Source organism: Microbulbifer guangxiensis (assembly GCF_021729075.1).
Lineage (GTDB): Bacteria > Pseudomonadota > Gammaproteobacteria > Pseudomonadales > Cellvibrionaceae > Microbulbifer > Microbulbifer guangxiensis.
In genome coordinates, this window is sequence record NZ_JAJSAQ010000005.1 from 1 (window position 1) to 230686 (window position 230686).

At 60.9% G+C, this 230686-nt stretch carries 205 protein-coding genes and 1 tRNA gene; 74 read left to right on the forward strand and 132 right to left on the reverse strand.

Annotation, left to right across the window (positions count from 1 at the left end):
- Window positions 1–205: 205 nt before the first annotated feature.
- The 21 genes from LVD12_RS11890 to proC all read right to left on the reverse strand — a co-directional run bounded on the left by LVD12_RS11890 (window position 206) and on the right by proC (window position 16761).
- On the reverse strand, window positions 206–643 hold the full coding sequence (locus LVD12_RS11890; RefSeq protein ID WP_237067948.1) for a hypothetical protein: 438 nt from the start codon (window positions 641–643) through the stop codon (window positions 206–208).
- A gap of 133 nt (window positions 644–776) precedes the next feature.
- Window positions 777–1136, reverse strand: coding sequence for a hypothetical protein (locus LVD12_RS11895; protein ID WP_237067949.1), 360 nt, complete (start codon window positions 1134–1136; stop codon window positions 777–779).
- Between the two features lie 152 nt (window positions 1137–1288).
- On the reverse strand, window positions 1289–1834 hold the full coding sequence (locus LVD12_RS11900) for a PIN domain-containing protein (RefSeq protein WP_237067950.1): 546 nt from the start codon (window positions 1832–1834) through the stop codon (window positions 1289–1291).
- Window positions 1835–1927: 93 nt separating this feature from the next.
- A complete protein-coding gene (locus LVD12_RS11905) occupies window positions 1928–2233 on the reverse strand; it encodes a hypothetical protein (RefSeq protein ID WP_237067951.1) in 306 nt (101 codons plus the stop codon).
- A 125-nt stretch (window positions 2234–2358) separates the two neighbouring features.
- Window positions 2359–2679, reverse strand: a complete 321-nt coding sequence (locus LVD12_RS11910) for a TonB family protein (protein ID WP_237067952.1) — start codon at window positions 2677–2679, stop codon at window positions 2359–2361.
- A gap of 225 nt (window positions 2680–2904) precedes the next feature.
- Window positions 2905–3066 carry a hypothetical protein gene (locus LVD12_RS11915; RefSeq protein WP_237067953.1) on the reverse strand — a complete coding sequence of 54 codons (162 nt, stop codon included), beginning with the start codon at window positions 3064–3066 and terminating at the stop codon, window positions 2905–2907.
- A gap of 200 nt (window positions 3067–3266) precedes the next feature.
- A complete protein-coding gene (locus LVD12_RS11920; RefSeq protein WP_237067954.1) occupies window positions 3267–3506 on the reverse strand; it encodes a hypothetical protein in 240 nt (79 codons plus the stop codon).
- A gap of 139 nt (window positions 3507–3645) precedes the next feature.
- Window positions 3646–3960 carry a hypothetical protein gene (locus LVD12_RS11925; RefSeq protein ID WP_237067955.1) on the reverse strand — a complete coding sequence of 105 codons (315 nt, stop codon included), beginning with the start codon at window positions 3958–3960 and terminating at the stop codon, window positions 3646–3648.
- Between the two features lie 124 nt (window positions 3961–4084).
- On the reverse strand, window positions 4085–4486 hold the full coding sequence (locus LVD12_RS11930; protein ID WP_237067956.1) for a hypothetical protein: 402 nt from the start codon (window positions 4484–4486) through the stop codon (window positions 4085–4087).
- 40 nt (window positions 4487–4526) lie between these two features.
- Complete coding sequence (gene ubiD / locus LVD12_RS11935; RefSeq protein ID WP_237067957.1) at window positions 4527–5990, reverse strand: 4-hydroxy-3-polyprenylbenzoate decarboxylase; 1464 nt, start codon at window positions 5988–5990, stop codon at window positions 4527–4529.
- 154 nt (window positions 5991–6144) lie between these two features.
- Entirely contained in the window at window positions 6145–6414 is a 270-nt protein-coding gene (gene rbp, locus LVD12_RS11940) for an RNA-binding regulator (protein ID WP_237067958.1), read from the reverse strand.
- Window positions 6415–6698: 284 nt separating this feature from the next.
- Window positions 6699–7958 carry a transcription termination factor Rho gene (gene rho, locus LVD12_RS11945; RefSeq protein ID WP_067084426.1) on the reverse strand — a complete coding sequence of 420 codons (1260 nt, stop codon included), beginning with the start codon at window positions 7956–7958 and terminating at the stop codon, window positions 6699–6701.
- Window positions 7959–8335: 377 nt separating this feature from the next.
- Entirely contained in the window at window positions 8336–8665 is a 330-nt protein-coding gene (gene trxA, locus LVD12_RS11950) for a thioredoxin TrxA (RefSeq protein WP_237067959.1), read from the reverse strand.
- Between the two features lie 150 nt (window positions 8666–8815).
- A complete protein-coding gene (hemW, locus tag LVD12_RS11955) occupies window positions 8816–9994 on the reverse strand; it encodes a radical SAM family heme chaperone HemW (protein ID WP_237067960.1) in 1179 nt (392 codons plus the stop codon).
- The gene (gene rdgB / locus LVD12_RS11960) at window positions 9987–10604 is read right to left on the reverse strand and encodes an RdgB/HAM1 family non-canonical purine NTP pyrophosphatase (protein ID WP_237067961.1); all 618 of its coding nucleotides are present in this window, start codon (window positions 10602–10604) and stop codon (window positions 9987–9989) included. Before rdgB ends, hemW begins: the two co-directional genes overlap by 8 nt.
- A gap of 81 nt (window positions 10605–10685) precedes the next feature.
- A complete protein-coding gene (locus LVD12_RS11965; protein WP_237067962.1) occupies window positions 10686–11138 on the reverse strand; it encodes a DUF4426 domain-containing protein in 453 nt (150 codons plus the stop codon).
- A gap of 74 nt (window positions 11139–11212) precedes the next feature.
- Entirely contained in the window at window positions 11213–11803 is a 591-nt protein-coding gene (gene metW, locus LVD12_RS11970; RefSeq protein ID WP_237068194.1) for a methionine biosynthesis protein MetW, read from the reverse strand.
- Window positions 11803–13005 carry a homoserine O-succinyltransferase MetX gene (gene metX, locus LVD12_RS11975; protein WP_237068195.1) on the reverse strand — a complete coding sequence of 401 codons (1203 nt, stop codon included), beginning with the start codon at window positions 13003–13005 and terminating at the stop codon, window positions 11803–11805. Before metX ends, metW begins: the two co-directional genes overlap by 1 nt.
- Window positions 13006–13147: 142 nt before the next feature.
- Entirely contained in the window at window positions 13148–15115 is a 1968-nt protein-coding gene (locus LVD12_RS11980; RefSeq protein WP_237067963.1) for a dynamin family protein, read from the reverse strand.
- 119 nt (window positions 15116–15234) lie between these two features.
- Entirely contained in the window at window positions 15235–15843 is a 609-nt protein-coding gene (locus LVD12_RS11985) for a YggT family protein (protein ID WP_237067964.1), read from the reverse strand.
- A gap of 81 nt (window positions 15844–15924) precedes the next feature.
- Entirely contained in the window at window positions 15925–16761 is an 837-nt protein-coding gene (gene proC / locus LVD12_RS11990; protein ID WP_369413388.1) for a pyrroline-5-carboxylate reductase, read from the reverse strand.
- Window positions 16762–16940: 179 nt separating this feature from the next.
- On the opposite strand from proC, the gene LVD12_RS11995 reads away from it, so the two are divergent.
- Entirely contained in the window at window positions 16941–18986 is a 2046-nt protein-coding gene (locus LVD12_RS11995; protein ID WP_237067965.1) for a S9 family peptidase, read from the forward strand.
- A gap of 36 nt (window positions 18987–19022) precedes the next feature.
- Here LVD12_RS11995 and LVD12_RS12000 read toward each other — a convergent pair whose 3' ends face one another.
- A complete protein-coding gene (locus LVD12_RS12000; protein WP_237067966.1) occupies window positions 19023–19718 on the reverse strand; it encodes a YggS family pyridoxal phosphate-dependent enzyme in 696 nt (231 codons plus the stop codon).
- A 121-nt stretch (window positions 19719–19839) separates the two neighbouring features.
- On the opposite strand from LVD12_RS12000, the gene LVD12_RS12005 reads away from it, so the two are divergent.
- Window positions 19840–20874 carry a type IV pilus twitching motility protein PilT gene (locus tag LVD12_RS12005; RefSeq protein ID WP_237067967.1) on the forward strand — a complete coding sequence of 345 codons (1035 nt, stop codon included), beginning with the start codon at window positions 19840–19842 and terminating at the stop codon, window positions 20872–20874.
- Window positions 20875–20986: 112 nt separating this feature from the next.
- Complete coding sequence (locus tag LVD12_RS12010; RefSeq protein ID WP_237067968.1) at window positions 20987–22135, forward strand: PilT/PilU family type 4a pilus ATPase; 1149 nt, start codon at window positions 20987–20989, stop codon at window positions 22133–22135.
- Window positions 22136–22154: 19 nt separating this feature from the next.
- Here LVD12_RS12010 and LVD12_RS12015 read toward each other — a convergent pair whose 3' ends face one another.
- Both LVD12_RS12015 and LVD12_RS12020 read right to left on the reverse strand, forming a co-directional pair.
- The gene (locus LVD12_RS12015; protein ID WP_369413389.1) at window positions 22155–22913 is read right to left on the reverse strand and encodes a LytR/AlgR family response regulator transcription factor; all 759 of its coding nucleotides are present in this window, start codon (window positions 22911–22913) and stop codon (window positions 22155–22157) included.
- Entirely contained in the window at window positions 22910–23959 is a 1050-nt protein-coding gene (locus LVD12_RS12020; protein ID WP_237067969.1) for a sensor histidine kinase, read from the reverse strand. The genes LVD12_RS12015 and LVD12_RS12020 overlap by 4 nt, the downstream gene beginning before the upstream one ends.
- 233 nt (window positions 23960–24192) lie before the next feature.
- On the opposite strand from LVD12_RS12020, the gene argH reads away from it, so the two are divergent.
- Window positions 24193–25626, forward strand: a complete 1434-nt coding sequence (argH, locus tag LVD12_RS12025) for an argininosuccinate lyase (protein ID WP_237067970.1) — start codon at window positions 24193–24195, stop codon at window positions 25624–25626.
- Between the two features lie 238 nt (window positions 25627–25864).
- Here argH and cyaY read toward each other — a convergent pair whose 3' ends face one another.
- The gene (gene cyaY, locus LVD12_RS12030; RefSeq protein ID WP_237067971.1) at window positions 25865–26194 is read right to left on the reverse strand and encodes an iron donor protein CyaY; all 330 of its coding nucleotides are present in this window, start codon (window positions 26192–26194) and stop codon (window positions 25865–25867) included.
- An 86-nt stretch (window positions 26195–26280) separates the two neighbouring features.
- Here cyaY and lptM point away from each other — a divergent pair, with 86 nt between their 5' ends.
- From lptM to xerC, 5 genes are read left to right on the forward strand one after another with little or no spacing between them, the layout of a single operon-like run.
- Window positions 26281–26547, forward strand: coding sequence for an LPS translocon maturation chaperone LptM (gene lptM, locus LVD12_RS12035; protein WP_237067972.1), 267 nt, complete (start codon window positions 26281–26283; stop codon window positions 26545–26547).
- Entirely contained in the window at window positions 26544–27797 is a 1254-nt protein-coding gene (lysA, locus tag LVD12_RS12040) for a diaminopimelate decarboxylase (RefSeq protein WP_237067973.1), read from the forward strand. The genes lptM and lysA overlap by 4 nt, the downstream gene beginning before the upstream one ends.
- A 44-nt stretch (window positions 27798–27841) precedes the next feature.
- Window positions 27842–28672, forward strand: a complete 831-nt coding sequence (gene dapF, locus LVD12_RS12045; RefSeq protein ID WP_237067974.1) for a diaminopimelate epimerase — start codon at window positions 27842–27844, stop codon at window positions 28670–28672.
- 21 nt (window positions 28673–28693) lie between these two features.
- Window positions 28694–29431, forward strand: coding sequence for a DUF484 family protein (locus LVD12_RS12050; RefSeq protein WP_237067975.1), 738 nt, complete (start codon window positions 28694–28696; stop codon window positions 29429–29431).
- A 7-nt stretch (window positions 29432–29438) separates the two neighbouring features.
- Window positions 29439–30335 carry a tyrosine recombinase XerC gene (gene xerC, locus LVD12_RS12055; RefSeq protein ID WP_439651345.1) on the forward strand — a complete coding sequence of 299 codons (897 nt, stop codon included), beginning with the start codon at window positions 29439–29441 and terminating at the stop codon, window positions 30333–30335.
- 24 nt (window positions 30336–30359) lie between these two features.
- Here xerC and LVD12_RS12060 read toward each other — a convergent pair whose 3' ends face one another.
- The 6 genes from LVD12_RS12060 to LVD12_RS12085 all read right to left on the reverse strand — a co-directional run bounded on the left by LVD12_RS12060 (window position 30360) and on the right by LVD12_RS12085 (window position 35829).
- Window positions 30360–32252, reverse strand: coding sequence for a DUF3604 domain-containing protein (locus LVD12_RS12060; RefSeq protein WP_237067976.1), 1893 nt, complete (start codon window positions 32250–32252; stop codon window positions 30360–30362).
- Window positions 32253–32422: 170 nt separating this feature from the next.
- Window positions 32423–32647: a hypothetical protein gene (locus LVD12_RS12065; RefSeq protein WP_237067977.1), complete on the reverse strand. Its 225-nt coding sequence runs from the start codon at window positions 32645–32647 to the stop codon at window positions 32423–32425.
- 320 nt (window positions 32648–32967) lie between these two features.
- The gene (locus tag LVD12_RS12070; RefSeq protein WP_043319767.1) at window positions 32968–33306 is read right to left on the reverse strand and encodes a P-II family nitrogen regulator; all 339 of its coding nucleotides are present in this window, start codon (window positions 33304–33306) and stop codon (window positions 32968–32970) included.
- Between the two features lie 80 nt (window positions 33307–33386).
- Complete coding sequence (locus LVD12_RS12075) at window positions 33387–34646, reverse strand: ammonium transporter (RefSeq protein ID WP_237067978.1); 1260 nt, start codon at window positions 34644–34646, stop codon at window positions 33387–33389.
- 78 nt (window positions 34647–34724) lie between these two features.
- Window positions 34725–35063: a P-II family nitrogen regulator gene (locus LVD12_RS12080; RefSeq protein WP_237067979.1), complete on the reverse strand. Its 339-nt coding sequence runs from the start codon at window positions 35061–35063 to the stop codon at window positions 34725–34727.
- Between the two features lie 52 nt (window positions 35064–35115).
- Window positions 35116–35829 carry a TorF family putative porin gene (locus LVD12_RS12085; protein WP_237067980.1) on the reverse strand — a complete coding sequence of 238 codons (714 nt, stop codon included), beginning with the start codon at window positions 35827–35829 and terminating at the stop codon, window positions 35116–35118.
- 511 nt (window positions 35830–36340) lie between these two features.
- Here LVD12_RS12085 and LVD12_RS12090 point away from each other — a divergent pair.
- The 3 genes from LVD12_RS12090 to LVD12_RS12100 all read left to right on the forward strand — a co-directional run bounded on the left by LVD12_RS12090 (window position 36341) and on the right by LVD12_RS12100 (window position 38689).
- A complete protein-coding gene (locus LVD12_RS12090; protein WP_237067981.1) occupies window positions 36341–36589 on the forward strand; it encodes an accessory factor UbiK family protein in 249 nt (82 codons plus the stop codon).
- A 77-nt stretch (window positions 36590–36666) separates the two neighbouring features.
- Complete coding sequence (locus LVD12_RS12095; RefSeq protein ID WP_237067982.1) at window positions 36667–38163, forward strand: YifB family Mg chelatase-like AAA ATPase; 1497 nt, start codon at window positions 36667–36669, stop codon at window positions 38161–38163.
- 43 nt (window positions 38164–38206) lie between these two features.
- Window positions 38207–38689, forward strand: coding sequence for a methyltransferase family protein (locus LVD12_RS12100; RefSeq protein WP_237067983.1), 483 nt, complete (start codon window positions 38207–38209; stop codon window positions 38687–38689).
- A gap of 12 nt (window positions 38690–38701) precedes the next feature.
- On the opposite strand, the gene LVD12_RS12105 is transcribed toward LVD12_RS12100, so the two are convergent.
- Genes LVD12_RS12105 through LVD12_RS12130 form a run of 6 tightly spaced genes read right to left on the reverse strand, consistent with a single transcriptional unit; the run spans window position 38702 to window position 42416 of the window.
- Window positions 38702–39709 carry a D-cysteine desulfhydrase family protein gene (locus LVD12_RS12105; protein WP_237067984.1) on the reverse strand — a complete coding sequence of 336 codons (1008 nt, stop codon included), beginning with the start codon at window positions 39707–39709 and terminating at the stop codon, window positions 38702–38704.
- Between the two features lie 37 nt (window positions 39710–39746).
- Entirely contained in the window at window positions 39747–40313 is a 567-nt protein-coding gene (locus LVD12_RS12110) for a GNAT family N-acetyltransferase (RefSeq protein ID WP_237067985.1), read from the reverse strand.
- Window positions 40306–41193, reverse strand: a complete 888-nt coding sequence (gene bla / locus LVD12_RS12115; protein WP_237067986.1) for a subclass B3 metallo-beta-lactamase — start codon at window positions 41191–41193, stop codon at window positions 40306–40308. Before bla ends, LVD12_RS12110 begins: the two co-directional genes overlap by 8 nt.
- A 24-nt stretch (window positions 41194–41217) precedes the next feature.
- On the reverse strand, window positions 41218–41721 hold the full coding sequence (locus LVD12_RS12120; RefSeq protein ID WP_237067987.1) for a GNAT family N-acetyltransferase: 504 nt from the start codon (window positions 41719–41721) through the stop codon (window positions 41218–41220).
- 3 nt (window positions 41722–41724) lie between these two features.
- Window positions 41725–42186, reverse strand: coding sequence for a YaiI/YqxD family protein (locus LVD12_RS12125; protein ID WP_237067988.1), 462 nt, complete (start codon window positions 42184–42186; stop codon window positions 41725–41727).
- Window positions 42187–42206: 20 nt separating this feature from the next.
- Complete coding sequence (locus LVD12_RS12130) at window positions 42207–42416, reverse strand: DUF3565 domain-containing protein (RefSeq protein ID WP_237067989.1); 210 nt, start codon at window positions 42414–42416, stop codon at window positions 42207–42209.
- 175 nt (window positions 42417–42591) lie between these two features.
- On the opposite strand from LVD12_RS12130, the gene rep reads away from it, so the two are divergent.
- Both rep and LVD12_RS12140 read left to right on the forward strand, forming a co-directional pair.
- Entirely contained in the window at window positions 42592–44625 is a 2034-nt protein-coding gene (gene rep, locus LVD12_RS12135; RefSeq protein ID WP_237067990.1) for a DNA helicase Rep, read from the forward strand.
- Window positions 44626–44855: 230 nt separating this feature from the next.
- Window positions 44856–46841, forward strand: a complete 1986-nt coding sequence (locus tag LVD12_RS12140; protein ID WP_237067991.1) for an Ig-like domain-containing protein — start codon at window positions 44856–44858, stop codon at window positions 46839–46841.
- 107 nt (window positions 46842–46948) lie between these two features.
- On the opposite strand, the gene LVD12_RS12145 is transcribed toward LVD12_RS12140, so the two are convergent.
- From LVD12_RS12145 to LVD12_RS12155, 3 genes are all read right to left on the reverse strand, one after another.
- Window positions 46949–47800 (reverse strand): hypothetical protein, encoded by an 852-nt coding sequence (locus LVD12_RS12145; RefSeq protein WP_237067992.1) that lies wholly within the window; start codon window positions 47798–47800, stop codon window positions 46949–46951.
- Entirely contained in the window at window positions 47800–48165 is a 366-nt protein-coding gene (locus tag LVD12_RS12150) for a hypothetical protein (protein ID WP_237067993.1), read from the reverse strand. Before LVD12_RS12150 ends, LVD12_RS12145 begins: the two co-directional genes overlap by 1 nt.
- A gap of 309 nt (window positions 48166–48474) precedes the next feature.
- Entirely contained in the window at window positions 48475–48891 is a 417-nt protein-coding gene (locus tag LVD12_RS12155; protein ID WP_237067994.1) for a c-type cytochrome, read from the reverse strand.
- Window positions 48892–49275: 384 nt separating this feature from the next.
- Between LVD12_RS12155 and LVD12_RS12160 the strand changes: the two genes are divergently transcribed.
- The 4 genes from LVD12_RS12160 to LVD12_RS12175 all read left to right on the forward strand — a co-directional run bounded on the left by LVD12_RS12160 (window position 49276) and on the right by LVD12_RS12175 (window position 53013).
- Window positions 49276–49352 (forward strand) — tRNA-Arg (locus tag LVD12_RS12160).
- A gap of 727 nt (window positions 49353–50079) precedes the next feature.
- On the forward strand, window positions 50080–50919 hold the full coding sequence (locus tag LVD12_RS12165) for a 23S rRNA (adenine(2030)-N(6))-methyltransferase RlmJ (RefSeq protein WP_237067995.1): 840 nt from the start codon (window positions 50080–50082) through the stop codon (window positions 50917–50919).
- 148 nt (window positions 50920–51067) lie between these two features.
- A complete protein-coding gene (locus LVD12_RS12170) occupies window positions 51068–52537 on the forward strand; it encodes a hypothetical protein (RefSeq protein WP_237067996.1) in 1470 nt (489 codons plus the stop codon).
- 80 nt (window positions 52538–52617) lie between these two features.
- Entirely contained in the window at window positions 52618–53013 is a 396-nt protein-coding gene (locus LVD12_RS12175; RefSeq protein WP_237067997.1) for a CAP domain-containing protein, read from the forward strand.
- A gap of 272 nt (window positions 53014–53285) precedes the next feature.
- Here LVD12_RS12175 and LVD12_RS12180 read toward each other — a convergent pair whose 3' ends face one another.
- A complete protein-coding gene (locus LVD12_RS12180; protein WP_237067998.1) occupies window positions 53286–54980 on the reverse strand; it encodes an alkaline phosphatase D family protein in 1695 nt (564 codons plus the stop codon).
- Between the two features lie 186 nt (window positions 54981–55166).
- Between LVD12_RS12180 and mtgA the strand changes: the two genes are divergently transcribed.
- From mtgA to LVD12_RS12195, 3 genes are all read left to right on the forward strand, one after another.
- The gene (mtgA, locus tag LVD12_RS12185) at window positions 55167–55868 is read left to right on the forward strand and encodes a monofunctional biosynthetic peptidoglycan transglycosylase (protein ID WP_237067999.1); all 702 of its coding nucleotides are present in this window, start codon (window positions 55167–55169) and stop codon (window positions 55866–55868) included.
- A 161-nt stretch (window positions 55869–56029) separates the two neighbouring features.
- Entirely contained in the window at window positions 56030–58990 is a 2961-nt protein-coding gene (locus LVD12_RS12190) for a M16 family metallopeptidase (protein WP_237068000.1), read from the forward strand.
- Window positions 58991–59124: 134 nt separating this feature from the next.
- Window positions 59125–59820, forward strand: coding sequence for a DUF6445 family protein (locus LVD12_RS12195; RefSeq protein ID WP_237068001.1), 696 nt, complete (start codon window positions 59125–59127; stop codon window positions 59818–59820).
- A gap of 78 nt (window positions 59821–59898) precedes the next feature.
- On the opposite strand, the gene LVD12_RS12200 is transcribed toward LVD12_RS12195, so the two are convergent.
- The 10 genes from LVD12_RS12200 to LVD12_RS12245 form a co-directional block, all read right to left on the reverse strand.
- The gene (locus LVD12_RS12200; protein WP_237068002.1) at window positions 59899–60267 is read right to left on the reverse strand and encodes a hypothetical protein; all 369 of its coding nucleotides are present in this window, start codon (window positions 60265–60267) and stop codon (window positions 59899–59901) included.
- 71 nt (window positions 60268–60338) lie between these two features.
- Complete coding sequence (locus LVD12_RS12205) at window positions 60339–62549, reverse strand: OsmC domain/YcaO domain-containing protein (protein ID WP_237068003.1); 2211 nt, start codon at window positions 62547–62549, stop codon at window positions 60339–60341.
- 173 nt (window positions 62550–62722) lie between these two features.
- The gene (locus LVD12_RS12210) at window positions 62723–63535 is read right to left on the reverse strand and encodes a nucleotidyltransferase domain-containing protein (protein WP_237068004.1); all 813 of its coding nucleotides are present in this window, start codon (window positions 63533–63535) and stop codon (window positions 62723–62725) included.
- 80 nt (window positions 63536–63615) lie between these two features.
- Entirely contained in the window at window positions 63616–64371 is a 756-nt protein-coding gene (locus LVD12_RS12215; RefSeq protein WP_237068005.1) for an ATP-grasp domain-containing protein, read from the reverse strand.
- Window positions 64372–64545: 174 nt separating this feature from the next.
- Window positions 64546–65622, reverse strand: coding sequence for a lipocalin-like domain-containing protein (locus LVD12_RS12220; protein ID WP_237068006.1), 1077 nt, complete (start codon window positions 65620–65622; stop codon window positions 64546–64548).
- Window positions 65615–67975, reverse strand: a complete 2361-nt coding sequence (locus LVD12_RS12225) for an FtsX-like permease family protein (RefSeq protein ID WP_237068007.1) — start codon at window positions 67973–67975, stop codon at window positions 65615–65617. The genes LVD12_RS12220 and LVD12_RS12225 overlap by 8 nt, the downstream gene beginning before the upstream one ends.
- Window positions 67951–68637 (reverse strand): ABC transporter ATP-binding protein, encoded by a 687-nt coding sequence (locus LVD12_RS12230; protein WP_237068008.1) that lies wholly within the window; start codon window positions 68635–68637, stop codon window positions 67951–67953. Before LVD12_RS12230 ends, LVD12_RS12225 begins: the two co-directional genes overlap by 25 nt.
- A gap of 303 nt (window positions 68638–68940) precedes the next feature.
- Window positions 68941–69648 (reverse strand): hypothetical protein, encoded by a 708-nt coding sequence (locus tag LVD12_RS12235; protein WP_237068009.1) that lies wholly within the window; start codon window positions 69646–69648, stop codon window positions 68941–68943.
- A gap of 241 nt (window positions 69649–69889) precedes the next feature.
- Window positions 69890–71662 carry a DUF885 domain-containing protein gene (locus tag LVD12_RS12240; protein WP_237068010.1) on the reverse strand — a complete coding sequence of 591 codons (1773 nt, stop codon included), beginning with the start codon at window positions 71660–71662 and terminating at the stop codon, window positions 69890–69892.
- Between the two features lie 104 nt (window positions 71663–71766).
- Window positions 71767–72534, reverse strand: a complete 768-nt coding sequence (locus LVD12_RS12245; protein ID WP_237068011.1) for a YajG family lipoprotein — start codon at window positions 72532–72534, stop codon at window positions 71767–71769.
- Window positions 72535–72799: 265 nt separating this feature from the next.
- Here LVD12_RS12245 and LVD12_RS12250 point away from each other — a divergent pair, with 265 nt between their 5' ends.
- From LVD12_RS12250 to LVD12_RS12275, 6 genes are all read left to right on the forward strand, one after another.
- On the forward strand, window positions 72800–73432 hold the full coding sequence (locus LVD12_RS12250; RefSeq protein ID WP_237068012.1) for an RNA polymerase sigma factor: 633 nt from the start codon (window positions 72800–72802) through the stop codon (window positions 73430–73432).
- Window positions 73419–73868, forward strand: coding sequence for a FecR/PupR family sigma factor regulator (locus tag LVD12_RS12255; protein ID WP_237068013.1), 450 nt, complete (start codon window positions 73419–73421; stop codon window positions 73866–73868). Before LVD12_RS12250 ends, LVD12_RS12255 begins: the two co-directional genes overlap by 14 nt.
- Window positions 73869–73995: 127 nt before the next feature.
- Window positions 73996–76914 (forward strand): TonB-dependent receptor domain-containing protein, encoded by a 2919-nt coding sequence (locus LVD12_RS12260; protein WP_237068014.1) that lies wholly within the window; start codon window positions 73996–73998, stop codon window positions 76912–76914.
- 88 nt (window positions 76915–77002) lie between these two features.
- Window positions 77003–78508, forward strand: coding sequence for an SLC13 family permease (locus LVD12_RS12265; protein WP_237068015.1), 1506 nt, complete (start codon window positions 77003–77005; stop codon window positions 78506–78508).
- 90 nt (window positions 78509–78598) lie between these two features.
- Window positions 78599–80008 (forward strand): lyase family protein, encoded by a 1410-nt coding sequence (locus LVD12_RS12270; protein WP_237068016.1) that lies wholly within the window; start codon window positions 78599–78601, stop codon window positions 80006–80008.
- A 162-nt stretch (window positions 80009–80170) separates the two neighbouring features.
- On the forward strand, window positions 80171–80752 hold the full coding sequence (locus LVD12_RS12275; RefSeq protein WP_237068017.1) for an LOG family protein: 582 nt from the start codon (window positions 80171–80173) through the stop codon (window positions 80750–80752).
- Window positions 80753–81102: 350 nt separating this feature from the next.
- On the opposite strand, the gene LVD12_RS12280 is transcribed toward LVD12_RS12275, so the two are convergent.
- The 11 genes from LVD12_RS12280 to LVD12_RS12330 are packed head-to-tail and all read right to left on the reverse strand — an operon-like array spanning window position 81103 to window position 95055.
- Window positions 81103–82299: an AGE family epimerase/isomerase gene (locus LVD12_RS12280; RefSeq protein ID WP_237068018.1), complete on the reverse strand. Its 1197-nt coding sequence runs from the start codon at window positions 82297–82299 to the stop codon at window positions 81103–81105.
- Entirely contained in the window at window positions 82292–83275 is a 984-nt protein-coding gene (locus LVD12_RS12285; RefSeq protein ID WP_237068019.1) for a carbohydrate kinase family protein, read from the reverse strand. Before LVD12_RS12285 ends, LVD12_RS12280 begins: the two co-directional genes overlap by 8 nt.
- 2 nt (window positions 83276–83277) lie before the next feature.
- Window positions 83278–84447 (reverse strand): glycoside hydrolase family 10-like protein, encoded by a 1170-nt coding sequence (locus tag LVD12_RS12290; RefSeq protein ID WP_237068020.1) that lies wholly within the window; start codon window positions 84445–84447, stop codon window positions 83278–83280.
- Between the two features lies 1 nt (window position 84448).
- The gene (locus LVD12_RS12295; RefSeq protein WP_237068021.1) at window positions 84449–85552 is read right to left on the reverse strand and encodes an ABC transporter ATP-binding protein; all 1104 of its coding nucleotides are present in this window, start codon (window positions 85550–85552) and stop codon (window positions 84449–84451) included.
- 16 nt (window positions 85553–85568) lie between these two features.
- Window positions 85569–87149, reverse strand: a complete 1581-nt coding sequence (locus LVD12_RS12300; RefSeq protein WP_237068022.1) for an FAD-dependent oxidoreductase — start codon at window positions 87147–87149, stop codon at window positions 85569–85571.
- Window positions 87146–88657 (reverse strand): DUF4127 family protein, encoded by a 1512-nt coding sequence (locus LVD12_RS12305; protein ID WP_237068023.1) that lies wholly within the window; start codon window positions 88655–88657, stop codon window positions 87146–87148. Before LVD12_RS12305 ends, LVD12_RS12300 begins: the two co-directional genes overlap by 4 nt.
- Window positions 88650–91208 (reverse strand): glycoside hydrolase family 38 N-terminal domain-containing protein, encoded by a 2559-nt coding sequence (locus LVD12_RS12310; protein WP_237068024.1) that lies wholly within the window; start codon window positions 91206–91208, stop codon window positions 88650–88652. Before LVD12_RS12310 ends, LVD12_RS12305 begins: the two co-directional genes overlap by 8 nt.
- Complete coding sequence (locus LVD12_RS12315) at window positions 91205–92032, reverse strand: carbohydrate ABC transporter permease (RefSeq protein ID WP_237068025.1); 828 nt, start codon at window positions 92030–92032, stop codon at window positions 91205–91207. The genes LVD12_RS12310 and LVD12_RS12315 overlap by 4 nt, the downstream gene beginning before the upstream one ends.
- Window positions 92032–92892: a carbohydrate ABC transporter permease gene (locus tag LVD12_RS12320; RefSeq protein WP_237068026.1), complete on the reverse strand. Its 861-nt coding sequence runs from the start codon at window positions 92890–92892 to the stop codon at window positions 92032–92034. Before LVD12_RS12320 ends, LVD12_RS12315 begins: the two co-directional genes overlap by 1 nt.
- Window positions 92892–93800 (reverse strand): ROK family protein, encoded by a 909-nt coding sequence (locus LVD12_RS12325; RefSeq protein WP_237068027.1) that lies wholly within the window; start codon window positions 93798–93800, stop codon window positions 92892–92894. Before LVD12_RS12325 ends, LVD12_RS12320 begins: the two co-directional genes overlap by 1 nt.
- A complete protein-coding gene (locus tag LVD12_RS12330) occupies window positions 93793–95055 on the reverse strand; it encodes an ABC transporter substrate-binding protein (RefSeq protein ID WP_237068028.1) in 1263 nt (420 codons plus the stop codon). Before LVD12_RS12330 ends, LVD12_RS12325 begins: the two co-directional genes overlap by 8 nt.
- A 137-nt stretch (window positions 95056–95192) precedes the next feature.
- On the opposite strand from LVD12_RS12330, the gene LVD12_RS12335 reads away from it, so the two are divergent.
- Both LVD12_RS12335 and LVD12_RS12340 read left to right on the forward strand, forming a co-directional pair.
- Window positions 95193–95924 carry a GntR family transcriptional regulator gene (locus LVD12_RS12335; RefSeq protein WP_237068029.1) on the forward strand — a complete coding sequence of 244 codons (732 nt, stop codon included), beginning with the start codon at window positions 95193–95195 and terminating at the stop codon, window positions 95922–95924.
- Window positions 95921–96652, forward strand: coding sequence for an N-acetylmannosamine-6-phosphate 2-epimerase (locus LVD12_RS12340; protein WP_237068030.1), 732 nt, complete (start codon window positions 95921–95923; stop codon window positions 96650–96652). The genes LVD12_RS12335 and LVD12_RS12340 overlap by 4 nt, the downstream gene beginning before the upstream one ends.
- A 29-nt stretch (window positions 96653–96681) precedes the next feature.
- On the opposite strand, the gene LVD12_RS12345 is transcribed toward LVD12_RS12340, so the two are convergent.
- The gene (locus LVD12_RS12345) at window positions 96682–97548 is read right to left on the reverse strand and encodes an aldose 1-epimerase family protein (RefSeq protein ID WP_237068199.1); all 867 of its coding nucleotides are present in this window, start codon (window positions 97546–97548) and stop codon (window positions 96682–96684) included.
- 217 nt (window positions 97549–97765) lie between these two features.
- Here LVD12_RS12345 and LVD12_RS12350 point away from each other — a divergent pair, with 217 nt between their 5' ends.
- The gene (locus tag LVD12_RS12350; RefSeq protein WP_237068031.1) at window positions 97766–98617 is read left to right on the forward strand and encodes a carbon-nitrogen hydrolase family protein; all 852 of its coding nucleotides are present in this window, start codon (window positions 97766–97768) and stop codon (window positions 98615–98617) included.
- Between the two features lie 246 nt (window positions 98618–98863).
- Here the strand turns inward: LVD12_RS12350 and LVD12_RS12355 are convergent, their stop codons facing one another.
- Genes LVD12_RS12355 through hppD form a run of 3 tightly spaced genes read right to left on the reverse strand, consistent with a single transcriptional unit; the run spans window position 98864 to window position 101553 of the window.
- Window positions 98864–99871, reverse strand: coding sequence for a fumarylacetoacetate hydrolase family protein (locus LVD12_RS12355; RefSeq protein WP_237068032.1), 1008 nt, complete (start codon window positions 99869–99871; stop codon window positions 98864–98866).
- Window positions 99872–99902: 31 nt separating this feature from the next.
- Window positions 99903–100451, reverse strand: coding sequence for a VOC family protein (locus LVD12_RS12360; protein WP_237068033.1), 549 nt, complete (start codon window positions 100449–100451; stop codon window positions 99903–99905).
- Window position 100452: 1 nt separating this feature from the next.
- Window positions 100453–101553 carry a 4-hydroxyphenylpyruvate dioxygenase gene (hppD, locus tag LVD12_RS12365; RefSeq protein ID WP_237068034.1) on the reverse strand — a complete coding sequence of 367 codons (1101 nt, stop codon included), beginning with the start codon at window positions 101551–101553 and terminating at the stop codon, window positions 100453–100455.
- 245 nt (window positions 101554–101798) lie between these two features.
- Here hppD and LVD12_RS12370 point away from each other — a divergent pair, with 245 nt between their 5' ends.
- Window positions 101799–103184 (forward strand): serine hydrolase domain-containing protein, encoded by a 1386-nt coding sequence (locus LVD12_RS12370; protein ID WP_237068035.1) that lies wholly within the window; start codon window positions 101799–101801, stop codon window positions 103182–103184.
- 6 nt (window positions 103185–103190) lie between these two features.
- Here LVD12_RS12370 and LVD12_RS12375 read toward each other — a convergent pair whose 3' ends face one another.
- From LVD12_RS12375 to LVD12_RS12400, 6 genes are all read right to left on the reverse strand, one after another.
- Entirely contained in the window at window positions 103191–103952 is a 762-nt protein-coding gene (locus LVD12_RS12375) for a tyrosine-protein phosphatase (RefSeq protein ID WP_237068036.1), read from the reverse strand.
- A gap of 2 nt (window positions 103953–103954) precedes the next feature.
- The gene (locus LVD12_RS12380) at window positions 103955–106216 is read right to left on the reverse strand and encodes a GumC family protein (protein WP_237068037.1); all 2262 of its coding nucleotides are present in this window, start codon (window positions 106214–106216) and stop codon (window positions 103955–103957) included.
- Window positions 106217–106226: 10 nt separating this feature from the next.
- The gene (locus tag LVD12_RS12385) at window positions 106227–106802 is read right to left on the reverse strand and encodes a polysaccharide biosynthesis/export family protein (protein ID WP_237068038.1); all 576 of its coding nucleotides are present in this window, start codon (window positions 106800–106802) and stop codon (window positions 106227–106229) included.
- 34 nt (window positions 106803–106836) lie between these two features.
- Window positions 106837–107994 carry an outer membrane beta-barrel protein gene (locus LVD12_RS12390; RefSeq protein WP_237068039.1) on the reverse strand — a complete coding sequence of 386 codons (1158 nt, stop codon included), beginning with the start codon at window positions 107992–107994 and terminating at the stop codon, window positions 106837–106839.
- Window positions 107995–108169: 175 nt separating this feature from the next.
- Window positions 108170–109585 (reverse strand): undecaprenyl-phosphate glucose phosphotransferase, encoded by a 1416-nt coding sequence (locus LVD12_RS12395; RefSeq protein ID WP_237068040.1) that lies wholly within the window; start codon window positions 109583–109585, stop codon window positions 108170–108172.
- A gap of 122 nt (window positions 109586–109707) precedes the next feature.
- On the reverse strand, window positions 109708–110076 hold the full coding sequence (locus tag LVD12_RS12400) for a VanZ family protein (protein ID WP_237068041.1): 369 nt from the start codon (window positions 110074–110076) through the stop codon (window positions 109708–109710).
- A gap of 223 nt (window positions 110077–110299) precedes the next feature.
- On the opposite strand from LVD12_RS12400, the gene LVD12_RS12405 reads away from it, so the two are divergent.
- Window positions 110300–111085 carry a 4'-phosphopantetheinyl transferase family protein gene (locus LVD12_RS12405; protein ID WP_237068042.1) on the forward strand — a complete coding sequence of 262 codons (786 nt, stop codon included), beginning with the start codon at window positions 110300–110302 and terminating at the stop codon, window positions 111083–111085.
- A 136-nt stretch (window positions 111086–111221) separates the two neighbouring features.
- Here the strand turns inward: LVD12_RS12405 and LVD12_RS12410 are convergent, their stop codons facing one another.
- Together LVD12_RS12410 and LVD12_RS12415 are read right to left on the reverse strand one after the other, a co-directional pair.
- A complete protein-coding gene (locus LVD12_RS12410) occupies window positions 111222–112718 on the reverse strand; it encodes a hypothetical protein (protein WP_237068043.1) in 1497 nt (498 codons plus the stop codon).
- Between the two features lie 49 nt (window positions 112719–112767).
- Window positions 112768–114252, reverse strand: coding sequence for an oligosaccharide flippase family protein (locus tag LVD12_RS12415; RefSeq protein ID WP_255771908.1), 1485 nt, complete (start codon window positions 114250–114252; stop codon window positions 112768–112770).
- A gap of 257 nt (window positions 114253–114509) precedes the next feature.
- Here LVD12_RS12415 and LVD12_RS12420 point away from each other — a divergent pair, with 257 nt between their 5' ends.
- The 7 genes from LVD12_RS12420 (at window position 114510) to LVD12_RS12450 (ending at window position 121437) form a co-directional block, all read left to right on the forward strand.
- Window positions 114510–114959, forward strand: a complete 450-nt coding sequence (locus LVD12_RS12420) for a glycosyltransferase family protein (RefSeq protein ID WP_237068045.1) — start codon at window positions 114510–114512, stop codon at window positions 114957–114959.
- Window positions 114956–115468, forward strand: a complete 513-nt coding sequence (locus LVD12_RS12425) for a glycosyltransferase (RefSeq protein ID WP_237068046.1) — start codon at window positions 114956–114958, stop codon at window positions 115466–115468. Before LVD12_RS12420 ends, LVD12_RS12425 begins: the two co-directional genes overlap by 4 nt.
- A 41-nt stretch (window positions 115469–115509) precedes the next feature.
- The gene (locus LVD12_RS12430) at window positions 115510–116799 is read left to right on the forward strand and encodes a polysaccharide pyruvyl transferase family protein (protein ID WP_237068047.1); all 1290 of its coding nucleotides are present in this window, start codon (window positions 115510–115512) and stop codon (window positions 116797–116799) included.
- 152 nt (window positions 116800–116951) lie between these two features.
- Window positions 116952–118292 (forward strand): Coenzyme F420 hydrogenase/dehydrogenase, beta subunit C-terminal domain, encoded by a 1341-nt coding sequence (locus LVD12_RS12435; RefSeq protein ID WP_237068048.1) that lies wholly within the window; start codon window positions 116952–116954, stop codon window positions 118290–118292.
- Complete coding sequence (locus tag LVD12_RS12440) at window positions 118285–119640, forward strand: hypothetical protein (RefSeq protein ID WP_237068049.1); 1356 nt, start codon at window positions 118285–118287, stop codon at window positions 119638–119640. The genes LVD12_RS12435 and LVD12_RS12440 overlap by 8 nt, the downstream gene beginning before the upstream one ends.
- Window positions 119640–120593 (forward strand): glycosyltransferase family 2 protein, encoded by a 954-nt coding sequence (locus tag LVD12_RS12445; RefSeq protein WP_237068050.1) that lies wholly within the window; start codon window positions 119640–119642, stop codon window positions 120591–120593. The genes LVD12_RS12440 and LVD12_RS12445 overlap by 1 nt, the downstream gene beginning before the upstream one ends.
- A 1-nt stretch (window position 120594) precedes the next feature.
- Window positions 120595–121437, forward strand: coding sequence for a glycosyltransferase (locus LVD12_RS12450; protein WP_237068051.1), 843 nt, complete (start codon window positions 120595–120597; stop codon window positions 121435–121437).
- 216 nt (window positions 121438–121653) lie between these two features.
- On the opposite strand, the gene LVD12_RS12455 is transcribed toward LVD12_RS12450, so the two are convergent.
- From LVD12_RS12455 to LVD12_RS12465, 3 genes are all read right to left on the reverse strand, one after another.
- Window positions 121654–127740, reverse strand: a complete 6087-nt coding sequence (locus LVD12_RS12455) for a non-ribosomal peptide synthetase (protein WP_237068052.1) — start codon at window positions 127738–127740, stop codon at window positions 121654–121656.
- Window positions 127737–128546, reverse strand: a complete 810-nt coding sequence (locus tag LVD12_RS12460; protein ID WP_237068053.1) for a CheR family methyltransferase — start codon at window positions 128544–128546, stop codon at window positions 127737–127739. Before LVD12_RS12460 ends, LVD12_RS12455 begins: the two co-directional genes overlap by 4 nt.
- A gap of 251 nt (window positions 128547–128797) precedes the next feature.
- A complete protein-coding gene (locus tag LVD12_RS12465; protein ID WP_237068054.1) occupies window positions 128798–129676 on the reverse strand; it encodes a DUF533 domain-containing protein in 879 nt (292 codons plus the stop codon).
- Window positions 129677–129899: 223 nt separating this feature from the next.
- Here LVD12_RS12465 and LVD12_RS12470 point away from each other — a divergent pair, with 223 nt between their 5' ends.
- Complete coding sequence (locus LVD12_RS12470) at window positions 129900–130886, forward strand: calcium/sodium antiporter (protein ID WP_237068055.1); 987 nt, start codon at window positions 129900–129902, stop codon at window positions 130884–130886.
- 17 nt (window positions 130887–130903) lie between these two features.
- Here LVD12_RS12470 and LVD12_RS12475 read toward each other — a convergent pair whose 3' ends face one another.
- Together LVD12_RS12475 and LVD12_RS12480 are read right to left on the reverse strand one after the other, a co-directional pair.
- A complete protein-coding gene (locus LVD12_RS12475) occupies window positions 130904–131224 on the reverse strand; it encodes a chaperone modulator CbpM (protein WP_237068056.1) in 321 nt (106 codons plus the stop codon).
- 2 nt (window positions 131225–131226) lie between these two features.
- Window positions 131227–132180 carry a DnaJ C-terminal domain-containing protein gene (locus tag LVD12_RS12480; protein ID WP_237068057.1) on the reverse strand — a complete coding sequence of 318 codons (954 nt, stop codon included), beginning with the start codon at window positions 132178–132180 and terminating at the stop codon, window positions 131227–131229.
- A gap of 120 nt (window positions 132181–132300) precedes the next feature.
- Here LVD12_RS12480 and LVD12_RS12485 point away from each other — a divergent pair, with 120 nt between their 5' ends.
- The 10 genes from LVD12_RS12485 (at window position 132301) to LVD12_RS12530 (ending at window position 146718) form a co-directional block, all read left to right on the forward strand.
- Complete coding sequence (locus LVD12_RS12485) at window positions 132301–133683, forward strand: nicotinate phosphoribosyltransferase (RefSeq protein ID WP_237068058.1); 1383 nt, start codon at window positions 132301–132303, stop codon at window positions 133681–133683.
- A 323-nt stretch (window positions 133684–134006) separates the two neighbouring features.
- Window positions 134007–135638, forward strand: coding sequence for a TldD/PmbA family protein (locus tag LVD12_RS12490; RefSeq protein WP_237068059.1), 1632 nt, complete (start codon window positions 134007–134009; stop codon window positions 135636–135638).
- 54 nt (window positions 135639–135692) lie between these two features.
- Window positions 135693–137024 carry a TldD/PmbA family protein gene (locus LVD12_RS12495; RefSeq protein ID WP_237068060.1) on the forward strand — a complete coding sequence of 444 codons (1332 nt, stop codon included), beginning with the start codon at window positions 135693–135695 and terminating at the stop codon, window positions 137022–137024.
- Between the two features lie 27 nt (window positions 137025–137051).
- Complete coding sequence (locus LVD12_RS12500) at window positions 137052–138683, forward strand: TldD/PmbA family protein (protein ID WP_237068061.1); 1632 nt, start codon at window positions 137052–137054, stop codon at window positions 138681–138683.
- Window positions 138684–138822: 139 nt separating this feature from the next.
- Window positions 138823–139530 carry a DUF4159 domain-containing protein gene (locus LVD12_RS12505; RefSeq protein ID WP_237068062.1) on the forward strand — a complete coding sequence of 236 codons (708 nt, stop codon included), beginning with the start codon at window positions 138823–138825 and terminating at the stop codon, window positions 139528–139530.
- Between the two features lie 6 nt (window positions 139531–139536).
- Window positions 139537–140559 carry an AAA family ATPase gene (locus LVD12_RS12510; RefSeq protein WP_237068063.1) on the forward strand — a complete coding sequence of 341 codons (1023 nt, stop codon included), beginning with the start codon at window positions 139537–139539 and terminating at the stop codon, window positions 140557–140559.
- Window positions 140560–140563: 4 nt separating this feature from the next.
- Entirely contained in the window at window positions 140564–141466 is a 903-nt protein-coding gene (locus tag LVD12_RS12515; RefSeq protein WP_237068064.1) for a DUF58 domain-containing protein, read from the forward strand.
- 17 nt (window positions 141467–141483) lie between these two features.
- The gene (locus tag LVD12_RS12520) at window positions 141484–142656 is read left to right on the forward strand and encodes a BatA domain-containing protein (protein WP_237068065.1); all 1173 of its coding nucleotides are present in this window, start codon (window positions 141484–141486) and stop codon (window positions 142654–142656) included.
- Entirely contained in the window at window positions 142649–144985 is a 2337-nt protein-coding gene (locus LVD12_RS12525; RefSeq protein WP_237068066.1) for a DUF4175 domain-containing protein, read from the forward strand. Before LVD12_RS12520 ends, LVD12_RS12525 begins: the two co-directional genes overlap by 8 nt.
- Window positions 144982–146718 carry a hypothetical protein gene (locus LVD12_RS12530; RefSeq protein ID WP_237068067.1) on the forward strand — a complete coding sequence of 579 codons (1737 nt, stop codon included), beginning with the start codon at window positions 144982–144984 and terminating at the stop codon, window positions 146716–146718. The genes LVD12_RS12525 and LVD12_RS12530 overlap by 4 nt, the downstream gene beginning before the upstream one ends.
- A 35-nt stretch (window positions 146719–146753) precedes the next feature.
- On the opposite strand, the gene LVD12_RS12535 is transcribed toward LVD12_RS12530, so the two are convergent.
- The gene (locus LVD12_RS12535) at window positions 146754–147281 is read right to left on the reverse strand and encodes a lipocalin family protein (protein ID WP_237068068.1); all 528 of its coding nucleotides are present in this window, start codon (window positions 147279–147281) and stop codon (window positions 146754–146756) included.
- 94 nt (window positions 147282–147375) lie between these two features.
- On the reverse strand, window positions 147376–148152 hold the full coding sequence (locus LVD12_RS12540) for a ferredoxin--NADP reductase (protein WP_237068069.1): 777 nt from the start codon (window positions 148150–148152) through the stop codon (window positions 147376–147378).
- Window positions 148153–148275: 123 nt separating this feature from the next.
- Between LVD12_RS12540 and LVD12_RS12545 the strand changes: the two genes are divergently transcribed.
- Complete coding sequence (locus LVD12_RS12545; RefSeq protein ID WP_237068070.1) at window positions 148276–149157, forward strand: LysR family transcriptional regulator; 882 nt, start codon at window positions 148276–148278, stop codon at window positions 149155–149157.
- 71 nt (window positions 149158–149228) lie between these two features.
- Here the strand turns inward: LVD12_RS12545 and LVD12_RS12550 are convergent, their stop codons facing one another.
- Both LVD12_RS12550 and LVD12_RS12555 read right to left on the reverse strand, forming a co-directional pair.
- The gene (locus tag LVD12_RS12550; RefSeq protein ID WP_237068071.1) at window positions 149229–149723 is read right to left on the reverse strand and encodes a hypothetical protein; all 495 of its coding nucleotides are present in this window, start codon (window positions 149721–149723) and stop codon (window positions 149229–149231) included.
- Between the two features lie 130 nt (window positions 149724–149853).
- Window positions 149854–151335 (reverse strand): RimK family ATP-grasp domain-containing protein, encoded by a 1482-nt coding sequence (locus LVD12_RS12555; RefSeq protein WP_237068072.1) that lies wholly within the window; start codon window positions 151333–151335, stop codon window positions 149854–149856.
- A 151-nt stretch (window positions 151336–151486) separates the two neighbouring features.
- Here LVD12_RS12555 and LVD12_RS12560 point away from each other — a divergent pair, with 151 nt between their 5' ends.
- Window positions 151487–152623, forward strand: a complete 1137-nt coding sequence (locus tag LVD12_RS12560; RefSeq protein WP_237068073.1) for a GNAT family N-acetyltransferase/peptidase C39 family protein — start codon at window positions 151487–151489, stop codon at window positions 152621–152623.
- Window positions 152624–152630: 7 nt separating this feature from the next.
- Here LVD12_RS12560 and LVD12_RS12565 read toward each other — a convergent pair whose 3' ends face one another.
- The 9 genes from LVD12_RS12565 to LVD12_RS12605 form a co-directional block, all read right to left on the reverse strand.
- The gene (locus tag LVD12_RS12565) at window positions 152631–154262 is read right to left on the reverse strand and encodes a M28 family metallopeptidase (RefSeq protein WP_237068074.1); all 1632 of its coding nucleotides are present in this window, start codon (window positions 154260–154262) and stop codon (window positions 152631–152633) included.
- Between the two features lie 47 nt (window positions 154263–154309).
- Window positions 154310–155656 carry an SLC13 family permease gene (locus tag LVD12_RS12570; RefSeq protein WP_237068075.1) on the reverse strand — a complete coding sequence of 449 codons (1347 nt, stop codon included), beginning with the start codon at window positions 155654–155656 and terminating at the stop codon, window positions 154310–154312.
- Between the two features lie 85 nt (window positions 155657–155741).
- Window positions 155742–156479 carry a hypothetical protein gene (locus tag LVD12_RS12575; RefSeq protein WP_237068076.1) on the reverse strand — a complete coding sequence of 246 codons (738 nt, stop codon included), beginning with the start codon at window positions 156477–156479 and terminating at the stop codon, window positions 155742–155744.
- Between the two features lie 24 nt (window positions 156480–156503).
- On the reverse strand, window positions 156504–156914 hold the full coding sequence (locus LVD12_RS12580; protein WP_237068077.1) for an ACT domain-containing protein: 411 nt from the start codon (window positions 156912–156914) through the stop codon (window positions 156504–156506).
- A gap of 45 nt (window positions 156915–156959) precedes the next feature.
- Window positions 156960–157682, reverse strand: coding sequence for a hypothetical protein (locus tag LVD12_RS12585; RefSeq protein ID WP_237068078.1), 723 nt, complete (start codon window positions 157680–157682; stop codon window positions 156960–156962).
- 121 nt (window positions 157683–157803) lie between these two features.
- Entirely contained in the window at window positions 157804–158289 is a 486-nt protein-coding gene (locus tag LVD12_RS12590; RefSeq protein WP_237068079.1) for a hypothetical protein, read from the reverse strand.
- Window positions 158290–158559: 270 nt separating this feature from the next.
- Window positions 158560–159669 carry a c-type cytochrome gene (locus LVD12_RS12595; RefSeq protein WP_237068080.1) on the reverse strand — a complete coding sequence of 370 codons (1110 nt, stop codon included), beginning with the start codon at window positions 159667–159669 and terminating at the stop codon, window positions 158560–158562.
- Window positions 159670–159858: 189 nt separating this feature from the next.
- Window positions 159859–160545: a thiol:disulfide interchange protein DsbA/DsbL gene (locus LVD12_RS12600; RefSeq protein WP_237068081.1), complete on the reverse strand. Its 687-nt coding sequence runs from the start codon at window positions 160543–160545 to the stop codon at window positions 159859–159861.
- A gap of 150 nt (window positions 160546–160695) precedes the next feature.
- Window positions 160696–161349, reverse strand: coding sequence for a c-type cytochrome (locus tag LVD12_RS12605; protein WP_237068082.1), 654 nt, complete (start codon window positions 161347–161349; stop codon window positions 160696–160698).
- 145 nt (window positions 161350–161494) lie between these two features.
- Here LVD12_RS12605 and yihA point away from each other — a divergent pair, with 145 nt between their 5' ends.
- The gene (gene yihA / locus LVD12_RS12610) at window positions 161495–162133 is read left to right on the forward strand and encodes a ribosome biogenesis GTP-binding protein YihA/YsxC (protein WP_237068083.1); all 639 of its coding nucleotides are present in this window, start codon (window positions 161495–161497) and stop codon (window positions 162131–162133) included.
- 540 nt (window positions 162134–162673) lie between these two features.
- Here the strand turns inward: yihA and LVD12_RS12615 are convergent.
- The 4 genes from LVD12_RS12615 to LVD12_RS12630 are packed head-to-tail and all read right to left on the reverse strand — an operon-like array spanning window position 162674 to window position 166804.
- Entirely contained in the window at window positions 162674–164512 is a 1839-nt protein-coding gene (locus LVD12_RS12615; RefSeq protein ID WP_237068084.1) for an adenosylcobalamin-dependent ribonucleoside-diphosphate reductase, read from the reverse strand.
- A 1-nt stretch (window position 164513) separates the two neighbouring features.
- Window positions 164514–165524, reverse strand: a complete 1011-nt coding sequence (locus tag LVD12_RS12620) for a ribose-phosphate diphosphokinase (RefSeq protein WP_237068085.1) — start codon at window positions 165522–165524, stop codon at window positions 164514–164516.
- A complete protein-coding gene (locus LVD12_RS12625) occupies window positions 165490–166152 on the reverse strand; it encodes a dienelactone hydrolase family protein (RefSeq protein ID WP_237068086.1) in 663 nt (220 codons plus the stop codon). The genes LVD12_RS12620 and LVD12_RS12625 overlap by 35 nt, the downstream gene beginning before the upstream one ends.
- The gene (locus LVD12_RS12630) at window positions 166145–166804 is read right to left on the reverse strand and encodes a phosphoribosyltransferase (protein WP_237068087.1); all 660 of its coding nucleotides are present in this window, start codon (window positions 166802–166804) and stop codon (window positions 166145–166147) included. The genes LVD12_RS12625 and LVD12_RS12630 overlap by 8 nt, the downstream gene beginning before the upstream one ends.
- 78 nt (window positions 166805–166882) lie before the next feature.
- Here LVD12_RS12630 and LVD12_RS12635 point away from each other — a divergent pair, with 78 nt between their 5' ends.
- Complete coding sequence (locus LVD12_RS12635) at window positions 166883–167914, forward strand: hypothetical protein (RefSeq protein ID WP_237068088.1); 1032 nt, start codon at window positions 166883–166885, stop codon at window positions 167912–167914.
- A 226-nt stretch (window positions 167915–168140) separates the two neighbouring features.
- Here LVD12_RS12635 and polA read toward each other — a convergent pair whose 3' ends face one another.
- On the reverse strand, window positions 168141–170870 hold the full coding sequence (gene polA, locus LVD12_RS12640) for a DNA polymerase I (RefSeq protein ID WP_237068089.1): 2730 nt from the start codon (window positions 170868–170870) through the stop codon (window positions 168141–168143).
- A gap of 211 nt (window positions 170871–171081) precedes the next feature.
- Here polA and LVD12_RS12645 point away from each other — a divergent pair, with 211 nt between their 5' ends.
- A complete protein-coding gene (locus LVD12_RS12645) occupies window positions 171082–171450 on the forward strand; it encodes a hypothetical protein (protein ID WP_237068090.1) in 369 nt (122 codons plus the stop codon).
- A gap of 12 nt (window positions 171451–171462) precedes the next feature.
- Here LVD12_RS12645 and LVD12_RS12650 read toward each other — a convergent pair whose 3' ends face one another.
- On the reverse strand, window positions 171463–172359 hold the full coding sequence (locus tag LVD12_RS12650) for a metal ABC transporter substrate-binding protein (RefSeq protein WP_237068091.1): 897 nt from the start codon (window positions 172357–172359) through the stop codon (window positions 171463–171465).
- A gap of 176 nt (window positions 172360–172535) precedes the next feature.
- Between LVD12_RS12650 and LVD12_RS12655 the strand changes: the two genes are divergently transcribed.
- Together LVD12_RS12655 and LVD12_RS12660 are read left to right on the forward strand one after the other, a co-directional pair.
- Window positions 172536–173333 carry an ATP-binding cassette domain-containing protein gene (locus LVD12_RS12655; protein WP_305080542.1) on the forward strand — a complete coding sequence of 266 codons (798 nt, stop codon included), beginning with the start codon at window positions 172536–172538 and terminating at the stop codon, window positions 173331–173333.
- Window positions 173326–174132 (forward strand): iron chelate uptake ABC transporter family permease subunit, encoded by an 807-nt coding sequence (locus LVD12_RS12660; protein ID WP_237068093.1) that lies wholly within the window; start codon window positions 173326–173328, stop codon window positions 174130–174132. Before LVD12_RS12655 ends, LVD12_RS12660 begins: the two co-directional genes overlap by 8 nt.
- 5 nt (window positions 174133–174137) lie before the next feature.
- Here LVD12_RS12660 and LVD12_RS12665 read toward each other — a convergent pair whose 3' ends face one another.
- From LVD12_RS12665 to LVD12_RS12715, 11 genes are all read right to left on the reverse strand, one after another.
- Complete coding sequence (locus tag LVD12_RS12665; protein ID WP_237068094.1) at window positions 174138–174284, reverse strand: hypothetical protein; 147 nt, start codon at window positions 174282–174284, stop codon at window positions 174138–174140.
- Between the two features lie 2 nt (window positions 174285–174286).
- Complete coding sequence (locus LVD12_RS12670; RefSeq protein ID WP_069946568.1) at window positions 174287–174466, reverse strand: hypothetical protein; 180 nt, start codon at window positions 174464–174466, stop codon at window positions 174287–174289.
- Between the two features lie 23 nt (window positions 174467–174489).
- Window positions 174490–174723 carry a hypothetical protein gene (locus LVD12_RS12675; RefSeq protein WP_237068095.1) on the reverse strand — a complete coding sequence of 78 codons (234 nt, stop codon included), beginning with the start codon at window positions 174721–174723 and terminating at the stop codon, window positions 174490–174492.
- 124 nt (window positions 174724–174847) lie between these two features.
- On the reverse strand, window positions 174848–175492 hold the full coding sequence (locus LVD12_RS12680; protein ID WP_237068096.1) for a flavin reductase family protein: 645 nt from the start codon (window positions 175490–175492) through the stop codon (window positions 174848–174850).
- Window positions 175493–175888 carry a thiol-disulfide oxidoreductase DCC family protein gene (locus LVD12_RS12685; protein ID WP_237068097.1) on the reverse strand — a complete coding sequence of 132 codons (396 nt, stop codon included), beginning with the start codon at window positions 175886–175888 and terminating at the stop codon, window positions 175493–175495.
- A gap of 100 nt (window positions 175889–175988) precedes the next feature.
- A complete protein-coding gene (locus LVD12_RS12690; RefSeq protein ID WP_237068098.1) occupies window positions 175989–176816 on the reverse strand; it encodes a CPBP family intramembrane glutamic endopeptidase in 828 nt (275 codons plus the stop codon).
- 107 nt (window positions 176817–176923) lie between these two features.
- Window positions 176924–177604: an SCO family protein gene (locus LVD12_RS12695; protein ID WP_237068099.1), complete on the reverse strand. Its 681-nt coding sequence runs from the start codon at window positions 177602–177604 to the stop codon at window positions 176924–176926.
- A gap of 3 nt (window positions 177605–177607) precedes the next feature.
- Window positions 177608–178501 (reverse strand): heme o synthase, encoded by an 894-nt coding sequence (gene cyoE, locus LVD12_RS12700; protein WP_237068100.1) that lies wholly within the window; start codon window positions 178499–178501, stop codon window positions 177608–177610.
- A gap of 52 nt (window positions 178502–178553) precedes the next feature.
- Entirely contained in the window at window positions 178554–179600 is a 1047-nt protein-coding gene (locus LVD12_RS12705; RefSeq protein WP_237068101.1) for a COX15/CtaA family protein, read from the reverse strand.
- Between the two features lie 36 nt (window positions 179601–179636).
- Window positions 179637–180290 carry an SCO family protein gene (locus tag LVD12_RS12710; protein ID WP_237068102.1) on the reverse strand — a complete coding sequence of 218 codons (654 nt, stop codon included), beginning with the start codon at window positions 180288–180290 and terminating at the stop codon, window positions 179637–179639.
- A complete protein-coding gene (locus LVD12_RS12715; protein WP_237068103.1) occupies window positions 180287–181072 on the reverse strand; it encodes an SURF1 family protein in 786 nt (261 codons plus the stop codon). Before LVD12_RS12715 ends, LVD12_RS12710 begins: the two co-directional genes overlap by 4 nt.
- A 47-nt stretch (window positions 181073–181119) precedes the next feature.
- On the opposite strand from LVD12_RS12715, the gene LVD12_RS12720 reads away from it, so the two are divergent.
- Window positions 181120–181344 (forward strand): DUF2909 domain-containing protein, encoded by a 225-nt coding sequence (locus LVD12_RS12720; RefSeq protein WP_237068200.1) that lies wholly within the window; start codon window positions 181120–181122, stop codon window positions 181342–181344.
- Between the two features lie 56 nt (window positions 181345–181400).
- Here LVD12_RS12720 and LVD12_RS12725 read toward each other — a convergent pair whose 3' ends face one another.
- From LVD12_RS12725 to coxB, 4 genes are read right to left on the reverse strand one after another with little or no spacing between them, the layout of a single operon-like run.
- Window positions 181401–182291 carry a cytochrome c oxidase subunit 3 gene (locus LVD12_RS12725; protein WP_237068104.1) on the reverse strand — a complete coding sequence of 297 codons (891 nt, stop codon included), beginning with the start codon at window positions 182289–182291 and terminating at the stop codon, window positions 181401–181403.
- An 8-nt stretch (window positions 182292–182299) separates the two neighbouring features.
- Window positions 182300–182878 (reverse strand): cytochrome c oxidase assembly protein, encoded by a 579-nt coding sequence (locus tag LVD12_RS12730; protein ID WP_237068105.1) that lies wholly within the window; start codon window positions 182876–182878, stop codon window positions 182300–182302.
- A 13-nt stretch (window positions 182879–182891) separates the two neighbouring features.
- Window positions 182892–184442 (reverse strand): cytochrome c oxidase subunit I, encoded by a 1551-nt coding sequence (gene ctaD, locus LVD12_RS12735; protein WP_237068106.1) that lies wholly within the window; start codon window positions 184440–184442, stop codon window positions 182892–182894.
- A gap of 21 nt (window positions 184443–184463) precedes the next feature.
- Complete coding sequence (gene coxB / locus LVD12_RS12740; protein WP_237068107.1) at window positions 184464–185612, reverse strand: cytochrome c oxidase subunit II; 1149 nt, start codon at window positions 185610–185612, stop codon at window positions 184464–184466.
- A 479-nt stretch (window positions 185613–186091) separates the two neighbouring features.
- On the opposite strand from coxB, the gene LVD12_RS12745 reads away from it, so the two are divergent.
- Together LVD12_RS12745 and LVD12_RS12750 are read left to right on the forward strand one after the other, a co-directional pair.
- Window positions 186092–187366 (forward strand): MATE family efflux transporter, encoded by a 1275-nt coding sequence (locus tag LVD12_RS12745; protein ID WP_237068108.1) that lies wholly within the window; start codon window positions 186092–186094, stop codon window positions 187364–187366.
- Window positions 187367–187499: 133 nt separating this feature from the next.
- On the forward strand, window positions 187500–188171 hold the full coding sequence (locus LVD12_RS12750; RefSeq protein ID WP_237068109.1) for a hypothetical protein: 672 nt from the start codon (window positions 187500–187502) through the stop codon (window positions 188169–188171).
- Window positions 188172–188343: 172 nt separating this feature from the next.
- On the opposite strand, the gene LVD12_RS12755 is transcribed toward LVD12_RS12750, so the two are convergent.
- From LVD12_RS12755 to LVD12_RS12765, 3 genes are read right to left on the reverse strand one after another with little or no spacing between them, the layout of a single operon-like run.
- Entirely contained in the window at window positions 188344–189192 is an 849-nt protein-coding gene (locus LVD12_RS12755; protein ID WP_237068110.1) for a hypothetical protein, read from the reverse strand.
- Window positions 189193–189213: 21 nt separating this feature from the next.
- Entirely contained in the window at window positions 189214–189486 is a 273-nt protein-coding gene (locus tag LVD12_RS12760) for a YheV family putative zinc ribbon protein (protein ID WP_237068111.1), read from the reverse strand.
- Window positions 189487–189509: 23 nt separating this feature from the next.
- The gene (locus LVD12_RS12765) at window positions 189510–191534 is read right to left on the reverse strand and encodes a M3 family metallopeptidase (protein ID WP_237068112.1); all 2025 of its coding nucleotides are present in this window, start codon (window positions 191532–191534) and stop codon (window positions 189510–189512) included.
- A 122-nt stretch (window positions 191535–191656) separates the two neighbouring features.
- Between LVD12_RS12765 and LVD12_RS12770 the strand changes: the two genes are divergently transcribed.
- Window positions 191657–192217, forward strand: a complete 561-nt coding sequence (locus LVD12_RS12770; protein WP_237068113.1) for a gamma carbonic anhydrase family protein — start codon at window positions 191657–191659, stop codon at window positions 192215–192217.
- 40 nt (window positions 192218–192257) lie between these two features.
- Here LVD12_RS12770 and LVD12_RS12775 read toward each other — a convergent pair whose 3' ends face one another.
- From LVD12_RS12775 to LVD12_RS12800, 6 genes are all read right to left on the reverse strand, one after another.
- Window positions 192258–192659 (reverse strand): hypothetical protein, encoded by a 402-nt coding sequence (locus tag LVD12_RS12775; protein WP_237068114.1) that lies wholly within the window; start codon window positions 192657–192659, stop codon window positions 192258–192260.
- Window positions 192660–192695: 36 nt separating this feature from the next.
- Entirely contained in the window at window positions 192696–193517 is an 822-nt protein-coding gene (aroE, locus tag LVD12_RS12780; protein WP_237068115.1) for a shikimate dehydrogenase, read from the reverse strand.
- Window positions 193518–193568: 51 nt separating this feature from the next.
- Complete coding sequence (locus LVD12_RS12785; RefSeq protein ID WP_237068116.1) at window positions 193569–194003, reverse strand: DUF6841 family protein; 435 nt, start codon at window positions 194001–194003, stop codon at window positions 193569–193571.
- 3 nt (window positions 194004–194006) lie between these two features.
- Window positions 194007–194912 carry an oxygen-dependent coproporphyrinogen oxidase gene (hemF, locus tag LVD12_RS12790; RefSeq protein ID WP_237068117.1) on the reverse strand — a complete coding sequence of 302 codons (906 nt, stop codon included), beginning with the start codon at window positions 194910–194912 and terminating at the stop codon, window positions 194007–194009.
- Between the two features lie 40 nt (window positions 194913–194952).
- On the reverse strand, window positions 194953–195516 hold the full coding sequence (tsaC, locus tag LVD12_RS12795; RefSeq protein ID WP_237068118.1) for an L-threonylcarbamoyladenylate synthase type 1 TsaC: 564 nt from the start codon (window positions 195514–195516) through the stop codon (window positions 194953–194955).
- Window positions 195517–195846: 330 nt separating this feature from the next.
- On the reverse strand, window positions 195847–201048 hold the full coding sequence (locus LVD12_RS12800) for a S8 family serine peptidase (protein WP_237068119.1): 5202 nt from the start codon (window positions 201046–201048) through the stop codon (window positions 195847–195849).
- Between the two features lie 236 nt (window positions 201049–201284).
- On the opposite strand from LVD12_RS12800, the gene rrtA reads away from it, so the two are divergent.
- A complete protein-coding gene (gene rrtA, locus LVD12_RS12805; RefSeq protein ID WP_237068120.1) occupies window positions 201285–202085 on the forward strand; it encodes a rhombosortase in 801 nt (266 codons plus the stop codon).
- Window positions 202086–202245: 160 nt separating this feature from the next.
- Here rrtA and dprA read toward each other — a convergent pair whose 3' ends face one another.
- Both dprA and LVD12_RS12815 read right to left on the reverse strand, forming a co-directional pair.
- A complete protein-coding gene (gene dprA / locus LVD12_RS12810; RefSeq protein ID WP_237068121.1) occupies window positions 202246–203397 on the reverse strand; it encodes a DNA-processing protein DprA in 1152 nt (383 codons plus the stop codon).
- Between the two features lie 59 nt (window positions 203398–203456).
- Complete coding sequence (locus LVD12_RS12815; RefSeq protein ID WP_237068122.1) at window positions 203457–204524, reverse strand: LysM peptidoglycan-binding domain-containing protein; 1068 nt, start codon at window positions 204522–204524, stop codon at window positions 203457–203459.
- Window positions 204525–204708: 184 nt separating this feature from the next.
- Between LVD12_RS12815 and def the strand changes: the two genes are divergently transcribed.
- From def to LVD12_RS12840, 5 genes are all read left to right on the forward strand, one after another.
- Entirely contained in the window at window positions 204709–205215 is a 507-nt protein-coding gene (gene def, locus LVD12_RS12820; RefSeq protein WP_237068123.1) for a peptide deformylase, read from the forward strand.
- Between the two features lie 75 nt (window positions 205216–205290).
- Window positions 205291–206250 (forward strand): methionyl-tRNA formyltransferase, encoded by a 960-nt coding sequence (gene fmt / locus LVD12_RS12825; RefSeq protein ID WP_237068124.1) that lies wholly within the window; start codon window positions 205291–205293, stop codon window positions 206248–206250.
- 31 nt (window positions 206251–206281) lie between these two features.
- Window positions 206282–207598 (forward strand): 16S rRNA (cytosine(967)-C(5))-methyltransferase RsmB, encoded by a 1317-nt coding sequence (rsmB, locus tag LVD12_RS12830; RefSeq protein ID WP_237068125.1) that lies wholly within the window; start codon window positions 206282–206284, stop codon window positions 207596–207598.
- Window positions 207599–207656: 58 nt separating this feature from the next.
- Complete coding sequence (gene trkA, locus LVD12_RS12835) at window positions 207657–209042, forward strand: Trk system potassium transporter TrkA (RefSeq protein WP_237068126.1); 1386 nt, start codon at window positions 207657–207659, stop codon at window positions 209040–209042.
- 20 nt (window positions 209043–209062) lie between these two features.
- The gene (locus LVD12_RS12840) at window positions 209063–210514 is read left to right on the forward strand and encodes a TrkH family potassium uptake protein (RefSeq protein WP_237068127.1); all 1452 of its coding nucleotides are present in this window, start codon (window positions 209063–209065) and stop codon (window positions 210512–210514) included.
- A 26-nt stretch (window positions 210515–210540) separates the two neighbouring features.
- Here LVD12_RS12840 and LVD12_RS12845 read toward each other — a convergent pair whose 3' ends face one another.
- Complete coding sequence (locus LVD12_RS12845; RefSeq protein ID WP_237068128.1) at window positions 210541–211152, reverse strand: CDP-alcohol phosphatidyltransferase family protein; 612 nt, start codon at window positions 211150–211152, stop codon at window positions 210541–210543.
- A 42-nt stretch (window positions 211153–211194) separates the two neighbouring features.
- Here LVD12_RS12845 and LVD12_RS12850 point away from each other — a divergent pair, with 42 nt between their 5' ends.
- A complete protein-coding gene (locus LVD12_RS12850; RefSeq protein ID WP_237068129.1) occupies window positions 211195–212433 on the forward strand; it encodes a NupC/NupG family nucleoside CNT transporter in 1239 nt (412 codons plus the stop codon).
- Window positions 212434–212450: 17 nt separating this feature from the next.
- On the opposite strand, the gene LVD12_RS12855 is transcribed toward LVD12_RS12850, so the two are convergent.
- Complete coding sequence (locus LVD12_RS12855) at window positions 212451–213338, reverse strand: lysophospholipid acyltransferase family protein (RefSeq protein ID WP_237068130.1); 888 nt, start codon at window positions 213336–213338, stop codon at window positions 212451–212453.
- Window positions 213339–213506: 168 nt separating this feature from the next.
- Here LVD12_RS12855 and glyQ point away from each other — a divergent pair, with 168 nt between their 5' ends.
- The 3 genes from glyQ to gmhB are packed head-to-tail and all read left to right on the forward strand — an operon-like array spanning window position 213507 to window position 217111.
- The gene (glyQ, locus tag LVD12_RS12860) at window positions 213507–214475 is read left to right on the forward strand and encodes a glycine--tRNA ligase subunit alpha (protein WP_237068131.1); all 969 of its coding nucleotides are present in this window, start codon (window positions 213507–213509) and stop codon (window positions 214473–214475) included.
- The gene (glyS, locus tag LVD12_RS12865; protein WP_237068132.1) at window positions 214475–216556 is read left to right on the forward strand and encodes a glycine--tRNA ligase subunit beta; all 2082 of its coding nucleotides are present in this window, start codon (window positions 214475–214477) and stop codon (window positions 216554–216556) included. The genes glyQ and glyS overlap by 1 nt, the downstream gene beginning before the upstream one ends.
- Window positions 216557–216562: 6 nt before the next feature.
- On the forward strand, window positions 216563–217111 hold the full coding sequence (gmhB, locus tag LVD12_RS12870; protein ID WP_237068133.1) for a D-glycero-beta-D-manno-heptose 1,7-bisphosphate 7-phosphatase: 549 nt from the start codon (window positions 216563–216565) through the stop codon (window positions 217109–217111).
- A gap of 88 nt (window positions 217112–217199) precedes the next feature.
- Here the strand turns inward: gmhB and LVD12_RS12875 are convergent, their stop codons facing one another.
- The 3 genes from LVD12_RS12875 to rimO form a co-directional block, all read right to left on the reverse strand.
- Complete coding sequence (locus LVD12_RS12875) at window positions 217200–217553, reverse strand: DUF8738 domain-containing protein (protein ID WP_237068134.1); 354 nt, start codon at window positions 217551–217553, stop codon at window positions 217200–217202.
- 752 nt (window positions 217554–218305) lie between these two features.
- Window positions 218306–220177 (reverse strand): serine hydrolase domain-containing protein, encoded by a 1872-nt coding sequence (locus LVD12_RS12880; protein WP_237068135.1) that lies wholly within the window; start codon window positions 220175–220177, stop codon window positions 218306–218308.
- A gap of 399 nt (window positions 220178–220576) precedes the next feature.
- Window positions 220577–221917: a 30S ribosomal protein S12 methylthiotransferase RimO gene (rimO, locus tag LVD12_RS12885; protein WP_237068201.1), complete on the reverse strand. Its 1341-nt coding sequence runs from the start codon at window positions 221915–221917 to the stop codon at window positions 220577–220579.
- Between the two features lie 195 nt (window positions 221918–222112).
- Here rimO and LVD12_RS12890 point away from each other — a divergent pair, with 195 nt between their 5' ends.
- Complete coding sequence (locus tag LVD12_RS12890) at window positions 222113–223288, forward strand: class I SAM-dependent rRNA methyltransferase (RefSeq protein ID WP_237068136.1); 1176 nt, start codon at window positions 222113–222115, stop codon at window positions 223286–223288.
- 98 nt (window positions 223289–223386) lie between these two features.
- Here LVD12_RS12890 and LVD12_RS12895 read toward each other — a convergent pair whose 3' ends face one another.
- Window positions 223387–225555: a TonB-dependent receptor family protein gene (locus LVD12_RS12895; RefSeq protein ID WP_237068137.1), complete on the reverse strand. Its 2169-nt coding sequence runs from the start codon at window positions 225553–225555 to the stop codon at window positions 223387–223389.
- 193 nt (window positions 225556–225748) lie between these two features.
- Here LVD12_RS12895 and LVD12_RS12900 point away from each other — a divergent pair, with 193 nt between their 5' ends.
- Complete coding sequence (locus LVD12_RS12900) at window positions 225749–226210, forward strand: GNAT family N-acetyltransferase (RefSeq protein ID WP_237068138.1); 462 nt, start codon at window positions 225749–225751, stop codon at window positions 226208–226210.
- A 104-nt stretch (window positions 226211–226314) separates the two neighbouring features.
- On the forward strand, window positions 226315–226989 hold the full coding sequence (locus LVD12_RS12905) for a phosphoadenosine phosphosulfate reductase domain-containing protein (protein ID WP_237068139.1): 675 nt from the start codon (window positions 226315–226317) through the stop codon (window positions 226987–226989).
- Window positions 226990–227073: 84 nt separating this feature from the next.
- Here the strand turns inward: LVD12_RS12905 and gyrB are convergent, their stop codons facing one another.
- Window positions 227074–229494: a DNA topoisomerase (ATP-hydrolyzing) subunit B gene (gene gyrB / locus LVD12_RS12910; protein ID WP_237068140.1), complete on the reverse strand. Its 2421-nt coding sequence runs from the start codon at window positions 229492–229494 to the stop codon at window positions 227074–227076.
- Window positions 229495–230622, reverse strand: a complete 1128-nt coding sequence (recF, locus tag LVD12_RS12915; protein WP_237068141.1) for a DNA replication/repair protein RecF — start codon at window positions 230620–230622, stop codon at window positions 229495–229497. It abuts the gene before it with no gap.
- Between the last annotated feature and the right edge of the window lie 64 nt (window positions 230623–230686).

Consider the following 230686-nt stretch of genomic DNA (forward strand, 5'->3'; position numbering starts at 1 on the left):
AATGAGGTAGAAATCGCTTCCATCCAACCTGTACCATAACTTGTGGTATTCGCGATCCATACGATCCATCTAACGCCGCCGGCAGGGGCAGCTTACCTTGGGCGCGTTTTGCGCAACAATGGGAGCGGAGCGACCTGCGCAAAAGGTGCACAAGGTAAGCTGTCCCGCGGAGGGCCATAGGCCCGGAGCAAACTGCCCGGCCTTGTTAAGTGTGGTCAGACATGGATCTGCACCACGTGAAATACGCCCTCGCCTTCTTCCCCACAAACATACTGCTTGAAAAGGCGACTAAGAACACACTAATCACAACCACAAGAACTAAAGCTTCATCTTTCGGCTTCAAATAGGCCATAAAAACTAGTGTCGAAAATACAGAAAAAAGCGAAAACACTCTATAAAAATGCTTATCAAGTGCCAAGTACAAAGCTGAAATCAAGAAGGTGGCAGGAATGGCAAGCTGCATCCACTCAGACCAGGATTCCGCATTGGCAACAACAAGGCTTCCCCACACTAGCGCAATGACAAATTGAGCGAACTCCCAGATCACTAATATTTTCGGTTTACGAACTAGCTCTTCCGAAACGTGAGTAGCCCAAGGGTAACTATCGCCACCTCTTGTAAAATTTCGGTATCGAATTTTCATGATCACTTAACGCCCAGCGCAGGCGCAGCCAGCGCGGAGCGCCTTTTGTGTTAATGTTTGAGCGCCAGCGAGTAACACAAAATGTGCGTAGCGTTGGCTGTCGCTCTGCCGCTGCTTGTTAGGCTGATGGACCTCAAGACTCCGTATAGTGGTGCATGATTTCCTCAGCCTTACGTTCTGAGATCACACCCAAAAGTACATTTGCGTCTACGTAAGAAAGAAAATACTGAATTTCCAAGGAAACCCCTTCTGGGTCTAGATCTCGGCTCATTTCATCTCTGACGATTTCTTCGATCTCTGAAATGATACTTTCTATTACCGATGCTTTTGACATACCTCGATTTTTAGCCGCATCTTTTGCAGCGCAAATTGCGACCTGGAGCACCTCGGCAGTATCTTTAGAGTTTTTTTCAATCACGCTGCCATAGCTATTATTCTCCATGGCAATGGTCATTTCTTCTAACCAATGTTTATTTTTTCTTGGCAACTTCATTGATTCTTACTTAAGCCTAACGCCGCCAGCAGGGGCAGCTTACCTTGTGCGCGTTTTGCGCAAAAATGGGAGCGCAGCGACCTGCGCAAAACGTGCACAAGGTAAGCTGTCCCGCGGAGGGCCGAAGGCCCGGAGCATCCTGCCTGGCTTTGTTAACACTGGTACTCTACGGACTCTCCGTTTAGCACCACCTTTTTCTCTTGAACGAGCTTATTTACCTGACCTTGAACCGCGATTTCATTGCCTTGTAGCTTCAAATGCGCCGCGATATGGTTTTTTAAAGATGATACTGTCTTTGGCCGCTTGTCTTTCGGAGACTTAGTAAGAGAGCTCAACAATTTTTGTGTGGAAGCTGCTACGGTAACCTGCTTGATGTGCTTACAAGTTCTACCGTTTGATTTCAAATGTGAAATCAAGGGCGCGAAGCCATTATCATTTGTGATGACTTCGAACGTTACATTCTTTTCGGCTTCACGATCGTACTTACCTAAGTAGTAAGCAAGATGAAAATCTAGATTGTTTGCCTGTGTGGCCTTTATTTGTACAACAATAAGGTTGATCGGGGAATCATACTTTGATGCGCCAAAATCTAGCTTTGGTTGCTTTGCGCCAAGAAACACGATGACTCTTTCATATTGTGAAAGATCTATTTTCTCCATGCCACCGACATTTTCATAGTCGATAAATGCCCACTTCATTGTGGAACTCCTTGTTGTGTTAACGCCCAAAGCAGCGGCGCGCGTTAGCGCGTCCAGCCCGCAGGGCGATGCTGCCTTTGTTTGTTATGTGATTTAGCACTCAGCCACCTTTAGTTTGTTGGCTGCAACTTTGAGCTGTTCTTTGGTGAGGCCGATGATAGTTTGAAAATCTTTATCGTCCAAACCAAATCCTAGATTGTGAGCATTTAGCGCATTGATAATGCCGCTAAGTTCTTGTGACGTAAGCATATTTGGTGAAACTTGTTGTATGACTGCGTAAAGTTTATTAGCCACTGCATTTTCAATAGGATTAACCACAACAATATCGCCAGCATCCTCTAGCTCTTTTATTGCCTTGACTAGAACCTCCTTAAGCACGGGTTCACTCATACGTTTCATTCACATAACGCCTGAATAAGGCGCGCCACGCGAGCGCGCACACTTTTGTGTTAATTTGCGAGCCCCGCGAGCAACACAAAAGTGAAGCAAAGCGTAAGGCGTCGTCCTTCATTCACTGGTTAGGCTCATTTTTGGATCTTGTAGGTAAACGTTTTTTCAAGCCCTTTAACCTGGCCCGAATATTGGTACTTTTTTAGCACTCCAATTGCCGCCTCTCCAAAGCCAGATTCCGGATACGACTCAAGCACACGATGGTTTAATGTACATCCATCACTATCCGTATCAAATCTCACTTTGGCATGCCCCTCAATTCCTCTTTTCAGTAGCTCTACTGGATAATTGAGGTCTTTTTTAAAATGGTAACAAACCCCATCCTCTTGGCAGTGAGGCGGATTAAGTATGCGCTTGGAACAAAAATCACTTTCTGTAGAGATAATCGATACCACGCTATCCGCGAAGACAAGCTGTGACAAGGTGCAGACGATTATCAAACATGGCAATTTCATTGATGAGCCTAACGCCCACAGCAGGGGCGGCTTACCTTATGCGCGTTTTGCGCGAAAATGGGAGCGAAGCGACCGCGCAACACGTGCATAAGGTAAGCCGTCCCGCGGAGGCCCGAAGGGCCGAAGCTTCACTGCCTGTGATTGTTAAGTTTTGGCCGCCCTGACTCACTTGATGGTTGCCAATATAGCCAAGACTACAAAGGACAAAACCACCAAGAGTATGGCGAGCATAGTAATTTGCATTGGAGAAATAGCCGTGAAGATGATTGCACAAAGCCAGGCTATTCCAATAACTAAAACTGATGCTCCGAATACCTTCTTATTCATATGAAATTTCCCTATTCACTTTTTCCGAGCAGTTGAACGAAAGCTTCTCAGGACACTAAGAAACTTAACGCCGCCGGCAGGGGCAGCTTACCTTGTGCGCGTTTTGCGCAATAATGGGAGCGCAGCGACCTGCGCAAAACGTGCACAAGGTAAGCTGTCCCGCGGAGGGCCGTAGGCCCGGAGCAAATTGCCCGGCCTTGTTAAGTGATGCGGGTCCACTTCTTGAAGTCAAAAACTGATCCTTCTGTGAGGACTTTTTCGACTGCCTTTTCAAACATTTCAGTGCATCCCTCGCTCGAAGATTCCCATGGGCCAACTAATTCCAGCTCTGCCACAATACCGCGAGCATCAACGGCTCGTCCTGCTTCAAGCTGACACTCTTCGAGAAGGTATTCAGCCATTGCCAAGTACGCTTGCTTTATAGTTATCAACTTTTCCATATTCGAGGTGTTCACTTAACGCCCGCGTAAGGCGCACCAAGCGGCGCGCCGCTTTTGTGTTTTAATTGTGAGCGCAGCGAGCAACACAAAAGCGAAGCAGAGCTTAAGGTGTCGCTCTTCACGCGCTTGTTATGCTTTGTTACTGGTCTATGGGCTTATCATTTGGCTTAACAGCATCCAAATCTGTCTCTGGAAGACTGTGGCCATCTTTGCAGTTACTTCCCTTACAATCTGTACATCCCCACCCACCGGGTACTTCAACCCCATCTTTATCTGCATCACAACAGGAGCCTTCCGTATCATAGCGACCCTTTTTCCCCTTATTTGGGCCTTCAGTTACGGTACACATCTTCCCAGTGTTGTCGGTGCCCGGTTTCGAATCAGCACAACCAACTATGCTTAACATCAATATACATATAAAAGCTGAGACAACATTTACTTTTTTGGGGTACATATCAATCTCCTCTTTGTGGTTAAAAAGCATAACAGTTTATTCTTATGCGTGGTCATATCTGACCACGTTCCTAGATCTAACCAAGAATATCCACATATGGCCACGGGTGGCCACATCTGGCTACTCACAACTCAAAAGTGGCGTCTACATCTTCACAGGCGTCAATCAGCCCTTCAACAATTCGATGATTGAGGCCGAGCGTAGCGACGAGTTCTCGCGTGGCGACCCATGCCCGGCCCTTTTGACTCCAGCGGGCACCAGCCTGTTTGAGCAGACGCTGCATCGCGTGTTCTTCTGCGCCAACGGAGAGAGCCACGGGCTCCGCCCGTTGGTAGGCCTGTAACCCTGCGTGTGAGACTCCCGGTGCGGGCTTTTCACGCTCGTCCACGATCAGTTCGACCGTGGTAAGCACTTTCTTTCCACACGGGGAGTTGCGGTAACGCACGGCGCACAGCCGTTTGCCAAAGCGCCGCTCGAAGCGGCGCGCGCCTTTGTGGCCAGGCCGCATGGTTTTGATCACTTGCATAGCCCCCTCCCTGGGTCAGTGATTGGGTTTTGCCTGCAGGTCAGAGACCCAGCTCGCTCCACATTTCGTCAACTTTTCTCACCACATCCGAATCCCGTTCGATAGGGCGGCCCCACTCACGGTCAGTTTCCCCCGGCCATTTGTTGGTGGCATCAAAGCCGATCTTGGAGCCGAGGCCGGAGACCGGTGAGGCAAAATCCAAATAGTCGATAGGCGTGTTTTCCACCATTACCGTGTCCCGCGCAGGATCCATGCGTGTGGTCATGGCCCAGATCACGTCCTTCCAGTCGCGGGTATTCACATCGTCGTCAGTGACAATCACGAACTTGGTGTACATGAACTGGCGCAGGAAGGACCAGACCCCCATCATCACCCGCTTGGCATGGCCCGGATATTGTTTCTTCATGCTGACGACCGCCAGGCGGTACGAGCAGCCCTCGGGGGGCAGATAGAAGTCGACGATCTCCGGAAACTGTTTTTTCAGGATCGGTACGAATACCTCGTTCAGGGCCTCGCCGAGCACGGCGGGCTCATCAGGTGGGCGGCCGGTATAGGTGCTGTGGTAGATGGGGTCTTTACGATGCGTGATCTTCTCCACGGTGAACACTGGGAAGCGGTCTACCTCGTTGTAGTAGCCGGTATGGTCGCCGTAGGGGCCTTCGTCGGCCATGTCGTCCGGGTGGATAAAGCCCTCGAGGACATATTCTGCGCTCGCTGGCACTTGCAGGTCGCTCAGCGTGGCTTCCGCCACTTCGGTTTTGTCGCCCCGGAGCAGGCCGGCAAAAGCATATTCTGACAAGGTGTCCGGCACCGGTGTAACCGCACCGAGGATCGTCGCCGGATCGGCGCCCAGTGCCACGGCGACCGGGTAAGGCTTGCCGGGATTGCGCTGGCACCACTCGCGGAAATCCAGGGCACCGCCACGGTGGGATAGCCAGCGCATGATCAGGCGATTCCGTCCAATCAGCTGCATGCGGTAGATGCCGAGATTCTGGCGCTTCTTCTCCGGCCCACGGGTAATGACCAGGGGCCAGGTGACCAGCGGTGCGGCGTCGCCGGGCCAGCAGGTCTGTATCGGCAGCCGGTTGAGGTCCACCTGCTCACCGGTCAGTTCGACCTGCTGGCAGGGGGCCTTTTTCACCACTTTCGGGCCCATGTTCAGGACCTGCTTGAACACCGGCAGCTTCTCCCAGGCATCCTTCAGGCTTTCCGGAGGCTGCGGCTCCTTGAGGAAGGCCAGCAGCTCACCCACCTCGCGCAACTCGGAGACGGATTCCCGCCCCATCCCCAGGGCGACCCGCTCCGGGGTTCCGAACAGGTTGGCGAGTACCGGGGTGTCGAAGCCGACAGGATTCTCGAACAGCAGTGCCGGTCCGCCGGCACGCAGTACCCGATCGGCGATTTCTGTCATCTCGAGGTTGGGGTCAACCGGGTGTTGGATACGCTTCAGCAGGCTGCGTTTTTCCAGCAGCTTGATAAAGTCGCGCAGGTCTTTGTATTTCATCTTGCTCCTGACCGCAGAAATGCGTTCTGCGCAGTGTAAATGAGTCAGGACAAAATGGGGAATGGCAGCCCGGGATAGCGGGTTGCGGAGGAGAGAGGGTTGAGGGACCCGCAGCGGATGCTGCGGGCCACCGAACGCTTAAGCTGGAATCAGCTTAGAAGCGCGGACGACGCGGACGGTCTTCACGCGGCTTGGCTTCGTTAACACGAATGTTACGGCCAGACATCGGCTGATCATTCATTTCTTCGATCGCCTTGCGCGCTTCATCGTCGTTCGGCATTTCAACGAAACCGAAACCTTTAGAGCGGCCAGTCTCCCGGTCGGTGATAACAGTCGCGCGAGAGATTTCTCCGAAGGCACCAAATGCTTCCTGCAGGTCGTCAGAGGTTACCGCGTAGGCCAGATTTCCAATATAGATATTCACAAAAAGTTCTCACTAGATATGTGGGCTGTCGTGCAGTCACAAATGGATAACCAGCTCCACCAGATCATCCATCTGAGATTGGCCTGAGGTGTGCGGGTCGCGGTGCGACAGGCACTGGCCAATTCGGTCGGGCGTCGTTCGTTCGGTACACTTCCAGCGCCACAATGTGGGCCTTTATATGCCTAACGGCTCGCCTTTTCAATCAATTTCTGTGCAAATAATCGCCGATTTCTTCGCCAATTGCCAATCAGGCACCGGCTGCGGTGCCTTATCGTGATTGGGAATTATTTCCGTTTCATGGACAGGAAGAACTCGTCGTTGGTCTTGAAGTCCTTCAGGCGGTCGATCAGGAACTCGGTGGCCGCCAGGTCATCCATGTCGTGCAGCAGCTTGCGCAGGATCCACACCCGCTGCAGCTCGCCTTCCGGCATCAGCAGTTCCTCGCGGCGGGTACCGGAGCGGCGCACGTTGATGGCCGGGTAGACACGCTTCTCGGCGATCTTGCGGTCCAGCTGCAGCTCCATGTTACCGGTGCCCTTGAACTCCTCGAAGATCACCTCGTCCATCTTGGAGCCGGTGTCCACCAGCGCGGTGGCGATGATGGAGAGGCTGCCGCCTTCCTCGATGTTACGGGCCGCACCAAAGAAGCGCTTCGGGCGCTCCAGGGCATGGGCATCCACACCACCGGTCAGCACCTTGCCGGAGGACGGCACCGTGGTGTTGTAGGCGCGGGCCAGGCGGGTGATGGAATCCAGCAGGATCACCACGTCCTTCTTGTGCTCCACCAGGCGCTTGGCCTTCTCGATCACCATCTCGGCCACCTGCACGTGACGGGCCGGCGGCTCGTCGAAGGTGGAGGCGACCACTTCGCCGCGCACCGAGCGCTGCATCTCGGTCACTTCTTCCGGGCGCTCGTCGATCAGCAGGACGATCAGGTGGCACTCGGGGTTGTTGCGGGTAATGGCCTGGGCCATGTTCTGCAACATGATGGTCTTACCGGCCTTGGGCGGTGCGACGATCAGCCCCCGCTGTCCCTTACCGATGGGCGCCACCAGGTCGATGATACGGCCGATCAGGTCCTCGGAGGATCCGTTGCCACATTCAAGCGTCAGGCGGTTGTTCGGGAAGAGCGGGGTGAGGTTTTCGAAGAGGATCTTGTTGCGGGCGTTTTCCGGCTTGTCGAAGTTGATCTCGCTGACCTTCAGCAGTGCGAAGTAGCGCTCACCCTCTTTCGGGGGGCGGATCTTGCCGGCAATGGAGTCGCCCGTGCGCAGGTTGAAGCGACGGATCTGACTCGGGGAAACGTAGATATCATCCGGGCCCGCCAGGTAAGAAGAGTCGGCGGAGCGCAAAAAACCAAACCCGTCCTGCAGGATCTCCAGTACACCCTCACCGTAGATGTCCTCACCGCTCTTCGCGTGGCGCTTGAGGATATTGAAGATGATGTCCTGCTTGCGCGAGCGGGCCAGGTTTTCCAGGCCCATGCCCTTGGCGATTTCAATCAGTTCTTCGATCGGTTTGGTTTTTAATTCGGAGAGATTCATACCAATTGCTTTATTAAGGTTTCTGTTTGCATTTGGCGCGGACGCGCCGGAATTGTTCGGGGAGGGGTTTGAAGTTCGAAATTGCTCAACTTTGCCCATGGACGGAGCGCCCTTTCATGCCTGTCCGGAATCGCGATAGCTCAGGGGAACTCATGAAACTGCCTAAACTGGCCGGTCGGCCGCGCAGTTACGTTCTGGATAAGTTCAACTCGAGGAGTTAACGCGCCGGGGATGGTCTACGACCGTGCGGAGGGGCGACTTCGTTCAGCTCGGCCAGGAATCGTTCTCGACTCGTCTGAGTGGTTTCAGATTATTAGCCAGTATAACGGCAGTTCGCCATCCTGCAAGAGAAAATGCCCCGCAGGATGGCGCCGGGCTTACAGCTGGCTGTCGATGAATTCAGTCAGCTGGGCGCGGGACAGGGCACCCACCTTTGTGCCTTCCACGTTGCCGCCCTTGAACAGCAGCAGGGTGGGGATACCGCGGACATTGTACTTGGCCGGGGACTCCTTGTTGGCATCCACATCGACCTTGACGATCTTCAGCTTCTCGCCGTAGTGGCCAGCCAGGTCTTCCAGGACCGGAGCAATCATCTTGCACGGGCCGCACCACTGTGCCCAGAAATCCACCAGTACCGGGCCGTCAGCCTTCAGTACCTCGGCCTCGAAGTCGGCGTCAGTCACGTTGACGATTGCGTGCTCGCTCATATCACTTTCCTGTTTTCTTGGTTACTTGGTGCGGTCAGCCCCGCGGGCAGGTCGGCACATGATAAGTAGAGCCCCCACCCGTCGCAAGGCGCCGGTTGCCCTGTAGGTGGGGCCGGGAGACGGGCTTTCAAGGTCGCCGGCCCCCGCCACTCAGGGTTGCTCGAGAAATCGCTGCAATATCTCGTCAAGATAGTCGAAGCCGAAAGCGGAGGCCGCGATGCGCTCGTCCAGAGGCTCCACCAGTTCCAGCTGTTCCAGTACCCCCCACTGCCTGGCCAGGGACGACAGCGGCAGGCCAGTGTGGCGTGAGAATACGTCCACCGGTACGCCGCGGACCAGTCGCAGGGCATTCATGAGGAATTCCAGCGGCAGCTCCTCGCGGGCCACCGGCTCGACCGGCGGTGCAGTCAGCAGCCCGCCTTCACCGGCAGCAAGGTAATGGCGCGGCGTGCGGGTGCGGCGGGTACGGAGCACCTGTCCCTCACCGGGCAGGGTGACCTTGCCGTGAGCCCCGGCCCCGATGCCGAGATAGTCGCCGAAGGACCAGTAGTTGATGTTGTGGCGCGCCTCCCGCCCGGCCTGCCCGTAGGCGGACACCTCATAGCGCTGGTAACCGTGGCGGGCCAGATAGTCTCGCCCCGCCCCCTGCATGGAGACGATATGAGCGGGTCCGGGCACCACGGGCGGGGCGCTGTAGAAGGCGGTATTGGGCTCGATGGTGAGCTGGTACCAGGAGATGTGCTCCGGGCCCAGGGTCACCGCGCGCTGCAGGTCCTCCAACGCCTCCTCTTCCGTCTGCTGCGGCAGGCCGTGCATCAGGTCCAGGTTGATATTGTCGAAACCGGCTCGCCGGGCCATGTCCAACGCCCCGGCGGCTTCATCACCGGAGTGAATCCGCCCCAGGTTGTCGAGCTGCTGCGCATCGAAGCTCTGCACCCCGATGGAAAGCCGGTTGACCCCGGCAGCGCGGTAGCCGGCAAATTTCTGCTGCTCAAAGGTGCCCGGGTTGGCCTCGAGGGTGATTTCGATGTCCGGCGCAAAGCCCACCAGCTCGTCCGCCGCCTGCAGGATTGCACCGATGGCACTGGCGGAGAACAGGCTCGGGGTGCCGCCACCAAAGAAGATCGACGTCAGCCGGCGCCCCTGCGCCCAGGCCCGCTGGCTCTGCAGGTCGCGCCGCAACTGGGCAACGTATTCCGCCTCGGGCAGGGTTTCCCCGGCCGCATGGGAATTGAAGTCGCAGTAGGGGCATTTGCGCACACACCAGGGAATGTGCACGTAGAGGCTCAGGGGCGGCAGTGCCAGCCCCGTGCTGTTGCTGTCAGCCAAGGGCGCCCTCGCTCCCCATAGATTCCTGCCAGAGGTCCCGGAAGTGTTCCACCGCCTGGCCGCGATGGCTGATGCGGTTTTTCACTTCCCGGGACAGCTGGGCCGAGGTCTTGCCCTCGGACTCGACAAAAAACAGCGGATCGTAGCCGAAACCGCCCTCCCCGGCCGGCTCGCGCAATATGCGACCGCGCCAGCGGGCACTGCAGACCAGTGGCACCGGGTCATCGTGGCGACGCACGAAGGCCAGCGCACAGTGAAAGCTGGCCCCGCGCCGCCCATCGGGAGTATCCGCCAGCGCCTCGAGGAGTTTGCGGTTGTTCTCCGCGTCCGTGGCCCCGGTGCCGGCATAACGTGCGGAGTAAATCCCCGGCGCACCGTGCAGGGCGTCCACTGCCAGCCCGGAGTCATCCGCCAGCGCCGGCAGCCCGCTCAGGCGGCTGGCGTGACGCGCCTTGATGAGGGCATTTTCGATAAAGCTGAGGCCGGTCTCGTCGGCATCCGGGATGTCGAAGTCCGACTGCGGCACCACCTCGATCTGCCAGCTGGCGAACAGCTGGGAGAACTCCCGTAATTTGCCGGCGTTACCGCTGGCGAGCACGATTTTTTCCAAACTCTTCTCCCCACTCGGCCCCTTTCAGGCCACAAACAAAAAACGAGCGCGGAGCGCTCGCTTTCATCGCCAAGGGCAGGCTTACAATTTGTCGAGCTGACGGCGGAATGTCAGTTGCTCGGTGCGGCCATTTGGCAGCTTGACGTCGACCTTGAAGGTGAGCACCTCCTCATCCTCAAACCGCAACGGCGCCAGATAATACACCGCCGGCCCCTCGCGGATCTCCATAAACTCAAGCGGCCGCGATTGCTGGATCAGGTTTGTCGCAGAGCCACCCACTTCACTGGCGAGGCCGTGCTTGCCGGCCTCTTTCTCCACTACCGATACGTTCACATAGGCCCGGTCATCGGCCCGCACCAGTTTGTACTGCTGCGCAATTTCCGGCTTGATGAAGCTGCTGTTGAACACCGAGTAGATGACCCGGTAATCGCCAAAATCTTCATGGCTCTTGATGATCTTGGCTTCCTGCGCGGCAGCACTGACCGCCCACAGAAGCAATGTGGCCGCGGCCACAGCTGTCCAAATGCGTTTCACGGTGTCACCTCCTGTTGTTGTGGATTCCCTCACCCGGGGGCCGTCGGACGCCGTGGCGCCCGTATTCCTTCAGTTTAGCGAGTGAGATGGTAGATCGCCGTCTCACCAAAAAGATTGGGTAAAAAATCCTTCATCGCCACGCCAATGGCGGTTTCCGAGACGACCTGACGGTGCAGGATAGTCCAGCCGCGCTCCCGGCAGAGCAGGTCAAAGTCTCTGAAAGTACAAAAGTGAATATTGGGCGTGTCGTACCACTCGTATGGTAATAAATCGGAAACCGGCATCCGGCCCGAAACGGCCAGGTGCCATCGCGCCCGCCACTGACCAAAATTGGGGAAGGTGATGATGCATTCGCGCCCGACCCGCAGCATCTCCTGCACCACCAGGTGCGGCTGGCGCAGGGTCTGCAGTGCCTGGGTCATCACCACTGTATCGAAACTGTCGTCGGCAAAGTTGCCCAGGCCCGCATCCAGGTTCTGCTCGACGACATTGACCCCGCGGGCGACACAGCGCTCGATCTGTTCCGGGTCGATTTCCAGGCCGTACCCGCTGACCTGCTTGTTGCGCCCGAGCTGCTCGAGCAGCATGCCGTCGCCACAGCCCAGGTCGAGCACCCGGCTCTTCGGCGAGATCCAGTTCTGGATTACATCCAGGTCGACCCGCATCACGGCGCCACCCCCGCTGTGCACTCGGCAGCCACCCGTTTCATATAGGCATCGAACACACGACGGTAGCGATTGTTCGGCAACAGGAAGGCATCGTGGCCCATGGAGGACTCGATCTCTGCATAGGACACCGGCAGGTTCGCATGCATCAGCGCATCGGCGATCTCCCGCGAGCGCTCCGGTGCAAAGCGCCAGTCGGAAGTAAAGGAGATCAGCATAAAGCGGCAGCAGGCGTGAGAGAAAGCGGCCACCGGGTCGTCGCCGTATTCCCGCGCCAGATCGAAGTAGTCCAGCGCCCGCGTCATGAGGATGTAGGTATTGGGGTCGAAACTGCCGGAGAAACTGTCACCTTGGTGGCGCAGGTAGCTCTGAACCTGGAATTCCACTTCTTCCTCGACACCGCGCTCGAATGTTCCTGAGCGCAGCTCGCGGCCAAATTTCTTGCCCAGTCCATCGTCGGACAGGTAGGTGATGTGGCCGATCATCCGGGCCACCGCCAGCCCCCGGCGGGGCAGCCTGCCCTTGTCCAGATAGCGACCATCACAGAAATCCGGATCCGAGGTTATGGCCTGGCGGGCGGTTTCATTGAAAGCGATGTTCTGGGCCGACAATTTCATTGCCGAGGCGATGACCACGCAGTGACGCAAACGGTCGGGGTACTCCAGAGACCAGCGCATGGCCTGCATGCCACCGAGACTGCCGCCGATCACCGCCGCCCACTGCTCGATACCGAGCAAGTCGGCGAGGCGCGCCTGGCTGTGCACCCAGTCGCGCACCCGCAACCTGGGAAAATCGGGGCCCCAGGGGCCGCCGGTGTCCGGATTGATCGAAGCCGGACCGGTGGAGCCATGGCATCCACCGAGATTATTGAGAGAGACGACAAAAAAGCGGTCGGTATCGATCGGCTTGCCCGGCCCGATATAGTTGTCCCACCAGCCCGGGCGCTTGTCATCCTCACTGTGATAACCGGCCGCATGGTGGTGTCCCGACAACGCGTGGCAGATCAGCACCGCGTTGCTGCGGTCCGCATTCAGGGAACCGTAGGTCTCGTACACCAGGGTGTACTCATTGAGCGTGCGCCCACAGGCGAGCTCCAGCGGTTCGCGAAAGGTGTGCTGCCGGGGCACGACGATGCCGACGGAGCCGTGCTCTCGGCTGACGTCAGGTTGTCCGGCAGGGACTGAAAGTTTTTCCGTGGACAAGGTAATACCGGCTTCCGGTGCAGACACAGTTATTTGCTGGGAGACCGGCAAGTTTACGGGAGCGCCGCGACCAAAGACAAATGGCAGCGGCACAGGAGAAGTAAGAAGAATATTTCGTTGGCGGCCCCGGCACGGGGCCGGCTCAACCGGCCACCGGAGCCTTCAGCGGCGTCACGTTGTCCCGTCGCGGTGCGGGAGCCATTGGCTGTGGCGCCGGGGCATTGCGCTTCAGCAACTCCTCCAGTGAGGCGAGCGCACTGTCATTGCGCAGGATTTCCTCCTCCAGCGCGCGCAGATCGGTGCGCTTGCTCTGGGTTTTCTGCTTCAGCTCCGTGAGCTTGATCAGGTGCCGGTTCAGCAGGTGCTTCTGGTACTGCACGTGCTGCTTCAGCGGCTCGAGGGCCTGCTCCAGCCAACCGTCGGCCGCCGAGATCAGCTGGCTGTAAAGCCGCCCCACTTCGCTGGCCAGGGTGGCCATGAAGCGCTCGGTCAGGCGATTGCGCCGCGCCAGTAACAGTTGCGGCGAGCGCCGCAGCTGGGCCGCCTGGCGGTGCAGGCCGCGCAGGCTGAGCCGGAAAGTGGAGATGCTGAAATGCTGTTCACTGGAATCCAGGTTCCGCAACGACGAGCGCTCGAAGATGGCATCCACCAACCGGTTGGCCGAGTCCACTTCCCGCTCCATATTGGCGAGCTGGTGATCCACCCCCTCCATAAAGGCATCGATGGCACGGGCCAGGCCCAGCGGCGTCCAGCGTTCGTTGAGGGCGCGGCTGGTGTCGTCGATCAGGGTCTGTAGCTGCTGGCTGGATACCGGGGCCAGCAGGGATGCCCGCTGGCGAGCCAGCATGCGGTGGCTGGATTTCAGCGTCAGCAATTCCTGGTGGCAGATCTTGTGCTGTTGTTTGACAGTCTGCTGCAGCTGGGCCAGCTCGTCGAGCTGTTCCGTGCTGGTGCCGGCGCGGCGCTGCAGGTGCTCCAGCGCCGCCTGTCCGCTGTTGAGGCGGCGCTTGAGCAGGTCGCGGGTATCCGCCATCAACGTCAGCGCCTGGTGCAGGCAGCGGTGCTCGGCCACTTTTTGCCGGTGCTCCATCAGCCGCTGCACCAGCAGTTTCTCGAATTCGGCAAAATGGCTCTGCTCCAGCAGCGCCTGGTCCTGCTGCTGGCGGGCGAGCAGCGCTTTCTTCGCGGACACGCCCACCACACTTTCCTGCGGCAACTCCAGCAGTTTGCTCACCTGGGCGCGCATGCGCCGCAGCAGCAGTTCCGGATCCTCATCGGGATCGTCCCACATGGCGTCGATCTTGTTGAGCAGCGCCATGACGGCGGTACCACGGTGCTGACGCAGGGGCACCAGATGGGTTTCCCACATATTCAGGTCGGTACCACTGACACCGGCATCCGCCGCCAACAGGAAGGCAACGGCCTGGGCCCCCGGCAGGGTGCTGAGGGTCAGTTCCGGCTCGTTGCCCAGGGCGTTGAGCCCGGGGGTATCGATGATGCGCAGCCCCTGCGCCAGCAGCGGGTGCGGCAGGCAGATCAGCGCATAGCGCCACACCGGGATTTCCACCAGCGAGCCCTTGCTGTCCAGATGGCGGCGATCGAAGCCCAGCCGCGCGGCTTCCTCCGGCGCCACGGACTTGCTGGCAGCGACTTTCATCAAGGCCTCGCGGGTGGCCTCGGCATCGTTGGCGTCAAACTCGTGATTAACCCACTTCTGCGGGATACGCCGGAAACTTTCCAGGCTGGTGTTGGTGGCGAGGGTTTCGATCGGCAGTAACCGCAGGCTGGCCTGCGCCCCACCGTCGCTGAAGATCTCTGTCGGACACATGGTGGTCCGCCCCGGACGGGACGGCAGCAGGCGCTTGCCGTACGTGTGCGACAGCAGTGCATTGATCAGCTCGGTCTTGCCGCGGGAGAACTCCCCGACCAGGGCCAGGGTGAACTGGTCCTCCGCCAGCAGGGAACGGGCCTGCTGCACCACCTGCCGGGCGCCGGCAGAGTTGGGGAAGTGCTGGGTCAGCCACTGGTTGAAGGCGGCGAACTGGCTGTCCAGGCCTTTTTTCCAGCGGTCATAATCGGCGATGTGCTGGCGCAAGAGGGCGTCTTCCATGTAATTCTATTCTTGTTGTACTGCTTACTTGACGGAACCGGCTATTTTGGGTGAACGGCAGCCAGAAGAGAAGCGCCGGGCCAGCGGAATTGCGACCCGGTTTGCGGATCGGGCGCCGATCAGAACCCGGGAATCCGCCAGAAAAGCCCGTAGACGAACGGGGGCATATTGGCCATCTGGGCGAATCCCACCAGCAACTTGTCGGCAACCGTCAGCAGGATAAAGACGAAGATCGGGCTGATATCGATCACCCCCAGCGGCGGAATCAGCCGGCGCACCGGTGCGCAGAATGGCTCCAGCAGCTGGCGCAACAGCATCAGCGCCGGGTGGCCGCTCTGCGGGGCAATCCAGCTGAAGATGATGGAAATCAGCATGCCGACGAAAACGATGGCAATGATGGTGCTGATGCACCCCAGCAGGGACCATAGCAGAGCGCTCAGCGGGTTGAGCAAGCCCCCTCCGGCCAGCAGGCCACAGGCCAGGATCATCACCCACCCCACCAGGATGGCCAGCACCAATGAGGCCATGTCGAGGCCGAACAGGCCCGGAATCACCTTGCGCAGCGGCAACAACAGCGGATTGGTGACTTTGACGATGCCCTGGGAAATCGGGTTGTAGAAGTCGGCCCGCGCCAGCTGCAGCAGGAAGCGCATCAGCACGGCAAAGAGATAGAGGATGCCAATAGTGGCGACAAGAAACACGCCGATATTGGTGAATGTGTTGGCCATCTAGATTCCCTGCACAGTTCTCGCGATTGGTATTCGGCGCCCGCCAGTGCCAGCGCCATTTATTCTCAAACAGGCTGGTATTCAGTTATCCAGCTCGCGCGCCATCTCCGCCGCGCGGTCAGCGCAGTCGCGCATCGCCTGCTCCACCAGCTCTGGAAGCCCGCCACTCTGGAAGCGCTGTATCGCGCGCTCGGTAGTGCCGTTGGGCGACATCACGTTGCGCTTGAGCTGCGCCACGTCCACCTCGCTGGCCACCGCCAGTTTCGCCGCGCCCAGGGCGGTTTGCAAGGTGAGCCGCTCGGCATCGGCCCTGTCCATGCCGGCCTTTTCCGCTGCATCGATCATGGACTCCATGAACTGGAAATAATACGCGGGCCCGGACCCGGACACGGCAATCACCTGGTCAATACCGGATTCCTCTTCGACCCAGATGGCGATACCGACCGCTTCAGCCATCTGCTCGGCGATCTGCCTCTGGTCTGCGGAGACACCCTCACCGGCAAACAGGCCGGTCACCCCGGTTCCTACCAGGGCCGGCGTGTTGGGCATGGCGCGCACAATGGGCACCCCGGCACCGAGCCAGCGCTGGTAGGCCGCCAGCGGAATGCCCGCAGCGAGCGTGATCACCAGGGGGTTGCGATCACTTACCAACCCGGCGATCTGCGCGCAGAGCTCTTTCATCATCTGTGGCTTGACGGACAGCACCAGCACATCGGCTTCGGCCACCGCTGTGGCATTATCCGTGGTCACCTGCACACCATGGCGCGCGGCGAAGTCAGCGAGCTTCTGCTCGTTGCGACCGGTGGCGACGATACGCCCGGCCGGATAGCCACTGGCCACCAACCCGCCGATCACGGCACCGGCCATATTGCCGGCCCCACCGATAAACACCATCTTCGGCTTTTCCGTCACTGTCACTGACTTCCCCCTTTTTATCGATTGAATGGCTTTCGCGGTGCAAATTATGGCCGCCGGTCCCGGCAAAAGAAAATCTGGCGCAATTCCCCCCCTTACGGCCTCGGTTCACCGCAGGCCGCTGACATCCCGCGGCGGGACTCTTAACATGGAGACGACAAAGACGATAACAAGGAAAAACCATGAGCAAGCAGAGACTCCTGTCCGCGGCCCTGGTGACGGTTGGCCTGGCCTGGTCGGCCGTCAGCCCCGCCGCAGTGGAAACACGCACCCTCAACAACGGCAACCTGGTCATGGAAGATATCCCCCCGGTGCCGGGTCAGGTGGCCGACGACCTGAACCGCTACCAGAGTGTGCGCTCCGCAGCCGTACTCGGCTGGACCGAAGCCGGGGATGCCCTCTATATCTCCACCCGCTTCGGCGAGGTCGACCAGATTCACCGGGTAGACCGCCCCGGTGGCGCCCGCCAGCAGCTGACCTTCTTCAAGGAGCCAATAGGCCAGGTGGAACCGCGGCCGCGCACCCAACAGATCGCATTCACCATGGATGCGGGCGGCAGCGAGGATGCGCAGATTTTCCTGTTCGATCCCGCCACCGGCGAAAGCCGCATGCTGACCGATGGGGAGTCGCGCAACGGACAGATCGCCTGGAGCCCGGACGGCTCCCTCATCGCCTACCAGAGCACTCGGCGCAATGGTCGCTCCAACGACATCTGGATCACTCGCCTAACTAAGGACGGATACACCAGCACGCTCGCGCTGGAATCCCCCGATGGCAGCTGGTGGGGACCGGTATCCTTCAGTGCCGATAATCGTCGCCTGCTGGTCCAGCAGTACATTTCCTCTACCAACTCCCTGGTACATGTACTGGACCTGGAAAGCGGGACGCTGCAGCACGTTGCCGGAGACAGTGACAGCGAGTCGCGAAACTATGCCGGCGACTTCGATCGCGACGGCAGTGGCATTTTTTATGTATCCGACCAGAGGGGTGAATTTGCCCAGCTGGTACATCGCAACCTCGTCTCAGGCGAGGAGCGTGTTATCACCGCGAGCATTCCGTGGGATGTGTCTGCGATTACGCTCAGCGATGACCGCCGCCGCGCAGCCTTTACGGTCAACGAGAACGGCATGGATCAGGTCTACCTGCTGGACCCGCGCAACATGCGCTATCGCAAGGTAGAAGATTTGCCCATGGGCGTGGTTGGGGGGCTAGCCTTCAACGGCCAGGGTGACAAGCTGGCTCTGTCCATTAACACCCCCAAGACGCCCACAGACACTTTTGTCCTCAACCTGCGCCGGGCGCCGCTGCGCTACTCCAGTCTCGAGCGATGGACCAGGAGTGAAGTGGGCGGGTTGGATACAGACAGATTTGTAGAACCTGAACTGGTGCACTACCCCACCTTCGACCAGGTGGACGGTGAAGCGCGCAAGATTCCCGCTTTCGTCTATCGTCCCCGCGACGTAGAGGGTCCGGTACCGGTGGTGATCTCCATTCACGGCGGCCCGGAAGCCCAGTACCGGCCCTATTTCAGCAGCACCTACCAGCTCTGGCTGCAAAAGCTCGGTGTTGCCGTCATCGCCCCCAACGTGCGCGGTTCGGCCGGTTACGGCAAAACCTATGTGGCGCTGGACAACGGCTACAAGCGAGAGGATTCGGTGCGGGACATCGGCGCATTGCTGGACTGGATCGACACCCAGCCTGACCTGGACGCCGACCGGGTCGCGGTCTTTGGCGGCAGCTACGGTGGCTACATGGTGCTGGCCAGTGCCATGCACTACAGCGACCGGCTGCGCGCGGCCGTGGATATCGTCGGCATCTCCAACTTCGTGACCTTCCTCACCAATACCCGCGACTACCGCCGCGACCTGCGCCGGGTGGAGTATGGCGATGAGCGCGATCCGGACATGCGCGCGTTCCTCGAGCGTATCAGCCCCAGCAACAACGTGGACAAGATCCGTGTGCCCATGCTGGTGGTCCAGGGGGAAAATGACCCCCGCGTGCCGGTGACCGAGGCCGAGCAGATCGTGGCTGCGCTGCGGGATGGGGGTAAACCGGTGTGGTACATGAATGCCCTCAACGAGGGGCACGGCTACCGAAAGAAAGAAAACCGCGACGTTTACGCCCAGGTGACCGCACTGTTTTTCTCTGAGCACCTGCTGGAGAAGCCGGTGTCACGCTGGGAAATCCAAGAGGACGACGAGGTTCAGGCAGCCGAGAACACCCGCTGAGCCCTGGTTGTACCTTCCTTAAGTATTAGGGCGCCGCTAGTCGCGGCGCCCGAAGATATCGGTGCCGATGCGCACCATGGTGGCGCCGCTGGCAATGGCCGCTTCCATGTCGCCGGACATGCCCATGGACAGCGTATCCAGCGGCTGGTCCGGCAGCCGTTCGCGCAACTCTTCGAGCAGGGCAGTCAGCGCCTCGAAAGGCTGCCTCTGCTCTTCTTCCGACTCCCGCGGGGCGGGAATGGCCATGAGCCCGCGCAGGCGCACATTTGCCAGCCCGGCCACCGCCTCTGCCAGAGCCGCGACCTCCGCCGGCGCCACCCCTGACTTGCTCTCCTCGCCGTCGATATTGACCTGCAGGCACAGGTTCAGTGGCGGCATGTCGGGGGGACGCTGGGCGGACAGGCGCTGTGCGATTTTTAACCGATCGACACTATGCATCCAGTGAAAGTGCTCGGCCACCGCGCGGGTCTTGTTGGATTGCAGCGGCCCGATGAAATGCCAGGTAATGTCCAGATCGTCCAGTTCCGCCTGCTTCTCCAGGGCCTCCTGCAGGTAGTTCTCGCCGAAATGCCGCTGGCCGGCGTCGTAGGCGCTGCGCAGGTCCGCCCCCGGGCGGGTCTTTGACACCGCCAGCAGGATGACATCGCCCGGATCGCGCCCACAGGCGCTGCAGCTGGCGGCGATGCGCCCGCGGACGCGATTCAGGTTTTCGGTGATGTCTTCTTTGCGCATATACTAGCCCGATAACAAAGAGTGGCCGATTGTACGCAAATCCGACTGCGACCCGAATCCGGCCCTCACAGCCCCTCCCGCCAGAGGGCCACAGGGTAAATCAGAACAATAAGGTAGCAGTATGGACATCACAGAACTCCTCGCTTTCAGTGCCAAGCAGAATGCCTCGGACCTCCACCTGTCCGCCGGGCTGCCGCCGATGATCCGTGTGGACGGCGATGTCCGCCGCATCAACCTGCCGCCGATGGAGCACAAGCAGGTGCACGCGCTGATCTACGAGATCATGAACGACAAGCAGCGCAAGGACTACGAGGAGTTCCTGGAAACCGACTTCTCCTTCGAGGTCCCCGGTGTGGCCCGCTTCCGTGTGAACGCGTTCAACCACAACCGTGGCGCCGGCGCCGTGTTCCGGACCATTCCGTCCAAGGTACTGACCATGGACGACCTGGGCATGGGCCAGGTATTCCGCCAGATCAGTGACACCCCCCGCGGCCTGGTACTGGTCACCGGGCCCACCGGTTCCGGTAAGTCCACCAGCCTGGCGGCGATGATCGACTACATTAACGACAACAAGTACGAGCATATCCTCACGGTCGAGGATCCGATCGAATTCGTGCACGAGTCGAAGAAGTGCCTGGTGAACCAGCGGGAAGTGCACCGCGACACCCACGGCTTCGCCGAGGCCCTGCGCTCCGCCCTGCGTGAAGACCCGGACATCATCCTGGTGGGTGAGATGCGGGACCTGGAGACCATCCGCCTGGCGCTGACCGCGGCGGAAACCGGGCACCTGGTGTTCGGCACCCTGCACACCACCTCCGCCGCCAAGACCATCGACCGGGTGGTGGACGTGTTCCCGGCCGAGGAGAAGGCCATGGTACGCTCGATGCTGTCAGAATCGCTGCAGGCGGTGATCTCCCAGACCCTGCTGAAGCGCAATGGCGGTGGCCGGGTGGCGGCACACGAGATCATGCGCGGCACCCCGGCGATCCGGAACCTGATCCGCGAAGACAAGGTGGCGCAGATGTACTCTGCGATCCAGACCGGCGCCAGTGTCGGCATGCAGACCATGGACCAGTGCCTGCAGGACCTGGTGGAGCGCCGGGTCATCACCCGCGAAGTGGCCCGTGAAAAGGCCAAGATGCCGGACAACTTTTAATTCCTCGGCTGAATTCATCCGCTGGCCCCTGCATGCGGAGCGCAGCGGAACCACTTACAGGCGATCCACACCGGGTCGCGCCGACGCAAGAACGATAACACTGGTTTAAATAATGGAAATCGAACGACTGTTACAGCTGGTTGTGGAGAAAGGGGCATCGGACCTGTTCATCACCGCCGGTGTACCGCCGTCCATCAAGGTGCATGGCAAAGTCATCCCGGTCAGCAGCTCCGCCCTTTCCCCGGAGAAAGCGCGCGAGCTGGTGGTGGGCGTGATGAACGAAAAGCAGCGACGCGAGTTCGCCGAAAAGAAAGAACTGAACTTCGCCATTGCCGTGCGCAATGTGGGCCGCTTCCGGGTTTCCGCCTTTTTCCAGCGCAACCTGGTGGGCATGGTGCTGCGTCGTATCGAGACCCGAATCCCCACCATCGACGGACTGGGCCTGCCGGAGATCCTCAAGGATCTGGCGATGACCAAGCGCGGCCTGATCATCTTCGTCGGCGCCACCGGTACCGGTAAATCCACCTCACTGGCGTCCATGATCGGCCATCGCAACGAAAACACGAAAGGCCACATCATCTCCATCGAGGACCCGATCGAATTCGTGCACCAGCACCGCGGCTGCATCGTCACCCAGCGGGAAGTGGGCCTGGATACCGAATCTTTCGAGGTGGCCCTGAAGAACACCCTGCGCCAGGCGCCGGACGTGATCCTTATCGGTGAGGTCCGGACCCGCGAGACCATGGAGCACGCCATCGCGTTCGCCGAAACCGGCCACCTGTGTCTGTGTACCCTGCACGCCAACAACGCCAACCAGGCGCTGGATCGCATCATTCACTTCTTCCCGGCAGACCGCCACCCGCAGCTGTGGATGGACCTGTCCCTGAACCTGAAAGCGATGGTCGCCCAGCAGCTGGTACCGACCCCGGACGGCGACGGCCGCCGCGCCTGTCTCGAGATCATGATCAACACCCCGCTGATGTCGGACCTGATCCGCAAGGGCGAGGTGCACAAGATGAAGGAGTTGATGAAGCGCTCCAACGAGCAGGGCATGCAGACCTTCGACCAGGCCCTGTACGAGCTCTACGACCGCGGCGAGATCACCTACGAGGACGCCCTCGCCCACGCCGACTCTGCCAACGACCTGCGCCTGATGATCAAGCTCAAGTCCGAGTCGGACGCCGAGTACCTCAACAATGCCGCCGACGAGCTGAGTCTCGAGGGCGACAGCGACGAGTACGGCGGGCCGAAACTTTACTGAACCCCCGGGCCGGTCGGCGTTACCGGCCCAGCTCCTCCATCAGCTGGCGGATCACCGGCAGCTGGCGGCGGCTGATCTGCGGTCGCTGGTCGGTGCCCTCAAGTCGCACCCGGTAACCGTCACTGTCCCGACTCAGCCCGGCAATGAAATGCTTTGCCACCAGCGCATTGCGGTGCACCCGCACGAAGGTCTCGCTGAACTCCCGCTCCAGGTCCTTCAGTGACTCGTCGAGAATCGTCTCACCCCCATCGTGGTGGGCGACCACATATTTGCTGTCCGCGATCAGGCAGCGAATCCCATCCACCGGCAACAGTTCCACACCGCGACGGCTGACGGCCTTGATCCGCGGCGTCGAGGTGGCAGCCAGCGCAGTGCCCTCTCCGGCGCCAGCGGCGGCCCGCCGTTGTGCCTTGCTCAGGCGCTGCACCTTGTCGATGGCCGCTGTCAGCTGCTCCCTCGACACCGGCTTGAGCAGGTAACCGGCGGCCGCGGTGGCGAAGGCCGGCAGGGCGAACTCGTCATGGGCGGTACAGAAGATCATTGCCGGCGGATGCTCGCGGGCGGAGAGCTTTTCGGCCAGTACCAGGCCACTGTCCCCGGGCATTTCGATATCCATCAACACCAGATCCGGATCCAAAGCCTCGACCTGGGCCAGGGCCGCCTCGGCATCACTGGCCTCCCCCAGCAGCACACAGTGCTCCAGCCCCTCCAGTTGCCGCATCAGCCGGGCACGGGCGAGGGGTTCGTCATCCACGATCAAAACACCGAGTTCAGTCACAGGGCGGGCTCCATCTTCTCGCGTTTCTCCCCCTTCCCTGAGGCATCATTGATAGGCAGGACAACCTCCACCCGGTAGATTCCTTCTTCAAACTCCGAGTGAAAGCGGTAACGGTGGCCGTAATGCGCGGCCAGTCGTTGGCGAATGTTCTCCTGTGCCATGCCGTTGCCGCGCTGGTCGTGCAACGAGCCGGGCTGCGGGGCAGGATTCTCGATCAACAGCTGCAGCTGGCCACCCAGACGACGCAGGTAAACCTGGATCTCGCCGCCCTTGTGCAGGCGCGCCACACCGTGGAGCACTGCGTTTTCCAGCAGTGGCTGCAGCAGCATGGAAGGGATCACGGCGTCCTCGAGGCCGGCATCCAGGCTCCAGCTCTGCCGCAGCCGCTGACCAAGCCGCAGTTCCTCGATCTGCAGGTAGCGCCGCGCCAGTGCCAGCTCCTGCTCCAGCGGCACCAGCCTGGAATCCGCGAGACTGGCGCGGAACAGAGTCGACAGGTCCTCCACCAGTTTTTCCGCGCGCTCAGGGTCGATGGCGATCAGGCTGGCAAGGCTGTTCATGCTGTTGAACAGGAAGTGGGGGCGGATACGGGACTGCAGCGCATCGATGCGCGCGACCAGCTCGGCGCGCTGCTGGTTGTGCAACTGCTGCTGCACGTAGGCGTAGCGCAACACCACGCCCGCACAGATAGCACCGAGCAGGGTATTGTCCAGCAGGTGCCAGAAATCAAAGCCCTGGCGCATCAGCGATGCCCGCAGCCACTCCTGAGCCACCAGCACCACCAGCAGCACGGCCATGACCACGGCAAAACTGATCGCACCGGCGACCCGGTGTTGCAGTTTCGCCAGTGCCGGGCGCAGCCGGCAGAGGATCGCGGCGGAGGGCAGGATGACCCACTGCACGGCCAGAGACACCAGGCCCAGCCGCTGCCAGCTGAACTCCCGCAGTCCATCCACGGCCAGCACCAGCACCAGTGCCAGCAACTCGCCCATCAGCACCAGTACCGCCAGCGCAGAGACATGGCACAGGTCCGGGAGAAACGGCATCTGCGCAGAATCTTCGCCATCCGCTGCGGATTTTCGAATTTGCTGCGTTATACTGCCCGCCGGTTGCGCGGACTGTGGGGAGGTCATACCACTATTATTCTTCGTGCATTGTTATCGGGTTGATCGCGACTCCAGCGAGCGCGGCAAACCCCTGAAGATACCGCCATCGCCCGACCACTTCCACTATCTCCGCCCGTTCGACGGGCAAAGATTGCAAGAGACCGCGACAGAACATGAGTGACAAAAAAGCCTCGACCATCCAGGCATCCAAAGCCGACGCCAACCCCGCCGCCAAGCTCTGGGGCGGCCGCTTCAGTGAAGCGACCGATGCCTTTGTCGAACGCTTCACCGCCTCGGTGATGTTTGACCAGCGCATGGCACTGGAGGACATCCAGGGCTCCCTCGCCCACGCCCGCATGCTGTCTGAGGTGGGCGTGCTCACCGGCGATGAATTCCGGCAGATCGAGGGCGGCCTCAGGGAGATCGCTGAAGAGATCAAGGCCGGGGAATTCCCCTGGTCGGTGGCGCTCGAGGATGTACACATGAATATCGAGGCGCGCCTGACCGACCGCATCGGCGCGACCGGCAAGAAACTGCACACTGGCCGCTCCCGCAATGATCAGGTCGCCACGGATATCCGCCTGTGGCTGCGCAACCGGATCGACGAGATCGGCTCCGAGCTGACCCGCCTGCAAACTGGCCTGGTAGACCTCGCCGAACGGGAAGCCGATACCATCATGCCCGGCTTCACCCACCTGCAGTCCGCCCAGCCGGTGACTTTCGGCCACCACCTGCTGGCCTGGAACGAGATGTTGAACCGCGATTACGAGCGCCTGATGGATTGCCGCAAGCGGGTCAACCGCTCGCCCCTGGGCGCCGCGGCCCTGGCCGGGACCAGTTACCCCATCGACCGCGCCCGCACCGCCGAGCTGCTGGGCTTTGATGCACCCACGGAAAACTCACTGGACTCGGTCAGCGATCGCGACTTCGCCATCGAGTTCTGCGCCTTCGCCGCACTGTTGCTGACCCACCTGTCCCGCGCCAGTGAAGAGCTGGTGCTGTGGACTTCCAGCCAGTTCGACTTTATCGACCTGCCCGATCGCTTCTGCACCGGCTCCTCGATCATGCCGCAGAAGAAAAACCCGGATGTGCCCGAGCTGGTGCGCGGCAAGACCGGCCGCGTCAACGGCCACCTGATCGCCCTGCTGACCCTGATGAAGGGCCAGCCGCTGGCCTACAACAAGGACAACCAGGAAGACAAGGAACCACTGTTCGATGCGGCGGACACTGCGCTGGACTGCCTGCGGGCCTTCGCCGACATGGCGCCGGCACTGAAGGCCAAAAAAGAGAATATGCTCGCGGCCGCAGCGAAAGGCTTCTCCACTGCCACCGACCTGGCCGACTACCTGGTGCGCAAGGGCGTCGCCTTTCGCGATGCCCACGAGATCGTCGGCCAGTCGGTGTCGTTTGCGATCGAGCAGCAAAAGGACCTGGCAGAACTCAGCCTGGCGCAGCTGCAGCAGTTTTCCGACCAGATCGGCGAGGATGTGTTTGAAGTCCTGACCCTGGAAGGCTCAGTGGCGGCCCGCGACCATATCGGCGGCACCGCACCGAGGCAGGTGCGCGCTGCCTGCGCACGGGCGAAGCAGCTGATTGCTTCGCGCTGATCATCCACCAAGTAAGTAGCTGCAGCCGGATAAAAGCCCCAAGCCCCATGGGAAGGTGCTGCTGCCGGTGGATGCCGGCCAGACCTTACGCCGCCAGGGATGGCGGCGTAGAGCGTACATGGATGTATTTACAGCGTGTCTGGCCGGTATCCACCGGCAACAGCGCCGCCACGGGATCGGCTATCGATCAGAAGCGGGACAATTGAGCGGGACGGGCAGTTTCGGGGCCCCAGCAGCATCAGGAAAGGTTCAGGGTGACCGGCTCGCCCTGCTGTTCGGTCAGCACCCGGTCCAGCAGGGTCGGCAGGTCCTCGCCGGTGGTGGTGCATTTCCAGCCCGGCGGTTCGAAAGCCAGGTGGTAGCCGCCCGAGCGGGCCGCCACCCACAGCTCCCTGTTGGCGGTCTGGCGGGAGAGGATGACCTGACTGCCGTTGTCTTCGAGTGTCAGCGTCAGCACTGCATCTGCACGCTCGTAATCGATGTCCCATTCACAGGAATCGAGCGCGTCCTCGATCTCGATCAGGGTGCGCTCGATTGCCGCTTCAAAGTCTGCCTGGCTGGCTGTCATAGTTACTTCTGTTACAGTGTTCATCGGGTAGAGTAGCTGGCTATACTAGCAGGCTTTTCCGCACAACAATGCGCAGGAAGCCGCCGATGTCTCAAGAAACACTGCCTCTCGCCGCCGTCATCCTGGCCGCGAGCCTCCTCGGTGCCTGCGGCCAGAAAGGCCCGCTGTACCTGCCGCAGGATCCGGCCAGCCCTGCACCGGTCCCGGCACAGTCACCGATGGTGGTGCCAGCCGCGGCCGGCACCGTACCCGGCGGCCAGGCAGAGACAACGGAAGAAAAACAAAAAGAAACACGGCGCGCTGGCGACAGTGCAGCGGCCGCCGAAGAGCTGGAGCCCGCAGTAGAAAAATGACCGACTTCCATTATCGCGACGGTGGCCTCTGGGCCGAAGATGTCTCGCTGACAGAAATTGCCGAGCAATTCGGTACCCCCACCTATGTCTACAGCCGCGCCCATTTCGAGCGCCAGTACCGCGAGTATGCCGACGCGCTGGGAGAGCACCCCGGACTCGTCTGCTATGCGGTCAAGGCCAACAGCAACATCGGCATCCTGTCCCTGCTGGCCCAACTCGGTGCCGGCTTCGATATCGTCTCCGGCGGTGAGCTGGAGCGGGTGCTGCTGGCTGGCGGCGATCCGGCGCGGGTGGTCTTCTCCGGCGTCGGCAAGACCGCCGCGGAAATGCGCCGTGCGCTGGAAGTGGGCGTGCACTGTTTCAACGTAGAGTCCGATGCGGAACTGGAGCGGCTGGAAACCGTAGCGGCGGAAATGGGGGTCAAGGCTCCGGTATCCCTGCGGGTGAACCCGGATGTGGACGCCAAAACCCATCCCTATATCTCCACCGGCCTGAAAGAAAACAAGTTTGGTATCTCCATCGATACCGCCATCGACACCTATCGCCGCGCGGCGGGCTCCGAGCATCTGAATGTGGTGGGTGTCGACTGCCACATCGGCTCCCAGCTCACTGAAGTCTCTCCCTTCCTCGACGCCCTCGAGCGGCTGTTGCTGTTGATTGACGATCTGGCGGCCGAGGGTATCCACCTGAAGCATCTGGATCTGGGTGGCGGACTCGGTGTGCGCTACCGTGGCGAAGAGCCGCCGCCGGTCAGTGATTACATCGGCGCGGTGAAACAGCGCCTCGGTGACCGCAAGCTGGAACTGGTGCTGGAGCCCGGCCGCTCCATCGCTGCCAACGGCGGCCTGCTGCTCACCCGGGTGGAATTTCTCAAGCGCACAGAAGAGCACAATTTCGCCATCGTCGACGCGGCCATGAATGACAACCTGCGCCCGGCGCTCTACCAGGCCTGGCAGGATATCGTGCCGGTGGCGCCCAACGGCCGTGCCACCGAGCTGTGGGACATCGTCGGTCCGGTGTGTGAAACCGGCGACTTTCTCGGCAAGCGCCGCGAACTGGCCCTCGAGCCCGGCCAGCTTCTGGCCATGCTGTCCGCCGGCGCCTACGGTTTCACCATGAGCTCCAACTACAATTCCCGCCCCCGCGCCGCTGAAGTGCTGGTGGATGGTGACCGCACCCACCTCGTGCGCGCCCGCGAATCCTTTGCGGACCTGGTGCGCGGTGAAAGCAAGGCACCCGAAAAGCATTGAGGCACAGCGGAAAAACAGCGCAGCAGGCGGTACAGAGGAATCAGATGCGGTTGAAGTTCACCAAAATGCACGGGCTCGGCAACGACTTTGTCATGCTCGATGCCATCAGCCAGCGTATCAAGCTGTCGCCGGACAAGATCCGCCAGCTGGCGGACCGCAATCTCGGTGTGGGCTGCGACCAGGTACTGGTGGTGGAGGCACCGCGTGACCCCGATGCCGACTTCCGCTACCGCATCTACAACGCCGACGGCGGCGAAGTGGAAAACTGCGGTAATGGTGCCCGCTGTTTCGCGCGTTTCGTGCGCGAGCGCCGCCTGACCGGCAAGAAGCATCTGGTAGTGGAAACCGCAGCCGGGCTGCTGCGCCTGAACCTGCTCGAGGGCGACCACGTCAGTGTCGACATGGGTGTGCCCGTGCTCGAGCCGGCCCGCGTGCCCTTTCAGGCAGACCGCCAGGCCGAGACCTACCCGCTGGATGTGGACGGTGAGGTGTTTACCGTCAGTGCCGTTTCCATGGGCAACCCGCATGCGGTGCTGCTGGTGGACGACGTCACCACAGCGCCGGTGGAGCAACTTGGTGCGCAGATCGAATGCCACCCGCGCTTCCCCAACCGGGTCAACGTGGGCTTCCTGCAGATCGCCTCGCGGGAGGAGGCCCATCTGCGCGTCTTCGAACGGGGCGTGGGTGAGACCCGCGCCTGCGGCACCGGCGCCTGTGCCGCCGCTGTGGCCGCGCGCCTGCGCGACCTGGTGGATGATTCCGTTACCATTCACCTGCCCGGCGGACCGCTGACGATCCACTGGAGCGGACCGGGGCAGCCGGTTACCATGTCCGGACCGGCCACCACCGTGTACCATGGCCAGATCGTTCTCTAGCAGCAGGCAGCAATCCCGAAGATGACGGAACAAAGCGAAGTAACCCTGGAAGCCCTCGACAGTGAAGGCAGCGGCGACGCCAAGCGCGACCGCAAACTGCTGGCGCGCCAGGTAGCCCGCTACCTGATCCAGAACCCGGATTTCTTCGCCGAGCACATGGAGCTGCTCGAGACCATCAAGCTGCCGCGGGAAAACGGCAAGACCGTGTCGCTGATGACACACCAGACCCACCTGCTGCGGGAGCGCAACATCGAGATGCGCCAGCGCCTCGACCAGTTGTTGCATAACGCCCGTGACAACGACCAGCTGTTCCTGCACAGCCGGCGGCTGATCCTGGCGCTGCTGGAGGCCCAGTCCGTGGCCGAAGTCGGTACCGCACTCTACCCCAGCTTTGCCGACGACTTCGGTGTCGAGTTTACTTCCCTGATCCTGTTCGGCCCGCTGCCGGGCAGCCAGGCCGATCTGGGTCAGGTGCGCTGCACCCCGCGCCCGGCCGCTGAGCATGCCATCGGCAGTATCCTGCGCAACGGCCGCACCGTATGCGGCATCCTGCGCCCGGCAGAAAAAAGCTACCTGTTCGGCAAGGATGCGGATGCCGTGGCCTCCGCCGCGGTGGTGCCGCTGGCCAACCAGCTGGGCGTGCTGGCGGTCGGCTCCAGTGATCCCCAGCACTATCGCTCCAGCCTCGGCACCCTGTTCCTGTCCTATATCGGCGAAGTGCTGGAACGCCTGCTGCCGCGGCTTCTGGATCGCCGGTAAATCCTGCGTGCAGCTGACGATCGCCATCGATCGCTTTCTCGGCCACCTGCAAACCGGCAAGCAGCTCTCCCCCCACACCATTGCCGCCTACCGGCGCGACCTCACCCGCCTGCAGGATTTTGCGGCTCAGGACGGCCTCGAACACATCGCTGAATTGCGGGAAATGATCCTGCGCAGCTGGCTGGCGCAGCTGCATCGGCAGGGGCTGGGTGCCAAGAGCCTGCAGCGCTGGCTCTCCGCCGTTCGCAGCCTGTGCAATTTCGCCCTGCGCGAGCACTGGCTCGGTGCCAATCCCGCCGCCGGACTGCGTCCGCCCCGGGGTGAAAAGAAGCTGCCCAAGGTACTGGATGTGGATGCGGCAGCGGATTTCGTTCAGGCGCCGGATGCCGATGATGACCCACTGGCGCTGCGTGACCGCGCCATGCTGGAACTCTTCTACAGCAGTGGCCTGCGCCTCAGTGAGCTGACCGCCCTTAACTGGAGTGACCTGGATTTGCCTTCGGGCGAGGTTCGGGTGACGGGCAAGGGGGGCAAGACGCGCCTGCTGCCCGTCGGGTCGGAAGCAAGTACCGCCCTCACCCGCTGGCGTCAGGTGGCGCCCCAATCTGCGGAGAATGCCGTCTTCACCAGCATGAAGGGTCGTCGCCTCGGCAACCGCGCCATTCAGAGCCGCCTGGCCCACTGGGCACGCGCCAGCGGGGCCGAACAGCGGGTCCATCCCCATATGCTGCGCCACTCGTTCGCCAGCCATATGCTGGAATCCAGCGGTGACCTGCGCGCCGTGCAGGAGCTGCTGGGTCACGCGGATATCAGCACCACCCAGATCTACACCCACCTGGATTTCCAGCACCTCGCCCGCGTCTACGACCAGGCGCACCCACGCGCTAAAGACAAAAAGCGCTAGTCGCTACTCTCCGCTTGTCAGCCTTCATGGGTTGTACCAGATAGGCGACGTGTAGGCCCGCTCCTGGATACTGGTCGGCACGTCTTTTGGCCGTTTCAGTCCGAAGTATTTCGCATCGTAGGTGGTCCAGCGCGGCGTGGGGATCTCGAGCACCCGCACATAGTAGAAGGCATTCTGACTGGCATCGAATTCGGGGTCTTTCCAGTAGGCCTGCAGGAAGGGATCGCCGATCGCATTGGTATAGGTGGCGGCATTCGGGTCGACTGTGTTGCCCACCGCCTTTTTTGTCCGGCCATCCGCACCGATCTTGCGACCGTCGGACACCGCGATGTCATAGATCCGCTCATGAGTCTTGCCCTCGCTATCCAGCCAGCCTTTCACCATCTGGATACGGTCCAGATTGGCGCCATCCGGGTCGCGCAAGGCCCGCACCAGGAACGCAGGGGCCTTGTCTGAACGCTTGAGCTCCCCACCCATGGGCACGCCATTGTCGTAGCCATGCTGGGCGAAGTCGGAGCGGCTGAGATCGTCTTTGGTAAAACCGAAACCGGCAAAGACACGCACCAGCGGGCGTGTGCCTGTGGTGGCGTAGACCTCTCTTCGCGCCATGGCATCCCAGAGCGCCTCGCGAGTATTTTCCCGCGCCCACACGGCTGCCAGCCCTGAGGCACTGGCCTGATAGTGGAGGATGGCATAATCGCGCCCCTTGGGATCGGGCAGATAGCCGGTGATCTTCTCCTCGAAGCGAATGGGATCGTTGCTCGGTTCCACCGCGGTGGCCTTACCGAAAAAGTTATCCTCCCCGGTCGTCGCCAGTGAGGTGTGGGAATCGGTGCTGCCGATCATGCCAAATTTGTAGGGGTTGACCCCGAGCTTTTCCTGGTAGGCGAGTCCCTGCTTCAACGCCTCGCGAGCATACTCGCGGGGCAACATGTCCTTTTCCTTGGCTGCACCGAAACTGCCCCTGTCCCAGGTTTCGAAATCGGCGAACTCATCGTTCGGTGACAGCAATGGGTGTGTCTCGCCGTCGCCCTTGATCTGGGTGACCTCGTACAGCGGCTCCCACCGGGCACGGCGCTCGGCGTAATTCCGGTCGAATGGCTTGCGGTCAGTGAAGGTGACACTGTCAAACATCAGGCCATTGGACAGATTGCCGTTATGCGGGATGGCGAGCACGCGACCGCCGACTTTTTTCTCATAGTCGGCCATCCAGCGCCAGAGGTCCTCGGGATCCTCGGAATCGTAGGCAGACAGGGGAATGATTTTATCGGCCCTGGGCTTGTCGTCGCGAAACACGACAACACGGTGCAGATTGCTGCCATCAGGGCTGGAGGTCCACTCGAAACCGATCAGTGCGGTAAACAGCCCCGGATTATTGTGCTCTTCTGCAGCCTTGGTGATCCGCTGCCACATGGACGCCACCAGGCCCTCAATATCCGTCAGCGGATCCTTGCGCTCTGCGATCGCGGACCCCCACATGGCGTAAGCTTCATCCGGCTTGCCCGCCTTGGTGAGGTCATGCACCTGCTTGCCCCATTCGCTGGCGAGCAGTCTCTTGTCGGACTCCTCGATCAACGGCGCCAGGCCCAGATTCTCCGCATGATCCGCCACCACCAGGAAATCCAGCGGGCGATGCATTCGCGCCGGCACACCGGTGCTGGAAGTGACCGTCTCGCCCTTGGCAAACCGATAGGCGGCATCCGGCCCCAGGGTATTGCCGAACATCCCGGCATCGGTGGAATAGCTGGTATGCAGATGGGTGTCGCCAAAGAAGACCCGGTTGGGGAAATCCAGCTCCGGGTAGGGCGCATATTTCGTATCAGGGCTCGGTGCTTGCGGTGGTGCATCCTGAGCATTACAGACGGCTGCTGCAGATGCCATGGCGATCGCTACAAGCAGTCGGTTAAGCCGTTTCATCCGTGACGCTCCGATCAGCTGAACTGTGTTCATAGAGGCGACCCCGGGTTCAGTGCCGCCAGCACAAACGATAGATCAGCCGTGAGAGCACGGGTGAGAACCTGGCAGGGAATGCGGCCCGTCTATTGAGGCAGAGGCGCGAGCCACTCCGGCTCGCACCTCATGGCGGCTCAGATCGGTCGGCTACCGTATTTCGGCTGTGGTTTTCGAGGTGGATCGGCGGTGACATCCGGATCAATCTCTGCGATGGCGCCACCGCTGGCAAGATATTCCTCGATGTCCGAATTGAGCTGACTGCGGGCCCGCTCGCGGGAGGTGATACTGCGCTCTTCGGCAAAATCCTCATTGTCCTTTGCGCGGGAAGAGCTGCTCTGATCCTGATAACCGTCTTTCATGATGAAAACCCTGTAACTGCTACATCTGTTACAGAGGGAGTACCCCTGTGCCACAGAGCACCTGCTTTGCCTGCGGCGATTAATATATAGGCAGCTTTGCCAATTGACGCCAGCGCCTGACATCAACCAACGTAGAGTTTTTTGTTGCCGTCTGGTTACCGTTTATCGCAGTTGGTTATGGGGATAAACGCGACACCGATTTCTCGTGCCAGGGTGAGGGCAAAGCGAAGGGAAAAGCGGCTGGAAAGGTGGCGGCGTAAACCACATAAAGAAAAAGCCCCCTGGGGGGCTTATCGGCCTGGAAGGATCACTCGCAGTCTTTACACCGCTTCGCTGCCGGTCTCGCCAGTGCGGATACGGATAACTTCTTCCAGCGCGGTAATGAAGATTTTGCCGTCGCCGATCTTGCCAGTCTGGGCGGCTTTGGTGATGGCCTCTACGGCGCTGTCCACCATGCTGTCATCCACTGCCAGCTCAAGTTTGACCTTGGGCAGGAAGTCCACCACGTATTCCGCGCCACGATACAGTTCAGTGTGGCCCTTCTGACGACCGAAACCCTTGACCTCGGTAACCGTCATGCCCTGCACGCCCACTTCCGAGAGCGCAGTGCGCACGTCGTCCAGTTTGAAGGGCTTCACCACAGCCGTGATTAATTTCATTGTCTCTTGTTCCCCTGGTCGGTTGTTTCTGCGGGAAGTTCAGCCGCCGGTCCGATCGGGCCGGCGGCGGGTGCGGACAGTTATTTGCCCATGAATTCCGGATAAGCTTCCATTCCGCACTCTACCAAGTCAACACCTTCTTGCTCCTCGTCTTCGCTGACGCGGATGCCGGTGATGGCCTTGAGCAGGAACCAGACCGCGAAGGAGGCGGCGAAGACCCAGCCAAAGATGGTGGCGGCACCGATCAGCTGGCCGCTGAAGGAAGCTCCGTCGTTGGTGACCGGCACCAGCAGCAGGCCCAGCAGACCAACCACACCGTGGACGGAAATCGCACCCACCGGATCATCAATCTTCAGCTTGTCCAGGGTAACGATGGAGAAGACCACGAGTACACCACCAATGGCACCGAACAGGGTCGCCTGCAGCGCAGTCGGGGTGGAGGGTTCTGCAGTGATCGCCACCAGACCGGCCAGGGCACCGTTCAGCAGCATGGTCAGGTCGGCCTTGCCGAACAGGACACGCGCGGTGATCAGGGCGGCAACCGCACCACCGGCGGCGGCAGTGTTGGTATTCAGGAACACCATGGCCACAGAGTGCGCATTGGCGGCATCGCCCAGTTTCAGTACGGAACCGCCGTTAAAGCCGAACCAGCCCATCCACAGGATGAAGGTACCCAGAGTTGCCAGCGGCAGGTTGGCACCGGGGATGGCATACACCTCGCCGTTGGGGCCGTACTTGCCTTTACGAGCCCCGAGCAGCAGCACACCAGCCAGCGCTGCGGCCGCACCGGCCATGTGCACGATGCCGGAACCGGCGAAGTCAGAGAAGCCCAGGTCGCCCAGGTTGTACAGGCCGAAGACATCGGCACCGCCCCAGGTCCAGGAGCCTTCCAGCGGGTAGATGAAGCCGGTCAGTACCACGGCAAAGGCGAGGAAGCTCCACAACTTCATGCGCTCCGCTACCGCACCGGAGACGATGGACATGGCCGTGGCCACGAACACCACCTGGAAGAAGAAGTCGGACGCACCGGAGTAGACCGAATCGCCCTCGAAGCCGTTTTCCGCCGAGCTGGCGAGTACGCCTTCCATGTCGAAGGCTTCGATACCGGACAGCATCCAGCCGCCGTCGTACATGATGGCGTAGCCGGTCAGCAAGTACATGATGCAGGCGATGGCAAACAGCGCCACGTTTTTGGTGAGAATTTCGGTGGTGTTCTTGGAACGCACCAGACCCGCTTCCAGCATGGAGAAGCCCGCCGCCATCCACATGACCAGTGCACCACACACCAGGAAATAAAACGTATCAATTGCATACTGCAACTGAAAAATTTGGTTTTCCATTGTTCGCTCCGTTCAATCCCGAGAGTTATGTTTCAGTTAATTTTTCTGGCAGGCGTCAATGCGCCGCACCGTTTTCTATCAGATCGCTTCTGCGCCGGTCTCGCCGGTGCGGATCCGCACCACCTCTTCCAACTGTGTGACAAAAATCTTGCCGTCACCGATCTTGCCGCTGTGGGCACCGGTGCCGATGGCCTCCAATACGGCATCGACCCGGCTGTCATCCACCGCTATCTGCAGCATGGTTTTCGGCAGAAAATCCACGACATATTCCGCACCGCGGTACAGTTCGGTGTGCCCCTTCTGGCGACCAAACCCCTTCACCTCACTGACCGTGATGCCGGTGACTCCTGCCTCGGCAAGCGCATCGCGGACCGCGTCGAGCTTGAAGGGTTTGATAATTGCTGTGACCAGTTTCATCTGTCGTCCCCCAGAGTTTTTAGGCCCCGCCCTGCTGAGCGGGGCCAGTTCATTACCAGCTGTAGCTTGCGCCGGCGAGCACCGACGGCTCACACCAGTCGAGGCCGTAACACTCGCTGTCACTGATATTGGTACCCACCAGTGAGGCGCTCAGGCTCAGGCCACCAAATTCCTTGCCCAGCGTGACCGAATAATCGAGGTAGGAATCCGCCTCGAACAGGAAAGCTTCCTCATCGAACAGGTTGGCCCCCAGGTGCAGGCCTAGGCTCATGTCCGCCGGCAGCGCAAAACTGTAGTCGGCATAGGTGTAATAGAACTCACCGGTACCGGCCCAGTAGTCGTCGGAGTAAGCGAGGCCCAGGCTCAGGTCAGCAATGCTGATGCTGCCGTAAATCTCCTGGTAGTCCTCATCCCAGTCGCTGCCGTGATAGGCGTAATAGATGTAGCCCACGTCGTAGCCGATCCCGTTGCTGAACTCACCGGCATAGCCGCCGTAAAAGTCCTGCTCGAAGTCGGTCTCGTCTTCACCCCAGGCAAAATCCACCTGGGAGGCCCAGGTACCCAGGTAAAGGCCATTGCCAAAATCCAGATCGACACCACCCTGCGCCGCTGCCCCGCCATCGGTCTGCGATACACCGCGGAACTTGTAATCGGTTACCACACCCAGATTGGCACTCGCAGAAAATCCACCCTCGGCAGCATTCCCTGCGGAGGAAGCGGCCAGGCCCATGGCGCCGGCTGCCAGTACGACTGCAATTTTTTTCATTTTTGTTCCCACCTTAAATCTCCTTGGTCTCTGTAATTTTTTTGTCGTCTTCTCGTCACAGCCGGTTCAGCATCGGGTGCCGGCCATTGGATGGATGGCGGCGCTGCTGTCTTGCCTTGTGAGCGGTCCGTGCCCGAGGCTGAGGCATCACCCGGAACACGATTCCGGGGGCGGCTGCTGACAGATAAATTGCACACTTGATGCCAAGTTGTTTTTTTATACAAAAATCAATGAGTTAGAGTAAAAACAGGACAGCGAAGACCGTTTCCAGGGCTACGCTCACAAATTCCCCGCGCACCAAATTGGCCCCCTGCACCGCGCGACGCACAGGATCGGGGCCAGGCTGTTCGGCGACGAACCATTTGGGCGCAACCAGCCGTCCGTCTGCGCCAGCGGGAGGCATGACACGCACCAGCCGGTAGTGCAGCCGTTGGGAGAGTCGGCCAGCTGGGTTACAATCCGGGCGAACCATCAGTCACCAATGCCGATGACTGTCAGCGAGGATGGGAAGGTGTCTTCAGACAAATTGCAGCAACTCCTGAAGGAGCTGAGGGAGCAGGGCGCGGTCATCACCGACGACCTGCGGGATGCCCTCACCGTCGCCATGGGCAAACTGCCGCTGGTCTCGCAGAAAGAGTTCGACACCCAGGTGGCGATCCTGGAGCGCACCCGGGAAAAGGTCGCGATACTGGAGGCTCAGGTGAGCGAGCTGGAAAAAGCCCTGGCCAAGGGAGAAGAGCGCCCGCCCTCTCCCGAGTAAGAGAACGAAAGAAGAATCAAGAGCGGCCGCAGTGGGGAGTAGCGGTTCGCCGAACAGCAAATTTCAGGGAAGAAATTTTGAGCCTCTCCGTCACCTATGCCCGCGCCCAGGTAGGGGTTTCAGCCCCTCTGGTTACCGTCGAAACCCACCTGGCCAATGGCCTGCCCGCTTTCAATATTGTCGGCCTCCCCGAAGCCGCCGTGCGCGAGAGCCGAGACAGGGTGCGCAGCGCGCTCATCAACAGCCATTTCGAATTTCCCCAGCGTCGCATCACCGTCAACCTGGCGCCCGCCGACCTGCCCAAGGAGGGTGGCCGCTATGACCTGGCCATCGCCATCGGCATCCTCGCGGCCTCGGGGCAGGTGCCCGGTGAAGGACTGGAACAACTGGAATTTATCGGCGAGCTCGCCCTGACCGGGGCACTGCGTCCGGCCAGCGGCGCCCTGCCCGCCGCCATCGCCTGCCGCGATGCGGGCCGCAAGCTGATCGCTCCGCTGGAGTGCAGCGACGATGTGGCACTGGCGGACGGCGGTGCGCAGGTTGCCAGCTCCCTGCTGCAGGTCTGCGCGCAGCTGCACGGCCGCGAGCGCCTGCCCGAGGCCGATACGGATTCCCCCGATGAGGACCTTCACCACTACCCGGATCTCGCCGAGGTGCGCGGGCAGCTGCGGGCCCGGCGCGCGCTGGAGGTGGCTGCGGCGGGCAGTCATAACCTGCTTTTTTACGGCCCGCCAGGTACCGGCAAGACCATGCTGGCCAGCCGCCTGCCCGGCATCCTGCCACCACTATCGCGGGCAGAGATGATCGACGTGGCCGCTGTCTATTCCAGCGCGGGTTTACCGCGGCAGCAGCATCGCCCCTTTCGCGCGCCCCACCACAGCGCTTCACCGACGGCGCTGGTAGGCGGCGGCAGCAACCCGCGCCCCGGGGAAATTTCCCTGGCCCACCGCGGGGTGCTGTTCCTCGACGAGATGCCGGAGTTTCCCCGCCACGCACTGGAACTGCTGCGCGAGCCACTGGAAAACGGCGAGGTGCGTATTTCCCGCGCCCGCGCCCAGGTCACCTATCCGGCCCGGTTCCAGCTGGTGGGCGCCATGAACCCCTGTCCCTGCGGTTACCTGGGTGAGTCCCGCTGCCGCTGCACCCCGGACCAGATCGACCGCTACCGCAACAAGCTCTCCGGCCCGCTGCTCGACCGTATCGACATGCAAGTGGAGGTCGCGAGTATGAATGCCGCGGATCTGCAGGAGGCCCCTGCCGGTGAATCCTCGGCTGCGGTCCGTGCGCGGGTGCTGGCCGCGCTTAAGCGGCAACTGGACCGGCAGGGGCTAGTGAATGCCCAGCTGGCCGGGAGTGCACTGGAGCAGCACTGTACATTGGGCATGGAAGAGGCGGCCATGCTGCGGGCTTCGGTGACGCAGCTGGGACTCTCCGCCCGCTCCTACCACCGCATACTCCGCGTGGCCCGCACTCTGGCCGACCTTGCCGGCCTCGATCGCATCGGCACGGCGCAGGTCGCCGAAGCCCTCGCCTACCGGAACCTGGATCGCCGACCGGCCGCGGTCGGCGCCTGACGCCCAATGATCATCGCGGCCATCATTGGCAGAGAAGCGTCGGATGAAAACTGACACCACACGAACACCGGACCACGCGCAGGTCATTGCACTACCGCCGCTGATTTATGCAGCCTTTGTTTTGCTGGCTGTCGGTCTGCAGTGGCTTTACCCACTGTCCATGGGCAGCCGGTCCACCTGGCAATGGACAATTGGGGCGATATTACTGACCGCCGGCGCGCTGCTCGCACTGTGGGGCAAACTCACATTGGACCGGGCAAAGACCTGCGTGCATCCGGGCGGATCGACCCGCACCATCGTCACCACCGGCCCTTACCGTCTCAGCCGTAATCCGCTCTACCTGGCGCTGACACTGATATATCTCGGCGTCACAGCCCTGCTCAACACAGCCTGGCCACTGATATTGTCACCGCTACTGCTGTGGCTCATGCACGCAGGTGTCGTGCGCCGGGAGGAACGCTATCTGGAGCGCAAGTTCGGAGAGGAATACCGCCGTTACCTGCGACAGGTGCGGCGTTACCTGTAACCAGCCGGAAATTTACAGGGTCGGCGTCTCACCGAGAGCCAGCTGGTCACCATAGGCAAACAATGCCGGTGCGCCGCCGGTGTGCCAGAACAGTACCCGGTCGGAAGGTTCGAAGGCGCCGCTGCGAACCAGTGCCAGCAGGCCGGCCATGGCGCGGCCGGTATAGACCGGATCCAGCAGAATGCCCTCGGTACGCGCCAGCACGCCGATGGCTTCCCGCTCCGCTTCGCCGACCACGCCGTAGCCCTCCCCCAGATAGTCGTCATCCAGGATCAGGTCCTCCGGGGTAAAGCTTTGGGGGCTCCCCAGCCTCTCCGCGGCCTGCCCCGCCAGATCGAGAATATGCCCGGCAAAAGACCGCTCACCGCCGGCACCTTTGTCGATATTGATCCCCACCATTTTCGTGGGGAGTTCCAGCAGGCGAGCGCCGAGCATCAGGCCGGCATGGGTGCCACCGGAGCTGGAGGCGAACACGATATGGGTGAAAGGCCCACCCTGGTCGGGCCACTGGCACTTGAGCTCTTCGAGGGCGGCAACAAAAGCCAGCGCGCCCAGATCGCTGGAACCGCCATAGGGCGCCACGTAGGGTTTGCGGCCGGCGCGCTCCAGGTAGCGCACCACCTCGGCGAGGTCCTCGCCCTTGCGGTGCCCCGGGGTCCAGTGGATATGACAGCCAAACAACCGGTCCAGCAACAGGTTGCCCTGTGGCTGCGCCGGTGCGCGACCACCTAACAGCAGGTGGCATTCCAGCCCCAGGCGCGCTGCCGCAGCGGCAGTCTGGCGGCAGTGATTGGATTGGGCCGCGCCGGCGGTGACAATGGCATCGCTGCCCTGCGCCAGCGCGTCGGCGAGGATGAATTCCAGCTTGCGGGTCTTGTTGCCGCCCAAGGCAAGACCGGTCTGGTCGTCACGTTTGATGAATAGCTGCGGGCCGCCCAGCATTTCTGTCAGTCGCGCCAACGGGTGCAGGGGCGTGGGAAAAAAGCCGAGGGATTGGCGTGGTAACTTGTCCGTGAGCATGGGTTCATCCGTGAATTTCTTGTCGATCGGTCAGCAGCTAACCGGTGATGTTTCCGCGCCAGTCAATGCGAGAAAGGCGATACAGGCAGTGCGTCCGCAAACCGCTGCCCTGAGGTACCAGAGGGTGCTCGAAAGTGGCCGGGTCACGCTGCATGCCGAGACGTTCCATCACTGCCCGGGAACGCACATTGGGCAGCGCAGTGAAGGATACTACCTCGTCCAGTCCCAGTTGTTCGAAGGCCACTCGCAGAGAGGTCGCTGCTGCCTCAGTGGCATAGCCGCACCCCCAGAAGGGCACGCCCAACCGCCAGCCAATCTCCACGGCCGGTGCGAACGGCAGGTTGTCGGCCACCTGCTTGATGCCGACGAAGCCGAGAAAAGCGCGATCCTCGCGGCGTTCCAGCGCCCAGAAGCCCCAGCCGTGCTGTTCGATATGGGCGATCTGGCGGTCGATACCCGCATCGCTCTCCGCGCGGCTGAGGAGCGCGGGAAAATATTCCATCACCTGCGGATCAGCATTCATTGCCGCAAACGGGACCCGGTCACTGTCGCGCCACTGGCGTAACTGCAGCCGCGCGGTTCGGGGTTCAATCCACTCAGCCACGCGTGCTCTGCTCGTTCTTTGCAGCACGCTCTGCAACGATCTGTTTGTCCAGCTTCTGACGCGCGTTGTCAGCATAGGCAGCGCAACTGGTGGGGTTCACCTGCTCGGCCTGCGGGCCGTATTTCCAACCACTGCGGCGAGGGTGCGGGGTCAGTAGCAGGTCGCAGGGCAGCCCGGCAATGCGCTCGAAGCTGCGCCGGTAGTCGTCAACGATATTCGGGTAGCGGGGATTATCGAGCAGCTGGTATCTGGGGGCGCTCAGGCTATCCACATAGGCAATCCGCACCGGCTTGCCTGCACGGGTGTCGGTCCAGGTCCAGCTGAGGCTCCCGGGGGTGTGTCCGGGGGTAAAGTGCACCTGCAGTTGCAGGTCGCCCAACGCCACCACTTCGCCATCCTGCAGGATCCGGTCAGTGGCCACGGGCGCGTACAACAGGTCGCCAAAGTGGATATCGTCCGCCCCGCCGCGCGCGAGCAGCACCGCGGACTGGGCATTAGTCGCCAGCTGTGCACCACTGGCGCGCTTGATCGCCGCCAGCGAGCCGACATGGTCCGCATGGGCATGACTGTGCAGGATCCACTTTACTTCACCGGGCTGCACCCCCAGCTTGCGCATATTGGCCAGCAGCATGTCGGCCATCTGCGGCATGCCGCCGTCGATCAACACTGCGCCCGCCTCGGTTTTTACCAGCAGGACGCTGAGGCCGGCGGTGCCGATCTGCCAGGTGTGGTCGGTAATCTGCAACGGCTCGATCGGCTGACGCCAGCTGGCGGATACCTCATAGGCCCTCAGCTGCGGCAGCACCTCCGATGTTTCGCCGACACTATTTGCGGCTAGGAGTGCCAGCGCAGCCGCGGACAGCACAGTCGTGATTCTCATGGCAAGGTTCCTGTTCAACTCCGGTTATGCCTCGCTGGGTATTGCTGGCCCAAACAGGGCGCTGGCCGGTGCCACCAGGTAATCACACTGGTCGAGCCAGTCGAAGGGCTCCGGGTAATCGTCGAGTTCAAACCCGAGGCGATGGTAAAGGGTCCGGGCAGGCCCGTTGTTTTTCAGCACGAACAGGGAGCATTCAGCGGTATCCAGTTCCGCACAGCCCTGCCGGGCCAATTCGCGCACCAGCACAGCGCCGATCCCCCGACCGCGGTGAACAGGCGAGACAATCAGACGGCCCAGGTGGCAGCGGTCGCGACGCCGGTAGTACTGGCCGAAGGCGAGCAACTCGCCATCGTCAGCCACCAGCGCTCCCGCCGCGAGTTCGCCCCAGCGGCAGTCCTCGCGAAAACTCTCGTCACTGAACGGAAAGCGGAATACCGGCCCACCCCACTGCTCGCACTGCTCTTTAGCGGTGATCCAGGACATCAGCACCGGCAGGTGTTCCGGCGCCGGTTCGACGAGCTGAGACATCGATCAACTTCCCCGCCGCTTGTTTTTGGCCAGCCAGCGATCCAGCTGGTCGGCGAACGCCTTGCGGTCGGTCTGGCTCAGCGGCGGCGGACCGCCGGTGTGCATGCCACTGGCGCGCATGGTGTCCATGAAGTCGCGCATGTTCAGTCGCGCGCGGATATTGGCCTTGGTGTGGCGCTCGCCGCGGGGGCTCAGGGCCTCGGCGCCCTTCTCGATCACCTCCGCCGCGAGCGGAATGTCGCTGGTGATGATCAGGTCGCCATCCTCGCTGCGGCGGACGATCTCGTTGTCGGCCACATCAAAGCCCGAGGTCACCTGCATGGCCTTGATATAACGGGAGGGTGGTACCCGCACCGGCTGGTTGGCCACCAGCGTCATCTCGGTGCCGGTGCGCTCCGCGGCACGGAACAGGATTTCCTTGATCGCAACGGGGCACGCGTCCGCATCCACCCAGATTCTCGCCATCAGTCTTCACTCACTTTGGTCTATTGACTTCGGTCCGGCGGTGCACCCTCGTCACACTTCCTGCAGTCGAGGCGTTCCCCCAGCATACGTGCCCGGCCTGCCCGGGTAATCACCCACGGGCGGTTTTGCCAGGGCGGGTCGTGGCGCACATGCTGGTTGTGGCCACAGGCCAATTCCGCCACCCAGTGGTCTTCCCCGTCCCGGTGGTAACCGGTGATGGCCTGCTGCATGGTGTGACTCCCGACCCGGTAATCCGCCGTTATAGCCAATCGGTGCCGCAAAGTATATGAACCGGGGCCGCAGCGCCGGTCAGCCTCAAAGGGCCGGACCGCCCATTCAGTCGCGCAGGGACCCGGTCTCGGCTGGTAGAATGCCCGACCTCGACTCGGACCAGATGTATCACCCATGACCAAGCTCAACCCCCGCCAGGCGGAGGCAGTGAAATATATCGATGGCCCCTGCCTGGTGCTGGCCGGTGCCGGCTCCGGCAAGACCAGCGTGATCACGCGGAAGATCGCCTACCTGATCGAGGAGTGCGGTTACGCGGCGCGCAATATCGCCGCCCTGACCTTTACCAATAAGGCCGCTCGCGAGATGAAGGAGCGGGTGGGCAAGCTGCTGTCCGGCGCCGACGGCAAGCGCTCCAAGGCCGCCCATGGCCTGACCGTGTCCACCTTCCACAATCTGGGGCTGAACATCCTGCGCAAGGAATACCGGGCTGCCGGTTTCAAGCCGGGCTTTTCCATCTTCGACGCCGAGGACGCCCGCGCGCTGATCAAGGAGCTGATGCTCCGCGACGGCGACCTGGATACCGACCTGCTGGACCGGGTGCAGAACCAGATTTCCAACTGGAAGAACGACATGCTGACCCCGCGCCAGGCCCTGGAGATGGCGCAGAGCGCGGGGGAGCAGGCCATGGCCCTGGCCTACAGCCGCTACTGCGACGCCCTCAAGGCCTACAACGCGGTGGACTTCGACGACCTGATCCTGCTGCCCGTGCAGCTGTTCAAGTCGGATCCCGAGCTGCTGCACCGCTGGCGCAAGAAGATCCGCTACCTGCTGGTGGATGAATACCAGGACACCAACAATTCCCAGTACCTGCTGGTGAAACTGCTGGTGGGCGGCCGGGGCGGCCTGACCGTGGTAGGTGACGATGACCAGTCCATCTACGCCTGGCGCGGCGCGCGTCCTGAAAACATGAGCGCGCTGAAGACGGACTTCCCCAACCTGCGGCTGATCAAGCTGGAGCAGAACTATCGCTCCACCAGCCGCATCCTCAAGGTGGCCAACCACCTGATTGCCCACAACCCGCACGAATTCGACAAGGCGCTGTGGTCCGACCGTGGCATGGGCGAAGAGATCCGGGTGATCAAGGTGGCCAACGAGACCGAGGAGGCCGAGCGGGTCGCCAACGAGATTTTCCTGCAGAAGAGCCGTCGCGGTGCCAGGTTTATGGACTTCGCCGTCCTGTACCGCGGCAACCACCAGGCGCGGCTGATCGAGATGAAGCTGCAGGAGAACCAGATCCCCTACCAGATGTCCGGCGGCACCTCGTTTTTTGCCCGCGCGGAGATCAAGGACGTGATGGCCTACCTACGCCTGCTGGTGAACCCGGACGACGACAACGCGTTCCTGCGCATCATCAACACGCCGCGGCGGCAGATCGGCACCAGCACCCTCGAGGCACTGGGCAACTATGCCAAGGGGCGTGAAATCTCCATGTTCAACGCCTGCTCGGAGGTGGGCTTCCGCGAGCACATCAACGAGCAGGGCTACGAGCGCCTGAACCGCTTTGTGCTGTGGATGGAGGGCGTGCAGCGCAACTGCCGCGACAATAGCCCCGACGCTGCGCTGCGGGAAATGCTCGAGGATATCGACTACGCGGGCTGGCTATCACAGAACGCCAGCAGCGAAAAAGTGGCCGAAAAGCGCATGGAGAATGTCTACTGGCTGCTGGAAAGCCTGAACAAGATCATGGAGGGCACCGACGACGAGCTGGAACAGGACGTGCGCCTGGAACAGGCCATCTCCAAGCTGATCCTGCGGGACATGCTCGAGCGGCAGGAAGAGGAAGAGGCCACCGACAAAGTGAGCCTCATGACCCTGCACGCATCCAAGGGCCTCGAGTATCCCCACGTGTTCATGATCGGCATGGAGGAAAACCTGCTGCCGCACCGCAACAGCATCGAGGATGACAATATCGAGGAGGAGCGCCGCCTCACCTATGTGGGCATCACCCGTGCCCAGCGCACCCTGACCATGACCCTGGCGGGCAAGCGCAAGCAGTTTGGAGAGAACCAGGACACCACCCCCAGCCGCTTCCTCGATGAGCTGCCGGAGGAAGACGTCATCCTCGAGGGCTTCGGCAAGGCCACCCCGGAGCAGAACCAGGCCAAGGGGGAGGAAACGCTGGGGTCGCTGCTGAGTATGTTTGATTAATCAATATTTCACGCTCTGTTCTTCGATAGCATCGCGCGCTCTTTATGGTGCGCGCAGCTATTCCACAGCGAGCGCAAAACCTTAACTAATGCCCAGCACTCTTGTATCCTCAGGCCGGGCAACCCCCTCAGCACTGCATGGTGCGCACCTACTCCGCTGTGTACTCGCGTGTATGCTGCTCTTCTGCACCTATAACGCCTAATCAAAAAATCTGCATTAGAAAAATGATAATGACGATTAAAGAGTTCTCTCGACGCTTTATTACATTTGCCGTCAGTACCACCCTTACGTTGTTGCTGTGCGCTTGCGGAGGGGGTGGCAGCTCGTCAGGTTCAGGCAACAAGGAAGAAACTGAAAGCCCCCCGACCGCTCAAAAAGTCAGCATATCCCTGAGCACCACCGAACTTCTTTACTATGGGGAAAAACAGGCAATTTCCCTGTCACTGATTTACTCAGATGGATCATCCGAGGACATAACATCTTCAGCAGAGTGGGCCGTAGACCCAACCACAGTGGCCAAAATAGAGGCAACTGATGGGACAACTTACGTACACCCTCTTGAAACCGGCTCAGCCACCATTACCGCCTCGCATCAGGGCCTTAAAGATTCAATAGACATTACGGTTTCACCCTATATCCATTCGATTGAAACGGTACAACGGGCTATTACCTTCCCAAAGAACACTGCCATGCCCTTTTTGAAGCATGCACACGCAAGAGTTCAGGGTGCACCCGACTTCTCGATTCTCGATGACATCATTTACACCTCATCTGATCCGGATATCGCCGACTTCTCTGGAACACTTTATTCAGTCATAGTGCACCCTGATCGATCACCTCTGACCGGACATCTCACCCCTCGCTCAGTTGGTAATACTGAAGTAACACTGAACTATGAAGGTGTTGACCTCGGCACAAGAGAAGTTACCGTCGGAGACTATTATCTCATCGGCTCAGACGCACAAAGACTCAACAACGCACCATGGTTCACCACTTTTGGACTGCCATCTAACGAGAAAGGTGATATCGCGCTCCTAACCGGATCAAGTTCCGGTCAATTCACAGTGGACCTGCAGGTTTTCAACACGGCAACAAACTCTCTCGAAGAAAAATTTAACGTATTCCAGAATTTTGAGCTGAAGTCACACAACAGCGCCTTGAGAAGCGCGTTTAGCGATAATACCGTAACGCTCTTCTGGATCACTCCCACCGCAGCCATGAGTGCCAATATCAATATTCAGACAAGACAGGCATCGTTCGTCACCCTCAGCGAAAGTACAGAAGACGCATTCTACGAACCAAACTACCTTTTCAAGAGTGAATCAGGCAGCTTGATGGTCTGCTGGCTCAACACCTCGGTCTTGCTAACCCAGTGCAAAATACGTACCCCAGATGGCATATGGTCCCAGGAGTTGATTGAGCTCCCTCGTGATATCAGGTCGCTGAATGCCAATCACAAAGGTTATGCTGCTCTGGCAAAAATCATTGACAGGGAAGATGGCCAAAAAATACTACAGACTCATCGTTTCAATTTTGATGAGCAGCCAATCGAGATAGTTGTCGAGGAGATACCTGCACCTCTTGATGCAGGCGGCGCCAGACGCCCTGCGATAAGTGCAACCGGAAGCCTCGCGATACCTATCACTTATGCTCCGAGACGGGACGAGTTCGACTTTAATGAATCTGGGCTGCAGGTCGCCACTCGTACCCAGACCGACGGTTGGTCACTCCAGGAAATCTATGCCTACGGAGTGATGCGCGTCGGTACCGAGATCGAGCTAAGCTGGAGCGGTGAGAGAGCCCTGATGCTCGTAGCTGACTCCCTGGGAGCCGGTTCAGCAACTTGGCTCTACTCCAATATGTCGTGGAGTGAACAGGAGAGCCTCAAGGCTATCGGGTTTGCCACCCCCACACTGGACCACCCACCTTTGCCATCGAACGGAAGCTGGGTTATGCACGTTCCCGCTCTCGACAATTTTTATCTTTTCTGCTTTGACGAAGCTTCCGGCTGGTCTCCGCTTGACACTTTCGGTCCCATGGCCCAGTGGGGAGACATGGGTGGTAGCTTCAGTCTCCGCCCGTCAAATCAACTGGCACTGGTCTGGAAAGAGCGCGCTGCTTTTGGGACAGAGGATGGCGGGTATAAGAACAACTCACTGACCTTTTTTCATCCAAATTACAGCGATCTCTCCCAATGCAGCTTGCCTGAAGGCTAGACAGAGCTGCTGTCGGAGAGCTCTGCCTGTGGTCAATGGCTTGGGATAACGCCATGTATTCATGGCACCCAACCGGGCTCCCAGCCACGCAGGCAACCGGAGCCGGCTCAGCGCACCAGCTCGCCCAATTCCCAACTCCAGCCGAGCTTGAAGGTCTTGTCCTCGTCAAGATCGGTTGGTAGCTCCCCCTCTGTATAGGCAACGAAGAGGTTGTTCTTCAGGTTCAGCACCACCGACAGGTAATCGAAGCTGTCAAGCCCTGCCTCGCGCACCGCATCGGGCGGGCTGATCTCCTCGAAGTAGCGGTAACTGATTTCCAGGTCCTCGCTGAAATCCCCGAGCCAGTCACGCGTCGGCAGCTTGTACAGGGCGATGGCGTCCCAGCGGTTGTAGCGCTCCATGGAAGCGCCCAGCAAAGCCTCCCGGGCCGCATCGCTGATCGGGCTGACCTTGCCCAGGGTCGCGCGGACAAACAGGTCGCCGCTGGTGCGATAGGTGCCCGCGACCATCCGGCTGATATGGGCCGTATAGCGCAGGCCGACCAGGGACTGTTTGTTGTCGAACGACTGGTCCGCCTCGTACTTGTACACCGCACCGAATTCCTGCACCGGCAGGTCCAGTGCCAGCCGCGAATAGTTCAGATGCAGGTCCAGTTCAGCAAAGTTCTCCGGGTTGTCATCCGGGTTGCCCGTCAGCACACCCTTGAGGATATAGCCCCACTCCAGCGCATCGATTTCCGGGTCTTCCCACGCATCGCTGTCCGGCGCTGGCGGCGCTGCAAAGTTGCGGCGGCCGGAGCTGGCCAGTTCATAACTCAGGCCCAGCACTGTACTGTCTGATTCTGCGCTGAGGATCGTCGGAGAGAACTCCGCCTGACGGCTCTCTTCTGCGCTCACCGTAACGCCCGTCAGGAGCAGGGCAGCCAGCGCGGTGCCTAGGGCAGCTATTCCTTGCCTCATCAAAATTCATCCTCGAACTTGCAGAAATCATCTACCGTCGCGGCGAGGTCCGTCAGGGTCTTCTCGTCGCTCCTGAACAGCTCGACCAGGGTGAGGAGAAAGTCATTGCTGGTCATCTCCCGGCTTTCTTTCCTCGGACTGTAATCGTCCCGCAGGGCTCGGAAGAACAGCAGCGCGGTCTGTTTGGCCTCGAAGCCATCAAAGGCATCTGTACTGGTGATGCGGAAACGCAGGTCACGCAACTTCAGGTTGCCGGCCTGGGCCAACGGGTAATCCTCCGGATCGAACTGATCCATCTTGTGGCGCCCGGAGAGAATCTTGTAGGTGGCCTGACAGGCCAGGTTGTTCCTCCACTGATAGGACATCAGAGCTCACTTCCTGTGCATTCACGGCTTAAAAGGGTTATTTATTGGCCCATAGGGAGAACAAGAACCCCAAATTGCCCTTGATACGGAACGTGAATCTAACCAGCTCGCCAACAGGCTGTCACCTGTTTGTCGGATTTTGGCGCGCTAATGATCCTGGCGTGCGCAACAGGCAACGGAGGGATTACGGGGAGTAAAGCCGCAATTGGTGCGGCTGATAGAGGAGGCACAAGTAGTAGGCAGCCCCCCTGAAGGTACAAAAAAGGCCGCTCGATGAGCGGCCTTTCCAGAAACGAAGTAAGCAGTCGCTTACTGGCTGTTCTCTGCCATGTAATCAACGGCAGCCTGGATCTCCTCATCGGAGCAGTCTGCACACAGCCCTTTAGCCGGCATGGCATTGATACCGTTGATGGCGTTGGAATACAGGGTTTCCATGCCCTTGGCAATGCGCGACGACCAGGCCGCAGCGTCACCAAACTTCGGGGCGCCGGCAACACCGGCTGCATGACAGGTTCCGCAGGCACCGTTGTAAACTTCCTCACCAGAGCGGGTGCCGCCACCCGCGGATGCAGTCGCTGCCGGAGCCGCAGCAGCGCACTCATCACCCTGCATGCAAACGCTGTCTGGCGCGCCCAGACGCTCGGCAATCTGCTCATCTACGGACTGCGCTACTGCTGCTGCAGCACCCAGAGCCAGGGCTGCCACGATACCTACAATACTCTTCATTTCTCTCCCCCTAGAGGCCACCGTTGCAGCCTGTAGACTTCCGGCTTGTTGCCGCACACTTCTACCAGCCGCGCATTATAAGCATTGTGCCGCCCGGTGCGAAGGGCAGCGCAAAAGGAAATCGCCCCGAGCCCCTTTGCCCACCCCCACCCCTTCTGTATAATCCGCGTCCTCGCCGGCCTCAGGGCCGCCAGACAAGCAAAGTTTTCCGCCCGTAGCTCAGCTGGGTGAGGCAAGTGTAGGCAAGGCACCGCCTTGCACGCCGCCGAACGCCGCCAATCTGTGATTGGTGGCCGGACCCGAGCAAAGCGAGGGGAGCGCTGCCGGAAGCCAAAGGCTTCCCGCCCCGAAACAGGCACAGCGCCGACAGACAAGCAAAGTTTTCCGCCCGTAGCTCAGCTGGATAGAGCGCTGCCCTCCGGAGGCAGAGGTCAGAGGTTCGAATCCTCTCGGGCGGGCCATATACAAGAAAGGCCACCCAAAGGGTGGCCTTTCTTGTATATGGATCGTCGGAGGGCTCAGATTCGAACCTCCGTTCGACTCGGAAGCGGCAACGCCGCTGTAGAGCAGCGACCGAAGGGAGCTAATCCTCTCCCCGCAGCAGGCTCACCCTACCTAGAGGCTCCGTCCACCCTGACCTTTTCGAGCAGAACGAGCCGGAGACCAGCGAGCCCAAAGGGCGAAGCTAATCCTCTAACCCCCCCCACCCATCGGGTGGCCTTTCTTGTATATGGATCGTCGGAGGGCCCAGATTCGAACCTCCGTTCGACTCGGAAGCGGCAACGCCGCTGTAGAGCAGCGACCGAAGGGAGCTAATCCTCTCCCCGCCGCACCCCCAGCCCTACCTAAAACGCCCGTCCACCCTGAAATGAGAACGAGCCGGAGACCAACGAGCGCGATAGCGCGAAGTTACCCGGAGCGAAGCGGAGAGCCGCGACCAACGGGAGCGAATCCTCCCCCCGCAGCCTCCCCAAAACCCACCCAGTCACCCCGTTTCCCCGGCACCCGCCCCACACTTCGCCCCCCGCCCAAATTTTGTTTACACCCACCCCAAACCAGCACAAAATCCGCGCGAGATCCCTGGTGGGCCGGTTCCGGCCCGTCATCCAAGGCTACTCCCAACAGCCGCGTCGGCCGCTCCCCGGCCACAGGCCCGATTGTCCATCCGAGATTTTTCAGACGGGTCCCATGCTCAGTTATCGCCATGCCTTCCACGCCGGCAATTTTGCCGACGTGCTGAAGCACCTCGTGCAGGTGGAAATCCTCACTTACCTGCAGAAGAAGGAAAAACCCTTCGACTACATCGATACCCACGCCGGTGCCGGGCTCTACCGACTGCAAAGCGCGATGGCAGCCAAGAACAGCGAATACCGCAATGGCATCGGGCGCCTGCTGCAGAGCACCCCGGATGTGGCGACCCTCCAGACCTACCTGGAGCAGATCTGGTCCCACAACCCGGACGAGCGCCTGCGAGTCTACCCCGGCTCACCAGCCATCGCCCGCAGCATGCTGCGGCCACAGGACAAAGCCTGGCTGTATGAACTGCACCCCAGCGATGTAGTGGAACTGCGCCGCACCTGCAGTGGGCCAAACGTGCATATCCGCCAGGAAGATGGCTTCCGGGCGTTGATGGGGCTGCTGCCGACCCAGTCCCGACGGGCATGCATCCTCATCGACCCACCTTATGAGATGAAGCAGGATTACCAGCGGGTGATCGATGCCCTGAAGCTGATCTATCGGCGTATGCCCAGCGCCACCGTCGCACTCTGGTACCCGGTGGTAGAGCGTGCTCGTATCGAACAGCTGGAGCGCCAGATCACAACGTCCGGTATCCGCAACGTAGTCCAGTTCGAGCTCGGCATCGCTCCGGACAGTGATGGCCCCGGCATGACGTCGGCAGGCATGATCGTGATCAATCCGCCGTGGATGCTCTTGGGGGACATGCAGGAACTGCTGCCGGGTCTGGCGTCCGTGCTGGGCGAGGAAGGGGAAGACTTCTACGAGTGTCGGACACTCGTCACTGAGTAATACCCATGCACCCGCCGCGCCCCATCATTGCCCCGCGGCCGGCACTCTTGTAATTTGTACGTCCAACAACCACCTACCTGCGCCCGGGTAAATACTGATTTTCCCCGGGCCAGGTGCTGCGCCGGTAGCTGTAGAGCCAGTGCTACACATGGAGGATGCAGTACCGATGCAGGCAATGTTCCTTGCGCTCTTTGTCGCTCTCGTGACGGGGTTTTCCCTACCCGCTAGTGCAGATTCCGGCTGGCGCAAATACGAATCCGGCAACTTTATCGTCTACTCGGACTACTCCGAGAAGACCACCCTGAAAAAGATCCGCCGGTTTGAGTTATTCAAACAGTCGATCCATGAACTGCTCGGAGTGCCGGAGGACTCGGTAGACGTCCCGTTTGAGGTCTACCTGTTCAAGAGCAAGTGGCAGCTGCGCAAATTCACCACCAACAGTGGAGGCTTCTACCGGGACCGCCTCGGTTACCCCTTGATGGTGGTCGGCCCGGGCGGCAAGGATTCGATCTTCTTTCACGAGTATGTCCACTACCTGACCTACCGGCTGGGCAACTTCGTCTACCCGCGCTGGTACAGCGAAGGCATCGCCGAGTTTTATTCCACACTGGAATTCAAGGATGGCAAAGCGATTATTGGTGGCGTGCCAGAGATACGCCGGGGCTGGCTCGCGCGCGAGAATACGCTGCCGCTGGCCTCACTGCTGGAGCCTGAAGGCAAGTTCGGCAATAACCAGTTTACCGGCCGTTTTTATGCGACTGCGTGGCTGCTGACGCACCGCATGATACTGGGCGCGGCCAATGGTATGGACGATCGTTCCGATGCCCTGAAGCAGTACCTGCTTCGGTATACCCAGGGTGAAAAAGCGGCTGAGGTCTTTTTCGAAGAAATGGGTGAGGATGCCAAGGCGATCGCGAACGAAATGCGACGCTACGCCCGGCAAAGGCACTTGAATGCCATTGCTATGCCCCTACCCGATGTCGAGCAGTCCGTAGATGTCAGCCCGCTGAGCAATGGGGATCTGGTCAATATCAAAGTGCGACTGGCTCTTGCCGGCGGAGACTGGGACTATGCCAGCGAGCTGCTGGCTGACAACCGGAAATCACTCGACGGCGAGGGCCTTGCCGCACTGGCTATTGTCCAGGGCCACGAGTCGGATGAGGTCGGCACCGAGGCCGCACTGATCTCTAGGCTGATGGAAGACCCGGAGCTGAGTGGCGCCGGCCACGCACACCTTGGCCATGCCCTGTTCGATCTCGCCGAAAAGAATCCCGACAATCGCAGGGTACTGCTGGCAGAAGCAGCGCATCATCTGGAAGCGGCACAGGCGGCAGACGCGCTCTATGGAGAGAGCAGACTGCTGATCGAGGTCTACTGGGAGCTCGGCCGCAGGCAATCGGCCATGAATGAAATCCTGCGGGTCATCAAACGCAACCCGGCCAGCCTGGCGGCCAACCAGCTGGCTGGGGAATACTCGCTGAAAGCCGGTCTCAGGGAAGACGCACAGTTTTTCCTAACCCGCGTGGTCAATTGGGCGCATTCAGAAGCCCAGGCCGAGAGGGCGCTCCAATTGTTGGCGGAAATCGAGGGCGAGCAGCTAACCGCCGACGCCGGTTAGCTACTAGAGACAGTTCGCGCTTCGTGCGGGCGCGGTAGGCTATGCCCCTCCTGAAATCTCTGGAGCTCCGGAACAGACTTATGATCCGTGCACTAGTCTCGCTCCCGCTGCTCGCCGCCCTCAGCACCATAGGCGAAACGGTGACCGGCAGTGAAAATTGCGGCAACCCCACCGATTGTCTTGCACTGAAGCTACATAACCAGCTCCGCCAAGACCTCAACAGCGGCCAGCTGCCCAACAGCCCGAAACCCAATCCACCGGTGGAGATGCTCGTACACGATACGGCGCTGGCGCGCGTTGCTCTCAACTGGTCAGCTGTGCAATGCAGTAGCGTGCGCGGCCATAACAAGAGTCGCCGGGCCGACTTCCTCGCCGAGGGGGGCAACCCGGCCTATCCGGCGATCGGGGAGAATATCTTCTATCACTCTGCCCACCTGCCTGAGGCGGAAGCGTTGAAGCTGGCGGTGGAAAGCTAGGCGGGGGAAGCAAAGGATTTTCGCTTCGAGCCATTCAGTGACCTGAAAGCCGGGCACTACACGCAGCTGATCTGGAATTCGGTCGATGCCTTTGATGGGCAGGGCCGCAGGCTACCGCGTGCTGTCGGCTGCGGGATCTATCATTGTCCCTCGGGCAGGTTCAGGACCATCGTCACCTGCAACTATGCGCCGGCAGGCAATATCCTGCGGCAGCTGCCCTATCGGGTTGACTGAAGATGACTGACAGCAAAGCGCTCTAAAACCCGAGCCTTTTACCCCAGGCGATGGACAACCCGGTGGCTGCCGGCCTCGGCGAATTCGTTACTGTCGATGTTATCCACGAAGGTCCATTCCGCCTGCACCTCTTCACGGGTAACGGTGAGCGCCATGAATCCCCGCTGGTGCAGGTTGCAGTACTGCAGATCATCGATCAGTACCGGCATGCCCTGTGCCAGCTCCCGCGCGGCCATTTCATCCAGGTTCAGGTAGGTCTCCATCCCCGGCGAGGTCACGCTGGGTGTGGCAAACTCCACACCCACCAACTGCCCGCTGTCATCCCTCAGTTGGTTGTACCAGGCGTTGTGGGTATCACCGGCCACCACCACCAGGTTTTTGCCCAGCTCACTCACATGGCGGTACAACGCCTCGCGCTCAACCCCGTAGCCGTCCCAACCATCCAGGTTGTAGGGCACCCGCTGCTCGAGACGGGCGCGCTGGCTTTCGCTCAGGGGCCTGCCCTGCAGGCTGCCCGCCTTCAGCTGCACCAGCTCGCGGGTCGGATCCGGTTTCTGGCCACGGCTGTAATAACTCATCAGGATTTCCGCCGGCAGGTGCATCCTGCCCATCAGCACCTGCTGGCCCAGCAGCTGCCAGTGGCCGCTGGAACGCTGCAGTGTCTCCGCCAGCCAGTTGCGCTGCGTCGGACCGAGCAGGGTCCGCCCCGGATCGGCCAGCGCAGCACCGAAGCCGCGCTCGTCGAAGCTGCCATCCTCGCGCAGGTAGCGGGAAAACTGCAGCTGCTCGTCGCGACCGATGATGCGGGTATCGAGCATATGCAGGTCGAGCAGGTCGCCGAAACGGAAGCTGCGGTAGATCTGCGGCTTGGTCTCGCCCATGGGCGGGCGGATGGGCAGCCACTCGTAATAGGCCTGGATCGCCGCCGCGCGGCGCTCGAAGAAATTGCCCTCTTCCGGGCTGTGGTTCTCCGCCCCGCCCTTCCAGGTATCGTTGGCCACTTCGTGATCGTCCCAGACAGCAATAAACGGCGCTGCCGCATGCAGTGCCTGCAGGCCGGTATCGGTGCGGTAGAGCGCATAGCGCTTGCGGTAGTCCACCAGGGTCAGTAGTTCACCGGCATTGTCCTGCGGCAGCGCGCGGCCGATTTCTGCCGCGTGTTCTGTGGCATAGCCGTTCGCCGGGTACTCGTAGATGTAGTCCCCGAGGTGCAGCACCGCATCCCAGTCGCCGCGCTCAGCAGCAAGCGCGTAGGCGTTGAAGTAACCGGCCGGGTAATTGGAGCAGGAGAACACTGCCAGCCTGACCTGCTCCACTCCATCAGCGGGCAGGGTCCGGGTGCGCCCCACCGGGCTCTGCTCAAGAGCGCCGAGAAACCGGTAGTAATAGGTGGTATCCGGTTCCAGCCCCTGCACATCGATCTTGATGGTGTAATCGCGCCCGGCGCCGGTCTCGGCACTGCCCCGGCGCAACACGTCGGTGAACGCCCGGTCCCGGGCCAGCTCCCAGGTCACCGTGACCGGTTCATCCCGCGCGAGTGATGACGCAGGCGTGGCCCTGGTCCACAGGATCACCGCATCCTGCAGGGGATCGCCACTGGCGACACCGTGGGTAAAGCCGACTTCAGAGGGCAGTTGTGGGCGGCTCATGGCCTGTAGCGGGGTGGATACCAGCACACCGCCGGTAGTGGCGAGCGCACCCTTGAGGAAATTGCGCCGGGTGAATCGATTCACGGAGTCACACCTTTGTTGTTCTGTTTATGGAAAGGTGACCGATTTTCAGGGTCGGTGAAACCAGCTGCCAACTCTACTAGAGAGAGCGGGATCGCGCCAAAAATGGGGGAATGACTGCGCCTGCCCCCCGGAAATCGCCGGCGACGGAACCTCCATCTCCGTCGGGCGTCTCAGGGAAGACTCAAGATGTACGACCCCGGGCCCACCATGCATCGCCTCCTGAAACGCACTGCCAGACTCGGTCTCGCTCTCATTGCCGCCTTTGTGTGCCTCAGCGCCCTGCTGGTACTGGCCCTGCGCTGGATCGACCCGCCCTCTTCGGCAGTGATAGTGGCCTGGGAGCTGGGCAATGGCCGCGAGGCGCGGCAGGAGTGGCAGCCGCTGGAGCGGATCTCGCCCCATTTGCAGATGGCCGTGATCGCAGCGGAAGACCAGAAATTTGCCCATCATTTCGGCTTCGATTTCGCGGCACTGAAACAGGCGCTGCGAGAAGACCGCAAGCGCCCTCGCGGAGCCAGCACCATTACCCAGCAGACCGCCAAGAACCTGTTCCTGTGGCACGGCCGCAGTTACCTGCGCAAGGGCCTGGAGGCCTGGTTTACCGTATTGATGGAACTGCTGTGGCCGAAGGAGCGGATTCTGGAGGTGTACCTGAATATCGCCGAATTCGGAGAGGGGGTTTACGGCGCCCAGGCGGCGGCTCAGCGCTTCTTCGGCACCTCTGCGCGCTACCTCAGCAGCTGGCAGGCGGGGCGCATGGCAGCAGTGCTGCCCAACCCCAGACGCATGTCGGCCCAGCACCCGTCCCACTATGTGCGCAACCGCGCCGCGACCATCAACCGGCAGGTCCGGCAGCTGGGCGGCAGCGCCTATCTCGGGGCACTCTGATTCACTGGTATTCACTGGCAACCCGCCCTGCGACGAAGTGCCGGGTATTCGCGAGCAACTGGCGCCGGTCCCGTCGCCCTCCAAAATCGCTGTGTTAGGATCTTGGGTTCCGCGTGACAAAAAGCGCCCCTAATTCTCATAAAGAAGAGCTTTCTACCACCATGCACCCAACCAGAATCGCACTGATTTTCACTGCCGCACTGCTCGCTGCGTGCAGCAAGGGGCCCGAGGATCCGGCCTCGCAAACCTCCACCAAAGACACTGCCGCCGCAGCCGCCACTGCGTTGCCCGCCGGAGTCACCCACGTGGAGAGCTTCGACGGCGATGGGGCCGAAATCGCCATCCCGTACAGCAAGTACAAACTCGATAACGGCCTGACCGTGGTCCTGCACGAAGACAATTCAGACCCGCTGGTGCACGTGGATGTGACCTACCACGTGGGCTCGAACCGTGAGGACCCGGGCCGTTCCGGCTTTGCCCACTTCTTCGAGCACATGATGTTCCAGGGCTCGGAAAACGTTGGCGATGAGGAACACTTCCGCATCATCAATGAAGCCGGTGGCACCCTGAACGGCAGCACCAACACCGACCGCACCAACTATTACGAGACCGTACCGGCCAACCAGCTGGAAACCGTGCTGTGGCTGGAAGCCGACCGTATGGGCGTGTTCCTGGATGCGGTGACCGAGGAGAAATTCGAGGTTCAGCGTGAGACCGTCAAGAACGAGCGCGGCCAGCGGGTAGATAACCGCCCCTACGGGCGAGTGAGGGAAACCCTGGATGCCGCCATGTACCCGGATGGCCACCCCTACTCCTGGCCGGTGATCGGCTGGCTCGAGGATCTGAACCGGGCCGACCTGAATGACCTGAAGCGCTTCTTCCTGCGCTGGTACGGCCCCAACAATGCCACCCTGACCATCGGTGGCGACATCGACAAGGCCAAGACCCTGGAGTGGGTGGTGAAGTACTTCGGCCCTATTCCTGCAGGCCCGGAAGTCGAAAACCTGCCCAAGCAGCCCGCCTCGCTCGAATCCGATCGCTACGTGACGCTGGAGGACAACATCCACCTGCCGGCGCTGGCGATGATGATCCCTACCGTGCACTACAACCACCCGGACGAGCCGGCCCTGGATGCCGCCGCAGAGATCCTCGGCCAGGGACAGGACTCCATGCTCTACCAGCGCCTGGTGCAGACCGGCCGCGCAGTACAGGCCAGTGTCTTCCATCCCTGTCGCGAATTGGCCTGCGAGATGTGGTTCTTTGTTGTGCAGAACCCCGCCTCCGGCGAGTCACTGGCAGAGCTTGAGCAGGCAGTGCGTGACACCCTGGTGGAATTCGTCGAGCGCGGCGTGAGCGAAGATGATCTGGTCAAGTTCAAGGCCGGTTACGAAGCCAGCCGTGTGTTCGGCCTGCAGTCCGTCGCCGGCAAAGTGTCCACCCTGGCCGCCTTCGAAACCTTCACCGGCAGTCCCAAAGGCATTGATGCAGAGATCGAGGCGTATCTGTCCGTCGAAACCGCTGACGTCACGCGCGTATTCGACCAGTACATCGCCGACAAGCCTGCGGTACTGCTGAGCGTCGTACCAAACGGCAAGCCGGAACTGGCCGCCGCCGAACAGAATTACGAATGGAAACGCACCATTCCGGAAAGCTACGGTGACGACGACGAGGCTCTCGCCCTGCGCCCGGTGAAAGATGACTTCGACCGCAGCGTGCAGCCTACCGCAGGCGTCAACCCGCAGGTTGAGCTGCCCACCATCACCGACGGCAAGCTGGAAAACGGTGTGCGCCTGCTGGCGGTACAGAATGACGAGACTCCGACCGTGACCGTGCGCGCGGTCTTCGATGTGGGCCAGCGCGACGAGCCCCGCGGCAAAGCCGGCCTGACTGCACTGATGACGTCGCTGATGACCGAGACCACCACCGAGCGCAGCGCGGCGGAGTTTGCCGAAGCCCTGAGCCGCCTCGGCGCTTCCATCAGTGTCGACCCGGGCCAGTATGAAACCACCGTCACCCTCAACGTGCTGGCCAAGCACCTGGACGAGGCCATGCCGCTGATGATGGAACGGATCCTCAAACCGGCCTTTACCGAGGAGGACTTCGCCCGCATCAAACAGCAGACCATCGAGGGCCTGCAGCAGTCGCGCAAGACCCCGCAGGGCCTCGCTACCCGCGCTGTTGGCGCGGTGATGCGCGGCACTGAACATCCGCTCAGCTTCCCCATGGGCGGCCTGCCGGATACCGTGGCCAAGATCACCCTGGAGGACGTCAAGGGTTACTACAAGGTCAACTTCCCCTCGCATCTGAGCGGCGTCACCGTCAGCACCAGCCTGCCCCACGACACCATCGTCAAGGCGCTCGATGGCCTGGCCAAGCTGAAGGTGTCCGAACCGGCTCGCGCTGCCATTGCGCTGCAAAAGCCGAAGATCGACGGCCGCACCGTATACCTGGTCAACAAGGAAGGCGCCGCTCAGTCCAGCCTTCGGGTCGGCCAGCACGCCCTGGCTTACGATGCCCTGGGTGATTACTACCTCGCCTACCTGGGCAACTTCCCGCTGGGAGGCAACTTCAACAGCCGCATCAACCTGAACCTGCGGGAAGACAAGGGCTACACCTACGGCGCCCGCACCTACCTGATGGGCGAGCCGCAGGAGGGCATGTACATGTTCAGTTCCGAGGTGAAGATGGATGCGACCGCCGATGCCCTGAACGAAGTGCTCACCGAGCTGGAGGCCTTCGACAAGGACGGCATGACTGAAGCGGAGTTCAATTACCTGCGTTCCGCCATCGGTCAGCAGGAAGCGCGCAGCTATGAGACGCCGGCTGCCAAGCTCGGCCTGCTCAACAACATCCTGCGCTACGACCTGCCGCTGGACTACCGTTCACAGCAGAACGCCATCCTGCAGGAGACCGACCGCAAGACCCTCAACAAGGTCATCACCGATGTACTGCAGCCGCAGGACATGGCGATCGTGGTGGTCGGCGATGCAGCCAGCATCCGCGAGGATGTGGAAGCACTGGGCATGCCCATCGTCGAGCTGGATGAAGATGGCTATGCGAAGAAAACCGAGGCAGAGGAAGCCGACAAGGCCGCCGCTGCCCCGGAATCCGCCAGCCTCTGACCCTGCGGATTTCCGCCTCCGACAGCCCGCCACCCGGCGGGCTTTTTTGTGGGCGCAGGGCACGCGTCCTCTGCCCTGCCAATCGAAACCGGCTCAGGCATAATGAAGGCCGGTTTTAGCGAGCGCACAGGCAAATGCAGGTCAGTATCGAACGGCTCGGCAATGAGCAGACTCCCATCGTGATCATCGACGATGCGCATCCCCAACCGGAGCAACTGGTCCGCGCTGCCCGTAACAGCCAGTGGTTGCGCGAGAACCCCTACTACCCCGGGATGCGCGCCCAGGTGCCGGCAGATTACCTCAGTCCACTATTGGAGAAAGTGGCCGACGCGCTGGAGCAAGCCTATGACTTGGATACCCGCAACGGTCTCGCCAGTGCGGCAATCACGAATGCGTTCTGCTGTTATTCCATGGTCACCAAACCACCCACGGAACTGCAGCCGATCCAGTCCCTGCCCCATTTCGATGCCACCCATGGCCGGCAGCTGGCCATGCTGCATTACCTCTGCGACAAACCTTTTCGCGGCACCGCTTTTTTTCGGCACAGAGAGAGCGGCTTCGAAAATATTCTCGATGACCGTGTCACCGCCTACCAGGCACAGGCGGGCAAACACCTGGAGCAGGTGCAACCCGGCTATGCGAGCGAATGCGGGGACTGGTACGAGAAGGTTGGCGAAGTGGAGGCGCGGTTCAACCGGGTGACGTTTTACCCGGCCAGTTTGTTGCATTCCGGGATCGTTGGGAGGACAGAGAGATTGTCCGACAACGCCGTCCAGGGCAGGTTGACCATTACCGGCTTTATCGACTTGACCAACAAGCTGAATTGGTAGGACAACAAATCAGTACGGCTACCCCGAAGCCTGCTCAGGCCGAAACGGCTATGTGACTGACAACCCCCTGTAAGCGGTTTATTCGGGTTGATCTCCCGGCGCATCCTTTTGCTGAACGCCCACAACTGACGCGTCATCGTGCTTGCAGATGCATATATTGTCTCTGGCGGAACACACCTGTTTGAAGGGTGGATAGCAATAGGTGGGAACATCGGCCGATGGCTTTTCCTGCGGCCTATCGGATATCAGAATCGTTTTTAAAATCGCCGCATCGAACAACAGTCCCAATTCGGCGAAATCATTGGTTTTCTTACGCGGCTCGTTGACGGAGGCAGACTGATCGCGCTTCAGCACTTCATGGACCTCTTCATCAAGCACCGCACCCGCATAAGTACAGCCACACAGCAGAGCAACCCAGCAGAATAAGACTGCGCAGACTGTTTTCATATGACGTCCTTGTCTATTTCCAGGTTATTCTCAGGGGAGCGGGACAGTCCTGTCTACTCGCAGCCCACTCTTCAATTATCAACAGCACCTGTATTGATTGCAGCCCGTGCTCTGTGCAGTTTCTTGTAACTCTCGATCAGCCGCAAGTGCCGATCCAGACCTTCCAGCTCCATATTGGTTGGCGTCAGGCCATGGAAGCGCACGCTGCCATTCACTGAGCCGACGACTGCATCCATCACGTCCGCTCCGAACATCCGGCGCAGATTGGTGAGGTAATCGTCAAGCCGCAGCTCATCATCCAGGGTGATCTCGAGCACAGCATTGACCGCCTGGTAGAACAGGCCACGCTCGACGGTGTTGTCATTGTACTGCAGGAACATTTCCACCAGCTCCTGCGCTTCATCGTGTCGTTGCAGCGCCAGGTAAATCAGGATTTTCAGCTCCAGTACGGTCAGCTGGCCCCAGACCGTATTCTCATCGAACTCGACGCCGATCAGGGTAATGATGGTTTCGTAGTTGTCGATCTGGCTCTCTTCGAGGCGCTCCACCAGGTCTTCCAGTTCATCATCGCTCAGGCGGTGGAGGTTGAGGATATCCTCACGGTAATCCAGTGCCTTGTTGGTGTTGTCCCAGATTAGATCCTCCACCGGGTACACCTCGGAATATCCCGGCACCAGGATACGGCAGGCGGGCGCGCCCAGGTCTTCGTAGACGGCCATGTACACTTCCTTGCCCAACTCCTCGAGGATCTGGAACAGGCGCTCGGCCTCGGTCTGGTTCGTATCCTTATGCGCACCGGAGAAATCCCATTCGACGAATTCATATTCCGATCTGGCGCTGAAGAAGCGCCACGACACCACACCGGTGGAATCGATAAAATGCTCGACGAAGTTATTGGGCTCCTGTACCGCGTGGCTATTGAACGTGGGCGGCGGCACGTCGTTCAGGCCCTCGAAGCTGCGGCCCTGCATCAGCTCGGTCAGGCTGCGCTCCAGCGCTACATGAAAACTGGGGTGCGCGCCGAAGGAAGCGAACACGCCACCGGTGCGCGGATTCATCAGCGTCACACACATCACCGGGAAGCGACCGCCCAGGGAGGCGTCCTTGACTAGGATCGGAAAGCCCTGTTTCTCCAGCTCTTCGATGGCCTCAACGATATCCGGGTATTTTGCCAGCACCTCCGCCGGCACATCCGGCAGGGCGATCTCCTGTTCGATGATCTCCTTCTTCACCGCCCGCTCGAAAATTTCCGACAGGCACTGCACCTGCGCCTCCGGCAATGTATTACCGGCGCTCATCCCGTTGCTCAGGAACAGGTTCTCGATCAGGTTGGAGGGGAAGTACACCACTTCACCGTCGGACCGTCGTTCAAACGGCAGCGAGCAGATACCGCGGTCGGCGCGCCCGGAGTTTGTATCGATCAGGTTGGAACCGCCCAGCTCGCCATCCGGGTTGTAGATAGCACGGGTGTAGTCATCGAGGATTTCTTCGGGCAGCTCGTCGTCGGGCCCCGGCACAAACCATTTTTCATTCGGGTAATGCACGAACTCGCTATTGGCAATCTCCTCACCAAAGAACTGGTCGTTGTAGAAGAAATTGCAGTTCAGGCGCTCGATGAACTCGCCCAGCGCCGAACACAGCGCCGCCTCCTTGGTGGCGCCCTTGCCGTTGGTAAAGCACATGGGCGAGGCCGCATCGCGGATGTGCAGCGACCACACATGGGGCACGATATTGCGCCAAGAGGCGATCTCGATCTTCATGCCCAGGTCCGCCAGAATCCTGGTCATGTTGGCGATGGTCTGCTCCAGCGGCAGGTCCTTGCCCTCGATAAAGGTCCGGTGCTCAGCATCCGGCTCCACCATCAGCAGGGCCTGGGCATCCTCGGCCAGGTTTTCCACCACTTCGATCTGGAAGTCCGGCCCGGTCTGGATCACCTTCTTGACCGTGCAGCGGTCAATGGAGCGCAGGATGCCCTGGCGATCCTTCTCCGAGATATCCTCCGGCAGCTCCACCTGGATCTTGAAGATCTGGTTGTAGCGGTTCTCCGGGTCGACAATATTGTTCTGCGACAGGCGGATGTTGTGCGTGGGGATATCCCGCGCCAGGCAGTACACACGCACGAAGTAGGCCGCACACAGCGCAGAAGACGCCAGGAAATAATCGAACGGACTCGGCGCCGAGCCATCGCCCTTATAGCGGATCGGCTGGTCGGTGATGACGGTGAAGTCATCGAACTTAGCTTCCAGGCGGAGGTTGTCGAGGAAGTTGACGTTGATTTCCATGCGGGGACTACCGGAATTAGAGGATTTGGCGGCGAGCGGGTTAAGCCGCGGCATTATCCAGTTTTTAAGGTAGTTCGTCTTGGTGTTTCAGGAGGAAGCAGCCGCGATTGGCTCAAGCAGAGCCCGGTCATGCCATCCAAGCCCAGCCAGGCGGCATGCCTTCCCTGGTCCCGCTACGCCCAACTGCTATGCACTGAATTTCGGAATATCTCGTTGAGCGCTTCTCGGACTCTTTTCCCCTCGAGGATATCCGGCCGACCCTGCCCCTTAAACTGCTCGTTGTGACTTTCGAACTCTGACGTCACAAACCTCTCTATTCCCTCCACCCTATCCCCCAGACCGAACTCTGGCGTCCTGCGCTTCTGCTCCAGCAATGCTTCGATATCCCCCTTGATCTCGGTGGGTACGACCGCATCCATGAGCTTCTCAAACTCGACCGGAGGAATTCCCCGCCCCGCCTGAATATATCGGATTGCTAGCAAGGGCCTGAGAACGTAGAAGTATTTCTTCATCTTGACCTTGGCTTTACCCAAATGTTCTCTAGCGTTGTTTCTCGCCATATGACTGTAGTGGTAGCAGAGCGCCACATCATTAATGGCCTGCGGCGCCAGACTCCTTAACCGAGCTGCCAGATCTCCCCTCTCCATGTACCGGATGGGACTATTTAACCATTCGAGCAGTGCACCATTTGTCCTGGTAAAAAGGTAGAGCGCCTTGCGCAGATCCCACCCGCTGCAATCAATTTCATCGACTATTGGGTATTCAATAACATCTTTCCTTGTTTCAACGTCAAAGGAAAGATACCAATCTTGAGGCCGGACATAGATAAAGCGGACGTCGTAGTCAGAGTCAGGCGAAGCAAATCCCCAAGCTCTACTTCCTGACTCACAACAAAATAGAATCTTAACGCCATGCTCCTGCTCTACCGCAGCTAATCGTCGCTTTACTTCCTCTTGCACGGAGGAGCTTATTAAGGGTATGTCCATATATTTTTCCGTTAAGCTAGCAGCCTCTTTTCAAGGCAATAAAATTGAGGCGCAAATCACCAACCTCTCAGAATCATATTTTATCCGTAGGCAACCTCAATCGCCTCAACATACTTCGGTACATCCACCGCATAAAAGCCTGAACTGTTAATGTTGTTAAATTCGATTACTTTCAGACCCTCTCCTGTCAGCGCAATATCGATTACGCACGATTCGAATGGAAGCCATATCTCCATGATTTTTTGTACATACTCTATTACGTCATCGTTCAGTAGGCTGGATAGATGTGGCTTTCCACCGACTTTATATACCGAGCCCGTTACGATTTCTCCTTTTACTATAAAAACCCGACTTTCTTGATAAATCTCTTTGCACTGGGCAACGACGACAGTCATATCTCGCACATGGGTGCCAGCGCTTGCTTTCAGAAAAGTATTCAGACCTGCCCGATTGTATACACGCCCATCAAATGCCTTGCTATCTTCCAGAGGACGAATAAAGCAACTACCCCTTTCCGTCAAACTGACGTCTTTCAGTTTGCAGACCTGCGCGCCATGATTGAGAAGTTCATTCCCCAGACGCTCCTCCCACTTATCAAAGCGAAATTGTCCGTTGAAAAAATGGCCGGGAGACCAACCCCGAGCCCGTGAAATTTCTGCGAGCTTCAGCGCTCCACACACATAGACCTTACCTTTCGGGTTTATCTCCGGCTCAAGTCCTCGTGCTCCTGGTGGAATCGATATGGCTGTGTGAGGAACAGACATCCGCACCAGTGCATCGATAAGCAAGTTGTAATTTACGGTTCTGAATATCTCTTTCTGTATTACCCAGTGCATCCTCCTCCCCCGACTATGTCACTCATATCCTTGACGGACGCGCAGGCGCCAGAAATTTTTCCCGACCTGACACCCCTACCTATCGCTGCCCTCTCGATAAATCTTTCTTATCGACGGTTTGTTACCGTCTGGGGTTATCCGTAAATGGCCTGAACGCTCACAGCTGTCGCTCCTTCAGTTTCCGTAGCCTGTCATCTCCAGGTAACCTTCCCCGTTGAGGCTGCCTCTGACGGTCACCGGTCCCTCCCAGTAGCGCAGCGCGCCCGGGTTCCAGTAGTCACCGGGCCAGGATTCGACCTTCAGATCCAGCCCGGCCGAGGGCACCTGTAGCTGCCACACTACCGGTACCTCGCCATAGTGACTGTCGCGGGTTTCCAGTGGCTTCAGGGTAAAGTCTTTGGCGGTGAGCGTTCGCGCGCTGCCGTCGGCTGCTACCAGCGTACCCGAATAAAAGTCCTCGGCCCCGCGCACGCGGAAAGCCATCAGGTGGCGGCCGTCGTCCAGGTGCAGCGCCATCCAGTCCCAGCCCTGCTGATCCGGCTTCAGGTACTTGCTGCTCCACTCGCGGTCGAACCAGCCCTGCCCCCTGACCACAAAGCGCTCACCCTCAATTTTCACTTCACCTTCAATCGCCAGCTGCGGATAGCTGAAATACATCGACCCGCCGCCACCTGGAGATTTGGCGCTGAAGCCTTTTTCGCCGTTCAGTATCGGCGGCAAGAGTGGCTGCAATTCCAGCTGATAACTGAAGTCCTCGGCCTCCACCGCCAGTGTCCATTTTCCCTGCGCCGAGCTGGCCAGCTGCCAGTGATCGATCCAGGCATTGAACGGCTGCGCAGTGACGCCGGCCTGACCGGTGCCTCCGCGGGCGGCGCGATCGGCGAAATGGTGCTCGCCGGGACGGCTCAGCGCCGCGTGGGCCAGCCAGACCTCATCCAGCTGCCAGCCGGGTTTCTCCCCCTCAAACGGCCCCGGCCGCAGGCCGTTGCGGAACAGCGTCCACTGCACGCCGAAGCGCTCGCCGTTGGCACTGCGCAAGTTGGCAGTGAGATACCACCATTCCAGACGGTATTCCGGGTGCGCGCCCAGATCCGCCGGCAGGCTGACGGTCATGCCCGGTGCGGCCTGGCGGAATCCCTCGGGCGGTTCGCTGAGCGCACTCATGGACGTGCCCGCGTCATCCCGCTCCCCGCAGGCGGCCAGCAACAGCAGCGGTAACATCAACAGCAGTAACCGGCACACACTATTCATTCTTAAGCGTCTCCAGCCGTACCGGGTCGCCCACCAGTGCACCCACGAAAGCGCCGATGGCAAGGCAAGCCAGCCACACCTGCAGCCAGAAGTCGGGGTAGAGTTTCAGCGGCAGTGCCCAGCCAAACGCGGCGGGGTTCACCTGAGCTACCAAAACCCAGCCGAGGAAAATGCCCATTGGCGTTGCCAACAAGGCCAACAAACCGGTGACCAGCATGCTGTGCACAATCAACCGCCTGCGCAGGTTGTTGCGCGGCACACCGTACACATGCAGCAGGGTATAGCTGCCCTGCCGCAGGCGGAAAATCACCAGCCCCATCAGCGCCAGCGCGGTACCCGCCAGGGCCAGTGTCAGGGTGTTCAGCATGCGGGTCATCTGGAAGGTGCGGGCAAAGGCTGCGTTGGCGGCCTGTTTCAGGCCGGCCTGATCCCGCAGGCGGCTTTCCGCCAGCCAGGCGTATTGCTCGGGCCAGTCCTGCCAGCCGCTTTTGCTGAGGTCATCCACACCCAGCACAAACGTCGCGTAGCGGCCGGGCAATGCTTCCGGTACTGCGGCAATCGGCAACAACAGCTCCCCTTCTGGCCGGCCGTAGTCGGCATAGATGCCAATCACCTCCCGCGCCTGCGCTTCGGTACCGAGGTGGAACCGGAGCCGGTCGCCCACAGCGAGGGATTGGCGTCGGGCCAGCTGCTCATTGATCAGCACACCGCCGCTTGCCAACTTTTGCCATTGGTCGGGTACTGCATCGAGGAAAGGCCAGTCCTGCAGCAGTGACGACGTGGGGTCCACCGCGAAGATATCCACCGGCAGATCCCCGAGCACACCGCGGCCGCGCACCATCGGCAATACGCTGGTAACGTTGGGTAGTGCCTGTAACTGACTTGCCCATTCCGGCGCGGAGACCGGCTGGCCCGGGTCGAGATAGAGATCTCCCTGCAGGCGCTGGTCCAGCCAGCGGCCAAAGGTGGATTCAAAGCCGGTGACCATCGCCTGCACGCCAATGGCGGTGGCGATGGCAAAGGCCAGTGCGGTCAGCGGCAACTGCAGCACCCGGCACAGGGCGCGCATTTCGGAGCAGGACCACTCCAGCAACGGTCGCCGTGCGCGATGTTCGGCATAGGCGAGCAGCCGGTTCAGCAATTCCGGCAACAGCAGGCCGGCGCCGATCAGGCAGCCGGTGGTGGAGAGGAAGATCAGCCACAGCCGGTCTGTGGATAACAGCAGCGCCAGTGAAACCGCCACCAGCGCCAGTGCCGCCAACCAGCGCCAGCCCTGCATTCGCTCCGTGACCGGCGCACTCCGGTGGCGGAACATCAGCAGGTCCACACAGGCCCAGCCCACCACCAGCGCCAGGATCAGCACCATGCCGAGCCAGGTTCCCGCCGTGGGCCCGCCCTGCGCCAGAGTGTCGATATTGAACAGCCCGCTCAGCGTGCCCTGGAATCCCTGCGCCATCGCCGAGGCCAGCCAGTTGCCCAGCCACAGCCCCAGGCTGCCGCCAATCACCGCAATCACCAGCACCTCCGCCACCAGTGCCAACCGCAGCTTTACGGTTGGCACACCGCAGCGGACCAGGATCTCCAGCGTGCGGCGGCGCTGTTCCAGCGCGAAGCGATACACACTGCGCACCAACAGCGCGGCCACCAGCAATGCCAGCGCCCCGAGGGCATCGAGGCTGAGCAGGAAGGCCTCCACCAGCGAATCCGGCTCCACGCCGTAATCCTCCACCCGGGCGCTATAACCATCGAGCAATGGGACACGCTCCACTTCTGCCGCCGGCAGCAGAATCTCCAACGTGCCGCGACCCGCCGCTGCCAGTGTGGCGGCGACGGAAATGTCGGTGAGCAGCTGCCCGTGCGGCAGGCCCTCCGTCTCTTCAATGGGGTAATCAGCTACACCCGGCAGCGACAACTGCTGCCAGCGCTTCAGATCGGCGGCACTGCCCAGCAGCGGTGGATTATCGAGTTCAGTAAACAGTGATTCGATCGCCGATGCGCCCCCGCTTTGCTGTTCACTGTACTGGCGCAGGCAACTGGCACTGAAAGGGTCGATACCGATTACCCCCGGGGCATCCTCTCCGGGCAAGCGCACCCGCAGGCGCGGCGACGCACACAGCCCGGCTCGGCGCAGCTGCGCATAATCTTCCCCCGTCACCGGGCGGCCATCCGCACGGACCACGCTCAGCAGCGGTTCCAGCGCCGCCCGGGAGCGGCTGACGGCATCCTCGGCCGAACCGGTAAGTGAGCGCACACCACTCCAGAGCATGGCGGCACACACCAGGATCAGCAGCAGGCCCGCCAGCTGCCCCGGGTGGCGGCGGTAATGGCTTAAAAAGACGCTGCCGAGTCCCATGGGTGCAGGGCTCCTTCCCGCAGCTCCAGAATCCGGTCGCAACTGCGGGCCAGCTCCGGGTTATGGGTAACGATCAGCGCGCCCACATTGCGCTCGCGGATTGCATCAAAGAACAGCGGGCTCACCCGTTTGGCAGTGGCCTGGTCGAGGCTGCCGGTGGGTTCGTCGGCCAGTATCAGTTGCGGCTGCATGGCAAAGGCACACGCCAGCGCCGCCCGCTGCCGCTGGCCGCCGGAGATCTGGTCGGGATACCGGTGGGCGGTGTCGGCGATATCCAGCTGCTCGAGCAAGGCATCGCCTTCATGCTCCCGCAGGCCGGCAAGCCCGGCACGAAAAGCGATGTTGCGGGCCACGGTTAGGGTAGGAATCAGGTTGCCATCCTGGAACAGGGTGGCGATGCGGGTGCGGCGCAATTCGGCCCAGTCGGTTTCAGTTAGCTCGGACTGATGCCGGCCAAACACCTGCAGCTGGCCGCTATCGGGGCGCAGCAGGCCGTTGAGCAGGTTCAGCAGTGTGCTTTTGCCCGAGCCCGAGGGGCCGATGACCGCTACCGCCTCACCGCGGCGCAGCTCCAACGACAGACCGTCGAGTACGCGGATTTTCTCGTGACCGTTGCGATAGGACCTGCGGAGATCCTGAGCCTGTATCAGGGTGTCATCCATTACTTCATCAATATGATAGGTTTCCAGCTCCAAACTGTATGCGACCAATTAATCGCACAAGTTACGATCATTGTCTGGAAATGAAGTGCTCAGCGATGAGATTTTAGAATCAGACAAAAATCTATTTGTGTGCCAAGACAATACTTGACTATAGCAACTTCAGACACGGAGTGGTTTTGGGTGTGCTCTCGAATATTTTGCGCTAGTCCGAGCAAGCCTAAACTCTCGCCATGCCTGCCACTAAAAACTGAGAACTAGGGGCCAGACAAGTAAATTCTTAGCTTCAATTACAGTAGAGCACCCTTAATGCTTAGTTGCTGAAGGTAATTGTAAGAATGCACAAAGGGCGTTCAATGTTGAGTTCATCAGCTCCCGCATCTTTGGATCATCAAAATAGGTAAGGCGCACTTTGACGAAGTATCGTCCTCTAACTGCAACTCCAAGCGTAGTTATATCACTACCATCAATATAGAACTTTATTGCAAAAGGACCCTTTTCAACCACCGGCCATGGGTCCTTTAAATCAGCACACATCAGAACTTCGGAAGCCCGCTTTAGCTCAGCAGCTCTCGCAGCTCCTGCTTCTGCTTCTGCAGCTACGTCTGACCTTAGATATATGTAGATACTTGCCTTAGCTCCAAAGCCACTATAGAGAATGGTCTGATCGAAACCCCCAACGCAAGATGTGTTATCGAGCACTTTGTCGAAGTGCAGCCAACCCAACTCATAGGGCAGAAAAGGAATGTCGACAGGACCACGCCATGATATCAACGGATGCAGCATGCACGGATTGCCTACAACAGATCGTGTATCAAAATAAACGCCGCGGGTAAAAGTTTCTATTTGTGTTGGGGTGAAGCGCAAGGCATCGATAACCACTACCTCTGTGGCCAAACCACTCTGGCAAAAATTCCAATCCCTGATGCACCATAGCTCTCCGAGCCCCTTAGCAATACCTCTCAAAAGATAGACCTGTGTCAGTGCAGATTCATCCGCATTACAGTGTTCCACTACATATGGATCGCTCCTACTACCGTTCCCCCCAGTGATACGTACATCTATACCATGGTCTCTCTGCAGCAGTTCTCGCACATTCATTTTAAATTCCCCCGATCATCATTCCGTTCCTGAGGCAGATCCCAGCTCTCACATGCGTTTATATGTGCGGCTTACCCTCAGGCCACATAAGGGCATATAGCCGCGGACTAACGAGAGCGATTCCTAGCTTTGAGGCGCCTGTCCATTTAATCCGCTATTTTTTATGCTTTTTACCCTCGATATAACCGCTTATATTTCGTATCAGCATCTCCATCGGCAAAGCCCCATTCGCCAACACCGCATCATGGAATGCGCGCAGATCAAACTGATCCCCAAGCTCTTTCTCCGCTTTGGCGCGCAACTCCCGAATCTTGATCTCCCCCATCTTGTACGACAGCGCCTGGCCCGGCCAGGAGATGTAGCGATCTACCTCGGCGCGCACGTTGGCGTCTGACAGGGAGGTGTTGTCGGAGAGGAAGTCCAGTGCCTGCTGGCGGGTCCAGCCTTGGGAGTGGATGCCGGTATCGATCACCAGGCGGGCGGCGCGCCACATTTCGTAGCTGAGGCGGCCGAAGTGTTCGTAGGGGGTGGTGTAGATGCCGTCCATCTCTTTGCCCAGGCGTTCGGAGTACAGCGCCCAGCCTTCACCGAAGGCACTGAGGTAGAGATTACGGCGGAAGTCAGGGATGTTTTCCAGTTCCTGGCTGAGAGCAATCTGCAGATGATGGCCGGGGACGGCTTCGTGCAGGGACAGAGCCGGCAGTTCGTATAGCGGGCGCTGATCCAGTGCATAGGTATTTACAAAGTAGCCTCCGCCGACTGAACCACCGATAGCGGCGGGATTGTAGTAAGCGGTGGTATGGTTCGGAGCGATCTCATCCGGGATCGGTACCACGCCGTAGGGGAGCCGAGGCAGCTTGCCAAAGAATTCGGGCAGACGATAGTCAACCTTCTTGGCTACATAGGAGGCTTCCTTCAACAGTTCTTCCGGGGTTTTGGCGTAGAACTGGGGATCAGTGCGCAGGAATTCGGTGAATTCCTCGAAACTGCCATTAAAGCCAATTTCCTTTATTAGCTCGGCCATCTCGGCACGAATGCGTTTGACTTCAGAGAGGCCGATTTTGTGGATTTCCGCCGGATCCATATTCAGGGTGACATAGGTCTTGATGCTGTGGCGGTAGTACTTTTTGCCACCCGGTAGCTGCTCGGCGCCAAGTGTGTCCGTGGCCGCCGCCATGTAATCACCCTCGAGAAAGTCAGCGACACGCGCGAAAGCTGGGTTGGCGATTTCGCCTATGGCTTTCTCTCCCGCAGCCCGGAGGCGATTCTGCTCTGCAGCAGGAATGCTAGCTGGCATGTCCTGGAATGGCTTATACAAGCGACTCTTCTTTGGATCGTCATACACCTGAGCGCGAACAACGGGGGCAACACCCTGCACAACAATTTTCGGCTGCACGAAGCCGTCTGCGATGCCTTTTCGCATATTGGTGATATTTTCATCAAAGAATCGACCGAAATCGCGGATACGGGCAATATAGTCCTCGTAGTCTTTGACGTTCGCCATTGCCAAGCCATTGCTGGCCTCCACGGCGTCGAAGAAGAAGCTTGCGTAGGAATTGAATGGCATGCGTTCGAGGAAGAGCTCGCTGCTCTCGATCGAGTTTGTCAGTACCCAGCTGAGCAGATCGCGATTGATGCGCTCCGCGTCGGTCAGCTGGTCGGCATCGATGGCCTGCAGGCGGGCGAGGAAGTCTTTTTCCGCTTTCAGGCGCCGCTGGCGATCTTCCGGCGCGACACCGGGCAACTGATCGTTGTAGTCCGCCACCCCCATGCGGCCTGCCATGATCGGGTCTTCTTTCAGGCTGTATTGCCAGTGATCGTCAATGACCTGCTGCAGGGTTTCAGAGGCGCTGGCGGCCCAGGCCTGGGGAACCAGCAATAAAAGAATGACCGATAGAGCGGGCAGCAACTTCGCGAGCCTTGCCATGGTATGCACTCCCTGCCGACAGGGCCGGAGCCGGGTCGGTTGTGACTAGTTATTCAGTTAACCGACCAACCATACCATGACCAGAGTCGCGATAGGCGTGGAGGTTATTTCACGGTGCCCGACTCTTCTTTCTCAACGTAGCGCACCAGGGCCTGAACCAGTTTGGAAAAGCGCTGCGCTTCCAGGTTGCCCTCGGAGGGCGAGAGGTAAGTGGTATTCACCTCCACCTGAATCGCCGGTACGCCGAGACCAGAAGCAAACTTGGTGATGGTCTGGTTTTTCGAAGCGCCGAAGTAGTTGTAGGAGAGGTTATCCAGCCCCTCGCCGCGCAGGCTGGCAATCAGTTCATGCAGCAATACGTCCTCCCCCAGCAGTGATCGGCCGCTCATGGTGCCCAGGTCGATATCGTAGGGGCGGTAGGGGTGACTGCCGTGGATATCCAGCACGTAGCGGGGGCGGACTTCATTAATGAGGCGGGCCAGCTCTCGCTTGAAATCGTTGTCATCGTAGTAGTTGGGGTCCGAGGGGCCCTCCTCGGTGGTATAGATCACATGGGCACCGGTGAGCCCTGCTACAGACAGGGCCAGCGCCGCGGTGCCGCCGCCATCGGAGAATCGGCGGTTGCCATCGCGGAGCGGACGCGTGGCATGCGGGGCAGTAATGATGACGGGGATATTGCCGGGTAGCACCTTGAACCAGGGCGCGCCCGCCTCTATGGCTTGCCCTTCACGGGCATCCAGGGCCTGCTCGACCTCGATAGCCTGATAGATCACAGAGGGCTCGACGATTGCCCTTGGCGGCAGCTCTGACTGTGTGGCGCAGCCAGCCAGTAAGAAACCTGCAACCACTGCCAGCGTATACATCTTGTTCATTATTTTCGCGGTTCCGTCATTGTTAACACCGCTCAGGGTAACCAAGAGTTGGGCGCCAGCGGTAGGGCTGGCGAACATTTGGTCAACACCGGCGTGTGCGGGTATGGCGGCAGGCTTGAGTGGGCTGGCTGTTTTCTGCACAGCCCGAGTGACCGCTCCCCGCTGCTTCGACCAAACCTTGAGCTACAGCAGGCTGTGGCTAGCATGCTAATATCCCTCGCTCAGCGCTGATGCGCGCACCTAGAAAAATAATCAAAGGGCGCCCATGTCGAACAGTATCTTCTCCAAATTCAGCTTTTCCCGCTTCACCGCGGCAGTATTCCGCCCCCCGCTCACTGTCGAGCAACAGGTCAACGCGCTCTATGGGGAAACCCACGAACAGTTGCTGGCGAGCCTGCGGCGTATGCTGGAACCAGCCCAGGCCGAGGAAGTACTGCAGGAGGCCTACCTGAAGCTGTTTATTGCCCTGCAGGAAGACCGGACCCTGGAGCCGCGCCCGTTCCTGTTCCGTGTAGCGCGCAACCTGGCCATCAGCGTGCTGCGCCACCAGAAGGTGGTGGAGCAGCATGGCATCAGCGCCCAGCACGACCTCCAGGAGGCCACCCAGGTGGAAGCGGTGGAGAGCCAGATCACCCGGGAAGAGGAGCAGCGTGCACTGCTGGCGGCCATCAATGCACTGCCGCCCAAGTGCCGACAGGTCTTCGTGATGCGCAAAATTGACGGTCACTCCCACGAGGACATTGCGCGCATCCTCGGCATCTCCAACAAGACCGTGGAAAACCATCTGGCCAAGGGCATGCGCCTGTGTCGAGAGCATCTTGTCGCTGCCAGGACGGCCCAGACCCCACCTGCAGCCGCGCGCGAGGAGCGCGAGGAGATCAGACTTGCAGCTGGATGAATGGCTCTGCATTGGCATTCCCGACGATGTGATGGAGCAGGCCTCGGCCTGGCTCGCTCGCCTGGATGCTGACCATGTGAGTCTCGATGAACGGCGGCAGCTGGCCGTGTGGCTGGATGATGATCCGCTGCACCGCTGGGCTTTCGAGGAGCTGTCGCAGCTCTATGCCCGTGCGGCCTCCCTGTCCCATGTCCGTGGCCAGATCCATGCGCCGCAGGTGATGATCTTCCCGCAGGTGGCCACACCCCGGCAGCAACCCGCCATCGAGGTGGGTCCCGCCCCGGCTCCCGGCAATCGCTGGCAGTCCGTCATCGCGCTTTTACTGATCGTCGCAGGCCTGGCCCTTGCTCTGCGGGGACCCGGTGGCACTTCCGGCGAGACCATCCACTATCAGCCCAGCTGGGGGACCGAACGGTTCCTGATCAACGGCGAATAATCTTTCCCTCCGAATAGGGGATTTCCCTCACTCATGCGTTGAGCTTGTTAGAAGTAATCCGATTAAGACCAACTCTAACAATAAATGTGCTCAAGAAATGAGCACTTCCATGATGAGGGAGAACTCCATGAAGCGATCCATGATGCTGCTTTCCGGCATGCTGTTGAGCCCGCTGGCACTGGCTATCCAGGAACAGGCCGCCGCCACGGCTACAGGTACCCCGGCGAAAGACACCAAGCAAGAATCCATCGAACAGGTGACCGTGGTCGGTACCCAGATCAAGGGGGCGCAGATCAATGAGGCACTGGCGGTTTCTGTCGTTGATGCCGAAGATATCGCCAACATGGGTGTGGATTCCGGTGAGGAACTGCTGGCACTGATCCCGGAAAACGGCCAGAACTTCTTTAACGAAGCCGAGAACATCAGCGGCGGTGTGAACTCCGCCCGCGGTGATATCGGTGCCTTCAACCTGCGTAACCTGGGTACCGGTAACACTCTGGTACTGCTGAACGGTCGTCGGGTGGTGAACGCCGCTGCTTACCAGACCGAAGAAGTAGGTGGCAGCTTCGTACCCGTGGTAACCGCCAACTCCAACGTTCTGCCTACCGCCGGCCTCGAGCGTGTGGAAATCCTGCGCGACGGCGCCTCGGCGATCTACGGTGCCGACGCCGTGGCCGGCGTTGTGAACAACGTGCTGAAGAACGATTTCGACGGTTTCAGCGTTTCCGTCAAGCACACCGAGTACGACAACTTCGAGCGCGACACCCAGAAGCTGGCCATCGAGTGGGGCGAAACCTTCAATGGCGGCCGCACCAATGTGAGTGCCTTCTTCAGCCATTACCAGCGCGACCGCATCGCCGCTTCTGAAGACCCCCGCTGGGCAAACTCCGACCTGCGCGACCTGATCCCGGAGAATTCCCCCTGGTACGACGACACCGCCTTCCGCAACAACAGCGCCAATTCCCTGTACCCGCAGCTGGATATGCCCTCCGGCAACCTGCAGGATGAGGGCCTGACGGACCGCAGCGGCGAGATGGAGATTTACCCGTTTGGTGACGAGCGCTGTACCTTTGCGATCAACCAATATGTCTGTGGTGCGCCCGACGGCCAGGGAACTGAGCGCTACAACCTGAACGAGTTCCGCGATGTAAGCTCGGAGCTGGAGCGCAACAACCTGTTCGTGTTCGTGAACCATGAGCTGGCCAACGGCATGGAGAGTTTCTCCGAAATCGGCCTGTACAGCTCCTCCACGACCATGAGCCGTCACCCGACCGCTTCCTTCTCGACCTCCGAGCTGATCTTCTCCGCAGACAACCCGTACAACCCGTTCGGCGTTGACTTCGTGCTGGACAACTACCGCTTCGCAGAGCTGCCGCGCATCGTCGAGAACGACGGCGACAACTTCCGCCTGCTGCAGGGCCTGCGCGGCACCTACGGCGACTGGGACTGGGAAACTGCTGTGCTGTGGAACAAGGACGAGAAGTCTGACGTGACCCGCAACCGGGTATCCAACACCCTGATGCAGGAAGCCCTCAACGACACCACCCTGGATGCCTACAACCCGCTGAGCGGTGGTGTGAACAGCAATATCGAGCGCGCGCTGATCGACGTGCGTCGTGACAGCGAGAGCGAGCTGAAGAGCTTCGACGTGAAGTTCTCCAACAATGCCCTGTTCTCTCTGCCGGCCGGCTCCGTCGCGGCCCTGGCGGGCTTCGAGTACCGCGAGGAATCCTTCGTCGATGACCGCGATGATCGCCTCGACGGCACCATCCAGTTCACCGACAAGGAAGGTGACACCTACCCGTTCGTCTCCGACGTGGTGAACTCCAGCCCGACTCCGGACAACCGCGGTGAGCGCTCTGTCACCTCCATCTTTGGTGAGGTACAGGTACCGGTGTTCGATAACTTCGACCTGCAGCTGGCCCTTCGTCACGAAGACTTCTCCGATTTCGGCGATGCCACCGTTGGTAAAGTCGCATTCGGTTACCGTCCGGTTGAGCAGCTGCTGCTGCGCGGTTCCTGGTCCGAGGCCTTCCGTGCTCCGAACCTGGTCACCATCAATGAGGAAATCATTGCCCGGAACAGCACCACTACCGACTGGGCCTGTGTGTATGCAGCCGAGAACGGCGGCGATCCGGACCAGGATGTACTGGACTGCACCTACTCCATCCAGCGTATCGCCGAGGGCAGTGACCAGCTCGAGGCCGAGCAGTCCACCAACACCTCACTGGGCCTGGCGTTCACTCCGCTGGACAGCCTGACCATGACCGTGGACTTCTGGACCATCGAGAAAGAGGACACCATCGGCCTGTTCGGTGAGGAAAACCATACCCTGCTGGACCTCTACTACCGCCTGCAGAACGGCACCGCCAACTGTGCCGGCGTCGGTAACTCCGCGGTCAATCGTGGCGAAATCGATCCGGACGAGGCGGGCTTCTATGAGGCAGCCGGCATCTGTGCCGCAGGCACCGTCGACTCTGTGAACGACCGCTATGCCAACCTGGATACCCGCACCCTGGCCGGTTACGACGTGGGCATCTACTACGACCTGTACACTGACTTTGGTGAGTTCGGTCTGAAGTACAACGGCTCCTTCACCACCCAGTTCGAACAGGATGCCGGTGGCGATGCCGCAGTGCTGGTTGAAGCACAGAAAAATGGCGATATCCCGGTCAACTTCCCGGTCGCCGGTTTTGCTGACCTGATCGGTAAAGATGGTAACCAGGAAGAACGTCACTCCCTGCAGCTGAGCTGGCGCTACGACAAGTTCGGTGCTTCACTGAGCGGCTTCCAGATCGGTGAGTTCTACCAGGATTCCCTGACCCTTGCGGACGGCACCCGTTACGTCATCCCGTCGATGACCACTTACGATGCCACCGTGGACTATCGCTTCGACTACGCGGGCGCAAGCAATCGTGTGCGCTTCGGCGTGAAGAACCTGACCGACGAGCGGGCTCCCCTGGCGGACGCCTACTTCGGTTACTTCTCCGACGCCCATAACGACTACGGCCGTTATTACTACCTGAGCCTCAAGTCCAGCTTCTAAAGCCGGGTAGTCACCCACCGGTATCCCGCAGTGCAAGGCTGCGGGACACCGGCGGCACCCGTCCGCGAACTCTCCCGAGGTAAATTCCATGAGTAATTCCCCAAGCGCCGCCCAGGCGTTGCCCAACGGTGACGGCACAGCGCAGATGGCGAGCTACCAGAGTATCGGGCTGATACTCGGGCCCGCTCTCTTCGTGCTGATGATGTTGCTAGCCGATTACCAGACCACCATGAACCCGGTGGCCTGGAAGGTCGCCGCCATCGGCCTGTGGATGGCAGCCTGGTGGGCGACTGAGGCCGTTCCGGTTCCAGTGACCGCACTGCTACCCATCGCCACTTTCGAGCTGGTGGGCATCACCGACATGAAAGAGGCCACCGCGCCTTACGCCAACCCCATCATCTACCTGTTCATGGGTGCCTTTGTCCTGGCACTGGCAGTAGAGCGCTGGAACCTGCACAAGCGCATTGCGCTGATGATCCTGAGCCGTACCGGTACCGACGGACGGCGCATGATCGGCGGGTTCATGCTGGTGGCTTCCCTGCTGTCCATGTGGATGACCAATACCTCGACCACCATGATGCTGTTCCCCATTGCCATCTCGGTAACAGCCATCATCGTGGAGAACGTCGAGGGGCTGTCTGAACGTGCCAAGTCCCACTTCCAGACCGCTATGCTGCTGGCCCTCGCCTACGCAGCGACTATCGGCGGCCTGGCCACGCTGGTGGGTACTCCGACCAATGCCCTGCTGGCAGCTTTCCTGGCAGAAAACTACGGGATCGAGATCGGCTTCGCGCGCTGGATGCTGATCGGCGTCCCCGTGGCGCTGCTACTGTTGCCGGTCGGCTGGCTGTTGCTCACCCGCTGGGTCTACCGGGTCGAGATTCCGGAAAGCGAGGAAGTCAAAACGCACCTGCAGGAGCTTAAGCACGACCTCGGCCCGATGAGCAAACCAGAGCGCCGCGTGGCGATGATCTTCGCACTGGTGGTACTCGCGTGGATGCTGCGCAGGCCGCTGTCGTCAGCGCTGGGGCTCGAGGGGCTGTCTGACGCCGGCATCGCCATGGCCGCTGCGCTCCTGCTGTTCCTGGTTCCCAGTGGTGACAGTAAGCAGGAGCAGCTGATGAGCTGGCATGATGTCGGTCGCCTCCCCTGGGGCGTACTCATCCTGTTCGGTGGCGGCCTCAGCCTGGCTGCGCAGGTCTCCGCCTCCGGCCTGGCCGACTGGCTCGGACAGAGCCTGTCCCTGCTGTCGGCGATCGGGGTGGTGGCGCTGGTCATTGCCGCAACGGCGCTGGTGATTTTCCTCACCGAACTCACCAGTAACCTGGCCACCACGGCTACCTTCCTGCCGGCGGTCGCCGCAATCGCAGTGCAGTCGGATATTTCCCCGCTGCTGCTGTGTGTCCCGGTCGCGCTCGCCGCCAGCTGCGCCTTCATGCTGCCGGTGGCAACACCGCCCAATGCCATTGTCTATGCATCGGGCATGCTGACGATCCCGCAGATGGTCCGGGCCGGTGTGGCACTGAACCTGCTCAGCCTGATCATTCTGGCCGTTGTCGCTATCATCTGGGTACCGAAGGTTCTCGGCCAGTAGCAATCCCGGTAATTGCCGGCCCAGTACATCTTCTGGGTCGGCAAGCCGCAAGGTGTCCACGCTAACGAATTCTCTGAGAAGCTATTCACTATGTCAGCCATCCGTAAACTCGTCGCCACCGGCCTGCTGGTCTGGCTTAGCAGCACCACAGCGCTCGCCAGCGCTGGCGATCGCGCACCGCAGGTGAGCGATATTTTCTCGCCGGAAAATCAGACCCAGAAAGTGCTGGATATCGAGGCCGCACTGGCATCGGCACAGGCCGACCTGGACATCATTCCCCAGTGGGCAGCCCGGGAAATAAAAGCGAAGGCCAGCACGGAGTATGTCTCCCAGGAGGATCTGGCCGCTGAGTACCGTGTGGTCCGCCACCGCATGGTGGCGCTGCTGAATGTATGGCAGCGCTCGCTGAAGCCGGAGGCCGCCGAGTACATGCACTTCGGTGCCACGACCGTCGATATCTACGATACCGCGCTGGTGCTGCAACTGGAGGAATCCACTCGCGCACTGATCATCCAGTTGCGCGCACTGGAAGAAATCCTGATGCGTCTGGCCGCTGAGCATAAAGGCACCGTCATGGTCGGCCGCACGCTCGGGCAGCATGCCTTGCCGATTACCTTTGGCAAGAAGGTCAGCACCTGGCTGGGAGAGAATCGCCGCAACATTGAGCGCCTCAAGGACGTGCACAAACGCCTGCTGCGCTCGGGCATTCTCAAAGGCGCCGTGGGCAGCTATGCGGGCCTCGGTGAGGATGGCATCGAAGTAGAACGCGCATTCGCCAAACACCTGGGCCTGAAGGAACCCTACCCCGACGACTGGCACGGGGCGCGTGATGTGCTGGCGGAATACGCCTTTACCCTGGCTCTGATCAGCAAGTCTTACGGGCGTATCGGCAATGAGCTGTTCCTGCTGCAGATGACCGATATCGGTGAAACGGAAGAAGTCCGGCCTAAAACCGCGGTCGGCAGCAGCACCATGCCGCACAAGAAAAACCCGAGCAAATCCGAAGCGTTGATCTTTTATTCCCGCAGTATTCCGCGCACCGCGGAAATCATTGCCGATGACATGATCAATGCGTTCGAGCGCGACAACACCTCGCGCACCAACCGTTTGCTCGCCGATATCTCCATCGAGGCGGAGGAAATGCTCAATGCCGCCGCTGGTCTGCTCGGCAATCTCAAGGTCAACGAAGCTGTCATGGCCGAGAACCTGGAGAAAACCGGCGGCATGATCCTGTCCCAGCGGGTGACTTTCGCGCTTGCGGACAAGATCGGCAAGACCACCGCCAACAGCCGCCTGCACGAGCTGGCGGTGGAAGCCATGGCCGAGGGTATCAGCCTGCGGCAGGCCATCGAACAGGCCCCGGATATCGCACCGCACTTCACATCGCGGGAGCTGGACGAGCTGTTCGACAGCACCACCTATCTCGGACTGGCCGAAGAACAGGTCGAGGCCGTGATCGCGTACTGCCGTGAGGCGAGAAAGGGCGACTTCCCGGGCTGATCACTCTATTTCCGCCCCGACAGCCCCGGTCCGGCCCACTCTGCCGGACCGGGGCTTCCCTTCCGCAGACGACATCCCGCCACTCCCCACCGTCGCGATCGGCACTAGAATTAATCGGGTGTTCCGATATACCCGACCAATGCCCTGCAATCAGGAGTGACGATGAAAAATATCTGTGTCTACTGTGGCTCCAGCCCCGGACGCCGACCCGAGTTCCTGCAGGCGGCGAGAGCACTGGCGGCAGAGCTGGTAGCGCGGGATATTGGCCTTGTCTACGGCGGCGCCAGCATCGGCATTATGGGGGCGCTGGCGGACGCGGTGCTCGCGGAGGGAGGACGTGTCACCGGGGTGATTCCAGAGGCGCTGGCGGTTCGTGAGGTGCCGCACCCGACCGTCACCGAGATGCGGGTAGTGGCGTCCATGCACGAGCGCAAGGCGATGATGGAGGCGCTGTCTGACGGCTTTATCGCCCTGCCCGGCGGGCTCGGCACGCTGGAGGAACTGTTCGAGATCCTCACCTGGGGACAACTGGGGTTTCACCGCAAACCCTGCGGCCTGCTGGATGTGGCTGGGTACTATCGACATCTCGCAACATTTCTGGACCACTGTGTGGCCGAGCAGCTGTTACAACCGCAGTACCGGTCGATGCTGCTGGAGTCCGGTGACCCGGCGAGCCTGCTGGGAATGATGGAAGGTTACACGCCGCCAGCCATGGACCAGCGCATCTCCCGCGACGATCTCTGAGCCAAATCCCGCATTGGTACGTGAATACCAACAGTGCACCAGTATTGTGGATAGCCGGTTACTCACATATTCCTTGGATAGAGTTGTGAATAAGCTTTGAAAATCAACCATGACGCCCATGGTTGCTGGGATTGTGACAGTCGGGTGAAAAAGCGACGATCGTAGAGCAATGCTCAAGGCCGCTGAGCACGACGCCATCGCGACATAGAGCGATGATCTCGCCATCAGGTTTACAGACAATTCACTCCAATGAGCCGAGTATCAATTTTCCCGGGCAAAGCCATGGAAAATAAAAAACCGCAGCGGCCGGTCACCCACTGCGGTTTTCTCTCTGGTCGTTCGGTTGCTGGTCAGGTGCGCTTCAGCAGCTCGAGTACTTCCCAACACGCACCGAGGGTGTGGTAGTCGCACTTGCCACCGGCGATGCTTTTCTCGTTCGAATACTTGCGGTTCTGGCGATCGAGGATTCGGTACCAGGCCCCGTGCTGGTGGTCGATAAAGTGCGCCCAGCTGTACTGCCAGATGCGGTCGTACCACTGCCAGTAGATCTCTTCGCCAGTGGCCTCGGCCAGTAGCGCGGCCGCGGCAAAACTCTCCGCCTGCACCCAGAAATACTTGTCGTCATCGCAGATACTGCCGTCCGGTGCATGACCATAGAGAATACCGCCGTGCTCGCTGTCCCAGCAGATTTCCAGCGCGCGGTCGAACAGGCTGCGGGCACGCTCCAGCATCCAGGGCTTCGGGCGGTAGCGGTAAAGAGTAAGCAGTAACTTACTCCACTCGGTCTGGTGGCCGGGCTGGAAGCCCCAGGGGCGATAGAGGTTTTTGGGATCTTCGCGATTGTAGTCCCAGTCGATCTCAAGGGATTCGGTAAAGTGCTCCCAGATCAGGCCATCGGCCTTATCCGCCAGCGTCACGGCGACGGTCTGCGCCAGGGTAGTGGCGCGATCGAGGAATTGTCCGTCACCGGTCGCCTTGTATGCGGCCAACAGTGCCTCGCAGCAGTGCATGTTCGCGTTCTGGCCGCGGTAAGCGCTTACCCGCTGCCAGTCCGGCGTGGCTTCGTCGGCATAGAGTCCGGCACCGGGCTGCCAGAAGTGCGCGTTCAGCAACTCCCAGGTCTGGTAGAGATCATCCCGTGCCCCCTGCATATCCAGCTCTACACAACTGGCCTGAGCCAGGATGACGAAGGCAAGGCCGTAGCAGTGGTTGGTCTGGTCGACCGGGGCATTGTTATTCAGCAGCCAGTGATAACCCTGCCGCTCACTATCCCAGTGCACATTGCGCAGGTAGTCGAGCCCCTGCTGTGCGCGCTGCAGGTCTGCCACATCGCCGCTGTGCCGGTAGGCGCCGCAGTAGTTGAAGATCATGCGGGTGGAGCTGACCAGATGCTTGAGACCGGGATCAAACACGGTGCCGTCATCGAGATAATTCTGGTGGAAACCACCCAGGCGCTGGTCGATCACATTCGGACGATAGAAGTCGAGAATGCTGTCGACGTGCTGCTGTAGAAACTCGGCGCTGCGAAAGTTGGGCTTGTCAGACATGCTGGCTCCTTGCTTGGAGGAAGGCGTTGAGCGATTGCTGGCTGGGCAGCGAGGGAAAGGCACCGGGCAGCGAGGCGGCGTGGGCGCCGCAGGCACAGGCAAAGCTGAGAGCTTCGATCAGGGTCTCTGCGTTCAGCCATTCCCCGAGGTTCGCTGGTGTGACCTGTTGTCGCGCCAGCTGATAGATGAGCCCGCCAATAAAACCGTCACCGGCCGCCGTGGTATCCACAGCACGGGTCATTGGCGGCTGGATCTGGCCCTGGCCGGTGCTGGTAATCCAGTGCAGCGGTTGTGGTCCGTCCGTGATCAACAGCAGTTGCGGTCGCTGGGCGAGCAACTCGTCGTTGAAATTTTCCGACGCTGCCAGATAGTCCCGCTCCTCGCGGCTCATCTTGACGATATCCGCGCGCTGCACCAACTCCAGCACCCGCGCGCTATCCGCAGCGCCGGCCAGCCACAGGTTGTGGCGCAGGTTCACATCCACACTCACCAGCCAGCCCCGCGCCTGTGCGAGCTCTGCGGCATGCATGGTGGTCTCCGCAATTTCGCTATCGGTCAGGCTGTTGGAACACAGGTGCAGGATGCCCTGGCCGGCAAAGGTCTGCTCGTGGAAATGGGCCGGGCGGAAACAGAGGTCTGCCGCCGGTGGGCGATAGAACTCAAAACTGCGCTCACCGTATTCATCCAGCGATACGAAAGCCAGTGCGGTTTTGGCCACATCGGTAAAGCGCACGTAGTCGGTCTTTACGCCCTGCGCTTTCAGTTCTTCAAGCAGGAAGCGGCCAAACAGGTCGTCTCCAAGCATGCCGGCAAAATAGGCCTCACCGCCCAGTTTGGCGACCGCCACGGCGGCATTGGCCGGCGCCCCGCCAGGGAATTTGCGAAACTGCTCCATCTCACCGGCGCCATCGTTGCCGCTGATCCTGTCGGACAGCAGATCGACCAGTGCCTCGCCAAAGCAGACGACTTTCAGCATGCTTACTCCTCCCCCACCAGGTGGTCGGGGAAACGCACCGGCTGTGCTTGATAGGAGGCGCGGATGGATTCGCGGAAGTGCGACAGGCCCTCGTAAAAGAAGAAGACTTCCCCCAGCAAGCCGGCGCGGCGGTTGGCAGCCAGCATGCCCTCGAATAGTTCACGGCTCGGCAGTTGTTCGCCCACCTTGATCAGCACGCCGGGGACAAATTTTTCCCGCTTGTTTGCCGGGATCTCCGCCATCGTCTGCTGCAGGGCGGACTCGTAATCGGCAAGCCTGTGCCGGTAGACCTGCGGTACCAGCAGGTCGACATTGCCCTCGCGCAGCCAGCTGGGCCAGTCCTGCAGGTACTCGCGCTTGGACCAGGGGTAGATGGACGGGGAGAAGGAAACGATCAGATCCGGGCGCACCGCCTTTACCTGCCGGTACAGGTCTTGTGCGTAGTCGTTGAGGATGGCCGCCCGCCAGTCGACCCAGGCCGGTTCCTGGCTGTCCAGCGGTGGCTTTTTGCCGTTGTGTTCGCGCTGGTAACGGGCAATCACCGCCGGGTTGTACCCCCCTTCGGATGGCATCGCCGGTAACCGGTCGTCGCCCTGGATACCGTCGACCTCATAGCGCTCCGCCACTTCCAGCACCAGCGAGGTCATGAAGTCCTGCACTTCCGGATCCAGTGCGTTCAGCCAGTCGAAACCGTTCTTGGTCACCAGCTCTCCGGCGGCATTGAGGGATTTCCAGTGCGGTTTCAGCCGAGCGATCTCGCCGCCGTTGGCGCTGTGGGAGGAAGAAAAACCGAATTCGAACCATGCAATGACCCTGATGCCCCGCGGGTGCGCTGCGTCAATCACTTCCTGAAGCGGATCGCGGCCATCGCCGGTCGGGTCCAGCGCCGGGTCCATGGCAACACCGGTGAACGCTTCCATCACCCTGGATGGGTAGAGCGTCTGGCCCTTGTTCCAGGTGACGACAAAAATCGTATTGATCCCCAGTTCGTCACACAGCTTTACCGCCTCTTCGATGCCCTCGCGACTGTAGAGTGCATCGCTGGCGACATTGGTGAGCCAGACCCCGCGCACCGCTTCCGGCAGTCTTGTCTTCCATTCTGTATTCGCCGTTGCTGCCCAGCCGGCCTGGGCCAACACAATCAGTAGAGCGAGCGCGATGATTCTGTGCATATCAGTGGTCCGCTGTCGGTTTCAGTGTCGAAATGGTCTGTTCGTCGCTGTCGAACAGGTAGAGCTTATCCGGGGCAAACGTGAGACCCACTTCATATCCCGGACGTGGAAGCAATTGACCATGGCTCTGTACACAGAGTGATTGCCCGGCCAGGGTGCAGTAGAGGTAACTGATTGAACCCAGCTGTTCCACCGAACGCACCCGCGCGCGCAGTGCGCTGCTGTCGTCGATGGTGATGTGCTCCGGACGGATGCCGAGGGTCAGTTCGTCGTCACTGGCAGGAATGGTATGGCAAGAAATGATCAGTTCTACCCGGCCGCCCTCGCCGTTTACGCCAACGCTGATCTCATCTTCGTCAGAACCATGCCTCAGCACGGGGAGGAAATTCATCTTCGGTGAACCGATAAAACCAGCCACGAACTGGTTGACCGGATTGCTATAGAGCGCCATCGGCTCACCCACCTGCTCTACGCGGCCATCCCGCAAGACGACGATGCGGTTAGCCAGCGTCATGGCCTCGGTCTGGTCGTGAGTGACGTAGATCATGGTGGCGCCGAGGCGCTGATGCAGGTCGGCGATCTCCGCGCGCATCTTCACGCGCAGCTCCGCGTCCAGGTTGGAAAGTGGCTCGTCGAACAGGAATACGTCCGGGTCCTGCACCAGGGCGCGGCCGATGGCGACCCTCTGGCACTGGCCGCCGGACAGCTCACCGGGCTTGCGCTTGAGGTAGGGCTCCAGCTGCAGGATTTCGCTGGCCCGCGCGACTTTCTCGCGGATAGTGTCCTTCGGTACCTTGCGCATGCGCATACCGAAGCTGAGGTTCTGCTCCGCGGTCATATGCGGGTAGAGAGCATAGGACTGGAACACCATGGACACCCGGCGCTGGCTCGGTGCCAGGCTGGTGACATCGCGGCGGGCGATATGGATGCTGCCTTCGGTCACGGTTTCCAGTCCGGCGATCATCCGCAGCAGTGTGGACTTGCCACAACCGGACGGACCGACAAAAACGATGAACTCCCCCGGCTGTATCTGCAGGTCGACGCCGTGAATGGTCTGCATACTGCCGAAGCGTTTCTTGATCGACTGTAGTTGTAGTTCTGCCATCGATAACTCTCTCTACTCAATCCGCAGCGGCAATCGCCGGGTTCTCTGGCCAGTGAAGGGGGATGCCGCGCTCAACCAGCTCACGCCGGAAATCCACCACGGTCTGCTTCTGCGCTGCAAGCGAAGCCGGCGCAATCTGCTCGCGAATACAGAATGCCGCCAACAGGCCGGACACTTCGCCCACCAGCCACTCGATCGGATGCACGCGGGTGGCCGCGTTGACCAGGTGGGTGACACTCAGGTTCTTGCAGGCAGGCAGCAGGTTGTCGGCGTCAGCGGGGATAAAGATCTCCAGCGGCAATTCGAACGGCCGTACCTTTGCATTCGAGCCCATACCGGATTCGCAGGTGGGGTGGATATCCATGTTGTACAGGCCGATGCCCACGCTGTGCTCGCAGCGGGCCGGATTCCAGCCCGCCGCCGGGTCCAGTTCGATCTCCGACTGGGTCAGGGTTTGCAGGCCGACGATACGGCGCGACTCGCGCACGTACACCTGCTGGGCGAAGCCGTCATCGGTACCGAGCACATCGGTGGCCAGCGACAGCTCCGGAAAACCGCTGCCCGCTTCGCCGATCCAGGAACGCGGTGCCTCCTGCTGCAGCCAGTAGGCCAGGCAGGCGGACAGCTCGCGGGCTTCCGTTACCACCTGCGCCTGGCTCCTGGGCCCGTCCAGTAATGGCGCCAGGGCGTAATCATTCTGGGCCCAGTTGATCAGGCTGATATCCGCGCGATGGTCACGCCAGTTGTGGCTGGCGACTATGCGGCGGTAGCGCCACAGGTCGAGGGTTTCACCGCTGCCGAACAGCGGCAGCTGCACGGACGAATAGCCCTCGTGCCCCGGCAGGTAGTCGCTGAACAGCGGGTAGCCGTAATGGGGTACCTGGTAGTTTTTCCAGAAGTCGTAGGCATCCGGCTTCGCGATGCGCGCCGAATGCGCGGGGTCGTTTTTCTGCAGCGCAAAGACGAAAGTCACCGGCTGCTGGTCAGCCATGCTGGCCTGCGCCGGCGCCTGGCGTTCGCCAAATTCCGGGTGTGACTCCTTGCCCAACCGATAAGGCAGGTCCGCCTGCGCCAGCAGTTCGCCGGTATCGGTGGCGTCGAGGAAATACCTTGCCTGTACCCACAGCCGCTCACCGGTCCGGTTTTCCAGTTCCACCGAGGTGATGGTGCGTCCGTTGCGCCAGGTACGCAGCGGTCGGCTGTTTTCCTCCAGCACCAGCAGGCCACTGGCGATATGCGGCTGCAGTAATTGGCGCAGGTAGCGTTCGGCCACGGTGGGTTCGAAACACAGGCGGCTCACCCAGCCATCACCGGGATTGCAGCCCTCGGTCATGGTGCCATGATCGCGAAAATTCTCATCGGCCAGGTAATGCGCGCGTATCGCTTCGCGGAAGCGGTAGTAGCTTTCACTGGCCCCAAAGGATTCGATATACGGGTGCTCGTCCGGTGGCACCCCCTGGCTGGTAAGCTGGCCGCCGATCCAGTCAAACTCACTGGCCAGCAGAGTGCGTATGCCCTGCTCGCACAACTGGTAAGCCGCCAACACGCCACCGAGGCTGGCACCGATCACGGCGGCATCCACTTTGCACTGGTTCATGCAGGCTCCTCGACTTTACAGGCACTGATCACGCTGGTGCGCAGGCCGATCTCGAAACTGCGCTCCCAGGGCAGGTACAGGCCCTCAAGAGCCACGTCATCAAAGCCCTGTTGTTGCAGCCATTCCCGGGCCTCGGCCAGGTACAGTGTCTCGAGGGTGGCCAGCAGTCGTGCCGGATCGGCAGCGGCACCAGGGACCTGCCGCCGCAGGCGCTGGCGGAAATCCGCCTGGTAAAGAAAATCATCCAGTAACCGAATCGCCAGCAGGTGGCGATTTTTTTCCACGGAACCCTTTGCCAGGGCCACGCAGACCTGCGCCACCAGACTGCCGATACTGTTGCTGGCAGTGTTCCAGCCGGCATAGGCGATCAGGGAGCGCAGTGGGAGCTTCAGTGCCGACAGCATCTGCGGGTCACCGCCGTTGGCATAGGCAAGATCCAGCAAGGCCAGGGGCTTCTCCGCTTGCTCCATGCATGAGAGCCAGTCCGGATCCAGAGCCATCGGCTCGGGCAGAGGCTGCTCCATGGCCCAGTCTCCCTGCTTCGGCCCGCAGGTATGCACGGCGATCACGGCGTCCGCAACAGAGTCATTCTGTACCAGCTCGGCCCCGGCCGCGTTAACCTGGCAGCGGATCGAGTCCAGCACCGGGCGGTCTTCATAGCGTGCCACCATCTGCTGGATCGCTGCCGGCTGGTGCAGGTTGAGTGCCAGCTTGATCCGCGGAATCACACCGAGAGACTGCAGCTGGTGTGCCAGCAGCGTATAGATCACCTCGTCCGCGCCGGGATAGATCAGTACGCGGTCTTCAAGTCCTCGCTGCTCCACCATCGACTGCAACCTGCGCCGTTCGGCGATGTTGAAGCCGAACTCGGCAGTATCGTCCTGGGGCAGGATCAGGCGGTCGATGATGCCTTCCTCCACCAGTTTGAGCACACGGCAGGTGACGGCAAAATTGCGTGCTCGGGTAGCGAGATAATCCTGGCGGATTTGCTCTGGAATCATGGCCCGGGTCATCTCCGCCCAGTGCCGGTCCTCGGAGTCGCCTATGCAGTCAAAGCGGTCTCCGTGATAAGACCAGCGCCAGATCAATTCACCGTACTCCGCCCAGTAGAGCTTCTCTTCCTCATTCTCATTGTTGTTGGACAGGCGCATGGTGGCGCAAAAGGCATACAGCGGCTTGTCCGGGAAATGCTGTTTGAGATGCTGCAACAATTCGAGATACCGCAGCAGCGCGGGTTCGCTATCGTCGATAAATCGTGACGGCACCAGGCCACCGTAAACCAGCATATCGATGGAAAAGATAAACCCATCGGCGGCTTCCGCCCGCTCCGTCACCCACTGCGCCAGGTGCGCACGGTCTGCGGGCTCGCGAAAATAGCCCAGCTCTTCCACGTCAGGGCAGGTCAGCTTGCAACCGGCGATCTCCGCCAGCAACTGCACCTGCTCGCGGGTCACCGGCCTGCCATCTACCGGCAGCGCCAGGATGTTTTTTCCGGCTACCTTACCCATGCGCACCCTCCTCCGGGCTCTGTGTGGTCAAGGCGGCCACAAAAGTGGCGATCTGTTTCGGGCCGACTCGCAGTGAAGGCGCCACGGTGGCACCGGCCAGGTCGGTGCGGGTCACTGCGCAATCGAAGCGGGCCTCGACGCTGGTTTCTGTCGGGTTCCACAGCCGGATTTCCATGCCGGACGCGATACGGCGCACGCTGGAAACCTGCAGCTCCGGATTGTCCAGTTGCGCCCCTGACAGTAACCGGTCGGCATGGCCGCGCAGTGCGGTGACGGGTTTGCGGAAATCCGCAGCGCGGTTCAGCAGGGTCACCGGGTCCGGGTTGCGCAGGGTAAGGGCGAATTCAAAGCGATGGGCGCGCAGGCACTGGGCGCCCGGTGTTGCCAGGTCAGGACCGGCACCCAGGCCACGGGTTTTCAGGTCGCGACGGGACAGCCAGCCGACGCTGCGTACCAGGGTGACACCGAGCAGGTCCTGGCTTTCTGCCTCCAGCACCTCGAACTCCTGCAGGCCGCGATGCACAAATCCGATTTGGCCCGCTTTGATGGCGCTGTGGCTCGGCATCACCGACACCGGCGCTTCCTGCTGACCCTGGGCCTGAATCGGGATGGCGTATTGCTTCGGACGCTCGACCCAGTCGAACGCTGAATCGGCGGCGGTGTGCTCGATGGTTTCCAGCAACGGCAGCGTCAGCCGCAGGCGCTGATCGCAGGCCCGGTTGTGCCAGTGCAGGGTGCAATGCAGCAGGTCGTCATCGGGCAACAGGCGGATGCGCAGTGTTCCGCTGCTGCCGACTTGTTCTGCCGTCACTGCCCGGCGGTCGTCCGTAAGGCCTGAGGGCTGTTGCAGGGTCAGCTGCAGTTGCATTTCGCTGATGCCACCGGCCAGTTGGCGGCTCTGCACCTGGCCGATCTGCGCGCGGTAGCGGGTCGAATCCAGCGGGGAGAAGTTGTAGGTATCGCCGGCGTCAGTTTCGCTGACCAGTGCCAGCGTATCGACATAACGGCGGCCGCTGCTCTTGTCCTCGATGACCAGCACGCGATCGTCGCCCACCGAAACCCGGTAGAACTCGTTCTCGATCATGTCGGCAGACAGGATATCAGTCGAGCGAACGCCACCCTGCTTTTCCACCACGCAGGGCAGCAATGCGATGCCGGCCAGTTCTGCCCTGATGGCCACAGTGTAGCGATGGCCGGGCACCATGTCCGGAAAGTCATCCAGCGGGGAGTGGAATTCCTGCGCGGGTTCGCTGTTCAGGATAACGGACTCGAGGGTGTTGCCCTGCGTATCGGCAATCGCCAGCGTATCCGCGCGTTCGCCCGCCAGAAACAGGATCTGGGTGACCCAGCCATTGAAGAATTTCGGTGAGGGATTCAACAGACTGAAACGGCTGTCATCGGCGAACGGGCTGGGCAAACCGACATTACGGCTGGCAGCCAGGCGCTGATTGATCATGCCCGCTGAAGACTGTGCGCGCTGACACAGGGTGTTCAGCCGCTGCTGCAGCTGGTCGAAGCGGGTTTCCATCTCCCGGTGCACGGCGTCCACGCTGCAACCGCAGATGGAGTCGTGGGCATGTTGCTCGATGAGCAGTTGCCAGGTCTGTTCGAGGTAGCGACTCGGATAATTCTCCATGGGCACCATCGCCAGCAGCGGCTCGATCAGCCCGGTGAGCGTATCCTCCAGCTGCTGGTTTTGCGCCTTCAGGTACTGGCGGGTGGAGAGCACATCCGGCAGCACGAAGGCCCGCTGGTTGCCGCGCAGCTCGCCCTCGATGGATTCGAGCTCAGGGGTGCTGCTCTGCAGGTGCTCGATATGTTCGGCGAGGGTCGACTGTGCCAGCCGGTAATCGTCCTGCCCCGCATTGAAGGTATCGATACGCTGCTGCAATTGCGGATCGCTGAGCAGGTGGTCGCCGCCCTGAGTCAGGAGCAGCTCTCGACCCCGGCTGCGGCTGCCAATTTTTTCCAGATAGGCGGTGAGGTTCTGCTGCCAGTCGGCGGTATTGAACGGGTGCTGGTAATAACCCTCGGTGAGGAAGACAGTGAATACGCTGCTGCCGTCCGGCGCCTGCCAGCTGAGCTCGGAGCACTCCGCATCGATACCGCGCCAGGCGACGGCATTGTCGATACCGAAGCCCCGCAGTAGTTGCGGCATCTGCGAGATATGGCCGAAAGTGTCCGGCAGGTAGCCCACCCGCTGGCAATGGCCGTGCTGGTTGGCGCGGCGGATCCCCAGTTCCAGGTTGCGCACCAGTGACTCGCCGCTGCAGAGAAACTCGTCGGCCATGATGTACCAGGGCCCGATGACGATACGGTTCGCGGCCACATGCACGCGCACCCGCTCCGCCAGGGCCGGCTCCGCCTCACGATAAAAGTCCTCGATCGCCGATACCTGGCCATCAAACAGGAAACAGGCCAGCTGGCCACTATCCAGCTGCTCGACGACCTGTTCCATGACCTGCAGCAGGCGACCAAGGAATGTCTGGTGCGGGTAATACCACTCACGGTCCCAGTGAGTCTGGACTACGATAGCGACGTTCTTCGTCATCCTTTCACCGCGCCGCGCATGGCGCCCTCGATAAAGTACTTCTGGCTGAAAATGAACACGGCCAGGATCGGCAGGATGGAGAACACCGCGCCGGCTGCCACGAGCCGCCAGTCCATGGAAAATGTGTTCGCCAGCCGGTTTACGCCCAGCGGCAGAGTGTAATAACCAGGATCATCGAGGATGATCAGCGGCCACAGAAAATCTCCCCACACGCCGATAAAACTGAATACTGCCAGCGTCGCCAGCGATGGTTTGACCAGAGGCAGCAGCACATGCCACCAGATCTGCAGGCGCGACAGGCCCTCGATCATTGCGGATTCCTCCAGCGCACGCGGAATCCCGAGGAAAGCCTGACGCATCAGGAAGACGCCGAACGCCGTGCACGCATGGGGCAGTACCAGGCCGAGATAGGAATTCTGCAGGCCCAGGTTGATGGCGATGTTGTAGACCGGAATCATCAGCAGCTGGAACGGGATCATCATCGAGCTGAGCAGCAAGATGAAGATCAGGTTCTTGCCGCGAAACTCCATCCGCGCCAGCGGATAGGCGGCCAGCGAGGCGAAGATCAGGTTGGCCGCTACGGCCAGACCGGCGACCAGCACACTGTTTTTCAGATAGATCAGAAATGGCTGGGTTTCGATTACGCGCCAGAAATTCTCCAGTGTCGGCTGCGCAGGTAACAGGGACGGTGGATACTGAAAAATATTCTCGCTACCGGACTTCAGTGCTGTGGACAGCAGCCACAGGAAGGGCCCCATGGTGAGCAGCGCTACGAGTGTCAGCGCCAGGTAACGCGCGGCGATGGAAAGGTAGGAGCTTTTCATCAGCGCCTCCTCAGCACGAACAGGTTGATCAACGACAGTCCCAGGGTGAGCAGGAACAGCACTACGCCGGCTGCGGAAGCGTAGCCCATCTCAAACTCCTCGAAGGCACTCTGGTAGATGAAATACACCAGCGTTTTGGTGGCATCGAGTGGCCCGCCCTGGGTCATCACATACACTTCCTCGAACACCTTCATGGCGGCAATGGAAGACATTACCGCGACGATGGCAATCGATGGCTTCAGCAGCGGGATGGTGATGTGAATGGTCTGCTGCCACTTCGAGATCCCCTCCACTTCCGCAGCTTCATACAGATGTTTGGGAATGGACTGCAGGCCTGCAAGATATATCACCATGTAATAACCGAGACCGGTCCAGATGGTGACCGCCATGACGGAGAACAGTGCATTGGCCGGATCGGTGAGAAATGCCACCGGGTTGTCGGTGATACCGGTGGAGATCAGGAAGTAATTGAGGATGCCCTGCTCTTCATAGACCCATTTCCAGATCAGGCCGGTGACCACCAGTGAGGTGATCACCGGCAGATAGAAAATGGCCCGGAATACCTTGATGCCCGCCAGGGACTTGTTGACCAGCAGCGCCAGAAAAATCGGCGCGATGACCAGAAATGGCACCACCACCAGCAGATACAGCAGGGTGTTGCCGAGGCTGTTCCAGAAGAACGGATCCTGCATCAGCTTGCGGTAATTGTCCGCACCCACAAAGCGCGACTCGGTAATCATGTTGTAGTCGGTGAGGCTCGCAGCAATAGCATGCAGCATCGGATACAGCACGAAACCGCCGATGATGGCGCAGGCGGGTATCAGGAACAGATAGGGGACCAGGCCCGGGCTTTTCTGCATCACGCCACCTCGAGTTTTTGACGGGCCAGCGCGGCAGCGCCATAAATGCCGGCGTCATTACCGAGTGTTGCCGGCTGGATATCCAGTGACAGCTTTGCCTGCACCTGTTTTTCTTCCAGCAGTGGCCACCAGTCTTCCCAGGCAGCGACAAGACCGCCGCCGATCAGAATGCGATGTGGGTTCAGCGACCAGACAATATTTTCCAGCGTCAGCAGCAGGAAGTCGCAAAAGCGCTCGCAGGCCGCGCGGCCGGGCGCCTCGTCACGACGTAGCGCAGAGAGGACCTGGTGACCATTTTCGAATCGCTTCGCGCCCGACAGGTAATTGGCGATATTCGCCAGACCGGTACCGGATACCAGGGATTCCAGTGCGAGTGTCTTGCCACTCTGCCAGGGGCTCGGCAAACGCATGCGGCCGAAATGCCCCGCCACCTGCGAAGCACCGGCCAGGATCTCACCGTCGACACTGATGGCACCGCCGAGGCCGGTGCCCAGGGTTAGCATTGCAGTGGTGCCCTCGCGGTATTGCGGTGAGCATGAAAGCTCACCCAGCAATGCAGCTTTCACATCATTTTCCACTGTCACCGGCAGCCCGAGCTGTTGTTCCAGCAGTGCGACCACCGGTGCGCCCTTCCAGCCGGGAATGGCATCAGTGGCATCGGCCACCACTCCCTTCTGCGGGTCGATCACACCGGCACAGGACACGCCCACGGCTGCAGGTGACCAGCCCCGGGCCAATGCCTGCTCCCGACAATCGGCAATGGCAGCACCCAGTGCGGCCATGACGCTGTCACGGCCCTCCCCGCTATCTGTCGGCCGGTCACTGACAAAATGGCATTCGCCGTTGGTGAAGGCCGCCGTGCGAATCTTGGTGCCGCCCAGATCTGCGGCGAGCACGCACTCATTCATCGGAACCTCCCAGAAAAAGTGCCCAGGTCTCGACGGTTTCATCCAGTGCTTCATCCACCGTCAGCCTCCCCAGCATGGCGGACTGCAGGTTGTAGACAAAACTGGTTTTCAGCTTGCTGTAGTTGGGCAGTGGCGGCACCAGCACACCGCCCTCCAGTATCTGCCGCGCCGACAGCAGACGGGCGCGATCGATGATGCCGGGCTCGGGGTCAAGCTCGCTGAAAAATGGATCGCGGTAGCTCTCTGCAGTAGACGGCATGAGCGGCACGCGATGGGCCAGCGCCATCTGGTTTTCATGGTTGGTGACAAAAGTGGCAAACCGGAATGCAGCTTCCTTGTTTTTGGAAAGCGCCGGCACTGCCAGATTCATCACCGCCACATTGAAGGGCGCCCCCGCCACTTTAAGCTGCGGCGCTATGCCGATTTTTTCGAACAAGTCGGGAGAGTTGATGCGGATATTGTTCAGGAACTGCATGCCGGTGGTGATCATGGCCACCTCGCCGGACTGGAACAGATCGACGGCTTTACGATGTCCTTCCGTCAACACGTTGCGAGGGATCAGCCCCTGTTGATACAGGTCGCGATAGTAGCGAAAGAAGGCTTCGCCGGCCTCATTGTCGAAGCCCACCGCACTCTGCCCTGCATCCACCAGCGGCACGCCCATGGCCACCAGGCTTTCCATCGGATGACTACCGTCCATGGCCGGGAAGTAAGCGTACTTGTCCAGCACCGTGCGAATGCGCTTGGCGGTGTCCAGCAGTTCGATATGGTCCGACGGCACCTTCGCACCGGCCGCCTCGAGCAGTTCGCGATTGAAAATGGTGACAGTGGTGGAGAGATACCAGGGGATGGCAAAGCTCTGGCCGCGGAACCTGTTCGCCTGCCAGATATTGGGAAGGTAGGCATCAATCTCTTCCGGGGCCAGGAATCGCTCCGGATCCGCCAGTGCGCCGTACTGGGCCAGCTTGGCGGCGAACTGGGGGTTGAGGTTGACCAGGTCCGGGGCGGTACGTGCCGCCACAGAGGCCAGCACTTTCTTTTCCATTTCCTTCCACGGTACATCCACCCATTTCACGCGCACGTCCGGATTCTGTCGCTCGAATTCTGCGATCAGCCCGTTCACGTATTCATCGTGAAACGGCGAGAGCTGCATGGTCCAGAACTGAATCTGGGTGGCGGCGCTGACACAGGCACTGAATAGTGCAGCGACGCCGACCGCGATCAGCCTGGTGACTGGGCCGAGGATCAATTGCATTATTGGTTTTATCCCTTCTTATCACCCCGACTGTAAACCAATCCGAATTTGAAAATCAAACCAATTGGTATAGTATTTTCGTCACTACCGGCCAATTAGCATGCCAATACTCCGGCATTCAGGACTTTCGGATGGGGATGACCCGCAAACAACAGCAGCTGCACCGGCAACTGCTCGACATCATCGACCAGCAGGCACCCGATACCCGGCTGCCCGGCGAGCGCGAACTCAGTGAGCAGCTCTGCGTTTCCCGCGACACCCTGCGCCGGGCACTGAAGCATCTGGAAACCCTGCAACGGGTAGAGATCCGTCAGGGTGCAGGCATCTTCGTCAAGGCGCAGCCGCTGGCCAGCCAGCTGAAGCTGATGTCCTTCAGTGAAGAGATGCAGCAGCTGGGACTCACCCCCTCCAACCGGCTGCTGTTCAATGATGTGGTGCAGGCAGATGTGAAGCTCGCCAGCAAGATGAATGTCGCCCCCGGTGCCGAACTGTTCCTGGTACGCCGGCTGCGTCTTGCCGACAGGGAGCCGGTAGCCATCGAGCGGGTCTACCTGCCTAGGGCAATATTCCCCGAGCTGGCGATCCAGCAGCTCAGCAGCGGCTCCCTCTACAACCTGCTGCACGACCAGTACGAGATCGTGGTGGACCAGGCCAACCAGGAGATCAGTGCCACGGTGGTGGATGAGGAAGAAGCGGACCTGCTTCAGATTCCCCCGTTCAGCCCGGCACTGCTGGCGGAACGCACCGTTTACGATGAGGACGGCCGTATCATCGAGCTGGCCAAGAGCCTGTACCGGGCCGACCGCTACCGTTTCAATGTGCTGGTGCAACGCAACGGCACCCGCCTGGCCACGGTGTATGAATCATGAAAGCTGCCCTGACGCCATTAGAGACATTGGACCGGCGCCTGCGCAACGGCCTGATCGTCTCCTGCCAACCGGTAGACAACGGGCCCATGGACGATGACGACACCGTGGTCCGCCTTGCCCGCGCCGCCATCGCCGGCGGGGCCGACGGATTGCGCATCGAAGGCGCTGTCCGGGTGGCCCGGGTGCGGGTGGCACTGCCCGAGGCGCTGATCATCGGCATTGTGAAGCGGGATCTGCCGGACAGTCCGGTGCGCATTACGCCCTTCTGCAGTGACGTGGAGGCGCTGGCGCAAGCCGGGGCAGACATCATTGCCGTTGACGCCACCGAGCGGGTGCGGCCGGAAGCCCTCGGCGCCCTGATCGAATCCATTCACCAGCTGGGCAAGGTCGCCATGGCGGACTGCAGTTGCCTGGGCGATGCCGCCAATGCCCACCGCCTCGGTGCCGATATCGTCGGTTCGACCCTGTCCGGTTATACCGGTGGGCCGGTGCCCAGCGAGCCCGATTACGAACTGCTCGAGCAACTCACGCAGCGCTATCCGCGGGTGATGGCCGAGGGTCGCTTCAATACCCCGCACGAGTGCGCCCGCGCACGTCAACTCGGCGCCTGGGCCGTGACCGTGGGCACCGCCATTACCCGCACCGAGGTGGTGACCCAGTGGTTTGTCGAGGCCACCTCCGCTCCCCGCCGGGAGGAAGCACCAACGGTTGCGAGCGAAGGATCCTAGCTGTTGTGGCGACGGGTTATCGGCGGCGTTCAGGGACAGCGGATGCGATAGCCGTTTTCAGAAACCTCGCCGGGCTGCAATGTGATAAAGCCGGGCTTTTCCGCCAGCTCGGAGGGTGCGGAAGGGGTATCGTCAGTACTGAGCCACGGCTCGATGCAGACGTAGGGTGCATTCGGCTTTGCCCATATACCGACATGAGGCGCACCGCCGGTATCAAATTCCAGCAGACACTCACCGCCGGCGAACAAACCGATTTTGCGTGAGCGGATATTTTTCAGGATCAATGCATCCCTGGCGAAGGTATCCTCTCCCAGCTGCAAACGCCGCCCCGCCATCGTCAGGGGCTCGGGGTTTTCTCCCAGCAGATCACCCTCCAGGTGATAACACTCGCCCTGCTCGTGGCATTCGAATTCCAGATAACTGTCCGAGGCTGCCATGGTTTCGCCCGGCAGGGCGAAGGCGGGATGCGAGCCAAGGGAAAACGGCATCCCCCCTTCCCCATGATTTTCCACCCGGTAGAGCACCGACAGGGTGTCCCGCTCCAGCCGGAATGTCACCTGCAGTCGAAAATCAAAGGGATAAAGCTGACGGGTGTCCTCATCAGCCTGGAGGGTCAGAGTCAGGGACTCGTCATCCGCATTGAGCAGTGAAAACTGCCGCTTGCTGGCAAAACCGTGTTTACGCATGGCATACCAGTGACCGTCGTGATGATAGCCCGCATTCTTCAAACGACCCACCACCGGAAAGAGGATTGGCGCCGTACCGGCCCAGACATCGGGGTCACCCCGCCACATCAGTTCCCGCTGTCGCGCGTGATCCACCAGGCTGAACAACTCCGCTCCTTTCTCGCGCACTGCGACGGTGAGACGGTTATTTTTCAGCATCAGACTTGCCATCACTCACCTATCTTTCTTCTGTAAATCGTTAGCCAGCAGCTCTCCGTCACGATTGGCGGGGCAAACAAATCAATCAGGAAGTGCCGCATCGGGATATTCAAATGGTCTGCCATCATTTCAGACAAACCCTCTTTTTGCGACTATTGTGGGAAATGCCCATGACGGGTACAACAAGATAAAAATGCCATAACCGTGATCAGGCTGAAGGAAGCCAACCATGAAAGATGTCTGCGTCGCTGCGATCCAGATGGTAAGCAGCGAATCGGTCAGCGATAACCTGGCAAGCGCTCACTCATTACTTGTTGAGGCTGCCAGCCGCGGGACAAAAATCGCCCTGCTGCCTGAAAACTTTGCCCACATGTCAGACAAGGGCAGCTTCAGCGTCGCCGAGCCCTTTGCCGCTGAGGGCGAAGCCAGCCCCGGGGATCATCCCATCCAGCATGCGCTGCAGACCTGGGCCGCTGAACTGGGGATCTGGCTGGTGGCAGGTTCGGTGCCCCTCTGTGAGCGTTGGGATGGTACCAGGACCGAGGGCCGACGGAGCCGTTCCGCCTGCCTGGTTTACGACGATCGCGGCAAATTGCGCGGACGCTATGACAAGATCCACCTGTTTGATGTGGAGGTGGAAGATGCGGCGGGGAGCTACCGGGAATCTGCCAGCATCGAGCCGGGCGAGGAGCCCCTGATAACCACTACACCGTGGGGGGAGCTCGGACTCAGCGTCTGCTTCGACCTGCGCTTTCCCGAGCTCTACCGACAGCTGGCGATCGCCGGTGCGGAGATGCTCGTGGTGCCGTCGGCATTCACCTACACCACGGGCCAGGCCCACTGGCTCACGCTGCTGCGCGCCCGCGCGATTGAGAACGGTTGCTTCGTCATCGGCGCTAACCAGGGGGGGCAGCATTCCGAGAAAAGGCGCACCTGGGGACACTCGGTCATCATTGATCCCTGGGGAGAGGTGCTCGCCGAGGCCGGGGAAGGCGAAGCGGTGATTACCGCAAACCTGCAAGTGGAAAAACTGGAAAAAGTGCGACGGCAGATGCCGCTGCTGTCGATGCGGCGACTGTAAGTAAGGGGCGGGTGGCCTGCGGCTGATGACAAAGCCGTGCGGTCTGAAATTAAGACAGAGTGCCAGGGCCCGGATTTCGAAACCGTCGGGTACAGGACGTACCCGACGGAGCTACACGGACGTATTCATGCGTTTTCGAAATCCGGGGCCTGGTGCTCTGTCGCCACCAACTCTTCTTAGAGGAAGGGTGGGGCGATCGACACTACGGGCCAACCTTGGTGGCCAGCCCTTTCTATCTAGCAAACTCTAGGATTTTTCCACGACCTGCTCGATGCGACCGAAGATCGACTGGCCTTCGTCATCGAACATTTCGATGGCGATGCGATCACCGAATTCCATAAAGGACGTGCTCGGCTTGCCATTCTGGATGGTCTCGATCATGCGGATCTCGGCGATACAGCTGTAACCGACACCGCCCTCTTCCACCGGCTTGCCCGGGCCACCGTCCAGCTTGTTGGACACAGTACCGGAGCCGATGATGGTGCCCGCACCCAGGGGACGGGTTTTGGCCGCGTGGGCCACCAGCTGGCCGAAGTGGAACGTCATATCGATGCCGGCATTCGGCTTGCCGAAGATCTTGCCGTTCAGCTCGGAGGTCAACGGCAGGTGCAGCTTGCCTTCCTGCCACTTGTCACCCAGCTGCTCCGGCGTCACGCACACCGGCGAGAAGGCACTGGACGGTTTGGACTGGTAGAAGCCGAAGCCCTTGGCCAGCTCGCCGGGAATCAGACCGCGCAGGGAAACATCGTTCACCAGCATGATCAGCTTGATGTGTTTGAGGGCCTCCTCCGGGGACACCCCCATGGGCACATCGTCGGTGATGACGGCGATCTCGGCCTCGAAGTCGATACCGAAACCTTCGCTCTGCGGCATCTTGACCGGCTCACGCGGCGCCAGGAAAGTATCGGAGCCACCCTGGTACATCAGCGGGTCGCTCCAGAAAGTTTCCGGCATTTCGGCGTTGCGTGCTTTGCGCACCAGCTCCACGTGATTCACATAAGCACTGCCATCGGCCCAGTGGTAGGCACGGGGCAACGGACTGTGACACTTGGCCTGGTCGAAGGCTTCGCCTTGGATTTCGCCGCTCTGCAGTTTTGCGTGCAGGGCTTCCAGCTTGCTGGAAACTTCTGCCCAGTTATCCAGTGCGCTTTGCAGGGTCGGGGCAATGTCAGCTGCGGACGCCATACGGGTGAGGTCGTCGCTGACCACCACCAGTTGGCCATCGCGGCCGGATTTAAGGCTGGCTAACTTCACTGTGCCTTCCTCTCGCTTTCAATCTTTGGGTTTAGGGATCTAACGCTTTGAACTCTTCTTCACCGTGCATCCACGCCGCGTGGCGCGGTGCTTTCTTGGTGCGGGACCACTCTTCCAGCATGTCTTCCGCCACGCGCTTCAACTCCTTGTGCATACCGGGCTCGGCGGTATTGGCCGCCAGCTCGATACGGTGCCCGTTGGGATCGAAGAAGTAGATGGACTTGAAGATCGTGTGGTTGGTGGGACCGAGCACATCGATACCCGCATCCTCGAGCTTCTGCTTCATGGCCAGCAGCTCGTCCATGCTCTCCACTTCCAGGGCGATGTGCTGCACCCACTGCGGGGTGTTCTCATCGCGGCCCATGTCCGGGGAGTTGGGCAGCTCGAAGAAGGCGAGCACGTTGCCCTGGCCCGCATCGAGGAATACATGCATGTACGGGTCCGGTGCCCCGGTGGAGGGCACCTTGTCTTCGGCAATGGCCAGCTGGAAGTCCATGCCGAGGAGATCGCGGTAAAACTCCACGGTTTCCTTGGCGTCGCGGCAGCGGTAGGCCACGTGGTGAATGCGCTTGATGCCCATATCAGGCCTCCGGCTTCTCTTCTTTGCCCTTGTCACCGATCACGCCGCGCTTCAGCTGGTCGCGCTCGATGGATTCGAACAGCGCCTTGAAGTTGCCCTCACCGAAGCCTTCGTCTTCCTTGCGCTGGATGAACTCGAAGAACACCGGGCCGAGCATGTTGGCGGAGAAGATCTGCAGCAGCAGGCGTGGCTGGCCGCCCTCGGTGGTGCCGTCCAGGAGGATACCGCGGGACTTCAGCTCCTCGGTGGGCTCACCGTGGCCCGGCAGACGCTCTTCCAGCATCTCGTAGTAGGTTTCCGGCGGAGCGGTCATGAACTCCATGCCGCGCTCTTTCAGACGATCCCAGCACTTGAGCAGGTCGTCACAGGCAAAGGCGATGTGCTGGATGCCCTCGCCGTTGTACTTCATCAGGAACTCTTCGATCTGGCCGCCGCCACCAGCTGCCTCTTCGTTCAGCGGAATGCGGATCTTGCCATCCGGTGCGGTCATGGCCTTGGACAGCAGGCCGGTGTACTCGCCCTTGATGTCGAAGTAGCGGATCTCGCGGAAGTTGAACAGATCTTCGTAGTACTTGGCCCAGTAGTCCATGCGGCCGCGATAGACGTTGTGGGTCAGGTGGTCCAGGGTATGGAAACCACAACCTTCCGGATGACGGTCGACGCCCTCGATCCACTCGAAGTCGATGTCGTAGATGGAGCTGCCGTCTTCGTAACGGTCGATCAGGTACAGGGTGGCGCCGCCGATGCCCTTGATGGCGGGCAGGCGCAATTCCATCGGCCCGGTGTAAACGTTGACCGGCTGGGCGCCTTTCTTCAGCGCCTCTTCGTAGGCGAACTTGGCGTCTTTCACACGGAAGGCCAGGCCACAGGCGGAGGGGCCGTGCTCCTGGGCATAGTAGTAGGCGTGACTCTTGGGCTCGTAGTTGGTGATGAAGTTGATATCACCCTGGCGCCACAGCTCGACGTCCTTGGAGCGGTGGCGGGCCACCTTGGTGAAGCCCATGGCGTCGAATACGTGTTCCAGGATGCCCTTTTCCGGCGCGGTGAACTCTACGAACTCGAAGCCGTTCAGGCCCATCGGATTCTCAAACAGGTCGGCCATACAATCCTCACTATTCCGTTGGTTGGCGACACACCGCGACTGGCGGGTGCGAATATTGGTTGCAATTGTAACCATGTTAGTTACAACTGCAACTAATGAGCGGGACCACCGCGCCCGAATCCGTCAGCGGTTCCCATGGCTCAAAGTGACCAGTTTTACACCGCGGGCGCCGCTAGAATGCTAGGCTGCGCCGCCCCCGGACACACCCGCGTCGCTGCGGCTAACGACAGGATCCCGAGGCCAAAATGAAAAAAATAGTCACCATTCCCCTGCTCGCGCTCGCCCTGGCGGGGACTGCCAGCGCCATCCTGGCACCGCGCCTGCTGGGCTTCTCCATGACCGAACTGGGCAGCGCTGTGCGTGTTGCCACCGGTATGGGGGCCAAGCTGGCCTGTTCCGGGCGCTATGTCTCCGGCTTCGATCGAGCACAGATCCTTGAGGACCTGGCCTCCTACTCACCGGCAAACCGACTGCTGGACCTGGAATATGACGCGGACGGCCGCCGTGTCACCGCGGACCTGCTGGGACTCGGCAAAGTGAGCGCCCGCTATCGGGAGGGGCTCGGCTGCGCGCTGGAGATCGGTGACACCACTCCCCTGGACCAGGTGACTGTGCAGACGGTCGCAACCACGGACGCCCCCTGGCCGGAGGGCAGCGCTGTGCCTGCCATCAACGCGGACCTGCAGCAGCGCCTGGATGCCCTGCTGGCCAGTGACAACGCCGCCGGACTGGAGACCCGCGCCTTGCTGGTGGTGCAGGATGGCGAGCTGGTGGCCGAGTCCTATGCCGAGGGCATTACCCCGCAGACACCCCTGCTGGGCTGGTCCATGGGCAAGAGCCTGACCGCGATGCTGCAGGGCCGCCTGGAAGCCCTGGGCCAGGGCGACCGCCAGGCCAGGGCCCTCTTCCCCGAGTGGCAGGAAGACGCGCGCCGTGAGATCACCCTGGAGCAACTGCTGCAGATGTCGTCGGGCCTCGATTTCGACGAGACCTACGCGCCGGGTAGTGATGCCACCCACATGCTATTCAGCGCCCACAGCGCCTCCGATGTGGCGCTGCAGAGCCCGGCCGCCTTCGACCCCGGCAGTCATTTCTCTTATTCCTCCGGCACCACCAACCTGATTGCCCGCTGGCTGCACGAGCAGTTGGGTGGCACGCCGCAGGCCAGCATCGACTTCTTCCAGCAGCAGCTGTTGCAACCGCTGGGCATGGCCGACACCGTATTCGAAATGGACCCGAGTGGCGTATTCGTGGGCAGCTCCTACATCTATGCATCCGCGCGGGACTGGGCGCGCCTGGGCCAGCTGATGCTCAATGGTGGCGAGCTGAACGGACAGCAGCTGCTGAGCGAGGAGTGGGTCCAGCGGGCAGCGATGCCGAACGACAGCGAAAACGAGCCCCGCTACGGTTACCAGTTCTGGCTCAATGACGGCGGGGATACACTGCGCTATCCCGAACTGCCCGCCGATGCCTATTTCATGCAGGGCAACCGCAAGCAGGTGGTGATGATCTCCCCCTCCACCAACACGGTCGTCGTGCGGCTGGGCTGGTCCGCGGGGGGCTACCCGGTGGGTGAGAATTTCGCCGAGTTGTTGCCGGTTCCCGGGCGGGAGACGTTGAGCGGTCGTTAAATCAGTTCAGGCCGGGTGTTCGACAGGGTTCTCGGCAAACTGGCAGGCGGACAACCGACGCGGGTTATCCAGCACCAGCTCCTGCGCCCGGCTCTCGCCGATGATGGCCGCGGCAGCATCGCGGCCGCGGGACATGGCCGGTGGCCGCCGCTCCAGATGGTGGGCATCGCTGGCCAGCACAGTGACCAGATCCTTCTCCAGCAATTGCCGCGCGCGGGTTTCTGCCCCCGGGCCGAAGTCGCCCGCCACTGCGCCGGCGGTGACCTGGAACAGGCAGTCGGCTTCTACCAGTGGCCGCAGCCGGGCCAGGTTGCGCAGGACATCGCGGTTGCGTTCGGGATGGGCGATCAGTGGGCGGATGCCCTGTTTCGCCAGCCATTGGATCAGCTGGTCGGTTCCGGGCGGGATGTGACTGTGGGGCAACTCCAGCAGCAGGATACGATCCCCCTGCCATTCCCCGACAAAGGGAATCTCGCCACGCTCCAGCAATGCCGGCAAATCATCGGTCAGACGCACTTCGGCTGCGAGGGCAACCTGCAGTGACGGCTCTTCAGCGCAGAATTCCGTTTCCAGCGCACGCTGGAACTGTTCGAAGGCGGGCCGCAGACTGGACGCCGTATTCTCGTAGCGGCCCGGGTGGATATGGGGCGTCAGCACGGCGTGGGTAATGCCGTCGGCGACGGCAGCCCGCGCCAGTGCGAGCGCCGTCGCCAGATTGTCTGCACCGTCGTCGACGCCCGGCAGCAGATGGCTGTGCAGGTCAAACACTCCTAGGCTTTCTCCTCAGTGGATTCGCTCGCCTCAGCCAGCTCCACACTGGGCACCTGCCGCTCTTCTTTCCGACCCGGCTCTCGCCCGTAGTCGTAGCCGTAGTATTCCTCGGAGTAAACAGCGCTCTTGGTGGTATCAACATGGTTCAGCACCACACCGGCCACCGCTGCACCGCTCTGTTGCAAGCGCGTCAGGCCCTTGATCACCACCCGCTTGTTGACGTCGTCGTGCTTGACTACGAAGAGCACTGAATTGGCGGAACGGGCGATGATGAGGGCATCGCTCACCGCCTGCACCGGCGGTGTGTCAATGATCACGCGGTCGTAGCTGCGGGCGAGTACCTTGATCATTTCATCGAAGCGTGGGGAGACCAGCAACTTCTGCGGGTCATCGCACAGGCGCCCGGCAGGGATGACATCAATGCCGCCGTGCTCATCATGATGAATGCAGTCATCGATGGGGGCTGTGCCCTCGATCATGTCGGTAAGGCCGGGTTTTTCCCGGTCAACTCCGAAGTCGATACCGACCACCGGCTTGCGCAGATCCGCATCCACCAGCAGGACTTTTTCCACCTGGCCGAGGGCGAAGGCAAGGTTTTCTGCCACCGTGGTTTTTCCCTCACCCGGGACTGAAGAGGTCACTGCGAGCACCTGGCCCTGGGCTTCCTTGCCCTCCTTGACACCGAAATGGGACAGCACAATGCCGGTGCGCAGCGTGCGCACTGACTCGGCAAACGTATACTGGTCCGAATCGAAGAAGGCGCGCAGGTCGAGCCGCTGGCCACTGACTTTCTGCACATCCGGCAACAGGCCCATCAACCGCTGGTGCAGATAAACCTCCACGTCTTCCGGATTGCGTACACCGACGCGCAGGAAATCCAGCACGAAAGCCAGGCCAACCGACAACATCAGGGCAAGAGCCAGCACCGCAGAGAGGATCACCCGCTTGTTGGGTTCAGAGGGCTGGGTAGGGGCTATGGCGGGGTCTGCCAGGCGTGCCGGCGCGATATCAAAGCCGGAAGCCTCGCGGGTCTCGTTCACGCGGGTGAGGAAAGTATTGAACAGCTGGCGGTTGATCTGCGCCTGCTGTTGCAACTCGCCATGGCGCACAGCCTTGCGGGAAACCTGCTGATAATTTTCCTTGGCCCGCGCCACCTCCTGCTCCTGGGCGCGGACTCGCGCCTGGGCGGTCTGGTAGCGACTGTCGATGGCATCGGCCAGATTGCGCACTTCACTGCGCAGCTGGTCGCGTACCATGGTCAGCTCATTGTTGGCCGCGATCATCATCGGGTGCTTGGGACCGTAGCGCCGCGACAGTTCTGCCACATTACGGCTGGCCTGTGCCTCGTTGCGCTTGATCTCCTGGATCATCGGGTTGTTCAGCACCTCAGGCAGGTTGGCCAGGGCGAGTTCATTGCCCTCCAGCGCCTGCACCTGTTCATGAATGCTGCCGACCTGGCGCAGTTCACGGCGCATTTCCTGCAGCTGTGTGGTGGCCTCATTGAGATCCTGCTCGGCGAGACTCAGCACCCCGCTCATGTCCACCAGGTCTTCCTGTTCACGAAATGCCAGCAACTCGGCTTCGGACTGTTCCAGCTTCACCCGCAGTGTATCCAGCCGCTCGTTGAGCCAGGAGCTGGCCCGGTTGGTGAACTGTGCCCGTGCCTCGGACTGACTGGCAATATATTCCGCCCCGATCGCATTGGCGACATCGGCCGCCAGTTCGGGTGAGCGCGCGGTGAAGGTGATATCTACCAGGTGGGTATTACGCTTCGCCGAGACACTCAGGCGCTTCAGGAATGCGGAGGTCACCTGCTCCATACGGCTGCGGGCGACGCTATCAGCGCTCTGATTATTGCCGACAAAGGGCAACCAGCCCAGGAGACCGCCACTTGCCTCCCGCAGCGTCGGGTCGAACTCCTCGTGGTTGAGCAAATCCAGCTTGCGGATCACCCGCTCCGCCAGATCCCGTGACTGCAGCAGTTCGGTCTGTGTGAGGATATATTCTCGCCGCTGGGTGCCCATATCGTAGAGCTCCTCCACCGACACCAGGTTGCCCTGGTCCAGCTCGAACATCAGCGTCGCGGTCGCCTGGTAGCGGGAGGGCATACCTGCCACCACCAGAAAGGCGACAGCCGTGATCGCCGCAGTGAGTCCCGCGATCATCCATTTACGGGACAGTATTGCCTGCCAGTAACGGCGCAAATCCGGCCCACTCTCGTCTACCAGATCCTCACCTTCGAATGGGTTTTTCTTGTTCATCCTTGCGCCCTCAGAAAATTCCTTGTTCAACAGTCACGATGTCGCCGGGGAGCAGTCGCGTATCCAGCTCTGCCTTGAATTTACGTTTTTTCTCACCGAGACCCCGCTCAACGGTGATCTTTCCTTCCGAGGCGCGGGGCGTGAATCCACTCGCCATGGCCACAGCCTTGTTGATGGTGAGTCCCGGATGGAACGTATAACTTCCCGGGGTGGTCACCTCGCCGTTGATAAAGAAGGGCCGGTATTCGACCACGGTGACCTCGACACTGGGGTTGATCAGGTAATCCCCCTTGAGGCCGGCCACAATTTTCCGCTCCAGCTCGGAAGTGTTGAGTCCACTGACACCGATCTCGCCGATAAACGGGTAGTTGATGACTCCGCTGTCGCCGAGATACATCTCCATGGTGAGATCTTCTTCACCGAACACGCGGATGGCGATGCGATCCCCCGAGTCCAGCTGATAGTTGGCAATTTCCAGTGGTGCCTTTGCTTTGCTGTCAGCCAGTGAAGGCAGAGGGGCCAGGGTCAATGCCGCCGCAATGAGCAGGAGGCGGGGGGTGGGTAGCTGCAACTTAGATTCCTTCATCGGGGTAACACTCCAATAGGTAGTACGCGGCCTACTACAGGGAAGCCTCAAATCCAATAAATGCCTGATTGCGGTCATAGGCGAACACCGGCTGGGTGGCATCCTGGTTCAGTGCGGAAACACCGGCACGCAATGTCAGCCACTCGAGAAAGCGGTAATCCACCGAGCCGAATGTGCGGCGGATATTTTCGGTCAGGTCCGTGCCCTCGAAGTCCGCATCGGTATAGCGGAAAGACAGCTGGGTGGAGATTGTCTCCGTCCACTCGTGCCGCCATGCGACCGATGCGCTGCGGGCATCGATGAGCCGGGCCAGGCCGCGGGATTCCAGCGCCACGCGGTCACTGGTCAACGTCAACTCGGTAATCTCCAGCGGGCGCCAGGCAGCCAGGAATTCCCAGCGCGGGCGCGTGAAATCGTCCTCGGCGGGATCATCAAACATACGGGTGCCGAGGCCGGCCAGCAGGCTGAGGGTGAGCACTGGCGTCTCCCGCTCGGCACCGACCAGATAATTGACTTCGCGGCTGTCGAGAATTGGCAACCCCGGCAGACGGCGGTAGTCGATATCGCGGGCATCCAGTCTCGCCAGCAGGTTTGTCTCCCCGGCAATATTGAAACGGAACAAGCCCGACCCGTAGGCACCGCGGCGATCCTGGGCGCGCAGCTCTTCGATGTAGTTGCGATCATTGTGGCCGATGGTAAATTCCAGCCGGCCACGGGCACCATCTGCACCAAAGCGGTAAGTGGTGCTGAAGTCCTTCTCTATATAGCGATCCCGCTCGAAGATCAGGCTCTCCAGGTCTGGTGCAACACGATCATTGAATTCCTGCTGGATATCCCGGAACACCAGGTTAACCTCGACGCCATGGCGCGGATGCAGATCCCAGTTGGCACCTGCCAGCAGCTCCTGGTCTGTATAGGAGTCGCGATCTGCGTTCAGGTAATCGCCGTGGGACAGGCTGTATTGGAGGCTGTACTGGGAGATGCCGGTATCTGCCTCGAGCAGCAGACGCGGTGTAGCGACCATCAACCAGCTTTCCACCTCGTTGAATGGCGCATTGTCGATATTGTCGTCGTAACGCAAGTCGACGCCGACGGAAGGCGTGAAGGTAACGCCGGCCGGCAGGGCGATCGGCTCGGCACTGACGAATGGTGATATCGCCAGCCCGGCCGTCAGGGCAAACAGCAGAGGCAAAGAATTTACTGGTCGTTTGACCGGAGACGAAACAATCAGACTACCCATGACCGAGTACCGAATTTCTCGACGGACTTAAACATCCGTACCATTTTTCTGGGAGCCCTAAGTCTAGGTGGCCACTGAATTCCTGCTGTTGGATTTAGTGAAAAATTTGCATTTTTTGGCGGCTAACTCAGTAGGCATTCTTCGAGGTAAAGCCTTTGAAGACGGTCATCAGAACGATGTAGCAATCGAAGAACAGGGACCAGCGGCGGATATAGTCCAGATCATATTCGACTCGCTTGCTCATTTTTTCCAGGGTATCGGTTTCCCCGCGCCAGCCATTCACCTGCGCCCAACCGGTGATACCCGGCTTCACCTTGTGCCTCAGCATGTATCCGCTGACGAGGCTGCGGTATTGCTCATTGTGGGCAACTGCATGGGGCCGCGGGCCCACGATGGACATTTCACCCCGCAGGACATTGATGAATTGCGGCAGTTCGTCGAGGGAGGTGCGGCGCAGGAAACTGCCGAAGCGAGTCACCCGTGGATCATTGCGCGTGGCCTGAACCACACTGTCGCCGTTTTCCTGGGTGGTCATGGAGCGGAATTTCCATACTTCGATGGTATTGCCGCAATATCCGTAGCGCCGCTGGCGGAAAATCACCGGGCCCTTCGAGGAGAGTTTTACGCCGATGGCAATCAGCAGCATCAACGGTGACAGCAATGTCAGTGCAATGGAGGCGATCACTACATCCTCCAGCCGCTTGAGCCAGCCATTGATGCCCTGGATCGGCGTGTCATAGATACTCAGAACTGCGCTGCTACCGATGCGGTGCCAGCGGGACTGCAGCAGATTGGCCCCGAAAATATCCGGTAACAGGTGGACCGTGGCCGTGGTGTCACCAAAGGCCGCCAGCAATTCACCGATGCGTTTGGCTTCGCTGATGGGCAGGGCAATATAGACCAGGTCCAGCTCGCCGGAGTGGGCGGCGGCCAGGGCGTCTTCCAGTTCACCCGCGGGACCGGTCATCAAGCTCGCAGCGCCGGCGAGGGATGTCTCCGCTGACTCGATACCGGGGATCCGGTAAAAGCCCTGCAGGCGGATACCGAGCTCCGGGTGCTGCTGCAGGTCGCGGGCCAGCTGCAGGCCCGTGGGGCTGATACCGAGAATGGCTGCCGAACGGGTATTGCGGTCGTGCACCCGCAGGAACTGCAGTAGCCGTCGCAGGGCAAAGCGCCAGCTGCCCAGGATCACCAGTGTCAGCAGGAACCAGGAACCCACGACCAACCGTGAGAATTCATGGCCCAGCCTGGAAAAGTATCCCACCAATAACAACAGCAGGCAGACCGATATCCAGGCAATCGCCATGGTGGTGAGCATCGTGCGGAAACTGTCAGTCCGCCACGACCGGTACAGTTCCACCGGCTCCGCCATGACGACGAATGCCATTACAGCCAGCAGGCCCGCTGCCACCCAGTCGCCGGTGATCGGCTCCCCTGCCACTGCGAGGCAACTGCCCAGTACTGCGAGAATCAAGAGCCCGTCAATCAGACGGTAAATCGCGGCCAGATCGCTCTGGTGCGCACGTATCCATCCCTGTTGCAACGCCCTGACCTCCCTGGGCTACATCCTACCTCTACTGCTGATGCATCAGAGTCGCCCGCGCTCAAAGAACAATCAGGCTGCACATCTTTTGCGCAGAGAGAATGGCACAGGGACCGGGGATCTCAAGTTCTTTTTGTTAACTCTGTCACATTTCTATTCCGGTTCTTTGCCCGTGACAGGAGGCTCCACAGAAGCAGCAAGAAGCAGGCAAACAAGACTCCCGCAGCGCCCGCAATAAAGTCGTGAAAGGAAGGTGTACGACGCGGCAGCCATAGCGCCTGCGCCCACTCGATCAGCGCTGCAAAGAGCACCAGTAAAAAAATGATGAGAAACACCCTGACAGATGTACGCCGCCTGAGCACGACAAACGAGAGGAAAGCCAGGACAAAAAAAGCGGCAAAGTGTAATAGCAGGTCAAAGTGCGGAAATAACATCGGCAGTGGTCGGCCGCGAAGGGCATAACCGACACTGACGGCAAAGGCCAGCAACAATAGCAGGCGCCAGAACCACAGTCGTTGAAGCTGAATGGAACACCCCCGTAAACCAGGACAGCACTCGGCGGGATATCCCCCGTATTCCTCAGTGTAGTTCCACTATTGCGGTCTATCCTTGCTCCCAGTCCCTGTTTCCGGCGCAGCCGTTCTGGCACCGGTCACCCTTTTCAGCATTGCAAAACCCGGCCCGGTTGCCCGGCGCCATTCTGCGGAGGTTCCCATGGATAGCCCTGCATTGCTGCGTCCGCGCGCAGCGTCGAACCTGCCGGTGCAGCCGGCGACGGTGGTTGAGGATGCGCTGAACCGCCCTGTGCGGCTGTTCTGCTTTCATCTTGACGACGACTCCGACATCAGCCTGACCGAGGCGCGGCGCTATCTGGACCGGGATGAACGTCAGCGGGCACGGGCTTTTGTCAGCAACCGGGATGGAGAACGCTTCATAAGGGCCCATGGTTGCCTGCGCCGGATATTGGCATTGCAACTGAACCGCGAACCCGCGGCACTGGAATTCCGCTTGGGTCCTTACGGCCGACCTTACCTACCCGGCAGTGGTCTTTCCTTTAATATGTCCCATTCCGAGGGGTATGCCGTCTGTGCCCTGTCGCGATCTCGCTCAGTGGGCATCGACCTGGAAATCCACCAGCCCGCATTCTGCTTTGGCCCACTGCTTTCGATGGTGTTCACAGAGACAGAGCGGAACCACCTGAATGAAAAGTCCGGGGCGGAGCGGCGCAAACTGTTCTACGAATTCTGGACAGCAAAAGAGGCCCTGATGAAGCTGACCGGACTCGGGCTCAACCTGGCACCGGACACCATCGAGTTACTGTTAGCGGGTGACCGGCCATGTGGTTTCACCCGCCCGCTGATCGACGGGATGACGCTCCAGCACATCGACTGCGCGCCGTTCGCCGATACAACCCTGAGCTGTTATCTCGTGACTGCGCCGAGGCAACGGAACCGGAATATTGTCGGCATCACTGCAGGTAGTAATCAAGCGCCCCAATAAAAAACCGGGCCTTTCGATAGCAACAAGAAGCAATTAATTTTGCTTCTTCGCCTGTCGCAGCGTCGGCATCGAACCGGCAATACACTCCATTACGCCCGCAACCGTTTTGCAAAAAAAATCTGAGAGTCTGTAACGATCAGGTGAGATATCGGCGCAGCGGATTCTTGTACAGACCCAGTGGCTGGATCAGGTACTTGATCCTGTCACGCATCTTGATGGAGAGGGCAAGGCGTATTTCCTGGCGCAGAAAAAACAGCTTGCCAAGCCCCTGGGCGCGGTTGAAGGGTATTCGTCCCAGCTCAGGCCACAGATAATCCATCAGGGCCGGAATGACCTTCTTGGCCCCGCGATACTCCTCGGGTAGTGCCAGGATTTCCCGATAGTAATCGCCGCAGTTGAAGGGACTGATCGATGGCAGGGACAGCTCGTGCCCATAGAGTGTCGGCCCCGCCCACCCTGCAGCGCGAATTTCGGTATAGGCGAGCCCGAGTACATTGGCCACACTCATACCCTCCGGCAATCCTGCCAGCCATTTCTCCGCCAGAGCCAGCGTGTAAGGGTTCCTGACGATGCCCATACGCATCAGTAACCCCGCTGAGGACAGCCTGGTTAGTCTGGCATCGTCGGTATACCAGTAGGGTGCGCGCAGAGCCTCGCCACAGGTGCCGTTGATTTCATGGCTGTGGCTGTCGTGCACGCGGGCCGTCTTGCCCATTGAAGCCACGGTATCTTCGACACAGTAGCCCACTCGGTGCAACCATCCCGCCAATTCCTCTTTCGATGGTTCGAGAAAGGGCAACTGGCGATAGTTCAGGTCAAACCGCCTGGCAATGTCAGCAGCTATATGGCAGTCCAGGCGACAACAGTAGCGATCCAGCACAACCGTCTGAAACTGCATCTGCTGGTGCCACTCGCGACTGGCCGCCAGCACAATACGGGAATCCCGGCCACCGGTCAGCTGTGCAATACGATGGCCATCATCCACCAGCGCCTTTACATTGCTGCGGATAAGTTCGCCGATGCGGGCAATGGCCTGCCTCGGCTCGACGTCCGGGTTGCCACAGCGACCTTCCCCACCGGGCAACGGAAACACCCGCTTTGCCTGCCAGCTGTTGAGACCCAGCGTATGATTGGGTAACAGCCGCTTGACGCCCAGGTAGGGCGTCAGCCCCAGTGGAAACCACACTTCCCCCTTACCGCCAGACAGGGCCCGGCGTACTTCCGGGTCTGGTTGCTGTTCCTCTAATAAAGAGAGCATGGTGGGAGTCGAGGCAAGTATCTGCTGCCCCGGGTTGTATACCACGCCCATCATGGCGGCCGGATCCGGGCGCACCAACACTTCCTCGCCCTCGACGCTGAAGCAGACGAAACGCCCGCACAGCTCGTCAAAGACGTCCGGCGCACCGTGCTCGATGCGGTGGGCAGTGATGGAATCACCGTCGTGCAGCAGCCGTCCGCGAAAAATCACCCAGCCAATCAGCAGGCTCAGCAGCCCGCCCCGCTCATCAAAGACCTTCAGGACCGGCACATCGCGGGCCACGGAAAGCCACCAGTCCTGCAACTGACAGTGCTTCCAGCCCGACAACTGGTTCAGCGGCCGCGCGGCCAGGGCAAATTGCTTTGGGAACTCCATGCACATTCTCTGTTTCTTCGCTCGACCCCCAAACCGCTGAGTCCTGTCCTCACTGACCGAAGTTACCGGCCAGGCGTTCTGTCTCCCTGCGTCGCCGCAGGAAAGTCTTCAGCTCGCTGCGAACCGGCGCCTGTGCGAGCGCCAGCAACGCCGCAGCGAACACGGCAGCGATACCGGCCACCGCCAACTGTAATAGCCCAAAAGTCAGAGATGTGTCTGGTCGGGGCAGCAAATGTGGCACACCTGTGACAAAGACATAGCACAGTGCGCCACCCAGCAGCAGCTGACGCAGCAGGCTCCATACGAACCGGGCTTTGCCGCGCGCCATCTTCATCAGAGAGACAGAGACGGAGAGGGCAAGCAGCTCGCCACCGACACCAGTCGCGGCAATCCATGTCACCGGCGCCCCCTTCAGGGCGAGCAGGATGGCTGCAGCGAGGCTGATGCAGCGGAAGATATTGGCGATCATCGCGTTCTTGGTATGGGCCTGGCTGTTGGCGATGACCGATGGCGCGATGCGGATGACCCGAACCGCCTGCATAGCCGCAAGCCAGGTGATGACGCCCACTGCGAGCAGGTACTGTTCACCAAAACTGAGGCGGATCAGGCCGTGGCCACCGATGCCAAAGAAAACCACCATCAGCACGGCAAAACCACAGCAGGCAATGAGAGCAAACTCGCCGCAGCGATAGAAGAGCGCCGGATTGTCGCGGCTGCGCGACAGTACCGGCATCAGCAGGTAAGCGCTCAACTTGGCAAAGATCAGTGTGGGTAACATGCACAGTGAGAACGCGACGCTGTACCAGGCCAGTGTCTCTTTCGCGTAGAGGCTGGCGATAATGACCCGATCCCCCTGGAAGATACCGAACATCAGGAAGCCATTCACCAGCAGCGGCCAACCAAATGCCAACTTGCGCTTCGCCAGCGGCCAGCACAGTGCCCAGCGGTAGGGCCGTTTTGCCAGCAGGTGGGAGAGCAGCACATGCATCATTGCCTGCAGCAGGATGACGGCCAGCATCACCCGGTAGTCTTCGAAAAATAATGAGGCACCGAAGGCCACGCCCAGTATCAATACCTGCGGTATGGCATCGAACAGCGCAGTAGGCAGGAAATCCAGATTCCGCTGCCGCACGACAAAATCAAAGTTCATCAGGCCATGCAGAAGCGCCACAACCGCCAGCAACTGGAATGCCCAGACTTTGTCGGCGAGATCAAACAACTGTGCCACCGGGGAGGCAATGGCAAACAGTATCGCGGCGATCAGCAATCCCTTCAGGAACTGCAGAAAATGCGCAGAACCGAGCATGTCATCGCTGTCGCCTTCCCGATCCTGGACCAGCACCCTGTCCAGGGCAAGGTTGCTGGTCATTTCCACCAGCGAGATGGTCAGCACGAAGGTAGTGGCAATACCGAAATTCTCAAGACCGATATGCCTGGCAATGATTACATTGCGAAGAAAGGTACAGGCGGCCACCAGAGCCTGACTCACCGTCAGTACCGAGGCACCCTTTAATAAACTGAACCGCAGAGACAAAAGTCACTCCCTGATCCGGGTCGTAGAGCACGCCGATCACACTCTGGTTCACGGCGAACATTGCCACACTATCGCTATGCAGAGGGGATGGCATTTTTGCCATCTCTGATCCATGAAATAGGCAACGATGCTTTGCCTGACAGACTTCCCGCCCGGCAGAGAGAGTTTAGCTATAGTTTCGTGGCCCGGCAGCCGGAGCGGCCTGCTGGCGCAAGAGAGAAAGAAAATCCACGGTTTACTCTCGGGGCGGGAAAGAGATGGATACCAAAGTCTTGGCAGTGGCATCCCGTGGCGGGCACTGGAAGCAACTGATGAAGCTGGAGCCTGCATTTCGCGGCTGTGATATTCGCTTTGCCTCCACCAGTCATGACAACCCTGGCGTTGGAAAAACATCACACTACTTCTACCTGCCGGACGCGAACCGTCACACCCCGCTGAATGCGCTCTGGCTCCTGTGCACTTCTGCCTGGCTGGTCTTGAGGCTGCGCCCGGATGTGATCATTTCCACCGGCGCGCTGCCCGGTCTGAGCTGCATCCTGTGGGGGCGACTGTTTGGCGCCCGCACGCTGTGGATTGACAGCATCGCCCATGCCGACCAGATGTCGCTGAGCGGGCGGGTGGCGCGCTATGTCGCAACCACTACTCTGTCGCAGTGGCCCGATCTCAGTCGTATGACAGGGGTGGAATACCGGGGTGCGGTTCTGTGAGCCTGATCCTCCTGACCACTGGCACACAGGCACCCTTCGATCGCCTGGTCCGGGTCGTTGATCGCTGGGCGGCAAAAAATCCCGACGTCCACATCGTCGGCCAGATTGGCCGAGGAAATTACCGCCCCCGTCATATCGAGACAAAACCTTTTCTCAACAATCGTGAATTTCGGTCCCTGGCCCACGACTGCACACTGATGCTGGCGCACGCCGGCATGGGCAGCGTGTTGTCGGCACTCGAATACCGCAAACCACTGGTGATGATGCCCCGCGATCCCCAGCAGGGTGAATGCAACAGCGATCACCAGTTCGGCACGGCAAGACGGATGGCCACATTGCCAGGCGTTTACTGTGCCTACAATGCCGCCCAGCTGATTCACCGGCTTGACCATCATCGGCAACTCAACGCCCCGGAAGCCCTGCAACAGAGCCAACGGCAACAAGAGCTGTCCCAGTTCATCGCCGGCTTCATAGGACGGCAAACACAACAAACTGCACCGGGAGGCTGAGCGGTATCCCGCCCGCATCGGCAATCCCGGTAGCAACCGGAATGACAACCGTGAGTCTGCACACCATGACCAGAATTTCCCTGCTTGGGGCTGCCCCGGATACCGGCAATCTTGGGGTCAACGCCCTTTCCCGTTCCACCATGCTGGGCATTGCCAGGCGGATCCCTGAGGCAGAAATCTGCATCTTCGACAACGGTCGCGGCCTGCGCCAGGGTGTGTATCAAGCAGGGCGCGACACAGTGGCCTACAGGCTCTGTGGGCTGAGCAACAGTCGTCGTTTCTACCGCCCGGAAAGCCTGGCCCATATGCGCCTGTCGACGCTGTTGCCCGGTCTTTCCAATCCCGGCATGGACCTGCTCAGCTCCTCCCAGGCAGTGCTGGATATCAGTGGTGGAGACAGCTTCACCGACCTTTATGGCCCCAAGCGTTTTTCGCTCATCACGGCACCCAAGCAACTAGTGCTGGAGAAAAAGCGCCGCCTGATTCTGCTTCCACAAACCTACGGCCCGTTTCGCTCACCGGCCCGGCGCAAAATTGCAGAGGATATCCTGCGACGCAGCCACCGCGCCTGGGCGCGGGATCGTGACAGTTTCGAACGCATGGCAGAACTGCTCGGCAGCGATCTCGATCCAACCCGGCACAAGTGCGGGGTGGATGTCGCTTTCCTGTTGCCTACCACCCAACCGGCGGGGATGGATGCGGGACTGATCAGTTGGCTGAACGACTCACCCCACGACCTGATCGGGCTCAATATCAGTGGGCTGATTTACAACAGCCCCCACGAAGCCATCCAGCGCTATGGCCTTAAGGCCGACTATCGCGCGACGGTGCAAACCCTGTTGAAGCGTTTCCTGCGCGAAACCGATGCCCGGATCCTGCTCGTGCCACACGTTCACGCACCCAGCGGCCACCCGGAGTCAGACCGTGATGCCTGCCGGCACCTGCTGCAGACCCTCGCCCCGACTGACCGGGAGCGGGTTTACCTGCTCGAGGATCGCCTCGATGAATCCGGTATCAAGTGGGTAATAGCCCAGGTGGACTGGTTCTGTGGCACTCGTATGCACGCCACCATCGCGGCGCTCTCCAGCGGGGTACCCACGACCACGATTTCCTACAGCGACAAGGCCGTCGGTGTATTCGACAGCTGCGGCCAGCGCAGTGAGGTTTTCGATCCGCGCCAGCTCGATACGGTGACATTGTCAGAAAATGTGTTCGACGCATTCCAACGGCGCGACAGGATTAAACAGTCACTGCAGCAGAAATTACCGGATGTGCTGGCACAGGCCACGAGGCAGATGGATGAAATTGCCGAGAGTTGTGTATCAGCCTGATTTATTTGCTCCGGATATCCGGAAAAAAATTTTGGCGCTTGTTCGCCCGCTCTCTTCACCTTATCGGTCATCTTTTTTTACAGGCGCTCTAAAATTTTTTGCACATTTTTTAGCACTATCGAAAGTGTCTCTGCCGGAGTGAATTGCAGTCGATGCAAAAAATAAAGACCATCGAGGAAGTGCGGCGCAGTCATCTCTGCACCGGCTGTGGCGCCTGCGCCTCCCTGGAGCCACAACGGTACGCCATGGTGGATGTTGTGGAGGAGGGCCGCCGGCCTGTGGTGCGCAAGGATGCGCCAGCCGAGACCGGGGTTGCCCTGGCGGCCTGCCCGGGTACCGGCCTGCAGCATGACTACGATGTCTCCGACAGTGGACTTCTGCCGGAGCTGGGTCCCGCCTGGGGACCGGTGTACCGGGTCATCGAAGGCCACGCGGCAGACTCCGATATCCGCTTCGCCGGATCCAGCGGCGGCGCCGCAACGGCACTTGCGCTGTTCTGCCTGGAACAGCGCGGCATGCACGGAGTGCTCCACACGGCCGCCGACCCGGAGCGGCCCTACCTCAACCGTACGGTATTCAGCCGCGATCGTGACGCCCTCCTTGCCACCACCGGTTCCCGCTATGCCCCATCCAGCCCCTGCGAGGGACTGGACCAGATTGCTGCTGCCGATGGTCCCTGCGTATTTGTCGGCAAGCCCTGCGACGTGGCGGCACTGAGGCGGGCAGAGAAACACTCGCCAGCCCTGCGTGAACACACTGGTCTGACGATCGCTTTTTTCTGTGCCGGGGTACCCAGCACCTCGGCAACGCTGGCACTGGCGGAGCGTGAGGGCGCGGCAGCTGCCGGCGATATCAACGCACTGCGCTATCGGGGTAACGGCTGGCCGGGCCACTGGACCCTCGACTATCAGGACCGGGAGGACAACCGGCAGTCGAGCCAGATGACCTACGCCGAATCCTGGCACTTCCTGCAAAAGCACCGCCAGTGGCGCTGTTATGTATGCGCGGATCACACCGGTGAGTTCGCGGATATCGCCGTTGGCGATCCCTGGCACCGGGACATCGAGCCCGACGAGATGGGCAGCTCGCTGATCGTGGCGCGCACCCGACGCGGGCTGGCACTGCTGCAGGCCGCACTGGATGCCGGTTACCTGGAAGAGGTCGCCGACGATCCCAGCCTCTTGCCCCGCTCCCAGCCCAACCTGATCGGCGCCCGGGGAAATCTCTGGGCACGCCTGAGTGTACTGCGGCTTCTCGGTGCCGCCACACCCAACTATTCGGGCTTCGCCCTGTTTCCCTTCTGGCTGAGCGAGCTGGGGATCGTAGACAAGGTGCGGTCCCTGCTCGGCACTGTCCGGCGAATCTTCCGCAAGCGGCTGCTGCATCCGGTCCCGGACAGCGGGGATACCGTTCCTGCCGCATCGCCGGTACCCAGGCACTCCCGGCTGAATGCGGCCGACCAATCGACACAGGAGGTCGATATCCATGTTTGAACGCCAGATGCCGGATCATTTCGGTGGTGCCCTCTGGGCCGACCAGACACTGGCACACCCCGTGGGTATTGCCGCCCTCATTGCCGCACTGGTCGCACTCGTGGTCCTGCCACGGCGCTATGCCATGCTGCCGCTGATATTGATTGCGGTGGCACTGCCCGGAGCCCAGCGCATCGCCGTGCTGACCCTCGATTTCACTTTTATCCGCATCGTGATCCTCGCCACACTGGCCCTGGCTGCCGCCCGCGGCCATACCCGTGGCCTCAGGCTGGGCCTGCCGGACCTGCTGATCGGGCTCTGGGTTTCCTGGGGAATGATTGCCGGCGGCATCCTGAGCGGCGGATTCAGTGGGGTGATCAGTGGCGCCGGTGGTGCCATTGACACCTTTGGTGCCTATCTCGTCGGGCGAATCTATATCCGCTCGCTGGCAGACCTGCGACACCTGTTGCTGTGGCTGTCACTGATTGCCATCCCGATGCTGGCTTTCTTCCTGGTGGAACAGTTCACGGGCCGCAACCTGTTCGGTTTTTTCGGCGGGGTACCCGAAGAAACCATGGTGCGCAATGGCCGGCTGCGCGCGCAGGGTCCCTTCTCTCACCCCTTGATGGCGGGCGTTTTCTGGGCCAGCCTGCTGCCCTGCATCGCGGCCCTGTGGATGGCCCGCGCCGGCAGCCGCCCGGGTCTGGTACTGGCCATGGCCTGCATGGTTCTGATCGTGGCCAATACCGCTTCCAGCACCCCGATCGTGGCGGTGCTGCTGGGTATCGGCGGCATGGGGGTCTATCTGTTGCGCCGCTACCTGCGCCTGATGGTGGCTGGCGGGTTGGCCTGCCTGGTTGGCCTGCACATGGTGATGGACAAGCCGGTCTGGCACCTCATATCGAGAATTGACCTTTCCAACGGCTCCACTGGCTGGCATCGCTATAACCTGATCCAACAGTCCATCAATCACTTCAACGAATGGTGGGCCTTTGGAACCAAGTCGACCGGCCACTGGGGCTGGGGGCTGCAGGACATCACCAACCAGTATGTCCTCGAAGGCGTCAGTGGCGGCCTGCTGCAGTTACTGCTGTTCGTCGCCCTGCTCACCTGTGTCTTCCTCCGTCTCGGGCGCACCTTGCGGCGCACCCGCAACCGCGCCGCTTACTGGCTGCTCTGGGGTGTGGGGGTCAGCCTGTTCGTGCACTGCATGAGTTTCCTCGCGGTGTCATATTTCGGCCAGCTGGTCTGCCTGTTCTTCATCTTTCTTGGCAGTGCGGTGGCCGTCTCCGAGCGCAGCCCCTCCACAGTGCGCAGACGGGAGCACGCCATGGCGCATCCGGGTACGGCCATCGGGAGTCCCGGTTGATGTCTGCAGACGACATGGAGGTCCTGCCACCGATCAATATCGTGATCGTCTGCTACAACTGCGGCCGCGATATCCTCAAGCTGGTGGGCGATCTTCGCAGCGGTGACTATCCCACCGACAGGTTGTCGCTGACCATTGTCGACAATGCTTCCGCCGACGATTCGGTGGAGCTGCTGCGTCGTATCGAGGGCATACCTTCGGTCCTGATCGAGGCCGGGCGCAACCTGGGCTTCGGTGCCGGTTGCAATCTGGCGGTGCGCCATATTGCCGGTGATGGGCTCATCCTGTTCCTGAATCCGGATGTGCGCCTCCGTCGCGACAGCCTCACCGCATTGATCCGCGGCTTTTACCAGTATCCTCTCAGCGGGATCTGGGGAGGCCTCACCTGCAATGCGGATGGCGAGCCCGATGGCAAGAGCGCCTGGCGGGAACCATCCCTGTTGGGACTGGCCGCCTGGAGCTTTTTCCTCGATGCCGCGCTGCGACCGTTTGGGTTCCCCGGAGTCGAAGCATACTCGCCCCGCGCGTTGCTGCAGGGCCCCCGGGTAGATGCAGTCTCCGGCTGTTTTTTCCTGATCGACAATGATCTGTTTCATCGGCTCGGCGGGTTCGATGAACGTTTTTTCCTGTATTCCGAGGAAATCGACCTGTGCCGGCGGGCGCGACTGCTCGGGGCGCAACCACAGATTATTCCGGCGGCCCAGGTGATGCACACCGGCAGTGTCACGCTCACCAGCGAGAACAAGCTCAGACACCTGTATTACTCGAAGCTGCTCTACTTTCGCAAGCACTGGTCACCGGTCCCCTTCCGGATCGCCCGCATGGTGTTGAACGTGGGCACGCTTCTGCGGCTCACGGCACTCTCTGTCCTGTCACCCCTACGGCGTGACTTCAATCACCGGCGCAAAGCCTGGTGGAATTTTTTCAAGCAACAGCTCAGCTGGAAATTCTGATATGTCGGAGTATCTTCCTGCGGTGATCATTCCCGCGCACAATGAAGAATTATCGATTGCGACACTACTCCGTGCCCTGATGCCGGGTGTGCAGAAGGAACTCTACACCATCACTGTGGCATGCAACGGTTGCTCCGACCGCACTGCGGAGATCGTCCGCTATCATTTTCCCCAGGTGTGCTGCATTGAGCAGGAGCAGGCCTCGAAGGTGGCCGCACTCAACGCCGCCGAGAATGCCGACCTGGGTTTCCCCCGTGTTTACATCGATGCCGATGTCGTTATCAGCAGCAGCGCCGTGGAAACGCTGATTGATACCTGTCGGGAGTCCAGGGAACCGACGGTGGTGGCACCGCGGGCCGTACCAAAGAATGAAGGCTGCGAATGGCTGGTGCGGACCTACTATCTGGCATGGCAAAAGACCATCTTTTTCCAGCAGCACGGCTTCGGTTCCGGTGTCTACGCCCTGAATCGGCCCGCACGGGAAAAGTTTGAGCGCTTCCCGAACCTGATTTCCGATGACGGCTTCGTGCGCCAGATCCTGAACTACGACAATATCCGTGTTGTGGAGTCCGCCAAGAGCCTGGTCAAATCGCCCCGTGATCTCGCCGGACTGATCCGCATCAAGACCCGTAGCAAGCTCGGCAGCCTGGAAATCAGCAACAGTGAAGTCAAGATGGGCAGCGGACCGCAGGTCAACCAGCGGTTCCTGCAGCGCCCCACGATCCTGGAGCGGCTGGTTTATGGTGGCGTGAACCTGCTGGCGCTGCTGAATGCGCGTCGCCTGATCCGCAAGCGCGGCCGTGCCTACTGGCTGCGCGATGAGACTTCCCGCCATTCGGCCTGAAAATTTACCGCCGGAAGTAAGAACAAACCGACTTTGCAGAGCAGAGTCGCCTTCCGGCGGTCCGCATGAACGTTGGCCTGAGAGAATATTGCCCTGGCAGAGGGAAGAGAAGCTCAGGGCTTGCGGAGCCAACCAGCGACACTTCACGGCATTGAAGCCACAGCCCAGGCAGTGAAAATACGATACCGGCGCCCTCAGGGGGCGCCGGTATTTTCTTCAGTGTACCCGGTCTCCCTCCAAAGGACGCGTGAACTCCCCGCGGGCATGGAACAGATTGCGGTCGGACATCTCCCACCATTGCAGCGATTCCAGCTTGGCGATGGTTTCCCGTGAGAAACGATAGCGCACCACCTGCGCCGGGTAGCCGGCAACAATCGCATAGGGCGGCACGTCCTCCACCACCACGGCACCGGCGGCGATGACCGCACCGTTGCCGATCTTGCGTGTGGGATACAGGATCTTGGCACCATCACCTATCCACACGTCATTTCCCACTTCGATGGTCACCCGGTCCAACTCGTAGCCGGTACTGAAGCCAAGTCCCTTGAAATAGAACAGGCCGTGGGTCGAGAGTGTATTGCGCGGGTGGTCCGCATTCTGGAAATTCACCGTGCGGTAAATGGTGCAGTACTTACCGATCCGGGTGCTGTTTTTCAGCCGCACCGAATCGAATGGCACACTGGAGAAATCCGCCACGTGAATATCATGGTGTTTGCGGAAGAGCTTGCGCATGGTGACGCTGAACGTCGAGCCACCCTCCAGTTTCAGGATCAGACGCTGCAGCAGGCTGCGGAACCAGCCACGGCGAATACCATACAGGGGGGCGAGCCATTTCTTCGCGAACGCGGACTCTCGCATTTTCATGCCGTGGGGAAAGTCCGGCAGGTCGACCGCTTCTTTCTTCTCACGCACTGCGTCCAGAATCGCGTCCACCTGTCGACTGGCTTTTTCATCCAGGGCGGCCCGTTCCATGACCTGCTGTTCGGACTCTCCATCACGGAACGCAGCAATGGCACCGCTCAGCTGTCGGATACTGGCAAAATCAAACAGTAAGGTCGGTGGCAGGCTCAGACCGAGGTTTTGGTTGAGCCGCGCGATGGCATGGATGGCCGCCAGCGAGTGGCCACCGAGATCAAAGAAACTGGCTTCATCTGATTCCACCGCGGTTTTCAGCACATCGCGGAATACGCCGCGCACGACCTGCTCGATATCGGCGGGAGCGCGGCTGCTGGGAAGCTCCGCCTCCGACTCGGCTGCGCTGTCTGCAGCCTGCAGGGGAGCATCCTGCTGCTCCTGTGCGGACCCTTGTGACCGAGCCGGTTGTTCCTCTCTCGTCACTGCCTGTTCCGGTTCCGGTGCCCGGACCACGGGCGGTGTTTCTGTGATTGCCGCCGTGTCTGTCAGCGGCGTTTTCACCGCCACGGGTATTTTGGGCCTGGCTTTCGTCACTTTTTTCTCTGGTTCTGCAACTGGTTGTTCCCGGCGGCTCTCGACCGATTCGCAAGCCGGTTCTTCTGGGCTTGTTGCCGTCGGGGTCGTCGTCGCAGCTCCTGCCTGTGCTGCCGATTCGTCGCCGGTCGGTGCGGGAAAAGCCTTGCGATCCACTTTGCCGTTGGCCGTCATCGGGAAGGCATCAAGGGTAACGAAATAGGCCGGCACCATATATTCCGGTAGCGTCTTCCGCAGCCGCGCCCGCAATGCGGGAATGTCCACGGCCTGATTCGCCGCCGGGATCAGGTAGGCGGCCAGGTACTGGCTGCCGTAATCATCCCGATGGGCGATCACCACAGCGCGGCGGATATCATCACCGGCGAGCGCCTTCTCGATCTCACCGAGCTCGACCCGGAAGCCGCGGATCTTCACCTGGTGGTCAATGCGGCCGAGGAACTCCAGCCGCCCATCCGCCCGCTCTGCCACCAGGTCGCCAGTGCGATAGAGGCGACCATCCGGGTCCTGGTTACTGGCAAAGAATTTTTCGGCAGTGAGCTGCTCCCGGTTGCGATAACCCCGCGCCAGGCCGGCGCCGCCAATACACAGCTCTCCCGGCACTCCAGCAGGCTGCGGTACGCCAGCGGCATTGGTGACATAAAAGCGCGTGTTGGCTATCGGCGCACCGACGAAGCGCGCATCTTCCGGGGCCCGTATGCGCCCGGCCGCCGACCAGATGGTGGTTTCCGTTGGACCGTACAGATTCCAGACTTCAAGACCGTGTTCCAGCAGTCGTGTTGCGAGATCCTCACCCATCGCCTCACCGCCGCAGAATACCCGTACACCCGGCTGGCCCTGCCAGCCGAAGTCGAGCAGCATCCGCCAGGTGGCCGGAGTGGCCTGCATGACGGTGACATTGTGTTTTTCAATCGCGTCGCGGATTCTCTGCGGATCCATACAGCCGCGCCGGTCCTGAACGACCACACTGCCACCACTCACCAGTGGCACAAAAATCTCCAGCATGGCGATGTCGAAGCACAGGGTTGTCACTGCCAGCAGGCGGTCCTCGGCGGTAAAGCCCGGTTCCTGCTGCATGGCGCAAAGGAAATTGACCAGACTGCGATGGGTGATCTCCACGCCTTTCGGCCGGCCGGTGGAACCCGAGGTATAGATGACATAAGCCAGGTCATCCCCGCTCGCCAGCGGCTGCAGGTTGCGGCAACGATCCCGGGCGAGGATTTCATCCGGCTCGGGCGGCAGCAGTATTTCACCGCTGAAATCTGCGAAGCGCTCTTTCAGCTCCTGCGAGGTAATCAGGAACCCTGCACCGGAATCCTCCAGCATGTAGTCCAGGCGCTCCGGTGGGAAATGTGGATCCAGTGGCACATAGGCGCCACCGGCTTTCCACACCGCCAGCAGAGCGGTGACCATGGCGATATCCCGATCGATACAGACCGCCACCAGCTCCCCGGGGTTCAGCCCCTGGTCGATCAGGTCGCGCGCCAGGGTATTGGCCAACCGGTTGAGCGCGCTGTAGGTGAGCTGCTCCGCACCGGCGATCACGGCGATGTCTTCCGGCTGGTGGGTCGCCATGCGCTCGAACAGCTGCGCAGTGGTTTCCTGCACCGGCAGCGTGCGAGCGGTCCGTTGCGCCTGTTCGCGCAACCGGCCACGTTCGGTGATGCCAATCAGCGGCAGCTCGGCCACGGGTTGGTCGGGCATCCCGACCGCCCCCTCGAGCAGGCGGATGAAGTGCTGTGACATCCGCTCGATGGTGTCCCGCTCGAACCGGGCCCGGCGGTATTCAATGCTGCACGCCACTTCATCGGATTTTTCCAACACAGACAGCGTCAGGTCGAATTTGGATCCGCCGCTATGAATCTCCAGAGGCTTGACCCTCAGCCCGGGGATCGACCAGGGGTCCCCATCCATCTGCCGGTGAATGAACAGGTGCTGGAACAGTGGCGCTGTCCCGCCGCGACGATCCGGGTTCAGGTCGGCCACCACCCGTTCGAAGGGCACCTGGTCATTGGAGAAAGCATCAATGGTGGTTCCACGCACACGTGACAGCAGGTCGCGGAAGCTCGGGGTATCGGCAAAGTCGGTGCGTAACACCAGGGTGTTGATGAACAGCCCGATCATGCCCTCGGTCTGGGTCAACGGGCGGCGCCCGGTTGGGGTACCGACGAGGATATCGTCCTGGCCGGAGTAGCGGTGTAGCAGCAATTGCCAGACCGCCAGCAAGACCATGAAACCGGTCACCGACTCCTGTTTTGCCAGTGTTTTTGCCGCCGCCCACAGGGCAACTGGCACCTTGAAGCGCACCAGTCCGCCGCTAAAATCCGGCTTGTCAGTGGGTGGGTGGTCAGCCGGCAGGTCGAGGGTTTCCGGCGCGCCGGACAGCTGGTCGCGCCAGAATGCCAGCTGCTGCTCTACCTGCGGGCTTTGAGCCAGGTGCTGCTCCCACTGGGCGTAATCGGCGAACTGGAAGTCCAGCGGCGGCATGGTCAGTGCGCGCCCTTCGCTGAATGCCGCATAGCTTTTCGCCAGCTCGTGGAAAAAGATCGCGGACGACCAGATGTTATCGTAAATGATGTGGTTGAAGACCAGCGCCAACACCGCTGCCCGGTCCCCGACACGTACCAGGGTACTGCGGAACAGGGGTCCACTGGCGAGGTCCTGGCGCTCTTCCAGCAGGCCGCGGCAGATCTGCATGGCCCGCTTGGCACGCTCGGTTTTTGCCAGCGCGCGCAGGTCGATCACATTCAGCCGGTACTCCGCGGCGGGCAGGATTTCCTGACGCGGCCCCTCGTCGTCACTGGGGAAACGGCTGCGCAGGATCGCATGGCGCCCGACCGCCTGGCCGATTGCCTGCTCCAGGGCCGCCAGGTTCAGCTCCCCCTCCAGGTACACCGTGTTGGAGATGTTGTAGGCGGCACCGCCACCGTAGAGCTGGTCGGCCAGCCACATTCTCATCTGCGCCGATGACAGCGGCAGGCGGACGTCTTCCGCGACATGACTGAGCTGGGGGAGGGCGTCCTCTTCTTCCAGTGTCGGTGCCGCTTCGATGGCAGCCGCCAGCTCCTTGAGATCCCGCGCTTCAAAAATCGCCCGCACGGAGAGATCCGCGGAGAAATGTTCGCGAATACGGGCCAGCAGCTGCATGGCGCGCAGGGAGTGCCCTCCCAGATCGAAGAAATTCTGGTTAATGCCGATTTCGTCGCGGTCGAGGACCTCCTGACAGAAGGCGACCAATCTGGTTTCAATCGGCCCCTGCGGTGGCTCGCGCGTTTCAGTGGTAAGAATATTTCCCTCGGCCGGGGCCGGCAGGGCATTGCGATCCACTTTGTTGTTGGGCGTCTTCGGCAGTTCGTCGAGGCTGACGACCACCGTGGGGATCATGTAGTAGGTGAGCCGGTCGGCAAGATAATTGCGCAGGGCCTGCACCGTCACCAGTTCACCTTCTGCCGGCACGATATAGGCCACCAGCTGAGTCTCGCCGCCGATTTCACGGGCTACCACCACTGCCTCGTCAATGGCCGGGTGATCGATCAGGTGTGCCTCAACCTCGCTCACTTCAACACGGAAGCCGCGGATTTTCACCTGGAAATCCTTGCGACCGCGGTGGCGCAGCAAGCCATCCTCTTCCATCTGGCCGAGATCACCGGTGCGGTAGATGCGGACTTCCGGATCGTCCGGATCACGACTGAAGGATTTTTCCGTGGCCTCCGGGTTTTTCCAGTAACCCAGCGCCACATAGCGACTGCGCACGGCGATCTCTCCTACTTCCCCCACCGGTACTTCCAGGCCTTCTTCGTCGAGCAGCAAAACGTCCACGCCCTCGACGGGATAGCCAATGGGTACCACCTCCTCTTCGATCTCGGTGTGTTCGTCAATGGGGAAATAGCGCATGGTGCCGGTCTCAGTGGAGCCGAGACCAGTATAAAAAGCAATTTTTCGCGAGAAGACTTTCCTGGCCAGTTCCACATCGCTGGTCAGTACCCGCTCACCACCAAAGATCACCAGGCGGATATCGAACACGTCAGCGGGACCGCTGTATGCCCGGGCGAATTCACGGAAAACCGATGCCACCGAGTGGTAGATGGTGATGCGGCGCGACCGGAGCCAGCCAGCGAGCTTTTCGACCCCATCGGACCGGAAATCGTAGGGGAACAGCGAGGCCCCGTTCAGCAGCGCTCCAAAGATGCAGTACACGGAGGCAATCACACTGCAGGAATAAAACAGGGTCATGCGATCCTGAGGAATCACCCGCTGCAGGTTCGTGCGACGCATGCAACCATGCAGTACATTGCGCTGGTTCTGCACCACCCCCTTGGGACGACCGGTCGAACCCGAGGTGTAAATGATGTAGGCCAGCGCGTCGGGGGAAATATCGAACTCCAGGTTTTCACCGCTGGTGCTCTCTGGTATGCCGTCCAGGTCCAGGATGCGCGGGTTGTCACCTGCCAGGCTGGTCGCTGCCTCCCGGTGCTGGCTGTTGGTGACCAGCAGCACAGCACCGGACTCGCGGTAGATATGCTGGTTTCGTTCGGCAGGAAATTCCGGATCGATGGGGACATAGGCATGTCCGCACTTCAATACCGCAAGGATGGCGGCAATGTTCTGGATACCCTTCTCCATGAACACGGCAATACGCGCAGGCTCCTCGGCCGGTATTACCGTGAGGATATTCCTCGCCATGCGGTTGGCGAGCTGGTTCAGTGCCCCGTAAGTGATGGATGAGTTGGCATCGGTCATTGCCAGTCGGCCGCCATAGAGAAGGGCGATCTTCTCAAAGCGATCCGCAATCGATTGCTCCGTTTCCCCCAGCGTAAAACGGGAAAAATTCGCGGAGAGGTGCTCGACGATATTCATACTCTTGCCTTGCTGTAAATCGTGCAGTGTTCCCGGATCCACTCCCTGGAGCGGTTGCTGAACGGTTTTCTCCCCCAGTACGCCGCAGCCCATCCGTTACCGCGGTCCACCCGCGCATCGTTGTGGATTTCCTCGATCAGGTACTCCAGCGGATCGAGGTAGAATTTCTTGGTGAGCTTGACCCGCATGTCGACGTCCATACCGTTGATGAACAGTGCGGATCCCGGGCGCAGGGCCAGGTTGAGGTTGGCAAAAGCGCGGCGGGCACTGGCGGGCGGGAGGTGGAAAAGCACATTCTGGGCGAATACCAGGTCCACCTTCCCGAGGCTTTCGATAAAGGCCCTGTCGAGCATATCCCCGACCGCAAAGGTCATATGGGACATCAGGGATGGTTTGACCCGGTAGCCCTCTTCCGTCTGGTCGAAGGTTTCGGCGACGAAGGTCTCCGTGACGAATGGCCCCTGGTACACCTCCTCGCGGGAATAGAGTGGGCTCTGGGCCCGCTCGATCACTTCGGGCACGATGTCGTAGGCACGGATTTCAAATTCCATGTCCGGAAAGTTTTTTTTCAGCACAGAGGCGAGCGAGATAGGTTCTGCACCACTGCAGCAACCGAACACCAATACCTGCAAGGGCCCGTCCCGGCGGGCGCGGATGCGTGGCACGATCTTCTCCACCAGTGCCCGGTACTGATTGGGAAAACGATAGAACTGTGTGTAAACCCGGTTTTCGCGTGGCGCGGTTTTTACCACCCACCAGTGCTTGAGGTGACGCAGTAACGTCTTGATGCGCGATGACTCTTCCATGAAACTTCCGCGAGGTTATCTAATTAGAAAAAAATCTGTCTTATCGTGCAGGGCAGGCATTATCCCGGGTGCAATGCCCGGTTTAGCACTAGTGAAACAGCCCGCAAGCAAACCGGTGCCACTCCGGAGCATTGCACTCCGGGAATTGGAACCCGACCGGTGCCGCAGTTCTCACGCCTACCACAGCGCAAAAAATTATAGGCACTGGCCGCAGTTCTTCCGGTCAGCTGAATGAAATGCCGGACAATTATTCAGCGGGGGATCTGCCGCTCGATGACTTCGGCAGCTTGTTCGGAAATTCCGAGCTTTTCCGCAAGTGAGTTCATGTAGCGGCTCTCAGCTGCATTGTCCTCATTGATGGTCATGGCAGAGACGAGGTAGAGATTGAATGCGGTGGCGGGATCCTGCACTTTGCTGACCATCGACTCGATATCCACCGGGCGGGTCAGCAGTTCACGCAGCTCGTCCAGGTCTGATGGATCCAGCTGATCCTGCAGGGAGGCGACAATGTTCTGTTGCTCCTGCTCGTCGATGCGACCGTCGGCCTGCGCCGCTGCGATCATTGCCTGTAGCATCAAATCCGCCTGCTCCTCGCCGCGAGCATCCGGCTCGGTAAACTGGAACAGGCCTGCACCCCACTGTCCCGGGGATTGGGGCTGGCCGCCACCCTGACCCCCGGCTCCAGCGGACTGGCCGAACTTGCCGCCATTGCGGGCAAAGATCTGCCCGAGGATATCCGCCAGTACCCCCCCGGGCTGACCACCGGGCTTGGCGCCACCGGGTGCAGCACCGCCGGATTGCTGTTGCATCTGCTCGAAGATGCGCCGGGCGATTTCGGCAAAGACACCAATCCCGCCAGCAGCTGCGGCACCGCCTGGAATCGACCCGGTCATGCCACCTGCGCCAGGTGCCGCGGTACCACCTGCGGCGCTACCTGCGGGCCCGAGCTTGCCAAAAATGTCATCCAGGCTGGCGCTGTCCGGCTGCACACCGCGCTGCGTGGGAGGCGGTACGCGGGAGAAATCCGGTGGCGGCACATCCGGCTGCGGATTGGCCTGCTGACGCTTTTTCTTGTTCAGCATCGACATTCCGGCGCCGATCAATGCACCGAGCAACAACTTCTTGTTCATGGCGACTCCCTGGAGCGTTTGTGGTTTGCTGAAACTGTAGAACAGCGACCGGCGATTCCGTATTCCGTCATTTCTCCCTCGCGAACGCTTTTCCATTTGTGGTCAATCAGTACAATCCCCCCTCGGCAGTACCGGCCACCAGCGGCCGCAGGCTAGACTTCCGGAGCACGGCGGATGGTCCTGCACTGGCACCATCACGCACCTGAACAACCAAGGACATCCCATGCTGTTATCCCTCGCTGCCATCATCGTCGGCTTTGCATTGCTGGTCTGGAGTGCCGACCGCTTCGTCGAGGGCGCCGCCGCCACTGCCAATCACGCCGGCATGCCGCCACTGCTGATCGGTATGGTGATCGTCGGTTTTGGCACTTCGGCACCGGAGATGGTGGTTTCCGCCATGGCGGCCCTGGACGGCAGCCCCGGGCTGGCCATCGGCAACGCCTACGGTTCCAATATTGCCAACACCGGCCTGATTCTCGGCCTGACGGCGGTATTCGTTCCCCTGGCGGTGCATTCGAAGATCGTGCGCAAGGAACTGCCACTGCTGCTCGCCATCAGCTGCCTGACCGGTGCCTTCCTCTGGAACCACGAACTCGCCCGCTGGGAGTCACTGGTATTGCTGGCAGGATTCTTCGGCCTGATTGTGTGGACCATCATCTCCGCGCTGCGCGGCAAGGGGGATGTAGCGGAAGCTGAAATCGAGAGTGAGCTCGAGGCGCATGCGATGCCACTGGGGCGCGCATTGTTCTGGCTGGTCGCCGGGCTCGCACTACTGCTGGTGAGCTCGCGTTTACTGGTATGGGGAGCGGTGAATGTGGCCGAGGCCCTCGGGGTCAGCGACCTGATCATCGGCCTGACCATCGTCGCCCTGGGCACTTCACTGCCCGAGCTGGCGGCGACCATCATCGCCGCCCGCAAAGGAGAGCACGACATTGCCATCGGCAACGTGGTCGGCTCGAATATGTTCAACCTGCTGGCGGTAGTGGGCATCGCCGGTGCCATTGCGCCCATGTCGGACGTGCCGGCGGAAGTGATTACCCGGGACTGGCCCATGGTGGTCGGCCTGACCGTGGCACTGTTCGTGTTTGCCTACGGGTTCCGCGGTCGGCAGGGACGCATCAACCGGTTCGAGGGCGCCATATTACTCGGCGCCTACCTGGCCTACACCGGTTACCTGATCCACCAGATCACCGGCGCCTCTGCCGGCTGACGCGCGCGTACCGGCAGTCAGCGCTCCCGCTCCAGGCGCTGCAGGCGAGCGCGCAGCCGCTCGATTTCCTCCAGCAGTTCCACTGCCAGGGCTGCACCGGCAAGGTTGACGCCCAGATCCCGCTTCAGCGTTCTCACCCGACGCACGCGGCGGATGCACACGGCGCTGAAGTGCCACTGGGCCGGTTGCTCCTGCGCCGGCTCGATCACACCCTCCTCTACCAGCGCCATGATCTCCTCCGCCGGGAGCTGACAGGCGCGACAGAGTTCACTCAGGGTCAGGAGGCGCTCCTCGTCGAGCAGCGTTCCACTCACCTCTGCTGCGTGCTTGCGTACCATGGTCAGCCTCCCAGTCCGCTGCGGGGATTGAAGTCAAAGGCCTCTCTGAAGGCCTGGTAGGCAGCCTTCTCTGCCTCGGTGGATGCCGGCGGCGCAACCAGTTTCAGCACGACAAAAAGATCGCCCGGTTCCCGCGCGGGAATCCCGCGCCCCCGCAAGCGCAACTTACCCCCGCTTTGGCTGTTTGCCGGAATCGTGAGGTGCACCTGCCCCTCCGGTGTAGGCACCTGGATTCTGGCGCCAAGGGCGGCCTCCCAGGGGGCCACCGGCAGGGTCAGGTAAACGGTCTTGCCGTCCACTTCATAGAGCGGATGCGGGTTGAAGGTAATCTCGAGATAGAGATCGCCGGGCTTGCCCTCGCCGATACCCGGCTGGCCCTGCCCCGCCAAGCGGATCTGCTGCCCCTCGGTGACACCTTTCGGGATTTTCACATTCAGTTTGCGCTCCCGCACCCGGGGACGGCCGTCCTCACCGAGCTCGGAATACTTCAGGGTAATCTGGCGGGTCGCACCGCGGTAACTGTCTTCCAGGTCGATGGCGATCCTGGCGTGTGTGTTCTCCCCCTGGGCGTGATACTGCCGCCGCTGTCCACCGCCAAAGCCGTGGGCGAAGCCGGCGCGCCCGAACAGGCTCTCGAAGAAATCGCTGAACGCCTCCGGATCCGCCTCGGTGTAACCACCGCCGTGAAACTCGAAGCCCTGGTCCCAGTTGGGGGGCGGGCGGAAATCCTGACCGGCCCGGTAGCCACTGCCCAGCTGGTCGTAGGCCGCGCGCTTTTCCGGGTCCTTAAGCACCTCGTAAGCTTCACTGACTTCCTTGAAGCGATCCTCGGCGCCCTCCTCCTTGCTCACATCGGGATGGTACTTGCGCGCCAGCTTGCGGTAGGCGCGCTTGATCTCATCCTGCTTGGCATCCCGCTGCAGGCCGAGGATCTGATAGTAATCCTTGTATTCCATAAGGGGGCTCTGCTCCGACAAAACCATCTGCCTCGGGTTGAGAGTATGGCCTCTGCCGCAGACATCAAGCCCGGATACAAATGAAGCGGCTTTGCCAGCATGGCCGCCTAAGCTTGCTGCATGAGCCTGCACAACCTGATCCTCAACGTCGACAGCTACAAGGCGAGTCACTACCTCCAGTATCCGCCCGGCGCGGAAACCATCAGCAGCTATATCGAATGCCGCGGTGGGGACTTTGCCGAGCCGGTGTTCTTCGGCCTGCAGGCTTTTATCAAGGAATATCTGCTGACGCCGATTCACGCCGGCGACATCGACGAGGCGGAATCAGTCCTTACCGCGCACGGCCTGCCGTTCCATCGTCGTGGCTGGGAGCATATCCTCCGAAAGCACGACGGCTTGCTGCCGCTGGAGATCAGTGCCGTCGCCGAGGGCACCCCGGTGCCCCTGCACAATGTAATGCTGCAGGTGGAGAATACTGACCCGGAATGTTACTGGCTCACCAGTTATATCGAGACTGCGCTGGTACGCGCTATCTGGTATCCGGTCACCGTGGCCACCCAGAGCCGCGAGATCAAGAAAACCATTGCCCGCTACCTGGACGACACCGCCGGCAGCCGCAAGGGCCTGGAGTTCAAGCTGCACGACTTCGGCGCCCGCGGTGCCAGCAGCCTGGAATCCGCCATGCTCGGTGGCATGGCGCACTTGGTGAACTTCCACGGCACTGACACGGTTTCCGCGCTGGTGGCGGCGCGCCGGTATTACGGTGCCGATATGCCGGCCTTTTCCATTCCCGCTGCGGAGCACAGCACCATGACCGCCTGGGGCCGGGATCGCGAGCAGCAGGCCTACGCCAACATGCTGCGACAGTTCATCGGCCCGGACCGGATGGTGGCCGTGGTCAGCGACAGTTACGATCTCTGGCATGCGATCGAGAATATCTGGGGTGACGCCCTGAAAGACCAGGTCATCAATAGCGGCGGCACCCTGGTGGTGCGACCGGATTCCGGTGACCCGGTATCGATCGTCACCGAAAGCCTTGAGCGCCTGATGCGGATTTTCGGCGCGCGGCAGAACGCCAGGGGTTACCGGGTATTGCCGGATTACATCCGCCTGATCCAGGGGGATGGTGTATCCCGTTTTTCGATTCCGGAAATCCTCCAGGTAATGAAGGAACAGAACATGAGTGCCGAGAACATCACCTTCGGCATGGGTGGGGAACTGCTGCAGAAGCTCGACCGGGATACCCTGAGTTTTGCCATGAAGGCCAGCGCTATCCGGATCGATGGACAATGGCATGACGTGTGGAAGGATCCCGTGACCGGGCCCGAGAAAAAGTCCAAGCGCGGGCGCCTGGCGCTGATCAGGGGCGACACAGGGGAGCTGGAGACAATCCGTCTTGAAGCACTGAACCAGCACACCAACCTGTTACAGCCGGTATACCGGAACGGGCGCCTGCTACGGGAAACAGATTTCGAAGAAGTCCGGCAACGCGCGCAAATCTGAGAACGGCTGGCGCAATATTGACCAGCCCTGTATCCCCAGCTTCCCCCCTACTGCACAGGTCAACGCAACCACGCCCACCGACCTCAACTCAACTGATCCTCGCCTCAGTTCAACGACGACAGCTTTACAGGCGGCTCTCCCCGGAAGGAACCTGAGCGTTGCTCAAAATTTTGTATCCCCGGCAGCGGCCGCATGATGCGCTGACCGGCCACCACCATTGTGGTAGGTTGGATACACGGCTGGGGCTCTGCCCCGGCGGCCAGAGAACAATAACCAATACTCCCGGCACTACTGCCCTGCGGTGTACCGGGCTGGGGAGGACCATGCAGAGACGAGAATTCCTGAGGCTGGCCGGTGTCGGTGCCGGCGGTATCCTGTTGCCGGTGTACGGGGCCCGCGTTACGGCAGCGGAACTGACCCAAAATGGTATGGATGTGCGGCGCAAGAAGGTGCTCGCGGATATCGTGTTGAATACTGCCCGCAAGGCTGGTGCCACCTATACCGATGTCCGTATCGGCCGCTACCTGAACCAGTTTGTCATCACCCGCGAGACCCGTGTTGACAACATCGTCAATACCGAGTCCTTCGGTGCCGGTGTCCGCGTGATCGCCAACGGGACCTGGGGCTTCGCCGCCACCAACGACCTGACTGACGACGGCATCGCCCAGGCAGCGCGCCGTGCAGTAGCCATCGCCAAGGCCAATTCCAAGTACCAGGTGGAGCCGGTACAGCTGGCACCGGTCAAGGGTGTGGGCGAGGTGTCCTGGCAGACCCCGATCGAGAAAAATGCCTTTGAGGTGCCGATCGGCGACAAGGTGGACTACCTGATGGAGGTCAATAACAGCGCTCTCAAGGCGGGTGCCAGCTTTATCAACTCCTCCCTCTACCTGGTCAACGAGCAGAAGTACTTCGCCTCCAGCGACGGCTCCTACATCGATCAGGACGTGCACCGCCTTTGGGCGCCGATGACTGTCACCGCGGTGGACAAAGACACTGGCGTGTTCAAGACCCGAGACGGCCTGAGCACTCCGGTGGGAATGGGCTACGAGTACCTGGATGGCCGCGAGGAAGACAAGATCCAGGGGCAGACGACCCTGTACAAGAATTCCTATGACATGGCCGAGGATGCCATCCTCGCCGCCGATCAGGCCAGGGCCAAGCTCTCCGCGAAATCCATTGACCCTGGCAAATACGACCTGGTGCTGGAACCCCTGCACCTGCGGCTCACCATCCACGAGTCCGTCGGTCACCCACTGGAGCTCGACCGGGTACTGGGCTATGAGGCCAACTTTGCTGGCACATCCTTCGCCACCCTGGACAAGTGGCGTAGCGGGAAATTCCAGTATGGCAGCGACAAGGTCAACCTGTTTGCCGATCGGACCCAGCCCGGGTCCCTGGGTGCCGTCGGTTATGACGATGAAGGGGTAAAAGCCAAACGCTGGGATCTGGTCAAGGGTGGCATCCTGGTGAATTACCAGGCCACGCGCGATCAGGTACACATGATCGACCAGGACGAATCCCACGGTTGCTCCTATGCAGACAGCTGGGACAGTGTGCAATTCCAGCGCATGCCCAATGTCTCCCTGGCGCCGGGCAAGGAAAAATATTCCGTCGACGACATGATCCGCGATGTCGAAAAAGGGATTTACATCCTTGGCCGCGGCTCCTACTCCATTGACCAGCAACGCTACAACTTCCAGTTCGGCGGCCAGCTGTTTTACGAAATCAAAAACGGCGAGATTGTCGGCCAGGTAGAAGATGTCGCCTACCAGTCGAACACCCAGGAATTCTGGAATTCCTGTTCGGCTATCTGTGATGAGAGTGATTACCGCCTGGGGGGCACCTTCTTCGATGGCAAGGGCCAGCCCAGCCAGGTCAGTGCAGTCTCCCACGGCTGCGCCACCACTCGCTTTGACCAAATCAACGTGATCAACACCAAGCGTAATATTTCGTAAAACGCTGTTCGGGCAACTGCCCCGTCAAAAAAATAAGTAACCGGAGAAAAAATAATGGCAATCCTGACCAGAAGTGAAGCGAAGGGCATTCTCGACAAGGTGCTGAAGTACAGCCGTGCCGATGGTGCCAGTGCACAGCTGAGCGGCGCCGAGACCGGTAATATCCGCTACGCCCGCAACAGCGTTTCCACCAGTGGCATTGTTGACAACATCGAGCTGGCCGTTGAAGCCCGCTTTGGCAAAAAGTCCGGTGTCGCCACCATCAATGAATTCAGCGATGCGGCCCTGGAAAAGGTCATGCGACGCGCTGAAGAGCTGGCGAAACTTTCCCCAGACAATCCGGAAGCCATGCCACTGTTAGGTCCGCAGAAATACATGGCCGTCAATGCCTTTGCCAAAGGCACTGCCAACATCACCCCCGAACAGCGCGCCAAGGCTGCAGCCGATTCCATCATGGCCGCCAAGAAAGACAAGGTGGTGGCAGCCGGCTACCTGGAAGACGATCGCTCCTTTGCCGCCGTCGCCAACACCGAGGGCTTGTTCGGCTACCACGTCGCCACCTCTGCCAACTTCACCGTCACCATGCGCACCGAGAATGGGCTGGGCTCCGGCTGGGCAGAAAGCGATGTTACCGATTTTGCCGATATGAGTACCGCTGCCACTTCTGGTATAGCCATCGACAAGGCAGTGCAGTCTCAGGAGGCCCGTGCGCTGGAACCCGGTAAGTACACAGTGATCCTGGAACCCAATGCTGTCTCCGGACTGCTGGGCTACATGATGTCCAGCTATGACGCCCGCAATGCCGATGAAGGGCGCAGCTTTATGAGCAAGAAAGGCGGCGGTAACCGGCTCGGTGAGAAGATGTTCGACAAGCGCGTGCATATCTACTCCGACCCCGCCGACGCCAACGTACCCGCGACACCCTGGTCCGAGGAAGACCACATGGCCCTGCAGCGCATCGACTGGGTAAAGGGTGGTGTGGCCACCAATATGCCCCGCAGCCGCTACTGGGCTGAAAAAAATGAGGAAGAGGCGATCCCCACTCCCGGCAACCTGATCATGGTGGGTGGTGACAAGAGCACCGAGGAAATGATCAAGAACACCCGCCGCGGCATTCTGGTGACCCGCACCTGGTATATCCGCATGGTGGATCCACAGTCCCTGCTGCTGACCGGCCTGACCCGCGACGGTACTTTCTATATCGAGAACGGCAAGATCAAGTATCCGGTGAAGAACTTCCGCTTCAACGAGAGCCCGGTGATCATGCTCAACAATATCGAGGAGATGGGCCAGGCCAAGCGTGTGGGCATGTGGGGCTTCTCCGCCATGGTGCCGGCACTGAAAGTGCGCGATTTCACCTTCAGCAGCCTTTCCGACGCGGTTTGACAGCGCCAGCCAACATGAGGACCTGACATGGACAGAAGAAAATTTCTCCAGTTGAGTGGCGCCGGCGTCGGTATATCGATGCTGCCGTTCTCCGGCAACCTGATTGCCGAGAGCCAGCTGACCACCGACGGCATTGACCTTTCCGTCAAGAAAGAGCTGGCCGATGCCGCTCTGAACACCGCCACCAAACTCGGGGCAAGCTACGCCGATGTACGTATTGGCCGTTACCTGAACCAGTACGTGCTGACTCGCGAGCTGCAGTTGCAGAATGTGGTCAATACCGAGTCTATCGGCATGGGCGTGCGGGTGATTGCCAATGGCACCTGGGGTTTCAGTGCCACCAATGACATGACCGTCGACGGTATCGCCAAGGCTACCCGCAAGGCCGTGGCCACCGCCAAGGCCAACTCGAAGCACCAGAGTGAACCGGTTCAACTGGCAGAGCAAAAAGGCTTCGGCGAAGTGAGCTGGAAAACCCCGATCCAGAAAAACGCCATGCAAGTACCCCTGGCGGAAAAGATCGACCTTCTTATGGAAGTCAACAAGTCGGCCCTGGATGCGGGTGCCAGTTTTATCAATTCCAGTCTCTATCTGGTTAACGAGCAGAAGTACTTCGCTTCCACAGACGGGTCTTACATCGATCAGGATGTACACCGCCTGTGGGCGCCGATGACCGTCACGGCGGTGGACAAGAAAAGCGGGGGTTTCCGCACCCGTAACGGCCTGAGCCAGCCAGTCGGACGCGGCTTCGAGTACCTGGAAGGGCGCCCCGAAGAAAAAGTGCAGTCACAGACAGTGCTTTATCGTGATTCCTACGACATGATCGAGGATGCGAAACTGGCCGCGCAACAGGCACAGGAAAAGCTCACCGCCAAGTCGGTAAAACCCGGCAAGTACGACCTGGTGCTGGATCCGAGCCATCTGTGGCTCACCATCCATGAGTCGGTCGGCCACCCGCTGGAGCTGGACCGCGTGCTCGGCTACGAGGCCAACTACGCGGGCACTTCGTTCGCCACCCTGGACAAGTGGCGCAGCGGCAAATTCCAGTATGGCAGTGACAAGGTCAACCTCTTTGCCGACAAAGTGCAACCCGGCTCCCTGGGTGCCGTCGGCTATGACGACGAAGGCGTTCAGACCGGCCAGTGGGATCTGGTGAAGGATGGCATCCTGGTGAACTATCAGGCCACCCGCGACCAGGTACACATGCTCGGGCAGGAAAAGTCCCACGGCTGTTCATATGCCGATGACTGGTCCAGCGTGCAATTCCAGCGTATGCCTAATGTTTCGCTGCTGCCGGGTAAAGACGAGCTGAGCCTGGACGAGATGATCAAGGATGTGGAAAAGGGCATCTACATTATCGGTGCCGGCTCTTTCTCCATCGATCAGCAACGCTACAACTTCCAGTTCGGTGGCCAGCTGTTCTACGAAATTGAGGATGGCAAGATCACCGGTATGCTGGAGGATGTTGCCTACCAGTCCAATACCCAGGAGTTCTGGAACTCCTGTTCACAGATCTGTGACAAGCGCGACTACCGCCTGGGTGGCTCCTTCTTTGATGGCAAGGGTCAGCCGGGCCAGGTAAGCACTGTGTCCCACGGCAGCTCCACTACGCGCTTTGACGGCGTTAATGTAATCAACACCAAGCGCAAGCTCGGTTAATTGGCTGCGGACCTGATAAAAGGCTGTCATCCCGGCGCAGGCCGGGATCCAGTCACCCCCAGTGCTGGATGCCGGCCTGCGCCGGCATGACAACTCGGGTCTTCACGTCCATCTACGCATTGAGTACAGAGCAGTAATCGTGTCCCCCTCCCGCAGACATTTCTTCAGCCAAGTGTTGCTCGCCAGCGGTGCCCTCGCGCTGCCGGCTATCCCGCGTGCGCAATCCGGGGAGTATTACGATTTCTATTTCACACGCCTGATGTACGAATCCGGCGACTGGGATGTGGACCAGCGCATGCCGTCCAATGTGCTGAACTCGCTGATCGAATACACCAACCTCAAAGTCGACCCCAGGGAACGCATCGTGCCACTGGCAGACCCGGCCATGCTGCTGGCACCGTTCTGCTACCTGGCCGGGCACAAGCTGGTGGAATTTACTGCGGCAGAAGCGCGCAACTTCCGCGATTATGTCAACCGCGGCGGCTTCGTCTTCGTGGACGACTGCAACCACGATATCGACGGCCTGTTTGCCAAGTCCTTTGAAGCACAAATGGTGGAGCTGTTCGGCGAGGACTGTCTGCAGAAACTACCTGGCGATCACGAACTCTATCACTGCTTTTTCGAGTTCGATGAGCTGCCGGTCACCAGCTTCGAGCTGAATGGCTGGGGGGACGACCTGGTGCATGACTACCTAAAAGCCATTGTCATCGATGGTCGTATCGCGGTGCTTTACAGCAACAAGGATTTCGGCTGTGAGTGGGACTATGACTACCGCAATAAACGCTGGCTTGCGATCGACAATACGAAATTCGCGGTCAATATCGTTATCTACGCATTAACCACGTGAACAAACATGGAAACTGAAACCCGCACCACCACCGAGAGCCGCGTCGAGCAAACCCTGTCGGCATTAGACCAGCTACGCGACGAGATCAGTCGTGTCATCGTCGGCCAGAGGGAGGTGGTGGACCAGCTGCTGATCTGCCTGCTGGCCCGCGGTCACGCGCTGCTGGAGGGCGTCCCCGGTCTGGGCAAGACGCTACTGGTAAAAACCCTGGCACAAGCCACCGAGCTGGACTTCAAGCGGGTGCAGTTCACCCCTGACCTGATGCCGGGGGATATCCTCGGCACCGAGATCCTGGAGGAGGATCACGGCACCGGCAAACGCTTCTTCAAGTTCCAGCGCGGCCCCATCTTTACCAATATCCTGCTGGCGGACGAGATCAACCGCACGCCGCCGAAAACCCAGGCGGCGCTGTTGGAATCGATGCAGGAATACGCGGTGACCATGGCCGGAGAGACCATGGCACTACCGCGCCCCTATTTCGTGCTGGCGACACAAAACCCGATCGAGCAGGCGGGCACCTACCCCCTGCCGGAAGCGCAGCTGGACCGTTTCCTGCTCAATATCCATATCGATTACCCGGGTCAGGAAGACGAAATCGCCATCCTCCGCGGCACCACCGGCGGTGAGGCGGCGACGCCGTCACCCTGCCTCGACGGCCACGCGATCATCGAGATGCAGCGACTGGTACGCGAGGTGCACATCAGCGACGATCTCTACGGCTATATTGCCCGACTGGTACGTGCCACCCGCCCCGTCAGGGGTGAAAAAGAGGGTAAAGACTCACCCCTGAGCCAGTGGATCCAGTGGGGTGCCGGGCCCCGCGCCGGCCAGGCACTGGTCCTGGCGGCCAAGGCCCGCGCGCTCCTGAATCAGCGGCTGGCGGTGACCCGCACGGATATTCGCGCATTGCTGCTGCCGGTGCTGCGCCACCGCATCCTGCTCAGTTTCCACGCCCAGGCTGACGGTGTCGGTATTGAGCGTGTGATCGACGAACTGCTGCGGGCCTGCCCGGAGCCGGGGCAGGACTGAACCCGTGGAGCTGTTGGACCCGCTGACGCTCGCCCGCACCCGCGACCTGGCATGGTTGTCGCGGCATCTTGCCGCGGGCGTCATGCTGGGGGCGCAGCACAGCCAGCGCCGCGGCGCGGGGCTGGAATTCCAGCAGTACCGCAGCTACCAGCCCGGCGATGCCATCAACCATATCGACTGGAAGCTTTTCGCCCGCTCCGACCGCTACTATGTGCGCGAGGCCGAGCAGGGAAGCCAGATGCATGTCTGCTTTGTCCTCGACGCCAGCGCCTCCATGGCCCAGCCCAGTTTTGCCGTGCCGGAACTCACCAAACTGCAATTCGGGAAATGCTGGATCGCCACCCTGTGCTGGTTATTGCAGGCTCAGGGCGATCGCTGTTCCCTGCTGGTGTTGAACGACGTGAACCTGCGCCGCGTGCCTGCCGGGCAGGGGGAGGCCCACCACCACCATATCGCCCTGGAACTGCAGCGCAGCCAGGCAGCGGGCCACTGGCCGGGTGCGGCTGAACTGCAACCGCTCTGGTCCCAGTTCGACACCAACTGCCAGGTGGTGCTGGTCAGCGACTTTTTCGAGCGCGGACAGGAAATCAGTGATTTCGCCGCGCGGGTACATGCCGCCGGCCGCCCATGCCTGCCCCTGCAGCTACTGGTGGAAGCGGAAGAAACCTTCCCGTTCAGCGGCGAGTTGCGGGTGCGCGATCCTGAGGCCGGCGATGCCGGTTCGCGGCTGCGGGAAGTGGATGCGCACAGTCAGCGAACGCAGTACCTGGAGGCATTCACCCGGGCACAGCAGTCCCTGGCAGCGGGCTTCGCCGGACGTCAGAGCCCGCTCACCAGCGTGCAGATCGAGCGCCCGCTGGCGGACGCGGTCCAGCGTTTCGTGCAACTGCACTCGCGGGTTGCCTGATATGGGGAACAGCTGAGATGTCGTGGTTACCCTGGAGCTGGCAATCCCCGCAGTGGCTGTGGCTGCTGCTGGTATTACTGATCCCACTGCTGATCCACCTGCTGCAGCGCAGTGCGCCGCGGGAAATCACCTTCGCCGCCGTCCACTGGCTACAGCGCCGCCAGCCGCAGAGCTGGAAACGCCTGCAGCTGCGTGATACCTGGCTGTTGTGCCTGCGGCTACTGCTGCTGGCGCTGCTTGTCGCACTGCTGGCAACCCCATTACTCCAAACGCGGGAAGAGGCCGGCCCGCTGCTACTGGTAGACCCGGCGGTGACGCCCAGCGAACTGGCCGCGTTTACCGAATTGAAAGGACCATTCGCGCAAGTACTGTGGTTACAGCCGCAGCCAGCACCGGTGGCCGACACCGATCCCCGCGCCAACGACAGCTGGCACAGTGTCTCCACACTGGCGGCAGAGCCGCGCTATCGCCGCGCCCACATTCTGCTTCACCCGGGTACAGCCACCGGTTACCGCGCCCTGCGCTACAGCCCTCACTGGCAGTGGCATAGCAGTGGCTCCACCGACAGTGTGTTGATTGATGCTCACACCCCCACGCCTTCCATCGCAATCATCGGCGAGGCACCGGCCTGGCTGACGCCGGTCATACAGCAGCTGGCGGAGAGCGGTAGCGCCCGGCTGGAACCACAGCGACTGGCGGATCCGGGGCTGCTGGATCCGCAGAAATTCGACTGGCTGCTCTACAACCGACCGGGCCTTCTGCCACAGGCAGCCCTCTCATTCGCACGCGCCGGTGGACTGCTGCTGAGTGACAGCTCGGTGACAATCCCAGAGACACTCAACTTTGTGCCCCTGACCGATGATGGCGGACCCTCTCGCGAGGCAGTTGCGCTGGGGCGCGGCAGCTGGTTGCGCTACCGGGGCAACTGGCAGGACGCGGCCTTCTATCGTCGCACCCGGCTACCGGAGCAGCTTTGGCTACAGTGGTCGCAGCAGGACTGGCCGCTTCAGGCAGCGCAGCAACCGCGCTGGCCGGCAGGCAAACCACGGGGCCTACCCGTAGCCGACAGCGAGGTGACGCCTGTTTCCCGTGAGCCGCTGCAGCAGCCACTGCTGCTGGTGCTGGTGCTGTTGCTGGTACTGCTGGTGGAGCGAGCGCTCACATTGTCGCGGAGGCAGGTCCATGGATAACCCGATGGGTCACCGCACTTCCGCATCCTTGCCCGCATCCTTGCCCGCACCCCTGCCCGCCCCGCTGCAATGTGCGCGGCGCCGCTGGCGCGCGCGGGGCCTGGCTCCGTATATCGTGCTGGCGTTACTGATGGTATTGCTGGGCCTGGCAAACTACAGCCTGCTGGGTTGGCCCCTGTGGAGCGGCGTCGGGGCCGCGCTGATTGCCGGGCTGGGCGCCTGGCTGGATCGCCGCTGGCAGCCCAGCGACCGGGCCCTATGTGCGCTGCTGGACGCCCGCTACCCTCAATTGCAGGACAGCAGTGCCCTGCTGCTTGAGTCTCCAGAATCGCTGCCACCACTCGCCCGCCTGCAGCAGCAGCGCACCTGCGCCGCGCTGGAGCAATTGATGGCCGGTGGAGCACTGCAACACTTCCAGCCGCAGGGCTGGCGACCTGCCATTCGCCTCACCCTGGTTCTGTGTCTGGCAGTGCTGCTGGCCCCGGTGATGGTTTCGATATCTGAGCTGTTGGTGGATAAGCCGGGTTCCGCACAGGGCGAAACAATCCCATCGACGCAAACGGATGAAGCGGACATGCCAGATACCATCCGCATTCGCAGTGCACAGGTTCTGGTAACGCCACCCATGTACACCGGCCTGCCGGAGCAGCAACAGGCACTGCAGGTAAGCGCGCCCGAAAATGCCCGCGCGCAGTGGTCGGTGATCCTTTCCGGCCCGGCGCAAGAACTGCAGATGCAGGCCGCGGATGCGGAGTTCGATTTTCAGCCACAGGGAGAAGTGCCTACCAGCAAGTGGGTGCTGGAGCGCCAGCTTACAGAGAGTGACTTCTACCAGCTGGCGGTAACCCGCAACGGTCGTGAGATGCTGTTGCCGGCAATCCACAATATCGAGGTGACCCCGGACCGGGCGCCGCAATTCGACTTCAGCCTGCCCCGCGACAGCCTGACGCTGGTGAACAGCGGGCTGGCTTCCGGTGATGCGGCGCTGCGGGTGGTCGTCACCGTGGAAGACGACTTCCATGTCGGGGACACCGCACTGGTGGTGACCCTGGCCAGCGGCAACGGTGAGAACGTGCGCTTTCGCAACGAGCGCATTCCGCTGCAACCAGTCTCCGCCGATGGACCGCGACAGCGCTTTGAATTCCAGGTCCCGGTGGAGCGGTTCGCGATCGAGCCCGGCGATGAGCTCTACTGGTTCCTCGAAACCTCCGACAACCGCGCTCCCACTGCAAACGTCGCCTCAAGCCAGCGCTTTATCCTGCGTTGGCAGCAGGAAGAAATCTTCGGCCTGAGTGATGCCGAGGGCATGGCGATCAAGGTGATGCCGGAATATTTCCGCAGCCAGCGCCAGCTGATTATCGACACACAAGCGCTGCTGGCCGACCAGCCGGAAATCTCCCCGGACGAATTCAGCAAGCGCGCCGAATCGCTTGCCCATGAACAGAACCTGCTGCGTATGCGCTATGGCAAGTTCCTCGGCGAGGAGGACTCGGCGATGGAGCAACACGATGATGCCGGGATGGCGCCCGACGAACCGGGACATGAAAAAGGACATGGTCATAGCGGACCAGGCCATGACAGCCACGGGGACGGAGAGAGCGGCAGACATGCCGGTGAGAGTAGCGGTCCGCAGCAGGAAAGCACACGGTTTGGCGATGCTGCCGGTATTGTCGCGTCGGCGGGTCACCAGCACGACAATTCCGAGCACGCCACCCTGTTCGATCCGCAGACAAAGGAACTGCTGCGCAGCGCCCTCAATGCCATGTGGAGTTCCTGGCGCGAGCTGTCGATCGTTGAGCCACAGGCGTCGCTGCCGCACCAGCATCGCGCCCTGCGTTTTATCAAAGAAGTTCAGCAGGCGTCGCGCATCTACCTGCAGCGGGTCGGCTTTGAGCCCCCGCCCATCGATGAAGAGCGCCGCCTGACCGGCGAGCGCGACGAGGTAGCACCGCCACCGGTTGCAGCAAGTTTCGACGACCCTGACCGCACCCGGCTGGAATCCACCCTGCGGAGTCTGCTGGCCGGCGATATCCCAGCGGAGGAAGACATCGCCGCGCTGCCGGCGTTGCTACAGGCTGCAAAGCAGTCCGCACCGCAACGGGTAAGGAAACACCTGGAAGTCAGTAAGGCGCTGCGGCGATTCCGTCAGGATCCCACGTGCATCCAGTGTCGTCGGGAACTGCAGGCACAGCTCTACCAGCTGCTGCCCTCGCCGGCAGCGGCGCCCTCTCTGCCAGCCACTGGCGACAGCAACGGCAGCTATGCCGATTGGATGCGGGCCGCCAACACGCGCAATGGACAGGCAGAGCAAAGTGGGGAGACGCCATGAGCTGGTGGATCACCGCAACCTGTATCAGCGGCGCCCTGTTGTCACTCTTGCTGGTCGCCCGACGTCGTACTTCGATACCCCGGCGCGCCGCTGCCGCGCTGCTGCAGATCGCTATCTGGTTGAGCACGTGGCTGCTGGTTCAGCCACCGCAACTACTGCCCGCGCCGGACGCCGCGTTACTGGACAGTAACCGCCTGGTTGTCAGCAATGACCCGGGCCCGTCGACGGCAAGCCCGCGCCAGGCGATCACACCAGCGCTCACGGATAGTGAATTTGCCGCACTGCCGGCGCTGACGGTGAGCGGCACTGGCTTGTACCGGGAGGAATTCGTAACGCTTCCACCGGTGCGGCTGGAAGCGGAAAATACTGATCCCGCTGTCGGCGCGAATGATGGCTGGCTGCCGCGCTGGTCACAGCGGTTAACCCTGGGCCAGGAGCTTTCCCTGCAGCTGTCCTTCCCCGCCGAACTGCCCGCAGATACCCCGGTGAAGCTGCTCAATCCCTTCGGCACCATCGTGGCAGAAAGCACTATCGGGGCCGCCGGCACTGCCAATAGCGTCAAACTGGCCGATACACCGCGACTGGCCGGGCACTGGGAATACCAGGTGCAGCTTGGTGAGGGCCAGACCGCGAGCCGCGAAGCCCTGCCGGTGCAGGTGGATCGGGGCGAGCAGCCCAGGATATTACTGTGGCTGGCCCGGCCGGGCTTTGAGTCCGCCGCGCTGTCCCGCTGGCTGCGGGAATCCGGTGTCCCGACCAGGGTCGTGACCCGGCTGGCCCCGGGGATCGAACGCACGCGGAATCTGAATGGTTTCGACGACGGCGGTCGCGCGCCATTGGACCCCGCCTATAACTTCGATCTGCTGATCCTCGACAGCCAGCTGTGGCCACAACTGGACCGGCACCAGCGAGAACAGCTGCAGCAACGACAATCGGTACTGTGGCTGGTGGGCGACGAGACCCCGGTCGACTTTATCGATTACGCCCGCGCAATCGGCATGCCGCTTGAACGCAGCACCGCCACCGAACTGCGGGCGCCCTCCGCCGACCGCGAGACCCCGGCCCTGTGCACCAGCGGTTTCCAGCCCGCTGCACTTCAGTCCGGAGACCACTTACTGCGGGGCACCCCCATCGGCCCCGGCAGGGTCGATGATATTGCGCTCTACTGGGGCCGCGCGGAGACCGATGGAGCACTGGGGTTCGTGTTTTTCCGCAACAGCTATCGCTGGATTACCGCCGGCTACAGCGATGCGTTTGCACGCCTTTGGCAGGGGGTGCTGGAGCCGCAACTGGCCTATCTGGGCCGCGGGGCACCGGTGGCAGTGCGCGAGGCGATGCCCCGCGCCGGGTACCGGGTAACCCTGTGTAGCAAAGGGTTCACCGGTAAGGCGCCGACACTGTCTGCGGTCGACGGCGAGCAGCGTCTCGAGGGGGCGCCATCCGCTCATGGCTGTTACGCCTACTGGCCACGGGAGCAAGGCTGGTACCAACTGCAGGGGACGAATGACTCAGACGTGGCGCCATTCAACCTGTATGTATTCGCCGCCGATGCATGGCCGGACTGGCAGCGTTCGCTGAAAGTAGAAGCGACACAACAGATGGCCACCGCGAGGCTGGGGCCCGCGATCGATTCGCCGGCACCGAACCGGCCCCTTCCCCGCCACTGGCTGGGGCTTTTATTGATAGGCCTGTTGGCAATGAGCTGGTGGGCGGAGCGGAAACTTAAACGCTAGAGCAGCGTCATTCGTCGCCTTGAACCTGCTGAGCGTTATTCTTCCAGCGACTCGCTGCTATGGTCGACAAAGATCAGCTGGTCGGTGGCAAAGCCGAGTGCTTTTGCCCGGGCCACCAGACGATCGATGGTTTTCTGTGGCAATTCCGGTGTGCGGGCGAGGATCCACAGGTTGGATTTGTTGTAACCACTCACCAGGGCATAGCGGTAATCCGGATCCAGCTCGACCACCACATAAGACGCGTAAAACGGCCCGAAGAAAGAGACCTTCAGGTGGCCGACATTGTTGCTGCCGGCAAACCTGGCGCGTCCCTCGGCGACCTTCCACTCGCCCTCCCCGACCTGAAAGCCGCGGTTCACGACCCGGACGGTGCCGTCTTCATTGAGGCTGTAGGTGGCGGTGACGTGGCTCATACCGCGCTCGAAGGAGTGATCCAGCCGTGCAATTTCGTACCACTTGCCCAGATAGCGGTCCAGTTCGAAGTTGCGCACTGGTTCGACATTTTCCGGCAGGCCAGTACAGGCCGATAACCAGAGGCACAGGGGCAATAACCATCGCTTCACGGCGGTGCTCCTTCTCCTGCGGGTGGGGCGCCAAACAACGAGGCCATCCTCGCGGATGGCCCCTTAGCGTTCAGTGTAGTTCAGCGCCAGCGGATTACTTCTCCACGAACGCGCGCTCGATGACGTATTCGTGGGGAATTCCGGCACGGGTCTCGCGGAAACCCCACTCGTCGAGGATGCTGGTGAGCTCTTTCAGCATCGCCGGACTGCCGCAGAGCATAAAGCGGTCCGCCTCGAGATTTGGCTGGGGCACCCCCAGATCGGTGAACAGCTTGCCGGAACGCATCAGGTCCGTGAGCCGGCCAGTGTTCCTATAGGGCTCACGGGTCACCGTGGGGTAGTAGAGCAACTGGTCCCGCACCATCTCACCAAAATATTCATGGTTGGGCAGCTCGTTTTCGATCTGGTCCTGATAGGCCAGTTCGGACACGTAGCGCACCCCGTGGGTCAGGATTACCTGATCGAAGCGCTCGTACACATCCGGGTCCTTGATGATACTCAGGAACGGTGCCAGGCCGGTGCCGGTGGACAACAGCCACAGGCGCTTGCCGGGCAGCAGGTGATCCGCCACCAGGGTGCCGGTGGGCTTGCGGCCGACGAAGATCTCGTCGCCGGGCGCAATCTTCTGCAGGCGCGAGGTCAGCGGGCCATCGGGCACCTTGATACTGAAAAACTCCAGCTCGTCCTCGTAATTGGCGCTGGCAATGGAATAAGCCCGCAACAACGGGCGGCCGTTGTCCTGCGGCAGGCCGATCATGACGAAATGGCCATTTTCAAAACGGAAACCCGGGTCCCGTGTGGTCTTGAAACTGAACAGCGTCTCGTTCCAGTGATGGACTTCCAGCACCTTTTCTATATTCAAATTGGACATTTCCTTAGAACCGCTTATTCCTGAATACTCTTAATAAAGGAATTCTAGCGCTGGTTTAACTATCGGCAAAATGGGATATTTCGATATTCCTTATCTTCTTTGTCGATAAACTGGGTTCCACCCATGCGCTATACCCTGCGTCAGCTCGAGGTCTTCCTCGCCTGCGCCCACCACGAGAATGTCAGCCGGGCCGCCGCCGGGCTCAGCATGTCACAGTCCGCCGCCTCCACCGCACTGAAGGAGTTCGAGCAGCAGTTCGAGCTGCGCCTGTTCGAGCGCACCGGCAAGCGCCTGCGTCTGAACGAACTGGGGCGACAGCTGTGGCCGCGGGCAGAGGAACTGCTGGAGCGGGCGCGGGAACTGGAACAGACCCTCGCCGCCCACGGCGACCTGGGCCGCCTCAAGATCGGTGCCACCCTCACCATCGGCAATTACCTGGCCGCGGCAGTGATGGCCCGCTATATGGCGGAGCAGCCCGGCACGCGGGTCGAGCTGGAGGTGGCGAACACCGCAGCCATTGTCGACAAGGTTCTGGGCTTTGAACTGGATCTGGGGCTGATCGAAGGGGAACTCAACCACCCGGACCTGGAGATGATCCCCTGGCGGGATGACGAGCTGGTGGTCTTCTGCGGGCCCGACCACCCACTCGCCGGCAAAAAGCGCCTCAGCGACGGGGATCTCTGTGAGGCCACCTGGATACTGCGCGAGCGCGGCTCGGGCACGCGGCAGACTTTCGAGCGCGCCCTGTCTGGGCTGTTGCCGAAGCTGCATATCCTGCTCGAACTCCAGCACACTGAAGCCATCAAGCGCGCGGTGGAAGCGGGCCTGGGCATCAGCTGCCTGTCACGGGTTTCCCTATCCGATGCGCTGAAGCGCGGTTCGCTGGTGGAGCTGCCCGTACCGCAGCGGGATTTCCGCCGCGAATTCCACTTCGTACTACACCGGCAGAAATACCGCAGCGCCGGTATCCAGCGCTGGCTGGAACTGTGCCGGCAGGACCACTGAGCACTGCAAAAAAAAGCCAGCCGCTGGGCGGCTGGCTTCCTCGACTTGCTCGTCAGGCGACGGCAAAGACGTTATTCGACCGGGATCAGACTCGACTTGAGCGCTTCCGGTACCTGGTCGATGGTAGCGATAGTCAGACCATCGACACTGTTATTTGCAGTCAGCGGATGCATTTTGACATGCGCAGTTTCTGGCAGCTTCCACATGGCGCCGGTAGCCGGGTCCACGATCAGGATACCGGCGATACCGCCGAACAGGATGTTGCCCCAGTACCAGCCATCAACGCCGGCCTTGAGCTCGAAGCTCTGCTCGTTGTAGCCCGCCATCTGGTACTTCACCGTGTAGCTGGCGGAGGAGAAAAAGCCGTCGGAGGCATCCAGGGTGATGGTGTCCGGAGTGACGCCGTTATGCACGTCGAGACCCGCCTCGTTGGTCACCGAGAAATTGGCCCCGGAGGGGGTGCTGGCAATGGTGACGGGATACTTGCTGTCACTGATGATGCTGGCGCAACCGCTGGCCAGGGTCAGTACGGCGATGGAGGCCCCCAAGGTAATTTTCTTGAACATGATGGTTCCTGCTGTTGTTTTTGTCGTGCGGCTGGTGGCAATGAGCGCCAGCCGGGCGGCAGGTTAGCACGCCCGCCCTGCCATCCGGCATTTTTTTCATTACACGATATTACACAGGGGAAACCGGGCTTCAGGCGCGGGCGTTGCGGCCTTCACGGCGCGCTTCCAGCCGGCGCAGGAATTCCTGCAGGATCAAACGGTACAACTCGCGGCCCAGGTACTTGTCCTCCACGCCGCTGTCGATGGAGGGGTTGTCGTTCACCTCGATTACATAACCCTTACCAGCAGACTCCTTGACGTCGACACCGTAAAAACCGTCGCCGATGGGCTTGGTGGCCTTGAGCGCCGCCTGCAGCACCGCTTTCGGCACCTCGAACGTGGGCAGGGTGGTAAATCCGCCACTGCTGGTCTTGCCACCGCCGTGGTTGTAGATCTGCCAGTGATTCTTGACCATGTAATAACGGCAGGCATAAAGCGGCTTGTTGTTCAGCACACCGATACGCCAGTCGAATTCGGTGTAGAGAAATTCCTGCGCCAGCAACAGGCTCGACTCCTCGAACAGCGCATCCAGGCTGTCCCGCAATTCAGCCTCGTCTTTGACCTTGGCCATACCGCGGGAGAAGGAACCGTCGGGGATCTTGATCACCATCGGCAGCCCCAGCTCTTCCACCGCGGCGCGGATACCCGCCTCGTCACCACGCTGCAGGATGCGTGTACGTGGCGCTGGCACCTTGTGGGTGGCAAACAGGTCGGCCAGGTAGATCTTGTTGGTACAGCGCAGGATGCTGGAGGGGTCATCCAGAACCACCAGGCCTTCCGCCTCGGCCTTTTTGGCAAAGCGGTAGGTATGATGATCGATGGCGGTGGTCTCGCGGATAAACAGCGCGTCGAATTCCGGCAGGCGCATGTAGTCGGCCGCGGTGATCATCTCCACGGCAAAGCCCAGCTCCCGCGCGACACTGGTGAATTTCTTCAGCGCCTGGGCATCGGAGGGCGGCAGCGCCTCCTCCGGATTGACCAGGATCGCCAGGTCATAGCGGCTGTTTTCACTGCGCTTCTGCGCCCGCCAGACCTGGTTGCTGAACCGGTCCAGGGCCTCGGCGAAAGCGGTCTCCTCGGGATCCGTCAGGCTGCGATGGGAGCAGATATGCAAGTCGACGATTTCCCAGTGGCCGGCCTGACAGGACAGGTGCAGCTCCAGCACCGGGCAGGGAAAACGGTCGAACAGCAGGCGCGCGAGCGGCTGCAGCGCGGGCTCGGCACAGAAACCGAAATAGGACTTCACCCGCAGCTCGGTGTCCCCGCCTTCCGGCATCCGCAGTTTGCTCAGCGCCGGGGCAACGCGGTTCAGCTGCAGCTTGTACAGCTGCGGTACGGACAGGTCGTTGAGCGTGCGTACGCTCGGCAACACCCGGTGGTTTCTGGCCTCCGCCAGCAGTGAGCAGTAGTAGCCCTCAGCGCGATAGTCGTAGTCCGCGCACAGGTTGATGACCCGCACCCGCTGCGGCCGCGACGACAGCTGCAGGTATTCGGAAAAAGTGATTACTCGCTCACTGGGATAATAGGGGGCCCAGTCGCTGGGCTGGTCAACAACAATGAGAACCTGGGACATTCGGACGGTAGCCTCGGCTGAAAAAGAGACAGGCTGGAGGGGCGAAAGATAGAGGAATTCTCCCCCTGCTCCTATCTTTTTTTCCCGCTTTTGCTACTGTTGCCGGGCCGCACTTTCGCGGTGTTCTGCGCCTCCAGAGGCGGACCTGTTGATGCCCTCATCCGAATCCATTCCCTTTTCGATCCGACCAGCCCTGGTCACTGATGTACCGGCCCTGCATGCGCTGGAGCAACGCTGTTTTGACGCCGACCGGCTGAGCCGCCGGCGCCTGCGCCACTGGGTGGCGGCGGATAACCGCGTCTTCCTGGTGGCCGAACAGGATTCACAGCTGCTCGGTTATGCCCTGGTATTACTGCGCCGCGGCACTCGCCTCGCCCGGCTCTACTCTCTGGCAGTGGCCACTGAGGGCCGCGGACGCGGACTTGGCCGCGCCCTGCTGCTGGCGGCGGAACAGGCCAGCGTAGAGAACGGGCGCCTGTTCATGCGGCTGGAAGTGGCAGCCAGCAATGCGGCCGCCATCGCCCTGTATCAGCAGCTGGGTTACCGCACCTTCGGCCATTACCCGGCCTACTACGAAGATGACGGCGACGCGCTGCGCATGCAGAAACGCATCCGCCACCGCTCCGATGATCTGCACAGCCTGCCGGTGCCCTGGTATGGCCAGACCACAGACTTCACCTGCGGCCCGGCCGCTGCAATGATGGCCATGGCGGCGCTGGATACCGACTATCGCCCATCGGTGAGTGAGGAGCTGGCCCTTTGGCGCGAGGCCACCACCATCTTCATGACTTCCGGCCACGGTGGTTGCCACCCCCTCGGGCTGGCACTGGCCATGCAACGGCGCGGTTTCGAATGTGCCGTATACCTCAACCAGGCAACACCACTGTTTGTCGACGGCGTGCGTTCCGAAGAAAAGAAATCGGTCATGCGGCAGGTGGATGCGGATTACCGCAGTGCGGCCGAGCGGGCCGGGATTCCGGTGATTTGCGAGGACTTCACCCAGGAGCAGCTGCTGCAGCTACTGCAGGAGGGGGCGCTGGCACTGCTGCTGATCAGCACCTACCGCCTGGACGGCAAACGGGTGCCACACTGGGTGACACTGAGCGGCATCGACGAGCGCTGCCTGTACGTGCACGATCCGGACAACGAAGATGGGCTGGACCCCCTGGAAAACCAGTACCTCCCCATTGCCCGCGACGATTTCGCCAGGATGTCCCTGTTTGGCCGCGAGCGGTTGCGCACCGCCGTCGTGGTGCGACGGCAGCAGAGCGGGACCAGTCGCGGCTGAGGGCGTGCTAGCGTGAGCCGGCGAACAGCTCGCCGAAGAAGTCGCCTTCGTACCAGGCCGGCTTGCGGCGGGCATCGGCCACTTCGCGGGCGATGGCGTAATTCACCCGGGCAAACTGCTCGGCGGCCACGTAGTCGATCTGCTCGTCTGCCTCGTCGGTGGGCTGGTGGTAACGCTCCCTGAAGAACGCGTTCTGCATCGCCGTACCGTCCACGGCCGGGTCCAGCGCCTCGCGGCCGGTGATCAGGTAGATGGCCGGCACCCCCTGGCGCACGAAGCTGTAGTGGTCACTGCGCACAAAGATCACCTGCTCCGGCATCGGATCCGGGCTCACTTTCAACCCGGCGCGCTCGGCCGCCCGGGCTGCGGTCTCGCCCAGAGTGGAGTGCTCTGCACCAAACGCGATGATGTCGCGGAACGGGTACAGCAGCATGGGCATATCCAGATTGATGTTGGCGACGATGGCGCCCGGCGGTACCGACGGGTGCCGGGCGAAATAATCCGAACCCAGCAGGCCCTCCTCCTCGGCGGTTACCGCCACGAACAGCAGTGAACGGCGCGGTGCGCGGCCGGAGTCGAGGAACAGGCGCGCAGTCTCCAGCATCACGGCGATGCCGGTGGCATTGTCCTGGGCGCCATTGTTGATCTGGTCACCCTCGCCCTCATCGGTGCCGGTATGGTCCAGGTGGCCGGTGAATACCACGTACTCGTCTTTCAGCTTCGGGTCAGTGCCCGGCAGCATGGCCACCACATTGGGGCTCTGTACCGCTTCATGGCGGGCGCCACTGGTCAGAGAAACGCTATAAGGCAGTGGGAACCCCGTCGGTGTCAGGCCGTTTTCCATTTCCGTGAAGATGGTATCCAGGCTGCGGGGTGCGCCCATGAACAGTTGGCGCGCTGGCGGCATATCCAGGTAAATACCGGGATGCAGGCCCTGGATGGCATTGCCGGGCAACCCGTTGGCATCGACCCAGTCGAAGCTGTCATCGCCTGCATGCTTCACCGAGCGGGCAAAGGGCGCACGCTGTTCACGCTGCGGGGTATTGAGAAGGATATAACCCACGGCGCCGTGACGGGCAGCCGCCTGAAGCTTGGTGCGGGTGGCCGCGTAGTGGGCACCCACTTCACTCGGCATGTTCCCGGGACGACCGCTGAGGATCACCACGATCTTGCCACTGACGTCGAGACCGGTGTAGTCGTCGATACCATATTGCGGCGCTTCTATGCCGAAGCCGACAAAAACCAGCGGCGCGCTCGCGCGGGTTTCTTCACTCACGGTAGGCGGCGAGGCGACAAAGTCCTCCCCGAATTTAAAGGTGATGTCACCGTCATTGCCGCGCAACACCATCGTCGGCTCGCGGCCATTCCAGCTGGCGCGACGGAACGGCACCGGCTGCATGAAACCCTGGCTGCCGGCGGGCTCGAGGCCCATGGCCTCGAATTGCCCGGCGACATACTCAGCTGCGCGGTTGTAGCCTTCGGTGCCCGTCCTGCGGCCGCCCAGCTCGTCCGCGGCCAGGGTTTCCACATGCTTGCGCATATTTTCCGCACTCGGCATTGGCAGGGGAGCTGGCTGCTGGCTGGCACAGGCGACGAGGACGCCTGCCACGAAGGCGCCAATCAGGGTTTTTATCTTCATTGGGAAATCTTTCTTTTTTACCACGTGCCAGCCCGACCCGGCCGGCCTCAGGCGAGCAAGCTTACCATGATCCAAATCAGCGGGATGGCGATCAGGTTCAGCATCAGGCCCGCGCGCAGCATCTGTCGCTGCAGCACCACGCCGGTGCTGTAGGCCAGTGCATTGGGCGGTGTGGCCACCGGCAGCATAAAGGCACAGGTCGCGGCAATGCCGACACCGAATACCAGCGCGTAGGTAATCGCGGGGTTGAGCTGCTGGGCAAGCGCGTAGATGACCGGAACCAGGATCGCGGCGCTACCCGTGTTGGAGGCCAGCTCGGTGAGGAAGATCATCAGTGCAATACAGGCCATGATCAGCAGCCAGCCCGGCGCCTGCCCCAGTCCCCCAAGCAATGACTGGGCCAGCCAGACAGAGGTTCCGGTCTGCTGCAAAATGGCTGAAAGGCAGAGTCCGCCCCCGAACAGCAGCAGAATGCCCCAGTTGATCTGGCTCTGTAATTGCGGCCAGGAAATCAGGCCCACCAGGGGCGCCAGAGCAGTGATCGTCAGGCCCACCACTGCATCGAAGCTGCCACCGAGGTCCAGCCAGCGGGTAATCAGGGTGGAAAACGTCCAGGCGAGGACCGCCAGGACAAACAGGGCCAGCGCACCCCAGGCTCCGGCATCCCACTCGCGCCGCCCCACTTCAGGCGGCTGGATTTCGGCACGCTCCCGGTCCGGTCGCATCACCAGCCAGAGCACGGCGAGCACCAGCGGAAACATGGCCAGTGTCACCGGCAGGCCTACCTGCAGCCAACTGACAAAATCCGCTCCAAGCGCCCGCGCGGCAATGGCGTTGGGCGGGCTGCCGACGATGGTGGCGAGACCGCCGATGTTGGCCGCATAGGCGGTGCCGAGAACAGCAAATGCGCGGGTGCGGGGGTGATCCCGGTCCACCATCGACAGAGCGATCGGCAGCATCATTGCCGTAGTGGCGGTGTTGCTGATCCACATGGAGAGGAAAGAAACCACCCCGAGAAAGCCGATCAGGGTCGGCCACAGGCGGCCTCCACCCAGGCGCAGTACGGTAGCGGCGAGCCGCCGGTCGATGCCGTGCGCCTGCAGTACTGCGGCCAGGGTAAAGCCGCCCATGAACAGGAAAATGATCGTACTCGAAAAGGGTGCCAGTGCCTCGGCCGCCGGCATCAGGCCTGAGAAATAGGCCGCTGCCGGCACCAGTAATGCCGTGACCGGCAGGGGCACTATTTCGCTCATCCACATCCCCGCCGCGGCAATCAGGATAAACAGGCCGAGCTGTTGCTGTACCTCCACTGCCAGTGCGTGAGCCAGAAGATAGGAAAAAACGATCCACAATGAGATGACAGCCAGTCGGATGGGCAGGGGGAGGTCTTGCACGGCGCGCTCCGGTCATTTTTATCGACGCAACGATAGCAAATTCGACGGGGAGTCTCAGGGAAGCGCGGTGGCCCGCATGCGGCGGTCAGTGCAAATCGGGGAAGCTCTTGTGTACCGCGCGCTCCACTTTTTCGTGGGCGGTATCCGGACAGAAATTTCCATGGCCGCCCAGCAGGTGGACGAAGGGCAGTTCCAGCAGCCGCTCGAAATCCTCCCCCAGCCAGCGGCCCGGGTCGCAACCCCGCGGTGTCATGCGCATGCGCCAGGTGGGGGCCACCTGCATACCGCGGCGGAAGCCGGCCAGGCGCATCAGGTTGCGGCCAAGCCAGGTGCAACCGCTCCAGGACTGCCAGTACTGCAGGGCATCACAGGTAAGCAGCAATCCCCCGCTGATCGGTACCCACAGTGCCGCTTCCGGGTGAGTACTGTGAGTAAACTCGAAGAACCTGCCCCCCGGCGCCGGGCATTCACCACCCTCACGCAGCGGCGCATCCGCCGCGGGCGCCGGGTAGAGATCGGAGTCCAGCTGGCGCCAGAAGGTGAGGTTGTAGCGGTCGCGGTAATAGAGATCATCGCAACCGTGGTAGTAGCCCAGTCGTACGGCGTGACGGATATGCCCAAGGTCTTCAAGCTTCTCTTCCTGCACCGGGCGCAGGCGCACAGGATTGACCAGCACCAGTTCATCATCAAAACGCAGCACAGCCATATTGCGGTTGACGGTGAGCGCCGGGCCCAGCCGCTGGGTGCCGGGCACATAAAAGAGATCCGGCAGCAGCCGGCGGATTTCACCGTGGGGTTGCGGCAGTGGGTAGTCGATCTGCATTGAGGCGCAGCATCAACCAGGCACTCAGCTGTACTGGGCCCGGTTTCGCAATCCACACAGGAGTTGCAGCGCTTCGTCGGCCCGCGACTCCGGTACGAAGACATGATCGTGGTTGAGCGCTGCCACCACGTTGGCGCTGATACCCGCAGCGGATAGTTCGCGGGAAATTGCCGCGGTGAGACCGACGGCTTCCAGGCTGGAATAGACCTGCAGGGTGATCAGGCGGAAGACAGCACTGCCCTCGAGGCCTTCGCGTTGCGCCAGCGATTGTTCCAGCACAGCACTCCAGCCCTCGCGTTCACGAAACAGGCACAGACACTCCTGCCACAGTCGGCGGGCACGGCCGTCATCGAGCGCACAAAAGACGAAACACCCCTCCTCCAAACGGGGATCGAGGGTTTGCAACAGGGTATCGAGCCGTACTTCTGCGTTCATGGATATTCGCCCCAGAAAGGAATGTTTTGCCCCGCTCGGCCGCAGTCACTCAAAGGCCTCGCCATCGAATTCCGGCTCGTCCGGCGCGGGGGTGGTATCGACTTCAAGCCCCTCGGCCTGACCCGCCGCTGCCTGCGCCTCCTGGTCCCAGCGGTCCAGGGCGGCGTCGATATCGCGCTCCAGCGCCAGGCTAGGGAATTCAGGGCATGGGGCGTCCTTGCCGGGATTGTGCCATCCCGACAGGGGTGCGACGAAAACCACCAGCGATTTGTGCAGATAGTTTTCGCCAATGCTGGCCTCGGTCCAGGTGGTCTGCCAGGCAAACTTGCCGCGCACTGCGTAATCACTTTCGTAGGATTTCAGGGTCAGGAAGTAGGGGTAGACCCGGCCACTGCGGCAGACGAGGCGGCGCTCGGTCTTGATATTGGCCATCTGGGTGAAGGGGTCGAAATACCATTGGATGTCGTAGCCGTAGGCAAAGCGCATTTCGCCATCCCGTTCCAGGAACGCGTAGGACCGCCCCGTCCCGTCCGCCCTCAGACTCCAGACGTGGCGCGCCTCGCCGTCGCGGGAAATCAGCCAGTCACCGACCCATTGCGCTGCCTCGAGCCGCGATTTCACTGCCCAGCCCCAGCCGGGAGATTCCCTGGCTTGGGATTCCTGCACCTGACTGCTGTCGGCCGTCTCGCCACCAGTACTACCCTGGGCCATTGCCTGCAGGGGATTAAGGAAGATGAGCACTGTCAGAAAAAGACATCGCTGAACCACAGCGTCTCTCCTGTTCCGGTTCCGGCCCCGGATCCACATCCCGGTTCCAGATCCAGTTCGCTGTACTCATCCCTGAGCGCTCTATCGACGCCCCTTCATGGGGCGGCGGATGGAGGCTTCGTCAGATGGCCAGGTTGGGGCACTCACTGCCTGCCCGAGGCGTTTCCCAGCTGCTGAGACGGCGCTGGAAAGCAAGCAGTCCACCGTTACGCTGCAGCCAGTGACGGCCGTCCACTATGGCAAAGTCTAGGGTCGCGGCGCTCCATCCGGCAAAAGCGACGGCAACGACACCGCCGTTGCAGCGCACCGAGGCGCCGGTACGGACCCGCACCCGATCCCCATCCAGCTGCCAGTTGATAGCAAAGCCGTGGGATAGGCGACCATCGTCCTGGAAGCCATAGGCAAATCCGGAACCGTCGGCGTTCAATTGCCAGACCAGCTGTTGGTCCGATTCCCCCACCACAAGCCAGTTGCCCGCCCAGGCTTTCTGGTCCGGCTCGGCGGCCACCGCAAACGGTACGAGGAAAAACACCAGTAGCACCAGGGCATAGGCCTGGAGCAGCGAGAGAAGGAGGCGGGAGAAGGAAGGATATCGCAGGTACTTCATGCGCGACTCTACCTTTGGCTGGTTACGTCAGGTGGCCCTGCCGGACCACCGCTTATCCCTGGCCGTGGCCACCAGTAGCGGCCGCCGGTAAGAAAATCGCTTGTGCGCGTTTTCGGTTCCCTGTGATTAAAAGGCTAGACGCTAAATCCGTCCCTGGCAGAGGATCCCTCAAAATACTGCATTCCGCCGCCATGCGGCCCCCCCACAAATTTGGGGCAATAGCAGTAACTGGCCTCCAAATGCGGCGAAATATGGTTCAATGTCGGCGATTTATTGGGAAGGCGGGCGTCGGCGCAATCGTCGCCACCAGAGTAAGCCGGTGACAGCAGCGAGGGTGAACAGTATCGCTGACCAGACTATGACCGCGGGCTGCTCCGGCGGGGGCTCAAGCCGGTTCCGGGCCAGGACGAGACTCTCTCGTAGACGCTGTGAAGCGGCCAGCACCACGGCGCTGTTAACCTCCCCGGTCAGGGCCTCGCGCAGCGCCTGCCACTGGTCCAGGATCCTGGCCGCCAGCGCCGGATCGCGTTTTTCCAGCTGCGCCCGCAGCGGCAGAAAACCCTGCCGGTAGGCCAGCACTGCCTTGTGATAGGCACCGCTGGTGTCGCCGGCCCGGTATGCGGTTTCGGCCAGTTGCAGCAGGCCCCCGGCCCGGACCAGCGGGTGCTCCAGGGTGCGGACTGCCTCCGGATACCCCCTCCACCACAGCAGTGCCGTGGCCGCGTCCTCGGGCAGCGTCGCCGGTCGCGTGACGGCCAGCCCCGGCAGGGCCACCAGGGCCGGATACCGCTGTGCCAGGTCCACCGAGGGCGGCAGTTGGTCCGCAACCGGAAAACGCGCCACCGCTACTGCCAGCGCCCATCGCTGCCAGCTGTTGAGGTCGGCCCCGAGACGGGCACCGTGCAGGGTGTCGGCACTGGGATCGAGCAGGTTGTAGTAGTCGAACAGGCTGAACTGGACAGAACGCTCGGCGCTGGCGAGGGAGGGTCCACCATCCCCGCCCGCGCCCCGCAGGCCGTGGCACCTCGCACAATGACGACGGTACAGGGGTTCCCCATCGGTTGCGGCGGGCAGCGGATGGATCGGTGCGCGCTGCAACTGGTAGAGGGCCGCCAACCGGTCCGCAGCCGCATTGGCCCTGCGCTGCACCAGATCTGCCGGCCGGAGCGCAGCAAAATCCCGCTTCAGTCCATTCAGGCTGCGCTCCAGCGAGGTACGTCCGGGTCGCTCCGGCAGCGCCTGCAACACAGCCTGCACCCGCTCCAGTTGTCGGTCTTGCTGCCGGTACAGACGCTCATCGATGACCTGCCCCTCCTGTACCGCATCGGGGTAATCGGCGGCAAATGAGGACAGCAGGTTCAGCGCTTCGGCAGCGAGCATCTCCGGCTCTTCACTGCTCGCAAGCGAAAAGGATCCGGACAGGATCAGCAGGAGGAGGGAGGTTAGCCAGGAGAGCGCGGTGCGAGGACCCATAACGACATACGGTTGGTCGGTTCGGGAAAAGCGTAGCAGGCGCGCACAAAAAACCCCGCTCGGAGCGGGGTTTCGGCATCGGGGTCAGGGGCCGGATCAGCCGCGCTCGGCGCGCTCCTTCCTGATCAGGTAGTCGGCCACTTGCAGCATCAGTTCCTGGCCGTTGCTCTTGCCCTTCAGGCCCGGCAGGGAGGTGCTGATGCGGTATTTGCCCGCCACGACCACTTCTGGGGTACCGGACAGCTGATAGGCGCGCTGGTTGGCCATGCCCTGCTTCACCTTGCTGTTGACGGCGAAGGAGTTCATCAGCTTCACCGCCTTCTCTCCATCGGCGCCGTGCTTGTTGAACAACGCAGCGATGGCGGCGTTGTCCGGGTTCCAGTCGCGGCCGTCGCGCTCGGCGAACATCTCACGCTGCTGGGCGATGGCATTGAAGATCGGCGCATGCATGGTATCGAGAACGCCCATGGCGTCCGCCACGTAGAACATGCGAGCGTGCACCTCCATCACCGGCTGCCAGATGGCCGGCAGTTTACGCAGGGTGACGTCCTCGGGGATATCGCTCTTCCAGCGGTTGAGCAGCGGCTCGAAGTGGTAGCAATGGCCGCAGCCGTACCAGAACAGTTCGGTCACCTCGATCTTGCTGTCATCCCGCTGGGGCACAGCCTGGGGCAATACCTGGTAGTGCTGGCCGGCCTTGAACTGGCCATTGTCCTGGGCACAGGCAGTGAGGCTGAACATCAGGGTCAGCAGCAGGGTGATGGGGGCGACAACCGCTCTCATAGTCTTCTCCAACGTTTTTCTTCTGCGCAAAAGCTAATCAAATAGACAGCGCCGATTATTGAAGTTCCCCGCCAGCAGCGCAAGAACCGGCCCGTAAAAAGCAAAAAGGCCGGTGCGAGACCGGCCTTTCAGGGGTTTTATTGCGCCAGATCAGTCCGTCAGGCCGGCGATGTACTGGGACAGGGCCTTGATTTCGGCATCAGACAGCTGCTTGGCCACAGAGCGCATCACGCGGGTTTCGCCATCGTTGGCACGGGTGCCGGCGCGGAAGGCCTTCAACTGGGTCTCGATGTAATCAGCATACTGGCCTCCAAGGCGCGGGTAGCCGGCCGGTGCGTTGCCGACGCCGGTGGGGGAGTGGCACCCCATGCAGGCGGGAACACCGGTCTGCGGATTGCCGGCGCGGAACAGGTCGCGGCCCAGAATCAGCCCATCGACGTTCTCACCGCTGTTGAGCATCACCGACAGCGGCTGGGCGCCGGCCACCTGCATCTGCTGGGAGGCGTAGTAAGCCGCGATGTCGCGCAGGTCCTGCTCATTGAAGTTGTCCAGCTGGCCGATCATCTGCGGAATCTCGCGCTCGCCGGTCTTCACATCCATCAGCTGCTTGAAGAGGTATTTTTCACCCTGCCCGGCGATTTTCGGGAAAGCAGGTGCGATGCTGTTGCCGTCAGCGCCATGGCAGGCGGCACACTGCGCGGCCTTGGCCTTGCCTGCGTTCGGGTCCCCCTCAGCCGCCAGGGCGGAGGTCGCTGCCAGTGCGAGGCCGAGGGCCAGAGCGATATTCTTTACAATGCTGTTCATACGTCGTCCCATAGCGCGCTGAATTAATGCATTTTGATCCATAAACCGGATCGCTGCGCCGCTCAAGTGAACCCCCTGCGACGCGTAAACCGCGGCATTATATACTTGCGCGCCAATCGAGTGTACCGAATCAGGCAGACAAACCATGTCAGAACAGCGCCCCGAGCCGATCAACTTTCGCACCGTCCAGTTTTTAACCAGCGCGCCGACTCTGGCCGAGTGCCCGGAAGACAGCGGCGCGGAGGTGGCATTTGCCGGCCGCTCCAATGCCGGCAAGTCCAGCGCGATCAACGCCCTGACCGGCAACAGCAAGCTGGCGCGCACCTCCAAGACCCCCGGTCGCACGCAGCTGATCAACTTCTTCAGTATCAGCGAGCAGCAGCGGCTCGTCGACCTGCCCGGCTACGGCTACGCGAAGGTGGCCCGGTCAATGAAGGACGAATGGCAACGCCACCTGGCCTTTTACCTCGAGCAGCGCCAGTGCCTGAGAGGCCTGGTGCTGCTGATGGATATCCGCCAGCCACTGAAGGAATTCGACCTGCACATGCTCACCTGGGCGGTGGAAGCCGGTCTGCCGGTCCATATCCTGCTGACCAAGGCTGACAAGCTGAAAAACGGCCCGGCCCAGAATACCCGCTTTGCAGTGGAAAAGGCGTTGCGGGAGCAGGGACTGGCGACCGGCGTCACGGTGCAGACCTTCTCCTCCACCAAGCGCGCGGGACTCGACAAGCTGGAGAGGGTATTGAACCAATGGCTCGCCGTTGGCGGCGCTGAAAGCCCATAACGCAGGCAAAAAAAAGCCGGCAGATGGGGACTGCCGGCCAGGGGTCGGTACCCTTGGGGATGGGTACCTGATCAGACGCGCCCAGGGGGACGGGCACGCCTGTGGGTTCTCAACAAAGTGATTCGTTGGCTCTCGCCACCCGGATCACTGATTCGTTCGTCTTTTGACAGATTAAGCTCACGGAGCATTCTCTCCCACAAAATCTCACCGAAAAAATGCTCACCGCCTTCACCACAGGCTTTTGGGCATCTTATCCCACCCCGAGGGCAAAAACTGGTACATATTTCCCAATTATTGCCATAGCCACGGGCTATCGGCCGCCTGAGACCTTCCTCTCTGTCCACGCACCCCGCACATTAAAAAAAGCCCCGATATTGGGGAGTATCGGGGCGAGGGGAACTGACTTTCTCAGGGTTGGGGTCGAGAGCATCAAATTCTTGGGAGATTCACACTGTCATCCAAAACGATCTGTATGCTTAGAAGGGCAAATCCCGCCAGGGTTCCCCGGTGTGGGTAAAGAAACGTAAACATTTTCACAGCCTACTCGCCCTCGCGGTCCAGGTCGCAGCAGCCGGAGGTCGGTGTCAGAACCGCCGCAGTGACAGGATTTGGACGGAATGTGGTGCAGCCTTTCAGCCCCTGGGCATGGGCCTCCCGGTAGAGACTTTCGAACTCCGCGAACGGCAGGTCCTCGGGGACATTGACCGTCTTGGAAATGGCGTTGTCCACCAGCGGCTGCAGCGCAGCCTCCATCCGCAGGTGCCCGCGGGGCGAGATGCCGGTGGCGGTGACGAATACCTCTGGCAGGGGCTCACCAGCAAGGCCCCCTCCTAACCCGTCTTCCACCCCGCCGCCCTGCTGCAGCCGCCACACTCGGTAGACCGGGTCCTCGATCGCGAAGGTGCGCCAGCCGCCTTCCGCGGTGACCACCCGCCGCTGATGGTGAAAGTCAAAGACCGGCTCGACCCCGCTCGATACCCCATTGGCCAGCAGGCTGATGGTACCGGTGGGGGCAATGGCGAGCAGGTGGCTGTTGCGCAGGCCGTGGCTGGCAATCCCGTGGCGGATCGGCTCCGGCAGGGTCAGCGCGTAGTCACCCCGCAGGAATGCCGCAGTTTCCAGCTGGGGAAAACTGCCTTTCTCACGAGCCAGGTCAATGGAGGTGCGGTAGGCGGTATCCCGCAGCAGGGTCAGCACACGGGCGGCCAGCGTGCGGGCCGCGTCGCTGTCGTAATGCAGCCCCAGCGCCAGCAGTGCATCGGCAAGGCCGGTGATACCGAGACCCAGACGCCGACTGCCCTTGGCCTGGCGCTCCAGTTCCGGCAGCGGGTAGCGGGACAGATCGATGACGTTGTCCAGCATCCGCACCCCGGTGGCTACACAATCGGCGATCCCGTCCCAGTCCAGTGCCGCCTGCGGCGTCAGTGGCGCGCGCACGAACGACAGCAGGTTGACCGAACCCAGGTTGCAGGCGCCGAAAGGCGGCAGCGGTATCTCCCCGCAGGGATTAGTGGCGGAGATCCGCTCGCGGTACCCGAGGTTGTTGTAACGGTTGATGTGGTCGGTGAACAGCACTCCGGGTTCTGCACAGTCGTAGGTAGCGTGCATGATCCTCGCCCACAGGTCACGGGCGCGAACCCGGCGGAAAACCCGGCAGGGCTCAGCGGTGGCAGCGCCACTCCAGCGACAGCTGACCCGCTCCCGGCCTGCCTCCGGCGCCAGCAGGCGATCCGGGAAAACCAGAGGCCAGTCACCGTCTTCCGCCAACGCCGCCATAAAGGCGTCACTCACCAGCACCGACAGGTTGAAGTGGCGCAATTCCCGCGCGTCCCGCTTGGCCTCCACGAAGGCATCGATATCCGGGTGATCGCAGCGCAGCGTGGCCATCATGGCTCCGCGACGGCTGCCGGTGGACAGCAGCGTGGCGCACATGCTGTCCCAGATGCGCATGAAGGACACCGGCCCCGAGGCAATGGTGGCGGAGTCCCGTGCAACACAACCCGCCGGGCGCAGCGTCGAAAAGTCGCAGCCGATACCACCACCGGCCTGCATGGTCAGCGCGCTCTCCTTGAGCCGGTCGAAGATCGCCGCCATGTCATCGGCGATGGTACCCATCACAAAGCAGTTGAACAGCGTTACCCGCCGGTCGGTGCCGGCCCCGGCCAGGATCCGGCCACCGGGCAGAAAGCGGAAACCGGCCAGGTTGGCGTGAAAGCGCGCGGACCAGTCGTCCCTGTCCGCCTTCTCGACACCGGCAAGCGCACTGGCCACCCGGCGCCAGGTGTCCTCTATCGACTGCTCCGCACCGGCGGGTGCTTCAAGCCAGCGGTACTTGGTCTCCCAGACATAGCGGGAAATTTCGGCCTGGAACGGACCCATCTCAGAGGCTCAGCTCACAGGCGGGGCCGCCACGGTGCAGGCGGCCAATCGCCTCCGCCACCAGCGGCGCACAGGAGAGCACGGTGATCGGACCGGGAGCCGCGGGTTGCGGCAGCGAGTCGGTCACGGCGATGGCCTCCAGCGGCAGGGCCGCGAGCTTGTCCCGCGCTCCACCGCTGAACTGACCGTGGCTGGCGGCCACAAAGATCTGCGCCGCGCCCCCATCCCGAAAGGCCGCGGTGGCGCGTTCGATGGTGCCCCCACCGGAGATCAGATCGTCCACCACCAGCACCGTCGCGTCGCGCACATCACCCACCAGCGTCCCGCCACTGAGCTGGCCGCCGCTGCGGTACTTTTCCACAAAAGCGCGACCAATTGGCCGCTGTAGCCTCTCGCCCAGGGCCGAGCGCAGCGCCTCGGCGCGCTTGACGCCGCCCACATCCGGCGAGGCCACCACCAGCGGGCGCTCTTCAGCCTGCAGCGCCCCTGCGGCGAAGTCGACGAACAGCGGCTGAGCCTGCAGGTGCAGGGTGCGACAGCGGAAGGCATTTTCAAACGCTGCCTGGTTATGGGCATCCAGCGTCACCACCGCGTCAGCCCCCATGGCCTCGAACAGGCCGGCCAGGTAGCGGCTCGATAGCGGGTCGCGCAGCTTGGTGCGACGATCCTTGCGGCCGTAGCAAAGGTAGGGAACGACCGCCGTCACCCGCCGGGCACCGGCATCCCGAAGGGTGGCGATGAAGAACAGCAAGCGGATGAGCTTGTCATCGACACTGCTGGCGTTGTCACCATAAAGGGACTGCACGACGAACACATCTGCTCCCTCGACGTCCTCGAGGGGGCGCAGCTTGTGCTCGCCATCGGAAAAATCCCGCTCTTCATGGGCCGATCGCTCGGTCCCCAGCTCACGCGCCACGGCATCCCCCAGGATTGCCCCGGCCTCAAGGCTGAAGACGCACAGGTTGCCGCTGGACATGTCAGCGCAGATGGGTGTCGAACCAGTCGATGGCAAGGCGCACCACCTGGTCCAGCGTGCCCGGTTCCTCGAACAGGTGGGTGGCGCCCGGCACCAGCTGCAGATCCGGCGGTTGCCCCATGGCGGCGGCCGCCTCACGGTTGAGTTCAATCACCTGGTGATCCTCCCCGCCGACGACCAGCAGTGTCGGGGCCTGTACCCGCGGCAGCGCCTGGCCCGCCAGATCCGGCCGGCCGCCGCGGGACACCACTGCCCGCACCAGCGTGGGCCGCAGTGCCGCCGCGATCAGGGCCGCCGCCGCACCGGTACTGGAGCCGAACAGGCCGTAGTGGCGCTGGGCCAGGTCCGGTTGCAGGTGCGCCCAGTCCAGCGCCCCGGTCAAACGTTTGGCCAGCAGCGGGATGTCGAAGCGGAACTCCCGTGTCTGCTCGTCGATGCGGTTTTCTTCCGCCGTCAGCAGGTCGAACAGCAAGGTGCCAAAGCCGGCGCGATTCAGTTCCGCGGCCACAGCCCGGTTACGGGGGCTGAAGCGGCTGCTCCCACTGCCGTGGGCAAACAGCACCAGCGTATGGCTGCCCTCTGGCAGGGTGAGGAATCCGTCGAGGGGCTCACCGTCTGCATCGACGGTGACTTCACGCTCGTTAACAGGTTGTCCGCTAGGCATTGCCGGCCCCCGGGAGGCTCTCTGCCTCGCCCATCTGCTCGATGACCTGTTCGTCGGTCAGCTGGGAGAAATCCCGGTACCAGGCACCGATGGCCCAGAAGGCCTGCGGGCTCATCAGGCACTCGATACGGTCGACCAGGGGAGCAAAGCGCTGCAGGGCATCCGGGGGCGCAACCGGCACCGCGAGGATCAGTTGCGCCGGCTTTTCTGCCCGCACGGCACGGGCAGCCGCCTCCATGGTGGCGCCGGTAGCAATCCCGTCGTCCACCAGCACCACGGTCTTGCCGGTCAGGGTCGGTGGTGGCCGGTCACCACGGTAACGCCGGGAGCGGCGCTCAAGTTCCTGCCGCTCCGCCAGGGTTTCCTCTTCCAATGCCGCCTCGCTGATGCCGCAGCTGGCAAGGACACTGTCATTGAGAACCCTGGCATTGGCGGAGACGGCTCCCATGGCCAGCTCCTCGTGGCCCGGCACCCCCAGTTTGCGCACCAGCATCAGGTCCAGCGGCAACCGGAGGGCACGGGCCAGTTCCAGGCCCACGGGCACCCCGCCCCGCGGCAGTGCCAGCAGAATGACGTCATCTCGCCCAGCGAGATCAGTGAGCGTCTGGGCCAGGCGTCGGCCGGCTTCGGTGCGGTCAGAGAAGGGTTCCATCACAGCGGAACACCCCGCAGGGTTGCTTTGCCAAGGATAAAACTAGACTAGCAAACGGAATTGCCCGGAAAGCGCCCCATGACCGTGACCCTGAGCCCGACACCGCCGAGCCGCCCCGACCTGGAAGAGAAAACGCGCTTCCTGCTCGACTCCGCCAGTTATGGCGGCAACACCCGTCACGTCACCCTGGTGGAAACCCATATGGCCCGGGTCTTTCTCACCGATGACTACGCCTACAAGATGAAGAAACCGGTGCGCAGCAGCTACCTGGACTTCAGCAGCCTGGACAAGCGCTACGGGGTCTGCAGCGAGGAAGTGCGACTGAACCGGCGTCTTACCGATGACGTCTACCTGGGCGTAGTGGCACTGCGCATGACATCCGCCGGGACACTGCAGCTGGGCGGCGACGAGGGGCTGGCGGTGGAGTGGCTGGTCCAGATGCGGCGCCTGCCGGACGGCGAGTGCCTGGCGCGGCGTATGGCATCCGTTACCACAACCGAACTCGCGCCGCTGCTCCAGCGCCTGTGTGGCTTCTACCGCAACAGTGCGCCGGTGCCGATGACCGGGGAGCAGTACCTGGCGCATTTTCGCCGCCAGATCGGCGCCCTGTGGCGCCAGCTGCTGCTGCCGGCGCTGGAGCTGGATCCACGGCTGGTCAATCCACTCACCTCCAGGCTGCTGCAGTTTGTCGACAGCGAGTCCACCCTGTTCGCCAGTCGGGCCGAGCACGGGCACATCCTCGAGGGACACGGCGACCTGCGCCCGGAACACTGCTTCCTGACCACGCCACCGCAGATCATCGACTGCCTGGAATTCGATCGCGACCTGCGTTGTGTGGATCCGGTGGATGAAGTCGGCTACCTGTCACTGGAATGCGAGATGCAGGGGCGCGCGGACCTGGCCGGGTTCATCCGCGAGACCTACGCGGACACTTGCGCGGATGAACCGCCACAGCAGCTGTCGATCTTCTACCGTGCCTATCGGGCACTGCTGCGTGGCCAGCTTGCCGGCGCGCACCTGCTGGACGGGGAAGTGGCGGAACCGGACAAGTGGCGCCACAAGGCCGCGCGTTACCTGGCCGTGGCACAGGAGTATGCCGCCCGGCTCTGAACTGGTGGCTGGCCGGGCACAGAAATCGCGGACAAAAAAAACCCCGGGCTTGGGGGAGCTCCGGGGCTAACATCTGACTTCCTTGGGGGATGATGACGCATTCCAACGATCTTGCCTTTTTAGAGCGGCCTTATCGTCCGCGGTTCCCCAAGTCTGTAAAAAAATGCCAAAACTGGCGGCAGATTCACCGCCAGCTGCGAGTTCCTGCCATGGCAGGTGCGGGTGCTCAGTGCGCCTCATCCCAGCTGCTGCCCTGCCCCACGTCCACGATCAGGGGCACATCCAGCTCCGCGGCCCCCTGCATGCGGCCGATCAGCCCCTCGCGGATGGTTTCCACCTCACCTTCCGGCACCTCCAGCACCAGTTCATCGTGCACCTGCATGATCAACTTGGCCTGCAGCTTCTCCCCTCTCAGCCAGGCATCCACCTCGATCATGGCGCGCTTGATGATATCGGCGGCCGTGCCCTGCATGGGCGCATTGATGGCGGTGCGCTCGGCGGCCTGGCGCTGGGCGCCGTTGCGGGAATTGATATCCGGCAGGTACAGGCGGCGGCCGAACAGGGTTTCCACATAGCCCCGGTCAGCCGCCTGCTTGCGGGTGTTTTCCATATAGCGCAGCACGCCGGGATAGCGCTCGAAGTAGCGATCGATGTAAGTCTGTGCATCGCCACGGGGAATGCCCAGCTGCCGCGCCAGGCCGAAGGCAGACATACCGTAGATCAGGCCAAAATTGATCGCCTTGGCGCGCCGGCGCTGCTCGTCGGAAACCTCCTGCGCCGGCACATCGAACACCTCCGCCGCGGTGGCGCGGTGGATGTCGGCGCCCTGGGCGAAGGCATCCACCAGCCCCTTGTCCCCGGACAGGTGCGCCATGATGCGCAGCTCGATCTGTGAATAGTCGGCGGCGATGATCACGCGCCCCGGCGGCGCTATGAACGCCTGGCGGATGCGGCGGCCCTCTGGACTGCGGATGGGGATGTTCTGCAGGTTGGGATCACTGGAGGAGAGCCGCCCGGTGGCCGCCACCGCCTGGTGGTAAGAAGTGTGCACACGGCCGCTGCCCGGGTCGATCATCTGCGGCAATTTGTCGGTGTAGGTGTTCTTGAGCTTGGCCAGGCCGCGGTATTCCATGATCAGCGCCGGCAGGGCGTGGTCGTGGGCCAGCTCCTGCAGCACCGCTTCGGCGGTCGAAGGGGCGCCCTTGGGGGTTTTCTTGATCACCGGGATCCCCAGCTTCTCGAACAGGATCTGGCCCAGCTGTTTGGTGGAGCCGAGGTTGAACTCCTCGCCCGCCTCCTCGAACGCCTTCTGCTCCGCCTCGCGCATCTTCTGCTCGAGCTCGGCGCTCTGTTTTGCCAGCATAGCCGCATCCAGGTAGGCGCCGTTGCGCTCCATACGCGCCAGTACCGGCAGCAGCGGCATCTCGATGTCGTCGAGGACTTTCTCCAGGCTCGGGATCCCGGCCAGCCGACCGCTCAGTTCGTGATGCAGGCGCAGGGTGATATCGGCGTCCTCGGCGGCATAGGGCCCCGCCTTGTCCAGCTCGATCTGGTTGAAGGTGAGCTGCTTGGCGCCCTTGCCGGCGATATCCTCATAGTGGACGGTCTTCTCACCCAGATACTTGAGGGCGAGGCTGTCCATGTCGTGGCGGCTGGCGGTGCTGTCCAGCACATAGGATTCCAGCATGGTGTCGCGGGCGATGCCGCGGAGCTGGATGTCGTAGTTGGCGAGGATATGACTGTCGTACTTGAGGTTCTGCCCCACCTTCTTCTGTGCGGGATCCTCCAGCAGCGGCTTCAGGGCTGCCAGCGTCTCCTCGAACGGCAGCTGCTGCGGAGCCCCCATGTAGTCGTGGGCCAGGGGCACATAGGCCGCCTTGCCGGGCTCGACGGCGAAGGACACCCCCACCAGCTTGGCCTGCATGTAATTGAGACTGGTGGTTTCGGTATCAAAGGCGAAGATCTCCGCGGCTTTCAGTTTTTCCAGCCAGGCGTCGAATGCCTTCTGCTCGGTAACGATCTCGTACTCGCGCTCCACCGCCTCCTTCATGGCCTCGGCGGCGCCCTCCCCGCCGCTCAGCTCGTCTAGCCAGCTGCGGAACTCCATCGCGCCAAACAGTTCGATGAGCCTGTCCCGGTCCGGCTCGGCGTTGTGCAGGTCCTGTGGCTGGTAGGGCATGTCCACATCGGTCTTGATGGTGGCGAGCAGGTAGGACAGCTCCGCGGCCTCGCGGTGCTCCTCCATCTTTTTGGCCAGGGTCTTGCTGCCGCGGAACCCGAGTGGGGCGATGGCGTCGAGGTCGGCGTAGATGTCCTTGAGGCTGCCCAGGTTCTGCAGCAGCGCCAGGGCGGTTTTTTCCCCGACACCGGGAACACCGGGGATGTTGTCGGACTTGTCGCCCATCAGGGCGAGGAAATCGATGATCAGCTCCGGGCCGACGCCGAATTTGTCGCGCACGCCGTCGCTGTCCAGCTCCGTATTGGACATGGTGTTGACCAGGGTGATGCCGGGGCGCACCAGCTGTGCCATATCCTTGTCACCGGTGGAGATGATCACCTGCTGGCCCTGCTTCTGGGCCTCCAGGGCGAGGGTACCGATCACGTCATCGGCCTCGACGCCCTCGATCACCAGCCGCGGCAGGCCCATGGCATCGATGATGTCGTGGATCGGCTGGATCTGCGCGCGCAGGTCGTCCGGCATTGGCGGGCGGTGTGACTTGTAGTCCTCGAACAGCTCGTCGCGGAAGGTCTTGCCCTTGGCATCGAACACCACTGCCACGGTGCTGTCCGGATGTTCCTTCAGGTGACGGCGCAACATGCTGATCACACCGCGCACGGCCCCGGTGGGCTGCCCGTCACTGGTAGTGAGGGGTGGCAGGGCGTGAAAGGCGCGGTAGAGATAGGAGGAGCCGTCCACCAGGATCAGCGGCGCGGCATTGGGCGCGGTATTGCTCATAACGATCCGAATACTGGAATGATTTCGTGAGTTCTGTGTTTGCGCGACAGGATAACCGCGATCGGATTTTTTCGCTCGCTCCGGCGACAGAAGCGGGGCAGTCACCGCAGCAACTCCGGCAATCTCTCCCAGCACTTCTAGGCTTGTAGGAAGTTGGCAGTGATCGCCCACGGCGCGTCAAGGCGTTCGGGGGCGGAGTCTGGAGAGGGATGTGATCATGAAGTGTGTGCTGTTTTCCTGCAGCCTGTGGCTTGCCGCTGCACCGGTGATGGCCGATGCAATCGATGCGCCGGTGAATGCACCGGGTCCGATGGAATACCTGGAGGTAACCGACATCGCCGACCCCGGCGCCGCCGAGCGGGAGCGGTCACTGCTGGTCGAGTCGATAGCCGCCAGCCTGATGAAGGCCGGCAAGAGTGAGCAAAAGCAGTCACTGCTGCGGCGGCACAAAGGCCACCTGGATCAGCTGTTACAGCGGGAAGAGCGCGCCCGTGCCGAAGCAGAGGCCGAGCGCCTGCGGCAGGAGCGCGAGGCGGCCCGCGGCGATGACCGGGAAGAGGACCGCGAAGAGGCGTCCTGATAACGCCCAGCGTTACGGCGCCTTCCGCTCCTCCGGTGGGGCACGGTCCGGCACCTCGCCGAGACAGCGGCGGGCATCGCTGAGTAGCCGCTCGATCAGGTCGGCATAGCGGGCATCCGCAGCAAGGGCGCTGCCGAGCGGGTCAAGCGCCACGTAGCGCAGCCCCAGGTTGGCCGCCAGCTGGCGGTCGCGATCATTCGCCGGCGCCTCACCGAACAGGCAGCCATCGCCCATATCGCCCAGCTCCAGCAGCGTGCGCGCGCCGCGGCGGTTTTCGCCTCCGCTGCCACCGAGGGCACGGGTGACCACACCCGCGTTACCAAAGAAGTGCCCGTAGGCATCGTGGGTCACCACAATGGGCACGTCACGATAGGCCCACAAGGCGCGATCGAGCACTTTCTGCAGGTTGGCCATCTCGCGGGAAAAATCCCGCGCCCGCCGGCGGAAGTGTTCTGCCTCTGCGGGATACAGCCGAGCGAGGCGTTCAGCCATCCGCGCGCCGATGATGGCGGCATTGCGCGGGCGCAGCCACACGTGGGGGTCGCGGGGGGACGCGCCGGCCATCTCATAACCGCCCTCCCCCAGCAACGCCAGCTGGCGCGCCTGTGGAACCTGAGCCAGCTGTCTCGCCAGTACGGATTCCATCTCCGGGCCCAGCCACACCACCAGCGCTGCACGTTCGAGTAGCGCCCGGTCAGCGACCGACGGTGCGTAGTGGTGTGGGTCGCCATTGCCAATCAGTTCGTGGACTTCCAGTGCCTCGCCGCCAATCTCTTTTGCGATCAGCGCGAGCGGCCGCACACTGACCACCACAGTGCCAGCTTCCGGTGAAGGTTTTTCCGCACAGGCGGCAACCGCGAGGAGAACCACGCTGACCAGCAGGGTGTGTAAACGCTTGGTGACAATCATCGGTATCCGGTAATGCAGGGCCCGCGAAAACCGAAGGTCGGGGCCGGCGAAAAAAGTGCGATATAATCACAGCCGGCCTTTGCCCGCCAGACCGGTGCGGGCAGACCGCCGGCGTACAGCGCCGTTTTCCATCGCCACGCAGATCGCGGAGCCGTCCCCTGAGCCTTACTGACCCCCTGATTACCGCCGAAAATCTGAGCTTCGAGGTCGCCGGCCGCACCCTGTTGCACGACATCTCCCTGCAGCTGCGGGCGCGGGAGATCGTCACGGTCATCGGACCCAACGGCGCCGGCAAGACCACCCTGCTGCGCCTGCTGCTGGGGCTCAACCGCCCGACTGCCGGCCGGATCCATCGCCGGCCGGGGCTGCGCCTCGCCTATATGCCACAACGCATGCACGTGGATGCCTCCATGCCGATGTCGGTTGGCCGCTTCCTGCAGCTGGGCCAGCCCGGCATCCCCCGGGCCGAGGCGGATGCGGCGCTGGCGCGGGTGCGGGCGGAAAAGCTGTGCAACGCGCGTCTGGCGGACCTGTCCGGCGGTGAAATGCAGCGCGTGCTGCTGGCCCGGGCCGCCTCGCGCAGACCGGAACTGATGGTGCTGGACGAGCCCACCCAGGGGGTCGATGTCAGCGGCCAGGGCGAGGTGTACCAGCTGATCGCCGCCCTGCGCGACGAACTGGGTTGCGGCGTGCTGCTGGTGTCCCATGACCTGCACATGGTGATGGCAGCCACCGACCAAGTACTCTGCATCAACCAGCATATCTGCTGTCACGGACACCCGGAACAGGTGAGCCGGGATCCCGCCTACCTGGAGCTGTTCGGCGACAAGCTGGCGCCCTATACCCACCAGCACAATCACGCCCACGATCTCGGCGGCGATATCCTGCCCGAACACCACCAATGCCGGCACGACCACAGCGGCGAGAGCAAAAACAAGCGAGAGCGCGGTAGCCGAGGGTCGGGCAATGAGTGAACTCATCGCAGTCCTCGGCAGCCAGTTCCTGTGGCTCGCACTCGGTGCGGGCCTGGTGGTGGCCGCAGTGAGCGGGCCTCTGGGGTGCTTTGCGGTCTGGCGGCGCATGGCCTATTTCGGCGATACCCTGGCCCACTCGGCGCTGCTCGGGGTCACGCTCGGTTTTCTGCTGCACCTGCAGCCGACACTGGCGGTGGGCGCGACCTGTTGTGGCCTGGCTTTACTGCTGGTCTATCTACAGCGTCGGCAGAGGCTTTCTGTGGATACGCTGCTGGGCATTCTGTCCCACTCCATGCTGGCGCTGGGTATCGTCACGGTCAGCCTGTTCGATATCAACGCGGACCTGCTGGCCCTGCTGCTGGGTGACCTGCTGGCGGTGAGCCCCTCCGACCTGGTGCTGATGGCCGCGGCCGGTGGGCTGATCGCTGCCCTGTTGTTTTATCTGTGGGAGCCGCTGCTGGCGTTTACCCTCAACGAAGAGTTGGCCGCAGTGGAAGGCGTGCCTGTGGAACGGGTGCGCCTGGCATTGATGCTGATGCTGGCGCTGCTGATTGCCATCGCCATGAAGGTGGTGGGCATTCTGCTGATCACGGCCCTGCTGATCATCCCGGCCGCAGCTGCGCGGCGGCTGGCCGACACGCCCGAGCGCATGGCACTGCTGGCGGCACTGATCGGCGGCCTGTGCGTAGTGCTGGGCCTGCTGGCTTCCGTGCTCTGGGACACCCCGGCGGGCCCCTCGATCGTGCTCGCCGCCGCCATGCTGTTCCTCGCCACCCAGGCCCGGCCACAGCGATACTGACCCGGTCAGCGTCCCGGCTTGTCGGACTTTTTGCGGATTTCCTCGGCCGGCTCAGTACCGGCCTTGTGGAATTCGTAGATGGTCAGCGCGATGCCGATCAACAGCATGATGAAAACGCCGATGGCGATGGACAGCAATAATCCTTCGGACATGCCTACTTCCTCCTGGCCAGCAGTGCTGACACCTTGAAGTAGATCCCGAAGCAGAGGATGCTGGGCACCCACAGAGCGGTGAAAATGCCCTGCTCCTTGTAGCCGTTAAACCACAGGTATCCGGACAGGATGAAGGACACCGCCACGGCCAGCAGGATAAACAGATCCGACAGTTTGAACATGCGCACTCCCCGTAGAACTGCGATCAGTAGTTGTCGTAATCCCAGAACCCGATGGCCGCGATCAGCAGTCCACTGATCACCACCGAGGCGGGAAACCTCAAGCCCGGCACACCGAATACTTCCACCATCGAAGGCACCACCTGCAGCGCTGACAGCGGCACCCAGACTGCAAACGGGATGACCAGTGCCACACCCACCCAGCCGACCAGTCGCCGCGCCCGGCGCGAGCGGGCAAATCTGTCGAACAGGTTTTTCACGGCCAGTAGCCCCCTACGGGCACATCAATGTGCCGTTTGCTAACACAGTAGTTGATGGCTACGGCGAATACGGTCACGACGATCAGTTTCCGGGCGCCCTTGGCGTCAGGGGCAACCTTCCCTCTCAGTCAATGCGACGTGCCGGTGCCCCCGGTTTTGCGTAGCTGAGACGACCGAGGCGCCGGGTACGGTGATAACTGTCGAGCCCGCTCACGGCGACGGTTCCCAGGGCCTCAATATCGACATAGCCATCGCGCCCGACCGCACCCCCCGCGATCTGCAGTTCGGCAATGCGACCGATCACCATCACGGTGCCGTTCACAGCCAGGCGCTGTTCCTCGACCACCTGGCAGGCGTAGCGCAGGCGGCTCTCGGCAACATAGGGCGCCGGGCAGGTTTCGCTGAACTCAGCGGTGAGCCCGGTCGGTTCAAACTCCGACACCGCACGGGGGTAGCGGGCAGAGGTCTGGTGGGCCTGCTGCCAACAATCCACGTTCACCTGATTGACGGTGAACCATCCAGTCGCCGCCAGGTTGTCCAGAGTGTGGCGCTCAACGGTATCGGGGCGGTTGATGAAGGCAATCAGTGGCGGACTGGCGCCCAGGTGGACGACGGAGCTGACAATGGCCAGGTTGGTCACGCCCGCGGGATCGATGGTCCCGATCAGGTTGGCACTCTTGAAGCCCGACAGGCTGTTGACCAGGTTGACCCGGTAGCGCTGTTCCAGGTCATCCAGATCGCTGGCACTCCAGTACTGAAATGTTTCCAACTATTCCCCCTGGCCTTTGCGGCAATCTCCGGCTTCGCAGCGGCTCCGGCCGGTCAGCAGTGCGGCGAGTCCATGTCGGTTGCGGGCGAAGAGGCGGTAAAGTATCGGGCTCAGCCGGCGTACACCGGGCCAGCGCAACCAGCGCACCCAACAGCCCTTTCCCACCCGCTCCCAGGCCTCCACGGTAACCTCGTAGCCGGTGATGATGCGTCCGTCTGCAAGCTGCCCGTGGAGCGTTTGCATGACGTCGTCGAATCCCAACTGCGGAAATTCCCGGCGGAAAGCTTCGCTGTGGATATCCACGAAACGCACCCGCCCGGCCTTGTTCCACCGCCGCAGGTAGGCGATTTCCTTCATGCACAGTGGGCAACGGCCATCATAAAAGAGTGTGAACATCGGTGGCGAATTCCGTCTGCTGAATGCCCTGACTGCTAATCATACGGAGTGTAGTGTGGGTTGGTTCAGGTTGATGCCGGCGCGGCGGGCTGACCTGTATTCAGGCGGGCAGTGGATAGGGCAACAGAAACATATGCACACCATTGATGCCGCCATGGGCCAGCACACAGGCCCAGAAATTGCGGGTTCGCCACCAGAGGCATGCGTAGGTGAGTCCAGCGACGGCGACTACGATCAATGCCGGAGCGGAAGCGGCCCAGCCGGTGTGGAGAAATGTAAACAGTGCGGTCACCAGTAGGGCGATGAGCCAGTGGGCAGCGGGCAGCAGTCTCTCGCCGCCACGCTGCAGGATCCAGCGGAAGAAAGCTTCCTCACTGATGGCGACCACCAGGAAATTGATCAACAGAGCAGCCAGTATTACAGCGGCAAATTTGGGCGAAAGGCCAAACAGAGCCAGCCCGCACAATGAGGGAATGACAATGGCAAGGAGGACATGGCGGAGGTCGGTGCCGCAGAGCCAGTTCCCTCGACGCAACATGAACGCCAGGACGCCGGTGGCAATGGCAGCCTTGCCCGGGTTGAAGCCGGCTGAGATCAGGTTACCGCTGGCATCGGTATAAGCGGGCAATAATTCGATTCGTTCACTGCCCGGCACCACACCCAGGGCTGCCAACAGCATCACCACCGCCGCACCCAGGTACGCCAGGCCGCGGCGCCATCCGGACGTGACTTCAATGGCACACAGAAACAGCAACACCAGCGGCGCTGCCAGTCCCACCCAACCAAACGGTATGGCGCAGGCTGACAACAGCAGCGCGGCTCCGGCCAGTTGATGCACGCCCCGCCTGTGGCCGGGCCCGCTGACAGCAACACACAGCTGCGTCGGTCGATCCTGAATCTGCTCTACCGCCATGCGCCTCTCATCCATCAGTCGTATCTGTGATAGAGCGGAGCCGGATTCTGGCATGGGCCTCCATCATGTCGGCAGTCAGTATCAGTCCACCGGCGAAAGCTATCGCAACGCCGTCCTGCCACTCATCCGTTGTATGTCGCGCGGATGGAGCGATAGGTCAATTTCATTTTGGCCGGATCCAGTGGCGCCCGGAAAAAGGCGTGGTAGTGCCCGCGGGGGTTGATCAACACCACCTGGGAGCCGTGATCCACGGTGTAACCACCGTCCTCTAGCGGCACTTTGTTGAAGGGCACATTCAACTGGTTAGCGAAACGTTTCAGAGCAAGGAATTCTCCGGTCAGCCCACGGAAATCAGGATTGAAGTAGCGTACATAATCGTGGAGCTTTTCCGGCCTGTCCCGCTTCGGGTCGACCGACACCAGCACGATGTCCGTGTCCGCACGGGTCTCCTCATCCAATGTCTGGTAGAAGTTGTTCAGTGTCGCCATGGTGGTCGGGCAGATATCCGGGCAGTGGGTAAAACCGAAAAACACCAATGACCACCGGCCTGCGAATTCATCGGTACTGAAGTCTTCGCCGCTATCGGCCAACAGAGTAAAGCTATCCAGTATCCGCGGGCGCTCCAGTTCGATGGCCCCGTTGGCCTGCAGTTCAGCGTCCGTGATGATGCGGGGCTGGCCCATCTTGTTGAGAAAACCTGCAAGCACCGCGAGCATCAACAGCACCAGCACCACCACTGTGATCAGGATGCCACGCTGTTGTTCTGGCGTTTTTTGCTGGGTATCAGCGACAGTCTTGTCCATTTCTTACACCGCGATCAGGTAGTGGTCGAGCAGCATGATGCAGAAGAGTGCCATCAGGTAGATGATGGAATAGCGGAAAGTCTCCATGCCCGCGTCAGGATTGCGATCCCGCAGCATTTCCACCGCCCAGTAAATGAAGCCAAGCCCCAGCACCACGGCGCCCAGCAGATACAGCCAGCCGAGCATGGCGGTGGCGAACGGCAGCAAAGTGACCGCAAACAGGATGAACGTGTAGAGCAGGATATGCAGCTTTGTATAGGCGACACCATGGGTCACCGGCAGCATGGGAATATCGGCCTTGGCGTAATCGTCGCGGCGGTGCACCGCCAGCGCCCAGAAATGCGGTGGCGTCCAGGCGAAGATAATCAACACCAGCAACAGACCATGGCCGCTGACCTCGCCGGTGACCGCGGTCCAGCCGAGCAGCGGCGGAGCAGCACCGGCGATGCCGCCAATCACGATATTCTGCGGCGTCGCCCGCTTCAGGAACATGGTATAGACAACCGCATAGCCCAGCAGGGAAAACAGCGTGAGCCAGGCGGTGAGCGCATTGACAAACACCAGCAGTATCGCCATGCCGGCACAGCCAAGCACCAGGGCGAACACTACCGCGCGCTGCGGTTCCACCCGGCCACGGGCCACCGGCCGGTTGCTGGTGCGCGCCATCTTGATGTCAATATGGCGATCGACAAGATGATTGACGGCTGCGGCGCTGCCAGCGCAGAGCGCAATGCCCAGATTGCCAAACAGCAGGATATCCAGCGGCACCATTCCCGGCACCGCCAGCAGCATCCCGATCACCGAGGTGAGGATCATCAGCATGACGACCCGCGGCTTGGTCAACTCGTAGTAATCCCGCCAGCTGGTCCGGTTCAGTACGGCAGTTTGTGTGCTCATGGTCTTACCTCGTTATTGTTATTGATGGTCACCGGGCACCCTTCACGGGCTGCTAGGTTTGGCGGGCTGCCGGCTGCACCGTCTGGATCCGGTAGCAGAATGTGAGCAGCCCCAGTAGCAGCAGGGCGGCGCCGGCATTGTGGGCAACCGCCACCGGCAGCGGCAGGAACATCACCACATTGGCAATCCCCAGCCCCACCTGCAGCGCCAGGACGCCCGCCAGCCCCACGGCCCAGCGCCGCGAGCCGGCCCGCCACGCCAGGGCGGCCAGCGTCAACACCAGCAGGCTGACCAGCAGTGCGCCGATACGATGGGTCACATGGATCGCGGTGCGCGCATCACTCTCCAGTGCGCCGCCCAGGTAATTGGGGCCGATGTGCTGGGCAATATTGAAACCCTGCTGGAAGTCCGTCTGCGGCCACCACTCACCGTGGCAGGTAGGGAAATCGGCGCAGGCCAGCGCGGCATAATTGGAACTGGTCCAGCCACCCAGGGCGATCTGCAGCACCACCGCCACCACTGCCACGATGGCAAGCGGGCGGATCCTCTGCAGCGCGCGGTATTCGTGCACCGGAATGCTACGGCCGCGGTTGCGCAGCCGTTCGACAATCAGCCACAACATGGACAGGGTCGCCATTCCACCGAGCAGATGCGCGGTCACCACCTGCGGCCACAGCTTCAGGGTCACGGTCCACATGCCGAACGCCGCCTGCAGGATGATGAGCGCCAGCAGGAAGTGCGTCTGCTTGAAGGCACGCTGCCCCCGGCGACGCCACGCCAGCACTGTCAGGCCACCGACCAGCAATAAAAGGCCGCCGGCGAAATAGCGGTGGACCATTTCCGGCCAGGTCTTATCCAACTCGACCGGCGCATGAGGGAAGGCCTCGTTGGCCCGCAGGATTTCATGCTCCTCGTCAGGCCAGGTCAGGTGGCCGTAGCAACCGGGCCAGTCCGGGCAGCCGAGACCGGCATCCACCAGCCGGGTAAAGGCACCAAGTACGACCACCACCACAGCCAGCAGGGTTCCAGCCAAAGCCAGGCGCAGGCGCCAGTCAGTATGGGCTGCGCTCTCTTGTGCTGCCCTCGGTTGTCTCGCCATCTCTCTCTCCCTTACCTCATTACCCCGTTACCCCGTTTACTGCTCGTAGGAGTACTTCAGCAGGCGCTTGATATCTTTCAGTATCTGGTTGCCAGTGTGTTCATTGCCGTAACGCATCATCGCGAAACCTTCCTGATCCACCAGCAAGGCTTGTGGGCCGTCGGCCATCACCAGGCCGCTGTTGCGGCGCAAGGTCTGCAGTGTCGAGGCATCGGCGGTGACAAAGCGCAGGCGCGGGTGCTGGGCGACGATGGCCGCCCACCGTTCTTCCGGCAGCGGTTCCGGGGTGAGCAGCAGCCGCTCGACACGATCCGACTTTTCCCCCAGGCGAATATGGACCTGACGGCTGGTGTAAAGCAGGTTTTCGCAGGAAGACTCGCAGCGACCGTCCGGCAGTATCAGGTAACGCCATCTGGGTGGTGCCGTATCCAGCGAGAATGAGAGGCTTTCTCCCGTATCGGTGCGCTCGTCCAGTGTGATACTGCCAACGTCCACCGGTGGCTGGATCAATTCACCCTGGTTGATGGTGCCATCGGGCATGCCGAGGCCGGTGTGGTAGACGACATAGGCGGCGACGATGGGCAGGGCGACCGCGGCGATCAGGGAAATCCCCTGCAGGCGACCCAGGGCACTTTTACGCTCCCGTCCCTCGCCACCGGCGGCGGTTGCCGCTAGAGACTGTTGGCTCACGATCCGTTTCCTCTCTTGTAATTATTCTTCTTCAACACCGCAGGAATATTGCTGGCGGCGATCAACCACAGAATACACAGGGCAGCCGCCATCGCAAACCACTGAAAAGCGTAACCCCTGTGCCTTGCCGGTTCACCGTTGACGAATTGCCAGCCCGTGCGCAAGGCGGTATCGGAATCCGCACTGAGGCGGATCGTCCAGTCAGGTTGTTCCAGTTCAAGCCTGTCGAGCAGATCCGCTGCCACTGCCTGTATCCGCTGCAGGCGTTCCGGTTCGACACCAGCACCGGTTTCAAACTCCATGTCCATGGGCGCAGCGGGCCCTTCAGCGTCGGCAGGATGGAGAAACCCGGTGATCCATTTTGCGGCCAGCGGCCAGGCCACCGCGGGCACCTGCGCCCTGTCCTCCCCCGCTGGTACCCAGCCGCGGTTTACTAACCAGCGTTTACCGCCGGAGACGAATACCTGCAGGACTTCGTAACCCACCTGGCCGTCGCGAGTGCGGTTGTCGAGATAGAACAGTTCGCCGGTGTAGAAACCCATCAGGCGCACCGGGATAAACGGCTCCACGGCAGTGAGTTCAGAGGGGTTTTTCGGCTGTGCTGAGAGCCGCGCATCGATCGTCGCCAGGATTTGCGCTTTCTCGTCCGCACGGTCCAGTTGCCAGAATCCCAGGGCGAGCAGGAGGGGCAGGAGACCGGCGCTCAGGAAGGTGACCGGCCAGTTGCGGATCAATGCTACACTGCCAGTCTGTGACCGCGCCGGGGTATGGTTTACTGTCATGCCGTCTAGCCTTTACTGCAGGCACCTACATCAAGTGGCGAATGAATATGTGGCTGAAAGTCCTGATCGTCTTATTGTTTCTCGCCGTGCTGGTCAGCCTGTCCAGCGCACTTTTTTTTCTCTTGCGTGATATGGGCGCACCGCAATCCAAGCGCACTCTCTATGCCCTGGGTATCCGTATCTCCCTCGCGGCGCTGCTGCTGTTGGCCATCTGGTATGGCTTCGAAAGCGGCACCCTCTCCAACACCGCGCCCTGGGCCAATAAATACTGACTGTCGGCGCGGGAAACAGGCGGGCCGGGCCCGCGCTGTTCCAATCCTGGAGCGCCTTAGCCGCCCAGGACGTAAACGAAGATAAACAGCGCCACCCAGACCACATCCACGAAGTGCCAGTACCAGCTGGCGGCCTCAAAGCCGAAATGGTCGTCCGGCCTGAAGTGCTGCGCGATCACCGAGCGCAACAGCATGATCAACAGCATGATGGTGCCCAGGGTGACATGTGCCCCGTGGAAACCGGTCAGCATGAAGAAGGTCGTACCGTAAATACCGGATTCGAGGGTCAGGCCCAGGTGCTTGTAAGCCTCATAGTACTCCACCGCCTGAAAATATAGGAATGCGAAACCCAGCGCTACCGTGATGGTCAGCCACAGGTTGAAGGCATTGCGCTTGTTCTTCTTCAGGTAGACGTGGGCCACATGTACCGTGAAGCTCGAGGCCAGAAGTATCAGCGTATTGATCAGCGGCAGGTGCCAGGGATCGATGATGGCCTTGGGGCCGACGATCTTGGCCGCATCGCCATGCACTGCAGCGTCAGGGGTGACCATCAGCGGCCAGGTGTTCTCGAAACCCTGCCAGAGCATGTTCGAACTGCCCTTGTCCCCTTCACCACCCAGCCACGGCAGGGCAAAGGTACGGATGTAGTACAGGGCCCCGAAGAAGGCGGCAAAAAACATCACCTCGGAAAAAATGAACCACCCCATACCCCAGACATAGGATCGCTTGAGCTGGTCGCTGTTGAGCCCGGCCATATTCTCCTGGATCACCGTGGAGAACCAGAACCAGAGCACAGCGGCCATGGCCAGGGATCCGGCGAAGAATATGTAGGCGCTGCCTCCATTGATCCAGTTCGCTGCGCCAAACGCAATCAGGAACAGGCCGATAGTGGCGAAGATGGGCAGCCGTGACTGCTCGGGTACGTAATAGCTGCTTTCGGTGGCCATAGTCTTTTTTATCCCTCTCGCTCGGAGTCGGTGCTTTTGTTATCGAACTCGCGATTGACTGAAACTCTTTCCGTGACATCAAACAGCGTATAGGAAAGGGTAATGGTATTGACGCCCGGCGGCAGGTCCGGGTCGACGATAAAGCGCAGCGGCAGCTCTGCACGCTCACCCGCCGCCAGCGTTTGCTGGTTGAAGCAGAAGCATTCCGTCTTGTGGAAATACTGTGCCGCCTTGAAGGGCACGACACTCGGGATGGCCTGGCCCACCATCAATTTCCCGGTCGGGTTTTCCGCCAGGAAGACCGTGTCCATGGCCTCCCCGGGATGCACTTTTACTGAGACCACACTGGGGCGGAAACGCCACGGCATGTTCTCGTTGTTGCTGGCGATGAACTGGACCGTGACCAGCCGCTCCGTATCCACGCCCGCAGGCACCGCCTCATACTTTGCCCCGGTCTTGCCATTGAGCCCGGTGATTTCACAGAAGGCATCGTAGAGCGGTGGCATGACAAAGAGCGCAAAGGCCAGCATGCTGACGGCGAACGCCAGCAGCTTTCCGGTGACCTTTGCATTCTCACTCCAGGCCATTTCCCGTTACTCCTCAGCGGACCGCCGGCGGCGTGCTGAAGGTGTGGTAGGGAGCGGGTGAAGCCACAGTCCATTCGAGGCCTTCCGGGTTCTCCCACACTTCATCAGTCGCCTTCTTGCCGCCCTGGATGGTGCGGATCACGTTGAACAGGAATACCAGCTGGGAGGCGCCGAACAGGAAGGCACCGACACTGGCAATCTGGTTGAAGTCCGCAAACTGCAGGGCGTAATCGGGGATGCGGCGCGGCATACCGGCCAGGCCCACGAAATGCATGGGGAAGAAAGTGACATTCAGGCCAATGAAGGACAGCCAGAAATGCACCTTGCCCATGGTCTCGTTGTACATATTGCCGGTCCACTTCGGCAGCCAGTAGTAGACCGCCGCGGTGATGGAGAAAATTGCTCCCGGCACCAATACATAGTGGAAGTGGGCTACCACGAAATAAGTATCGTGATACTGGAAGTCCGCCGGTGCGATGGAGAGCATCAGTCCGGAAAATCCACCGATGGTGAACAGGATCACGAAGGCCACCGCGAACAGCATCGGGGTTTCAAAGGTCATCGAACCACGGAACATGGTGGTGACCCAGTTGAACACTTTCACCCCGGTGGGCACCGCGATCAGCATGGTGGCATACATGAAGAACAGCTCGCCGGCGATCGGCATGCCCACCGTAAACATATGGTGGGCCCAGACGATAAAGCTCAGGAACGCGATGGATGCGGTGGCGTACACCATCGAGCTGTAGCCAAACAGCGGCTTCCGGGCGAACGTCGGGATGATCGCTGACACGATGCCGAAGGCCGGCAGGATCATGATGTACACCTCGGGGTGACCGAAGAACCAGAACACGTGCTGGAACAGCACCGGGTCACCACCACCGGCAGCACTGAAGAAGCTGGTACCGAAGTGGATATCCATCAGCATCATGGTGACCACACCGGCGAGTACCGGCATGACCGCAATCAGCAGGTAGGCGGTGATCAGCCAGGTCCAGACGAACAGCGGCATCTTCATCAGGGTCATGCCCGGTGCGCGCATATTGAGAATGGTGGCGATGATATTTATCGCACCCATGATCGACGAGGCACCCATGATATGGATGGAGAAGATGAAGAAGGTCACGCTTGGCGGCGCGTACTCGGTCGACAGCGGTGCATAGAAGGTCCAGCCGAAGTTCGGCGCACCACCCTCCATGAACAGGGTCGACGCCAGCATCGCAAATGCGAATGGCAGGATCCAGAAACTCCAGTTGTTCATGCGCGGCAGGGCCATATCCGGAGCCCCGATCATCATCGGGATCATCCAGTTGGCCAGGCCCACGAATGCGGGCATGACCGCACCGAACACCATGATCAGGCCATGCATGGTGGTCATCTGGTTGAAAAATTCCGGCTGCACGATCTGCAGGCCGGGCTCGAACAGCTCAGCGCGGATCACCAGCGCCATACAGCCGCCAAGCAGGAACATGGCGAAGCTGAACCACAGGTACATGGTGCCGATATCTTTGTGGTTGGTGGTATAGAGCCACCGGGACAATCCGGGTTGGGGGCCGTGTGCCATAACTCTTTTTCCTCTCGGCTCTTACTGCTGGTTATTCTTAAAATTGAGGATGTCGATGGGCTGCACGGTATCGCCCATATCATTGCCAAAGGCGTTGCGCTGGTAGGTAATCACCGCCGCGATATCCGCCTCGGAGAGCTGCGGACCAAAGGCCTGCATCGCCGGGTTCTTGGGCGAGCCGTGCACCACGATGTCGAGGTGCTCTTTCATCGGGCCAGTGGCAATCGCGGAACCGGCGATAGCCGGGAAGGTGGGCGGGACACCCTGCCCGTTCACCTGGTGGCAGGCCGCGCAATTGCGGTCGTACACATCCTTGCCGCGGGCTAATAGCTCATCAAAGGTGAATGTCTTTTCCGTGAGCTCGCGCATCTTGGCCGCCTCGGCCGCTCGCTGATCGAGCCACTGGACGTACTCGGCCTGGGGCACTGCCTTGACCACGATGGGCATAAAGCCGTGATCCTTGCCGCACAGCTCGGCGCACTGGCCGCGGTAGATGCCCGGCTCCTCGACGCGAGTCCAGGCCTCGTTGACAAAGCCGGGGATCGCATCTTTTTTCACTGCCAGATCCGGCACCCACCACGCATGGATGACGTCGTTGGCGGTGATCAGGAAACGCACTTTCTTGCCCACCGGAACCACGACCGGCTCATCCACCTCAAGCAGGTAATTGCTGTTCTTGGGCAACTGGTTATCGATCTCGGCGCGCGGGGTGGAGAGATTGGAGAAGAAAGAAACATCCGACCCCAGATAGTCGTACTTCCACTTCCACTGGTAACCGGTGATCATGATATCGAGGTCGGCCTCCTCGGTATCGTAGATGTCGTAGAGAGTCTTGGTGGCGGGGATCGCCATCAGGATCAGGATCACGGTGGGGATGATGGTCCAGACCAGCTCCACCGCCGTACTCTCGTGGAACTGGGCCGCCTCGTAGCCCTTGCTCTTGCGGTGGCGCCACATGCTGTAGAACATCACACCGAACACCAGGGCACCGATGGCGACACAGATCCAGAAGATCAGCATGTGCAGGTCATAGGTGGTCTGGGCGACCTCGGTAACCCCCCGGGGCATATTGACCCCCCAGCGTTCCGGTGCCTTCTCTTCCGCCAGAACGGTGCTGGCCGGCAGCGCCGCGGCCATCAAGGCGAACAGCCGATTGAAGCCTCTCAACATCGCCTACAGATCTCCGTGTATAGCGATCCCCCCAGCCGGAGATTGACCTCGGTCAGTACTTCACAGGACGCACTGTCGCGGTCACGCACCCCAAATGGAGAGTCGTGATTATTATCTTCAGCCGCTGGCTGCGCACGGATAACTGGAGTCGCCGTGTCCGGGCATGCCGGTCACAGGGCTTTTCCACACATTCGTTGTGGACATGCTGTAGTAACACAAGACTACATACACTGGGCGGGAGGGGGTCCCGCGATACTGCCTTCAGTGCAACTTGTTATTCTTCGTTAAAGATTTTACTTCAGATGTCGTCGTCCGGAAGGTACAACCAACAACCTGTTTTGTTGCATCTACTTGCAGCTTCAACAGGAACACATCGCCAGCAAAAAGTCAATTAATCCGCCAACTTAAGTCCACGATCCATGTCCCGGTCACAATGTTCTGCCAGCCCCCATCGACGCGTCTGGGACCTCGCCTGGCCCATGATCCTGAGTAACATCTCGGTACCGCTGCTCGGCGCGGTGGACACGGCAATCCTCGGTCATCTCCCCACGGCCGAATACCTGTCCGGAGTGGCTATTGGTGCTGCTGTCATCAGCATGCTGCTGTGGGCTTTCGGTTTTCTGCGCATGGGAACGACAGGGCTGGTGGCACGGAACGCAGACGGTGGTGAAGAATGGCTGCTGCGGGCGCTGCTATTGGCCATCGCGCTCGGGCTGCTGCTGGTGCCTCTGGCCTGGCCATTGCTCGGCCACGCGGTAGAGTGGATGAATGCCAGCGCCGAGGCGGGCCCGCATGCCGAAGCCTACCTGAAGATCCGTCTGTTGAGCGCCCCGCTGGCACTGGCCAACTTCGCCTTGCTGGGGTTCTTCATCGGCCGGCAGGACAGCCGTGCTCCCCTCTACCTCCTGCTGGCCGCCAACCTGCTGAATATCGCCCTGGATGTGCTGTTCATCATTGGAATGGGGCTGGGTGCACGCGGCGCTGCCCTGGCAACCGTTTGTGCAGACATTGTTGCGTTTGCACTAGGTATCCGGCTCCTGCGACGCATCGCACCCGGAATGCCCGGCGCCCTGTTAGAGAAAATACGCCTGCCGGGCCTCTTGCCATGGCAGGATTCCAGGCCCTGGGCAGAACTGCTGCGCATCAATAGCGACCTGTTCCTGCGTACTCTGCTGTTGCTGTTCACGTTCGCTTTTTTTACGGCACAGGGAGCCGCGCAAGGCGACGACGTGCTGGCGGCCAACGCGATTCTGGTCCAGTTATTGATGATGACTTCTTATGCACTGGACGGTTTTGCCCATGCCACCGAAGCACTGGTCGGGAATGCCATTTTTCATCGGTCGCGCGCGCAGTTTCGGGCAACGGTTCGCAGTGCGGGAGGCTGGGCACTCGGTACCGCTGTAGCCATCACCGTGTTTTTCTCTGTGAGCGAGCCACTGCTGCTGCCACTGTTTACTGATCTGGATTCGGTACTCGCCGAGGCCACCCGAACTTATGCCTGGCTCTGTGCACTGCCTCTAATCGCTGTCTGGTGTTATCAGCTCGATGGTGTCTTTATCGGTGCAGGCAAAAGTCGGCAGATGCGGGACACCATGTTCATAGCCACTGCTTTGGTTTTTCTTCCGGCCTGGTGGCTCACACAGCAATGGGGCAACCATGGCGTTTGGTTCAGCCTTTTTTTGTGGTTCAGCGCACGCTCTATCGGATTGATCCTCTATTTTTACTACTACACTTGGAAAAACCAGTGGATCTGAAAAGAGCGATACCGGTTTCTTCGGCCAGCGATAATACGTGGACCCACTCAGCACCAGGATGTATTCGCATCGCGATCAGTTGAATGGCAAAACCAAAGCGGCAAGAGGGTTCTGGTGTTGAGCATACCGTTAGATGACACCAGACGAATACCATTCCCTTCATAGCATCATCCAGGACTCCATTTCCGGGGAGCAGCGCGACGGACGCTTCCGGGATTACCTGCGCGATAACCTGCCCGGGCTGCACCACACTATTGGCCTGCCCGACGGTGATGGGGTTCTGATCCTGACCAGCTTTACCATTCGCTATCTTGAAACTCTCCCTGACTGGTTCGAGCAGATGGTTTGCCTGTGTCGTACCGCCGGTATTTCCACACGCATACTGAGGCGTGTGTTCCGCCGCACTTTTGCCCGGGCGGAACGTTTGTCGTTATCCCGTGGTCAACCCCTCTCCCTCGAGGCACTGTTGCCCCACGGTTACCTGTGCCATCGGTTGCTGGAGGAGGCCAACGACCGTCTGCACTTTGCTCTCGGGATTCCGCTGCTACCGATGGATCCGCAGGTGGCCAACCTGGTGGTCAGGGAGTTGATCGGGGAGGAACGCGCTACGGTATTGGATCGTATCTGCCGGCGTGCAGCACGGGATTTTGACGATATTGAGCTGGCCAGTGAACGGGTGGTTGCCCTCATTCTCGCGCGACAGTGCCATTCAGCAACGCCGGGTCGCTGGCCAGATTTTGCCGGGCAGATGCGGATCAGGCTGCTGATTCCGGAGCTCGAGCCGGAGGCCGAGATGCTGCATTGACGGAGCAGGGTACAGCGGTATCGAAGACCGCATCACGACATCTAGAAACCCGAACTGGATTTCGTCTCACAGTTTTTTTCACAACAAGAAGCACTCAGGATGGAAAAACTTGGGCGGGCAGCAATCCCTCAGGGGCCCGCTGATTCTTTTCCCAATCCCCATTCAACTCACCTCAGATGCCCTCTCCTGGGTCAACACGCCGCTGTTGGTGACGAACCACCTGACGCCAGTTGCCGATCACATCATCATGACTCTGGGACAGGGCTCGGGTAAGGCTATCTACCGTGCGCCGCAGTGCTGGGTCATGGAAATAAAGGGTCCCCGCGCGCCGACTGTAACCGCGGCTGTTTTCCATCAGTAGCTGTGTCAGCGTTTCCCGGCGGGCGATGTAGCGCTCGATACTGCTGCGGGAAAAATCACCCGGTTGGTAAAAATCCAGCACCTCGGTCTGGATCTCAGCCAAAACCCGCTGCCGGGTCTTGCGGTCGAACTGGCTGGCCCCGAGCTTCGCGCTGAGGTCCGACTTGAGGTCGGCCAGATAGCGCTCAGCAGCACGCGCCGATACATGTAGCTGGCGCAGCAGCCGCGCTTGACGCATCCGGGATCTTTCCTCGATCAATCTTGCTGGATTCACTGGGCCTGCAACGGCGAGATTACCGACGGGGGCAAAAATCGTTGTGTGCTGACGGATGCTGTTTTCCGTCATGGCATCGCAGAGGGACAGCGATTGTGCGACCTGCGGAGAATAACCCCCGGCGCTCGCGGGCAGAATTTTGCCGGGCAAGTCAGCGACCGCTGCCTGCAGAGAAATTTCCTCCTGTCGGTGAAAGTCGGGCTTTTTCTTCCAGTCATTGGCCTGGAGCCGAAACAGCGACAGCATGCCCTGGTTGACGCAACTGGCCAGCAGATATGCCACCTGCTCGCGCTCCAGATCCTGGCGTCGCTGCCACTCTCCCGCCATGAGAGCGACCACAAGCAGTAAGCCCACTCCCAGCCCAACCAAACCGAGTGTCTTCTTCAATCGGGTTTTCCTCGGTATTTTTTACTTTTTATCTTTTTTATTGCCCGCGTCCGGATCGAGGATTTTTACCGGAGCCTCGATAGCCTCCTCCCTGCGCCGCTCGTTTACGCGGGTTGGCAGCTCTGCCGGGCCGGATTGAATCCGTATTTCATCCTTGAATCCACAGGACACACACTCGCGATAATTTTTGTCGTCGAACCGATAGTTGACGATCGTATCCATTTCACCGCAGCGGGGACACACCGCACCGGCAATAAAGCGCTTTTTCACCGGTTTTTTCTCTTCATTGTGCATAAATCACCTCTGCTCCGCAGACCTCAAGCCTCGATACCGGAATGGCGCAGCAATGCATCAATCTCCGGTGCGTGCCCGCGGAACTCGGTGAAAAGCTCCAGGGCATCACGGCTACCACCCTGTTCAAGAATGGTCTCCAGAAAGTGACCACCGGTTTCCTGGTCGAAGATCCCCTTTTCCTCGAATAGAGAGAATGCATCTGCCGACAGTACTTCCGCCCACTTGTAGCTGTAATAACCCGCGGCATAGCCACCGGCAAAAATATGGCTGAAACTGTGCTGGAAGCGATTCTCGGCAGCGACCGGTACAACACCAACCTCGCTGCGAACCCGGTCCAGTAACGCCTGTATGGCCCCTGCGGATACGTCTTCACCAAGGCAGTGCAGCTGGAAATCAAACAAGGCAAACTCCAGCTGGCGAACGGTAAACATCGCCGACTGAAAATTTCTGGCCGCAAGCATTTTCTCCAGCAACTGATCCGGTAAGGGCACGCCACTTTCATAGTGGCCTGAAATCATCGCTATGGCCTCCGGCTCCCAGCACCAGTTCTCCAGAAACTGGCTCGGCAGCTCAACCGCATCCCAGGCCACGCCGTTGATGCCGGATACCGGGCCGACATCCACACGCGTCAACATATGATGCAGGCCGTGGCCGAATTCGTGGAATAACGTTGTCACCTCATAGTGCGTGAGTAGAGAGGGTTTGCCACCCGCCGGGGGACTGAAGTTACATACCAGGTACGCCACCGGCAACTGGAGTCCGCCGATCCCCTGTCTTCGCGTGCTGACGGTATCCATCCAGGCACCGCCGCGCTTTTTCTCCCGCGCAAACGGGTCCAGATAGAAACCGGCCAGTTTTTCCCCTTGCCGTTTCAACCAGAAAAACTGCACGTCCGGATGCCATACGGCAACCGACGGATCGGCTTCCACCTGGATACCGAACAAGCGTCCGACGACGGCAAACATACCCGTAAGCACGCGCTCAAAGGGAAAATAGGGCCGCAACTCCTCTTGGCTCACGGCATAGCGTTCCCGTTTCAACTTCTCGCCTGCCCAGGCAATGTCCCAGGGCTCCAGCTGCTCCAGACCCAGCGTCTCAGCGGCAAAGACCTGTAGCTCGGCAAATTCCCGTTGGGCGGCCGGGCGAGCCCGGCTTGCCAGATTGCGCAGGAACTCCAGCACCGATTCGGTGCTCTCGGCCATCTTGCTGGCCAACGACAGTTCGGCGTAATTCTTCATGCCGAGCAACCTGGCCTGTTGTGCGCGGAGCGACAGGATCTCGGTCATGACCTCGGTATTGTCAAACCGGCCGGCTTGCTGCCCCTGGTCGGACGCCCGGCTGACAAAGGCGAGATGTACCATGCGGCGCAGGTCACGGCTGTCGGCGTGGGTCATGACCGCCAGGTAACTTGGCCCATCGAGGGTGATCAACCATCCCCGTTCGCCGCGGCTCTCGGCGGCAACGCGGGCGGTTTCTTTGGCGGAATCCGGCAGGCCGGCCAGCTCGGCCTCGTCTTCCGTGGTGTAAGTCCAGGCATTGGTGGCGTCCAGTACATTGTTGGCAAAGGTACTGGAAAGCTCCGCCAGGCGACGACTGTTCGCGGCAAACTGTTCCCGCTGTTTTCCCTCCAGCCCTACCCCGCCAAGTCTGAAGTCCCGCAGCGCCAGCTCGATGGTCTTACGTCGGGGCTGCGGCCACTGCTCGAATTCAGAGCTCTGTGCCAGCTGCCGATAGACGTCATACAGATCCCGGTTCTGCCCCAGGGCGGTCCAATATTCGGTAATTTTTGCCAATGCGCTCTCATAGGGCGCCCGCCAGGGGCCACTGAGTACACTGTTCAGGTGACTGACCGGTGAGAAGGCGCGACTGAGGCGGTCCTGGGCCTCCTCCAGTGGAGCCAGGGTCGTATCCCAGCCGGGTTTGAGCAGCCCCTGCTGCATGCTGGTATGGCAGGCTTCCAGGTGGGCGTCGATGGCGGGTGCCACCTGTTCCGGGTCCAGCCGGTCAAAGGGTGGAAGGAGTGAAAGTTCCTGCAGCGGGTTGGACATAAAACACCTTCGTTGAGAAATTGCTGGTGGAAGCTGAGCCCGGCTGCGCCATACCGCCGCGACAGCCTCCAGCGGTTATCATAGGGGAGGAAACCCGAGGATGATTGTACAGGAGCCTGCCCATGTCCCCATTGCGCCCCCACGGCGACGATACCGCACGAAAATCCCCCCAGCTCGGCGACAACGTCTACATCGATCCCCAGGCCGCAGTCATCGGCGATGTCGCCATCGGTGAGGACAGCTCCGTATGGCCCATGGCGGTGGTGCGTGGTGACATGCACCGTATCCGGATCGGTGCGCGCACCAGCGTCCAGGATGGCGCCGTCCTCCATATCACCCACGCCGGTCCCTTCAACGCAGACGGCTGGCCGCTCAACATCGGCGATGACGTCACCATCGGCCACAAGGCCTGTCTCCATGGCTGCACGGTGGGCAATCGCGTCCTGATCGGCATCGGCGCCATTGTCCTCGATGGTGCCGTCATCGAGGACGAGGTGGTGCTGGCTGCGGGCGCCCTGGTACCGCCGGGAAGGAAGCTGGAAAGTGGCTACCTCTATGTTGGGGCCCCCTGCAAGCAGGCTCGCCCGCTGAGTGACAGGGAGCGGGAGTTCTTCCGCTATTCGGCGCAGAATTACGTCAAACTCAAGAACGAGTACCTTTTGGCGGCACAGGCACAGAGCTGAGCCAATAGCGCTCGGCAACCAGAGCCACCTCCCCGCCGCACTATTTACCCTGCGCCCGCAACAGGCCGGAGGCAATCACGCCGCCGGCCGCACAGGCCATCCACACCACCAGTGGGGTCAGCGTACCCAGGCCAAGCCCGCCGGGCCCGTAGCCCCGCATCGGCAGGACCACCAGCAGCAACACAGCGGCGGGAATCAGTGAGAGGATGAGACCGCGGGAAAACCAGGCGCGCTGGAACGGTAGTAACAGCACCAGGCCGCAGATGCCGCCCCACACGACACGCTGGTAGAGGTAGGAATTGGACAGGTAGGGAGCGATGTCCACGCCCAGCCGATAGGAAAGGCCGTAACTGCCCATGGCCCACAATGCCAGCGCGTAGATCAGACCGCCGACAGCACCGGCGGTGAAACAAATGGACAGGTTGCGTAAAAATTCCCGCAAGGTTCCCCCCGAATTACATCAGTCATCAATGTTTAGTTAGTATTCAAACCGCGCTCGCAGCTGCTGTAGCACCGGTCCGGTATCCGGTTTTACGCCGCGCCAGAGCATGAATGACTCCGCAGCCTGGCCGACCAGCATGCCGAGGCCATCGGCAGAGACTGCACCCCGCCTGGCAGCCCACACCATGAATGGTGTGGGCTCGGGGCCGTACACCATGTCATAGGCATGTGTTCCAACCGCCACCAGCGCATCGCCCAACGGCGGCAGCTCACCGCCGAGACTCGCCGCGCTGGCATTGATGATCAGGTCGAAAGGTTCACAGAGCCCGTCAAAGCCTCCCCCGGTAAGGGCGCCGTAGCGACGGAATTCCCGCACCAGTTCCTCGGCGCGGGCAGTGGTGCGGTTGGCAATATGCAGCCGTGCCGGGCGCTGTTCCAACAGTGGCAGCAGGGCACCGCGGGCGGCTCCGCCGGCACCAATCATCAGCACCCGCTGGCCGGCAATGGGCCAGCCCAGATTTTCCCGGATATCCGCCACCAGTCCCGCGCCGTCAGTGTTGTCCCCGAGGATGGCACCATCCTGCTGCAGCGCCAGCGTATTGACGGCACCAGCCGCCCGCGCCCGCTCGGTCAGACGATCGGCAAATTCATAGGCGTCCAGTTTGAACGGCACGGTGACATTGAGGCCGCGGCCGCCAGCGGCGAAGAACCGCCGCGCCACGGGGGCGAACGCATCCCTGGGGGCGGCCAGCTTTTCATAGGCGATATCTTCACCGGTCTGAGCGGCAAAGGCACTGTGGATCTGCGGTGACAGCGAATGCTCCACCGGGTTGCCAATCACGGCATAACTGTCGGTCACAGGTTGTTCCAGCTTGTTTTGATTGGGCACCATCCCATGAAGCGGGTGGATTCAATGCGGCGCGCGCAGTGCCCGGCGCAATCTGGCGGTCTCGTCCACCGCAAACAGCGCATCGATCTGGAGGCCGTCTGGTCCATCGGTCACCAGGTACCGGGTCGTGGCGGTGTAGAGCTCAACCGGCTTTTCTGCCTCGCTCCGCAACAGGGTCCAGTTCAGGGAGACGAGACTGCTGCCGGCGTTTAAGGGCAGCTGGTCGGTGACTGTGCCCACGATCTGCCGGACGCCGAGCCGTCGGTAGAAACGCAGCAGTTTTTCCACATGTCGCACGAAGTCGAGGCGGTTAACGACCGACTTGGCGCCATCCTCGGCGTAATAGTGCAAAGGAAATCGATAAAAATCTGCGACCTGTTGGGCATCACCGCTTTCGAAGGTGCGCCGATAGTCCAGAAACAGTTTGCCGGTCCGCGCCTCACGCTCTCTGCCCATGCGCTACACCCAGTCCCGCGGGGGTAGAAAGTCCGTGTACAGCTTTGCCTCGGCGGAGCCGCGCTCAGGTTGCCAGTCATACTCCCACCGCACCAGTGGTGGCAGGGACATGAGGATTGACTCGGTGCGCCCGCCACTCTGCAGCCCGAACAGGGTGCCGCGGTCATAGACCAGGTTGAACTCCACATAGCGACCCCGGCGGTAGAGCTGGAATCGTCGTTCCCTCTCGCCGTATTCGATGTCCCGCCGGCGCTGCAGGATCGGCAGGTAGGCATCCAGGTAACTGTCACCCACGGCGCGCATCAGGGCAAAGCTGTTGTCAAACCCCCCTTCGTGGTAGTCATCGAAGAAGAGGCCGCCAACGCCCCGCGCCTCATCGCGGTGCTTCAGGTGAAAGTAGTCATCGCACCACTGCTTGAAGTGGGGATAGACATCCGGCCCGAATGGCATACAGGCATCCCGGGCTGTGCGGTGCCAGTGAACCACATCCTCCTCAAAGCCATAGTAGGGCGTCAAATCGTAACCGCCTCCAAACCACCACACGGGTTCAGCACCGGGTTTCTCTGCGACAAACAGGCGCACATTGGCATGGCTGGTGGGCACGTAGGGGTTGCGGGGGTGAATCACCAGTGAGACGCCCATGGCCTCGAACGATCGCCCCGCCAGTTCCGGCCGGCTGGCCGTCGCCGAAGGCGGCAGGCCAGCACCGTGCACGTGGGAGAAGTTCACCCCCCCTTTTTCAATCAGGTCGCCCTCTTCCAGGACCCGCGTTCGTCCTCCGCCCCCACCAGGCCGTTCCCAGCTGTCTTCACGGAAGGCGCTGCCATCGGCGTCACTGAGGGACTGGCAAATGCGGTCCTGCAAATCCAGCAGATAATGCTTCACTGCCTGGATATCCACTTCGCTCATGATTTCTCTATCCGATTGTCTTGATGGGTTGAGAGCGCTGTCAGCCCGCCCGCAGTACTCTGCCGGTAACCAGGTCGCGGATTTCACTCGGCGATTGCCGCCCACCGGTCGTGCCGCCACCGATAAAATCAAGCTCGTCGCCGAAGTAACGCAACACCTGGTACTTCTCCCGGGCCGGCTGGCAACCGGCGGGGTTGGCCGATGTGGAGACGATGGGACCACCGAAAGCACGGGTCAGCGCGCTGGTAAAAGGGTGGTTGGTACAGCGCAGTGCCACTGAGTGATGCGCACCGCTGATCCAGGGCGGCACGCGACCAAAATGGGGTACCAGCCAGGTCACGGGGCCCGGCCAGCTGACCGAGACTTTCTGCCGTTGCTCAAGGTCGAGGCTCTCCAGCAGTTCGCCGAAATCAGCCTGAGTGCCGGAGACCAGGATCAATCCCTTAGCCAGGGGCCGGTTTTTCAATTGCAGGAGGCGTTCTACCGCATCGCGGTTGAAGGGGTCGCAGGCGAGCCCCCAGACAGACTCGGTGGGATGGGCAATAACCCCCCCTGCCTCCAGGGCACGGGCGGCAAAGCGAACATCCAGGGCAGGAAACACCATGGGACTGTGACTCTTCCTTTTTTTGGACAGCAGTGGCCCTAGCGTTGAGGGTCTCGGCATTTGCCCGGCGCTCGTCCAGTCGTTAAGGCGGCGTCCATCACCGGCAGGTCAGTGCCAAGCCTTCAGGATAGTGACGAAGGGCTGCCCATTTCTTTTTCAACACCGGTTTAGCCGCTAACAGTGCAGCGGCAATCTACTGGATCCTGACAGTCTAGACAAACCCGATGCGCTGATTTTCTCGCAGCACAAACAAAAACGGCCAGCTGAAAGCTGGCCGTGGGAAAAGTTACTGTATCCCCGGCTATCCTGCCCGGGGATACAGCTGCGCCATCAGTGCACCACCGGCAGACGGCGACGGCGGATCATTCCCGCCAGAGCCATCAGGCCAAGCAGATAGTAGATGGAACCACCGCTCTTCTTTTTCTTCGGTTGTGCAGTTTCGACAGCAGGCGCTTCGTTCACGGTAACCGTCACGGTAGCTGAGCTGCTCTCGACGCCATCAGTGACCGTCACCGTGAACTCATGTTCACCAGCGGTCAGTCCCTCAACTGTCGGAGTGGCGGTATCGGCACCATCAATGGTTCCCGCACCGCTCCAGCTGAAGCTCAGTGCATCACCATCCGCGTCAGTGGTCTGGCTTGCATCCAGAGTCACGCTGTCGCCCTCAGTGATGGTGACATCACTGGCAACAACCACGGGTGCGTCATTGACCGGGTTGACGGTCAACAGGAAGGTCACGCTGCCGATATCAGTCGTAACATTGTTATCCCGCACTGTAACCGTTACTTCGGTTTCACCGGAGAAGTTGGCATCCGGGGTGATATCGAAGGTGCCACCGGCACTGTGGTCGTGGACCACGGCGCTGATGTGCTCACCGGTCACTTCGATGGTGTTGGCAACCGGATCCGCGTCGGCGTAGAAGACCTGAATGCCCTCGAGGGTCTCGTCTTCATTCACCACCTGATCGGTGATCGGGCTGACGGACAGGTTGCCGTTCACGACGATGTCCTGGACGGTGCGCTTGGCATCAGCGTATTCCATGGCATTGTCGAGGCTGACACTCAGTGTCTTACCGGCTGCAGACTCATTGACGCGAGCCTGGAACTTCACCTGCATGGCGCTCTTTTCCGGTCCCTGGTAGTCGTAACAGATTACCAGGTCGTCGGTCAGGAGCTCGTCCAGGTTGTTGTAGCCAACGTTTTCACCGAGGAAGCCGTTCAGCGGTCCGTTCGGAGTCATGAAACCATTGGCCTGCTCGACACCAATCGCGCCATCGCGGAGATCGCCGGAGAGGTTGTCATAGGCCATGATGATTTCGTGCTTACCCTCGCGGTAATCGATGCCATTGCGCAGGATCACCTCGAAGTCCACCTCAGTACCGGTTTCAGGATCAACGACGTTGTCATACTCCAGGAACACCAAGTCACCCAGGTCCGGACGCTCTTCGGCATACTGGTTGGCGATGGTCAGGCCACGGACTTCTTCCGGAGAGTTGAAGTAATCCGCCTCGAAAGAACCGCGCCAGAAAGGCATTACCGCAGACATGGCGAAGCCAGAACCGGCAGGGCGGTGCCAACCCCACATCCACCAGTTCTCGTCCATGTGCAGGAGGCCATTCGGGAAAATGTTGACAAAGCCTTTATGTGGCAGGCCATACAGGGGGATGTCAGCCCCTTCTTTCCAGAACAACCACTCGGTCGGGACCTGAATGGCATCGCGGAAGGTCGCTCCGCCTTCCCACAGTCCGACCAGCGGTCGGATACGGAACTCGAGCAAGTCGATATACCCACCGTCGGAGTACTCATCGATCAGCGGCGTGTGGCACATCTGGCTGGTGGCGTTGGTGGTAACAACGTACTCACGCGGGACGTCGCGGGTCGTCGGTTGTACACCAGCAAGGCTGATGATGCCGTTTTCGACCACCAGGCCTTCGACGTTCTCGCTAACTTCAACGGAACCATTCACGAGAGTCAGGCCCTGCGGCAGGCTCGTGATGATGTCGTAACTCCGGTCGGCGGACTCCATGTTGTGACGCACGTCGAGTACGAAGTCGAGGATGTCGCCCGCTTTTGCGGTCTTCTGGCTGATCTCCAGATCCACCTCATCCTTTCCACGCTCGAGACGCAGGCTGGTAAGCCCCATGCTGCCCGGTGTATTGGCAACACCCAGGTCAAAGGCACCGTAGTAAACCTCACCTTTGATGGCCTCGGGCAGGTTCCAGTCCAAGGCGATATCCACGGCGTTGGCACCATCAGTAGACTGCGGTGCGGTAACGGTCATGTTGTCCTCGGCAGAGTGCTCGCCAATGACAGCATAACCACCGGTTACCTTGCCAGGCTGGTTACCAACCGGGAAGTTGCCACCCCAGGAGGAGTTGTGAATTATCCCCCAGTACATACCCGGTTCCGGGTTGTTGATCACACAGTAATTGTTCACACCCGGGTGGAATGAGGTACAGACCAGTTCATCCCTGTACTCGGCCGTGTCAGCAAAGTCCGGACCGCTGCCATTGCGGTCGATACCAACCATCACAGACGCCTGGCGATCCTGCTGCTCCGGATCGAGCGCCTCGTAATCGTAGGCCTCGACAACCAGCTGCTTGGTGTTCTCCGGGACATCGATCATCATCCAGCCCCAGCCACGGTCGGCACCCATGTTGCCGGGAGAGACGTAGATGTTGCCGCGACCCAGGTCGAACTCGTGTACGTTCGCCTTGGTGAGGCCGTACTGGCGTACTTCAACAGAGCCGGTTTCCGGCAGCTGCAGCCCGCCGACGATCTCCCGACCCTGCTCGCGATGGATCTCCATCTCGACACGATCCGGCAGTGCGCCACGCTCGAAACCGGCCACGACAGGCATGTGGCTTCGCGGGGAGGCGTTGCTGGCTTCCGTCAGGATGACATCCCCATAGAAGAAGGCCTCGTCCGTGTCCGCGCCCGGTACACCCTCCATCGGGTTCTGGGAGCCGGCATCGAACATGTCCAGCATCTCGACAGAGACCATCAGGTTCTGAGTCTCACCAGCCTGCAAGGTGAATTGCTCGGGTGTGACAGAGACCTTCACGTCGGTGTTGTACTTGCTCTCGGTGCTGGCAGTCCAGGTACCGTCCTTGGTGGCGCGCACGGTGCGTACCCAAGAGCAGCCCTGACGACAGTCCATGTTGACCATCGAGGGGGTGTTCAACCACTCGACGCGCCCACCCTCTTTCGGGTTGGCGGCCAGGTAGTTTTCACCGGTCTCATCCATGACCAGGCCTGCCTGTACGGCAGCGGCCACATTGATGCTGCCCGCACCCTGACGGAAGAAGTCCTGTAACTGTGCTTTTCCGCCATTGTAGGACATGCCGTAGGCCTCACCGGCCGTCAGCATCAGGGCCGACTGGATCTCTGCCGGTGTCCAGTCCGGATGTGCCTGGTCGATCAGGAGCATCGCACCGGCGACCTGCGGGGACGCCATGGATGTGCCGCTCATGAAGGTCCAGTCACTGGGGAACGGGAAGTTGGTGAAGGGCTGATCGTCCGCATTCGCCGCATAGATATCGACACCCGGCGCCGCCAGTGCGGGTACCAGGTAGTTCGGGTTGGTGCGGCTCGGGCCACCGGAGCTGAACGGTGCCATGATATGGCCCATCTCAGGGTCCGTGCCGTAGGTGGTCACACTGGCAGAGATGTCCGCGGTGTTGACCATCTCCTGGTTGGCATTCAGCCAGCCCACGATATTGCTGCGAGCGGAGGCATCGACATGAATACCGGGGATGGAATACACATCGGCCACCAGGTTGTCACCCCAGCTCACGTTGCCGAGCACGAAGCCCTCGGCACCACCCGCGGCGACATTGTCTGCCTTGGCGACCCGGGCAATTTCGCCACGGTCACACAGAACGATTACCGGCTGTGCGCTCTCATCCACATCCGGGGTGGCAGTATCGTCCGCGAAATCGAACGTACCGGCCGGGAACGGCTGCTCGCACAGTCCCGGTGCCATGGTTGAGTTGGGGTTTTCATAGTTTCCGGCATAGACGATGCGGCCACTGATGCCATCGGAGTAGCTCTTGCCGTTGAAAGTCTTGCCGTTGACACGCCAGGTCTGGGCGGTGCCACCGGAGAAGTTTCCGATGGTTTTATCCGCTTCTGACAACACACGGTCATGGGTCAGGGCGCCCACGGAGGTCAGCCAGGGGGACGTGTGGTCAGTGGTGTAGTATGCACCCGCGTTACCCGCTGCTACCGCGACGTTGACGCCGGCATTGCGGGCGGACAGGAAGGCCAGTTCCATCGGGTCTTCCCAGGGGAAGGATTCCTGGCCACCGATGGAGAAGTTGATCGCATCCACACCATCGGCAATGGCGTCGTCGATGGCAGCGAGAATCGCTTCTTCCGGACAGCCGGTGTACTGGTCCTGAGCAGCGGCATTACCCGCGTAGCAGACCTGGTAGGAAACGATATTGGCATGCGGGGCAATACCGGAAGTTCCCGGGAAGTTGAACGGCAGGTCGATGCCATCAGACGTGGTGGTGTTCTCCGGGGACTGCAGCGGGGTATCCATCAGGATATTACCGCCGGCGGTGCTCGCGACATGGGAGCCGTGGCCATGGTAGTCCTCACCATTGGCGGGACGGCGGTTGCTGAAGGGCTGCCAGTACTTGTAGACATCGGTGATAACCGAGTAGGAGCGTACACCGATCAGCTTGTCGTTACAGAGGGATGCATTGGCCTCACAGTCACCGAGGTAAACGCCATCACCCAGCGGGTTGGTGTGCTCGTAGCCGTCCCCGCCCACTGCCGCAAATGCGGGGTGATCGGTATTGATACCGGTATCGATGATACCCAGGATCATACCCTCGCCGGCGTGCGGCAAGCCCTGTGTGACGGTGCCATCATGCACCTGGTCCGCACCGAGGAACTCAACGGAACGGTCAGAATTCAATTCAAAAGTACGGGCCGGCGTAATGCGCTTGATCTCAGGCATGCTCGCCAGGCGCTTGGCGTCATCCTGGGTCATCCGCACGGCCATGGCATTGGTGGCCATGGTGTACTGGCGCTTGAGTTCAATGCCAATACCACGTGCTTTTGCAGCACCCAGCACTTCCTGTTGAACACGGCTGAGGTGACTGCGGTACTGCGCTACAGCACTGTTATTCTGCAGGTCCCGGAATTTTACTCCGGGCTTGGTGGGCGCGGTGGCCTGGAATTGATCGACTCCGCCACGGTAGGTGACGACCGGTTTGTCCTTGAGCTGGACAATATAGGTCTGCTCACCATAGACCCCGGCCTGGGGTTCAAATACTGAACCACCAGCCTCTCGGGTCTGGTTGACCCCCAGCTGTCTCTCTTCGTAAATACTCCCCTGAACTTCAACGGCTTCTTGCTGCTGGTCGGATCCTTTGATCATTTCCAGTGTCAGCTTTGAAGCATGAAGGCCAGTACGGTGCTCCCCCACAGAGTCGACCGCTGCTGCTCCGCCAGCCACATAAAGGGCCGTGAAGCTTGCGATCAGGCACTGTGAAAACCGTGCCTTTACATCTTTATTCATGCTTATTATTCCTACTTTAGCAGCGTTTCATTGGCCCCTACCGGGATACCGGGCGACCTGAAACCCCCTTTTTCTTTACCCAAATTCGCAATTTTTATTGCAACGCGTTTTTATAGAGAAAGGAGTTTTGAATTGAAACTATTCGGGGCAGGCGTCTGGTAACAGTCTGTAACAGTCGGGTAATAATCAGGCAGGGAGGCCCAGCGAGTTAGCTTTTGGTGTCACCGGGGGCCAGCATGTTCCGCAACTACTGTTCTTCACCCCACCCAGACCATCTGCCCCTGGCCATCTGCCCCTGGCCATCTGCTCCTGGCCATCTGCTCCTGGCCATCCGGCGGCGATTGGATGTTGCTGCCTCGCTGTGGAATACTTGCTCTCCGATGTTCCAGCCCTCGCGGCGCAGTATGTACAGATTGCCACTCACAGCAGATTTCCGCGGTCTTTCCGGGCCAACTTTCCTGTTCGGCCTGATGGCCGGTTTCTGGTTCTTTGCTTCTTCGCTCAACCCGCTGCTCCAGTTCGATCGGGAACTGTTCGCCGACGGGCAGATCTGGCGCATGGTGACTGCGCATCTCGTTCACTCCAACACCAGTCATTTCCTTCTGAACAGTGCAGGCCTGGCCTTGCTCTGGATACTGCATGGGATGCACTACCGCCCGCCGGTTTTTCTCGGGTTGGTAGTTTTGATGGCCGTGAGCTGCAGCCTGATGCTGCATTTTTTTACGATCTCAATCGATCAGTACCTGGGCTTATCCGGGGTGCTGCACGGGTTGATTATCTGGGGAGCGTATAAAGATATCCGTGCCGGCATGGTCACTGGTTACCTGCTGTTTGCCGGCGCCTGGATCAAGGTAATCTATGAACAGGTCGCTGGTCCGAGCACGGAAGCAGCGCAGTTGATCGGCATCGATGTCGCCATTGATGCCCACCTCTACGGCGCGCTTGCCGGCAGTTCTGTTGCCGCTTTCTCGGCGGTAGTCGGGCGTTATTTGCCCGTGAAGGGGCCCGCGGGTAAAGATAACGTTGTCGGAGCGTAAAGCGGGTGTCCGCTCCCGGTGCTACCCCGCCCGACGGGATTGGGTGAGCGCCCAAACTGGCGAGGTCACGGCATATCACAAACGACGGGCGATTTAGCGGCTGGAAACTCTCCCAACCCGACCCGCTTCCAACACTCCCGCCAACACATCCTGCTTTTTGCTAAATACACTCGGCCAGCAATTTCATCCCGGCTACGGAGAGCTGGTAGCCGCCGGGGACAATTTCGATCAGCCCCAGTAACTCCATCGACGTCAGCTCCGCCATCAGGCTGCCGGCCTCGAGCCCCGTACTCCGGGCCAGCTGCTCCAGGCTGCGGGCTTCGCCGCCGAGCGCTGCCACAATCCTGCGCTGAGGCCGCGAAATGGAGTCGGGGTGCCCCGACGTCGGCGGGCTGGATGCTGTCGCGGCAACCCGCGAGCTGAGTAGCCCACCAAATTCCTGCGCGATATCTGCAGAGGTCTCCACCAGTGTTGCCCCCTGCCGGATCATGCAGTGACACCCCCTGGCAAGGGGGTTATGGATAGACCCCGGTATGGCGAAGACCTCCCGGTTCTGTTCCGCCGCCAGGCGGGCGGTAATCAGGGAACCGGAGCGCACGGCCGCCTCGACCAGCAAGACCCCGAGAGAGAGACCGCTAATCACCCGGTTGCGTCGCGGGAAATTGGCGGCCTCGGCTCCGGTGCCGAGGGGAAATTCACTGACCAGAGCACCACCCCTCGCAATGATCTCCTCTGCCAGAGCGGCATTACGGCGCGGGTACAGTCGATCCACGCCGGTGCCGAGCACCGCGATCGTGACCCCATCGGAGTCGAGAGCGCCGCGGTGGGCGGCAGCGTCCACGCCGAGTGCGAGCCCCGATGTGATAGCAAAACCACCGGCAGCCAGATCCCGGCTGAAGGCGCGCGCATTGTCGAGCCCGGCGCTGCTGGCGCGGCGAGCGCCCACGACTGCGATCTGGGGCAGGCCCAGGGCGTCGATATTGCCGCGCACATAGACAAGTGGCGGCGGCCGGGAGATCTCTTTCAGCAGCGGAGGGTAGTCATCGCTCTGCACGCAAAGCAGCTTGACCCCGAGGGCATCGCAACGGGCGCGCTCGTCGTTCACCCATCGCATCAGTTCACTGTCGTCACCGGATGCCCGCCAGCCTTGCCATTGCTGCCGTGCACGCTCAGGGAGCTTCTGCAACAGGTTCGCGGGCAACTGCTCGAGTGCGTCGAGGGGGGAAGGGAAGTGTTGCAGCAGTTGCCAGTAACGAGCAGGCCCCATGCCTTCCAGTCGCATCAGGGCCAGAGTCGCGGTGAGCGCATCCATGCATCTGCACCTCGGGAGAGTGGTTGTGGGTGAGGGCCGGAGGCCCTCACCCTACGGGATCAGGGGTTGCGGACCAGGTCCATGACTTCCAGCGGGCGATCCGCCTCCAGGACCAGAGCCAGGCTCATTTTCTCGAAGGTGCGGAACACCATCATGATGCCGGCGCGCTCGTCGGGGAGCTTGACCTCGTCGCGCTCGATGCGATCACGCACCACGGCGCCGCGCTTGTAGATGGCCAGCACATTACCCGGCGCGATGCCCTCGCGCAGGCCGCGGTTAATGGCAACAACATCAAACTTGCCAATCTGGGTGACCCCCTCTTCGACGCCCATGATGACGCCATCGATGACGACGGAGGGCGCACTGGGCTGGAAGAAGGCTTCGATGGCCCGCTCCTCGGCCGGCAGCAACCGGTCTTCCAGGCGAATCTCGCGGGAAGTGCGGGTCACGTGCATGGTGGCAATGGCGAAATCCTGGCGGCGATCCGGGTCCAGCTGGTAAAGATCCACGGAGCCCACATCCAGTGCCTGCATGCCCAGCACCTCGCCGGTATAGGGATCACTGTAGAGATCACCGGGACGATAGATGCCGTAGGAAGCCAGCGGCTCGCGGAAATCGCCGCGGGCGTACAGTTTTTCCCCGGCGCCCATCAGGATGCGCTGATCGGCACCGGAAATGACATAGGGAGTGCCCTCAAAGGCATCGGGTGCCACGATCCGGGTGCGGGACAGGAAGGCGTTGATGGCATCCAGCGGCAGCGGCGGGATGGCATCGTCGATGGGCTCGCGCCGCACCTCCGGAGTCAGACGGCTGGCGTCGCCGACCGGGGACAGTTTGTAGGCCTGGGGGCCACGCTCGAGCTGCAGCTGCGGCTGGCCCGCAACGTAAACCAGCCGCAGGCGATCACCCGGGAAGATCAGGTGCGGATTCTCCACCTGTGGATTTACCTGCCAGATCTCCGGCCAGTACCAGGGCTGGGTCAGAAAGCGCCCGGAGATGTCCCAGAGGGTATCGCCCTTCTGGACAACATAGACATCGGGGTGGTCGGGGTTGAGGCGAACGTCATCCTGCGCGTGAAGGCCGACGGCCGCCACGAGGAGCGCGGCAACCAGAATAATTTTTCTCATGTAAGCATTCCTATGCTCTTTATCGCTATAATTCACAGCGCCGGGCCACGGCCAGAGTGGCGGGAGACCCGAAGAGCACCGGCGCGAGACCGGCAGATAAAGGGCTCCCTGCGGCAAATATCGAGCGCGATCATTATGTTATCAGCGCAAGTTCCACGATTACTAGAAGTTTGTCACAGGTGTTATGGCCAAGCTCGAGATCCTAGAATTTCCCGATCCGCGCCTGCGTGAGGTCGCCAAGCCCGTCGATCAGGTAACCGACGAGCTGCGTACGCTGGTGGATGACATGTTTGAAACCATGTACGACGCGCCGGGTGTGGGCCTTGCCGCCACGCAGATCAACGTACATAAACGCATTGTGGTCATTGACGTTTCCGAAGACCAGAGCGAACCGCTGGTCTTTATCAATCCGGAAATCGAAGTGCTCGACGAGGAGCACCACCAGTACGACGAAGGCTGCCTGTCCGTGCCCGGTTTTTATGAAACCGTCGAGCGGCCCCGCCGCGTCCGCGTCAAGGCACTGGACCGCGGTGGCGAGCCGTTTGCCATGGAAGCGGAGGGCCTGCTGGCAGTCTGCATCCAGCATGAGGTAGACCATCTGAACGGCAAGCTTTTCGTGGACTACATTTCCCCGCTGAAGCGCAACCGCATCCGCTCCAAGCTGGAAAAAGCCCACCGCCAGCGCGCCTGACAGGGCAACCAGCCCCCGTCATTCCGATGAAACGACCGCCGGCACCCACCGGCGGTCTGCGTTTATATGAGAACCATGCCTGAATCACTCAAGATCATTTTCGCCGGCACCCCGGATTTTGCTGCCGCGCATCTGCAGGCACTGCTGGACAGCCAACACGAAGTCATCGCCGTATATACCCAGCCCGACAGGCCCGCCGGCCGGGGTAAGAAATTATTGCCGAGCCCGGTCAAGGCCGTCGCATTGCAGCACGATGTGCCAGTCTACCAACCCCAGAGCCTACGCGACGCCGAAGCGCAGGCCGGGCTGCGGCAACTCGGTGCCGACATTATGGTGGTGGTCGCTTACGGACTGATCCTGCCCCAGGCGGTGCTCGATACGCCGCGACTGGGCTGCGTCAATGTACACGCCTCGCTGCTGCCGCGCTGGCGCGGTGCCGCGCCGATCCAGCGCGCCATCGAGGCGGGCGATCCGGAAAGCGGTGTCGCCATCATGCAGATGGAAGCCGGGCTCGATACGGGGCCGGTGCTGGTTGAGCGTCGCTGTCCTATCAGTCCCACCGAGACCGGCGGCAGCCTCCATGACAAACTTGCCGAGCTGGGCAGGCCGGCATTGTTGCAGGCACTGCAAGAACTTGCCGCCGGCACCGCTTCACTGGAGATTCAGGATGACAGCCGCGCCAATTACGCGGCCAAGATTTCCAAGGATGAGGCCCGGATCGACTGGCAGCGCCCGGCAGTGGAAATCGAGCGCAGTATCCGCGCCTTCAATCCCTTCCCGGTATGCTGGACCACCCTGCCAGGCAAGGGGGATCAGCGACTGCGCGTCTATCGCGCGCGCCTGGAACGCGGCTGTCACAGCGAAACGCCGGGAACCATCATCGCAGCTGATGAGGAGGGGATCCTGGTCGCCTGCGGTCGTGAGGCGTTGCGGCTGCAGCAACTGCAGTTGCCGGGGAAAAAAATCCTGTCAGCGGATGAGCTGCTGCGGGGACACGGACAGCTCCTGGCACCGGGCACCCGGCTGGGATCCTGACTGATGACGTGGTGAAAACGAGCCGATGGCCATGAATGACAAACCCCGCACCGACGTCCGGGCGGCCGCTGCCCGAGTGCTGGCTGAATTGCTTCAGTCCCGCGGCTCGCTGGCGCGACTGCTGCCGGCGGCAGACCAGTCAGTGCCAGAGCGGGACCGCGGCCTGTTGCGGGAGCTCTGTTATGGTACGGCCCGGACGGCGCCGCGCCTACAGCTCATTGCAGACAAGCTTTTACGCAAGCCTCCGGCGGACATTGAAGTGCGTGCCCTGATCCTGCTCGGTCTGTATCAGCTGGAATTCACCCGCATTCCGGATCATGCCGCCATCTCCGCCACTGTCAATGCGGCCCGCAGCCTCGGACTCGATCGTGCCACCGGCGTGATCAACGGCGTCTTACGCAATGCCCTGCGCAATCGGGAGACACTGCAACGCAAGCTCTCCGGCAACCCCCAGTTCAGCTCCATGCATCCCGCCTGGCTGCAGCAGGCCATCAAGGGTGCATGGGGAACGGGCGCAGCAGATATTTTTCGCGCCAACAACACCAATCCACCCATGACTCTGCGGGTAAATGCGCGCCACCACAGCCGCGACGACTATCTGTCGGAGCTGCAGGCTGCGGCGCTCCCGGCCACCCCCTGCCCGATTTCCCCCGCGGGCATCACCCTCCAGACGCCCTGCGCCGTGGAGTCTCTCCCGGGCTTTACCGAGGGACGGGTCAGTGTGCAGGATGAATCGGCACAACTGGCGGCGCTGATACTGGCACCTCAAGAAGGTGAGCGGGTGCTGGATGCCTGTGCCGCCCCGGGCGGCAAAACCTGCCATCTGTTGGAACAGGCCCCCGGCATCCACCTCAGTGCCCTCGATATCGACGAGGATCGCCTCGATCGTATCTCAGACAACCTCGCCCGCGGCGGACTGGAGGCCGAACTGATCTGTGCTGATGCCATTGCGGTCGATGCCTGGTGGGATGGTGAGCCATTTGATCGCATCCTGCTGGACGCCCCGTGCTCTGCCACCGGTGTAATCCGCCGCAACCCCGATATCAAGCTGTTGCGGCGCGCGGAGGACATCCCCGCGCTTGCGGACCTGCAGAGCCAGCTGCTGCGTACCCAGTGGCAGCTGTTGAAGCCCGGTGGCACGCTCCTGTATGCCACCTGTTCGATCCTGCCAGCAGAAAACAGCGAGGTGGTGGCGCGCTTCATTGCGGATACCCCGGATGCGCGCGACAATACACCGGAATTGCTGTTTGACAGGGAATGGGGCCTGGACCAGCCGGCTGGCCGGCAGTTGTTTCCGGCAGCGGACGGCGGGGACGGCTTTTACTACGCCCTGCTACAGAAGTCGTAGGCTGATGCCCCGGCCACAGCGCCTGCGGCCAAAAAAATAAAGGCAGCTGTTTTCAGCTATGAAAATTGTCATTCTCGGCGCGGGCCAGGTGGGTGGTTCCCTGGCGGAGAGCCTCGCCTCCGAACGCAACGACATCGTGCTCATCGACAGCGATGAAAAGACGCTGCGCGAATTGCGCGACCGTATCGATATCGGTGTCGTGGTCGGCCATGCCTCCCACCCCGATATACTGCTGGAGGCGGGTATCGAGGATGCGGACATTCTCGTCGCCGTCACCAACAATGACGAGACCAACATGGCGGCCTGCCAGATCGCGCACTCCCTGTTCCGGGTGCCGACCAAGATCGCCCGCGTTCGCGCAGCCTCTTACCTGCAGTACCCGCAGCTTTTTGATCCTGGCGCCATTCCCATCGATGTCCTGATCAGCCCGGAACAGCTGGTATCCGAATATATTGCCCGCCTGATGGAAAATCCCGGTGCGTTGCAGGTGCTGGATTTTGCCGACGGCCGTGTCCAGCTGGTAGCGGTCCGCGCAGTACAGGGCGGGCCCCTGGTGGGTCACCAGCTGCGCTACCTGCGCCAGCACATGCCCAAGGTAGATACCCGTGTGGCCGCCATCTACCGTCGCAACAGTCCCATCATTCCCCAGGGCGATACTGTCATCGAGGCCGGTGACGAGGTGTTTTTCATTGCCGCCCGCGCCGATATCCGCGCGGTGATGAGTGAATTGCGTCGCCTCGAGCAGGGCTACAAGCGGGTGACCATAGCCGGCGGTGGCAATATCGGCCTGCGCCTGGCCCATAAACTGGAAAACCGCTACTCGGTCAAAATTATCGAGCAGAGCCATGAGCGCTGCATCTTTCTGTCGGAGGAGTTATCCAATTCGATCATCCTCCATGGCAGTGCCTCGGACCAGGACCTGCTGCTGGAAGAAAACATCGAGGACACCGATGTATTCCTCGCCCTCACCAACGACGATGAGGCGAACATCATGTCATCGCTGCTGGCCAAGCGCCTGGGCGCGCGCAAGGTGATGACACTGATCAACAACCGTGCCTACGTGGACCTGGTACAGGGTGGCGAAATCGATATCGCCATCTCGCCGCAGCAAAACACCATCGGCAGCCTGCTCACCCATGTGCGCCGCGGTGATATGGTGAATGTGCATTCGCTGCGTCGCGGGGCGGCGGAGGCCATTGAAGTCATCGCCCACGGTGACCAGCGAACCTCTAAAGTGGTTGGCCGCAAGATTGAGGATATCGACCTGCCCGAGGGGGCCGCCATCGGAGCCATCGTGCGCGAAACCGACCATGGCAGTGAGGTGCTCATCGCCCATGATGATGTCGTTGTACAGACGGACGATCACGTGATCGTCTTCCTGGTCGACCGCCGCCATACCCGCCACGTGGAGCAGCTGTTCCAGGTGGGCTTCAGTTTCTTCTGACAACAGGCTGGCAAGCGCCGATGCGGATAGCAGTAATTGCGCGAATTTTCGGGATACTCCTCACGGTGTTCAGCCTGACACTGCTGCCGCCTATCGGCGTATCCCTGTGGTACCAGGATGGCACCCACACTGCGTTCTCTGCCGCATTCGTCATTACCCTGGTCACGGGCCTGTTCATGTGGCTGCCGGTGCATGACCTGCGACAGGACCTGCGCACCCGGGACGGCTTTGTGGTGACATCCCTGTTCTGGCTGGTGCTCGGCAGTTTCGGCTCGTTGCCGCTGATCATCAGCCCCCAGCCGGACCTCAGTATCACCGACTCGATTTTTGAAGGCATTTCCGGCCTGACCACGACCGGTGCCACGGTAATTACCGGCCTCGACAGTCTGCCACCGGCGATCCTCTATTACCGTCAGCAATTGCAGTGGTTCGGTGGGATCGGCGTGATTGTAATCGCCCTGGCCATCCTGCCAATGCTCGGTATCGGTGGTATGCAGCTCTACAAGGCGGAAACACCGGGGCCCGTGAAAGATACCAAGTTGACGCCGCGGATTGCCGAAACTGCGCGGGCACTGTTTGTCATCTACATCACCCTCACCGTGCTCTGCGGAATCGGTTATTGGTGGGCGGGCATGACCGTATTCGATGCCGTGGGCCATGCATTTTCCACCGTGGCCAACGGCGGCTTCTCCACCCACGACGCCAGCATGGGCTTCTATGCCAACAACCATGCCATCATGGCAATCTGTATCGTGTTCATGTTCACTGCCGCCATCAACTTCGGCCTGCATTTCTTTGCCTTCCGCAACCGCACCCTGTCCCATTACTGGAAAGATTCTGAATTCCGCTTCTGGGTGACGTTGACTTTCTTTGCGGCAGTGCTGATCAGCTTCTATTTATGGAGCCAGGGAATTTTCAGTGCCGGCAGCAGCTTACTGCATGGTGTTTTCCAGGTAGTCTCGATCGGTACCACGGCTGGTTTCGCCTCTGAAAACTTTTCCGCCTGGCCAGCTTTCCTGCCCTATGTGCTGTTGATGCTCGGAATACTTGGTGCCTGTGCCGGCTCCACCTGCGGGGGTATCAAAGCGGTGCGCGGCATGCTGATCATGAAGTCCGGTATGCGCGAGCTGAACCGGCTGGTTCATGCCAATGCGGTAGTACCGATCAAGGTGAATAAAAAAATCGTCCCCGAGCGGGTGACCGATGCGGTCTGGGGATTTTTTGCCGTTTATATTTTGTCGTTTTTCGTGCTGACGATCATTGTGATGGCCACCGGTGAAAATTTTGTGACTTCATTTTCCACGGTCGCCTCCTGCCTGAGTAATATCGGTCCGGCGCTGGGGGATGCGGCGGCACACTATGGTGAAGTGAATGAGGTCGCCAAGTGGTTCCTGATTCTCGCCATGCTGATGGGGCGGCTGGAAATCTTCACCCTGCTGGTGCTGTTGACTCCCGCATTCTGGCGACACTGATCGGCCGAGGGGAATAATCCTCAGCTTTATTCAAAGGTATCGTGCGTACCGACAATGATCTGGAAATAACGCGGCAAGAAGGTCACCAGAACCCAGATTTCCAGCAGACAGCCCAGGGCACTCACCGCCATGATGGACTGGCCAAAGAAATTACCACTGGGTGCGTAGTGGGGTGTCCACTCCAGGGCGACCTGCTGCGAAAAGCCGAGGCCCAGGACCAGGAATGCCACAGCGGTAGCGAGTTTGGGCACCAGTTTCGGCACGACCTTGAATGGCCGTTTTAACCAGGCCATCAGCACCGGAAACACGCTGAGCTGCAGGGCATAGCGAATCACCACTAGCCAGACAAACAGGGTCAGCACAGAGCTCAGGTGCCAGACCAGGGGCATCAGGCAGAGAACAAACAGTTTGTCCGCCACCGGATCCAGCAGTGCGCCCACATGGCTGTGCCAGTGGAAGCGCCGTGCCAGGCGCCCGTCGAAAAAATCCGTCAGCGCACCGATGATGAAAGCGGCCAGTGCCGCTTCAGCCTGCTCGGCCAGAGACAGCCAGATAATTACCGGGATCAGCAGGATACGCAGGGTGGACAGCGCGTTCGGCAGGTGACGCCAGATTGTCGGGGTTTCTGTTTCGGTCATTTTGTTTCAGTCGCGCCAGCCGGCGCCGGGGGAGCTGTTTTCATGTGGCAAGGTCTACTTGGCATCCTGGTATTTACCGCCATTCCGGTTCTCCTGAGCGAGAATCGCCGCGCCATTTCGCCGCGGATGATCATCGCCTGCCTGTTACTTCAGTTTGCCATCGCCTGGATCATGCTCAAGGTCACCTGGGTGCAGACTGCACTCCTCGGCCTCAACAGTGCGGTCAAGACGCTGGAACAGGCTGCCCTCGCCGGCAGCAGTTACATGTTCGGCTACCTGGGCGGTGCCGACCTCCCGTTCGTCGCGGACGGACCCGGTAGCCCTTTTATCATCGCCTTCCAGGTACTGCCCATTGTACTGGTGATGAGCGCCCTGTCCGCCATCCTGTTCTACTGGGGAGTATTGCAGAAGGTGATTGGTGGCCTCGGCTTCCTGCTGCAGAAAGCCCTGCGGCTCGATGGCCTGCAGACGTTCAGTGTCGCGTCCAGTGTGTTTTTCGGCATCGTCGAAGCGCCGCTGCTGGTACGCCCCTACTTCCAGTCCATGTCCCGGTCCACGCTGTTCCTGCTGATCACGGCCGCCATGTCCACGGTGGCGGGCACAGTAATGGTGCTCTATGCCAGCCAGCTGGAGGGGATCGTCGCCAACCCGGCCGGCCATATCCTCGTGGCATCATTGATCAGCATGCCGGCGGCAGTGCTGTTCGCCCAGCTGTGGGTGCCGCCGGCCGATCGCCTGGAGCACCACATACCCGGGGTACAGAGCGAGGCCCAGAGCACCCTCGATGCTCTGGTGCGAGGGACCGAGGACGGGGTCAAACTGCTGCTGAACATTATCGGCATGATCGTGGTGCTGTTCGCCCTGATCTACCTGGTCAATGCGCTGCTCGGGGCGGTTTTCGGGGAGGGGATCAGCCTCGAGTACCTGGCATCCATCCTGTTCCACCCGGTGGTCTGGCTGATGGGTGTGGACCCGGCCGATATCCCCCAGGCCGCAGAGCTGATGAGTATCAAGCTGATCTTCAACGAGTTCGTGGCCTACCAGAAAATGGCGGAACTGGGCCCCGCGGCCATGTCGCCGCAAAGCTACCTGATACTGGTCTACGGGATCTGCGGCTTTGCCAACTTTGCCAGCCTTGGCCTGGTGGTGGGGACCATTTCCACCATCGTGCCCGGGCGAACGGCCGAGGTGGCCTACCTGGCCACGCGCGCACTGTTTGCCGGCCTGCTGGCTACCTGCATGACGGGCACGGTGGTCGGGCTGCTGGGTTTACACGGTTAGAAGCCGGACCGACATGGTCAGGCTTTGCGGTAGAGCCGGGTTTTCCCCTCCGGCCCGCGGCGGAACCGCTTGTACTCCCATTGGTACTGCTCCGGCGCCTCGGCGATGCAGGCCTCGACGCCGCGGTTCATGGCCGCGAGGGAGACTTTCTGCTCATCGCTGTAGATGGCCTGCTCCGCGGGCAGGAAAACCAGCTCGAAACCGTCCTTCAGGCGTTTGCCGAAACCGAACACACAGCGCGCTTTGGTGCGCTTGAGCAGATTGTGGGCCAGGGTCATGGTCAGCGCGGGCTTGCCAAAAAACGGCGCAAAGTCCCCGCCCGTAGTATCCGGCTCCTGGTCCGGGAGCACCATGACGATGTCACCGTTTTTCAATGCTTTCAGCAGTGCGCGTACCCCATGCACATTGGTGGGGACCATCTGCGTGCCGGTGACCTCGCGGCCTGAGCGGATGATCGGGTCCAGGGCAGCGATCTTCGGCGGCGCGTAAAGTGCAATCGAGGGACCGAGGGTAGCCAGGTACATTCCGAAGATTTCCCAGTTACCGGTATGGGGCATCAACACCAGTACCCCCTGCCCCTCGTCGACCCCGTCGCTGAGCAGCTGCTGGTTGCGGACCCGCAGGATCTGGTCTTCGCTGCGACTCCAGGGCTGGCGCCACAGGGTCGCCACTTCGAAGCCGGTCATCGCTGTGTGCACGACACTGCGGCGGGCCAACTGCTCTCTCTCGGCCGGATCCATACCCGGATAGCAGAGCTCCAGGTTGATCCGGGTCACCCGCAGGCTTTCCCCCCGGAACAGGACCGCCAGCCAGCCGAATACCCGCCCGAGACGGCGCGACCAGCGCAACGGCAGTCTACCCACCAGTTTCAGTGCAGTGGCAGCCAGTGCCCCTTTGATATCCAATGCCAAAACTTCCTATACAAACTTGCGCCGCAGCACACCGCGCACGGGTTCCCGGGCAATTCCCGCCGGGGGCGCCTTTAGTGCGTAACCTGCTGCCGCTATAATTGCGTCCCTTTGCCGCGCCCAGAGTCGTGTGGCAGACCGAAACCATCACAGCCGGAGATAGCGGTGTCCAAGCAATACGACCTCAGCACCTTCCAGGGCCTGATTTTTGCCCTGCAGGATTACTGGGCGCGCCAGGGGTGCGTCATTTTACAGCCTCTGGATATGGAAGTGGGCGCCGGCACCTTCCACCCGGCCACCTTTCTCCGCGCCATCGGCCCCGAGACCTGGAACGCCGCCTACGTGCAGCCCTGCCGTCGCCCCACCGATGGCCGCTACGGGGAAAACCCCAACCGCCTGCAGCACTACTATCAGTACCAGGTGGTCCTCAAGCCCTCGCCGGACAATATCCAGGAACTGTACCTGGACAGCCTGCGCGCCATGGGTGTGGACCCGGCCGTGCATGATATCCGCTTTGTGGAGGACAACTGGGAATCTCCCACCCTCGGCGCCTGGGGCCTCGGCTGGGAAGTATGGCTGAACGGGATGGAGGTTACCCAGTTCACCTACTTCCAGCAGGTGGGCGGACTGGAGTGCTTCCCGGTCACCGGCGAGATCACCTACGGACTCGAGCGGATCGCCATGTACCTGCAGGGCGTTGAATCCATCTATGACCTGGTGTGGACCCGCAATCCGGATGGCAGCCCAGTCACCTATGGCGACGTGTTCCACCAGAACGAGGTGGAGATGTCCCACTACAACTTCGAGCACGCGGATGTGGAGTTCCTGTTCAATACCTTCGACCACTGTGAGCGCGAGAGCCAGCGGCTGATCGAACTGGGGCTGCCCCTGCCCGCCTACGAGCAGGTGATGAAGGCATCCCACGCTTTCAACCTGCTGGACGCCCGCCACGCCATCTCCGTCACCGAGCGCCAGCGCTATATCCTGCGCGTGCGCACCCTGGCCCGGGCCGTGGCCCAGGCCTACTACGACGCGCGCCGCGCCCTCGGCTTCCCGCTGGCAGCAGAGGAACTCAAGGCCGATATCCTGGCCGAACAGGCGACAGCAGAAGCCAAGCAAGAGGAGAAGCAGTAATGGCGCAGGATTTTCTGGTTGAACTCGGCACCGAGGAGCTGCCGCCGACAGCACTGCGCACCCTGATGGAGGCATTTGCCGACGGTATCGCCCAGGGCTTGAAAGCCGCGGAACTGGAATATGGTGACCTCAAGGCTTATGCCGCCCCGCGTCGCCTGGCTGTTGCCGTTTCCGGTCTGGCCGAGAAGCAGCAGGACAAGCAGGTCGAGAAGCTCGGCCCCGCAGTGCAGGCCGCGTTCGACAAGGACGGCAAGCCGTCCAGGGCTGCCGAGGGCTTTGCGCGCAGTAATGGCGTCACCGTGGAGCAGCTGTCCCGCAAGGACACCGACAAGGGTGAGCGCCTGGCGTTCATCAGTGAGCAGAAAGGTGCCGCAACCGACACCCTGCTGCCGGGTATCGTCGACAAGGCGCTGGCACAACTGCCGATCCCCAAACGCATGCGCTGGGGTGCGCGCCGTGAGGAATTCGTGCGCCCGGTACACTGGCTGCTGATGCTGTTCGGTAACCGCGTCGTCGACGGTGAGGTACTGGGCCTGAAAGCCGGCAACACCACCCGCGGCCACCGCTTCCACTGCAACCGCGAGCTGGAGATTCACTCCGCCCAGGATTATGTACAGCAGCTGCGCGACCCGGGCTATGTGGTCGCCGACTTTGCCGAGCGCCGTGAGATGATCCTCGAGCAGGTCACTGCCGAGGCCCACAATGTCAACGGCGAGGCCGTGATCGATGACGATCTGCTGGACGAAGTGACCGCGCTGGTGGAGTGGCCGGTGGCCCTGACCGGCCGCTTCGAGGAACGTTTCCTCGAGGTACCCGCAGAAGCCCTGATCTCTTCCATGAAAGAGCACCAGAAGTATTTCCACGTGGTGGATGGCGACGGCCAGCTTCTGCCCTTCTTTATTACCGTGTCCAACATCGAGAGCCAGGATCCGGCCCAGGTAATCCATGGCAACGAGCGCGTCATCCGTCCGCGCCTCTCCGATGCCGCTTTCTTCTTTGAGACTGACAAGAAGACCAGCCTCGAGACCCGTCGTGAAAAACTCAAGCAGGTCATTTTCCAGCAGAAGCTGGGCACGGTGTACGACAAGACCGAGCGGCTGGCGCGGCTGGCCCCGGCCATTGCCAGGATGATTGGTGCGGACGAGGCCCAGGCGGAGCGCGCCGCGACCCTGTGCAAATCCGATCTGGTCACCGAAATGGTGTTCGAGTTTGCCGACATGCAGGGCATTGCCGGCTACTACTACGCGGAAAACGACGGCGAAGCCCTCGACGTGGCGAAAGCCATGTACGAACAGTACATGCCCAAGTTCGCCGGTGATGAGCTGCCGAAGAGCGATATCGGTACCGTTATCGCCCTCGCCGACCGCCTGGATACCCTGGTGGGTATCTTCGGAATCGGCCAGCCCCCCAGCGGTTCCCGCGACCCGTTTGCCCTGCGCCGCGCCAGCCTGGGCATCATCCGCCTGCTGGTGGAAAAGAACCTGGACCTGGACCTGCGCGCACTGCTGGAACAGGCCCGTGACCAGTATCCGCGCACTGCTCTCGGTGAATACAACATGGTTGTCGACCAGACACTGGCCTATGTACTGGAGCGTTTCCGCGCCCGCTACGAGGACCAGGGTGTCCCGGCAGAGGTATTCATGGCAGTGGCTGCACGTCACCTGTCCCAGCCGCTGGATATCGACAACCGCGTGCAGGCGGTTTACGCCTTCAGCCAGCTGGCAGAGGCCCAGGCACTGGCGGCCGCCAACAAGCGGGTATCCAATATCCTGGCCAAGCTAGAGGGCGCGGCACCGAGCAAGGTGGACGAGAGCCTGCTGCAGGAGGATGCCGAGAAAGCTCTGTACCGTGCAGTGAACGACGCCCGCACCCAGGTGGCACCGATCTATGCCGAGCGGCGCTACACCGAGGGCCTGGCGGGCCTCGCCGGTATGCGGGAGACGGTGGATAGTTTCTTCGACCATGTCATGGTGATGTGCGACGACGAGGCCCTGCGCAACAACCGCCTGGCGCTGCTGGCCCAGTTGCGCGCCCTGTTCCTGGAAGTTGCCGACATTTCCCTGCTGGCACCGGCCAAGTAAGCCGCCATGTCAGTCATCCTGCTGGACCGGGACGGGGTGATCAATCACGAACCGGCGGGGGGCGTAACCTCCGCCGACGCGTGGGATCCCCTGCCGGGCAGCATCGAGGCGATCGCCGCGCTCAGCCGGGCCGGCTACCAGCTCGTGATCGCCACCAACCAACCGGGTCTGGCCCGGGGTGAGTTCGACCTGGACGACCTGGAAGCCATGCACGCCAAGATGCGGGCGCTGGTGGAGGATGCCGGCGGTGAGATCGCAGCCATCTTCTACTGCCCGCACGGACCTGACGATGGCTGTCGATGTCGCAAACCGGCCACCGGTATGCTCGACGCCATCGAGGCGGAATTCGATACCAGCCTGCACGACTGTTATTTCGTCGGAGACCGTCTTCGCGACCTGCAGGCAGCGGTGGCCAAGGGCTGCAAGCCGGTGTTGGTACGCACAGGTCAGGGGGAAGCCACGCTTCGGTCCCTGCTGGAATCGCCAGATGCGGCGCTCGCCGAAACCACCGTGTTTGATGATCTGGCGGCGTTCTCACAATTTGTCCTGCTGTAGGACGGTGTAGAGGTCGAGGATTCGGTCTGGCCAGCCGTTGAGCCCCAACGGAACGGGGTCGATTCGAATTCTTCGATGCATAGGCCCCTCAGGGGCCTTCCCGCAGCACCCCATCGCACACTACCCCGCTACCGTTCGCCATATGCACTGCGTAGTCGCGCGCGCCATAAGCCACCACCGCCCTGTGGCCGTTGATGACACTTGGCAGATAGCGGCGGCCAGGTTTGGGACAACCGAGGCTGCTGTCCTCCCAGCGCACAGCCTCGACGGACTGCAGCCGCAACTGCTCCTGGGGAACACCGACATAATCCGACACAATGCGCAGCGCCAGCTCTCCCGCCGCACGGGACGCGGGGCTTTCCGCCTCAGAGGCACTTGTCCTGGCTGCCAGCAGGCTCAAGAAGAGACAAAGCGCCAAGATAGGGATCAGTATTCGGAGCATTGTGCACACCTCTGCGTCATGGGCTTTTAATCTTCGATGTTCTAGCCTGGCCCCAGTGCGAACGCCAAACTGAAGTGTCACGCTGATGTTCAAGGGGCCGGGCAGTCAGGACGAAAAGACCTGCGCTCTCTGCCACCTTTTTCTAGCACCGGCGATTGGCGTGGCACCGATTAGACCGGAGCGTTACTAGTAAGCATAACCATCCGCAGCTTGCGCCACCGGATCGTCCTCAATCCCGGTTGGCCGGCGACTACCGCCCTACAGAAACATCGCACCGGCCAACCCCAGGGTTTTTCAGAAATAATTTTCAGCACTACCTGCCCAGTGCCCTCAGAATTCCAGAAGGGGTAAAAGAGGAGACAGAGCGGAATCGGGTAGAGCCCCATTCCCATCGCCAACTTTTTTCGACAGACCCGTGTCCGCGACCAGCATGATTACCACCAGACACTCGAACACAAAGATTGCAGGAACAATGATCGCCGCACCCGGGATGGTTTTCCCGGCTCTCTCAATGACGACGTCAATGTTCGCCAAATTCGTCACGGCTGCAGAGATGAATAGAAAGGCAAGCAGTAGCCGCCGAAAAGATCACTGTACCGCCGCAGGTTGGAAGAATGCTTCGTGGCGTCAGCGCCCCCGGCTGTTTGTGTTAGAGGTTCAGGTTGCTGCCGTCGTCTATTGCTACTGGCTACTGGTTGTTCCCCCTGAACCGACGCAGCTTAGAAACTTTTTTGGCAATATTTACAGCGACTTCATGCCCAGGTGCGCAGTCCAATCACCCCGTAATACAGCAGGTAAACCATAACGCTTCCGTGCAGGACAGCCCCAAGGGTGGAATGCCAGTAAGCCACCCGGTTCATCGCAACATTGCGCGCTCGATAGACCGTGTACAGCCCGGTCACAGAAAACACCGCAAACAGGACTGTGGCGGCCATGATGGCGACAGCGATCGAACTTGGCCTTGCCAGTATGACGATCGGGTCCGTATTAATGGCAACAGCCAGCAGCGCCACTGTCGTAATGATGCAGAGACTGCTCAGTAGTGGCCACATACGTACCTGTGTTGGCAGCCCGGCAGGAATTGCCTGGCGCAGGCGCCGGATTCCCCAGATCGGGAAAAACAGCAGCGAACTGGCCATATAACCGATCCATGCGCCGCCTGTACCCAGCAGACCAAAGACCGAGGCCGCGCTCACCGGCTGGTAGGTGCGAGACTCGACCTGCAGTACTTTACCCGCCAGCGGGTCACTGGCAATCGCGAGACCGGCCTGGTTAATGTCCCCCGGCCGGAACAGGCCCTCACTGACCGGGTAGTAGTATTCAGGATCTCCACCCAGCAGGGGTTTGCTGGCGATGCGGCCCTCGTCCACCGAAACCGATTCGATACCGAGGATCCGCCAGGCAAAATAGGGGGTCTGCTGGCGGGGATTGATGGGCATGTAGAAGCCTTCGATCTCCCCGGCATCGACGGCCAACGCAGTTTTCTGCTTCAGCGGTGGAGGGGTCAGGTTGCGGGTCTCGTAGGCGCGCACCAACCTGGAAATTTCCCGAAGTGCGGCAGTGTTATCGGCATTGATCATGATGGCGTGGCCGGTTTTTGCTTCGGGCAAATAAGCCAGGACACTCCGTCCCCCCCTGACGGCGCCCCGGTGCGCCCGGTAGACCCAGTGCTCGTAAACGGAAGAATAATTACTGAGGCCATAGCCCAGCTCCAGCCCCGCCCTGGCGCCATTGGTGCTGGTACTGCGCTCCATGCGAGCCAGCGACTCCGGCGACAGCAGCGCCTGCCCATCGACACGACCGCGATTGACAAAGAATGTGACAAACCTCGACATGTCGGCTGGCGATACATTGATCGCACCTGAGGAGCGCAGTGAGATGTGCCAGTAACTTTGCGGTTCATTCTTCACGTATAACGTGGCGCCATGCTGCATCACATCGTCGGTCAGGCGATAGGTCACCGTTTCCATTCCCAGCGGGCGAAAAAATTGTTCCGCCACATACTCTTCAAAGTCCTGGCCTGTCACCTTCTGCACGATATAGGCGGCCACGGGCGGGCCCGCATTGCAATAGGCCATGCGGGTGCCGGGCTTCCAGCGCGACTTGCGCGAATGGGGATGAAAGTCCAGCCCCTGCTTGAGGCTGTAGGCCGGTTCGTTTTGGGCAAATTGTGGCAAGTGAATATCGTCCCATCCCGTCGTATGTTCGAGCAGGTGCACGATACGAATCGGATGAGTATCCTCCCAGGGATTCTCGTAGGCAATTTCCGGTGCCAAATCCGACAGCTTGTCGTCCAGAGACAGCCGTCCCTCCTCTACCAGCTTCAATACCGACAGGGACACGAACATCTTTGATGTCGAGCCAATGCGGTACATCGTATCCGCATCCGCAGCAGTTCCCTCTGCGATGTTGGCCTTGCCCAGAGACCCCACCCAGACAGGACCGCTCTCGTCGACCATGGCAACGCCCACCGCCGGCACCTGGTGCCGCTCCATGACGTCCCTGATAGCGCTTTTGAGTTCAGTCAGCGTTGAGGGCTTGTTACCGGTGTCGGCGGCGAAAGTGAAGGCAGCGGTGAGCAAAAGTCCAGCCAAGGTGACGGTCAACCCGAGCAATCGAAGCATTCTGCAGAACTCCCCTGTTCTTTATCGTTGCGTACTTCCTGTTGGCCTGAATGCTCACGCCGGAAACGATTTTCACGGACAAAGTAAAAGGCCAGCCCCGTGGTGGCACTGGCTGCACGGGAACCAACATCACCTCCCTTGATATCACAACGCCGGGGCGAGGGCACAGAACAGCTCGGCTTTATGGATCTTTTCTGGCGTCATTTTCTGCCTGTGGTTATCGTCTGGGCTCGAAAGTTGCCTGCTGCCCACTTTGCACAGTCTGGTTTTCGGGGATTGGCGTTGAGACAAAGTTCTGGCCGCACCATCATTGCCCCGGTAACGGGGATAACGGTGTCGGCCGGAGACTCCGGAGAGAGGAGTGAGAGGGGAAAAAATGAGAGGAGAGAAAAACTGCTGCTAAAGTTTTTCGCCCCACAGATCATATTCGTCAGCATGGGTAACCCGCACGCGCACCTTGTCTCCGGGCTGCAGTGATTGCTCGCCATTCAGGTAGACCATCCCATCGATCTCCGGTGCGTCTGCCCAGCTGCGGCCGATGGCCCCTTCTTCATCGACTTCGTCGATCAGCACTTCGATCTCACGTCCGATCTTGCGCTGCAGACGCGCGGCGCTGATCTGTTGCTGGTGTGCCATAAAGCGCTCCCAGCGATCCTGCTTCACATCCTCCGGTACCGGGTCGGCGAGTGCATTCGCCGGTGCTCCGTCCACCGGGGAGTACTTGAAGCAGCCAACCCGGTCGAGCTGGGCCTCGCTCAGCCAGTCGAGCAGGTACTGGAAATCCTCCTCGGTCTCGCCGGGGAAGCCAACGATGAAGGTAGAGCGGATGGTCAGGTCGGGGCAGATTTCCCGCCACTTTTTGATTCGGGCCAGTGTCCGGTCCTCGAATGCGGGGCGTTTCATGGCCTTGAGAATTTTCGGCGCCGCATGCTGGAACGGGATATCCAGATACGGCAGCAACTTGCCCTCGGCCATCAGTGGGATGACGTCATCCACGTTCGGGTACGGGTAAACGTAATGCAGGCGCACCCATACGCCCATGGAAGACAGTGCCTCACAGAGCTCCAGCATGCGGGTCTTCACCGGGCGGCCATCCCAGAAATCCAGTTTGTATTTCAGGTCCACGCCATAGGCACTGGTGTCCTGCGAGATCACCAGCAGCTCTTTCACACCGGCGTTGACCAGCCGCTCCGCCTCTCCGAGCACTTCACCCACCGGGCGGCTCACCAGCTTGCCGCGCATGCTGGGAATGATGCAGAAACTGCAGGAGTGGTTGCAGCCTTCAGAAATTTTGAGATAGGCGTAGTGGCGCGGCGTCAGTTTTATGCCCTGCGGCGGCACCAGGTCGACGAACGGGTCGTGCTCGGCCTGGGGTGGAACCACTTCATGGACGGCATTCACCACCTGCTCATACTGCTGCGGGCCGGTCACCGACAGCACACTGGGGTGGGTCTCGCGGATGGCGTCTTCCTCGACCCCCATACAACCGGTGACGATAACCTTGCCGTTTTCGTGCAGAGCCTCACCGATGGCGTCGAGAGACTCCTGCTTGGCGCTGTCGATAAAACCGCAGGTGTTGACCACCACAACATCGGCATCCTCGTAAGATGGAACAACCTGGTAACCCTCCATGCGCAACTGGGTGAGGATGCGCTCAGAATCCACGGTCGCTTTCGGGCAACCGAGTGAAACGAATCCCACTTTGCCGGGCTGACCGGTATGCCGGCTTTGCTCGATCATCTCCGGCAGGTCTTTCTCGCGCATATGTTCTCCCTGGCTGCCACGGGGGCGTCTTTGATAGCGTGGTTAAAAAGCGGGCAATTTTAGCGGTCGACGGCAGGCTTGCCTAGCATTTGAAATAGGCCCACAGTCACGTGCCGGATCGCACTCCGCGGTGGGCAGGACTGCGACAAATTTTCCCTTCTGGAGCCTGTCTTGACAGACATCATTCTAAACCGCGGTGCCGAGCGCCGCCTCAGGCGTGGCCACCTGTGGATTTACAGCAATGAGGTTGACACCAGGCGCTCGCCCCTGAAGGGCATAGAACCCGGCAGCCAGTGCGCTGTTACTGATAGCCAGGGCAAGCCGTTGGGCACCGCTTTCGTGAATCCAGCACAATTGATCTGCGGGCGTCTGGTATCTCGACGCGGCCCGCTTGACCGGCAGCTGCTGGAGAAGCGACTGCGTGAGGCCCTGAACCTGCGCGAGCGGTATTTTCCCCACCCCAGTTATCGCCTTGTGTATGGGGATTCTGACTGGCTGCCGGGACTGGTGGTGGATCGGTTCGTTGACGTCCTTGTGGTGCAGGTCAGTAACTGGGGAATGGAGCGGTTACTGCCAGAGGTGATCGATATTCTCGACCAGCTGGTGCAGCCCAGCGGTATCCTGGTCCGCAATGACCACCAGGGCCGCTCGGTGGAAGAGATGCCACAGGTCAATGAAGTGATAAAAGGGAAGGTTGCGGAGCTGATACCGTTCGAAGAAAACGGTGTACCCCTGCTAGCACCCGTGCATCGTGGTCAAAAAACCGGTTGGTTCTACGATCACCGTGAGAATCGGGCTCTGCTGAATCGGTGGGTAAAACACAAGCGGGTGCTGGACCTGTTCTCCTATGCCGGAGGCTGGGGCGTACAGGCCCTCGTCCATGGTGCTGCGCACGCCACCTGTGTTGATGCCTCACAGCAGGCACTGGACTGGTGCCGCGCCAACGGCGAGCACAACCGGGCCAGCGATCGCCTGGAGACCGTGCGCGGCAAGGCGGTGGATGTCCTGAAGGAAATGGTCTCCGCCGGACAGCGCTATGACGTGGTCATCCTCGATCCGCCCGCGTTCATCAAGCGGCGCAAGGATCACAAGGCAGGCCTGGCCGCCTATCGCCATATCAATGAGCTTGCCATGCAATTGCTGGCGCCGGCCGGGTTGTTAGTGAGTGCTTCCTGCTCGATGCACCTCGGCGCCGATGAGCTGGCGGACTGCGTTCGCGGTGCCTCACGCAAGCTTGACCGCGACGCCTCAATTCTTGCCAGCGGCTACCAGGGGGCAGATCATCCCGTGCATCCCGCAATTCCCGAGACCCGCTACCTCAAAGCGCACTTCGTACACCTGCGCTGAGCAGTCGCAGCGCTCGCTGCCAGGCACAGGTCAGGAGACAAAAAAGCCGCGGCAATGCCGCGGCTTTTTGCTGGCTGTTTGAATAACGGCCGGGTCAATCAGAACGCGTAGCGCATGCCGACGATGGCTGTGCGCGGCTTGTTGGCTCTGGCACCGTCAGGGTCACGGCTGATGATCGCCTGCTCGTCGATCAGGTTGTCGATCTTGAAGTAACCACTCAGCGACTGGCTGAAGTCATAGTGGGCGGCGGCATCGACAACCCACAGTGACTCGGTGCGATCCATGACATCGCTGCCGACACGGTTGCAGCGCGTATTGATACACATCTCGTCCTGGTAGGCAGCCGTGAGGTTGAGGCGCCACTCGGCACCGCTGTCGATACCGGTGCTTACCGCGAACACATTCTCCGGCACGTAGGCCAGGTTGTCCCCGGCCACAACTTCTCCGCCGTCGGCATTGCTGGTCGTCTCGGCATCGGTATAGGTATAGGTTGCCCGCAGCGGGATGGCCCAGCCGTTAGCTAGTGCCCACTCACTACCGATGGTTGCTTCGAGGCCCTTGATCTCCGCCTCCCCCAGACTGTAGGTGCCACTGTCAGCACCGTCGGGGCAGTTCACCGCAATGGTGCAGTTCTGCACGGTATTTTCATAGTCACTGAAGAAGGCGATGACATCGCCATTCAGAATTCCGTTGTCGAATCGCGCGCCCCACTCGTAATTGGTGGAGAGCTCGGCACCGACACCGTCTTCCGAGCCGGCACCGGGAGGGGCAAAGCCACGATGTACACCGGCGAGCAGGGTCCATTGCCCATCGAGTTCGTATACGACACCCACGCCTGGCAGCCACTCATCGACGGAGTTGCTGCGAGAGCTGCCTACCAGATCGCGAGCAACATCGTCGTAACGCTGCTGGGAGGTATCCACATCCTCGTAGCGCAAGGCAGCGGTCAGCGTCAGCTTCTCCGTCAGGCCCATTTGGTCGTAAATGAAGAGCGCGGTGGCATCTGCTTTCTCGACGCGGTTGTTGCTGCCGGTAGGCAATTCCTTTTCGACGAACACTAGCTGTCCATCCACCTGATCGAAGGTTTCCACTGGCTGAAAGCGGTCCACTTCGTCCCAGTGGCGGCGAACCCCTATATTCAGGTCGTGGGAAATCCCACCAGTAGCAATCTGCCAGTCAGCGCTGATCTGCACACCGCGGGAATCGTACTTGCGGTTATTGTGTTTCAGCTCGATACCGGCATAGTCGGCATCACCATCCAGAACAGCCTGGGCGAAACTGTCACCGCTGTTGGCGGCGTCCAGTAGCCCGCCGACATTGTCGGTCTTGAACCAGTCCCGCTTGAACTCGTTCATGTAAGCCTGGGAGTGCAGGGCGAAACTGTCGCTCAATTCAATGCTGTGATTCAACTGCACCGTGCTGTGGCGATTCTGCATTTCATCCTGTGCGGTAAGGCCATAGCGACGGTTGGGGTCGACGTCAAAATCTGCGTCAGTGAGACCTAGGTAGCTCATGCCGGACAGTTCTTCGGAATACTGCAGCTTCACATCCAGTTGTTGCTGGTATGTGGCTGTGGCGTCGCTCTTGAGGCGGCCTTTGACCAGGTAATCTTCTTTCTGGATGTCGGCACTGCCGGCACGGTCGATTTGCCGGAAGCCATCAGCATACTGCTGGTGTGTTTCCACCAACCAGCCGGTGGTTTCTGTCACGTCGCCGTAATAGGTATGCAGGCGATTCTCGCCGTTTTCGCCCGCTTCCACTTTCACGACACCCGCCGCAGTCTCCGGAATCGGGGTACTGAGCAGATTGACGGCACCACCGACAGTGAAGGGACCGTACTGCAGCGATGACGGGCCCTTCAGAACCTCGATACCACTCAGGCGTCCGGTCGTCGGGAAGTAGTAGGCAGAAGGTGCCGCATACGGCGCCGGCGCGGCCAGCACTCCATCTTCCATCAGCGAGATCTTGCTGGAGCGGCCGCTGCCGGAGCCGCGAATACCGATATTCGGACGCAGGCCATACCCATCTTCTTCGCGCAGGTACACCCCCGGCACCGAGCGAACGATACGGTTGATATCGGCAAACTCAAATTTCGCCAGGTCTTCCGCATCGATCACATGGGCTGATCCCGGCAGGCGTTCGGCTTCACTGCTGTCACCGATGACGGCCAGGGTTTCCAATCGGTCGGGTTGTTCTTCAGCCAGCACGGGAGCGGCAGCCACAGTCGCCAGAGCCAGGGCGAGTGGCGAGAGAACAAAGCGGGTCATACATCCTCCGGGGGAACAGACGACAGTCTTATTAATCGTGTTGGAAATGAGAATGATTGTATTTTAGCAGTGCTTTTATTTTTTGCAGCATTTTTTTGCTTTATATGATGTCGATGTCCTGCCCCGGTCGGTAGATTACGGGTCTCGCCAGTGCCGGACTAGCATGTGCGCAGGTGTTTACTAACGGTGCAGCATGATCAGATCCGCAGACTACAGGGATCTCGAACGGCTGGAGCAACTGTGGTTCCACACAGTAGTCAACGGCCATTCTCTGCCACGACAGTATTGGCAGGCACGTCGCCCTGACTTTCGACGAGATTGCCTCGGCGCGGAAACCTGCCTAGTGTATGTAGAAAACATCAACGATACCGCGGACGGCTTTATCGTTGTGGCACCGGGTGACGCCCTGCTGTGGCTGTGCGTCAATCCGGTAAAGACCAGACAGGGGGTCGGCTCGCAGCTGATGGCGGCCGCACAGCACGGGCGCGATCAGCTGCACACCTGGTTGTTGCAGGATAATCTGGAGGCACGTGTCTTTCTGCAAGACCGGGGCTTCGTCGAGCGTGAACGCCGGCCTGGACCCGTCCAAAGCCAGTATTGGCTGTGCATGCAGTTCCGTAAGGTCGATGGAAAGAACAAACCGAAGGCTGCCTGACCCTTATAACTTAAAGTTAGATGCTCACTTCTTTTTAATGTTTCTAAGCACTTGTACAGAGGAGTAGGATTTCCCCTCAGTTCAAATGTGGATATTGGTGAAACATGGGTCTCAACAGCAACAATCTGGCTGAGAAGCAGGTAGCCTTCTTCCGTCACGGCATGGATCTCCAGGCGCTTAACCATCGCTTTCGGCAAAGCAAGCCCAGCGAGATCATGCAGTTCACCATCGGGCAGGCTGCCAACCCGGTTGTATTCACCAATTTCCGTCCGCTGGCGGTAGCCTTTCTACATCTGGTCACCCGTATCAAACCGGATATCCCCGTGATCTGGGTAGACCACGGCTACAACACCCCAGAGACCTACCGGCACATCGAGAACCTGATCCGGGCGTTCGAGCTCAACCTGTTTGCCTATGCGCCCAAAATGTCCGCTGCGCACTACAACGCCGTTTACGGCGGCATTCCCGCGCTCGATACCCCGGAGCACGATTTCTTTTCCCGCACGGTCAAGCTGGAGCCCTTCAATCGGGCTATGGAGGACCTGCAGCCGGATGTATGGCTCAACGGAATCCGACACGACCAGAATGCGCACCGTAAAGGGCTGGATATTTTCACCAAGGGCAGCCACGGCACCATCCGTGTCGCGCCGATGTTTCACCTGAATGAACTCGACGTCGAGGAGTATGTAGTGGATAACGATCTTCCCGACAATGACGTCTATTTCGACCCCACCAAGGGGGAGGAGCATCGGGAGTGTGGGCTGCTGCTACAGAAATAGACTTGCAGATATCCCGTATTCCGCCTTTCTAGATACAAAAACGGCCGCACATGCGGCCGTTTTTCTCTGGCTGGATTGTAGGGGTTAAACGTCCAGGTTCTCCACCGCCAGCGCATTGCTCTCGATGAACTCCCGGCGCGGCTCCACCTGGTCCCCCATCAAAGTGGTAAAGATCTGGTCGGCAGCGATGGCGTCCTCGACGGTTACCTGAAGCATACGGCGGGTTTCCGGGTTCATGGTGGTCTCCCACAATTGCTCCGGGTTCATTTCGCCCAAGCCCTTATAGCGCTGGATGCTGTAACCACGGCGGCTCTCGTTCATCAGCCACTCCAGGGCTTCTGGGAAACTGGCCACCGGTTGCTGCTTTTCACCGCGCTGGATGTAAGCACCCTCTTCCAGCAAACCAACCATCTTTTCCCCAAGGGCCTGGATGGCGCGGTATTCCGCAGATTCGAAAAACTCGTGGCTGATCTGGTAGTCGCTGCTGACGCCGTGGGCGACGATATGGATCTGCGGCAGGTACAGGTCGCGCTCCGTATTCTCGTAGACGCTGACCTCGTGACGGCGTCCACCGCCGTTGGTCTCCGCAGCCAGTTGCTCCTGTAGCTGTGCACACCAGCTTTCCATCCCGGCCCGATCCTGCAGATCTTTGGCCGTGAGGCTGGGCAGGTAGATCATGCTACGCAGCACCTCGTCCGGATACAGACGGGAGAGGCGATCGATGGTGGCCATCACGCTGCGATACTCCCCGACCAGTGATTCCAACGCAGCTCCCGACAGGCCGGGCGCGTCGGGATTCACAAACAGGCTGGCACTTTCCAGGGCCGCATTGGTCAGGAACTGGGTCAGGGCCGCCTCATCCTTCAGGTACTGTTCCTGTTTGCCCTTGCTGATTTTGTACAGCGGCGGCTGGGCAATGTAGATATGACCGCGCTCGATCAACTCCGGCATCTGGCGGAAGAAGAAGGTGAGCAGCAGCGTGCGAATATGGGCACCGTCCACATCCGCATCGGTCATGATAATGATCTGGTGATAGCGAAGCTTGTCAGGGTCGAACTCGCTCTTGCCGATTCCGCAGCCCAGTGCGGTGATCAGGGTGCCGACTTCCGCACTGGAAAGCATCTTGTCGAAGCGGGCCTTTTCCACGTTCAGGATCTTACCTTTCAGCGGCAGGATGGCCTGGGTGCGTCGGTCACGCCCCTGCTTGGCGGATCCACCGGCAGAATCACCCTCCACCAAGTAAAGTTCAGACAGCGCGGGATCCTTCTGCTGGCAGTCAGCCAGTTTACCCGGCAGCCCGGCAATATCCAGGGCGCCCTTACGGCGGGTCATTTCCCGCGCCTTGCGGGCAGCCTCACGGGCCCTGGCGGCATCGATCATCTTGGTCACGACCGCTTTCGCTTCCTGGGGATGCTCGAGCAGGTAATCGTTGAAGTGCTGCCCCAATTCCTGCTCGACGGCGGGCTTCACTTCGGAGGAAACCAGCTTGTCCTTGGTCTGGGAAGAGAACTTGGGATCCGGCACTTTCACGGAGATGATGGCGGTGAGGCCTTCCCGGGCATCGTCACCGGTCGTGCTGACTTTCTCCTTCTTACCCAACCCTTCCCGTTCAATATAGTTGTTCAGCCCGCGCGTCAGCGCGGCCCGGAAACCGGCCAGGTGAGTACCACCATCCCGCTGGGGAATATTGTTGGTGTAGCAGTAGATGTTTTCCTGGAAGCTATCATTCCACTGCAGGGCCACTTCTACGCCGATCCCGTCTTCCCGCTGGCTCTGGAAGTGCAAAACTTTGTTGATCGGTGTCTTGGCGTGGTTGAGGTACTCAACAAAGGCGCGCAGGCCACCTTCGTACTCGTAGATTTCCTCTTTACCGGAACGCTCGTCTTTCAGAACAATGCGGACCCCCGAGTTGAGAAACGACAGTTCACGGAGGCGCTTGGCCAACTGGTCAAAGTGGAACTCGATATTCGTGAACGTTTCCGCGGAGGGTTTGAAATGCACAGTGGTGCCGGTGGTGTCTGAGTCACCAACGACAGTCAAAGGCGCATCCGGGACCCCGTGGCGGTACACCTGCTCATGGATTTTACCGCCGCGGCGAATGGTCAGTTTCAGCTCTTCAGACAGAGCGTTAACGACTGAGACACCCACGCCGTGAAGGCCGCCGGAAACTTTGTAGGTGTTGTCGTCGAACTTACCACCGGCGTGCAGGACGGTCATGATCACCTCTGCCGCCGAAACCCCTTCCTCTGCATGCATCTCCGTGGGGATACCACGACCATTGTCTGAGATAGAGACGGATTCGTCGGGGTGGATGACGACCCGAATTTCGTCACAGTGCCCGGCCAGCGCCTCATCAATGGAGTTATCGACCACTTCGAACACCATATGGTGCAGGCCCGTCCCATCGTCCGTATCGCCAATATACATACCGGGGCGCTTACGCACGGCATCCAGCCCTTTCAGGACCTTGATGCTACTGGAGTCATAGCTGTTCTGCTCTGACATTTATTCGCTCCATTCATTATTGGGCGCCGGATCTGCTTCGGCGCTAATTCGCCCATGTTCCACGTGGAACACAGACGGCTGATTCCAGGGGGAGATTAAACTTTCCCAGGGTCGACGGGTTGTGCCCCGTTCGATCCCGGTGACCAACACCTGTGCGGCACAGCGGCTGATCCAGCCTGCAAAAAGCGCCTGATGCCGCTCGTCCAGCTCGGCAGGTAGGTCATCCACCAGAAAAACCGGTGCATTTCGGCTGCCAGAAACCACCTGTGCCATCGCTGTCCTCAGCGCACAGACCAACATCTTCTGCTGACCACGGGAAAGAATGCTCTGCGCCGGCTGGGCCTCGACGGTGAAAACCATATCCGCGCGGTGCGGACCAACTCTCGTGTGCCCCAGCGCCAAGTCAGAATCCCGCGAAGCCAAAAGCGAAGCTGCCAGATCTGCATCCTGGCGCCACCCTCTGCGATAGCGTATCGCGATATCCTGCAGTGGCGATGGCGGCAAGTCCTGTAACAACAATCGGGTCGCAGCTGCCAGCTCCTCAAACACTTTCTGACGCAGCTGATCGATAGCCAGAGCGGCAGAGACCAGCCGGGACTCCCAAATACCCAGCTGGCCGTGATCGATTTTACCACGACGGAGCAGCGCATTTCGCTGTCGCAATGCGATTTGATATTCCTTCAGGGAGTTGAGATATCTGTGTTCCACGTGGAACACTGTCCAATCCAGCAACCGCCGACGGACTCCAGGCCCGCCTTCAAGAGCGGCAAAACTGTCGCTATTGACCAGCTGCAGGGGCAGCAGGGATGCCAGTTGGCTGCTGGACTGCGCAGACTCCCGGTTAATTCGGATACGCCCACCTTCATGACGGGTGCGCTCTACACCAATGCTCACCCCACCCTGTATCTGCCCAAAGACCGTTAACCGCTCCTGCCCAGCCTGAATGACGGGCTGATGTTGTCGCGAGCGGAAAGAACGGCCGCTGGCCAGCATATGCACCGCCTCCAGCACTGAGGTCTTGCCACTGCCATTCACCCCATAGAAGAGATTGACGCCCGGATACAAAGTTAGGTCCGCATGGCCGATGTTGCGGAATCCCGACACAACCAGGCGATTCAAAACCGCCAAAACGTCACCTCCACAGACTGCCTGAACCAAACAGTCCGAACACAAAAATGCCGCCATACCCTGC

Coding starts and splice junctions, on each gene's coding strand:
- LVD12_RS11890 (WP_237067948.1), bottom strand. CDS start 643: ATGAAAATTCGATACCGAAATTTTACAAGAGGTGGCGATAGTTACCCT.
- LVD12_RS11895 (WP_237067949.1), bottom strand. CDS start 1,136: ATGAAGTTGCCAAGAAAAAATAAACATTGGTTAGAAGAAATGACCATT.
- LVD12_RS11900 (WP_237067950.1), bottom strand. CDS start 1,834: ATGAAGTGGGCATTTATCGACTATGAAAATGTCGGTGGCATGGAGAAA.
- LVD12_RS11905 (WP_237067951.1), bottom strand. CDS start 2,233: ATGAAACGTATGAGTGAACCCGTGCTTAAGGAGGTTCTAGTCAAGGCA.
- LVD12_RS11915 (WP_237067953.1), bottom strand. CDS start 3,066: ATGAATAAGAAGGTATTCGGAGCATCAGTTTTAGTTATTGGAATAGCC.
- LVD12_RS11920 (WP_237067954.1), bottom strand. CDS start 3,506: ATGGAAAAGTTGATAACTATAAAGCAAGCGTACTTGGCAATGGCTGAA.
- LVD12_RS11925 (WP_237067955.1), bottom strand. CDS start 3,960: ATGTACCCCAAAAAAGTAAATGTTGTCTCAGCTTTTATATGTATATTG.
- LVD12_RS11930 (WP_237067956.1), bottom strand. CDS start 4,486: ATGCAAGTGATCAAAACCATGCGGCCTGGCCACAAAGGCGCGCGCCGC.
- ubiD (WP_237067957.1), bottom strand. CDS start 5,990: ATGAAATACAAAGACCTGCGCGACTTTATCAAGCTGCTGGAAAAACGC.
- rho (WP_067084426.1), bottom strand. CDS start 7,958: ATGAATCTCTCCGAATTAAAAACCAAACCGATCGAAGAACTGATTGAA.
- trxA (WP_237067959.1), bottom strand. CDS start 8,665: ATGAGCGAGCACGCAATCGTCAACGTGACTGACGCCGACTTCGAGGCC.
- metW (WP_237068194.1), bottom strand. CDS start 11,803: ATGCGGGTCGACCTGGATGTAATCCAGAACTGGATCTCGCCGAAGAGC.
- LVD12_RS11980 (WP_237067963.1), bottom strand. CDS start 15,115: ATGGAAGACGCCCTCTTGCGCCAGCACATCGCCGATTATGACCGCTGG.
- LVD12_RS11985 (WP_237067964.1), bottom strand. CDS start 15,843: ATGGCCAACACATTCACCAATATCGGCGTGTTTCTTGTCGCCACTATT.
- LVD12_RS11995 (WP_237067965.1), top strand. CDS start 16,941: ATGAGCAAGCAGAGACTCCTGTCCGCGGCCCTGGTGACGGTTGGCCTG.
- LVD12_RS12000 (WP_237067966.1), bottom strand. CDS start 19,718: ATGCGCAAAGAAGACATCACCGAAAACCTGAATCGCGTCCGCGGGCGC.
- LVD12_RS12005 (WP_237067967.1), top strand. CDS start 19,840: ATGGACATCACAGAACTCCTCGCTTTCAGTGCCAAGCAGAATGCCTCG.
- LVD12_RS12010 (WP_237067968.1), top strand. CDS start 20,987: ATGGAAATCGAACGACTGTTACAGCTGGTTGTGGAGAAAGGGGCATCG.
- LVD12_RS12020 (WP_237067969.1), bottom strand. CDS start 23,959: ATGCCGTTTCTCCCGGACCTGTGCCATGTCTCTGCGCTGGCGGTACTG.
- argH (WP_237067970.1), top strand. CDS start 24,193: ATGAGTGACAAAAAAGCCTCGACCATCCAGGCATCCAAAGCCGACGCC.
- cyaY (WP_237067971.1), bottom strand. CDS start 26,194: ATGACAGCCAGCCAGGCAGACTTTGAAGCGGCAATCGAGCGCACCCTG.
- lptM (WP_237067972.1), top strand. CDS start 26,281: ATGTCTCAAGAAACACTGCCTCTCGCCGCCGTCATCCTGGCCGCGAGC.
- lysA (WP_237067973.1), top strand. CDS start 26,544: ATGACCGACTTCCATTATCGCGACGGTGGCCTCTGGGCCGAAGATGTC.
- dapF (WP_237067974.1), top strand. CDS start 27,842: ATGCGGTTGAAGTTCACCAAAATGCACGGGCTCGGCAACGACTTTGTC.
- LVD12_RS12050 (WP_237067975.1), top strand. CDS start 28,694: ATGACGGAACAAAGCGAAGTAACCCTGGAAGCCCTCGACAGTGAAGGC.
- LVD12_RS12060 (WP_237067976.1), bottom strand. CDS start 32,252: ATGAAACGGCTTAACCGACTGCTTGTAGCGATCGCCATGGCATCTGCA.
- LVD12_RS12065 (WP_237067977.1), bottom strand. CDS start 32,647: ATGAAAGACGGTTATCAGGATCAGAGCAGCTCTTCCCGCGCAAAGGAC.
- LVD12_RS12070 (WP_043319767.1), bottom strand. CDS start 33,306: ATGAAATTAATCACGGCTGTGGTGAAGCCCTTCAAACTGGACGACGTG.
- LVD12_RS12075 (WP_237067978.1), bottom strand. CDS start 34,646: ATGGAAAACCAAATTTTTCAGTTGCAGTATGCAATTGATACGTTTTAT.
- LVD12_RS12080 (WP_237067979.1), bottom strand. CDS start 35,063: ATGAAACTGGTCACAGCAATTATCAAACCCTTCAAGCTCGACGCGGTC.
- LVD12_RS12085 (WP_237067980.1), bottom strand. CDS start 35,829: ATGAAAAAAATTGCAGTCGTACTGGCAGCCGGCGCCATGGGCCTGGCC.
- LVD12_RS12100 (WP_237067983.1), top strand. CDS start 38,207: ATGAAAACTGACACCACACGAACACCGGACCACGCGCAGGTCATTGCA.
- LVD12_RS12105 (WP_237067984.1), bottom strand. CDS start 39,709: ATGCTCACGGACAAGTTACCACGCCAATCCCTCGGCTTTTTTCCCACG.
- bla (WP_237067986.1), bottom strand. CDS start 41,193: ATGAGAATCACGACTGTGCTGTCCGCGGCTGCGCTGGCACTCCTAGCC.
- LVD12_RS12120 (WP_237067987.1), bottom strand. CDS start 41,721: ATGTCTCAGCTCGTCGAACCGGCGCCGGAACACCTGCCGGTGCTGATG.
- LVD12_RS12125 (WP_237067988.1), bottom strand. CDS start 42,186: ATGGCGAGAATCTGGGTGGATGCGGACGCGTGCCCCGTTGCGATCAAG.
- LVD12_RS12130 (WP_237067989.1), bottom strand. CDS start 42,416: ATGCAGCAGGCCATCACCGGTTACCACCGGGACGGGGAAGACCACTGG.
- rep (WP_237067990.1), top strand. CDS start 42,592: ATGACCAAGCTCAACCCCCGCCAGGCGGAGGCAGTGAAATATATCGAT.
- LVD12_RS12140 (WP_237067991.1), top strand. CDS start 44,856: ATGACGATTAAAGAGTTCTCTCGACGCTTTATTACATTTGCCGTCAGT.
- LVD12_RS12145 (WP_237067992.1), bottom strand. CDS start 47,800: ATGAGGCAAGGAATAGCTGCCCTAGGCACCGCGCTGGCTGCCCTGCTC.
- LVD12_RS12150 (WP_237067993.1), bottom strand. CDS start 48,165: ATGTCCTATCAGTGGAGGAACAACCTGGCCTGTCAGGCCACCTACAAG.
- LVD12_RS12155 (WP_237067994.1), bottom strand. CDS start 48,891: ATGAAGAGTATTGTAGGTATCGTGGCAGCCCTGGCTCTGGGTGCTGCA.
- LVD12_RS12165 (WP_237067995.1), top strand. CDS start 50,080: ATGCTCAGTTATCGCCATGCCTTCCACGCCGGCAATTTTGCCGACGTG.
- LVD12_RS12170 (WP_237067996.1), top strand. CDS start 51,068: ATGGAGGATGCAGTACCGATGCAGGCAATGTTCCTTGCGCTCTTTGTC.
- LVD12_RS12175 (WP_237067997.1), top strand. CDS start 52,618: ATGATCCGTGCACTAGTCTCGCTCCCGCTGCTCGCCGCCCTCAGCACC.
- mtgA (WP_237067999.1), top strand. CDS start 55,167: ATGTACGACCCCGGGCCCACCATGCATCGCCTCCTGAAACGCACTGCC.
- LVD12_RS12190 (WP_237068000.1), top strand. CDS start 56,030: ATGCACCCAACCAGAATCGCACTGATTTTCACTGCCGCACTGCTCGCT.
- LVD12_RS12195 (WP_237068001.1), top strand. CDS start 59,125: ATGCAGGTCAGTATCGAACGGCTCGGCAATGAGCAGACTCCCATCGTG.
- LVD12_RS12200 (WP_237068002.1), bottom strand. CDS start 60,267: ATGAAAACAGTCTGCGCAGTCTTATTCTGCTGGGTTGCTCTGCTGTGT.
- LVD12_RS12205 (WP_237068003.1), bottom strand. CDS start 62,549: ATGGAAATCAACGTCAACTTCCTCGACAACCTCCGCCTGGAAGCTAAG.
- LVD12_RS12210 (WP_237068004.1), bottom strand. CDS start 63,535: ATGGACATACCCTTAATAAGCTCCTCCGTGCAAGAGGAAGTAAAGCGA.
- LVD12_RS12215 (WP_237068005.1), bottom strand. CDS start 64,371: ATGCACTGGGTAATACAGAAAGAGATATTCAGAACCGTAAATTACAAC.
- LVD12_RS12220 (WP_237068006.1), bottom strand. CDS start 65,622: ATGAATAGTGTGTGCCGGTTACTGCTGTTGATGTTACCGCTGCTGTTG.
- LVD12_RS12225 (WP_237068007.1), bottom strand. CDS start 67,975: ATGGGACTCGGCAGCGTCTTTTTAAGCCATTACCGCCGCCACCCGGGG.
- LVD12_RS12230 (WP_237068008.1), bottom strand. CDS start 68,637: ATGGATGACACCCTGATACAGGCTCAGGATCTCCGCAGGTCCTATCGC.
- LVD12_RS12240 (WP_237068010.1), bottom strand. CDS start 71,662: ATGGCAAGGCTCGCGAAGTTGCTGCCCGCTCTATCGGTCATTCTTTTA.
- LVD12_RS12245 (WP_237068011.1), bottom strand. CDS start 72,534: ATGAACAAGATGTATACGCTGGCAGTGGTTGCAGGTTTCTTACTGGCT.
- LVD12_RS12250 (WP_237068012.1), top strand. CDS start 72,800: ATGTCGAACAGTATCTTCTCCAAATTCAGCTTTTCCCGCTTCACCGCG.
- LVD12_RS12260 (WP_237068014.1), top strand. CDS start 73,996: ATGAAGCGATCCATGATGCTGCTTTCCGGCATGCTGTTGAGCCCGCTG.
- LVD12_RS12265 (WP_237068015.1), top strand. CDS start 77,003: ATGAGTAATTCCCCAAGCGCCGCCCAGGCGTTGCCCAACGGTGACGGC.
- LVD12_RS12270 (WP_237068016.1), top strand. CDS start 78,599: ATGTCAGCCATCCGTAAACTCGTCGCCACCGGCCTGCTGGTCTGGCTT.
- LVD12_RS12275 (WP_237068017.1), top strand. CDS start 80,171: ATGAAAAATATCTGTGTCTACTGTGGCTCCAGCCCCGGACGCCGACCC.
- LVD12_RS12280 (WP_237068018.1), bottom strand. CDS start 82,299: ATGTCTGACAAGCCCAACTTTCGCAGCGCCGAGTTTCTACAGCAGCAC.
- LVD12_RS12285 (WP_237068019.1), bottom strand. CDS start 83,275: ATGCTGAAAGTCGTCTGCTTTGGCGAGGCACTGGTCGATCTGCTGTCC.
- LVD12_RS12290 (WP_237068020.1), bottom strand. CDS start 84,447: ATGCACAGAATCATCGCGCTCGCTCTACTGATTGTGTTGGCCCAGGCC.
- LVD12_RS12295 (WP_237068021.1), bottom strand. CDS start 85,552: ATGGCAGAACTACAACTACAGTCGATCAAGAAACGCTTCGGCAGTATG.
- LVD12_RS12300 (WP_237068022.1), bottom strand. CDS start 87,149: ATGAACCAGTGCAAAGTGGATGCCGCCGTGATCGGTGCCAGCCTCGGT.
- LVD12_RS12305 (WP_237068023.1), bottom strand. CDS start 88,657: ATGGGTAAGGTAGCCGGAAAAAACATCCTGGCGCTGCCGGTAGATGGC.
- LVD12_RS12310 (WP_237068024.1), bottom strand. CDS start 91,208: ATGACGAAGAACGTCGCTATCGTAGTCCAGACTCACTGGGACCGTGAG.
- LVD12_RS12315 (WP_237068025.1), bottom strand. CDS start 92,032: ATGAAAAGCTCCTACCTTTCCATCGCCGCGCGTTACCTGGCGCTGACA.
- LVD12_RS12320 (WP_237068026.1), bottom strand. CDS start 92,892: ATGCAGAAAAGCCCGGGCCTGGTCCCCTATCTGTTCCTGATACCCGCC.
- LVD12_RS12325 (WP_237068027.1), bottom strand. CDS start 93,800: ATGAATGAGTGCGTGCTCGCCGCAGATCTGGGCGGCACCAAGATTCGC.
- LVD12_RS12330 (WP_237068028.1), bottom strand. CDS start 95,055: ATGCAATTGATCCTCGGCCCAGTCACCAGGCTGATCGCGGTCGGCGTC.
- LVD12_RS12335 (WP_237068029.1), top strand. CDS start 95,193: ATGACCCGCAAACAACAGCAGCTGCACCGGCAACTGCTCGACATCATC.
- LVD12_RS12340 (WP_237068030.1), top strand. CDS start 95,921: ATGAAAGCTGCCCTGACGCCATTAGAGACATTGGACCGGCGCCTGCGC.
- LVD12_RS12345 (WP_237068199.1), bottom strand. CDS start 97,548: ATGGCAAGTCTGATGCTGAAAAATAACCGTCTCACCGTCGCAGTGCGC.
- LVD12_RS12350 (WP_237068031.1), top strand. CDS start 97,766: ATGAAAGATGTCTGCGTCGCTGCGATCCAGATGGTAAGCAGCGAATCG.
- LVD12_RS12360 (WP_237068033.1), bottom strand. CDS start 100,451: ATGGGCATCAAGCGCATTCACCACGTGGCCTACCGCTGCCGCGACGCC.
- hppD (WP_237068034.1), bottom strand. CDS start 101,553: ATGGCCGACCTGTTTGAGAATCCGATGGGCCTGAACGGCTTCGAGTTC.
- LVD12_RS12370 (WP_237068035.1), top strand. CDS start 101,799: ATGAAAAAAATAGTCACCATTCCCCTGCTCGCGCTCGCCCTGGCGGGG.
- LVD12_RS12380 (WP_237068037.1), bottom strand. CDS start 106,216: ATGAACAAGAAAAACCCATTCGAAGGTGAGGATCTGGTAGACGAGAGT.
- LVD12_RS12385 (WP_237068038.1), bottom strand. CDS start 106,802: ATGAAGGAATCTAAGTTGCAGCTACCCACCCCCCGCCTCCTGCTCATT.
- LVD12_RS12405 (WP_237068042.1), top strand. CDS start 110,300: ATGGATAGCCCTGCATTGCTGCGTCCGCGCGCAGCGTCGAACCTGCCG.
- LVD12_RS12410 (WP_237068043.1), bottom strand. CDS start 112,718: ATGGAGTTCCCAAAGCAATTTGCCCTGGCCGCGCGGCCGCTGAACCAG.
- LVD12_RS12420 (WP_237068045.1), top strand. CDS start 114,510: ATGGATACCAAAGTCTTGGCAGTGGCATCCCGTGGCGGGCACTGGAAG.
- LVD12_RS12430 (WP_237068047.1), top strand. CDS start 115,510: ATGACAACCGTGAGTCTGCACACCATGACCAGAATTTCCCTGCTTGGG.
- LVD12_RS12435 (WP_237068048.1), top strand. CDS start 116,952: ATGCAAAAAATAAAGACCATCGAGGAAGTGCGGCGCAGTCATCTCTGC.
- LVD12_RS12440 (WP_237068049.1), top strand. CDS start 118,285: ATGTTTGAACGCCAGATGCCGGATCATTTCGGTGGTGCCCTCTGGGCC.
- LVD12_RS12445 (WP_237068050.1), top strand. CDS start 119,640: ATGTCTGCAGACGACATGGAGGTCCTGCCACCGATCAATATCGTGATC.
- LVD12_RS12450 (WP_237068051.1), top strand. CDS start 120,595: ATGTCGGAGTATCTTCCTGCGGTGATCATTCCCGCGCACAATGAAGAA.
- LVD12_RS12455 (WP_237068052.1), bottom strand. CDS start 127,740: ATGAATATCGTCGAGCACCTCTCCGCGAATTTTTCCCGTTTTACGCTG.
- LVD12_RS12460 (WP_237068053.1), bottom strand. CDS start 128,546: ATGGAAGAGTCATCGCGCATCAAGACGTTACTGCGTCACCTCAAGCAC.
- LVD12_RS12465 (WP_237068054.1), bottom strand. CDS start 129,676: ATGAACAAGAAGTTGTTGCTCGGTGCATTGATCGGCGCCGGAATGTCG.
- LVD12_RS12470 (WP_237068055.1), top strand. CDS start 129,900: ATGCTGTTATCCCTCGCTGCCATCATCGTCGGCTTTGCATTGCTGGTC.
- LVD12_RS12475 (WP_237068056.1), bottom strand. CDS start 131,224: ATGGTACGCAAGCACGCAGCAGAGGTGAGTGGAACGCTGCTCGACGAG.
- LVD12_RS12480 (WP_237068057.1), bottom strand. CDS start 132,180: ATGGAATACAAGGATTACTATCAGATCCTCGGCCTGCAGCGGGATGCC.
- LVD12_RS12485 (WP_237068058.1), top strand. CDS start 132,301: ATGAGCCTGCACAACCTGATCCTCAACGTCGACAGCTACAAGGCGAGT.
- LVD12_RS12490 (WP_237068059.1), top strand. CDS start 134,007: ATGCAGAGACGAGAATTCCTGAGGCTGGCCGGTGTCGGTGCCGGCGGT.
- LVD12_RS12495 (WP_237068060.1), top strand. CDS start 135,693: ATGGCAATCCTGACCAGAAGTGAAGCGAAGGGCATTCTCGACAAGGTG.
- LVD12_RS12500 (WP_237068061.1), top strand. CDS start 137,052: ATGGACAGAAGAAAATTTCTCCAGTTGAGTGGCGCCGGCGTCGGTATA.
- LVD12_RS12510 (WP_237068063.1), top strand. CDS start 139,537: ATGGAAACTGAAACCCGCACCACCACCGAGAGCCGCGTCGAGCAAACC.
- LVD12_RS12520 (WP_237068065.1), top strand. CDS start 141,484: ATGTCGTGGTTACCCTGGAGCTGGCAATCCCCGCAGTGGCTGTGGCTG.
- LVD12_RS12525 (WP_237068066.1), top strand. CDS start 142,649: ATGGATAACCCGATGGGTCACCGCACTTCCGCATCCTTGCCCGCATCC.
- LVD12_RS12530 (WP_237068067.1), top strand. CDS start 144,982: ATGAGCTGGTGGATCACCGCAACCTGTATCAGCGGCGCCCTGTTGTCA.
- LVD12_RS12540 (WP_237068069.1), bottom strand. CDS start 148,152: ATGTCCAATTTGAATATAGAAAAGGTGCTGGAAGTCCATCACTGGAAC.
- LVD12_RS12545 (WP_237068070.1), top strand. CDS start 148,276: ATGCGCTATACCCTGCGTCAGCTCGAGGTCTTCCTCGCCTGCGCCCAC.
- LVD12_RS12550 (WP_237068071.1), bottom strand. CDS start 149,723: ATGTTCAAGAAAATTACCTTGGGGGCCTCCATCGCCGTACTGACCCTG.
- LVD12_RS12555 (WP_237068072.1), bottom strand. CDS start 151,335: ATGTCCCAGGTTCTCATTGTTGTTGACCAGCCCAGCGACTGGGCCCCC.
- LVD12_RS12560 (WP_237068073.1), top strand. CDS start 151,487: ATGCCCTCATCCGAATCCATTCCCTTTTCGATCCGACCAGCCCTGGTC.
- LVD12_RS12565 (WP_237068074.1), bottom strand. CDS start 154,262: ATGAAGATAAAAACCCTGATTGGCGCCTTCGTGGCAGGCGTCCTCGTC.
- LVD12_RS12575 (WP_237068076.1), bottom strand. CDS start 156,479: ATGCAGATCGACTACCCACTGCCGCAACCCCACGGTGAAATCCGCCGG.
- LVD12_RS12580 (WP_237068077.1), bottom strand. CDS start 156,914: ATGAACGCAGAAGTACGGCTCGATACCCTGTTGCAAACCCTCGATCCC.
- LVD12_RS12590 (WP_237068079.1), bottom strand. CDS start 158,289: ATGAAGTACCTGCGATATCCTTCCTTCTCCCGCCTCCTTCTCTCGCTG.
- LVD12_RS12595 (WP_237068080.1), bottom strand. CDS start 159,669: ATGCTCGCTGCCGAAGCGCTGAACCTGCTGTCCTCATTTGCCGCCGAT.
- LVD12_RS12600 (WP_237068081.1), bottom strand. CDS start 160,545: ATGAGAGCGGTTGTCGCCCCCATCACCCTGCTGCTGACCCTGATGTTC.
- LVD12_RS12605 (WP_237068082.1), bottom strand. CDS start 161,349: ATGAACAGCATTGTAAAGAATATCGCTCTGGCCCTCGGCCTCGCACTG.
- yihA (WP_237068083.1), top strand. CDS start 161,495: ATGTCAGAACAGCGCCCCGAGCCGATCAACTTTCGCACCGTCCAGTTT.
- LVD12_RS12615 (WP_237068084.1), bottom strand. CDS start 164,512: ATGGGTCCGTTCCAGGCCGAAATTTCCCGCTATGTCTGGGAGACCAAG.
- LVD12_RS12625 (WP_237068086.1), bottom strand. CDS start 166,152: ATGCCTAGCGGACAACCTGTTAACGAGCGTGAAGTCACCGTCGATGCA.
- LVD12_RS12630 (WP_237068087.1), bottom strand. CDS start 166,804: ATGGAACCCTTCTCTGACCGCACCGAAGCCGGCCGACGCCTGGCCCAG.
- LVD12_RS12635 (WP_237068088.1), top strand. CDS start 166,883: ATGACCGTGACCCTGAGCCCGACACCGCCGAGCCGCCCCGACCTGGAA.
- polA (WP_237068089.1), bottom strand. CDS start 170,870: ATGAGCAATACCGCGCCCAATGCCGCGCCGCTGATCCTGGTGGACGGC.
- LVD12_RS12650 (WP_237068091.1), bottom strand. CDS start 172,359: ATGATTGTCACCAAGCGTTTACACACCCTGCTGGTCAGCGTGGTTCTC.
- LVD12_RS12660 (WP_237068093.1), top strand. CDS start 173,326: ATGAGTGAACTCATCGCAGTCCTCGGCAGCCAGTTCCTGTGGCTCGCA.
- LVD12_RS12665 (WP_237068094.1), bottom strand. CDS start 174,284: ATGTCCGAAGGATTATTGCTGTCCATCGCCATCGGCGTTTTCATCATG.
- LVD12_RS12670 (WP_069946568.1), bottom strand. CDS start 174,466: ATGTTCAAACTGTCGGATCTGTTTATCCTGCTGGCCGTGGCGGTGTCC.
- LVD12_RS12685 (WP_237068097.1), bottom strand. CDS start 175,888: ATGTTCACACTCTTTTATGATGGCCGTTGCCCACTGTGCATGAAGGAA.
- LVD12_RS12690 (WP_237068098.1), bottom strand. CDS start 176,816: ATGGATGAGAGGCGCATGGCGGTAGAGCAGATTCAGGATCGACCGACG.
- LVD12_RS12695 (WP_237068099.1), bottom strand. CDS start 177,604: ATGGACAAGACTGTCGCTGATACCCAGCAAAAAACGCCAGAACAACAG.
- cyoE (WP_237068100.1), bottom strand. CDS start 178,501: ATGAGCACACAAACTGCCGTACTGAACCGGACCAGCTGGCGGGATTAC.
- LVD12_RS12705 (WP_237068101.1), bottom strand. CDS start 179,600: ATGGCGAGACAACCGAGGGCAGCACAAGAGAGCGCAGCCCATACTGAC.
- LVD12_RS12715 (WP_237068103.1), bottom strand. CDS start 181,072: ATGACAGTAAACCATACCCCGGCGCGGTCACAGACTGGCAGTGTAGCA.
- LVD12_RS12720 (WP_237068200.1), top strand. CDS start 181,120: ATGTGGCTGAAAGTCCTGATCGTCTTATTGTTTCTCGCCGTGCTGGTC.
- LVD12_RS12725 (WP_237068104.1), bottom strand. CDS start 182,291: ATGGCCACCGAAAGCAGCTATTACGTACCCGAGCAGTCACGGCTGCCC.
- LVD12_RS12730 (WP_237068105.1), bottom strand. CDS start 182,878: ATGGCCTGGAGTGAGAATGCAAAGGTCACCGGAAAGCTGCTGGCGTTC.
- ctaD (WP_237068106.1), bottom strand. CDS start 184,442: ATGGCACACGGCCCCCAACCCGGATTGTCCCGGTGGCTCTATACCACC.
- coxB (WP_237068107.1), bottom strand. CDS start 185,612: ATGTTGAGAGGCTTCAATCGGCTGTTCGCCTTGATGGCCGCGGCGCTG.
- LVD12_RS12745 (WP_237068108.1), top strand. CDS start 186,092: ATGATCCTGAGTAACATCTCGGTACCGCTGCTCGGCGCGGTGGACACG.
- LVD12_RS12750 (WP_237068109.1), top strand. CDS start 187,500: ATGACACCAGACGAATACCATTCCCTTCATAGCATCATCCAGGACTCC.
- LVD12_RS12760 (WP_237068111.1), bottom strand. CDS start 189,486: ATGCACAATGAAGAGAAAAAACCGGTGAAAAAGCGCTTTATTGCCGGT.
- LVD12_RS12765 (WP_237068112.1), bottom strand. CDS start 191,534: ATGTCCAACCCGCTGCAGGAACTTTCACTCCTTCCACCCTTTGACCGG.
- LVD12_RS12770 (WP_237068113.1), top strand. CDS start 191,657: ATGTCCCCATTGCGCCCCCACGGCGACGATACCGCACGAAAATCCCCC.
- LVD12_RS12785 (WP_237068116.1), bottom strand. CDS start 194,003: ATGGGCAGAGAGCGTGAGGCGCGGACCGGCAAACTGTTTCTGGACTAT.
- hemF (WP_237068117.1), bottom strand. CDS start 194,912: ATGAGCGAAGTGGATATCCAGGCAGTGAAGCATTATCTGCTGGATTTG.
- tsaC (WP_237068118.1), bottom strand. CDS start 195,516: ATGGTGTTTCCTGCCCTGGATGTTCGCTTTGCCGCCCGTGCCCTGGAG.
- LVD12_RS12800 (WP_237068119.1), bottom strand. CDS start 201,048: ATGAATAAAGATGTAAAGGCACGGTTTTCACAGTGCCTGATCGCAAGC.
- rrtA (WP_237068120.1), top strand. CDS start 201,285: ATGTTCCGCAACTACTGTTCTTCACCCCACCCAGACCATCTGCCCCTG.
- dprA (WP_237068121.1), bottom strand. CDS start 203,397: ATGGATGCGCTCACCGCGACTCTGGCCCTGATGCGACTGGAAGGCATG.
- LVD12_RS12815 (WP_237068122.1), bottom strand. CDS start 204,524: ATGAGAAAAATTATTCTGGTTGCCGCGCTCCTCGTGGCGGCCGTCGGC.
- def (WP_237068123.1), top strand. CDS start 204,709: ATGGCCAAGCTCGAGATCCTAGAATTTCCCGATCCGCGCCTGCGTGAG.
- fmt (WP_237068124.1), top strand. CDS start 205,291: ATGCCTGAATCACTCAAGATCATTTTCGCCGGCACCCCGGATTTTGCT.
- rsmB (WP_237068125.1), top strand. CDS start 206,282: ATGAATGACAAACCCCGCACCGACGTCCGGGCGGCCGCTGCCCGAGTG.
- trkA (WP_237068126.1), top strand. CDS start 207,657: ATGAAAATTGTCATTCTCGGCGCGGGCCAGGTGGGTGGTTCCCTGGCG.
- LVD12_RS12840 (WP_237068127.1), top strand. CDS start 209,063: ATGCGGATAGCAGTAATTGCGCGAATTTTCGGGATACTCCTCACGGTG.
- LVD12_RS12845 (WP_237068128.1), bottom strand. CDS start 211,152: ATGACCGAAACAGAAACCCCGACAATCTGGCGTCACCTGCCGAACGCG.
- LVD12_RS12850 (WP_237068129.1), top strand. CDS start 211,195: ATGTGGCAAGGTCTACTTGGCATCCTGGTATTTACCGCCATTCCGGTT.
- glyS (WP_237068132.1), top strand. CDS start 214,475: ATGGCGCAGGATTTTCTGGTTGAACTCGGCACCGAGGAGCTGCCGCCG.
- gmhB (WP_237068133.1), top strand. CDS start 216,563: ATGTCAGTCATCCTGCTGGACCGGGACGGGGTGATCAATCACGAACCG.
- LVD12_RS12875 (WP_237068134.1), bottom strand. CDS start 217,553: ATGCTCCGAATACTGATCCCTATCTTGGCGCTTTGTCTCTTCTTGAGC.
- LVD12_RS12880 (WP_237068135.1), bottom strand. CDS start 220,177: ATGCTTCGATTGCTCGGGTTGACCGTCACCTTGGCTGGACTTTTGCTC.
- rimO (WP_237068201.1), bottom strand. CDS start 221,917: ATGATCGAGCAAAGCCGGCATACCGGTCAGCCCGGCAAAGTGGGATTC.
- LVD12_RS12895 (WP_237068137.1), bottom strand. CDS start 225,555: ATGACCCGCTTTGTTCTCTCGCCACTCGCCCTGGCTCTGGCGACTGTG.
- LVD12_RS12900 (WP_237068138.1), top strand. CDS start 225,749: ATGATCAGATCCGCAGACTACAGGGATCTCGAACGGCTGGAGCAACTG.
- LVD12_RS12905 (WP_237068139.1), top strand. CDS start 226,315: ATGGGTCTCAACAGCAACAATCTGGCTGAGAAGCAGGTAGCCTTCTTC.
- gyrB (WP_237068140.1), bottom strand. CDS start 229,494: ATGTCAGAGCAGAACAGCTATGACTCCAGTAGCATCAAGGTCCTGAAA.